Here is a 227162-nt window from a genome sequence, read left to right as displayed (position 1 = left end):
AGTCATCGTTTCCACCGCCCGAACGGCCGTCGGCAAGGCCTATCGCGGCGCGCTCAACAACACGGACGGCCCGACCCTGGCAGGGCACGTGATGGCCGAAGTGGTGAAACGCGCCGGCATCGCGCCCGGAGAAGTAGAAGACGTGGTCATGGGCTGCGCGATGCAGCAAGGCACCATGGTGATGAATGTGGCGCGCAAAGGCGCGATCCGCGCCGGCCTGCCGGTGACGGTCGCCGGCACCACGATCGACCGGCAATGCGCGTCCGGCCTGCAGGCCATCGCGGTTGCTGCGCGTTCGATCGTGCTCGACGGGGTCGAGGTCGCGATCGGCGGCGGCATCGAGTCGATCAGCCTCGTGCAGAACGAGCACATGAACAAGTTTCACGCCGTCGACGACGAGCTGATGGCGATGAAGCCCGAAATGTACATGTCGATGCTCGATACCGCCGAGGTCGTTGCCGAGCGCTACAAGATCGGCCGCGACAAGCAGGACGAATACAGCCTCGAGTGCCAACGCCGCGTCGGCGCCGCGTTACAGGCCGGCCGCTTCAACGACGAGATCGTGCCGTTCACGACCAGGATGGCGCTGTTCAACAAGGACACCAAGGAGGTCACCTACGAGAAAGTGACGCTCACAAAGGACGAAGGCCCGCGTCCCGAAACCACCGCCGAAGGCCTCGCCAAGATCAAGCCGGTGTTCGAGGGCAAGACAATCAGCGCGGGAAATGCCAGCCAGCTCTCGGACGGTGCCTCGGCCTGCGTGATCATGAGCGACAAGATTGCGGCCAGAAAGGGCCTCAAGCCGCTTGGCATTTTTCGTGGCTTCGTCGCTGCCGGCGTCGAGCCGGACGAGATGGGTGTCGGCCCGGTCGCCGCGATCCCGCGCCTGCTCAAGCGCCATAACCTCAAGATCGACGACATCGACCTCTGGGAGCTGAACGAGGCCTATGCGGTGCAGGTGATCTATTGCCGCGACAATCTCGGAATCGATCCGGACAAGCTCAACGTCAACGGCGGCTCGATCGCGATCGGTCATCCCTACGGCATGACCGGGTCGCGGCTCACCGGCCATCTCCTAATCGAAGGCCGGCGACGCAAGGCGAAGTACGGCGTGGTGACCATGTGCATCGGTGGCGGCATGGGCGCGGCGGGCTTGTTCGAAATCATCCACTGAGCGGGAACGCGGGAGATCATTCGTGAAGACAGCAATTACCGAACTGTTCGGCATCGAGCACCCGATCATCCAGGGCGGAATGCACTATGTCGGCTTCGCCGAAATGGCGGCGGCCGTCTCCAACGCGGGCGGGCTCGGCTTGATCACGGGCCTGACGCAGAGAACGCCGGAGCTGCTGGCCAAGGAGATCGCTCGCTGCCGCGACATGACGGACAAGCCGTTCGGCGTGAACCTGACATTCCTGCCGACCTTCAGCGCGCCGCCCTATCCGGAGTACATCGCGGCCATCAGAGAGGGCGGCGTCAGGATCGTCGAGACCGCCGGGCGCAGCCCCGAACAGTACATGCCGGCCCTGAAGGCGGGCGGCATCAAGGTGATCCACAAATGCACCTCCGTCCGGCATTCACTGAAGGCCGAGCAGATCGGTTGCGATGCCGTCAGCGTCGACGGCTTCGAGTGCGGCGGCCATCCCGGCGAGGATGACATGCCGAACATGATCCTGTTGCCGCGCGCCGCGGAGGAACTGAAGATCCCGTTCGTTGCCTCGGGCGGCATGGCGGATGCGCGCAGCCTGGTTGCCGCCCTGGCGATGGGCGCTGCGGGCATGAACATGGGCACGCGCTTCATCGCCACCAAGGAAGCGCCGGTGCACGAGAACGTCAAGAAGGCGCTGGTCGCGGCGACGGAACTCGACACCAGGCTCGTGATGCGCGCGCTCCGGAATACAGAGCGGGTCCTGAACAACAAGGGCGTCGAGCAACTGCTCGAGATCGAGCGCGAGAAGGGCAAGAGCCTCAAGATCGAGGACATCCATGACCAGGTGGCGGGCGTCTATCCCAAGGTGATGATCTATGGCGACATGGATGCGGGCGCCTGGAGCTGCGGCATGGTCGTCGGGCTCATTCACGACATTCCGACCGTGAAGGAACTGATCGACCGCATCATGGCGGATGCGGAAAGACTCATCCGGCAGCGCCTGACTGGTTTCCTCGACGGCGCCGGACAGCGGCCGGCTGCGGCTCGGGCTATGGCTTAGCCCGGGAGGACATACCGCTTCCGGACGTTCTGACGGAGGCTATCCGCACGCATGGTCATGCGTGCGTCGATCTTTGTTGAAGCTCAACGGGTCAGATCGACGGCCTTCGGCAGCTTCGGAGGCATTTATGGACCAGGCCGACTTCCACTACTACGAGCCTTCGAAAGGCCACGGGCTCCGGCATAATCCGTTCAATGCGATAATCGCGCCGCGTCCGATTGGGTGGATCTCATCGCGCAATGCAGCCGGTCGATTGAACTTGGCCCCCTACAGTTTTTTCAACGCGTTCCTCTACGATCCTCCGATCATCGGATTTTCCTCGATTTCGTGGAAAGACACCGTCAAGAACGTCAGCGAGACGCGCGAATTCGTCTGGAATCTGGTCACCATGGATCTCGGCGAGCGCATGAACGTGACAGCGACGCCGCTCGATCACGGTGTGAGCGAGTTCGAAGCAGCCGGTTTGACGCCGATACCCGGACGCCACGTTGCTGTGCCGCGGGTGGGCGAGAGCAGGGCCGCCATGGAATGCAAGGTCGTCGAGGTCTCTCAGCTGGCCAACGCACGCGGAGAAAAGGTCGAAGGATGGTTCGTGCTTGGTGAGGTCGTCGCGGTCTACATCGACAAAACGTTGATCGAGGACGGCGTGTACAACACGGCACTTGCGCGTCCCATTCTGCGCGCCGGCCGGGGTGGAGATTATCTCGAGGTCAGGACCGAGAACATGTTCGAGATGAAGCGCCCAGCGGGCAGCAGCAAGCCGGAATTCCACGGGACCTGATTGCGCTGGAAACAGGCTCAATTGTCGGGCCGGCCAAGCCTTGCCGCGTTTTGCCCGACAGGCCTAAGCCCGACTTCGCAAAGCCGATAGTGACTGAACGGAAACGCGTGCGGAGTCATACGCCCATCAAGACCCCCGGGCCCCGCGCGTACAGGCCAAGAGCCAGCAGGGAAAACGCGCTCATCACCACGCCCAGTGCAAACATTGCTTCATGTGACACTGTGGCAGCAAGCCATACGCCGATTGCCGCGATCATCATCTGCAAGAAACCCAGCAGCGCCGAGGCCGCGCCGGCTTTCTCGCCGAATGGAGACAACGCGCGCGCCGTGGCCAACGGACTGACAATGCCCATGCCGAGGAGATATACGCTCATCGCGCCTAGAAAGGGCAAGAAAGTCGGGTTGATCAGCGAGATGAGCAGGACCGCAAGGCTGCTGGCGGCCGTCGCGCACAAACCTGCCCGGATCGGACCATCGAGCCCGTAGCGTGGTGCCAATCTTGTGGCAAGCATACCCGCGGCGAATACGATGAAGACGGTGCCGGCAAAGAAGAGCCCGAGCTGGATCGGCGTGAAGTGCAGCGCTTCGATGAATAGGCGCGGCGCAGCGGAAAACATCGAGAACAAGCCGCCCATAGTGAGGCTCGAGGCGGCAGCGGGGGTAGCGAAGCGACGGTCTCCAATCAGACCGGCATAGGTCCTGCCGACGACAACTGGATTGAACGGCGTGCGGATCGAATTGTGGGTTTCGCCAAGAACGATGGCGTAGGCAACGGCGCCGACGGCGGCAAAGGCCGCGACCAGCGCGAATTCGGCGCGCCAGCCCAGGCTATGGTCGAGGGCGCCGCCAAGCAGCGGCGAGAACCCGGGAGCTGCGGACATCACGATCATGATGAGCGCCATCGCGCGTGCCAGTGCCGCGCCACTGAACATGTCGCGGGCGATGGCGCGAGACAGCACTGACGTCGCGCAAGCACCTGTTGCCTGCACGACGCGGCCGATGAGGAGATTGGGCAGGTCGGTTGCCAGACCACACCAAACGCTGCCGGCGAAGAACACGGCAAATCCGATCAGGACCGGCCACCGTCTTCCGTAGCGATCCGAAAGCGGTCCGACCAGGAGCTGGCCTAACCCGAACACTGCAAGAAACACGGTGATGGCGGACGTGACCTCTGCAGTCGTGACATTCAACGAGATCGCAATCTGCGGCAGAGACGGCAGCAAGATGTTGGTCGCAAGCGTTCCCATCGCGGCCAGCACGGAAAGGATCGCGATCGGCAGGACGCTGGAGCTAGGAATGTCCCGCGACGCGGTGTTCGTCATATCAGCCATGGATATTCCTCGTCGCGGGGATGGGTAGATCAAGTGGCGAGTGACGCGGTTCGCGCCGCTCGCCGAGTCCGTCTCGTCGGTCCAGCCGTCATATCAGCGGACGACGCGCTCGATCGCGATGGCGGTAGCTTCGCCGCCGCCAATGCAGAGCGACGCGACGCCGCGCTTGAGGTTTTGCGCTTCGAGCGCGTGCAGCAGCGTCACGATCAGCCGCGCGCCGGTGGCGCCAATGGGATGACCTAGCGCGCAGGCGCCGCCGTTGACGTTCAGCTTTTCTCTGGGGATGCCGAGATCCTTCTGTGCCGCCATCGCGACGACGGCAAATGCCTCATTGATCTCGAACAGATCCACGTCGCCAACGCTCCAGCCGACCTTGTCCAATAGCTTGCGAATAGCGGGGATCGGGGCCGTCGTGAACCATTGTGGCTCCTGACTGTGGGTGGCATGGCCCTTGATCTCGGCGAGCACCGGAAGGCCGTCGCGAGCGGCGAGCGAGCGTTTCGCCAAGATGAGCGCCGCAGCTCCGTCAGCATTGGCGGATGAGGCGGCGGGCGTGATGGTGCCGTTGGCGCGGAACGCGGCTTTCAGCCCGGGGATTTTGGCGGGATCGACTTTGAGCGGATGTTCGTCATTGGAGATGATCCGGGGTCCGGCCTTCTCGGTCAACGTGATTGGAGCAATCTCAGCCTTGAACGCGCCGCCTTCAACCGCCCTGCGGGCGCGGGTCAAGGTCTCGATCGCATAGTCGTCCTGGTCTTTGCGGGTGAATTGATAGGCCTCCGCCGTGGCCTCGCCAAAGTCCCCCATCGAGCGTCCAGTCTCGTAGGCGTCTTCCAACCCGTCCATCAGCATGTGGTCGATGATGCGGTCGTGGCCAGCGCGATAGCCGCCACGCGCCTTGGCCAGCAAATAGGGCGCGTTGCTCATGCTCTCCATGCCGCCAGACAGAACGATCTCGGCGGAGCCCGCATTGATAATATCGTGAGCCAGCATGGTGGCCTTCATGCCGGAGCCGCAGACCTTGTTGATGGTGGTGGCGCCGGTGGCATCCGGCAATTTGGCGCCGCGCGCGGCCTGGCGTGCCGGCGCCTGGCCCTGTCCGGCTGGCAACACGTTGCCCATGAACACTTCGTCGATCCGCTCGGGCGCCAATTTGGCTCGTTCGAGAGCAGATCCGATCACATGGGAGCCGAGCTTGTGGGCACTGAGTGGCGAGAGCTCGCCCATGAAGCGGCCAAGCGGCGTACGGGCCGCGGAGAGGATGACGACGGGATCGGAAGCGGCGGCCATGGCGAATTCTCCTGTTGATCACTTCGTTATATGACGATAGTCATATAACATGGGCGACATTGCAATGAAATATTGCCGTCGCTTCAAAAGCGCGGTCCAGAAGCGCTGGTGGATGGGATCGGTCGAACGGCCGGTCACCGAGCAGCTTGCACGGAGGGGAGATGCGTTACGTAGGAGACCATAGGCGCCAGACCCACAGCCGGATCGTTGAAAGTGCCTCCTACGGCTTGCGTCAAAACGGTGCCGAGGGGCTTAGTGTTGTCGAGTTGATGAAGCTCGCCGGTCTTACGCACGGCGGGTTCTATAACCATTTCGAGTCGCGTGCCGCGCTTGTTGGCGAGGCAATTGCGTTTGCGATGGATCAAACGGCCGAGCGGTGGAAAAAACTGGCGAACCGGAAGGCGAATGAGGATCGTTTCGGGACGTTGATCGCCGATTATCTCAGTTCCCGCCACCGCGACAATCCCAGACAAGGCTGCGCGCTTCCAGCCCTGGCCGCTGATGTCGCTCGATCGAGCCCGAGGGAGCAACGGGCGCTTGCTTCCAAGCTGGAGAAGATGATCGACATCCTGGTCGAATTGCTTCCCGCCGAGGGTCCTCAACAGGCACGCCAAATCGCGACGAGCACCATTGCGACCATGGTTGGATCAATCGTGCTATCGCGTGCTGTCGGCGCCGGGAAGCTTTCCGACGATATTCTCGACGCCGGACGGATGACTGTCTGCGGCCGGACTCACAAGCGGCAGCGTAGAACAGCAAAGGCGATGAGCTGCGACAAACCATAATCTGGGAGGTGCCCATGACGGCCGGCAAGTGGCTCAAGACAGCCTGCAACCTGTGTTACGTAAACTGCGGCATCGAGGTCTGGGTGAATGAGGGGCGCCTCGAGAAGGTACGAGGCGACCGTTCAAACCCGAAGTCGCAAGGCTATCTGTGCAACAAGGCGGCGCGCATTCCCTACTATGCGCATCACAGGGATCGGCTCACGACCCCGCTACGTCGTCGCGCCGATGGCGGCTTTGACGAAATCGAGTGGGACGTCGCGGTCGCAGAAATCGCGGAGCGGCTTCGAGACGTCGTCGACAGGTATGGCGGCAAGAGTATTGCCCTTTATGGCGGCGGCGGGCAGGGCAACCACGCCGGCGGTGCCTACGCCAGTGGCTTGTTGCGCGCGTTGGGCTCGCGCAGCGTCTTCAACGCGCTTTCGCAGGAGAAAACCGGCGATTTCTGGGTCAATGGCCACATGTTCGGCAGCCAAACCTGCCACACGTCAGAGGACGTCCATCATTGCGATCTCTTGCTTGTCATCGGGGCAAATCCCTGGATCGCGCACGGCTTCCCCAATGCGCGCAACCATCTCAATCAGATCCGCAAGGATCCAGCACGCAAGCTGATCGTCATCGACCCCCGTCGAACCGAAACCGCAGAGATGGCGGATCTGCATCTTGCGGTTCGCCCCGGTGCCGATGCGTTTCTCCTTGGCGCGCTGCTGGCCACGCTCGTGCGCTCCGACCGAATCGACCACGCGTTCATCGAAGCGCACACGATCGGCTTCGCGGAAGTGAGGCAAGCGCTATTGAACATCCCCGTTGAGGAATGGGCGGCCGCCGCCGATATCTCGATCGCGGAGCTGGAGAGCTGCGCCGCGATGATCGCAGCCGCGAAGGCCATGGTGGTTCGGGTTGAACTCGGCATCCAGCAAGGCGTCAACTCGACACTCAACTCCTATCTTGAAAAGCTCTTGATCATGCTTTCCGGCAATTTCGGCCGCGAAGGTACCAACCAATTGCATAGCTGGCTTCAACCGCTATGGGGAAACTCTCCGAACCAGACATTCGCGCCGACCGGCGACGCGATCATTGGGGGCTTGTTGCCGCCCAACATTTTCCCCGAAGCGGTACTCAAGGATCATCCAGAGCGGTTGCGATGCGCCTGGATCGACAGCTCCAATCCCGCCAACACCGCCGCAAATACCGTGGCGGTGGAACGCGCGTTGCAATCGCTAGAGCTATGCGTTGTGGTCGACGTTGCGATGACCGAAACCGCACGGCTCGCGCACTACGTTCTCCCGGCCTCCACACAATACGAAAAAACCGAATTTACTCTGTTCAACTTCGAATTTCCGACCAACTATTTTCATGTCCGCGCCGGTGTTCTGCCGCCACTTGCCGGCACCTTGCCGGAGCCCGAGATCTACACGCGGCTCGCCGTTGCCCTGGGGCTTCTGCCGGGTGACAATGTGCTCGCGCCGCTACGCGAAATAGCACGGCGCTCGCGACCTGAATTCACCGCGGCGTTTCGTGCTTTCATCGCGGAGAACCCTGCGGCAGTGCCTGCCCTGGTGCTCTACCATACGCTGGGGCAGACGCTTCCGGACGGTACCGCGGCTGCGGCGCCGATGTGGAGCGCGGCACAGGCCTGCGCGAAGCGATCGCCGCAAGCGGTGTGGCGGGCGATCGGCGCATCCGAACAGGTGGCGGACCATCAGCTCGGAGATCTCCTGTTCGACACCATCGTGGCCTCCCGGCAAGGCACGGCGGTTACACGGCACGAATATGACGAGGTCTGGTCACTGATCGGCCATTCGGATCGCAAGGTTCGGCTGATCGTCCCGCAGATGCTGGAATGGCTGGCGCGTCTCGATCCGCAAGCCGCTAGCGCGCCAAAGGAGTTCCCGTTCGTGCTGGCGGCTGGTGGCCGCCGCATGTTCAATGCCAACCAGATATTTCGCGATCCCGCGTGGCGTCGCGACGACCCGGACGGCGCCCTGTTGATCAATTCGCGCGATCTGAGCGAGTTGGGCGCGAAGGATGGTGACTGGATCGCGGTGGAGTCGGCGGCCGGGCGGCTCGTCGTCCGCTGCAAGGTCGATGACGCCATGCGGAACGGCCAATTGGCGCTGCCGCACGGCTACGGTCAGGCATACCCGACATCAGACGGAGAGCGCCTGATCAACGGACCGCGCATCAATCTACTCACCGAGAGCGGCAACCGCGATCCCATTGCGGGCACGCCCTACCACAAGAACGTCGCGGTTCGACTGGCCTTGGTGACCGAGCACGAAGCTGCCGCCTGTCAGTCGCAATCCGAGCGGATTCATAAGAGAGCGGCCGGACAATAGCTCGAAGGGAGCGTCGAATGACCGAGAAACCAATCGCAATCGTGACCGGAGTGGGGCCAGGCACGGGAGCTGCCATCGTCAAGCGCTTCTCTGCTGGCGGGTTTCGTATCATCGCGCTTGCCCGCTCAGCGGAGCTCATCAATCGACTTGCGCAAGAGCTTCCGGACGTACACGCGGTGGCCTGCGACGTCTCGGAGGAGGCTCAGGTGCGGACTGCAGTCGCTGACGTAAAGCGCCGCTTTGGCGCGGCTGACGTTCTCATCCACAACGCGGTCGGAGGGGGCTGGGGGAGTTTTCGCGAGATCGATCCGAAGATGCTGAAGGGCAACTTCGAAGTCAACGTGATGGGCCTGTTGTACCTGTCGCGAGAAGTGGCGCCTGACATGATCGATCGGGGCAAGGGCGCAATCCTGGTGACCGGCAACACCTCTTCGATCCGAGGCAAAGCCAATTTCGCCGGATTCGCGCCGACGAAGGCGGCGCAGCGCATTCTGGCCGAGTCGATCGCACGTGAAGTAGGACCTCTCGGCGTCCATGTCTCCTACGTTCTCATCGACGCCGTTATCGATACGCCCCGGATGCGCGCGCGGATGAGCGACAAACCGGATGAGTTCTTCATCAAGCCGGCGGCGATCGCCGACGAATTATTGCATCTCTACGGTCAGGATCGCTCGGCCTGGTCGTTTCTCACGGAACTGCGGCCATTCAACGAAAATTGGTGATGCGCGAACACGGGCACGGCGCGCTGGGTCACTTTGGAGAGTTCTCCGCGGGACTTGAAAGGTCAGAAACATGACTGATGGATCCATCTCGGTTGATACGGGGACGGACGAACTGCTGTGCGCGATCCGGGATCGCGTCGCGGTGATTACCTTGAACCGGCTCGAAGCCCGAAATTCGTTGTCCGATCATCTTACGCCGGCGTTGCGCCGGATGATCAAACAGAATGGAGATGATCCTGAGGTCGGGGCCCTCCTGATTACCGGTGCAGGCACTGCCTTCTGCTCGGGCGGCGATGTTAAGGGAATGGGCGGCAACGCTGCCGCGCCGGCGATGTCATTCAGCGACAAGGTTGCGCGATTGCGGGAACGTCAGCGAACCCTGACCGGCGTACTTGTTTCGGTGCGGAAGCCCACCATCGCGGCTTTGCCGGGACCGGCGGCTGGCGCCGGGCTTGCGATCGCACTCGCTTGCGACCTTCGTATTGCGGCCGAATCCACGATCATGACGACGGGCTATGCCAGGATTGCGCTCACCGGCGATTACGGCATTTCGTGGCTGTTGACCCGGCTTGCCGGGACGGCACGTGCTCGCGAACTGATGTTTCTGTCTGAACGGATCAGTGCACGGCGCTGCGAAGCATTGGGCCTCATCAATCGCGTGGTGCCTGATTCCGAACTGCAAAGCGAAGCATTCGAAATGGCGAGAGCATTGGCGAATGGCCCGGCGAGCGCCTATGCCTCCATGAAGGATAATCTCGACCTTGCGCTGTCGGCCGCCTTCCTGACGTCACTAGATCAAGAGGCCGAGAGGATGGTCCTCGCGGCGGGCACTGCGCAGCACGCCGAAGCTGTCCGGGCTTTTATTGAGAAGCGTCCGCCGACTTACAGGTGAAACTCTTTCAGGTCATGACTTCGAAGGCCTAGCACGCCGTACCCACAACCGCACAAGCTGGAGCTGCCAAGCAAATTGCTCATTCGACTGCGGCGATACGAATGGGACGCGTTCCGATCGGAGCGCCGGTCGCGCGGTCGATGGTGAGGGGATCGATCTCCGTTCCGTTCTCGGCATCAAAGAACCGGGTCACCTTGCCTCCGCTGCGATGCTTGCGTCCCCACGCACCAATCGCGAATAGGACCGGCAAGAAGTCGCGCCCGGCTTCCGTCAGCACATATTCGTGCCGTGGCGGACGGTCTGAATAACGGCGTTTCTCCAGCACTCCCTCGTCAACCAGCGCCGAAAGGCGCCCCGTCAGCATCGTCGGCGCGATACCGAGACTCCTGCGAAAATCGTCGAAGCGGGTCAGCCCCGCATGGGCGTCGCGCATGATCAGCATGCTCCATGCGTCTCCGACCAGCGCCAGGCTCCGGGCGATCAGGCAAGGCTGGGCCGAAGGTTTTTTCATGTAAGTCTCATTTTGGTAGTTACTTGATACTAAATTGATAGTAACAGATCATTCGTCGGTGTTCCACACCAAATTGGGAAGACCGGAGCCGAGGACGCGGAATTGCGCTGATGCCGGGTGCTTCCGCCAGCATTGGGCTGGCGTCGGGGCCAAGGCCAACACAGCGGCATATCAACACGTGCACCTCTTCGTGCGCACAGGAAGAACCGCGTCATCCGATATCCCTCTGATCCCAGGGATTCCGGTGTCAGCCGAACTATGGAGTAAGTGATGTCAACTTATGTCAGCCACCCAGGATCGGTCGTGCGCTATGTCGATGCGCCGAATCTCTCGATCAGTGCTGCAGGAACAACTTTTGCCTATCGCGATATCGGTCCACGCACTGGCGTGCCATTGATCCTTCTCAACCATTGGGGCGCGGTTCTCGACAATTTCGATCCACCGATCGTCGACGGGCTCGCCACCAGGCATCGCGTGATCGCGATCGACTACCGCGGCATCGGCGCTTCAGGCGGGAAAGCGCCTGTTAGCGTTGGCGAAATGGCAGAAGATACGATTGCTCTGATCGCCGCGCTGGGCTTTGAAAAAGTCGATCTGCTCGGCTTTTCCCTCGGCGGCTTCGTAGCCCAGGATATCGCGCTGAAGGCCCCTGGTCTCGTGCGAAAGCTGATTCTGACCGGCACGGGCCCGGCAGGCGGCAAAGGTATCGAGAAGGTCGGGCCGGTGTCCTGGCCGCTGATGATCAAGGGCTTGCTGACTTTGCGAGACCCGAAATTCTATCTGTTCTTCACCTCCACGGCCAATGGCCGCCGGGCCGCAAAGGCCTTTCTGGAAAGGCTGAAGGAGCGCAAGTCAAATCGGGACAAAGGAGCCACGCCAGCGGCCTTGTTGCGGCAGCTCAAGGCGATCAAAAGCTGGGGCCAGCAAGCGCCTCAGGATCTCGGCAGCCTCCGCATCCCGGTCCTGATCGCGAATGGCGATAACGACATCATGGTGCCGACCGCAAACAGCACCGACATGGCACGGCGTATCCCGGGCGCCCAACTGGTCATCTACGAAGATGCCGGGCACGGCGGGATTTTCCAGTACCACGCCGATTTCGTGCCGAAGGCGCTGTCGTTCCTCGACGCCTGACGCCGTGACCAAGTTTTCAAATTGGAGATGACATCATGAAGGCATTCGTGGTCGACAAATATAAGAAGAAAGGGGCTCTGCGCTCGGCAACCATGCCAGAACCGCAGTTGCGGGACGACGATGTCCTGGTTCGGGTTCACGCAACTGCTGTGAACGTCCTGGACTCCAAGCTCAGGGATGGAGAATTCAAGCTCATCCTGCCGTATCGTCCGCCCTTCATTCTGGGCCACGATGTTGCCGGGACGGTCGTCAGGGTTGGCCGCAATGTCAGGCGATTCAAGGCAGGCGACGAGGTCTATGCGCGGCCGGGCGATCATCGGATCGGAACATTCGCCGAATTCATTGCCATGAACGAAGCCGACGTGGCGCCGAAGCCTGAGAACATCAGCATGGAAGAGGCCGCTTCCATCCCGCTGGTGGGGCTGACCGCCTGGCAGGCGCTAGTCGAGGTGGGCAAGCTGAGGCCCGGCCAGAAGGTCTTCATCCAGGCCGGCTCCGGCGGGGTGGGGAGTTTCGCGATCCAACTCGCCAAGCATCTCGGTGCGGTCGTTGCGACGACGACGAGCGCGAAGAATGTCGATTTGGTCAAGAGCCTCGGCGCGGACTTGGTCATCGACTACAAGACCCAGGATTTCGAGAAGGTCTTGTCGGGCTACGATCTGGTCCTGCACAGCCAGGACGCCAAGACGCTTGAAAAATCTCTGCGCGTGCTCAAGCCGGACGGCCTGCTCATCTCGATCTCCGGGCCGCCCGACCCCGAATTCGCCAGGGAGCAGGGGATGAACCTCTTCCTGAAACTGGTGCTGCGTTTGCTGAGCCACGGTGTGCGGAAGAAAGCCAGAAAACTTGGTGTGCGCTTCTCATTCCTGTTCATGCGCGCGCAGGCACAGCAGCTACACGAAATCACGTCCCTGATCGAATCCGGCGTGATCCGTCCGGTCGTGGACAAGGTTTTCCCGTTCGAAGAAACCGGCGACGCGCTCGCCTATGTCGAGACCGGGCGCGCAAAGGGCAAGGTCGTGATTGCGGTGAAACAGTAGTTCCGTAACGGTGCCGCCTGCGTTGCGACGCCATACGCCGGCCGGCACCAAGTGCATCCGAGGAAACGACATGACTGAATCCAACCGCGATACACAGGCTTTCCCGCAGGACGTTGCACTCATTGTCGGCGGTGGCCCGGGCATCAGTTCGAGTTGCGCCAGGCTGTTCGCGGAAAACGGGATGCGTGTCGCCGTCGCAGCCAGGAATCCGGAAAAAGCCGTCCTTGAGACTCTCGAAAAGAGGCACGGCGTGCGTCGGTACGCCTGCGATGCAAGCGAACCGGCGGCCGTGGCGCAGCTGTTCGCGAATGTCGCTCGAGAGATCGGAGCGCCGAGGCTTGTCGTGCATAACATCGATGGCCGCGTTCCCGGCATTTTCCGCAAGGGCATTCTCGAAGCCGACCCGATGATGGCGCTCGAAACAATCCGAAACTCGGCATTCAGCGCGTTTCTGGTAGGTCAACAGGCAGCTCGGCTCATGCTCGGAAACGAACCCGACGTCAATGGTACGAGAGGAACGATAATCTTTACGAACGCCAGCGCGGCGCTCAAGGGCTTTCCATCGAGTGGTGCATTTGCGATGGCGTGCCATGCCAAGTCCGGACTCGCGCAAAGCATGGCGAGAGAATTGATGCCGCAGGGAATTCATGTGGCGAACGTGCCGATCGATGCCGCGATCGGTTGGACTCAGGAAGACGGGACCCGCGCGCACCGGCTGGCGGGAACGACCGTGGACGACAACATGGCCGACCCTGTCCATATCGCGGAAACCTATCTGCAGCTTCACCGCCAGCATCGGTCGACCTGGGCTTTTGAAGTCGTGCTGCGGCCGTGGGTCGAGAAATGGTAATTACGCTCAGCTGATCCCTCCGAACAAGTGCGCGGAGATCACCAATTCTAAATTGGAATTCGATTTCCGCACCAAGAATTCCGCCATTTGCCGGTACATTGACGTCTGCTTGTCCTTGACAGTTCTATTTTAGAACGGTTTACTCCGCGGGCCGATAAGAATGAAGGGTGCGGACCTCCCGGTTGAAGGGGGCCGCGCATGCTGCCGAAAACAAGGCGCGAGGGAGGATGGCATGAGGAGCGTGGACGAGCTCACCGCAGCCGAACTGCTGGACGGCCTGCCGTCCAGAGTGCACGAGGTTTATGCGCCGTTCGTGCGGGATATTCCGGATCATCCGGCCTTCGTGGAAGGCGGACGTTCGTGGAGCTACCGGCAGTTCTCGGATGCTGTCGACACTACTGCAAAGAATCTCGCCAGTTTGGGCATCGGGCCCGGTGATCGCGTGATCATTGCAAGCGAGAACAGCGTGGCCCTGGGTGCGATGCTCTTCGCCGCGAGCAAGCTCGATGCCTGGGGTATTCCGGTCAATCCCCGCCTTTCGCCCCGAGAGATCGACCTGATCGGGACGCACAGCGGCGCCAGACGCGTGCTGTTGAACTCGGCTCTGTCGAAGGAAGCGGCCGACCATGCCAGCCGTATCGGTGCGAAAATCGGCGCCGTCGGGCCATTTGGTGGAATCGGTGTCGGTCCTCTCAATGCGGATGCCGAAGCGAAGCCCGTCGAGAAGGATGGCGCCCGCCAGGTCGCGGGCCTTTTATACACCTCGGGCACGACCGGCGCGCCGAAGGGCGTCATGCTGAGCCACCGCAACCTCCTCTTCGCCGCAAGGACGTCGGGAATCCTTCGCCGAAGCAGTCCAGACGACCGCATTTACGGCGTGCTGCCGATGTCGCACATCGTCGGGTATGCGATCCTGCTGATTTCGACGCTGATGCACGGCGGCACGTTGCATGTCGTAGCCAAGGCCGATCCCGCCGCACTGGCTCATGCTATCGCCAAGGAGGGGATCACGAGCCTGTTCGGCGTGCCTGCCACATATCAGCGTCTGCTCGAATACAAGGCGGTCAAGGGCATCCAACGGCTCGAACGGGGCAGGCTGCGGATCATGGCGGTCGCCGGTGCTCCGCTCGACCTCGATCTCAAGAAGCGGATCGAGGACGAGTTTGGAATCCCGCTGCTGAACAATTACGGCATAACGGAATGCTCACCCGGACTCACGGGGGTCCGTTCGGAACAGCCTGTCTCGGACGAGTCCGTCGGCCCGTTTCTTCCCGGCATCGAGCACCGGATCGTGGACGGACAAGGAAAAAAGGTGGCGACCGGTGAAGTGGGCGAATTACACGTTCGCGGTCCGAACATCATGCTCGGCTACTATCGTGCGCCCGACCTGACGGCGGCGGCGATCGATGAGCAGGGATGGTTCAACACGGGGGATCTCGCGCGGGTGAACGGCAAGGGGCATCTCTACATTGCCGGCCGCACCAAGGAGCTCATCATCCGCTCCGGCTTCAACGTTTATCCCGCCGAAGTGGAGGCCGTCCTGAACGCGCACGACCAAGTCGTTCAGTCGGCCGTCGTCGGACGAAAGGTCGACGGCAACGAGGAGGTCGTCGCGTTCGTTCAGCTTCTCCCCAGTGCGAGCATCAGCGCGGAAGACCTCAAGGCGTACACGGCCGAGTTGCTGACGTCCTACAAGCGTCCGACCGAATTGATCGTGCTCGACGCTCTGCCCTCGGCTTCCACCGGCAAGATACTGAAACACAAGCTCCGGGAGATGGCGAACGAACAGGCCGCCCCGAAGGCGTCCCGTGCGGCAGCCGCTGGCTGACGGGCGTTAGGAGTGATTTGAACGGCAATATGCCGGTTCAGGAAAGAACGGTGAGCGACGGATTTGTCGCCGTAGGGAGATGACAATGTTGAGAAGCGCCATGATTGTAGCCGCGCTCGCGGCATCCATAGCCGGCGCGCATGCGCAGACGCCGGGCGTCACCGAATCCGAGGTGAAGATAGGGGCGACGTTCCCTTTTAGCGGCCCCGCTTCGCCGCTCAGCAATACCGGAAAGGGCATGATCGCCTACGTCAATTCGATCAACGAGCGTGGCGGCATCAACGGGCGGAAGATCAACCTCATCACCTACGACGATGGTTACAGCCCTCCCAAGACGGTGGAGCAGACCAGGAAACTCATCGAGAGCGACGAGGTGGCGTTCCTGTTTGGCCCGTTGGGTACGCCCGGCATCAGCGCCACCGTCAAGTACGTCAACGCGAAGAAAGTGCCGCACCTGTTTGTCGTGAGCGGGGTCAGCAAGTTCACGAACTTCACTGAATTCCCCATGACCACGACGGGATTGCCAAGCTACGACACCGAAGGACGAATCTACGCCAAATACATCACCCAGACCCGGCCCGACGTGAAGATCGCCATACTCTATCAGAACGACGATTTGGGTAAGGACTTCGTCAATGCATTCAAGGCCTACCTGAAGGACGATTTCGACAAGAAGGTCGTCGTGTCCTCCTATGAGGTGACCGAGCCAACCATTGATTCCCACGTCGTGTCGCTGAAGTCGTCTGGGGCAGAGGCCTTTTTGGTGGCCGGCACACCGAAATTCGCAGCGCAGGCCATCAAGAAAGTCGATGAGATCGGTTGGAAGCCTCTGTTCCTGATCAACTTCGTTTCGAGCTCGGTGTCGTCGACCATCGTCCCCGCGGGACCGGAAAAGGCCGTGGGCATCGTCGCCGCGACCATCACGAAGGATCCGAACGACAAGAAATGGGCAGACGATCCGGGCATTAAGTGGTACCGGGACTTTTTTGCCAAATACCTGCCGGGCGCGGATATCGGCGACAACAATTATCTGTTCGGTACCCAGCAGGGACAGATCCTGGAGCAGGTGCTCAAGCAGTGCGGCAACGATCTCTCGCGCGAGAACATCGTCAAGCAATCGCGGAGCATACGCGGGCTGTCACTTCCCACTTCCGTACCGGGTGTCGTGATCAACACGGGCCCGGAAGGCAGCATGGCGTACACGCAGCTACAGCTTCAGCGCTGGAACGGGACCACGTGGGAGCAATTCGGTGACGTACTCAGCGCCGACGGAAAGTGAATTGTACCTTCTGAACATGCGGATGATCTAAGCCCGCAAAACGGCCAACTGAACCATGGAGCACGGATGTCCAGCGACGTTCTTTTCCGGCCTTTCAAGCTGAAAGGGCTGAACTTGCCGAACCGGGTCGTGATGGCGCCGATGACGCGCTCGTTCTCTCCGGGCGGAATCCCAACCGAAGACGTCGCGCGGTATTACCGTCGGCGTGCCGAAGGAGCGGTCGGCCTCATTATCTCGGAGGGCACGGGCGTGGATCGTCCGGCATCCCTGAACGATCCGAATGTTCCCCGTTTTCACGGAGAGAAGGAACTGGCGGGGTGGCGGCGTGTGGTCGATGAGGTGCATGCCGCGGGTAGCCTGATGGCACCGCAGCTATGGCACGTCGGAGCCGTTCGTACCCGCGCCCAGGATTGGTCTCCTCCGGGCGCCTACGACAGCCCGTCTGGTTTGTCGCGACCGGAGAAGAAATTCGGCGAGCCGATGAGCGAAGAGGACATCGCAGACGCCATCCGCGCTTTCGCCGATGCGGCGCTTGCCGCGAAGCGCCTGGGGTTCGACGCCGTCGAATTGCATGGCGCGCACGGCTATCTAATCGATCAATTCTTCTGGGAAGGCACCAATCGCCGCGAGGATGCCTATGGAGGCAAGGACCTGCCGGGCCGGGCCCGGTTTGCCGCTGATATCGTTCACGCGGTGCGCAAGTCGGTCGGACCGGACTTTCCGATATTGCTCCGCATCAGCCAGTGGAAGCAACAGGACTACGAAGTGAAGCTGGCCGATACGCCTCGCGCGTTGGAAGCCTGGCTCAAACCTCTGGTCGACGCGGGGGTCGACATTCTGCACTGCTCACAACGGCGCTTCTGGGAGCCGGAGTTCGAGGGCTCCGATTTGAACTTCGCCGGATGGGCCAAAAAGGTGACGGGAGTGCCGACGATCTCGGTCGGGTCGGTCGGCCTGACCGGCGAGTTCATCGCCGCATATGGCGGGGAGAGCTCCCGTCCGGCGTCCCTCGACGAACTGATCCGCCGCCTCGATCGCGAGGAGTTCGATCTTGTCGCGGTGGGGCGGGCGCTGCTTCAGGATCCGCAATGGCTCCTGAAGATACGCGACGGCCGGACGGAGGAACTGATGGCCTTCGAACGGACTGCATTCGCTGCGCTGAGCTGAGCGATGAAGGGTTGCGAGGCCGGGTGCGTCGCCACTGAATAAAGGTTATCCAAATAATTGGTGGCCGGTATTTCGGCGATCTGACCAAGCTGGCTGCCAAAGAAGATCGGCGCATGCTGGTCGACGAGACGGGCATGCGCGTCATTGCGCAGTCGCCTGGAAGCAATTCGGAGACGAACAATGAGCGACACCAAGACCCAAGTCGGCCAGATCCGCACCGAGGTGCACGGGCATGTGTTCAAGATCATCATCGACAACGTCGCGAAGAAGAACTCCTTCAGTCCGCAGATGATGGCGCAGATGTCGGATGCGATGACGCTTCTCGATCGCACCGACGACTATTGGGTCGGGGTACTCTGCGCCGAGGGTCCGGATTTCACGGCCGGGTTGGATATGCCGAAGTTCTTCGGACCCAAGGCCGAGAATACCGAGCTAAAGCCCGGCAACATCGATGCGTTCGCCTTGAAGAGCCGGTGCCGCAAGCCGATTGTGACGGCAGTGCAGGGGATCTGCTTCACGATTGGGATCGAAATGATGCTCGCTGGCGACATCGTCGTGGCCGCCGACGACGCCCGGTTTTGTCAGATGGAATCCAAGCGCGGGATCGCGCCTCTTGGTGGTGCCCATTTCCGGTATTTGACGCGGGCGGGCTGGGGAGACGCGATGTATCACCTGTTCCTATGTGATGAGTTCGGCGCAGCCCGGGCTCACAAGATCGGATTCGTTCAGGAAGTCGTTGCACCCGGCCAGCAGATTGCGCGCGCGATGGAGATTGCGAATCTGATCGCCAAGAACGCGCCGATCGGCATTCAGGTGACGAAAGAGGCCGCGTTGAAATACATCGAGGCCGGCGAGAAGGCCGCGATCGATTACATTCCCAAGATCAAGGATCGCGTCTTCAGCAGCGAAGACATGAAAGAAGGCATCCAGTCATTCGTGGAACGTCGCTCGGCCGTGTTCCGCGGGAAATAGAAATCCGGCGGACCGCACAGTACGACTTCGCCCACGAGCCAGAGGATTTGACCATGGGAAGCATCAAGAAGGCATTCGATCTCACCGGCAGGAACGCCCTTGTGACGGGAGGCTCCCGTGGCCTTGGGTTGCAGATTGCCGAGGCGCTAGGTGAGCAAGGAGCACGGGTCGTGATCTCCTCTCGCAAGGCGCCAGATCTGGAAAAGGCTCAGGCGCATCTTGCCGGGCTCGGCGTCAAGGCGGAGTGGATCGCAGCGGATAATTCCAGGGACGAAGACGTCAAGCGCCTCGCCGACGAAACGATCAAGAAGCTCGGACGAGTGGACATTCTGGTGAACAACGCGGGCGCAACTTGGGGCGCGCCGACGGAAGATCACCCGATCGAAGCGTGGGACAAGGTGATGAATTTGAACATCCGCTCGCTGTTCCTGCTCAGCCAACAGATTGCGAAGGGCTCTATGATCCCCAACAAATATGGTCGCATCATCAACCTTGCATCGATCGCGGGCCTGTTCGGAAGCTCCGGGGACATGCAGACTGTCGCCTACAATACGAGCAAGGGCGCGGTGGTCAATTTCACGCGGGCGCTGGCAGGGAGTTGGGGGCGCTACGGAATTACGACCAATGCTCTGGCGCCCGGATTTTTTCCGTCGAGGATGACGAAGGGCACGATCGAAGCTGTCGGTGTCGAGAAGCTCGCCGCCGGTGCGCCGCTACGCCGCATCGGTGACGAGGACGATCTGAAAGGTGCCGCGGTTCTCTTCGCCAGCGACGCCGGAAAGCACATTACCGGACAGATCCTTGCCGTGGATGGCGGTCTGACTTCGGTGCTATCGTCTTCCTGAACGCTTCTGTGCAATCGCCTTACGTCCTGCGGTGATATCCTTCATGGGCGGTGGACGGTTAAGGGACCACCAATGTCAGCGTCTCGGCAACCAGAGCTGGCGTTTGGCTATTCTCGATCTCAAGTACCGCGTTGCCCTTGATCAACAAACGCCCGTTGTCCTTTGGTTCGACACTGGTCATGGAAAGCTGAAGGCGAACGCGGTTACCCGATCTTACTGGTGTCAGGAACCTGACCTTGTCCAGGCCATAGTTGAAGACGGCAGATGCGTCGACCGGAGCGAGCCCCATGTCCATGCCGAGGGGCGCGATCAACGACAGGCTCAGGAAACCGTGAGCTATGGTGCCGCCTGCGGCACTTTCCTTGCTGGCGCGCTCCGCGTCCACATGAATCCACTGCCTGTCTCCAGTACAGGCCGCGAACTGGTCAATCATGGGCTGGTCGATGGTGACCCAGTCGGATGTTCCGAGATTCTGGCCTACGAAATCCCTGATCGCCTCGAGCTTGATTTTTGCCATCGCCGTGTCCGTTGGTTCAACTGCTGCGCATATTTCCCCAAACTGCGAGGAAGGCCATGTCGATTTTGTTGAACGGGGAACGCAATATTGAATAGCGGCCAGGCTTTGATGGCTTTTTCGCTTGTGTTTCCGGGTCCTGCGACGTCGTTCGCACTCGGCGATTAGGAACCAAAAGCGCTTGCGCAAAGGACGAGAGCATGACCGAGGCAAGCTGGGATTTGTTTCGCTTGTTTTCCGTGGTGGCGAGAACTGGAAGCGTCAACCGTGCCGCACACGAACTCGGAATGAGCCAACCGACATTGAGCAGGCGTCTGAAGGAGCTGGAGCGCTACGTGGCCGCTCCCCTGTTCTTTCGCGCCTCGTCCGGGGTGAAGCTGACGCGGGAAGGCGAGGACCTGCAACGCTCGGCCGGCGATATGATGCTCGCATTCGAGTCGTTTCATCGCGATCTGCGTTCGCGCGTCGGGCAACGATCGTCAGTGGTCAGGATATCGGCGACCGAAGGCATGACCAAGCACTGGCTTCTCCCGCGGGTTGCGGAGCTGCGACGGCGCGATAGTCGAATCTACCTGGAAATCATCTCCACGGTGAACCAGCAGAGCTTGGCAACGAGCGATCTGGACTACGTCATCAGGATGGGAGATCCCGGCGAGAACGATCTCATTGGAAAGCGGGTCGCGGACGTACCGATGGGGATTTTTGCCTCCGAGCAGTACCTTGCCGGACGCCCCGCGCCTCGGTCATTGTCAGAGCTGAGGGATCACGACATCATCGGCCATACTGCCGATTTTGTCTCCTTCCGCAACGTTCGGCTCAATCAGAGACATTTGTTGGAGTATTTCTCGGAAGCGGCGGGCATCCGCAGCGTTGTTCGGGTCAACCCGGTTGCTAACCATTTCGCCGCCTCCGGTTGCGGTCTCGGGCTTGCGCTTCTTGCTGTACCATTCGCGCAAGCCGAGGGACTGGTTCAGGTCTTGCCGCAAGAGACAGTTACGATGAACGTATGGCTGCTGCGCCGGCGCGAGAGCGACCTGAGAAAATTGACTCGTGAAGTCAGGCGATTCCTGGAAGCAGAATTCGCCGCTTCCAGGGAATGGCTCGCAGGCAGCCCTCGAAATGCGAGAGTGACCAAGCGCAAGGCCTGAGGCCTTCTCACATGCTGCCTTCACCGCGTCTGGGAATATCGCGGTAAGATGCGCGAAGAGGTCGTGGTCATTCTGCGCTGAATAGCGGTAGTTCAGAATTTAGATACTTGCCGGCAGCGGTGTCGGTCATCCTCCGTCCCAAAAATCATCATGGGAGGGATGGATGTCAAAATCGGAAGGGGCCTTGCTGTCAACCCCGATCCAGACGATCGCCGAAATTCCGCGACGTTACGCGGCGATCGCTCCCGACGCCATCGCCGTGAGCTTCGAGGGGCGCGAGACAAGCTATCGGGTCCTGGATGAATTATCCAATCAAGTCGCCAATGGGCTCGTGGCGGGGGGTGTGCGACTGGGCAGCCGAATTGCGATACTCGACAAGAATTCGGATATCTTTTTTCAAGTGCTTCTCGGGGCAGCCAAGGCTCGCGCCGTCCTGGTTCCCATCAATGCAAGGCTGGCACCTCCCGAGGTCGTTTTCGCGGTCAACGATGCCAAAACCGAGATTCTCTTCGTCGGGGAATCGTTCGAGAAACTCATCACTGAAATCCAGGATCAGCTGGACACTGTTTACCAAATCATTGTGCTGGACTCTCGTTACCTGAAGTGGCGCGATGCCCACCCGCCGACTGAGACGAGACTGCCAGTCAAGCCCGATGACGTTTGCCTGCAACTCTACACAAGTGGCACGACCGGCTATCCGAAGGGCGTGCAGCTTTCTCACGCAAATTTCCCGCTACACGCGCTTGACGACTGGAAGGCGTGGTCGTCCGACGACGTCATGTTGCTCGCAATGCCGTTGTTCCACATCGCAGGGGTGGGTACCGGCGTGTTCGGTCTGGTCGCCGGCCTCAAGACGATCGTGCTTCGCGAGTTCGTTCCATCGGTGGCGCTTGAGACGATACAGCGCGATCGAGTTACGGTCACGTTCCTCGTTCCGGCAATGTTATTGGCGATGCTGGCCGAACGTAACGTCGAGACATGCGATCTCTCCTCGCTGAGGCAAATTCTTTACGGGGCGTCGCCGATCCCGCTCGAGCTCCTCAGGAAGTCGCTCCGGGTGTTCAGGCATACGGGGTTCTTCCAGGTCTACGGTCTAACCGAGACGGCTGGCGTCATCACCGTTTTGGGAGACGCGGACCACTCCGTTGGCGATGGCGAACTCTTGAGGTCGTGTGGCCGCCCTATCGAAGGCGTCGAGTTGCGGATCATCGACGCTTCGGGACAATCGCTGCCGGCTCGACAGGTGGGTGAGGTCGTGTGTCGATCATCACAAAATATGCGGGGGTATTGGAATCGGACGGACGACACCGCGAGGACCCTCAGGGACGGGTGGCTGCATACCGGCGATGCCGGATTCCTTGATGAAAACGGCTACTTGTACATTCATGATCGTTTGAAAGACATGATCGTTTCCGGCGGAGAGAACGTCTATCCCGCCGAGATCGAAAGTGCCTTGTATGGACATGCGGATATCGCCGACGTCGCCGTCATCGGCGTGCCTGACGACCGGTGGGGTGAAGCGGTCAAGGCCCTCATCGTGTTGAAGCCGGATCGTTTGGCGGACCCGACGGGCATACTGCATTTCGCGCGAGGAAGGCTGGCGGGGTTCAAGGTCCCGAAGTCGATCGAATTCGTGCGCGAGCTTCCCCGCAATCCATCCGGGAAAATCCTGAAGCGGCTGCTGCGAGAGCGCTACTGGGAAGGATACGAGCGGATGGTCAATTGAGTGCGGCTGGCCGAATTGAATGTATCGGACCGGGAGACGTTTTTGCTAGGCGACCGCTGCGTCCTGCAACTTGAGCGACTGAAGCGTCAGCACCTCGGTCAAGCGCAGATGTTCCGTCATCAGGTCGGTGGCGAGTTTCACATCCCGGCCAAGAATGGCTTGGGCCAGTGCCGAATGTTCGGCGCGCAGATCACGATCCGCGCGCGACATTCGCACATTGATACGACGATAGCGTTCGCCCTGGACGAAGAGTTGGTCGCGGATTCGCAGCAGCCAGGGGCTGTCGCAGGCAGCTACCAGGGCAGCATGGAATTTCGCGTGCGCGATCATCCAGTCGTCGCCAAGGTCGCGAATGTCATGGGGCGTATGCGAGAGCTCATGATCGGCTGCGACAATCGCAGCCTCCCATTTGAGGCCGCCGAGTTTCATCGCGCGGTGCATGCATTTCAGTTCGATGTCGATTCTGACGGCGGTCAGGTCGGAAACGTCGGCGGCATTGATGGGCGCCACCCGGAAACCCCGCTGGGGCTCCGCAATAACCAGTGCCTCGGCGGAGAGACGCGAAAGAGCCTCCCGTACAACGCTCGGGCTGACCCCAAGATATTGAGCCAGATCTTGAATTTTCAGCTTTCCGTCGGCCGGCAAGCGGCCGGCCAAGATGTCCGAGCGAAGTCGAACATAGGCTGAAACGGTAAGGCTGGTCGCGTCCTGGGGCATCCTGCCCATTTTCACAAGGATTCGGAGGAATACAAGATAGATCCAATAATATCTTTTTTATATTGACCGTATGAGTTTTTCAGGTACCGTTCCATTATCGAACCCAACGACTGACTCAAAAAAAATCCGGAGGAATTCAATGACCACATCAAACGAGTTGGTTACCGTCAGTCGGGAGGGCGATCTCGTTACCCTGACGATGACTTTCGCTCCCTACAATCTCGTGGCAAAGCCGCTGCTGACTGCGCTACTGGACGCAGTCGAAAAGGCTCATAAGGAAGGCGCGCGCGCCATTATCCTTCGCAGCGGGTTGCGACACTTCTCCGCCGGTGCTGAAATAGAACTATTCGACAATCGCGGCGAACGGCTGCCCGAAATTGATGTATGCGCCTGCCTGGATGCGCTCGAACAGGTTCCTGTGCCGATCATCGCGAGCATGCACGGATTGGCCCTCGGTGGCGGATTCGAGCTGGCGCTGGCCTGCGACATCATCGTTGCCGCGGACTCCTCGAAGGCCGGCATGGTCGAGGTGACGCTGGGCCTGCATCCGCTGATGGGCGCCATACAACGTGTGGCATCGCGCGCCGGCGTGGCGCGCGCCAAGGAGATGGCTCTGTTCGGACGTCGCTATGATGCGGCGACGCTGGAGCGCTGGAATATCGTTAATCGCGTCGTACCCGAAGCCCAGCTTGAAGAAACGACGCGGATCCTCGCGCTCGAGCTTGCGATGGGCCCGACAGTGGCGCACGGCGCCACCAAACGGCTGATCCGGGAATACACGGACGAGACCGTCGTGAAAGCCGACCGCGCAATGTCTGACGCGCAGCGTCCGATCTTCCAGAGCAACGATCTCGTCGTCGGCCTCAAGGCCTTCCGCGAGTCCGGGCCTGGTCACGCCATTTTCTCGGGCCGCTGAGGGACGTTGTCATGACAAATCGTACACCCCTTGCCGGAATCAAGGTCGTCGACTTCTCGCGCGTCCTTGCTGGTCCCCACTGCACCAGGGCCCTGTCGGACCTCGGCGCCGACGTGATCAAGATCGAGCCGCCGCGCGGAGACATCTCTCGATACGCACTGCCTGGCGACGAAACCGCGAGCATGTCCTACTACTATATCCAACAGAACGTCGGGAAACGGAACATCAGCATCGACCTTAACTTCCCCGAAGGAAGAGAAGTCGTGCGCAAGATGTGCGACAGCGCCGACATCATCGTTGAGAATTTTCGCGCCGGCACATTGAAATTCTTCGGCCTCGATTATGAATCCGTCGCCGCGCGCAACCCGAAAGTGATTTACGCCTCGATCAGCGGCTACGGCCAAGGCAGCGCGCTGTCACACCGCAGCGCCTACGCGCCGACCGTCCATGCCGAATCCGGCTTTGTCGGCGGGATGATCGACCATCTCGGCGAGGATCTCACGGTCAAGAGGCATGATGCCTATTCGCATGCTGACATTTATACGGGCCTCGAAGCGATCATCGGCATTCTGGCAGCACTGCATCACCGCGACCAAACAGGCGAGGGCCAATATGTCGATATTGCGATGGCCGCCACCATGCTTGCCGTCAATGAGCGGGTGCACGCCGATCTCTCCGACGTGGATCTCGGCGCCGAACCGGCGGCGCTCGGCCCAGCTGACTCGCCGTTCTTCAAGACAAGCTACGGTGACGTCATCACAATCGCGACCAGTGTCGTCAGCAGTCTGACGTTTCCGAATTACATCGCGGCGATGCGTCGCCCCGATCTCGCTTCAGATCCCAGATTCGCCACGCCGGCGGCGCGCCGGAAGAATCTCAACGCTCTTTACCAGATCATCCAGCAGTGGATTCTTTCCTTTGCCACGGCCGGCGAACTCGATGCACAGCTCGACGAAGTGAAGCTGGCGTTCGGGGTGGTCCGCTCGGTCAAGGACTTCGCCGGTTCGGACTGGGTCAAATGGTGGGGCGCGATAGAAGAGGTTACCGACCGCCGCGGCAAAGCTGTCAGAATCCCCGGCAAGCCCTGGCACTTCTCAAAGACGCCGCTGGCCGCTGCGCGCGAAGCTGCCTTTCGCGGCGAACACAACATCGAAGTGATGAAGGAATACGGCTATTCCGATCAGGAGATTGCTGCCCTTACCAATTCGGGCGTGCTGTTGACGAACATTCCGCCTCGACCCTCGCCGTCGATAGAAGCATCCGCGCCGCCCGATAGTGACGATGTCCTGAAGCAGGCGTCCTAGCTGGGTCGAAACCAACTGATCAAGGAATGCGGGAGGGAAATCATGCCGTTGTCGCTGTCTTCGGAACAAACGCGAAAAATCCTGTCTAATCCGTCTTTTCGGGAGCTGACCGCCGCACGGGCACGGTTGCGGTGGGGGCTCTCGATCGTCACGTTGCTAATGTTCTTCGGCTTCATCGGGCTGATCTCAGCGGCGTCGTCAGCGCTCGGGAAGAGCATGGCAGGCGGAGCCGTTCCGTTGGGCATGTCGATCGCGCTTGGCATGATCGCCATGGTCGTTGCCCTGACTGGTTACTATGTACGCCGTTCCAACACGTACTTCGACGGCCTGACACAGCTCGTTCGCCGGGAGTGTGGCCGATGATCATGCGCATTCTGCTGGCCGCCATTGCCGCGACGGTGTCCTTTTCGGCACATGCGCAGGCAACCGCTGTTGTAGCGGGCCGCGATCTGAACTGGGTTGCTATCGGCATGTTCCTGTTGATTGTCGCCGTCACGCTCCTCATCACCTATCGATCGGCTGGTCGGACCAAATCGAAGGCAGACTTCTATACCGCGGGACATGAGATCACACCCCTCCAGAACGGCCTGGCGATTGCGGGGGATTTTCTTTCGGCCGCAGCGTTCCTCGGTATCTCGGCGCTGATCTACGCGACCGGCTTTGATGGCCTCATCTATGCGTTAGGCTTCTTGACGGGTTGGCCGATCGTGCTGTTCATGATGTCGGAGCGATTGCGTAACCTCGGCAGTTACACGTTCGCCGACGCAGCGTCGTTTCGTCTTGATCGCACCTCAGTTCGTTTGGTCGCCGCCACGGGTAGTCTCGTGGTCGTGCTGTTTTACCTGATCGCGCAGATGATCGGCGCCGGCAAGGTTATTCAGCTTCTGTTCGGCGTGAACTATCTGTTCGCAGTCGTTGGCGTCGGACTTCTGATGATCGTCTATGTCGCTGTCGGCGGCATGCAGGCTACCACCTGGGTTCAGATCACCAAGGCGCTGCTGCTGCTGATCGGCGGCACCTTGATGGCGCTGGTGGTGCTGTGGCGCTTCGATTTCAGTCTTGGACGTCTATTTACCGAGGCGAGCCGGGTGCACCCCAAGGGGGCCGCAGTTCTCTCTCCCGGTGGGCTGTTCGCTGAGCCGGTTTCCGCGATCTCGCTTGGACTCGCGCTGGTGTTCGGTACCGCGGGATTGCCGCATATCCTGATGCGGTTCTTCACCGTCAGCGATTTCGCAGGCGCAAGGAAGTCGGTTTTCTACGCGACGACTTGCGTGGCTTATTTCTGCCTGGTCATCCCGCTGTTCGGCTTTGCCGCGATGGTGGTCCTTATGCCGGACGCGAGTTTCTTCAACGTCGGCGCGGGCGGTCAATTCAACAAGATTACCGATCTGATCGGCGGTCCCAATATGGCGGCGGTGCACCTAGCGGGCGCTCTCGGCGGACCAATCCTGCTTGGGTTTATCTCGGCCGTCGCGTTTGCCACCATTCTCGCCGTGGTAGCCGGATTGACGCTCGCCGGCGCCTCCGCGGTGAGCCACGATATTTATGGGCAGGTGATTGCGAAGGGTGACGCGCCGGAGGCACGTGAGGTCATGGTCGCGAAGATTGCCGCGGTGGCGATCGGCATCGTCGCGGTGGGTCTTGCCATCACTTTCGAGAACCAGAATGTCGCGTTCATGGCGGGGTTAGCGCTCTCGGTCGCGGCAAGCTGCAATTTTCCAGTGCTGGCGATGGCGATCTTTTGGCGCGGTACCACCACGCGCGGTGCGGTTGCCGGCGGCTTGGTCGGGCTGTTCAGCTCTCTCCTGTTCGTGGTGCTGAGCAAGACGGTCTGGGTCGCGGTGTTCCATTTCGCGGCGCCGTTGTTTCCATACGACAATCCGGCGCTCTTCTCGATGCCCCTGGCATTTCTGGTGATTTGGCTCGGTTCGCTGAGTGACCGAACGGCGCGTGCCACGGCGGAGCGGCGCGCGTTTGACGCTCAGTTTGTGCAATCGGAGATCGGCATCGGCCTCTCTGAAGGCAACAACGCGCTGGCGGGAGTTGCACGATGAGCGCCACGATCGACGAGACCCACGATCCGGCGCGCCGCAGTTTTGTGTCGTCCGCCAACGATCCCTCCGGCGACTTCCCCATCCAGAACCTGCCGCTCGGTGTCTTCAGCCGTGGCAAGGACGGAAAGCGATCCGCGGGGATTGGGATCGGCGACCAGATCCTCGATCTTCATGCGGCGCACAGGGCCGGTCTCCTCCCGGCAGAAATTCCCGAGTGGACCGTCGCCGACTCCTCGCTCAACTCGCTGTTTGCGCTGGGACCTCGCGCGTTGCGCACCTTACGAAAGGCAATCAGTGCCGCGCTTGACGCGGGTTCAAGCGGTGAGGCTGCGCGCCACCGGGCGTCGGACCTGCTGGTCCCAATGGGCGCCTGCACAATGTATCGTCCGACCGCGGTGCCGAACTACACGGATTTTTATGCCGGCATACATCACGCGAAGGCGGCGGGCGCACTTCTCACGCCTGAGAATCCGCTGCCCGCCAACTACAAATGGGTGCCGATTGCCTATCACGGACGGGCGTCTTCGGTTCAAGTCGGGCAGGGTGTTGTTCGCCGACCGATTGGACAGCGGCCGCCGTCGGTCGACGGAGGCACTCCGGGCTTCGGTCCGTGCGACCGGCTCGATTTCGAATTGGAGATGGGTTTCTATCTCAGCGGCGGCAACGAGCTCGGAAATCCGATCCCGGTTGCGCGCGCAAGCGAACAGATTGTCGGCTATTCACTTCTCAACGATTGGTCGGCGAGGGACGTCCAGCGCTGGGAGATGTACCCACTCGGACCATTCCTCAGCAAGAGTTTCGCAACGTCTGTCTCGCCGTGGGTTGTCACCGCGGACGCATTGGCGCCGTTCCGCATTCCGGCGATGGTTCGTCCTCACGGGGACCCCCAGCCGTTGAAATATCTGCTCGACGACGATGATCAGAAAAGTGGCGGGCTGGACATAAGCCTGAAGGTTTTTCTCACGACCGAAAAGATGCGGGCCGCAAGGGACGTTCCGGTCGAAATTCTCAGCTCGAACGCCAAATATTTATATTGGACACCGGCGCAGATGGTTGCGCACCACACGATCAATGGATGCAACCTTCTACCGGGGGACCTGATCGGCACCGGCACGATCTCCGGACCTACCGACGCTGAATTGAGCAGCATGCTCGAATTCACTTCTGCCGGAACCCGCCCCATTACGCTTCCCAACGGAGAGCGTCGCGGCTTTCTACACGACGGTGACGAGATCCGATTTGAGGGGCGCTGCACTCGTGAGGGTTTTGCATCCATCGGCTTCGGAGTGTGCGTCGGAACGATTGCGGCATCTCATCAGACCGAGCTTGAAAGCAGGGCGGCCTGATCCGCGCGTGTTAGGCGAAGAGTCGCCCCTCGAGCGATCCGCTCCGAGCGGGTTGGTACTGCCCGGAAGACGGCAGAACAATAGCTAGGAGAGGAACTGCCATGGAAAATTGCCACATGATCGCATACGCCATGATCACGATGCCGGACATCGACATGGAAGAGGTCCAATTTGGGCAACTTCTCGTCGTTCTCGTAGCCTTATCGGTCGCCGTGGTGGGCCGCTTGGCTGCGTTTGTCTTCTGAGCCCCTCATGATGCGGTCGATATCGCCACAGGGCTCACGCAAAACTCGGCGAGCGAGTGTAGGAGGATAAATTGCGGCCCGCGGGGCGCTACCGAAGCACAGCCTATGCTTGCCTGGTTTGTTCCGACCATCAGGAATGGATCGGCGAGACGATTATAGTCCCGTAAGGTCAACGAACTTCCCCGCCTAAGCAGGGTGGTTTCAATTCCAGACCCTGTATTCGAAGATCGTAAAAGAACAGCCGGATCTGCTCAACTGAGGTGCCGGCCAGCAATAATCTTGTTCGGAGGTATCGCATGAACGCCCAAACTTCCCTTGGAAAAATCAGCCAGAACGCTCGGGCCGCCGACGAGCGGCTGGTCCGTGAGGACCTCGGTGCGCTGTATCATGTGTTTTTTGATCTAGGCTGGTGCGAACACATCTACAATCACATCACGGCTCGCGTCCCGGGTCCCGAGAAGCACTTTCTGATCAATTCGTTCGGGCTGGCGTACAACGAAGTCACGGCTTCGAATCTCATCAAGATCGATCTTGATGGGAATAAAGTTGTGGACGTTCCGGGTCGTGTCAATGCGCCGGGGTTCACGATCCACTCTTCGGTTCATGCCGCGCGCGATGACGCCCATTTTATCGCCCACACGCACACGACGGCCGGTGTGGCCGTTGCTTGCACGGATGAGGGGCTCTCGCATCACAGCTTCTACGGCGCGATGCTTTACGATCAAATCGCGTATCACGATTTCGAGGGCATTTCGACGGATCTCGGCGAGCGCGAGCGCCTCGTCAGATCGCTCGGCAACAAGAACTACATGATCCTGAGACATCATGGGCTTCTGACCTGCGGGAGGACTGCCGCGGAGGCGCTGTTCCGCATGACGATCCTGCAACGGGCGTGCGAGGTGCAGCTCGCGGCGGCAACGTTCGGGAAGGGCTGGCGGCCTTTGCCGGAAGAGATTTTGCGCCGTACGACGCGTCAGATGCAGAGCGAGGTTGCGAAGGGCTTCGACGAAAAGACCGCCTTTGGACAAGATTCGTTCGAAGCCTATCGGCGCGCATTGGACGCAAAGGGTTCGCGTTACAGGGACTAAGAGCGGCACCGGCGCGGTTCGCTGAATGGACCGTGAGGAATGGTGGCCGGACCAAGCGTTCCACCTGATCAAGGCGGTGCAGATCCATGGCGGCAGCGGCTACATCTGGGAGTGTCTTGTTCAGCGATAGCGCATTGAAGGGCGCCCATTTCATTCAGCTCTGCGACACGAATCGTACGCCGCTGCTGTTCCTGCAGAACATTACCGGTTTCATGGTCGGCCGCGAGTACGAGCGGCGCGTTCGGCGTGCTGCCGCTCAGCAAGCGCAGTTGGGACCGAGCGCGGCGCGCCTTTGCTAGGTTTTGTGCTGCTTGCGGCACCAACGCCGCAGCCCGTTCCTACGGTCGTTCTGAGCTACAGTGAATACCCCTTGATGGGATTCGCTGCGCGCCAGCATAATTGTCTCCGCCTCGAAGCGGCGCGCCGCATCAATGAATGGCCGAAGCCCGATCCCGATCTTTCGCTCAACGTGTCCAGCTTTTCGTCCCCGAAGATTTCGAGTGAGCGCTCTTTGATCTCGTGCGACGAATGCCCATTGTCGGTCGGTTAAGCCCAGCGGTGCGACCGGTAAGTCATTGATTGTTCTCACCCCGTCGCTGTCTCTTAATTAGCTGCTCGATCGGTACACACAAAGTTCTACGACGCGTTGGTCGTGCGTCGGCGCGGCTTCCGGAGCAGATCTCCGGATGAGAATGGCTGAGGCATTGTACTGAGGGTGACCGCTTTCACGAGCAGCATGTAGTTAGAGAGACGCGTCCTTGTTTGGAAATTCCTGCTGAGCAATTGATATTACTAGGGGCGAATTGGCCCGTTTTCTCCAAATGCGGCTTGAAATCGTTGAACAATCAAACTGATTTTGATTCCGCCATTCTGAGTTCGCTCGAGCCAATGGTTGGAACTGAAATCGAGAACTTACGGCCAGCGGTTGGAAGACTGGCATTTGGAAAGGCGCCACCCGACCGAGGAGCCGGCCTCTAGTCGCAGAACGAACCCCCAGCGGGTGGTCCTCAGTGCCTATGTCGAAGCGGTCATGCCGACAAAGGGAAAACCCTTCTCGTGAATTTTACATCGACGCACGGGCGTGCGTGGACCGCGTAAGAACGGCGGCTTCTGGCGGGCTATCAAGGCATGAGGTCGGGAGTTAAGCTGCCCTCCGGTGAGAGAACAGCGCCTCCACAGTAGTGGGTTTAGCCATGTAGCGGTCTCCCGCTATCAATAATTGCCTGCCAAAGATCGGAGCCGTCGATTTTTGAGCCAACCCTTGCGGGCCGTCGACGCCGTCTGAGGTCGCCGCCGGAAATGTTAACGAAGCACATGCCCACCGAGATGATGCCGATGAAGGCTGTGCTGGTCGGCAGTGATTTGCCGCGGCTTTTGGCTGGGTCCAGAAGAATGTAGCCGTCCTAGCCGGACCTCCGCGGCGGGCGCGTGCTGTCGCGCAGCATCAGCATGGCGGGAAGCTTAATGTCCTTCTGCGGCTCCGCCCTGCCGTTCGTCATTAGCGCGATCAGTTCTGCTGCAGCGGTGGCCCCTAGACCGCGACGGGGCTGGACGATGGTCGTCAGGGTCGGCTCGCAATAGTCGGCATAGGCGATGCCGTCGAAGCCAACGACGGAGAGATCGTCCGGGATCTGGAGGCCGGCGGCGCGCGCGGTCTTGATCAGGCCGATTGCCATTTCGTCGTTGGCCGCAAACAGCGCTGTCGGGCGCGACGCGGGCTTGAGCGCCAGAAGTGTCCGGCCGGCCTCGACACCGGTGCGGAAAGTGAAATCGCCGGGCAGGATCAAGCTCGCATCGGTCGCAATTCCTGCGTCGTGCAAGGCCTGTCGATAGCCTTCGAGACGCTGCTGCTCGAGGATGTTGAAGTTCGGCCCCGACAAATAGGCGATGCTTGTGTGGCCGAGCTCAACCAAGTGTCGCACCGCTTCGCGCGCGGTGTCGACATTATTGATCGTGACCTGCGGGAAGCTTTCTCGCGGGATGTACTCGCAGGCGGCAACCAACGGCACGCCCGCGTCGCGCAAGTCGCGGTCGGGGCTGCGCATCACGTGGCCACACAAGAGCAGCACGCCGTCGGCCTGGCCGGCGCAGACCAAGTCGACGTAGCGCGCCTCCTTCTCCGGCGAGCCGGCGAGATTGGCAATAATAAGCCCGTAGCCGGCGGCCGACAGCGTATCGTCGATGCCCTGGAGAACCTCAGCGAAGAACGGGTTGGCGATGTCCGGCACTGCCACCAGCACGACCATGGTCTTCCGGACGCGCAGGTTCCTTGCGGAAATGTTCGGCGTGTAGCCGGTGTCGCGCACGGCGGCGAGTACGCGTGTGCGGGTCTCTTCAATCACGACCTCGGGGCGCGCCAGCGTCCGGCTGACGGTCGCAACCGAGACTCCTGCCAGTCGCGCGACATCGGCGATTTTGGCCGTCTTCTGACGTATCACTCTGGTTCGCTTGGACATATTGAGGCTCGCCATCTCGGCGTCGTACCGGGACTTGCAAAATCAAAAAGTTCTGCTAGAGTTAGGATGTAATCGATTACATTTGATGTGTAAAGCCACAACGAGCCCATAAGGGCCGCACGCTGAATACACACGCCTGCAAAGGCATATCGGGAGGGAATGATGAAGCGCACACTGTTCGCATCGGTGGCGATTGTCGCCGCGGCCTGCGTCTCGGTACCGGTCTCCGCAGAAGAGATGAAGGCCGAAGTCATCCACTGGTGGACCTCCGGCGGCGAGGCGGCCGCCGTTAGGGTGTTTGCCGACCAGTTCACCAAGGCCGGCGGCACCTGGATCGACAGCGCGGTCGCCGGCGCTGCGAATGCGCGAAACGCCGCGATCAGCCGCACCGTCGCCGGCAATCCGCCGACCGCCATGCAGCTCAACACCGGCAAGCAGTTCGACGAGTTGGTGGAAGGCGGCCTGCTCGCCGATGTCGATGCGGTCGCAACCGAAGGCAACTGGAAAGGCGTGATGCCCGCCGCGATCACTGCCGCCGCGACCCGCAACGGCAAGATGTATGCGGTGCCCATCAACATCCACGGTCAGAATTGGCTCTGGTACAACAAGGCTGTGCTTGCCTCCGTCGGCGCCGATGAGCCGAAGACCTGGAATGACGCGATTACTATTCTCGACAAGCTCAAGGCCGAGGGCAAGGTGATCCCGCTGGCCTTCTCGGGCCAGAAGAACTGGGAGCAAAACCTGTTCAATTCGGTCCTGATCGGCGTCGGCGGCGCACAGATGTGGACCGGCATCCTCGGCAAGCGCGACGCGTCGCTGGCCCGGAGCGCCGAGTTCAAGGCGGTCGCCGTCACTTATAAGAAGCTCAAGGACTATGTCGATGCCGGCGCGCCCGGCCGCAACTGGAATGACGCGACCAATCTCGTCATCCAGGGCAAGGCCGGAATGCAGATCATGGGCGACTGGGCCAAGGGCGAATTCATCGCGGCGGGCAAAATCGCCGACAAGGACTATGGCTGCACGGTGCTGTCTAACGGCAGCGGCGGTTATGTGATGGGCGGCGATGTGTTCGTATTCCCGAAGGCGAAGGACCCATCCGTCACCAAGGCGCAGATGACGTTGGCGAGACTGATGCTGACGCCCGAGACCCAGATCCAGTTCGCGCTGAAGAAGGGCTCGATCCCGGTGCGTAGCGATGTCGATACGTCCGCACTCGACGCATGTGCCCAGAAGGGCATGCGCTATGTCGCAGACAAGGCCCAACAAATGCCGTCCGGCGACATGCTGGCGCCGCCGGCGATGATCGGCGCGCTGCAGGATGCCATCTCGCAATATTGGAACACCAATATGAGCGCCGATGAATTCTCCGCCAAGGTCGCGGCTGTGCTGAAGTCCCAGGAGTGATGCATCACAAAAGGCGGCTGACGAGCTGTTGGCCGCCTTTCCCACCCGTCGACCTCTTTTCAATCCGGCGATGCGATGCGTCTTTCGCTGAACTCCCGAATTTCCGCGATCACCGCGCTCTTGCCGGCGCTGCTGGTGATGCTCGTCGTCTATATCGGTGCCACCGGCTGGACCGTCTGGATGTCGCTGACCAACTCGCGCATGCTGCCGAACAACAATTTCGTCGGGCTTCGGCAATATGAGATGTTGTTCGGTAACGACCGCTGGATCACCTCGGTCCACAACATCGTTATCTACGGTGTGCTGTTCGTGTCGCTCGCTCTCTCCATCGGCTTCCTGCTGGCGGTTGCGATCGATCAGCGGGTGCGTGCCGAGGACACGATCCGCTCGATCTATCTCTATCCCTATTCGATGTCCTTCGTCGTCACGGGCCTGGTCTGGCAATGGCTGCTCAACCCGACGCTCGGCATCCAGCATGTGCTGCGCAGCTGGGGCTTCGAAGGTGCGACGTTCGACTGGATTGTACGGCCGGAGACCGCAATCTATTGCCTGGTCATCGCGGGTGTCTGGCAGGCTTCAGGGCTGGTGATGGCCATCATGCTCGCCGGCCTTCGCGGCGTCGACGAGGAGATCTGGAAGGCGACGCGAGTCGACGGCCTGCCGAAATGGCGGGTCTATGTCTCGATCATCATTCCGATGATGGGTGCAAGCTTTGCGACCGCCGCGGTGCTGCTCTCGACCGGCGTGGTGCGCCTTTACGACCTCTCGGTCGCGATGACCAACGGCGGGCCCGGCATCGCCTCGGAGGTACCCGCCAAGTTCGTCATGGATCATTTGTTCGAACGCGCCAATATCGGGCTTGCGACGGCGGCGGCCACCACCATGCTGATCACGGTGATCGCGGTGGTCGCGCCCTATTTCTACTGGCGCACGCGCAAGGGAGAAATGCGATGACAGCGGCGGCTCAGCCCTTGCCCGCCGCTCGCCGGTCGAAGCGCATGACCCCGGCGCGCTGGGGCCTCTATGCCTTCATCTTCATTACCGCGCTCTATTTCCTGCTGCCGCTCTATGTGATGGTCGTCACCTCGCTGAAGCCGATGGCAGAGATACGGCAGGGCAATCTGCTGGCCTTGCCCGTAGCTCCCAGCATCGACGCGTGGGTCAAGGCCTGGACGTCGGCCTGTACCGGTCTGACCTGCCAGGGCATCAAGATCGGCTTTCTCAACTCGCTGCGCATCATGGTGCCGTCGGTGGTCATCTCCATCCTGGTCGGCTCGCTCACCGGCTATGCGCTGTCGCTGTGGCGTGTGCGCGGCGGCAACATCCTGTTCGGCACGATGATGGTGGTCGCCTTCATCCCCTATCAGGTGTTCATCTATCCCTTGGTGCGCGTGTTCTCCTTCACCGGGCTCGGGCAGTCGCTCTTAACCATCGTGATCATCCACACGATTTTCGGCCTTCCCACCATGACACTGCTGTTTCGCAACTATTTCGCGTCGCTGCCGGTCGAGTTGTTCAAGGCCGCCCGCGTCGACGGCGCCGGCTTCTACCAGATCTATGCGCGGATCATGATGCCGATGGCCACGCCCATGATCGTGGTCGCGGTGATCTTGCAGACCACCGGCATCTGGAACGATTTCATCCTGGGGCTCGTTTTCGCCGGCCGTGACAATCTGCCAATGACGGTGCAGCTCAATAACATCGTCAATTCGACGCAAGGCGAGCGCGCCTACAATGTTGACATGGCGGCAACGCTGTTGACCGCGCTGTTGCCGCTCGTCGTCTATTTCGGTTCTGGCCGCTGGTTCGTGCGCGGCATCGCCGCCGGCGCAGTGAAAGGCTGACGCAGCATGCAGAAATCGAATGTCGACATCAGGAGCCTGCAGATCGGCTTTGGCGGCCTGAAGGTGCTGGAGAACCTCAATCTCAATGTCGAGGCGTCCGAGTTTCTCGTGCTGCTTGGGCCGTCCGGCTGCGGCAAGTCGACATTGCTCAACGCGATCGCGGGGCTGATCGACGTCAGGGGTGGCGAGATCCATATCGGCGGCCGCGATGTCACCTGGGCAGAACCGAAGGATCGCGGCATCGCGATGGTGTTCCAGAGCTACGCGCTGTATCCGCGTATGAGCGTGCGCCGGAATATGTCGTTCGGGCTGTCGGTCGCGGGCACGCCGCGAGACGAGATCGAGCGCCGCGTCGGAGAGGCCGCGCGGATGCTGCAACTCAACAGCCTCCTCGACCGCCGTCCCAGCGAGCTCTCCGGCGGCCAGCGCCAGCGTGTCGCGATCGGACGGGCGCTGGTGCGCCATGCCGGCGTCTATTTGTTCGACGAGCCGCTCTCCAATCTGGACGCCCAGTTGCGCGCCGAGCTCAGAGTCGAGATCAAGCGGCTGCATGCACGGCTCGGCGCCACCATGATCTACGTGACACACGACCAGATCGAGGCGCTGACGCTCGCGGACCGGATCGCGGTGATGCAAGGTGGCGTGATCCAGCAACTCGACACGCCGAAGAAGATCTATCGCGAGCCGGTCAACCGGTTCGTCGCCTCCTTCGTTGGCTCGCCCGCCATGAATTTCATTCCCGGCCGGATCGCACGTGACGGCGAGACTGGATTCATCGCCGGCGCCAACCGGCTCGGACTGAACGGCTACGCCTTTCGTGGCCTGCCGACCGACGCGCCGGCCGTTCTCGGCATCCGTCCCGAGCATATCGAGCTGACTGCGTCCGACGATCCATCCGCGGTGTCGGCCCGCGTCGAGATGGTCGAGCCGATGGGCGCCGACACGCTGATTTGGTGCCGTCTTGCCGACAATACCGCCTTCTCCTTCCGCCACGACGCCGACGCGCAGGTGTGTGTGGGAGACACGCTCAACGTCCGGTTCCCCGCTGAAGCCCTGTCGCTGTTCGACGAGATAAGCGGACAGCGCCTCTAGATCCTCCAACTGCCGAAAGCGCGACATGACCAAGCCGATCGACCGATTTTCTATCCAGCTGTATTCTGCCCGCTCCATCACCCCGCTCGAGGCGCAGTTCGCCCTGCTGTCCAACCTGGGCTACACGATGGTGGAGCCCTGGGGCGGACTGTTCAACGATCCCGAGACGCTGAAGAGGCTCCTCGATGTCCACAAGATGACTGCGCCCAGCGCCCATGTCGGCCTCGACCGACTGCGTGAGGATGCGGTCGGCACGGCGAGGATGTGCAAGGGACTCGGCATCGGGACCATCTTTGCGCCGGCCCCACCATTGGGCGAGCGCGAGGGCGGAGAGCAGGAATGGCGCAACATTGGGCGTGAGCTTGCCGAGATCGGCAAGGCGGTGACCGGCGAGGGGCTCAAGTTCGGCTGGCACAATCATCATTGGGAATATGGCCGCACAGGAAGCGGCAAGACCTATCTCGAATGCCTTTTCGAGGAGGCCCCCGACCTCGTCTGGGAGGCCGATCTCGCATGGATCGTGCGCGGCGGCGGCGATCCGGTCGCCGAGATCAAGAAGCATGCGCGGCGCCTGGTCGCTTGCCACATCAAGGACCTAGCACCCTCGGGACAATGCGCCGACGAGGACGGATGGGCCGATCCCGGCCACGGTATCATGGACTGGCAGGCGCTGCGCGCGGCGATGACTGAGGCCGGGGTCTCCCTGTTTGTCGCCGAACACGACAAGCCGAGCGACGTCGCCCGCTTCGCGCGCCGGGCGCGCGAGACCGTGGCGGCTTGGACGTGACGGGGAGGGGATCATGAGCAAGCTCGGAGTCGGCATTGTCGGTTGCGGCAACATCTCGACGATCTACATGCACAACCTGCCGAAATTCCGCGATCTTGAGCTGGTTGCCTGTGCCGACCTGCGGGCCGAGGCCGCGCAAGCCCAGGCGGCGCAGTTCGGCATCGAGGCGTTGTCGATCGAGGCGCTGCTGGCGCGTCCCGATATCCAGATCATCGTCAATCTCACCACGCCGAACGCGCATTACGGCGTGAGTCATGCGGCAATTAACGCCGGCAAGCATGTGTTCGGCGAAAAGCCGATCACGGTGGAAGCCAACGACGCCGCGACCTTGGTCGCGGAAGCAGCGCGTCGCGGTCTGAAGCTCGGCTGCGCGCCGGATACTTTCCTTGGCGGCGGCGGACGGATGGCACGCGAGCTCGTCGATACGGGGCGGATCGGCAAAGTGCTCTACGGTACCTGCTTTTTGATGTCGCATGGCATGGAGCACTGGCACCCCGATCCAACCTTCTTCTTCAAGCCGGGCGGCGGACCGATCCTCGACATGGGGCCCTACTACCTTGCGGCCCTCATCAACCTGTTGGGTCCCGTTGCAATGGTTCAGGGGCGTGCGAGCGCCGGCTTCGCTACGCGGCTCGTCACCTCGAAGGGGCCGATGAACGGAAAGACCGTCGCGGTTGAAACTCCGACGACTATCATGTCGCTGCTGCATTTCGAGTCGGGCGCCGACATCGTCCTTGCGATGAGCTGGGACGTCTGGAAACACGGACATCCGCCGATCGAGCTTTACGGCACCGAGGGCTCGCTGCGCGTACCGGACCCCAATTTTTTCGGCGGCGCCATACAATACACCGAGAAGGGTGGCGACTGGATCTCGGTCCCCGCCGACGACCGGCCGTTTGGGAAACCCAACTGGCGGTCGCCAAACTGGGCCGATCACATACCGAACCAGGCCAACTATCGTTGCCTGGGCGTCGCCGAACTCGCAAGTGCGGTGCTGCGCGGCACGCCACACCGCTCCTCCGGAGCGCTGGCGAGTCACGCGTTGGAGGTGAAGCACGCGATCTTAAAGGCCGGCATCGAAGGCGGAGAGATTGCAGTACGCTCGCGCGTCGAGCGACCGGCGCCGCTGTCCGACCTCGAGGCGATGGCGTTGTGGGCCGGGGAGACGTTCTGAAGCCGGGACAGTCCCCAGATGCGATTGCCCGATCTGGACATCGGAGTGAAATGCCCGCTCTGTATCCTGGAACCAGCAAGGGGAGGCGAGTTTTGATGAGGTATCGAACTCAGCGGGCGCGCGCTGCTGGAGCGTCCAGGGGAGAAGGAAGCATTCGATGAAGATGATCAAGGGACCAGCGATATTCCTCGCTCAATTTGTTGCGGACGCGGCGCCGTTCAACTCCTTCGACTCAATCTGCGGATGGGCCGCCTCGCTCGGCTACAAGGGAGTCCAGATTCCGAGCTGGGATGGGCGGCTCTTGGACCTGAAGAAAGCCTCGGAGTCGCAGGACTATGCCGACGAGGTGAGGGGGATCGCGGCCCGGCACGGCCTTTCCATTACCGAACTCTCGACCCATCTCCAGGGACAGCTTGTCGCCGTTCATCCGGCATATGACACGGCGTTCGACGGCTTCGCTGCACCTGAGGTTCGCGGCAATCCGAAGGCGCGCACCGAATGGGCCGTGGACCAGGTCAAGCGCGCGATCTTGGCCTCCAGGCGTCTCGGGCTCACGGTGCATGCGACCTTCTCAGGCGCACTTGCCTGGCCTTACATCTATCCCTGGCCGCAGCGTCCGGCCGGCCTCGTCGAGACCGCCTTCGACGAACTCGCGAAGCGCTGGCGACCGATCCTTGACTATGCAGATGAGCACGGCGTTGATCTCGCCTACGAGATACACCCGGGTGAAGATCTGCACGACGGTGTCTCTTACGAGATGTTCCTCGAGCGGGTGAATAACCACAAGCGCGCGAACCTGCTCTACGATCCATCGCATTTCGTGCTGCAGCAGCTCGACTACCTCGACTACATCGACATCTACCACGCGCGCATCAAAGCCTTCCATGTCAAGGACGCCGAGTTCAATCCGACCGGCCGCCAGGGTGTCTACGGCGGGTTCCAAAGCTGGATCGATCGTGCCGGCCGCTTCCGCTCGCTGGGCGATGGCCAAGTCGATTTCGGCGCCATCTTCTCGAAGCTCACGCAGCACGACTACGGCAGCTGGGCGGTGCTGGAATGGGAGTGCGCGCTGAAGCATCCTGAACAGGGCGCGCGTGAGGGTGCCGAGTTCATCAAAAGCCATATCATTCGCGTCACCGAGAAAGCCTTCGACGATTTCGCTGGTGCCGGCACCGACGATACAGCGAACCGTAAGATGCTGGGCCTATCCTGAGCGGGAGGAGCAAATGACGATCAAAGCAAGCAACGAGACGGGCCGTCATGCTCGTATCCGGCTCGGCATGGTCGGCGGCGGACAGGGGGCCTTCATCGGCGCGGTCCACCGCATTGCCGCTCGCATCGACGACCGGTTCGAGCTGGTTGCCGGCGCGCTCGCGTCCGATCCTGTTCGAGCCAAGGCCTCGGCGAGGGAGCTCGGCATTGCGGACGATCGCGCCTATGGCTCCTACGGGGAGATGGCGAAAGCCGAAGCCGCGCGAGCGGACGGCATCGAGGCGGTCTCGATCGTAACTCCAAACCACATGCACAGCCCGGTCGCGAAGACCTTCCTTGAAGCCGGAATCCACGTGATCTGCGACAAGCCGCTGACGACGACGGTCGCGGAGGCCGAAGAGCTGGCGGCGCTCGTCAAGAAGAGTGGCAAGGTGTTTGTGGTGACACATAACTATACGGGCTATCCCATGATCCGGCAGGCCCGCGCCATGGTCGCGAATGGCGACCTCGGCGAGATCCGGCTGGTCCAGGCCGAATATCTCCAGGATTGGCTGACCGAGCGATTGGAGGCAAGCAGCCACAAGCAGGCGGCGTGGCGCACGGATCCGGCCCGGTCCGGCGCCGGAGGGTGCATCGGCGACATCGGCACCCACGCCTACAATCTCGCCTGCTTTGTCACCGGGCTCAAGCTCGACGAATTGCTCGCACAACTGTCGACCTTCGTCGAGGGGCGGCGCCTCGATGACGATGTCCAGATCCTCCTCAGGTGGAAAGGCGGCGCCAAGGGCATGCTCTGGGCGAGTCAGGTCGCCGTCGGCAATGAGAACGCCCTCACGTTACGCATCTACGGCAGCAAAGGCGGCCTCGAATGGTCGCAGGAGAATCCGAACCAGCTCTGGTTCACGCCCTACGGTCGGCCGAAGCAGCTCCTGACCCGGGGCGGCGCCGGCGTTTTGGGCGAGGCGAGTCGCGTTACGCGTGTCCCCTCTGGCCACCCCGAAGGTTACCTTGAAGGTTTCGCGACCATCTATGCCGAGGCAGCACGCGCCATCCACGCGGCAGAGGCCGGCCAGAAGCCAGATCCTGAGGTGATCTTCCCAACCGTTGAGGATGGTCTAGCAGGCGTGAAGTTCATCGATGCTGCCGTGAAGTCCGCGACACACAAAGGCGCCTGGGTTCGGATGACGTAGCTGCCGACGCGTGGGCCATGAGGCAGTCGGTCGATACCGGCGCTCGCTGCGATGAAATAGTCTACATTGGCGTCTCGGGCGGACGCTTCGACCTCATCGCCGCCCCGTTCCTCCGAAGTCCACCATTTGCGACCCTGCAACTCGCTAGGATCGTTCGTCCATTGCCGCCGAAATGCGTCTGGTAGGAGGGGGAGAGCACGGTCCGGTCGCGGCCAGGGATGACGGGCACTTGCGCGACTAGATCTATGTTGAGCGACCCGAACACCAGGATCATGGCGGGTAGGCCGTCAGCCTTGCTCGTCCATCACGCGCAGCTTTTCTACGCGGCGGCGGAAATCCTCGTCGGTGGAGAATTCGGCGGTGAGGTAGGACGAGACGAGGTCCACCGCGAGCCAGGCGCCGACGATCTGCGCGCCGATGCACATGACGTTGACGTCGTCGTGCTCGACGCTTTGATGTGCGGAATGAACGTCGTGACAGACCGCCGCGCGGATGCCCTTCATCTTGTTGGCGGCGATCGAGGCGCCGACGCCGGTGCCGCACACCATGATGCCGCGTGCCGCCTCGCCCGACGTGACCTTCTGCGCAACGGCGCGCGCGATGTTGGGGAAGTCCACCGGCTTGTCGTCATAGGAGCCGACGTCGACGACGTCGTGGCCGAGCTTACGGATGTGGTCGATGACGGTCTGCTTGAGCGGCCAGCCGGCGTGGTCGGATCCGATGACGAGACGCATGTAATATCCTTCTTGATTGTTCATTGACCGTGACAGCCGCGAAACGGCTGTCACGGCTTCTTCCTGGCTCAGCTACGCATGTCGGCCGGGAGATCGACCCCGTGGAACTGCAACCAGACCGTTATGAGCGGCCGAAGATTGGTCAGCTCCGTTGATCTCCTGCGGTTTTGTTCGGGTCCAAGTGCTTTCGTTGCGTTTCGTTTACGCCGGTTCTGGTGCGAAGCTGGTGCGTGCTCCGAAACTTACCTGAAGGCCTAAGTCGGCGATTGGCAGCGTTTGGTGGTGCAAACCTTCGGACGAACTCGCAAGTTGCAGAATGGTCCGAGAGCGGACCAAATCGGCCATGATTGCTTTCACGATTGGCCTTTTGCGATCATCGCGGCACGGGTCTGGAGTCCGATCTAATTCGTCCATCCAGGCATGGGCCGGACAACGGCGCGCGCTTAATGGGCGCTTAATGCTTTTGCGCAACAGATAGATCACCAGCGCGGAATTAGTCCTAGTTACGAGTGCGAGCCGAGCTCCCGAGGAGGGGAATCGGATGGGACTGCTTTTTGTCGGAGTGCTGGCAGGAGTCCTGATCGGCTTTGGCTGGTTCGCGCCTTCCCGGGGGTATTTCCTCGGGTGCGCGTCACGACCCTGTTTCGACAGGGGCGCTGTCGCCCAACCCGGGCAGCCAATGCCGACTGCGTTGGCGCCAGAGCCTGCGGTTGTCAGATCGAATTCCGCGACGCAGGCAAGGCCCGGCAAGACATCAACTCCGAAGAAACGCGGATCGACCGATCTTGCCAAAGCGGCGTCCCCGCGGACGAGGATCAGCGTCCCGGCACCCGAACGGACCGCGGAGATGTCGGATCCTGCTCTGGACAAGGCGAAGGTTGCGATCGCGACGCAGATGGGGGATCCGGAAACGGTCGAACTCAGCGACGTGAAGCGCGCAATGCGAAAGAACATGCTTGGACGCCGCGTGGATACGATTTGCGGGCGCGTGAAAGGAAGAAGCGCGTCAGGCGGCGAGACTGGAGAGAGGCCGTTTCTGTATCTCGTGAAGGAGGATGAAGCATACGTCGTCGACGGTAGGTCAGGGTCGGCGGCCTCAACGGCGTATCGAAATATCTGCAATTAGGGATGCGTCGACTGCGCCACCGTGCGGTACACGCCCAAATGATTTGAGCGGAAAGAATTTCCACCCAGGTGTCAAGTGATCCCGCAGTGGATGCGGCACTAACGGCGGCACTGCGCCGCTCTCGTGATGATGCATTCAGGATGAATGCAGCAGCACGGAGACGCAATACGGAATGGGAATATAGCGGAAATTCTTTTCATCTCGAGGGCATCATGCACGACATAATCAACACTTCAAAGCGGCTCAATGAATCGCTTCACTTGCCGGTTCTGGTGATCATCGAGCCGCTCGTGTTGCCTCGTACATGCATTCTGCACGTCCTCAGGAGGGAGTTGGACGAACTTGAGATCCTTGACATGGCAACGGTCCAAGGCCTGGACTGCACGTTAGTCCGCGATGTTCGTCTGGTGATGCTGAGTATCGCGGACAAGCCCATCGGCGATCCCTCGGTTGAGGACGATCTCGCCTTCGTTGCGGAGTGCTGTCCCAACGCCGCCACTGTTGTCCTCTCAAACCATGACGACGAACCGGCCGTGCAGGCCGCGATGCAGCGGGGCGTGCGTGGCTTTCTTTCCACCTCGCTACCGATCGAGATCGCCATAGCTGGCCTGCGCCTTGTTCTTGTCGGCGGCGCCTACAGGCCGTTGCCCGTGGCCGGGATCAACAGGATACCGGATTTCGAGCCACCGGATGAGCGCGGGCTTGTGCCCGCATATCTGACTAACGAGGGAGCCAGAATGGCTATCGACAGGAGGAGCGTGACCGATCTCACGCCTCGTGAGCAACAGGTTCTGGCGGAACTGGAGCTCGGCCTGCCCAACAAGCTGATCGCCGCCAAATTGGGCCTCTCGGAAAGCACAGTCAAAATGCACATTCAGCATATCATGAGGAAATGTGCTGCGCACAATCGCACGGAAGCCGTCCTCCGCTGGCGCGGCCGGTTGCCCGCGCAGAGTCGCGATCACGACCCCGGCGCGGCTCTAATGCCGGAGACCTAAAGCATGATCCGGACCCGGAGGGCCGCGTTAGCGCAAGGTGCGCAGCGGTTTTCCCTCGCGACAAACGCGGAACGCGTTTGCGTGGAGATCATGATCCAACAACAACCTAAAGCGCGATGACGATTCATCCCAATCTCATCGCGCTTTAGTCCTCTCTGAATGCACCACGGAAGCTGTCGAGCAGGGGCCTGAGCGCGTAGAGAGCCACGGTGCCGCGCCCGGTCGTGATGAACACTTGAACCGGCATGCCGGGGACGATCTGGATGTCGTTTGCCGCGATCTGCCCATCGTCGATCCGGATCTTGGTCGCGTAGTATGGCTGGTCGGTACGCTTGTCGAGGAGCCGGTCTGCGGATACGTGCACGACGGATCCCTTCAGGCGAGGCACGCGACGCTGATTGTACGGTACGAGGTGAACCTCGGCACTGAGGCCGGGATGAACCACATCGATGTCCTCGGGCCTCAGGCGCGCAGTTACGATGAGACGGTCTTGCCGGGGCACTAGGTCCATGAGCGGAGCACCTGCTCCGATGACACCGCCGGCTGTATGAACCCGCAGATCGGTTATCACGCCGTCCTCGGGCGCCTTGACCTCCGTTCGCGATAGCTGATCCCTGGCCGCAAGCAACCGCTCGCGGAGCTGGAATATCTGGTTCTGTGCTTCACGAAGCGACTGTGCGATCTCGTTCTGCCTCTCGCTCTCGAGCTTGAACAATGTGGCCTGCTGTTCGCTGATGACCTGCCCGGCGCGGGCAATCTGCGCGGCGATCTCGCCGCGGCGGCCCTCGACGTCGGCCAGCTCCCGCTGCAGGTTCAGAAGCCGCGGCCGCCGTTCGAGCCCCTTGTTGACGAGGGTCGCGACCATATCCAGTTCCTCCCGAACGATGTCGACCCGCTGCCCGGTGGCGGTTCCCTGAGCTTTGAGACCTTCGATCTCCTTCTCGACTTGATGCCTTCGTTCGCGAATGACCGCAAGCTGCGACTCGTGAACCTGCGTGCGTGCCTGAAAAATGAACTGCTGCGCCGACACCGCAGCGGCGGCCACTCCGTTCTGCCTGCTGTCCTGTTCCAATGCGTCCGGGATTGCGATCCTCTCGAATCTCTGCTGCTCGGCTTGAAGCCGTGCGGCACGAGCAGCTGCGTCCCAAAATTGACCTTGGAGGCTTTGCATCTCCGAGCCGGCCCGGGTGTCGTCCAGCGCGATCAGCGTTTGGCCGCTGCGCACGATATCGCCATCCGAAACCAGGATCTTCCTGACGATACCGCCTTCCAGATGCTGGATCGTCTTGCGGCTCGATTCCGATTCCAGAACGCCAGACGCGATCGCGGCGCTCTCGAGAGGCGCGAGGCTCGCCCATGTACCAAGCCCCAGCATGAAGCAGAGCACCAGCAGATTGCCCGCGACGGTGATGCCGCGAAGCCTTCCGCGCGGAGAGGTCGGCGTGGGCGTCGAGCACCATGGAAATTCCAGAGGCTCGAAATCGTCGATTGCGGTCACCACGACGCCAAATCGCCGGGCGGGCGGGGGGCTCGCCGGCGCTCGCATGAGCTGGTCCCAGATCATGGGAAGCCTCGAGACGGCGGGAATCTTCCAGATGGTGAGAGAGTTCCAGATCATGGCGCAATCTGCGAAGTAACCTGGGGTCGGCTCAGGTGCTGGTCAAAGATGTCCTCGCTGTCGCCGAACGCGGCAACCGCACCGTCCTCCATGATGGCAATCTTGTCCGTGGCGGCGAGAAGACCCATCCGGTGAGTGACGACGACAAGGATGACGCCTGCGAGCTTCATGCGCGCGATGGCATCCAGGAGCATTCGCTCGCCCCCGTAGTCGAGGCTGGCGTTGGGTTCGTCGAGAACGATGAGACGTGGACTGCCGAAAAAGGCGCGGGCAAGACCGAGGCGCTGCCGATACCCGCGCGAGAAGGTCGCTTCGCTCTGAACCACCGTGTCGTAACCCAGCGGTAGGCGCATGATCGCCCCATGGATACCGGCGAGCTTGGCCGCTTCGATGACCTTCCGCCGGTCGGCATCTTCAAGGCGTGCGATGATGTCGTTGATGGTGTCGCCGAGCAGGTTGATGTCCTGGGGGAGATATCCGAGGCGGTCGCCGTTTCGGCCCTCGCGAAGCAGCGAGACATCGGTATTGTCGAGGACGACACGGCCATGCGTTGGCATCGACAGCCCGGCGATCACCTGGCCGAGCAAGGACTTGCCTGACCCGGACGGACCGATGATGCCGAGGCATTCTCCGGGCATGAGGCTGAACGAGACGCCGTTCAGGAGAAGATGGTTGGTCCCCGCAAGCCTCACGTCAACATTGTCGACGACGAGGCCGCTTCGCGCCTGCAGCGGAGAAACCTCCGCGCTCTGCTGCCGGGCGACGGGGAATGCGGCGAGAAGTGCGCCGAGCCGTTGACAGGCGCTCACGGCCGTCACGAGTGATTTCCAGCCTGCGACCGCACTTTCGACCGGCGCGAGCGCCCGGCTGAACATCAGCGTGGCAGCAAAGATGATTGCCGGACTCTTCCCGTGATCGAGGACGAGCCACGCGGCGGCCCCCATGATCAGGACCTGCGACAGCGCGCGAACCGGCTTGGCGGCCAGTGAGACGATCTCGCCTCGCCGAAGTGCCACATCGTGCTCTCTGCGCGCGTGCTGCGCGTCACGGTGGATCATACGCGCAGCGTTGTCGAGCATTCCCATGGCGCGGATCATGTGGATGTTGCTCGCTGCAGTCTGGAGGCGGCCGCAGCTTCTGGACAGCGCGGCGCCGGATCTGAGCAGAACGTCTTCCGTGACCAGCTCTCCGGCAACCGTGAGCGCGAACAGGAAGGCGACGCAGCAGGCGCCCACCACGCCAAGCAGGGGATGAATCAGAAAGAGGACAAGGAGGAACAAGGGCGCCCAGAGCGCGTCGAACAGCATCGGACATGCGCCGGACTCGACGAACTGGCGCAGCACGGTGAGATCCCGATATGCGCCCGACGCCTGCGTCCAATCGCTGCGAAGCGCCGATTCGAGGCCGGCCGAGAGCACGCAAGGACGAAGGCGATCGTCGAGCCAGGCGCCAAGGCGTCCAAGGACGGCGCGCCGCAATGCGTCGAACACGCCGCCGACGACCACCGTGATCGCGACAATGAGCGTGAGCAGGAGCAACGTGTCGCCGCTCCGGCTCGACAACACCCGGTCGTAGATCTGAAGAAGATAGATGGAGGGCGCAAACAGAAGCAGGTTGTAGCTGCAGCTATACGCGAATACGAGACCGAGCGGTCCCGCGCAGGACCGGAGGGCCGCGTGCAGTGGCGTCCCGATCTGCGGCAGGATGGGGAGCCGAATGGGCGGCATCAGCATGATCGTCACCGCCTGAAATCGAGGTCCGGCGCACTTGACCGATGGCCAACGTCATCTGCCAACGGTATCGGCGGGGTATCGGTTCGAACGTCAGGACCGGTGGCGGCGGCCACCGGTCCTGCCAGTCGGACGAGCCGGTGGTCAGAACGCATCGAGATGGAAGCTCACCTCTCCGCCCACCGCGGCGTTGCCGTCTCCGCCATTGCCGCCGATGCCGGCAACGACCTCCTGGTGCTGGTCGACCGAGACCTTGTTGATCTGGGTCGCATCCGTATTGGCGTAGACCTTGGAGGTATCGTAACCGCTGTAGGATTTCTGGCTTCCGTTCGACTCGGCGTCTCCGCCATGGGCCTTCGAGAACACCGAGGCCTTCGCGTTGGCGCCGCCGGCATCCCAATCTGCCGTCTGCTTGACGTGATCGCCGGTGCTCACGTGCACGTCGGCACCTTCCGCCTTGTTGGTTGGATCGAAGTTGAGCGTCGGCTTGCTGATGATGGCTCCCTTGAAGGTGCCGTCGCCGCCATTTCCGACGCTTTGACCACCGGTGTTGATCGATTTGAATTCGATCGAGTCCGAGATGTGGATCGCTTTGGGCAACATTTGGGGCCTCCCTGTTTCTGTTGGCTTTCGTGCATCATCCATCCCGATCAGGCGGACGCGCGCGGCAAGTCTGATCCGCCCACGCGCGATGGCGATAGATGTCAAATCGGACATCATCCGGTTTGGCGGGCCTACGTACGAAAGTACGACATTCGTCGCGCAACACCGGAGCTCGAAACATCCTGGAGGGCCCGCAGCGCGAGCTTGCATGCGCGGAGTGTCGACGCAGCTCGTAATCGGGCTTGTGCGAGCGGCGCGATGTTTCGCTATCCCAACAGGTGAAGATCCGACAGAAGATGGGCGGAAAGATCGCCACCCAGCGCGAGATTGCCGTTGCCGCCGTCCCCGCCAACACCGGCGATCTGGATCGCGCTCTGGTCGATGTGCACGTTGTTGACCTGGTCGGCTACGGCCGTCGAATGGGGACCTGCAATTGCGATATTGATGGGTGCATAGATCGCGACGCTGACATCGATCAGGCTGCCGGCAAAATATCCGTTGCCGCCATTGCCTGCGCCGTTCGAACCGGTCGCGATCGTGTCTGAGCCGCCCCACAAGCCATGGGAAAGAAGGCTTGCATGGCCGCCCGCCGCGGCGTTGGCGTTGCCGCCGTGCCCGCCAATGCCGGCGATCTGAATGATGGATTGATCCACGTAGGCGTCATTGGTCTGGACCGAATGAACGTTGGAGCCATAGCCCGCGACTGCGATGTTGATCGGGTCGTACACCACGACGGAGGAATGGACGAGCCCGCCGTAGAACGCGCCGTCGCCGCCATTGCCGGCCTGGCTTCCGCCGGTTTGAACGTCGGGGACGCCCCCTCCGTTGCTTGATCCCCAGCTGGGATCGAGCGTCATGACGCTGCCGCCGGCGGCCACGTTGCCATTTCCGCCACTTCCGCCGACGCCCGCGATCTGAGTGGCCGACTGATCGATGTCCACCGTGTTCGATTGAGTTGCATGCGCAGAGCCGCCCGAGGCCGCCACCGCTATATTGATCGGATGATAGATCACCACGGGAGCGTCCACGATCGCACCCGAGAAATAGCCGCTGCCGCCGTTTCCGGCGCCGTTGTCGCCGCTCGCGATCACGCCGGCGGTCAAGGAAGTACTGATGCTGCCTCCCGATGCAATGTTGTCATTGCCGCCATGGCCGCCGACGCCGGCCATCTGAAAGGCGGATTGATCGACATTCAAATTGTTGGACTGGTTGGCCAGGGCGACCGAGCCGTATCCCAAGCTCACCGAGATGTTGATCGGTTCATAGATCAACAGGGACGCGTGAATGATACTTCCGTAAAAGTAGCCGTCTCCGCCGTTCCCGGCCGTGTTCGCTCCGCTCTCGACCTTAGCAATGCCCATCCCGGGATGTGATGCGCCGGAAGCGGGCGTGGTGGACGAAACATCCAGGCCCACCGCAGCGTGGTTGCCGACGTGGCCGCCCGTGTCGACCCCCGATATGGGATGTTTGGATTGAATCGGGTCGGAGTCATGATGCTGGGTATTCGCGTTCGCGGGGTGCGCTCCAGGACCTGCAAACGGGCCGGGGCCATGGACCAGGGCGCTACCGCCGACCGCGTCAGTCAGGAACGGGGCGTTCGGGGCCGGACCCGCTTCGTCGTCACCATCGTACCCATCGTGCCGATGAGAGGCGTGATGCAGCCGGATCCCATCCGACATCCGCGAAAAAACCATCGTGGCCTCCCTCATCGCAATCGCTCCATGCAATCGGACGGGTTCTGCACTCCAGACAGAATGTCATCCCGGGAAGGTCGAAAGCCCAGTCGTCAGTTCGGATATAGCGCTTCGTCTGGCAGCCATTACATCGGCTACATCCGTTCGGGTAGTCCTTCCGAGGCGAGACGCTGACGGTCCCACACACCAATTGATCGCTCGCATCCGAGCGGACTAGGCCATTAGGCCTATCCCGCCTGGTTGCTGGCCAGACGGCCCTCAAGGCCGGAACGCAGTTTTCGGGAGGACAGATTCTTGTTGCTGCTTAGGAACGAGTTCGTCCCTTCAATGCCGTCTGGTTCGAGTTGGCCAACTGCGCGGGCGCGTTGTCCGCGGCAGTTTCCGACACTTGATTCGACGAAGTAGGGCAGCAGCCTGACCACGACCGAAGCTCGATACGCTTCAGATCCATCAAAGAGAATTACTCGCGCTGGCGGATTTACGCGTCGATTGTGCCGGCCGCTCGACGGCTTTTCCTATGTTTGAAGCGCGAAAAATCGTCTCATAGATGCTGGAATTCTTCATCGATGAGTTGAGTTCGACGGTGTGCGACCGTGGCTTCAGCCCCTGTAGGCCGACAGCCGTTTCCAGGTCACAACCTCTGAGAAGCGCGCCCGCCGCATCAAGAGTTTTCGCTGTCTGCGATCAATTTTGGCGTGGATGCAAAGGCAGTACTCTGAATTGCTCGAAGTGGAATGATCGAAAATCGTGGGTTTGACTCCCACTCTCTCCGCCCACTGCTTTTCAATTGGTGGAATCATGGGGCAGGGGTGACGGACGAACCTTTCTCTGATTGGGCTCCAATCGGACAGTGATTGCTGGAGCTAGCTTAAACTTGCCCATGATGGATTGGAGCGAGAGTTCAAGTATTTCAATCGGCTAAACGGCGGCGTGTGCACGACGTGTGCACCGGGAGATCCAGAAAGATCTCACTACAAGCAACGTGAGCAGTTCTGTGTTGGGACGATGTGATCTCGAGTGGAGCCTACGAAGGAATTTTCGCATCCCAATACCTGGGCGTAGGACGTGCGCTGGCGATGATGATGACGACAACGCACTTGGCAAGTGCCGGCGGAAGGCGGGACCACGTTTCATAGGTGAACTCAGCACTCTCATTTCTTGTTCGAAATAGATAGTTGAGCCTGTATCGTGAACGCGCGAACGGTTCCTGCGAACAATCAATCCTCTGGGTGGTGACAGGCGACAGCACCGTCACCATCAGCGCGCCATTCCGGAAAAGCAGTGCGGCATAAATCCGATGCGCGGGGGCAACGAGGATGAAAATGACATCCTGCCGGCGGATTGGCGGCGGAGGGAATTTCGCCGACGATCCGCGGCAGCTGGCCTCGGATGGCCGGGTCCGGGATGGGCGAAGCATCACGTAGCATGCGCGTATAGGGATGGCGCGGTGCGCCGAACACGCTTGAGACCGAGCCGGTCTCCACAATGCGTCCGAGATACATCACCGCCACGCGCGAGCAGAACCACCGCACGACACCGAGATCGTGACTGACGAATACGAATGCCAGGCCGCGCCGCGTCTGCAGATCCTTCAGCAGTAGCAGCACCTGCGCCTGCACGGAGACATCGAGCGCGGAAACGGGCTCGTCGGCAACGATGAGCTCGGGCTCGACGGACAGCGCGCGGGCAATTCCGACACGCTGACGCTGTCCGCCGGAGAACTCATGCGGATGGCGGTCGTAGGCGGAGGGCGGCAGGCCAACCTCCTCCAGCAACGCGATTGCGCGTTCGCGTGCGGCACGGCCGCGCGCGAGGCCGTGCACGCCAAGCGGCTCCGTCAAAGCCTGCCCAATCGTGCGTCGCGGATTGAGTGACGAATAGGGATCCTGGAAAACGATCTGCATGCGTCGGCGCAGTTGCTGCAGCATGGATCCGCGGGCGCCGGTCACGTCGATCTCAGCGAAACGCACGTGGCCTGCATCTGGCGGAATCAGACCCAGCACAGCGCGTGCTGCGGTCGATTTGCCACAGCCGGACTCGCCGACCAGGCCGAACGCCTCGCCGCGCGCGACTACGAAGCCGACACCGTCGACGGCACGGACCGTCGTTGTGACCGGACGAGGAAAGCCCTTGGTCACGGTGAAATGCTTGGCGAGGTCGCGAACCTCGAGCAGAGTGTGGGATGCACTCATTGGGCGTTCGCTTTCGGATCGGTAACGTCGCAGAGGCCGTCGCCGACCAGGTTCAGTCCCAGGACCAGGACAAGAATCGCCAGGCCCGGCCATATGCACAGCCATGCCGAATCGAGAATGTTCTCGAATCCGTCCCGCATCATGCCGCCCCAGGTCGGCGTCGGCGGCTTGACGCCGAGCCCGATGAAGGAGAGCGAGGCCTCGGTGCGGACCGCGGTCGCCATCCAGAGTGTGCCCATGACCAGGAGGTCGGTCACGATGTTGGGTAGCACATGCACGAGCAGAATGCGCAAGTGCGAAAAGCCGAGCGCGCGGCCGGCCTCGATGAAGGCACGTTCCTTGATCACCAGAACCGGCGCTCTCGCGATGCGGGCGAAGGGAGCGATCGCGGTAAGCGAAATGGCAATGATAAGATTGGTGACACTCGAACCAAGCAGCGCCACCATGATCATGCCGAGAATTAGGCTCGGGAACGACAGGAGGACGTCCATCACCTGCATGGTGACGAGATCGAAGCGGCCGCCGATATAGCCGCTGACCATGCCGATCGCCCCACCAACGACGACGGCACTGGCGATGGAAAGAAAGGACACGAGCAGCGATATCCGCGCGCCCCAGAGCAGCCGTGACAGCACGTCGCGACCGAATTGGTCGGTGCCGAGGAGATACTCGGAACCGGGCCCCGCCAGGCGATCGATAATGTTTTGTTCGAGGGGATCGCGAGGGGCAAGCCACGGCGCCAGCAACGCTCCGGCCAGGACGATCGCGCAGAGGATGACGCCGGCGAGTGTCACGGGGTCGCTCAAGAGCCGGCCGGCCATCACACGCCATGACGATCGTGGTTCGGAAAGCGCCACGTCGGTCATTGCTTGACCCTCGGGTCGATGAAGCCATAGCTGATGTCGGTGATCAGGTTCACGACGACGATCAGGAAACAATAGATGACCATCATACCCTGCAACATGGTGTAGTCGCGCTTGGTCAGCGCGCTGACGATCACCTTGCCGAGGCCGGGCCGGTTGAAGACGATTTCGGTGAGCACCGAATTGCCGATCAGGATGCCGACATAGAGGCCGACGACGGTGACCACCGGGATCAAGGCATTGGACAGACCGTGGCGCCAGATGATGGCGCGCCGTGGCACGCCTTTGGCGCGCGCGGTGCGGATGTAGTCTTCGCCAAGAACCTGCAGCATCGAACTGCGCGTCACGCGGACGACATAGGCTGCCATCACGACGCCGAGGGTGACCGCGGGCAGGACGAGTTTGTGCAGGCCGTCGATCCAGTCGCCGGGGCGCGGATTGCCGATCACCGGAAAAAGGTGCAGTTGCAGCGCGAAGACGATCAGGAGGAAGATGCCCGAAACGAAGACTGGGAAAGACAGCCCGAGCAATGACAAAAGGCGCGTCAGCACGTCGACAGGGCCATTGCGATTGAGGGCAGCCCAGACGCCGGCAGGTATGCCGATCAGGCAGCCGATCGCCATGGCCGCCAGCGTCAAGACGATGGTGTGCGGCAAGGCTTCGGCAATTTCGGTCCAGACCGGACGATGCGTGACCATGCTGGTGCCGAGATCCCCAAGAATGGCATGGCCGAGGAAGTCGAAATATTGCGCGCCGATCCACCGATCGAGGCCGAGTTCTGCGCGCAGGGCGGCGAGGGTTTCCGGGGTCGCACGATCGCCCAGAATTGCAATGGCCGGATCGCCCGGGACCACACGCACCAGCAGGAAGACGAGCGTCAACACGGCGAGCAGCGTCGGTATTGAGGCGAGCAGCCTGCGGATGATGAAGGCAATCACCGGTCGATCCTGTGGTTGATCCCGCTTAGCTCACTTGAAGTGGGTGGCTTCGGTCAAGAGCGGACCGAGCGACAGCGATGCCTTCAACTCGTAGCCGTAGTCGAGGTCGGTGCGATGCGCCCAGATTTGCAAGGCCTCGGCCAACGGAACGGCGCAGGCCGTTGCAACGATCTTTTTCTGAGCCTCGACCCAGAGTGCGACTTGCTTCTCAGCGTCGGGCTCGGTCTTGGCGGCGTCGATGTCCTTGTCCGCCACGTCGCAGTGGCTGAAATTGGTGACCGCCGTCGGTTTTCCGACGATGCTCGCCGAGTGGAAGAACTGGGTCAGATAGATGTCAGCGACCGGAAATCGCGCCGCCGCGTAGTAGACAATCGGGCTCAGATCCTTGCGGATCTGTTGGTGGAAGGTGGCATGATCGACGACCTGTAGGTCGAGATTGATGCCTGCCTTGCGCAGCTGCGCCTGCACGACCTGCATGCTCCCCAGCATTTGCGGCAGCTGGGTGTGAATCACCTTGATGGTCACGCCGTCCGGATAGCCCGCCTCCTTCAGCAGGGCCTTGGCCTTGGCGATGTCGGTGTTGGCGAGACCGACATCCTTCGAGAAGCCGAGATAGCCTGCCGGAATCACGCTCTGGCCCGGCCGCGCGGTGTCGGCGCCCTGCCACTTCACCAGTTCCGGGCGGTTGACCGCGTAGGCGATCGCCTGCCGCACGCGGATATCGTCAAGCGGCTTCGCTGTGATGTTGAGATTGAGATTGGCGAGTTCGCCGGGCTCGAACACGTCGACGACCGTATTCGGCAATGCGCGGATGCGGTTGATCCAGGCCTGATCCTGCTTGCCGTAGACGAGGTCGATCTCACCGTTCTGGAAGGCAAGGTCACGCGAGGAGTCCGAGGGAATGTAGCGATAGCTCACATGCGCCAACTGCGGCTCGCCACGGAAATAGCCGTTGAACGCGGTGAGCTCGAGCGACTGGTTCGGGGTGTCGGATACGAACGCGAACGGGCCGGTGCCGACCGGATTGCGCGTGAAGTCCGCACCATATTTCTCGACCGCCTTGCGGCTGACGATGTAGCCGCCGGAATAGTTGGTGAGCAGCCCGAGCAGGCTCGGCACCTGCCGCGCTAAGATGATGTGGACCGTGTAGGGATCCGTCGCCTCGATGCTCTTGAAAGCGGCGAAGTCAGCGGAAAAAGCCGAGGTCTTGGCGTCGCTGGCTCTCTTGAGGCTGAATGCGACGTCATCGGCGGTCAGCTCGCCAAAGTCGCCGTGAAACTTGACGCCGTGACGCAAGTGGAACGTCCAGTCGAGTTTGTCGGCACTCGATTCCCACTTTTCCGCGAGATCGGGCTCGATCTGCGTCGGATCCATCGTCCCCGGCTTGAAGCGCACGAGGCCATTGTACATCCACGCCACCACGGTGCGGTCGATGGTGCTGACGGCGCGATGAGGATCGAGCTGGCCGACATCCTGGGCTGCCATGCCGACTGTGAGATCGGTCTTTGGTGCTGCCGTAGCAGGCACCGCCAAGAAAGTGGCGGCCGCAAGTGCCGCGCTAAGCGTGATGCGAAGCGTCATGTCTCTGTCCCTGCTGGTTGAATGATTGGTCCGCTGCAAAACGATCGATACGGAACGGCTCGAGCGGGACATCGGTGTGTCTATCGAGGACCAGCTCACTCATGATAGCCCCGACGGCTGGGCCGAGCTGGAAGCCGTGACCGGAAAATCCGAACGCATGAAACAGGTCCGGCGTCGTTCGGCTCAGTCCGATCACCGGAATTTGGTCCGGCATTTCGCCGTCGATGCCGGTCCAGCTCCGGATCACCTGCGCGCCAGCGAGCTGCGGCACGAGCTGCAGCGCCTTCGCCATAACTGCAGCGCTTGCTTCGGGCGACGGGCGTGACGAGGGAACATCCGGATCGGATTGCCCGCGGCCGCCGCCGAAAATCACGTTCCCGCGCCGGATCTGGCGCAGATAGACGTCGCCGCCGACGACGCCCAGATTCGGCGCAATAAAGTAGGGCAGAGGTTCGGTCACAAGCATGTTGGGACTGAGCGGCGATACCGGAACCTGCTCACCGAAGGCGCGTGCAACTGCGCCACCCCAATAGCCGGCCGTGTTGACGAGATATCGAGCGCGGAATTCATGCTCGCCCGAGGTCACGACGAACTGAGTGCCGTCGTGGGCCAGATGGCTGACCGGCGTGAACTGGCGGATATCGGCGCCCGCATCGCGCGCGGCGCGCGCGAGAGCGGGGCTCAACAGACGCGGGTTGGCGGCGCCGTCGTCGGGTGCGAACGAGCCGGCCACGACGTCGGGGCCGAGCCACGGATATTGCTGATGGATGACGTTGCCGCCGATCATGATCAGCGGAAGGCCGTTGGCCTTGGCAACGTCGAGATAGGCAATGAGATCGGCTTCCTCAGCCTGGTTGCGCGCGAGCTTCAGGTGTCCGGTCACCTCGAACTCGCAGTCGGTGCCGATGAGTTTCGGCAGCTTTGCCCAGATGTCGCGAGCGCGTCGGGCGAGCGGCAATTCCGCGGGATGCCGGCCCTGCTGGCGTACGCCGCCGTAGTTGACGCCGCTGGCTTGCCCGCCGATCTGGCCGCGTTCGAGCAAAATGCATCGCGCGCCGCGTTTTGCGAGATGCAGGGCCGTGGAGCAGCCGGCCCCGCCGCCGCCCACGATCAACACGTCGGTGGACGTGGCGCTCATGCGGCCTCCGCGGGAAGGATGGGGATCGGCTTGACGGGCGGTTGTCCGCGCAAACGGCCGACTTGTTCAGCCGGGCACGAGAGAGCGGCCGCTAGCACCTCGGCGGCGGCTGCGCCGCAGACGCGACCCTGGCACCGTCCCATGCCGACACGGGTCAGGGCTTTGGCACGATTTACCTCCGACGGCGAAAGCGTCGCCAAGGCCTCGTTCGCGGCCGCGCGCAACTCGCCCGCCGTGATCACCTCGCACCGGCAAAGGATCGTCTCGTCGGCCATGTCTGCGGCGAGCTTTGCCGGGAACGGAAATGCCCGCTCCAATGCGGCGCGGAAGCTGGCGCCGGCTGCCAGAGTTGCGTCGAGGCGTGCGACCGCACGCGCATCGGCCGCCAGGCCACGCGCCGCAAGCACGGCCCAGGCAGCGCGTGCGCCAGCCGCCTCGGCGAGATCGGCACCGCGAATCCCACCGCCGTCGCCGGCGAGGAACACGCCTCCGACGGATGTTCGCCCGCTAGGATCTTTGCGCGGCACCCAATTGTGCTGCACGGGGTCGAAGTCGAATGGCACGCCTGCGAGATCGGCGAGCTGTGCCTCCGGCTTGAGCCCGAAGCCGATTGCCACGGCATCAACTGCCGCCTCGTGGTTGGTGCCGCGTGCGTCACGCCAGCTCACCAATTCGACCCGGTCGCTGCCCTCGATCGCCAGCGGGGTGACGCCCTCGGCTATCCGGATGCCGCGCGCGCGAAGCCAGGCGATGTAATATAGCCCTTTGGCGAAGGTTGCGCCGCCTCGCATCAGCCCGAACGCCTGTGCCGCCTTCACGGCGAACGGCGTCGTGTCGAGCACGGCCGTAACCTGCGCGCCGGCGCGGGCATATTGGTAGGCAACGAGATAGAGCAGGGGACCCGTTCCGAGAAAGGCAACCTTGGCACCGATGGCGCAGCCCTGCGCCTTCAAGGCAATCTGCGATCCGCCCAGCGTGAAGACCCCCGGCAATGTCCAGCCCGGCAGCGGGACAGCCCGATCCATCGCGCCGGTGCAAAGGATTGTCTGCGCAAAGGGTACCGCGCTCGCCTTGCCGTCGCAGATCGTGTCGATCACCCCTTGTCGCAAATTCCATGCAAGCGTCCGTGGGCGGAAGTCGATTGAGGGGCGTAACTGGTCGAAGACATCGTGGATGGCCCGCGCCTTTGCGGCCTCGAAGCCGTAGAGAGTGCGCGGGTCGCGGCGGAATCCGGCAGGCTGCCGTTGATAGATGCGGCCACCGTTCTCCGGCGCTTCGTCGATCACGATGGGGCGCAGGCCTGCGCTGACAAGGACCTCGGCTGCACGCGTGCCGGCCGGACCGGCGCCGATGATGAGGATGCTCATGGCTGCACAATCCTGCGCGACACGCGCATGCCTCCGGTTAGCGGCGTGGTGCAGGCGCGCACGCGGCCGCCTCCTTCGACATTCACCCAGCAATCCTGACACGCTCCCATCAGGCAGAAGCCCGCGCGGAGACCATCACCGAATTCGCTTACACGCAGGTAGCCATCATGCGCGAGAATGGCCGTAAGTAAGCTATCGCCCTCGAGCGCTGCCACAGGTGTGCCGTCGAGCACGAATGACACGGCGGCCCGGTCCGTCTCCGCCAAGCGTTGCAATCTCATAGCATGTCCTCCAGCCGACAATTGACCAAAAGCTCGGCGATGGTCGCGGTGTTGGGCAGTCGCAGAACCGTCGCGATCAGTTCGGCGATGTCGCGCGGGTCGCTCATTTTCTCGCGCGGCCATTTGGTGACATGCGCGGTCATGTCGGTCGCAACAAAGCTGGGGCAGATCGCGGTCGCTCGAATGCCGTGATCCCAGCCGTACTGGCGCACGGCATGGGTGAGCGCGAGGAGCGCAAACTTGCTCATCGCATAACCGGCATTGGGATTGCGGACGCGCTTGCCCGACATCGAGGCGACGTTGATCACGCGGCCTTCGCCGCTCTTGGCGAGATGCGGAAGCGCGAGACGAATAAGCCGCATCGGCGCCTTGACGTTGATCAGCATCATGGTGTCGAGCGCCGTTTCGTCGGGGTCGGTAAGATTCGCCTCGGGATTGACCGCGGCAGCGTTGACGAGGCTGTCGAGCCGGCCGAAACGCTCGATCGTCGCCGCAACCCAAGCTTCCGCCGAAGGCAATGATTCCGCGTCGTAGCGATGCAGCACCAGCCGCTCGGACCCGATCAGTCCGCGGGAATCGCGCACGCCGGCCGAGACGTGATAGCCGTCCGCGATCAGGCGCTCCACCACAGCGCGGCCGATCCCGCGCGAGGCCCCGGAGACCATCACGACCCGGCCATCAGCTTCAAGCACGGGCAAGCTCCTTGGCGAAGGCGTTGGTTGCGATGTGACAGCGCGCGAGGTGCCGTGGGGCCGCGGCCAAAAGAACCTGCGGCGCCTCGCACCCTTCGCGGCACAACGGGCAGCGCGGCGCGAACCGGCACCCTTTCGGCATATCGTTGAGGGGTGGCACGCGGCCCGCAATGGCTGCGAGCGACTGCTCAGTGCGATCCAGGCGCGGAATCGTCGCGAAGAGCGCACGGGTATAGGGATGGGCGGGCCTAGAGAAAATCTCCTGTACAGGCGCTTCTTCGACAATCTGGCCCGCATACATCACCGCAACGCGATCGGCGATCTGGGCGACGACGCCGAGATTATGCGTGATGAACAGCATGGCCATGCCGTGGCGTTCCTTCAGGTCGGCCAAGAGCCCAAGCACCTGTGCCTGGATGGTCACGTCGAGGGCGGTTGTCGGTTCGTCCGCGAGTAGCAGTGTCGGTTCGCACGCGAGCGCCATCGCGATCATTACGCGCTGGCGCATGCCGCCAGAGAATTGATGTGGATAGTCGTGGAAGCGCTGCCTGGCGGATGGAATTTTCACCTCCTCGAGGACGGCGAGTGCCTTTGCGTCCGCATCCGTCCGAGACAGTCCGCGATGCACGCGCAGGGCCTCGGCAACCTGCGAGCCGATGCTCAGCACCGGGTTCAGGCTCGTCATCGGCTCCTGGAAGATCATCGTCATGCGGTCGCCGCGCAGCCGTTCGAACTTCGCCTCATCGACCGTTCGCAGATCGGTTTCGTCGAGGAGGATGCGGCCTGCCGAGACGCGACCCGACGGCTCCGGTACGAGACCCATAATGGAGAGCGCTGTGACCGACTTTCCGCAGCCGGACTCGCCAACGAGGGCCAACGTCTCGTCGCGATCGAGCGTGAAGGACACACCGTCGACGGCCGGATACCACTCCGCACCAATGCGGAATTCGACTCGGAGATCTTCGACACGCAAGACCTGTTCGCGCATGGGGCCGGACTGCCGGAGCGAGGACGTCACCCGCTATTCAGGTCTTTGCTCCGCGTCGTGTCAATGCCATATTCCAATATGCGCAAACGCGAGCTGCCGTTTTTCCGCTATATGTAATGATGGCGCCGTCTTTCAAGGAGTATTTTCATCTGATGGATGATGTTTCCGACGGAAGGCCTTCGGGAAGCCTGCCGCGCGCGGTAGCCTTGCTGCGTACGCTGGCCGCGAGCGGCGGCGAGGGGATGCGGCTGACGAATGCGGCCGCGACGGCCGGCGTGACCCCGGCTTCGGCGCACAGGTTGCTGCGCATGCTGATCGATGAAGGCATGGTGGAGCAGGATGCGCGCAGCAAGTACTACCGGCTGAGTATCGAGTTCTTTTCGCTTGCGGCCCGAGCGGGGAATCCGAGCAACCTGCGCGACATTTGCCGACCTGTGCTGTTGCGGTTGTCCGCGGCGTTAGGCGACACCGTGTTCCTGCTGGTACGCAGCGGATTCGATGCGGTCTGTCTCGACCGCTGCGAGGGGCCGGTGTCGATCCGCTCCTTCACCAACGACATCGGCGGCAAGGTAATCCTTGGCGTCGGCCAAGGCAGCATGGCAATCCTCGCCCACTTGCCGGAATCGGAACGTGAAGAGGTGATCCGCTTCAACCTGCCGCGGCTTCTTCATTTCGGCCTGTTCGACGAAGTGTTCTTCCGTAATGAAATCGAGCGGGTGCGGGAAAGCGGCTTTGCTGCGCGCGGCTCGGGGCTTCTACCGGACATGGCTGGGGTTGCCGTGCCCATTCTCGATCGCGAGCGGCGACCGCTCGCCGCAATCAGCATCGGCACCACGGTCGAGCGGCTCAATGCCGAGCGCTTGCCGACTGTGGTCCAGGTGCTCCGGCGCGAGGCAGAGGCGCTTGCGCCGAAGATTAACCCGTTTGACGCAGCCTTGCGCAGGCCGGGGCAACAGGTCGGCTCGTATTGAGATCGCCCGCGCGGCGCGGAGTCTGATCGGCCGCATGCGAGGTGATCAGTACGACATCGACGAGCTCAAGAGGTTCGAGCGCATCTGCCTGGATCTGGCAGGGAGAGCGGGGTGCCGACTGAGGCCGGCGGCTGCGCGAGCTCGCAGCGAACCATCGCAATGAAGCTGCCAACACACCGTAGCTAGGACTGTAGTCTGTGCGAGGCGAGGACGGAAAGCGCGAGCAATCTCAACAAGTGTTGACAGACACCCCTTCCGCCCCACTGCTTGTCCACGCAAACCGTAGGACGGATCTCGCACGGCACGCAAAGTCCAAGCCGCTTGCGGTCGAAGCGACGGCAGCTCCACGATTTGAACGTACGGTGGGGCAGGGGAGTGGACGAACTTTTTTTGATTGGCTCCAATCGGACATCGATTGCCGGAGCTAGCTCAAACTTGCCCGTGATGGATTGGAGCGAGATCTCAAGTTTTTCAACCGGTTAGAAAGGGGGCGTGTGCACGATGTGTGCACCGAGAGGTCAAAGAAAATGTCGTTATGTGCAGCGTGCGCGTGCCTCGTCGGGTTCACTTACGCTGAGGCATGCCCGCCGGAACGATCGTTTGAACGATCGACGAATCCAAGGCTTCGTAGTCATGCAGGCCGATCGTTGGGTAGAGCTCCGCTCGTGTCTGCATCCGCTCGACGATCTTGTGGTTCCGCCGTCGTGCGCAATCGCTGCGTAGAGCTCTGCCTGGGCCTTGTTTGCCATTCCTAGCGACGACACCGGGCAGATCACCATTGCATAGCCCATCGTTTCGAACTCTGCGGTCGTGAAGAATGGCGTCTTACCGAACTCCGTCATATTAGCGAGCAACGGCACGCCGAGCATGCGCGCGGCAAAGGCGCGGAACATGTCGGCCGTGTTGAGCGCCTCGGGAAAGATCGCATCGGCACCGGCCTCGATATACAGCTTTGCGCGGGCGACCGCGCCGTCGAGGCCCTCGCTTGCGGCGGCGTCGGTCCTGGCGATGATCACGAGAGCGCAAGGCGCTGCGGCCCGTGGGGGTAGGGTCGCTTGACGGCTACGGCGATCCCATCACGGGGTTGTCATTCGGCCTGCAATATTGCCCCCCGTCAAATTTGGAAGCCGATTGACAGATCAAAACCTGGCACCATACCCGGAAGTCACCACCGGTTGTCGGAACGCATGCGACCGCCGGACACGTCGTCCAGCGAGCTGTCGCTGAGCGCGTCCTTTTCAGACGTCGAGATTTGGGACGCCTTGTTCTGAGCGGCCTCCTTGGCGTTATCGAGAGATTCCGCCTGCGCTTTCGAATTCGTGTCTTGTCTATCGGTCATATTCAATCTCCCTTTCATCAATGCTGATCGGTTAGACTCGCGTTACAACCGTAAGGCGAGCCACCGCGGCAAGGTTACCGGAGCGACCCTATGTAAAAAATACGGCAGGTGGCGTATTTCGTATTAAAGTCATCTGGCAAATAGAATTGTGGGTCCAGATTCTTGTTTGGAATTTCGTGATATCTCAACACCATTGTCGGCGGGGCGATACATGTGTGGACTGGTGAGGACGATCATTGCAGACGATCACGCCATCATGCGGGAAGGCCTGAAGCAGCTTCTGTCGACCTTGGACGAAATTACCGTCAGTGGAGAAGCGGCGGACGCTGAAGCTGTCCACCGCCTGCTGAACGAAAGCTCCGCCGATCTTCTGATACTCGATCTCGGCATGCCGGGTGTGGGCGGATTTCAGTTCATAACTAACCTGAGAGCCGCATGGCCGAAGCTGCGGGTTCTGGTCCTTACCGCAAATATTGAGCCACGTTCCGTTCGGGCAGCCCTTTCCGCGGGCGCGAATGGCTATTTGACCAAGAGCGGCGATCCATCCGAACTCATCGCTGCGATCGATGCCATCAAAAAAGGCAACGCCTATGTCGCGGAGGAGGTTCGCTTTGCGGTGGACCAGCGTGACGGCCCGAACGAAATCCCGGAGCCCACGGCGGCGATCGTATCTCCGGTCGCGCTTACAAGGCGTGAGCGGCAAATCCTGGCGATGATCCCTCACGGCGCCACCAACCGCGACATCGCCAGCCGTCTCGGCATCAGTCCGCTCACCGCCCGTAAACATCGGGAGAATCTCATGCGGAAGCTTGATCTGCACAATGGCGCTGAGTTGACCGCCTACGCGGTTCGTCTCGGCCTTCCAGCGGGCTAGCGCGACGGCAACTCGCGAACGAGGCCGCCGCACCAGCCGGCGCGCGGAGAGGTTTCATGCAAGAAGACAAAATACGTGCGGCGCTGGTCGAGCTTTTGTATCGCAATTCCTATGGGGTGGTGGTTTCCAACATCCTGATCTCCCTGGCGGCCGCGTCCGTCCTGAGGAGCGCCGTACCTGCGAGCTGGTTGATCGGATGGCTCGGCGCGGTGTATCTGCTCACCGCCATGCGCGTCCTGGCGGCTCGCCAGTTCTTCAAGCGGGTTTGGGAGCCAGCCGCGGTGTTGCGATGGGCCTGGCTTGCGGCTGCGTTTTCCTGCGTGTCAGGCATGCTGTGGGGAATGCTCGGCTGGGTTGGCTTCCGTCCTGAAGAGCCGATTCTTTTTTCATTCACTGCCGTTGTCTTGACCGGTCTGATCTGCGGCACCGTTCCATCGCTCTCGGCCTTTCCGCCTGCTCTCGTCGGCTCGATCATCGCAACGATGCTGCCGTTCACGATACGCTCGATCACAAATGGCGGCGATGTCTCCGGCGCCTATCTCGCCCTGCTTGGCGGGCTCTTGACCATCAATCTCTATTACTGCCGTACGACGTACCGCATGCTGCATGAGAGTATCAGGTTGCGCCTGGAAAATGTCGAGCTGGTTAGCCACCTCCAGGAAGAACGCGACCGCGCACAAGCCGCGGACCGGGCGAAAACACGTTTCCTCGCGGCCGCCAGTCATGACCTGCGCCAGCCGATCCATGCCTTGAGTCTGCTGATTGCCACGCTCGCGGCGCTGGGTCAGCGCGGCGCTGTCCAGTCCGGCGATGCACGCGATCTGGCCGGCAAGGCAAAATCCATTGTCGGCAACCTTAGCGCCCTTCTGAATGGACTGCTCGACATCTCCCGGCTCGATGCCGGCGTCGTCACTGTTGAGAGGGAGACGGTGAATCTGTCTCAACTTTTCAACCAGCTCAGCAACGAATTCGCGCCGACGGCGAATGATCGTGGCCTTGACTGGCGTGTCGTCGAAAGCAGTCTGCAGGTGGACAGCGATCCCATGATGTTGAAACGGGTCCTGGGCAATCTGCTGTCGAACGCCTTTCGATACACGAGATCCGGTGGCGTTCTGCTTGGCTGCCGCAGGCGCGGCGCTTCGGTGGAAATCCAGGTCTGGGACACCGGCCCGGGCATCCCTGCAGATCAGCAGGCAATGGTCTTCGAGGAATTCGTGCAGTTGCAGAACCCGGCGAGAGACCGCACGCAAGGCCTTGGCCTCGGCCTCGCCATCGTTCGCCGCACCGCTCTACTGCTGGAACATCCGCTGAAGCTGGTCTCCGTCACCGGGAGCGGTTCGATGTTCTCCGTGACCGCTCCGATAGCCAGCGCGATGCCGGCTCCGTTGCCGGATGCGAAAGGCTCACTCACGGGCATCGCCGTCAGCATCATGGTCGTCGAAGACGAGAGGGATGTTCGCGAGACCATGGTGCAATTGCTCACGCTGCAGGGGCATCGGGTATATGCCGGTCAGTCCGCCGCCGAGGTGCAGCGAATCCATGCCGAGGCGATGGCGGTGGGCGATGCACCGGTCGATCTCATCATCGCCGACTATCGCCTCGAGGACAGCGCCACGGGCCTGGATGCGATCCAGGCTCTTTGCGCCCATCTCGGCCGCCCGGTCCCCGCCGTTATCGTGACCGGCGATACCTCGCCTTCGCGCATCCGGGAAGCGACCGCCGGCGGCTATCGCATCCTGCACAAGCCGATTTCCGGCGAGGAATTGCACGAGGCGATCGTTGCGGCCTGTGTTGGCGACAGGGATCGATCGCTAGCGGCTATTGAAGGAACGTAGCCGCTTCCTCTGATCCGGGCCCCATCCGGCCAAACGTGAGAATGTGCCGCCGCTGAGCTTCCACGGCGCGCCCCTTCGTGCCGACGACGAAATACGACATCTGCCGTATCGCGCCCGCATGAATCCAGCGGTATCTGATTGCGCGCGATTTATTCGATTGACGACAATGACCCAAGCCTTCCCGCAATAACCATTTCCGGTAGCAAGATGCGAAAAGTTCTCAGCAATTTCCTCGCCTCCGCTCACGAATCGCGGCGCATTCAGGCAAAGCAGCTCATCCGCCGATACCGGCATTTGACGGCGGATGACCGCGCTTCGCCGACGTTTCGAACGCCGATAAGACGCAATTTCGATATGGCGGGGACCAACGGCTCCCATGCCTGGCGACCATCGCGACCTCTCAAGGTGTGGACAATCGCCGTCCTGATTAGTTTCGGCATTTTGCACGTCGCCGGGGGATACGCGTTGCATGACGCCACCAGTATGCGGCCGATCGAGGCGGCAGCAATGATCAATGGCGACTAGATGCATTGGTCGTTTGTGAGCTGAGCGAGCTCGGACGACCTCGCGCTGTCACCACGATCACCGTTCCAGGCGATGCGATGCCATGTCAAACATAGTGCTTTATCTGGTGCTGAGCGGCGCGGTGTTTGCCGGCGCGTTCGTTTCCGGCCTTTCCGGGTTTGCGTTCTCGGCAGTCGCCGGCGCCATCCTGCTGCACGTCTTTCCGCCCATGGAAGCCGTGCCATTGATGATGGCCTGCAGCATCACCGTGCAGGCGGCCAATCTGTTTGCGCTACGTAAGAGCATGCAGTGGAAAGCGAGTCTCGTTTTCATCGCCGGCGGAGCGTTGGGAATTCCGATCGCGATCTATCTCCTACAGCATGTTGAAACCGGGACCTTCAGGCTGGGCTTTGGGTCTTTCGTATCTCTGTACGCGGCGTATGCTTTGTTTCGGTCTGCGCCTGCCTATCTGCGTCAGATGCAGAGCCAGAGCAGGAATGCGCTGGTGGGGTTTGGTGGGGGACTGGTCGGCGGGTTGACGGCAATGCCCGGCGCACTTCCCGCGATCTGGTGCGACATCCACGGTCTCCCCAAAAACCAGCAGCGCGGCCTGGTTCAACCCTACATAGGGATCATGCAGCTGTTCGCGCTCGCTCTCATGCTCGCGCACCACAATATCTCGTTAGAGGTCTTGATCGACTTTGGCATTTCTCTGCCCGCCCTAGCTGCTGGAACGGCCGGAGGTATCTTCCTGTTCGGACGGATCAACGAAATGGCCTTCAAACGAATTGTCCTGGGCTTGCTGCTGTTTTCGGGCCTTTGCCTCGTGATTTAGGAGGCGGTCCTCGTGGAAAAGTGTGTGGTTGCAGGGGCGCCGGCCAGGTCCAGGGTTCGATCCAATCGTGTCGTGAAAAGCAAGCGATTGAATCTTGACCCGTGCTGGTAAGCATTATCCGCTTGAAAAAGCGAAGGCGTTCCGGCCAAATCGAGCCATGTCGAGGACGGCTCGGTGTTTGCGGGGGGCTGCATGAAGCGGGGCACAGAGCGAATCTTTCGTGAAGCGGCCATCGAGCGGCTTTCGAATCCCGAGCAGCTCGACCATGTTGTCGGCGTCACGCGCCCTTTTGACTGGATGGCCGCTGCGACGCTGGCGCTGGGTCTTTGCGTACTATTGACCTGGAGCGTGCTGGGCCGCATTCCCACCCGCGTATCCGGCGACGGCATTTTGCTGAGCAGTGGTGGTCGTCTGGTCGACGCCGTGTCCGCGGTCAGCGGAAAGCTGGCCTCGCTCGACGTCGGCATCGGCGACGGGGTCCGCCGCGATCAGGTGATCGCCCGGGTCGTGCAGACCGAGATCGAGCAGCGCCTTCAACAGGCGAGGGACGTCCTCGGCGAGCGCGAGCGCGAGCATGTCGAGCTCACCGGGGCGATCGCGCGGGAGATCGATGCCAAGCTCGCAAACTACTCGGCTCAGGAAGCCGGCCTTGCCAATGTGATCGCTGCCGCCGAGCGGCGCACCGCCTATCTTACGGACGAGGTGGCCAAGCTCGAGCCCGCCGCGGCAAACGGAACCGTCACGCGTAGATATCTCGAGGACCGTCGGGTCGAGCTCAACAATGCGCGGGAGCGCATCACCGACGCGAAGAACGATATTCTCAAGCTCAATGCGCAGCGGCTGGATCTCCAGAGCCAGCGTGAGCGCGATCGGCTGCAGTCGGAATTCAAGATCAACAATGCAAGGCGCACGGTCGAGCAGCTTGCCGCCGACCTGGAGCGAGGATCGCGGATCGTCAGCCCCGCCGATGGCCGTGTCGTCGAGGTCAAAGTGTCCAGCGGGGCCGTGCTCGCGACGGGGACGCCACTCGTCGAGATCGAAATTGCGGGACAGGTTCTGGAGGCGACCGTCTACATGCCGCCGGACCGCGGCAAGAACATCAGGCCGGGCATGGAGGTTCGCGTCGAGCCGACCACGATCAAGCGGGAGGAATACGGCGCGATTGTCGGCAGGGTGATGGCGGTTTCGGATTTCCCCGTGACGCCGCAGGGCATGCTGGCAGACTTGCACAATGATGCGTTGGTGAAGCGCTTCTCGCAGGATGGCGCGCCCTATGCGGCGAAGGTGACCCTGGAGCGCGATCCTTTGACCGCCAGCGGGTATCGCTGGACCTCCGGCAAGGGGCCGCCGATCCTGCTCTCGAGCGGAACGTTGACCCGCGCCGAAGTCACGACCCGCGAGCAGCCGCCGATTGATCTCGTGATCCCGCTGATGAAGCGGCTGAGCGGAATCGGCGGCTAGGATCGCCAGCACATGTCCGCGTCATCGCATCGAGCCGACCGGCAGCCTGGGTTTCTCGATCGCTTCGGCAACCGGATCGGGCAGATGCGACGGCGCTGGGTCACTCCCACGGTGTTCCAGATGGAGGCGCTGGAGTGCGGCGCAGCCTCGCTCGCGATGGTCCTGGCGTATTACGGTCTCTGGGTGCCGCTGGAAAAGCTGCGTGAAGCGTGCGGCGTGTCGCGCGACGGCAGCAAGGCCAGCAACGTGCTGAAGGCCGCGCGACAGTTCGGACTGACGGCCAAGGGCTTCAGGAAGGAGCCGACGACGCTGCACGAGCTGCCGATGCCGTCCATCATCCACTGGAATTTCAATCACTTCGTGGTGCTGGAAAAACTGGACTCGCGTTACGCCTATGTCAACGATCCCTCGGTCGGGCGCCGCAAGGTCGGCCATGACGAATTCGACGCCTCCTTCACCGGCGTGGTGCTGGCGATGGAGCCGGGACCCGAGTTCAAGCCGGGCGGGCGCGAGCCGGATTTTCTTCCGCTGCTGCTGCGACGGCTGTCGAACTCGTTGTCGGCGGTACTGCTGCTGGTCGCACTCAGCACGGCGCTTGTCGTGCCCACCATCCTGGTTCCGGCCTTCACGAAAATCTTCGTCGACGATGTGCTGATAAAACATGCCGAGGGCTGGTTCACGCCCCTGTTGATCGGCATGGCCATCACCGCTGTCGCGCGGGCGCTGATGACGGCATTTCAACAATCGCTGCTCCTACGGATTCAGACCAAGCTCACCGTAACGATGGTCAGCCAGTTGTTGTGGCACGTTCTGACCCTCCCCATGGAGTTCTTCACCCAGCGCCACTCGGGCGACCTCGCCAACCGCATCGCTGCCAGCGAACAGATCGCCCAGTTGCTTTCCAACGGGGTGGCCGCCAATGCGCTGAACCTGATCTCGGTGATCTTCATCGCCGCCGCGATGGCGCTCTATGACGGCCTCCTGGCCGCGATCAGCATCGCCATGGCGCTCCTCAATGTTCTTGTGCTCAGGCTGGTCGCTCGCCAGCGCGAGGACCTTAACCGCAAGCTGACGATCGAGCGTGCCAAGCTGAATGGAAGCACCATCGAGATCGTCCGCACGATCGAAACGATCAAGGCGGGCGGTCTGGAAGACGACGCCTTCGCGCGCTGGGCGGGCTTTCAGGCCAAGGTCCTGAACGCCGAGCGCGATCTCGGTGCCTACTCCACCTTTCTCGACGCTTGCCCAACCTTCCTGACCGGGCTGACCACCGCGATGGTGCTGGGGGTGGGCGGCTTGCGCATCGTCGATGGCGCATTGACCATCGGCGGACTGGTGGCCTTGCAGGCGCTGCTCGCCAGCCTGGTCGAGCCGGTCAACGCGCTGGTACAGCAGACCACCGCCTTCCTCGCTATCAAGGCCAACCTGTTCCGGATCGAAGACGTCTTCAACTATCCGGCCCGTCCGCTGGTGCCGATCGAGCGCGCGGCCCCGGGCATGGCCGCGAAGCTGTCGGGCCGGATCGAGTTGAAGGGCATTTCGTTCGGCTATTCCGCGCTCGAGCCGCCGCTGATCGAGAATTTCTCACTGGTCGTCGAACCCGGTCGCCGGGTCGCCCTTGTCGGGGGATCGGGCAGCGGCAAGTCCACGGTCGGACGGCTGATCAGCGGTCTCTACCGGCCGTGGTCCGGCGACATCCGCATTGACGGCTGGTCGATCGCCGAGATTCCCCAGGAGATATTCACCAACGCGGTTGCCTATATCGACCAGGACATCCTGCTGTTTGAAGGCACCGCTCGCGATAACCTCACGCTCTGGGACGATACAGTGCCCGAAGCCAGCGTGTCCCGGGCGCTCAAGGACGCGCAGATCCAGGACGAGGTCGCTGTCCGCGCCGGCAACTACGATTGCGACGTAGCCGAAGACGGCAGGAATTTCAGCGGCGGCCAGCGACAGCGGCTCGAGATCGCGCGGGCGCTAGCGGGCAATCCCTCCGTGGTCGTCCTCGACGAGGCCACCTCGGCGCTGGACCCGCTCGTCGAAAAGGCAATCGACGACAATCTCCGCCGCAGGGGCTGCACCTGCATCATCGTCGCGCACCGGCTCAGCACCATCCGCGACTGTGACGAGATTCTGGTGATGAGCAACGGGCGGGTCGTGCAGCGCGGGACACATCAGGAGCTGCTCGCCGAAGGTGGCGAATATGTCCAGCTGGTGTCGGCCGAATGAGCAGCGCTTACCAGCCGCCGTCGCTCGAAACCCCGCCTCGGCACACGGCGGCTGCCCCGATCGCACTCGAGAGCCATCGGCCGTTGCCGATCGACGATATCGATCTCGTCCTGGACGTCGTGCGCGGCTATGTGGACCTGTTCGCGGTCAGGGAGAGCACGGACGGCGGGCCGAGCCGGCGACATCATATGTTTCGGGTCGAGCAGGGCGGCGTCGTGTTCGGCCTGCCTAGTATCAGCGACGGCAACGGCAATTCGATGACGGTCATTGCGGTCGGCGGTCTCGAGACCAAGGTCATGATCGGCGATCGCGGCCATTATGGCGATCGGGACCTGATCGACGCATGGACAGGGCTGGTGTCCGGCATCGTCGCGACCCCTGCGCAAGGCGCGATCGTGCAGCAGGCCGCGATCGGGTCGCGATACACGCTGGCATCCGGCGGCGTTCTCCGGCTGCCAGGCCGGCAGGTCGGCTGGATCGGGATCGAGCGCGGGACCGTCACCGTGATGGCGATGCCGGAGGTCTGCGGATCCGGGGAGTGTCCCTTGCCGGTCCCGCCGGGAACGTGGCTCGTCGCCGGCGAGGATGCGACGCTGAAGGTCGGAGAGAGTTCGGATTTCGCGCTCGCCGAGATCTGGGCTGCGCTCGACCGATTCCACGTACGCGTCATGGAGAGCTTGTATCGCGAGATCGAGCAGGAGGCTTTCGCGGAGGCCGACCGTCTGCTCCGGCGCTCTGGTCTCAACAAGTTGCGGACCCGCAGCATCGTCGGTCGTCTTGCTGGTATCATCGCTGCCGAGTCCGGACCGTCGCTGCCCGCCGCGGACGGTGCCAACGCTCTGATTGCCGCCTGCCGGGAAGCCGGGGCGGCCATGGGCATTGCGCTTCAGGCGCCCGCAAGCCTGCTGTCCGGCGACGACGATCTCGCGAACGCAATGATCATCGCTCAGGCGTCGCGCGTGCGCAGCAGGCGCCTGCTGCTGCGCGCGGACTGGTGGATCAACAGTGTCGGTCCGTTCGTCGCGTTTCGCGGCGAAGACCGCCGGCCCGTCGCGGTTCTGCCGGGGGCGGGCGGTCGACACACCATCGTCGATCCCGGCGCTGGCCTTGCCTGCGAACTGACGCGGGCAACGGCCTCGGAGCTGGCTCCAGAGGCCGTGATGTTCTATCGCGCACTGCCGGCGCCGGCTCTGCGGGTGCGCGATCTCCTCAAGTTCGGCGCCGCGATCGTTCGTGCCGATGTCCTGCGAATCATGCTGGCTGCGCTGTGCCTTGGCCTCCTCGCGCTGGCAACGCCCCTGGTCATCAAGCTGCTGATCGATTCCGTCCTGCCGCGCGCGGAAGCCGATCAGCTCCTGATCTGCGCCGCCGCGCTCGCCGTCGTCACGCTGGTCGCCGGCGGATTTCAGATCATGCAGGGCATCGCCATGCTCCGGCTCGAGAGCCGGCTGGACTGGGTGTTGCAGGCAGCCATCGTCGACCGCCTTCTGCGGATGCCGGCGTCGTTCTTTCGCAGCTCCTCCGTCGGCGACCTCGCGGACCGCGCGTTGGGCATCGAGGCCGTGCGCACCATCATCACGGGGCGTGCCGTTCGCGGCTTCCTTGCCCTGGTGTCGTGCCTCTTCAGTTTTTCCGTGATGCTGTACCTCGATATCAGGCTCGGCATGCTGGCCGTCGCGCTCGCCGTGCTGCGCGTTGCAATGGTGGTGACGATCAGCCTGGCCCGGCTGTCGTATGAGCGGCAGAGCCTTCATCAGCAGGGCCGGCTGGAGGGACTGGTCCTGCAATTCGTCACCGGGGTCGGCAAATTGCGGATTGCCAATGCAACCACGCATGCGTTGGCAATCTGGGTCGAACGTTTTGCCGAGCAGAAGCGGAATTGGGTCGCCTCGCAGCGCGCGGGAAATCTCCAGAAAAGTCTTGAGGCGGCATTCCCGGCGACAGCGACGCTGCTCGTCTTTGCGCTGGCCCAGAATGGACATGGCGCCAGCCTGCCGCTTGGTACCTTCCTCGCATTCTATGCCGCGTTCGGGCTGTCGCTCGCCGCGGTCGGCGAGTGGGCGCAGGCTGCCGGGGAATTGCTCGTCGCAATCCCGAGGATCGAGCGGCTGAGGCCAATCATCGCCACGGCGACTGAAATCGGCGACGACCGTAAGTCGGTCGGCGATATCAGCGGTACGATCGAGTTTGCCAGGGTGTCGTTCCGTTATGGCGGAAACGGGCCGCGGATCCTCGATGACGTGAGCCTGAGCGTCGGCAAGGGCGAATACCTCGCCATCGTCGGTCCGTCGGGAAGCGGAAAGTCCACGCTTGTCCGTCTGCTGCTCGGGTTCGAGAAGCCCGAGTCCGGTGTGGTCTTGGTCGACGGCAAGTCGCTCGAGACGATCGACATTGGACTGTTGCGCCGCCAGGTCGGCGTCGTGCTGCAGAATTCAAGGCTCGCCTCCGGCAGCATCTACGACAACATCTGCGGCGCGGCCCAGCTGTCGCTCGATCGCGCCTGGGAGATCGCCCGGCTGGCGGGCCTCGACCGCGACATCGAGTCCATGCCCATGGGCATGCAAACGCTGGTCGCGGAGGGCGTGAGCACGCTCTCGGGCGGGCAGCGTCAGCGCCTCTTGATCGCGCGAGCGCTGGCACACAAGCCGCGTCTGCTCTTGATGGATGAGGCCACGAGTGCGCTCGACAACCGGACCCAGGCGGTGGTCAGCGATTCAATCTCCCGGCTCAACCTGACCCGAATTGTCGTCGCGCACCGGCTCAGCACCGTCCAATCGGCGGACCGCATCGTCGTCCTGGACGCCGGGAAGATCGTGCAGACCGGCACCTACGCCGAGCTGATGACGCAGCGGGGACTCTTTACCGATTTCGCGGAACGTCAACTGATCTAGGGGTCACCGACATGCGCAAGGTCCTCTTCATATTCGGTGTGCTCAATGACGCCGATATCGACTGGATGGCCCGTGCCGGCGTCCGCCGCGGAATCGGACGCCAGGAGGTCCTGATCCAGGAGGGCGTGCCGATCGATGCGATCGTGCTGCTGTTGCAGGGACGGATGGGCGTGAGCGTGTCCGGCGCCGGCGAGATCGCCCAGCTCGAGGCCGGCGACTTCATCGGCGAGATGTCGCTGGTGGATTCGGCGCCGCCCTCGGCCACGGTGGCGGCGAAGGTCGACTCCGTCGCCCTGTTTCTCGACAAGCAGGTCCTGCTGCGGAAGCTCGCGGGAGACTACGCCTTTGCCAGCCGGTTTTATCGCGCCCTGGCGATCCTGTTGTCGGATCGCCTGCGCGCAACCGAACGCCGGATGGCCTACGGCGAACAGGACCATGGACTGGGCGATGAAGCGGCACGCCTGAAGGACGAGCTCGATCCTGGCGTCCTCGATCAGGTGTCGATCGCGGGCGAGCGGTTCGATCGACTGCTCAAGCTTGTCGAGCATGTCGCGATGAAGGGGACGAAACCGTAGAGTTGCGGCCTCGGCTACGCGCAGAAGCCAAAAAGTCGGCAGTAAACTATTAGAGAGGTCGTGAACCGATTTGAGGTTTGCAAGCCTCATTCAGCGAAGCTACCTTGTGGGGGTTGCATTTGGAGACGGGGGCTACCTTGCCTCGGCAGGGATTGAAGGCCGTCCCAAAATTCTTTAATGGCGGACAGCATTCATGAACTCTTCGGCCGCATCGATCCGAAACGATTTTCAGGCGCCAGACGAGACGTCCGAGCGGACGATGCGGCTGTTTGAATTGGCCGGCCTGCAGCCTCCGGCGGCTGATGACATCACCCCGTTCAGCGATATCAAGCGTTTCGAGGAACGCTGGCATGGGGACCACAAGTTCAGGGCCGCCTATGCCCAGGACCCGGACCGTGTTGGCGTGACATTCGGTTTGCGAGTGGATCCCGAGGTCGTGCGCCCGATATGGGACCCGGAGCATCCCGGCCGCGATGAATCTGCTTGTCTACCAGTTTGGGTCCGGTACCGAGACTTCCAAAGGCGAGGGTCGAAACATCTCCTGGATGCAATTGCTGCGGGCAAGCCGGCCGATCCGCGCTTTGCCCGCTGGCGTCAGCGCCAGATTTATCGAGCGAACCTGGAGATCGGCGTGTCACTTACGCCCAACCCACACATTCCGGCCAGCTTCGAACTGTCGCGGGGTTGCTCTGTCGGATGCTGGTTCTGCTCGTTGTCGCCGCCGAAGCTCGACGATGTATTCCAATACACGCCTGAGCATGCCCGGCTTTGGCGCGAAATTCTTGAGGTGATCCGCGTAGTGAGCGGCCCGGCGGCCCGGCGGACCATCTGCTATAGCGGTACGGAGCCTTTCGACAACCCACATTACGAACGCTTCGTCGCCGATTTCGTCTCTGCCTTTAGCGACGTGCCGTTCACGAGCACGGCCATTCCAACGCGAGATGTCGAACGCACCAGGCGTCTGCTCGCGACCTCACCGGCCTATCGGGTGCGCTTTTCAGTCCTGAGCGTTGGCGCACTTGCGAAGATCCACGCCGCCTTCTCGCCCGAGGAGACACTTCCCGTTCTCTTCGGGCTGCGCAACGAGGGAGCTACCGACGCGCGATACGTGAATTTTGCGGGCCGGGCTCGTGACAACGTGGCCAAATATCGCAAGTATCAACCCGGTCCGCCCGTGATCAGTACGCCATCCTGCGAGTCTGGCTTCAAGTTCAACTTGGCGGAACGCACCATTAGGCTGGTCAGCCCGTGCGCGCCCGATGATCGCTGGCCCATGGGGTACCGTGTTTACGATGAGACTCGCTTCGAGACGGGCCGCGATGTGGCGCGGACCGTGGAAGATATGATGTCTCGTCACATGACGAGGACGGCAAGGGACTTGCCCGTTCTGCGCTTTCCAGGCCATCTGAGGTACCAACCGATCAACACGGGATTTGCTCTGATCGGACGGCGCTTGCGGCAACGTTTCGAAGACACATTCGACATGCCGTCAATGGCACGGTTAGGAGAACTGATTGCTGCGGGGAAGCACAGCGCAAGCGCCATTGTGACCCTGTTCGATCGAGAGTGCGGCGTCACGCAAGAGGCCGTTACGGCCACTCTGGAAGAGCTATTCCATCTCGGCGTGCTGGACGAGGACCTGCAAGAACCAGATCGAGCTTTGTCAAATTGAACCGGAAGCCATGGAGAAAATCATGAAAATCGACCAATGGACCAAATTTCTAATGACCGTTGCCGGCGATGCATCCGCGGAAGCCATCATTCGCGGTGGCGACACCGGGGAGATCATCGGCCTCGCGAAAACGAAGGGATTCGAATTCACGGAGATGGATCTCGAGGACGTCCGCGGTGGCGATGTGTCCGGAGGTCTCACCGACGAGACTCTTGAGGAGATTACCGGTGCGGTGTTGGTAAATGGCGGGAGACTGATGGTGCGATAGAGGCCGAGGGGCTTGCCGCAGCAACGAGCAGTAGTCTCATAGCGATTTGGGCGATGAAGCGGCACGCCTGGAGGACGAGCTGATCCTGGTGTCCTCGATCAAGTGTCGATCGCGGGCGAGCGATTCGACCGATTGCTCAAATTTGTGGCACAGGCCGCGATCAAGGGCGGAAAATCCTGAGGTCGAAGACATTCCCTTTCGACCCCTACCGACGACGAAATACGACATCTGCCGTATTTCTCGCAGACCAACCCGGCGATACGTTTGAGACCATGGCTCAGTCCCTTGGATTGCCGAGCCTCACAACAGATGATCGACGAAACCAATTTCAATAGCCCTCGACATAGTCCGGAAAACAGCCAAGCGCAGGGTTCGAATGTCGAATGCCCTGGCCGTGCCCTGACTGGAGATTTGAGATGACCGACACGCATGATGCGAATTCAAAGGACAAGGCTATCGAGGATACCGCTCAGAGCGCGGTGTCCCAGATGTCTTCGACATCTGACAAGGATGCACTCGGCGACAGTTCGTTGGACGATGTGTCGGGTGGCGCTTGGTCGTTCAGTAACGCTGCGGCTGCTAGCTATAGTAGCAATGGCCAGACCGGCTGACCGAGAAAGCGCCCGAGCCAACGACGGCTTCGACGTCCGACGAAACAAAGGCCGAGGCAGCGAAACCATTTTCCCTGCCTCGTGAAATGATCAGAGAATGAGCTCAGCGTAAGATTGCAGCCTCGGATTGACCCGATCAGCATTAATGAAGGTGGAGATTGCATATGACCAACGGGCAGGACACCAATACGAAGGCGCAGGCCGAACCCGGCCAGAGTCCCAAGGACGTCGCGCAGAACACCAACGTCTCGTCAACGCCAGAGAAGGATGCGCTCGGCGACAGTTCGCTGGACGATGTGTCGGGCGGCAGTTGGCCCTACTTAACGAGCAGCTATTCATCCGGCGGGATGCAGGGCGGCTGACCGTTTTAGACGGCAACTAGCCCCACAATAGTTTGCGCGCGGCATCTACTCCCCGGGCCCGAGGCAATACTAACCTTGGCATTGATTACCCTGGAGATCGAAATGACCCACAAGCAGGATACGACTTCGAAACCTGAGGCCGAAGCTCCCAAGCACGCTGCTCAGGACAAGATCTCGACGAGGTCTGAGAAGGATGCGCTCGGCGATAGCTCGCTGGACGATGTGTCAGGCGGCGGTTGGCCGTACCTGTTGAACGGGTCGAGCGCGTCGTTCATGTGACGTTTGGGCCGACCGCAAGGCGCCCCCGGCGACCTCAACGCACGACCTCTCCTTGCTCCAAGCAGTGCCGGCGATGAACCTGCCGGGTCGCCGCGCTTTCCTGGACTGTTCGCTGGTCGTGGCGATTGGTTACGTCGATTTGCGCCGCGGCGGGCCGGCCCCGACTTCTCAAACCATTTCGATCAGCGGGAGGTAGCCTCGCTCGGCCGCCGGTGCCGGAGGGCTTCATCAGTCCAATGACGTGGGGGCTTGAAAGCAACGTGATCGAGCGATTTGGCGGTGCAGGCATCTCGAAGGAAATCGTCAAGGACACATACACGTTCAGTTTTCCAGGCAAGCCGTCGGACCTGGTCGCTTTGTTCATAAGATATTATGGACCTACCATGAATGCCGTCGAAGCCGCAGAAAAGAATGGTCGAGCCGCGGATCTTCAGAAAGAGCTGGAGGGTCTATTTGACAGCCAGAATAAAAGTTCTACCAAGGACACAACGTCCATTCCTGCGACCTTCTTGCGCGTGACCGTCGCGGTAAATTGACGCGTATTCGCAAGGTGCGATCTTGATCGGCGGTGATCACAAAAGCCCGTCTCGATTTCCAGGGGGCGCTATAAACATCGAGCCAACAGCCCGGGCGAAAATGCCGGCTGTTTCCGGGCTTTTCTGGAGCACTCAACGGACGCTCCGCCGTTGATTGGGCGGAGTTGCGAAGCGACGCGGAGGGGATGTCGATGGCCGATGGGCATCACGGTTGTTGCCGGGATTCGCCTACGTGCTTTCATACCATCCGCTGGCTAAACGCATGGTCTCACGGCCCCAAACTTTCCTCGATGGCGTCAAAGCACGCGAGGGGCGTCAAAGCTCCTGGAAAGGTTGACGATCGGCGGAGGCAGGGACATCTGTGCATGTGATGGATACCGCTGATGGGCTTCTATGGCGAGACAATCCTGCCGAAACTTTGCGATCTTGCGATGCGCAACAAGGACCTCGTACCGTACCGCGAGCGGGTAATTGGCGCCGCTGAGGGGCGCGTGGTCGAGATCGGCGTCGGTTCAGGCAGGAACTTGCCTTTCTATCGGTCGCCCGTAAAACAGGTATCGGCGCTCGAGCCCGCTTCGAACCTCATTGCCATGGCACGCCGTGCTCAACATCCGAACACGCCGGTGGATTTCATCACGGGATCAGCAGGCCATTCCGCTCGACAACCATTGCGTCGATACTGTCGTGACCACCTGGACGTTATGCAGCATTCCACAAGCCGCCACGGCGCTGGCCGAGATGCGCCGGGTGCTTCGGCCTGGAGGCAAGCTCTTGTTCGCCGAGCATGGCCTGGCGCCCGACAAGAATGTGCGTTGCTGCGGCCACAACCTTGGCTGCCATATCGTGCGCATCGGCGATCTTCTTGTCGTTTGGATGGCCGCATTTCTTGCCGAGGGGGCGCGTCCGCGAATGCGGACCGAGCTCTACAAGCTGCGCTTGCCGAGTCTGCGCCTCGTCCCATCCGGGTCACGATCCCAATCGCGCAAGAGCTGCCGCGCTCCTCGCCGGGGGGCACTCGCTGGAGGGGCTCGCCCTCGGCGACCGCTATCACTGCCCATCCAGACGGGTGCCCTTTTGAACCGGTCTCCTCGCTACACTCGTCCCGCGTGCCGCCTCCGGCGTCGCTATGCTCGCGCGGCCCGGGTGCCATTTCATGGGGGCGATGCTGTCGCACGCCAGTGGGGAGCGCGTGCCCTATTCATTCCTGTTCCGCCCGCGTCGATTCGTCCTCAGCGGCCTGTGCCGGCGGCGGCTCCGTAAGGCCTAAGCCTGGCTTAGCGGCGGCTTCTTCCGTCTGGTCCGCATTGCCATCACGATCGTCGTCCTGAGGCGCTTTGTCCGAAGTAGGCTCTTCGATCCTGCCGTTGGGACGCGGATCAGCATCCGGACCATCGGTGTCGGTCTCTTTGGCCAGCGCGCTCGGTGCAGCGGGCCGGTCCGGCACGGCCGGCTCGTCCTGGGCGTCCGGCCGGGGCGGCGACGATTCGACGAGGTCCGGGGCCGGCTTAGCGCTGGCATCGTCGATCTGGTCCGGATTGTGGTCGCGATCGTCGCGCTGCGGTGCTTTGCTGGGCTCTTCGATCCTGGCGTCGGGACGCGGCTCGGCATCCGGACCACCGGTATCGCTTTCCTTGGCCTGCACGGTCGGTGCTGCGGGCTGGTCCGTCGTCGATTGCTCAACCTTGGATGTGGCTGGGGCTGGCAGGGTTTCCGCGATGCGCCCGGCGGCCTCCGCCGGATCTTCTATGCCCTGGTGCGGCTGATTGGCAATGTCCACCGCGTTCGCGGGTAGGGCTTCGGTTGCCTCGGCGGAGCGCCCGGCATCGTCTGCGAGCACGGTGATGTTCTGCTCGACATAGACATCGACCTTCTGCGTCAGGCTATTGTCGATATTCACGACCGTCGTCGTCGGCAGATCGAAGCGTTGTTCGTAATAATCGTCCGCGAGGGCACCGTAGTAGCCGTCGTAATAACCGCTCCAGTAGCCCCGGTAGAAAGCGGCCACCTCGGTTTCGACTCGCAGCGCCTCGTAATATTCCGGGTAATAGACATGGGAAACGATGGTGTAGCCGGCGATCGTGCCGTTGATAATGGCCAGCGTCAGCATCGTGCTCTGGTAGGTGTCGATGGTGATCGGCTCGCGACGTAGACGCTCGACCTGCACGTAGACGTAGTCAACATCGCGGACGAAGGTCTTGTTGTGCTCCGCGTTGGAACGCAGCCGCTGCATGTCCGACTCCAAACTCGCGACACGCTCCCGCAACTCCGTCAGCTGCGCTGGCGTGACGGCGCTGGTCCGCGTTTTCGCTGGCTTCGCCAGCGCGTAATGGGCGGAAAACGCGGCCCAACCGGAGATGAGCGCGCGCACGCCCTCGGCGACGGTACGGTCGCCGACCGCTGCCATGCGATAGGTTCCCTGGAGCCGCCCGACGGCTTCGGACATCCGGCGAACCGCCAGCGAAACCTGCTGCGGCTGGCGGTCGGCCATCGCGGTCTTCAGCCGGCCGAGCTCCGTCGCCGTCTCCTTCGCGCTTTCGAGCATTAAAGCGTCTGCGCGCGTTTTCTTGGCCGCAGGGACCTGCTCGTAGGCGACAACGACGGTGGCCAGAGCGCGGTGCATGTCGGTTAGCAATGTTTGGGCATCGCCGGCTCGGGGCGATGCCGCCAGGGCCGACGTCGCGACGCCGATCGACTCCAAGACCGGCGAGGTGGAGGCGGCGAAAAGGCTAACAGCGAGAACTTTGGACAGCTTGGCGTAGGTGCGCAATGGCATCTCCCGTTTGATGCGATCGTTGTGTGCGTCAAGCCGCGCACGGTGGCGAGGAAAGGATTGGCGAAGGTCGCCGCACATGGCGGGTGAAGATCTGACAAACGGCTTCCGCAGGATTGTGCTCGGATTGAACAGAGAACATGTGCTAATTCGCCGCGACTGTTTGATGAGTGATAGCTTCCGTCAGAGCTGCAAGTTGGGTTCAAGGCCGGCTTTTGGAGGTTGGCCTCGGGAGAGTGAGGTTATTCGCGATCGTCCCACCCACTGTGAATTGATCCACTCTGAAATACATGGAAGCTATTTGACGCTGAGAGTGGCGACGCTGAGCAAGTTGAATGCCCTCAACATTACGCGAACGTTACGTATGCCGCTGCTCCCATCAGAGGTGTCAGCTCTCCCTCTCTCTCTCTCTCTCTCTCTCTCTGCATCGATCCAGCCGCGACGCCGGCTGAATGGTCGCCGGCTCGCGGTGCTCCTAGAAACTCGTTGTAAGGGCAGTCAGAACCCATTCAAAAGCTAAGTTCCGAGGGCGTCTCGCATCGGGACGACAAACAACCCGAGCGTTCCGTTCGATCATTCCGGAAAAAGGCAGGCGACTGATCGCGGCGTAATACGATGGCAATCTAGCAGTCCGAGAAGCCGTCGCATCCGTTACGCTTGGTGGGAGGTGTGATGACAAGGCTGATGCGGATTCCGCAGGCTGGAGTCAGCTCCATTGTCAATCTGATAGGGCGGCTATGCTCTCAAGTTCGGCCGGGTCCGCAAAGGCTGCAAGTCCCGTGGTTCGCTGGCCACAATGAAATACTTCCGTTGATATTCGTGGTGGCGCTGCAAGTTTGCGTCTGGTGGATCGTCGCGCTGTTATTCCATGCTCCATCGGATATCCACAACGACATGGCCGAAGCCTTCTCGTGGGGACGCGAGCTTCAGTGGGGTTACTACAAACACCCGCCGTTCTGGGCATGGATAGCTCGCTGCTGGTTTTCGATATTTCCAGCGACGGACTGGGCGTTTTACTTGTTGTCCGTGATCAATTCCGCCGTCGGCCTTGTCGGCGTCTGGGCAATTGCGGGTCGATATGTCACAGGTGCGCGTCGTCTTGCGGCGGTCGTGCTGCTTGAGCTGGTCCCGTTCTATCATCTCCTTGCATTCACCTATAACGCCAACTCTATCGAATTGTCGGTATGGCCGTGGACGATCTATGCGTTCATCGTGTCGTTTGAAACCCGCCGTCTCGTCCCGGCCGCGAGTTTTGGGGCTCTTGCCGCCGCGGCGATGCTTTCCAAGTACTTCGGAGGCGTGTTGTTGGTCAGTTGTCTGGTCGCTGCAATCACAAGCCCCCTCGCACGTGCCTACTTCCGGAGTGCTGCGCCCTACGTGACCATTCTCGTCTTTGGCGCATGCCTCGCTCCGCATTTGGCTTGGCTGTTGGAAGTATCGAGTGGGCCAATCGATTATCTGTCGACGAAAACAGACTATTCGTTCCTGTTCGTGGCCGGAAAGGCCGCAACAGTTGTGGCAGGCATCATTTTGCAGCACGGCTTTCTTGTCGTCGTGCTAGTCGCGCTTCGGCCCAAATTGGGCGAGCCAGCATGGGGCTTGGCATCGGCGAGTCCTCGGGCACTGATCGGTCGGCCAAAAATTCGGCTCCTTGTAGCGCTGGCTGTTGCGCCGGTCTTGGTTACGGTACTTGTGTCGCTGATGGGCAATGTTCGCCTCTCCACCAAATTTGCTCTGCCGTTGTTCTCCCTAATGCCGCTGGTCTGGATCATTTTTAGTCGGGCAAAATGCGGGCTTCGGTCGATGTGCGCTGTGGGCCTTTGCATTGGTCTGGTGATGGGCGGTGCCCTGCTGGTTGCTCTTCCGGCCGCTGACTTGAAGTTCAAGCACAATCATCGACACTTTGCCGAGCCGCGTGCCATCGTCGCGCGTCAGCTGACAGAGCTATGGCATGCGCAAATGGCGGCTCCGCTCCGGATCGTGGCAGGCACCGAGAGCTACGCATTGGCGACGACCTTCTACAGCGCTGACCATCCGAGCCACTTTATCGACTTCTCGACCACACGGGCGCCATGGATCGACGACGCTCGACTGAGCCAAGACGGGTTGGCAATCATCTGTGTTTCTGACGACAAAACGTGCCTCGGTGAGACAGGCCGGTTTCAGTCGCTGAAGACGACGCGCCTTACGCTGAGCAACGTGTCCAAGACCTTTCTCGGAAATCGCGGAAAGGCGTTCTCGTTTGTCGTGTTACTGGTCCATCCAGGCCAGACTGTTCATGCTCCCGCAATCGATTGTTGCTCGGCGAGGAGAGAGCGCAATGGATCGGGCGCGGGCAATTCTTCAGCGAAGGACATAACGGGAAGCTGAAGTTGTGGTACTTGCACCGGGTCTTGTGGTCGGAAGCACGATCTGGCGAAACCGGGTCGTGCAGACGGGCAGGACAGTCCGGCATGTGTTGAACCAGCGCGTTCCCTCATAGAATTGCTCTAAATATAACAAGGTCAGCTCCTGCAGGAGCCGCTCTCTAGTGTCGTGTCCTCCAAACGAAGACGATCGCGACCAGAACAATCAGAAAGGCGATCACCATCCAGTTCTGCAGGGTGATGTTGTGAAAGGAAATCGCCCTCACCAGCCACGTGCCCATCCGAAACTCACCGCTGAAGCAATTTGCAGGGGAAGGCGGGGTCGCTTGCTTACAGTTGCCTTACGGAGAGAGAAAGCTTCACGCTCCCGAGCGCAGTCTTGAGCGACGCCATCACAGCAGCTTTTGACCGGCGTGGGGGCTTTCCAACTTCATGCATGTCTTCATCGTGCAGGTCGATCAGATCGCCAAACGTGCGAACGTTCCGCGCCGCGCGTGGCTTGGACGATCCGTTTCGGTCGATATTGCGCTCCATCTCGAGCGCCCATTCTTCGCCGTCCTTGCGCCGTCGGAATGTCTCGGCCACATAGCGGGTCTTGCGGCGGACCTGGACGCGCCAGTTTCCGGATGCCATTTGTGTGAAGGTCGCCACGCGTGTGCACTCCGACTTTCGTGTGCACTATGTGTGCACTGAGAGGTCAAAACGCGTACAAACGTGTGCAATTTCGTCTAGTTTGGAGTGCACACGTTCATGTTTCATCCTGTTGAAGCATAAGGTAAATCATTGAAATCGCAATACTATCGCTTTTCTGTGGCGCCGATGATGGACTGGACCGACCGGCATTGCCGGGTGTTCCACCGTCATCTTACGCGGCGGGCGCTGCTCTATACGGAGATGCTGACCACTGGCGCCGTCATCCATGGCGACCGGGAGCGGCTGCTCGGGTTCGATGCGTCGGAGCACCCGGTGGCGCTTCAGCTTGGCGGCTCGGATCCGCGCGAGCTCGCGCAGGCGGCGCGGATCGGCGAGGCGTTCGGCTATGACGAGATCAATCTCAATGTTGGTTGCCCGTCCGATCGCGTGAAGGATGGCCGCTTTGGCGCCTGTCTTATGGCGGAGCCGGAGCTGGTGGCGAGGTGTGTCGACGCGATGAAGCGGGCGGTCGGTGTTCCCGTCACGGTGAAATGCCGCATCGGGATCGACGACCAGGACCCTGAAGTGGCGCTCGATACGCTTGCGCGCGCGGTGGTCGCGGCGGGGTGCGATGCGCTGATCGTGCATGCCCGGAAAGCCTGGCTCAACGGCCTGTCACCGAAGGAGAACCGCGACATCCCGCCGCTCGACTACGAGCGCGTCTATCGGCTCAAGCGTGCGATGCCTGATGTGCCCGTCATCATCAATGGCGGCATCCCAGGCATCGACGAGGCGGCAGCACATCTCGAACACGTCGATGGCGTGATGCTCGGCCGCGCCGCCTATCAGGATCCCTGGCGGCTGCTCTCCGTCGATTCCGATATCTTCGGCGAAGCGGCGCCGCATGCGACGATGCAGGACGCGCTCGAAGCGATGATGCCTTATATCGAGGCGCAGCTCGCGCGCGGCACGCGCCTGCACGCCATCACACGGCATTTCGTCGGCGCATTCCACGCCGTGCCCGGCGCGCGCGCCTTCCGCCGCCATCTTGCCGAGCAGGGGGTAAAGCCGGGCGCCGGTCTCGACGTGCTGCGCGATGCGATCGCGCGCGTCGGTGTGCGTGCGCCGGTTGAGGCGGCCGCCTAACTGCCGCCAGGTGAAGAGCCGGATCGCAACATCCGGCTCTTCGTCGATCGATCGGTCTCAGCGGATCAGGTCGAAGTGATAATTCACGCCGACGCGGAAGGAGTGGAATTTCGCGGCGTTCCACTCCGGCAGGTCGTCGTGCTTGAACTCGGTGTAGAGATATTCGGCCTTGGCCGACCATTTCGGCAGGAACGCCCATTCGACCCCGCCGCCTGCCGTCCAGCCCATCTTCATCTTGTTGATCGGCCCGTCCTTCAATTCGCCGGCGGCAAGACCGGCGGTTCCGAAGAACAGCAGGCGTGAATCCATCGTCGCGATACCAGCGCGGGCGCGGCCGGTCATGTACCAGGGCAGGCTGACCGCGGCGCTGTTGAGCGCGTCGTGGTTCTTGATGTCTCCACCTTCGAAGTCGTTCTCGATGCCGACCACGAACATCGGGGAGAGCTGATAGTTGTAGCCGATCTGCACGCCGCCGACGGCGCCCTTGACCTTGCCGCCACTCGCGCCGACGAGATTGTTGAAGGCATCGTCGCCGCTCTCAGCATAGCCGGCGTTGAAGCCCGCATAAAGGCCCGTCCACGAATACACCGGCTGCGGTGCCGTATAGGCGGAGGCGGGCGCTGCATAGCGCGGCGACAGGTCGGCAGCGCAGGCGCTGCCTGCGGCGAACGCTGCGGCAAAGGGCAGGGCGCGCATCGTGCGGCGTAAGGCGGCTCTTGCAGTCATAATTTACAGTCTCCCACTTGGCCGCGTCCCTTCGGGAGCAGCGCCTCTCCAACCCTGATCCGGGAATATGTTATAAACCGACTAGGCGGTTTGTAAACAACGCAAATGCCACACGGGGGCGATTTCGCGGCGCACCGACTGAAGTCGTGGTCTGGATGGGGCGCAGCCCGCGCAACCGAGCCTGTCGGCAGAGGCGGGCGGCGGCTCGCGGCGGTCTAGTCGACCGCCATCCGCGCGCGGCGGGGGCTGCTCTGGAGCTCCGGATAGCCGGTGAGCATCAGCTTGTCGGCGCGCACGCCCCAGCTCTCCAGGCGGTCGAGGAAGCTCATGCCGAGCAGATTGGTCTTCATCTGTCCGCGCTGCACGACGAGGGCCGGCACCGATTTCTCGACGAGGTGGCCGACGGCAAGGCGGTCGAGCGTCAGCCGGGCCGCCTTGGTGTGGCCGCCCGCAGTCTCCAGGTCGACGTCGTATTCGAGCATCTCGAGCGGCAGCCCGATGGCTTTCGCGGTTTCCCAGGTCAGCACCACGGAGGTCGCACCGGTGTCGATCACCATCGGTGCGGCGACGCCGTTGATCTTCGCGCGCAGCGCGAATTCACCGCCCTGGCCGCGGTGGATCTGCACGGCGGGGGCCGGCGCGGCGGTCTGGGCGCGGAAGATGTGCGAAACCTTGTGGCTCGCGCGCGCGATCTGATCGGGATCGCCATAGGCGACGACGGCACCTGCGGTGCCGGCGAGCATGACGAGAACGAGCAGGAAGCGGATCATCGCGCACCTCCATATGCGCGCGGGCCGGTCAGGCGCGTTTCTGCGATCCCGCGATCGGCGCAAGTCCGGCCTCCGCCATGCGCGCCGGCAGCAGCGCCATGACCGAGAGCCGTTCCGCGCTTTCCATGGCGTGCCAGCGCGCGATCTCCGGCAAGGTGCGGCCGCAGCCGAAGCACAGCTTGGTCTTGGGATCGATCATGCAGACGGCGACGCACGGCGTTTCTTTGCTCATTCGGGTATAGTGAGGGATCGTCGGGCATTTCTGCAAGCATATCGTTAAGAGCCCGTGCCTGCGCTCATGATTGGCTTGTGGCGCGGCCGGCGCTTCTCGTCAGGCACGAGGGAGCCCTCCGGCTGGAGCGGTGGAGAATCATCCGACAGCGGCGCCAGCGCGCTCATCACGCGCTCCGGCGGGAAGGTGACGATCACCTCGGTGCCAATGCGCAGCTTCGATTTCAGCGTGAACGTGCCGCCATGCAGGTCGATCAGGTTCTTGGCGATGGGCAGGCCAAGGCCCGCGCCCTGTTCGGCCGATTTGATCGAGTTGGAGCCCTGGCCGAAGGAAGCGAGCACGACCGGAATCTCGTCCTCGGGGATGCCGGAGCCGGTATCCTTCACCGAGAGATATTGTCCGCCCGAAGCGGTCCAGCCGGCCTTCAGCCAGATCTCGCCGCCTTGCGGCGTGAACTTGATCGAGTTGGAAAGCAGGTTGAGCACGACCTGGCGGATCGCGCGCTCGTCGGCCCAGAGCCGCGGCATGGCCTGCTCGAACACCTCGTGGATGGTGATGCCGCGGCTCGATGCGCGCAGCTTCATCAAATGGTGACAGTCGGCGACGATGCCGATCAGCGACACGGCTTCCTCGTTCAGCTCGTAGCGGCCCGCCTCGATCCGCGACAGATCGAGAATCTCGTTGATGAGGTTGAGCAGGTGCACGCCGGAATTGTGGATGTCGGCCGAGTACTCCTTGTAGACCGGCACCGCATGCGCGCCAAAAATCTCGCTCTTCATCACCTCGGAGAAGCCGAGGATGGCGTTCAGCGGCGTGCGCAGCTCGTGGCTCATCTGCGCGAGGAAGCGCGACTTGGCGACATTGGCGGATTCGGCGCGGTGGCGCGCTTCGTCCGAGATCGCCTTGGCCTGTTCGAGCTCGCCGATCAGCGCGTCCTTCTCGGCGCGCGCCTCGAGCGTGGCGAAGGTCGAGGAATGCAGCCGATGCGCCAGCAGCACGAAATAGCCTTCGGCGCCGAGCGCGAGCGCGGCCAGGATGTAATTGTCCAGCGAGCCGGTCACCGCAAAGCTCAGCGCCATGGCGACTGCGACCGGTGCGGTGGCGGCAAGTGCGGCGATCGGCAGATTGGCGGCGAGCATGCTCGATACTGCGATCACCAGCAGCATCAGGAACATCATCAGTGTTTCCGTGACCATGTCGAGCACGGGATGGATCAGGATCGCCATCCAGCACAGGCCATAGAGCAGGTCGAGCACGACGAAGCGCGTCCGCCAGGCGCGCGTCGCGGCGGGCGAGGCGGGCTCGGTCAGGAAGCGCCGGCAGCTGCGGATCATCGCGCCGTGGATGCAGAGCATGCCGGCGGTCCACGCCGCGGCAGGGATCGGCTGCATCCACAGTCCGAACAGCACGCCGGTCGCAACCACCAGCAGCATCACGACATAGGAGGCCGACAGCCGCGTCTGGGCATATTGGCGCAGCATCTCGGCGTCGAAGGCCGGCCGGGTTCCGCTGGTCGACGTTAACTTATCGCGCGCCTCGCGCACCCGCTGCGCCGCAGCCCTTCGGCTGCTCGCCGATGGAGCGCTTACCGGCTCGGCCGGAAGCTGCACAACCTCAGGCTTTTCAGCGGGGTTACTCATCAAGCAACACGATTCCTGCCCACGCCGGACGCGGGCCTTCTGCATTGTCTATCTCTGGCAAGAAATCCTTAAGAGCTGACTTAAGGAGCTAAAGAATTACGTTAACCGGACGTTAATCTGGATCCGGCCTGAACGGCTCAATGCAGCGCCGCGTGCTGCGCGATGTATACCACCGCACCGGCCAGATAGCCGGCGAGCGCGGGGCCGGCGATGCGGCGGGCGTACCAGAGGAACTCGATGCGCTCGAGCCCCATCGCGGCAACCCCCGCGGCCGAGCCGATGATCAGGATCGAGCCGCCGGTGCCGGCGCAATAGGCGATGAACTCCCAGATGAAGCTGTCCGGCGGATAATGCGCGAGGTCGTACATGCCCATGGTCGCGGCGACTAGCGGCACGTTGTCGATGATGGCGCTGAGCAGGCCGAGCGCGACGACGATGACGTCCTGTCGGCCGAGCGTGGCATCGAGCCATTTGGCCAGCATCGAGAGCAGGCCGGCGTGATCGAGGCAGGCGACCGCGAGCAGGATACCGACGAAGAACACGATCGAGCTCATGTCGATCCGTGCCAGCGCGTGCACCAGCGTGAGGGGCTGGCGCACATGCTCGTCCTTGTGGCGGTGCACGATCTCGCCGACCAGCCAGAGCACGCCGAGCCCGAACAGGATGCCCATGAACGGCGCCAGATGCGTAACCGCCTTGAACGCGGGCACCGCGATCAGGGTGCCGAGCCCGAGATAGAACATCAGGTTGCGCTCGAACCGGTCGACGACCAGCAGCCCGGTGTCCTTCGACGGCGGCGCGATGGTCTTGCCCTTGAGCGAGAAGCTGATGAAGACGAGCGGCACGAGCAGATTGAGGAGCGAGGGCAGGAACACCGCGCTCATGATCTTCAGCGGCGAGATCTGGCCGCCGATCCACAGCATGGTCGTGGTGACGTCGCCGATCACGGTCCACGCGCCGCCCGCATTGGCGGCGATGACGATGAGGGAGGCGAACAGCAGGCGGTCGTCGCGACGGGCGATCAGCTTCTGGATCAGCGAGATCATGACGATGGTGGTCGTCAGATTGTCCAGGATCGCGCTCAGGAAGAACGTCACGAAGCCGATCAGCCAGATCAGCGCCACCTGGCTCGTGGTGCGGATCAGCGAGGTGATGACCTCGAAACCGTCATGGGCGTCGATCACCTCGACGATGGTCATGGCGCCGATCAGGAAGAAGACGATCTGCGCGGTGGAGCCGACGGACTCGTCGAGCTGGCGGCCGACCAGGGCGTGGTCGCCGGTCGCAACCGAGTAGATGGTCCACAGCAGCCCCGCGCCGAGCAGCGCGGAGGCGCTTTTGTTGACGCGAAGCGGGTGCTCGAGCGCGATCGCCGCATAGGCGAGGACGAAGATGGCGGCGATCGCGATCAGCAAGGTCGTTTCAGATCGTCAGGTGTCAGCGGTTGAGGCGCGCGAGCAGGCTGGAGGTATCCCAGCGTTTGCCGCCCATCTTCTCGACTTCCGCGTAGAACTGGTCGACCAGCGCGGTCACCGGCAAATTGGCGCCGTTGCGGCGGGCTTCGGCCAGCGAGATCGATAGGTCCTTGCGCATCCATTCGACCGCGAAGCCGAAATCGTACTTGCCCTCGTTCATGGTCTTGTAGCGGTTCTCCATCTGCCACGACTGCGCCGCCCCCTTGGAGATGGTCTCGATCACTGCGGCGACGTCGAGGCCACTCTTCTTGGCGAAGTGAATACCCTCGGAGAGGCCCTGCACGAGGCCGGCGATGCAGATCTGGTTGACCATCTTGGTCAGCTGGCCGGAGCCGGCGGGCCCGAGCAGTTTGCACATCCGCGCATAGGCGCCTGTGATCACCGGCTCAGCGCCGGCATAGGCGTCCTCGGCGCCGCCGCACATGACCGTCAGCACGCCGTTCTCGGCGCCGGCCTGGCCGCCGGAGACCGGCGCGTCGACGAACTTGAAGCCGGCCTTGGTGGCGGCCGCGTCGAGCTCGCGCGCGACTTCGGCGGAGGCGGTGGTGTGGTCGACGAAGGTCGCGCCCTTCTTCATGCCGGCGAAGGCACCGTCGGGGCCGATCGTGACCGCGCGCAGGTCATTGTCGTTGCCGACGCAGCACATCACGAAATCCTGGCCCTCGGCGGCGGCCTTCGGGGTTGCCGCGGTCTTGCCGCCGAACTTGTCTGCCCATTCCTTCGCCTTGGCCGCGGTGCGGTTGTAGACGGTGACCTCGTGGCCCCCTTTTTTCACGAGGTGTCCGGCCATGGGGAAGCCCATGACGCCGAGACCGAGGAAAGCGACTTTAGCCATGTGTGGTACCTTGTCGGTAGTTTGGGTTTTACGGTTCTTGCCGGGCGAGGGACGCCAAATCGGCGCCCTGGAACTTCCGCCGCGAGGGCGGATCGGAGGCGCACCATAAACCGTTAGGCCGGGAGGGCAACGGCTTCGTTTGGCGGCCCCCTGTGCTAGGATGGCGGGACTTAAGGACTTTAAAAAAAGGGAGCGAAAGCATGGGCGGCGTGAGCGTTGGCGTCCTCGATCATTTCAACATCCGGACCCGGAATCTGGCCGAGACGGTCCGCTTCTACGAGGACGTGCTGGGCCTGGAAAACGGCGCCCGGCCGAATTTCGCCTTCCCGGGGGCCTGGATGTACAGCGAGGGCAGGGCGGTGGTGCACCTCGTCGATATTTCTCCGACCTCGGAGCCACAAAAGCCGGATTCCGGCGTTGTTCACCACGTCGCCTTCGTCAGCCGCGGTTTTGAGGGCATGAAGCAGCGACTGACGTCCAAAGGGATGAAATTCGACTCCCGCCAGGTGCCCGGCGGCGACCTCTGGCAGATCTTCGTGCACGACCCCAACGGGGTGATGATCGAGCTGAACTACGAGGCGGCCATGGAGCAGGGGGCGGCGCCCGCCGAGATGGCTGACGATATCGGCAGGCAGTAGCCTTTTGGGCGTTTCCGCTCTAATGGGGCACATCTTGGACTCATGGAGATGCGCTTTGAGCGTGACGCAGCAACAGGTTCTCGACAGCCTCGCCCGGATCAAATCGCCGCGCGGGGTCGCGCTCGCCAATGCCAATGTGCTGAGCGCGATCAGCGCCTCTGACGGCAAGGTGTTCTTCTCGATCAATGTCGACGCCGCGGAGGCGCGGGCCTGGGAGTCTGTCCGGGCCGAGGCCGAGGCCGCCGTGCGCGCCATTCCCGGCGTCACCACCGTGATGGTGGCGCTGACCGCCGAGCGCAAGCCGGGCTCTGCACCACCTCCGCCGCCCACGCCAAGCCGCGGCACGCCCGGCGTGCAGCCGGTCCATGCCCACAAGCCGCCGCAGGGCGGCCAATCGCCGATGGCGCGGCAATCCGAGATTCCGGGCGTCGCTGCGGTGATCGCGGTCGCCTCCGGCAAGGGCGGCGTCGGCAAGTCGACCACCGCGCTCAATCTGGCGCTGGGCCTGCGCGACCTCGGCCTCAAGGTCGGGCTTCTGGATGCGGACATCTACGGCCCATCGGTGCCGCGGCTGACGGGCCTGCACGACAAGCCGGAGCTCAACGCCGAGCGCAAGATGATTCCGCTCCGGCGCTTCGGCCTCGCGATCATGTCGATCGGCTTCCTGGTGGAGGAAGAGACCGCGATGATCTGGCGCGGTCCGATGGTGATGTCGGCGGTGACGCAGATGCTGCGCGACGTCGCATGGGGCGAGCTCGACGTGCTCGTCGTCGACATGCCGCCCGGCACCGGCGATGCCCAGCTGACGCTGGCGCAGAACGTGCCGCTGAAGGGCGCCGTGATCGTCTCGACCCCGCAGGACCTGTCGCTGATCGACGCGCGGCGGGGGCTTGCGATGTTCCGGAAGGTCAACGTGCCCGTGCTCGGCATCGTCGAGAACATGAGCTACTTCCAGTGCCCGCATTGCGGCACGAAATCCGACATCTTCGGCCATGGCGGGGCGCGTCACGAGGCCGAGAAGCTCGGAGTCCCGTTCCTGGGCGAGATCCCCCTGCACATGGCGATTCGCGCCACTTCGGACGCCGGCAATCCCGTCGTCGACAGCGAGCCGGACGGCCCCCATGCGGCGATCTACCGCGCCATTGCGGGCCAGGTCCGGGACCAGCTCAAGGGCGTCATCGCGGCGGCCTGAGCGAGACGCGGCCAATCCATTGGGGACATGCGACTTTCGTAGAGCCCCGTCATGCCAATGTCGCGTTCCGCAGGCGGGGCTTCCGTGTTAAACGCCCACGGCAGTAAGCCCCCTTCGGTTCGACGCGGGCCAAGCGCGTCGCCGGAATGAGCGGCGGCAAAGAGGAAGTTCGGGGAAACGCCCCAGCAAGGAGAGACCTGAAGATGAAGCGTCGTGATTTCCTGAAAGTGTCGGCAGCAGGCGCGGCGGCGACCGCCGCGGTGGCCTCGCCGGCGATCGCGCAATCCTCGCCCGAGATCAAGTGGCGCCTGACCTCGAGCTTCCCGAAGTCGCTCGATACGATCTATGGCGGTGCCGAGCAGGTGGCGAAGTACGTCGCCGAAATGACCGACAACAAATTCCAGATCCAGGTGTTCGCCGCCGGCGAAGTCGTGCCCGGCCTCCAGGCGCTCGATGCGACCTCGAACGGCACGGTCGAAATGTGCCACACCGTGTCGTACTACTATGTCGGCAAGGATCCGACCTTCGCGATCTTTGCCTCGGTGCCCTTCGGGCTCAACGCGCGCCAGCAGAATTCGTGGCTGTACCAGGGCGGCGGCAACGAGCTCGCCAACGACTTCTTCAAGAAGTCGAACGTGATCGGCTTCCCCTGCGGCAACACCGGCACCCAGATGGGCGGCTGGTTCCGCAAGGAGATCAAGACCGTTGCGGATCTCTCGGGCCTGAAGATGCGTATCGGCGGCATCGCCGGCCAGGTGCTCCAGAGGGTCGGCGTGGTGCCGCAGCAGCTCGCCGGCGGCGATATCTATCCGGCGCTGGAAAAGGGCACCATCGACGCCGCCGAATGGGTCGGCCCCTACGATGACGAGAAGCTCGGCTTCGCCAAGGTCGCCAAGTACTACTATTATCCCGGTTTCTGGGAAGGCGGTCCGACCGTCCACGCCTTCACCAACCTCGACAAGTGGAATTCGCTGCCGAAGAGCTACCAGGCGATCCTCACCAACGCGACGGCCAATGCCAACAGCTGGATGGCCGCACGCTACGATATGTTGAACCCGACCGCCCTGAAGCGTCTGGTGGCCGGCGGCACGCAGCTGCGTCCCTTCACCAACGAGGTGCTGGAAGCCTGCCTCAAGGCGACCAATGAGCTGTGGGGCGAGATCTCGGCCAAGAACGCCGACTTCAAGAAGTCGATCGACGCCATGCAGGCCTACCGCTCCGACGAATATCTGTGGTGGCAGGTCGCCGAGTACACCTACGACAGCTTCATGATCCGCTCGCGCACCCGCGGCTGATCTTTCGAGCAAGTCGCAAGACGACAGAGCCCGGCCTCCTTCGCGAGGCCGGGTTTTTTCTTTGCTGCGGGCGCATCCGAAGGTGCCGAAACAAAAAATGTCGAAAACAACCCCATGCACAGTAGAAATGGGGTGAGGGCACGTTGCCCGGCGGGTGCTGCTAACAATTTGACATGCCGGCGCATTTCAGCGGGAGGCGGCAATCGTCGCGCAGCCGGGGCCCAAACGGCGATTTGCCCGGCGGCGACCGGAGCGACATCGTCATTTGGCGCGCATCTGCTTCGACACCGTCATTGCGAGCCAACGGGTCCGCGCCAGGGGCGGCCCGATGACGGGCTCCGCGAAGCAATCCAGAGTCCCTCCGCGGAAAGATCCCGGATTGCTTCGCTTCCGCCTTCGCTTTTTGAGCTTCGGCGGACAAGCCGCTCGCAATGACGGGCGGATGGAGTTTGGGCTCAGCCTGGCAGCGAACCGGTTTTGACTCGTCGGGCAAAACAGTGGCAGAAAGCAATCATCGCATAATCCGAAATTGGCGCACGGCGCCGCGGCAAAACGTTGACTGGATGGAGAAGGTTAGCGACGAGACAATATCGCAGGGGATAGGCGCGCAGAGAGCCGCTATATCGGGCTTGCGTTCTGCCAGGGATAAGGAAGCTGCGCATGGCGATCGTCTTCATCACAGGCAGCACGGACGGTCTCGGCCGGGCGGCGGCGCAAGCGCTGCTCGATCAGGGACACCGCGTGGTGCTGCACGCGCGATCTGCCGATCGCGCCGCGGCGGTTGCGGACTTCGCCTCGGATGCTGTGGCGATCGTGGTCGGCGACCTCAGGAGCGCCGTCGAGACGAAGGGCATCGCCGACCAGGTCAACGCGATCGGAAGCATGGACGCGATCATCCACAATGCCGGCGTCTACACCGAGCGGAGCCGCGGCGCGACAGCGGAGGGGCACGCCGGCACGCTGGCGATCAACACGCTGGCGCCGTACATGCTGACGGCCCTGATCGCGCGGCCGAAGCGGCTGGTCTATCTCAGCAGTGGCCTGCACCGCGGCGGCGAGGGCTCATTGCGCGACCTCGACTGGACCAGGCGAAGCTGGGATGCGGCGAAGGCCTATGCCGAAAGCAAGCTGCACGCGGTCGCGCTGGCTTACGCACTGGGACGGCGCTGGCCGCACGTGCTGAGCAATGCGGTCGATCCCGGTTGGGTGCGCACCAAAATGGGCGGTGCGGGTGCCCCCGTGGATCTCGACACCGGACAGCGTACGCAGTCCTGGCTTGCCGTCAGCGAAGAGCCGGCCGCGCTGGTAAGCGGCCGCTACTGGCATCACCTCCGTCAGGAGCAGCCGGCCGGTGAGGCGAGCGACCCGACATTCCAGGACGCGCTCATCGCCGGACTGGGGGAGCTGACAGGCGTGAAGCTTCCAGCGGCGTAGCCTGCGGCCTGCACGATGCTCGCGAGCTCCGGCGCATGCTCAAAGCAGTCGGGCGGGATCAACAAAACGGGAGATGTGAAACCGCTCACAATCGTGCCGGAGAATTGGCTCTAGAAAAGCCCAGGAGCCGGCAAGCTTCCGCTCCGCGCCGATCGCCGCGAAGCGGTGTGCGAGCCGCGGCTGGGGCGCGCAAGCCGCGAGCGGCAGGTCTGAACTCCGGTTCCGCGTCGTTTTGACGATCATTCGATTTGATTCCAATCGGGCGTGCACCATGGATGGTGCGCGTCCCGGGCGGAAAAGCGGGGTGACCGGCGAGATGCAGGCACCCGTAGATGCGGAGAACAGCACGGACACGGCGGGGTGCGGCTTGCGCCGATCCCCGGGCGGGCCGCGCGTGCAGATGTGCGGCATTACAACCGCAACTCGCCCATTGCGCGCTTTTCTGTCCGGTATAGACTTTGAGTAGGCGTGAGATTTTTGCGCTGGCATGTGCGCGGCTGAGGGTTGCGTCGTGGCGAAAGTCGTTTTCAATCTGACCATTGAAGATAGTGGCGATAGTCATTGCCGTATCGTCGCGGAATATAATTCAACGTGCCGTGAGATCGAGGTTGAGAAGCTCAAGCCGAGTTTTCGTCAGAATCTGAGGCCGTTGCAGGAAGCAATTCTCCAGTGCGCTGCCGCGCGCAGCGCCGACGTGGCGATGCGCGCGCGAAACGAGAATGCGGCTGCGGCAGGCGGTGGTGATGAGGCAAAACCCGCTCTCCGTGACGCTGCCGGAAGTCTGACCTCGGGATCGGACGAACGGATCGTGCAGGAAGTCGGATCGCAACTCTTCGAGTTCATCTTTCAGCGCAAGATCCTCGAGCTCTATCAGGAATGTTCCCATGCGGCGCGAAAGGACGATCAGCCGTTCCTGATCCGTCTGCGGGTCACCGATCCCACGCTCGCCTACGTGCCTTGGGAGACGATGTACGACAAGAAGAACCGCTTCTACGTGACGACGTCCCAAAGCACGCCATTCATGCGCGCCGTCGACGACTATGTCGAGGAGCGCCGGGCGTGCGCAGCAAGGCCGATACGGATGCTGGGCATGGCTGCGCGGGTCAAGGTCCTGAACGGATTCCCGCTGGACGAGATCGAGGTCGATGCCGAGCAGGTCGCGATCAAGAAGGCGCTGAGCGAGTTGAACGACGGCAAGCGGATGAAGCTGTCCTGGATCCCCTCGGCAAAGGCGCGGGATCTCAACCGCCGCTTCCTGAGGGGAGATGAGGGCAAGCGGTGGGACTTGTTTCACTTCATCGGGCATGGCGGCCACGATCCCGAGCGGCAGATGGGCTTCATCGTGGTCCAGGAGGAGGGCGGGTCGAAGGGCATCAGGCTTTATGCCGACTCGCTGAAGGCGTTCCTGACCCAGCCCGGTCAAACGCCGAGTCTCGTCGTCCTGAACTCCTGCAGCGGCGCGCAGGGCGAACCGGGCTCCCTGTTTTCGAGCACCGCCGCCGAGCTCATTCAGGGAGGCGTGCCCGCCGTGATCGCCATGCAGTTCGAGATCAGCGACAATATGGGTCTCGCGTTCGCCGATACTTTCTACACCTACCTGGCGGAAAACGTATCGATCCAGTCCGCGCTGGCGCATACCCGGGCCGAATTGAAGGCGCGGCAGTTCGCCGAATGGATTTCGCCGGTTCTTTATATGCGCGGCCTCGACGGGGAAATTTTCGTGGACCGGGCCGGATCGGAGTGAGTTTTCATCCATGCATGGCCTTGACCACTCGATCGTAGCTCTCTGCCTCGGTGCGATCGCGATCTGCATCGTCAGCGCGATCGACTTTCACGCGCCCTTCCAAACCGCGGACATTCGCTATGCCGTGATGCGCGATCGCTATTATTTCGCGGTCGTTGGCTACGTCATGATTGCGGTGGTGTTCTATTTCTTCGTCGCGATCCTGATGTCCCACGGAGTCGAACTTCTCGTTGCGATACCGGCGACGATCGCCTTCATGGTGCTGGCGCCCCACCTGCCGCTGCTCGGTTGGGTGATCGATTTTCTGCGGCGCATGATGCAGACGCTGGCCCGCTACCCACAGGCCGTGGAGACCGTCATCGTCGCCATCGCGCGGTCGCCCATCAGCGTGACGGAGCGGGCAGCGCCCGAGCTGCAGCGCGAGCTCGCAGGGTATGGCGTTCCCGCCGGGCTGATCGAGAAGGCGCTCAATGACGACAACCAGGTGCTCGCCGTCGGCGCGGCAAGCATGATCAAGCAGGTCGCGTCCCTCCATACCAGTTTTGTCGAACTGCGCGAGAACAAGCGGTTCGCGAGATTTTTCCGCGCCAGGAAGGCCGCCTTCGACGAGATGGAAAAGCAATATCGACGAATGCTGCGACGGTCGGCCCGTGCACTCCTGCTGACGGAGGACATCACGGTGTCGGATGTGGACGCGGTGGAGCTGGTGCTCGAGATTTCCGATTTCATCGTGGAGGAATGCGAGGACCTGCGCGTCGCGTACCAGCGTCGATTGGCCGAGGCGACGTTGTCGGTGGTCGACAGGCGCGACTCCCGGACGGAGCTGATTTCCAGCTTCGGATATCAGACCGTTCTCCCCCAGCCGCTGCCATTTGCGCCCCTGGTGATCATCTTCGTGCTCGACTTCTTGGTCTCCGTCTTGCCGCTGTTCTTCATGAACCTGACGAAGAACTATGAAGTCGGCTCGCTGACCGGAGGGCTCTCCTCCGCCGCACATGCGGTGGCCCTCACGATCTCCATCTTCTTTGCGATCTATCCGAAGGCCTCGACAAATTTCGCGCGTCCCTCGCTGTACGCCTTGCCGTGGCGCTCTTACGTGGTCTTCGGCGCATTGTCCTATCTGGCCGGCAACGCCGTCCTCTGGATAACTTACAGCACGATCCCGATCGCGCCCGGCTGGCTGGCGAGCAGTCATCCGCTTGCGGCGAGCTCGCTGCTGTCCCTGGTCTTCCTGACCAATACGCTGGTCCTGAGCATTCTTCTCGACGTGCGGCTGAGGGCCGATGCGCTGGACTATCACGAGGCAAGGCTGAGGGACGGCGCGACCCATGCGGTGGTCATGGCGTGTGCCATGCTCTGCCTTCTCATCGGCTTCACATTGGTGAGCAGGCATTTCGGTCTGAACATGCCGTACATCTCCTGGCTGGTATACGGGGGCATCGTCGCTCTGTTCGGTCTGCTCGGCTTCGTCATGGGTTATCTCGTGCCGTCGACCGCGGAAGCCTACATCGAGGCCAACAAGCTGATCCGGAAGTCGTCGGCGCTTAACGGCAATCGGCTCGAATGGGCGGCGCCGGTGTCTCAGCCGAGCACGCAGGTCAGGACTTGATTTCACGCCGGGCTCGCAAGCCCGAGCGGCGCACGAGGACGCGACGAAGCAGACCGTCTGGACAGGGGGGAAGTCATGGCTGAACTCGAAGTAGCGAACGGGATCGTGGTTCGTAGTCCCGACGATGTCGAAATCAGGATCGTTCAGGACGGTCCTGTCCGGCGGGGATTTCGCCGTGGGACTGCTAGCCAGATCAGTGGTGCCGATCAGCTCAGGGGGGCGTTGTCGGCGTCCGACTTCACCATCGCCGCCGAAGTCGAGATGGTGCCGACGCGTCCGGGAACGCGCGCGTTGCGACGGGACGCGTCGACGCCGACGCAGATCGAGGTCGAAGTCGGTCCGTCCGAAAGGGCGATGGTCCTGATCGAGGGAGCAGGCGGTGTCTATGCCTGGACCTATCCGCAGCCGGCGGGCCAACCGGCAAGGCGGCGTGGAGGTGGACAGGTTCTGGTATTTCCTCTGACGGCCGGGACGAGGGGGGCGGCGCGCGGAACGCCCGCCGCAAGCGGCAAGCGCGGCCCTGTTCTCGACTGGGTGTCCGACAAGCTGATCGATCCGGTCCGTGCCTACGTGCTGAAGTTTGCCGCCCGAACGGCGATCGATGTGGCGACCGACTATATCGAGGGGGACAGGGAAGAGGGCATCGTGGTGATGGCCGGGCTCGATCCGGCCGCATGGACGCCGGCGCGCTCGGCGCGGCCTCGACTGCCGCAGGACCGCCCGCTGAAGATCCTGCTCATGGTGCATGGCACGTTCTCGTCGACGGCGAGCGGCTTCGCGCAGCTTGCCGGTTCCGACGGCGGGAAGACGTTCCTGTCGAAGGCCAGCGCGCATTACGACGCCGTCCTCGGCTTCGATCACAAGACGCTGACCGTAGCCCCCCGAGAGAATGCGGCCGCTCTTGTTGCCGCGCTGCAGGCGCTGGACATTCCCGAGAAGTCCTCGATCGACGCCGTCATCCACAGTCGCGGCGCACTGGTCTACCGCGTGGCCGAAAACCTGCTTGCGGACAAGCGGCCGGACATCCGGTTCGGCAAGGCCGTCTTTGTCGGCTGCACCAATGCCGGAACGCATCTGGCCGAGCCCGAGAACTGGGCGGCGATGATCGACCTCTACACCAACGGGATCATGGCCGGCGTCCGCGCGGTCTCATTCCTCGCAGGAGGGGCTGCGCTGAGCCCCGTCGTGTCGCAGGGGATCAAGACCGTCGGCCGTTTCGTCCAGACGTTTTCCGAAGTCGCCATCGACGAGGGCCGGGTGCCCGGACTTGCCGCGATGCGGCCAACAAGCGATCTCGTCAGGGAGCTGAACGGAGCGGCCGGTCCTCTCGACAGGCTCGCAGCCTATTATGCGATCACGTCGAATTTCGTCGCGCAGGTTGCACCCGACAAGGGCGTGACGAAGGAGTTCGCCGAGTTCATTGCCGATCGCGTGACAAATCGCCTGTTCCAGCTCGACAACGATCTGGTGGTGGATACGGCGTCGATGACGTCGTTCGGGACCCGTGGCCCGCGCCTTGCGAAGGACGCGACGTTTGCTTTCGGCGATACGGACGACGTCTTTCACACCACGTATTTTGCGACGGATATCGTGCCCTCGAAATTGACCGAGTGGCTGGATATTGGTGAACCTCGTCCTGATCGGGTCCCGGAGCAAATCGACCTGCAGGCGCCGCCGCGGCGCTCGAGGCGGGGAGTGGCGTCCATCGTCGAACGCCTGCAGGAATCCAGCTTGGCTGCGCGCGATCCGGAGGGGGGCGGATCCGGCTCCATGTCGGACACGCTCACATTGCGACGGACGCGATCGCGCTCCGCTCCTTCGGCCAGGCCGCCCGGGCCACAGGAGGCGCCTGCCGCAACTGACACGCCGCCCCCGGCATCGACGTCGCCCGGGTCACGAACCGCCGCCTGCTATTTCGCTGCTGAGATCGAGTCTCACCCGCCGCCGAAGAAGCCGGTCCCGCTGTTCGTCACGGTCTCCCGACAGAAGATCCAGGCCGCCGAGAGCCCGGCCTCGGCCGCGTTGGATGCGCCGGTCAACGTCGATACGGCTCGCAAGATCGTCGTCGAAATCATCGCGCGCAAGAATTGCCGGGTCATCGGAGACACCACCGTCGAGATCGACACGCCGCAGGACCGGAGGGCGGAGTCACTCCGGTTCGTCGTGGAGGGCGCCGCGGAAGGCGCGGCCGACATCCTTGTCGAAGCACGGCAGGGCCCGCGCATTCTCGCGTCATTTGCCTTGGCCCCCGTGTTCGTCGACGCCGACAGCAAGACCTTGCGCCGGGGCCAGGTCGGACAGGCCATGGCGGCACATCCGGATGAGCCGGCGGTGCTGCGGATCTACGAGATCGTGGAGAGCGGCAAGGTGACGCTGCGCTTCGACCTTGCCTGCGTCGACCCGAACATCGCGGTTTCGGAATCGCGCACGCTTCCGGGCGGCTTCTCCCGCGATGTCTATGTTGCGGAGATATTCAAGGGCATCGAGAGCTCATGGCTTGCAACGAACCGCTTGTACGACCAGTTCCTGTCGCGCCTGCAGGCGAACGGAATTGTCATGGCAAACGAGCTGCTGCCGGACAGGGTCCGCGAGGCGTTGTGGACCCACCGCGATGCGATCCGCGCGATCCAGGTCATCTCGGAGGAGCCGTTCATTCCCTGGGAGCTGCTCTACATCAACGACCGGAAGTCCGGACCTGACGGGAAGGGCTTCCTCGCGGAATGGGGGCTGGTGCGCTGGCTGCACAGCACGCCGTGGCCTGGTCCGCAGCTCGCCATGGGCAATGATCGCGTCAGCTACGTGATCCCGGCCTATGTCGATCCTGCTCTGCGGCTCGAAGGCGCCGATGCCGAGCGTCAGATGCTGGTCAAGCTCTTCGGCAGCCCGCGCGAGGTGCCGGCCGAGAGCATCGCCGTGACCAGCTTCCTGCAGAAGGATGCGAGGGAATGCGACGTGCTGCACTTTGCCTGCCATGGCGAGGCGGCACAGCGCGCGGTGATGACGGCCGACCTGTTGATGACGGGCACCGAGGTTGACGGCAATTTTGCGCAGGACTCGCTCTCGGCGGATCAGGTCAAGGCGTTTGCCCGCTTCGCGGAGAGCGGGCCGAATCCGATGGTTTTCATCAACGCCTGTCAGACCGGGCGCGCCGGGCGCGGCATCGGCGGAGGTGTCGCCGGTTTTGTCGACGCATTCCTGCGGCCGTACTCCGAACGCGGCGCGGGCGCGCTGGTCGGCGCGCTGTGGTCGGTCGACGACAAGCTGGCCTACAGCTTTGCCGAGGCGTTCTATCGTTCGCTCAAGCAGGGCGATGCGCTGGTTGATGCCGTCCGCGCCGCGCGCGAGGCCGCCAAGAACCGGAAGGAACTGACCTGGCTGGCCTATTCCGTGTATGGCAATCCGTTCGCGCGCGCCTCGGAAGCTCCCTAGCCGGAGCCGGGATCCATCCGTCGCCCTCTGCGTCCCGAGCTCGCGCCGGACCGGCTTACATGGACCTGACAGGGGCGGGAGGCCGGCCTGCCCGGCGCTTTTTCGCTGGCCGAAACCGGACGAATGGGGGAAGAGAGCACGGATGCGGCGCGAGCCGTGCTGTGACACCGGAACATCCGGCGGGAAATGCGATGCGCCTTCTGATCGTCGAGGACAATGCCGAGCTGTCGCGGCTGGTTGCCAGCGGGCTGTCGGCGGCCGGCTACGAGAGCGACATCGTGAGCAGCGCGGCCGAGGCGCGCGAGGCGGTCGGCAGCGTCAGCTATGCCGCGATGATCCTCGACCTCGGCCTTCCCGACGGCGACGGCCTGTCGGTGCTGCGCGAGCTGCGCCGGCAGATGGAGCCGCTGCCGGTCCTGGTGCTGACCGCGCGCGGCGGCTTGCAGGACCGCGTCAACGGCCTGCGCAGCGGCGCCGACGACTATCTCGCAAAGCCGTTCGCGATGGAGGAGCTGGTGGCGCGGCTGGAGGCGATCCTGCGCCGGCCGGGCCAGCTGCTCGGCCGCTCGCTGCGTTTGGCCAACCTCGTCTACGACACCGAGAGCCGCCAGATATTCATCGACGACCAGCCGCGGATCATCTCCGCCCGGGAGGCCTCGGTGCTCGAGATCCTGCTGCGCCGGCAGGGGCGGGTGGTGCCGAAGAAGAACGTCGAGGACCACATCTTCGGCCTCGAGGGCGAAGTCGCCTCCAACGCCGTCGAGGTCTACGTCTCGCGGCTGCGCAAGCAGCTCAGCGAACACGGCGCCAAGGTCGTGATCCACACCATCCGCGGCGTCGGCTATCTCATGGCCGAGGAGAAATAGCGTGTCCGCCGCCCGGTCATTCGCCAGGCCGACGTTCAAATCGCTGATCTCACGCATCGTGTTCCTGCACATCGTCGCGGTCGCGGTGGTTGCGATCTTCCTGCCGCTGGTGCTGTTCTGGCTGCTCAACTCCGAGGTCGACCAGCTGCATCGCGACGCCATGCGCGCCCAGGCCGAGGTGCTCGCCGAGCGCATCGTCCCGCAGGCGGACGGCACGTTGACGTTCAATCTGCCCGACAGTCTGAGGGGCCTCTATTCGGAAGCCTATGGCCGCTACCAGTACGACATTCGCGATGCCGACGGACGCGTGCTGTTCTCGTCGCGGCGAAAGACCGGTGATACCGCCCCGCCACGCTTGTCCGAGACGATTTCCGGTGCCGGCGTCAGCCGCGTGATCGAGGGCAGGACGGTGCGCATTCGCGTCGCCGAGGATCTTTCGCATCGCGACGTCATCATCGACGACATCATCTCGAACTTCTTCCGGCGGGTCGGGTGGATCACCATCCCGATCCTGCTGATCCTGCTCGCCACCGACATCATCATCTTCCGCCGCGCGGTCGCGCCGCTATGGAAGGCCTCGGAGGAGGCCAGCAATATCGGCCCGGCGCGCACCGACATCCGCCTGCCGACGGAGCAGATCCCGCGCGAGATCATGCCGCTCGTCACCGCCGTGAACCAGGCGCTCGATCGCCTCGAGGACGGCTTTCGCGTGCAGCGCCAGTTCACCGCGGACGCCGCGCATCAATTGCGAACGCCGCTCGCGATCCTGCGCACCCGGATCGAGACGCTCGGCGACGGCGCGGCGCGGCAGGCGCTGCATGCCGACATCGAAGGCATGAGCCGCATCGTCGCCCAGCTGCTGGAGATCGCCGAGCTCGACACGCTGGTGCTCGATCCCGGCGAGACCGCCGATCTGCGCGCCGTCTGCACCGAGGTGGTCGGCGCGATCGCGCCGTTCGCGCTCGCCCAGCACAAGGACATCGCACTCAAGGGCACCGATGCGCCGGTACTGGTCCACGGCAATTCCGAGATGCTCCAGCGCGCGATCTTCAATCTCGCCGAAAACGCCATCAAGTTCACCGCAAAGGATACGTCCGTCGACGTCGAGGTCGGCGACGACGGCGTGGTGCGCGTGCGCGATTGCGGCCCCGGCATCGCGGACGCCGAGCGCGAGCTGATCTTCCAGCGTTTCTGGCGCGCCGACCGCCAGCGCAGCGACGGCGCGGGCCTGGGCCTGTCGATCGTGCGCGGCGTGGCGGCCGATCATGACGCGACGGTTGCGGTGGAGAATCTTCCCGGCGGCGGCGCGGAGTTCACGCTGCGCTTCAGGCTGGCGGACATGACGCAAGCCGCCGTCTGAGCCTAAAGTCGTAGGATTGAAATGGCGGCAAGGCCCGCCATTTCCTCTCCCGCCCCCTGATCCGGATGGAAATCGGCGCCGCAATGTTCCATGCTGGCGTCCAAGCCTCGGCAAGAAGGCCCAGAATCACGATCCATCAGGGCAGGAAATCATGAAAAGAAGAGACTTCATCAAGATCACAGGACTTGGTGCGGCCGGCGCCGCCACGCTCGCGGCTCCCGCGATCGCGCAGTCGATGCCGGAAATCAAATGGCGCATGCCGACGAGCTGGCCTAAATCGCTCGACACGCTCTTTGGCGGCGCCGAGATGATGTGCAAGATGGTCGCCGAGGCGACCGACAATAAATTCCAGATCCAGATCTTCGCGGCCGGCGAGATCGTGCCGGGCCTCCAGGTGCTCGACGCCGTCCAGAACGCCACCTGCGAAATCGGCCACACCGCGTCCTACTATTATTTCGGCAAGGACCCGACCTTCACCTTCGGCTCGGCCGTGCCGTTCGGTCCCAACATGCGCATCAACCAGGCCTGGTACATGCAGGGTGGCGGGCGCGAAGTCCTCAACGAGTTCTACAAGAGCTACAACGTCGTCTCGCTGCTTGCGGGCAACACCGGCTGCCAGATGGGCGGCTGGTTCAGGAAAGAGGTCAACACGCCCGAGGATCTCAAGGGCATGAAATTCCGCATCGGCGGCTTTGCCGGTCGCGTGCTCCAGAAGCTCGGCGTGGTGCCGCAGCAGCTCGCCGGCGGCGACATCTATCCGGCGCTGGAGAAGGGCACCATCGACGCCGCCGAATGGGTCGGCCCCTATGACGACGAGAAGCTGGGCTTCTACAAGATCGCGCCGCACTACTACTATCCCGGCTGGTGGGAGGGCGGTCCGATGCTGCTCGCCTTCGTCAATCTCGACAAATGGAATGCGCTGCCGAAATATTACCAGAGCGTGCTGGAGCAGGCGGGCCATTACGCCAACAACTACATGATGGCACGCTACGACACAGCCAATCCGCTCGCATTGAAGAAGCTGCTCGCGGGCGGCGCCAAGCTGCACGCCTTCTCGCCGCCGATCATGGAGGCCTGCTACAAGGCCGCCAAGGAGCTGCACGCCGAAGTCGGTGCGACCAACGCCAACTTCAAGAAGGTCCACGACTCTCTCGCCAAGTTCACCGGCGATGGTTACGCCTGGTTCCAGGTCGCCGAGGTCGGCTACGACATCTTCATGGCGCGGCGGTCGCAGAGCTGATCGCGCCATCTGTCGCGCGCAGCGCCCCGAAGCGACGGCTTCGGGGCGCTGCTGTCGAAGCGCGCTGCCGTTCCTTGAAACGGCAGTTCCGTTGCTTGTCGTGATGGCGTCGCAGTTGGTCTGACGATGGTGATCGAATACGTGTCGTGAAATCGCGACGCGCGTGTTCGAAGCCCGAGGTCGGTCTAATCCCCGACGTCGTACTGCTTGCTGAGGTGATCGCCGATCTGGACCAGCATGGCGACACACTCGGGATAGCCGGGCCGATCGGAAATGGCCTGATCCGCACTGGCTCGAAACTCCCAGGAGTCGCCATCGCGAACGATGGAAATCGCCATTCCATCGGGGCAGTCGGCGTGAACCTTCAATTCCGCCCTCGCCATTGCGATCAGTTCGCCTTCAGTCTTGACCGGCCTGCTCATGAAGCTCGTCCTTCCGTCCCGGAACAGAAATTTTGCCCATATCCGGCAAATTAGCAAACAAGTCCTGGATAGTAACTGATCCATATCATCGGGATCAGGCGTTCACCGGCGGTGGGCTCGGGTTTGGCATCCGGCCGTTATTTCAGCTTGCCCGTGGACAGGTCCATGATCATGCGCGTGGCCAGATAAAGCCGCGGCACGATGCTGTTGATCTGCACATATTCGGCATCGTTGGAGTGCGCGCCGAAGCCCGACAGGCCCATGCCCTCCACCACGGCTCCGCTGGTCTTGAGCGCGGCAAACGCGGCGTCGGTGCCCCCGCCGGTCGCCTTCTCGTCGACCTTGAGGGACAGTCCGATCTCCCCATAGATCGTCTTGCCGTAGGCCGCGACGCGGCGTGAGGCGTCGTTGGCTTCCAGCGGCGGACGACGCACCTCGAATTTCAGCTCGACCCTGGAGTCGGGCAGCAGGCGATTCTTGATCTTCTCCTGCAGTGCTTTCTGCAACTCGTCGAAATCGGCGACCTTGAGCGCACGCGCATCGGCCTGGGCCGCGGCGTCGGCCGGGATGACGTTGCGGTTGGTGCCGGCCTTGGAGACCGTCCAGTTCAGCTTCAGGCCCTGCTCGGGTTTGGACAGGTCCTTCATCTGCAGCACCTGGTGCGAGAGCTCGTACAGCGCGTTGACGCCGCCCTCGGGCCGCGCGCCCGCATGCGAGGACTTGCCCTGCACCGTGAGATAGGCCGAGCCGATGCCGCTGGTGGCGAGGCGCAGCGTGCCGTCGGTGCCGCCGCCTTCGAACGAGAACACCGCGTCCTGGTCCGCGGCGAATTTGGTGATGGTGCTGCGCCAGCCGGGCGAGGAGATCTCCTCGTCCCCATTGGTGAGCACCGTGAGCGTGCCGTAATCCTTGAAGTTGAGTTTCTGGAGCATCGCCACGGTATGGAGAATGAGCGCGACGCCCTGCTTGTCGTCGGCAATGCCGAGGCCGTAGGCCTTGTCGCCGTCGACGCGGAACGGTTGGTCCTTCAGCATGCCCTTCAGGTACACCGTGTCCATGTGGGCGATCAGCATGATCTTCTTGCTGCCGGTGCCCTTGAACACGGCGTGCACGGCCGGGCCGATTGTCTCGGGCGTGTCGTCGAGGCGATAGATGTCGGTGGGGTGCAAAATCTCCACCGTGCCGCCGAGCTGCTTGAGCTGGCCGGCAACGCGCTCGGCGATCTGGTTCAGGCCGTCGATGTCCTTGCTGCCAGATTCGATGCCGACGAGATCGCGCAGCGTGTCGAGCAGCGGCTGCTGCTCCTTTTGCGCCAATGCCTGGACATCGGTCATCGGTTCCGCATGCGCAAACGTTGCGGCACATGCCAACCAGAGCGATGCGATCAAGGGAGTGAGGGGCGGAGCAGGGAGCGATCGGGACATACGCGGCGGTCCATCAGTTGGAGGATGGCCCGGTATGCCCGTGTTCGCGGCGCGTGTCACGTGCGCGGACGCGCGCGTCATGAACCGCCGAAGCGGAACACGACGGCGATGGTTATGGCCGCTACTTCTGCGGCGGTCCGAGATCCAGCGGTGGCAGCTCGATCTGCGGCACCTCGATCTTGACCTTGTCGAGATCGACGTTGAGGGGCTTGTCAAGCAGGCCCGTCACGGTGACCGGGAAGATGATCACGAGCATCACCATGATCAGCTGGAGGCCGATCCAGGGCATCGCGCCCCAGTAGATGTCGGAGCTCTTCACTTCCTTCGGCGCCACGCCGCGCAGGTAGAACAACGCAAAGCCGAAGGGCGGATGCAGGAACGAGGTCTGCATGTTCACGCAGAGCATCACGCCGAACCAGATCAGCGCCGCGTCCGGTCCCACCACGGGGGCGAGGATCTTCTGCGCGATCGGCGCGATCATCGGCAGGATGATGAAGGCGATCTCGAAGAAGTCGAGGAAGAAGGCCAGGAAGAAGATGAAGAGGTTGATGAAGATCAGGAAGCCCCAGACGCCGCCGGGCAGTGAGGTCAGGAGGTGCTCGAGCCAGACGCCGCCGGATACGCCGAGGAACACCACGGAAAAGCAGGTCGAGCCGATCAGGATGAAGGTGACCATGCAGGTGAGGCGCATGGTGGACTGGTAGCCCTGCGTGATCAGGTCGCGCAGGTCGGGGATGCGCGCGGCCCGGATGCAGATCCACGCCACCGCCAGATAGGTAAGGGCGAAGGCGAGCTTGAAGATCAGATTCTCGCTGTACAGCATCGCGATGATGGTGCCGATGCCGGCAGCGATCACACCGAGGATCAGGATCTTGCGGTCGGTCGAGGTGAAGTCCTTGTGGTGGATCGCGGCGAGCACGATGGCGCCGACGGCACCCATCGCGCCGGCTTCGGTCGGCGTGGCAAGGCCCATCATCATGGTGCCGAGCACGACGAAGATCAGCACGGCCGAGGGGATGATGCCCATCAGGCACTTCTTCCACAGCGGCCAGCCGGTCAACGTGCGCGCGTCCTTCGGCACCGGCGGCACGTGGCCCGGTTTGATCAGGCCGAGGATGAAAGTGTAGCCGGCGAACAGCATGATCTGGAACACCGAGGGGCCCCAGGCGCCGAGATACATGTCGCCGACCGACTTGCCGAGCTGGTCGGCGAGCACGATCAGCACCAGCGAGGGCGGCACCAGCTGCGTGATCGTGCCGGAGGCCGCGAGCACGCCGGTGATGTAGCGCATGTTGTAGCCGTAGCGGATCATCACCGGCATCGAGATCAGCGCCATGGCGATCACCTGCGCCGCCACCGTGCCGGTGATGGCGCCGAGGATGAAACCGACGATGATGACGGAATAGCCGAGACCACCGCGGATCGGGCCGAACAGCTGGCCCATCGAATCCAGCATGTCCTCAGCCAGCCCGCATCTCTCCAATATGGCGCCCATGAAGGTGAAGAACGGGATCGCGAGCAGGAGCTCGTTGGAGAGCACGCTGCCGAACACGCGGCCGGGAATCGCCTGGAGGAAGTTGAGATCGAAGAAGCCGAGATGGATGGCGAGGAAGCCGAAGGAAAGGCCGACGGCCGCCAGCGTGAACGCGACGGGGAAGCCGATCAGCATCGCCAGAACCAGGCCGCCGAACATCAACGGCGGCATCATCTCCAGCGTAATCATTGGGTCGGCCTCTCGTACTTGGCGTCGATCGTCACATAGCCCTGGAGAGCCGCGATACGCTTGATGACTTCGGAAACTCCCTGGAGCGCCAGCATCACGAAGCCGGCGGGGATCACGAACTTGATCGGCCAGCGGATCAGGCCGCCGGCATTGGCCGACGTCTCGCCGACGCTATAGGCCTGCATGAAGAACGGCCAGGACAGATAGGCGAGCAGGAGACAGGAGGGGATCAGGAAGAACAGCGTGCCGATCATGTCGAGCCAGAGCTGGCCCCGCTCGGACAGGGTCAGGTAGAAGATCTCGACCCGCACATGCTCATTGCGCTTGAAGGTGTAGGCCGAGCCGAACATCACGAGGATGGCGAACATGTACCATTGCAGCTCCAGCCAGCCGTTCGACGAGTCGTTGAAGGCGTAGCGGATCATGGCGTTGGCCGCGCTGACCAGGCACGCCAGGAGCACGAGCAGGTTACAGACGTACCCAATCTTTTCGTTGAGGGCGTCGATGGCGTTGCTGAGCGCCAGCAATGGACGCATCTTACTTTCTCTCCGTCGCGGCCTAACACTTCACGGGAGGCTTCAGCACACATCGCTCGGCTCGCGTGCAAGATGCACACGACCGCACGGATTGCATTCCGGAGCGATTGCGGCGTCAGTCCTCCCCTCGTGCCTTGCCGTCTTGACCGCGACCGCCAACGGGCGGGCCGGCTTATGTTGCCGGGCAAGCAAAGGCGGTCGCACCAAATCAGTGGCTTCACGTGCCGTCAATCGGAAAATGGACAAATTGACGCGCCGTCAAAAGCTTAGGTTGGCGGGGAGGGGCCGATCTTCAGCCGCCGGTGACGCTCATGTGCCTGGAGACGCTGGGGCGGTTGTGGCGGCGGTCGATGATGAAATCGTGGCCCTTGGGCTTCAGCCCGATGGCGCGGTCGATCGCATCCGCAAGCAGCATATCGTCGTCCGATGCACGCAGAGGTTTGCGCAGATCGGAGGCATCCTCGTGGCCGAGGCAGGTGTGCAGCGTGCCGGTGCAGGTAATGCGCACCCGGTTGCAGGATTCGCAGAAATTATGGGTCATCGGCGTGATGAAGCCGAGCTTGCCGCCGGTCTCGGCAATGCTGACATAGCGCGCCGGGCCGCCGGTGCTTTCGGCGAGGTCCGTCAGCGTGAATTGCTGGGAAAGGCGCGCGCGCACCAGCGACAGCGGCAGATACTGGTCGATCCGTCCCGCGCCGATCTCGCCCATCGGCATGACCTCGATCAGCGTCAGGCCCATGTTCTTGCCGTGCGCCCAGCGCATCAGCTCGGGAAGCTCCTCCTCGTTGAGGTTCTTCAGCGCCACCGCGTTGATCTTCACGGCGAGTCCTGCGGCGCGCGCGGCCTCGATGCCTTCCAGCACCTTGTCGATCTCGCCCCAGCGGGTGATCTCGCGAAACTTCCTGGGATCGAGCGTGTCGAGCGAGACGTTGATGCGGCGCACGCCGCAATCGGCAAGCTCCCGGGCATACTTTGCCAGCTGCGTGCCGTTGGTGGTCAGCGTCAGCTCGCCGAGGGCGCCGCTCGACAGGTGGCGCGACAGCGAGCGCACCAGCGTCATCACGTTGCGGCGGACCAGCGGCTCGCCGCCGGTGAGCCGCAGCTTCCTCACGCCCTTGGCGATGAAGGCCGAGCAGAGCCGGTCGAGCTCCTCCAGCGTCAACAGGTCCGCCTTGGGCAGGAACGTCATGTCTTCCGACATGCAGTAGAAGCAGCGCAGGTCGCAGCGGTCCGTGACCGAGACACGCAAATAGCTGATGGTCCGCCCGAACGGATCGGTCATGGCGCTCGACAGCGCTGCGCGGGGATTCGCGGAAGATCCGTTCATACCAAATGCCTTGTCACTGACGGCGACGGGCGCATCTTTGCTTCAACGGTGCCCTCGAAGCAATCTAAGCATCGCGGTGCCTGAGGACAATTGGGGGCGATAACGGAGGTCAGCGCTTGCCCGCGTTCGGATCGGGGAAGGGCGAGTCTCCGGCGGCCGGTGCGGCTGCTGCGGGCGCGGCTGCGGCCGGTTTCGGCTTCTTCGGCCGGTGCGGCTTCCTCACCGGCTTGGGCGGGGTGGCCGGCTGGAGTTCCGCAAACACCGGATTCGGATCGGTGGTGACCGAGGCGGGCGTGGTGAGATCGCCGGGGTTCTTGATGATGTTCACTGGGATGCTCGCCGGCTGGTACTTGGGCAGCGCGAAAGCAACCGTGAACGGGGCATCGGGGGCGGGAACGGAGACCGAGCAGGGGGTCTTGCAGCCCGGGCCGAGCGAGGTCTTGGCGTCAGCCCCCGGAGGGCTGGATTCGAGCTGGACCTGGACCGTCGGCGGCGCCGACTTGAACATGTCCCAGGACATCGAGGAGCAGCCACCAAGACAAGTTGCCCCCAGGAGACTCGCTCCCGCTAACGCAATCGCGCTGACACGACGCATGACCATCCACTTCTACTGCGACGAACCGCCACATCCCCGGGCCGACCTTAGGAGCGTCGTCTGGGGCAGGCAACCGGCGGGATGCGCATAGTTAATAGTTGGTTAACGCGGGGGATCTTCAGAATTGTTACAGAATTTCAGTGGCTTGCCGAGGCCCGCGCCGTCATCAGGCTATGGGCTGCGGCCGGCAGGTCGCGCATGTGATGGATCAGCCGGTCCGGCTTCAGCTCGGCGATCGGCACGTCCGTGTAGCCGAAGCTGACCCCGATCACGGGCACCCCGGCGCGCCGGGCCACGCCGACATCGGTTCCGGCATCGCCGACCATGATGCTGGCTTTGACCTCTCCGCCGGCGCGGGCGACCGTTTCCCGGAAAATGGCCGGATCCGGCTTCTGGACGCCAAAGGTGTCGGCGCCGCAGATCGCCGCGAAGCGGCGGCTGAGGTCGAGCTGGTCCAGCAGGCGCTTGGACAGCCATTCCAGCTTGTTGGTGCAGACGGCAAGGCGATGGCCTTGCGCCGCAAAATGGTCGAGCGCGGCCTCCAGCCCCTCGAAAGGCCGGGATTCGACCGCGATATGCTCGGCGTAATAGGCGATGAAATCCGCCGTCATCCGGTCCATGTCCGAAGGCGTCACGGTGCGACCCTCGGCCTCCAGGCCCCGCTCGATCAGCTTGCGGGCGCCGGCGCCGATCATGTTGCGGGCCGACTGCATCGGCACGGGCGGCAGGCCTTCGCGGTCGAGCACGTAATTCAGCGCGGTGATCAGGTCGGGCGCCGTATCCACAAGCGTGCCGTCGAGATCGAAGACGATGGTGTGAGGGGAGGTCATGGTCCAAGCGCTATCGGTCCGGCCGGGCGGGCGCAAGGGGCGACGCCATAAGATCAGCTTATAGGCCTGTTCCCGCGCGGAAAACGAGGCTACATAGGCCGCCGCAAGCGGCCACGATCGGCGGCGCATTCGTGACTTCAAAGGCGGGCGCAAACGTGAATATGGACCAGTTGAAACGGCAGGCGGCGGGGCGCGCTCTGGAAGAGGTGCGGGACGGCATGCAGCTCGGGCTCGGCACCGGCTCGACCGCAAAGCATTTCGTCGAGCTGCTCGGCGAGCGCGTCGCGGCCGGGCTCAAGGTCATCGGCGTGCCGACCTCCGAGGCGACGCGCCTCGATGCGGAGCGCTGCGGCGTGCCGCTGACCACGCTCGACGAGATCGACCATCTCGACATCACCATCGACGGCGCCGACGAGATCGATCCCGAGCTCAACCTGATCAAGGGTGGTGGCGGCGCGCTGCTGCGCGAGAAGATCGTGGCGGCCGCATCGGATCGCATGATCGTGATTGCCGACGACACCAAATGGGTGCCGACGCTCGGCCGCTTCCCGCTGCCGATCGAGGTCATCCCGTTCGGGCTCGGGGCGACGCGCCGGGCGATCGAGACGGCATTTGCCGCCTGCGGCGTTTCCGGGCAAATGGCGGTCCGCAAGGCCAAGGGCGGGGCGGAGGACAGCCACGTTTTCGTCACCGATGGCGGCCACTGGATCCTCGATGCCCAGCTCGGACGAATTGTCGATCCGCCCGGCCTCGCCAAGGCGTTGAGCGTGATCCCAGGCGTGGTCGAGCATGGGTTGTTCATCGGCTTGGCCAGCTCGGCTGTTCTGGCGGGCGGCGAGGGAATTCGCGTGATTGAACGGCGAAAGCCGAAAGGAGACTAGGAATGAAGAGCGTTTTGAAGTTGCTGCCCGCTGCGGGCCTTGCCTTGGGACTGGCTTTTGGCGCGGTCCCGGCCGCGGCACAGCAAGCCGCCGCGCCCAAGGCCTCGCCCGCGGCGATCGCGTCGGCCAGGGAAATCCTGAGCATGAAGAACGCCACCGCGATGTACGCGAACGCGGTGCCCGGCATGGTCGAGAAGGTCAAGGCGACGCTGATCGGACAGAACCTCAACTACCAGAAGGACCTCAACGAGCTGGCGCCGGTCGTGGCGCAGCAGCTGGCCGGCCGCGAGAAGGAGATCGGCGAAGGCATGGCGCAGGCCTATGCCGCCCAGTTCAGCGAGCAGGAGCTCAAGGACCTCGTCACCTTCTACAAGTCGCCGCTCGGCAAGAAGCTGATCGAAGCCGAGCCGCGCGCCATCGACCAGAGCATGAAGGTCATGAATTCCTGGGCACAGAGTTTCTCCGAAACCATTGCGAGCGCGTTTCGCGCCGAGATGAAGAAGCGCGGCAAGGAAATGTGACGAGGACGCGAGGCAGGAAGGTCGGAGTGGACAATGGCTGAATTCGACGTCGACCTTTTCGTCATCGGCGGCGGCTCGGGCGGCGTGCGCGCCGCCCGAATCGCGGCCGGCCACGGTGCCCGCGTCACGATCGCGGAAGAGTACCGCATGGGCGGCACCTGCGTGATCCGGGGCTGCGTGCCGAAGAAGCTGTTCGTGATCGGCTCGCATGTCCGTCACGAGATCGAGGACGCCGCCGGCTTCGGCTGGACCATCCCGTCCATGAGCTTCGACTGGGCGACGCTGATCGCCAACAAGGACAAGGAGATCGCGCGGCTGGAGGCGGCCTACACGACGAATGTCGAAAAGTCCGGCGCGCAGATCGTCAAGAGCCGTGCGGTGATCGAGGACGCCCACACCGTCCGCCTGCTCGAGAACGACAGGAAGGTCACGGCGAAGTACATTCTGGTCGCCACCGGCGGCGCACCCAACCACGGCGCTTCGATCCCCGGCATCGAGCACGTGATCTCCTCCAACGAGGCGTTTCACCTCAAGAAGTTGCCGAAGCGGATCGTGATCCAGGGCGGCGGCTATATCGCGCTGGAATTCGCGGGCATCTTTGCTGGCTATGGCTCCGACGTCACCGTGATCTACCGCGGCGACAACATCCTGCGCGGCTTCGACGAGGATGTCCGCGCTCACGTTCGCAGCGAGATGGAGAAGCAGGGCATCACCATTCTCACCGGCTGCACGGTGGCGAGGGTCGATCGCCACGGCGAGGAATTCACCACGCACCTGTCGAACGGCTCGAGCGTGGCGTCCGACCAGGTAATGTTTGCGATCGGCCGCCATCCGGCCGTCGCCAATCTCGGCCTGGAGAAGGCCGGCGTCGCCATCAATCCGAAGAACGGCGGCATCGCGGTCGACCATTTCTCCAAGAGCTCGGTCGACAGCATCTATGCGATCGGCGACGTCACCCATCGCCACAATCTGACGCCGGTCGCGATCCGCGAGGGGCATGCGTTCGCCGACACCGTGTTCGGCAAGCGCGAGGTGAAGGTGGATCATTCCTCTATCCCGACTGCGGTGTTCTCGCAGCCGGAGGTCGGCACCGTCGGTCTGACCGAGACCGAAGCGCGCGCGCAGTTCAGCCACGTCGACATCTACAAGACGACGTTCCGTCCCATCAAGGCGACGATGTCCGGCCGCGACACCCGCGTGCTGATGAAGCTCGTCGTCGACGGCTCATCCGACCGCGTGCTCGGCTGCCACATCGTCGGTGACGCCGCCGCCGAGATCACCCAGGCGGTCGCGATCGCGGTGAAGATGAAGGCGACCAAGGCCGATTTCGACGCGACGTTTGCGCTGCATCCGACCGCGGCCGAAGAACTCGTCACCATGCGCACCCCGACCGCGCGCCACGTGCGTCAGGCGGCGGAGTAGGGGCGCTACCGTCTCAATGCAACGTTCCGGCCGCGGCTTCCTCGACCGCAGCCATCAGGTCGGCCGTGTTCGATTGCTGGATCATGTGACCCGCGTCCGGGACGCGGTGCATCTTGCTGTGCTTGATCTCGTCATGCAGACGGCCCGACTGCTCGTCGATGTCGATGAGGCGATCGTCCTCGCCGGCCAGGATGGTAACCGGCATGGCCAGTTCGCCGTAGGTCTTCGCAGACAGCATTGCCGCAGGGACCATCAGCGCTGCCTCGGCGGCGCCAGCACGAAGCTGCGAGGGACGCACGGCCAACGATTTTGGAAAGCCGTCGAATTTTTGCGGGACGGATTTCGGTCCGAACAGCTGCCGCAGCATCGCCGGCCACATCAGACGGCTGAGGATCGGGGAAATCGTGTGACTGAGGATATCGCCGAATCCCGGTATCGCCGGCCCGGCCATCGCCATCATGGCATCGGTGCGTGCCGTCGGGAAATAATAGCCCGATGCCAGGATCAAGGCCTCGACCGTCGAGGGGTGTCTGCTTGCCAAGGCAATCGCAACCGACGCTCCCCAGGAATGTCCGAGCACGATCGCCTTTTCGACGCCGATATACGCGAGCGCGTCCTTGAATAGATCGGCTTGCGCCGCGGGCGTCCACACCACATTGCGGGGCCGCAGGCTGTGGCCGAAGCCGGGACGGTCGAACACGATGACGCGATAGTCCTTCGCAGCGAGGTCAATCAGACCGCTCGACTCGAAATCCTGGATCATGCTGCCATTGCCATGGAGCAGGACCAGGGGGCGTCCGGATCCGCGCTCGACATAGTGCAGGCGAACGCCGTCGATGTCGATGAACCGTCCTTGCGGCGGGTTATCGCGTTGCGCCTTGTCGGCAAGCCGCCGATTGACGACCGCGGCCGCAGCCATCAGGCCGACTGCCGCGACAACGGCGGAGGCGAACGGATATTCGGCAAGAGCATGAAGGGTCGTCGCTGTCAAAGACGGCGAACGCTTTTTCAGTATACGCATGTGACACTTTCGCTGACCGCAGCCAGCTGTTGGAGAGCAGAAAGGGACTCTTCCGATTAACGTGCTGGTCTCATCGCGATCTTGACGATGCTTGCCTGGGATCCGGAACCATGTCGACCCTCGCCTTTGCGCGTGCCGACAAAGTGCACGGATGGTCAAATTCCATTCTTGGAGACGGCATGCGCATTCACGGGCATGCCGTGCAGACGCAACAGGAGGGGTGGAGATATGTTCCTAACCCCAGTTGATGCAGCAAGCAGGCGCATCACGGCCGTTGGCCGGACGCCAGGAACGGTTTCTCGGGATCGTGCTCTGGCGAATGTCGGGTGACACACCATATTCAGGAGATCACTGGCACGGACACCGCAGGCGCCAGTGACAGAGAGACGCTGCCGCGCTCCCGCCACAAAAAGGAGGCGCGCAATGAACGTCTTGCTTTATCCTCTGCATCTTTGCCGCAAGTTCGAACATCACTGGAGCGCGAAGGTGCTTCAGGACGACGGCCAATTGCCGCCGCAGCAAGGGACGGACGGCTGTACCGCCTGCGGGCGGCTCGTCATGGCTCCCGTGCACTCGACCTATTTGCCCACCGGGAAACTCATCAATCAGTGGCGGTGCCCGGTGTGCCGGAACGCCTGGCAGTCTTCGGCAGATCCCGCGAGCAGCATGGATCTCCAAGCGGGCCGGTCCGAGCATCTTCGCGAGAACGCCGGACATTGCCTCACCCTGGAAGGCACTGCTTCCGACGACACGGCGCGCCAGCAGTTCAGGCGCATGGGCGATGCCTGGCTCGCTCTCGCGGACACGCAGGATTGGCTCGACGGCGTGACGCCGCCGGTCTCGCGACCTTCGCCGCGAGGCGCGCAAGCCTGATCCCCTCGCTCCCCCGAACGCACGGCAACGACGATTCATGACTCAGACGCGCAACTGCGCCGCTTGAAGCCGGTGCAGACGCGCTCCTGAAGAAAGCTCGCCGCAACCATCTCATCCCTTCGGGGCACGAGATTCCGGTATGGGCGAAGCGCGTCCTGCCAGCGCAGGCAAACGGTCAAGCCGATCCCTCGAAATGCGATGGACAAGGACAAGAGCGGACGCATCGTCGAGACTGCGCGCGAAGCGCGCCAAGGCGAGCTCGACTTGCAATTCGCATCATAGCGGTCACGGAGATGATATTCTTCAGCGCTTGATCTCGAAGCTGACGTCACCGGGCGAAGAGGTAGGAACCAAAGCGCTGATGGCGGTTTGGCTCACTCCTTAGACACTGGAGACAATCATGAGACGCCCATCACTCTTCGTTTGCATTTCTTTATTCACAGCGGCCGCGGCATTGGCGGCGACCCCGGCTTCGGCGCAGAATCCGCCGGCGCAGTCCGGACCGAACAACGGCGCGGTCAACAGTGCCGGCCAAAACAACTCCGACACTCCCGTCGCGGGACGCAACAGTTTCACCGAAGGGCAGGCCAAATCGAAGATCGAGGATGCCGGCTACGCCAACGTCACCGAATTGAAGAAGGACGACAAGGGCGTGTGGCGCGGACAGGCCAGCAAGGGTGGATCAGCCACTGCTGTCAGCGTCGATTTTCAAGGCAACGTCAATTCGGCCAAGTAACAAGTAAGAAGGACACAAGATGACCGTTACAATTTCTCGTCTTTACGACAATTATAACAACGCGCAGCAGGCGGTTCAGCGCCTCGAAGCTGCTGGCGTGCCGCACTCCGACATCAGCATCGTCGCCAACAATTCGGACAGCTGGTTTAACACCGACAAGAAGGTGGACCGCGACCGGGATGGTGTGGATGATCGTGCCGAAGGAGCCGGCACGGGTGCTGGCATCGGTGCGGGCGTCGGTGGTACCGCCGGCCTTCTTGCCGGCCTTGGCTTGCTGGCGATTCCCGGCCTCGGACCTGTCGTCGCAGCTGGCTGGCTGGCCGCGACCGCGGTTGGTGCTGCCGCCGGAGCAGCTACCGGCGGCATCGTCGGGGCGCTTACGGAGGCGGGCATTTCGCGTGAGGATGCGGATACCTACGCCGAGGGCGTCCGTCGCGGAGGTACGCTTGTGTCGGCGCGGGTGGCGGACGCGGATCGGTCCCGCCTCGATTCAATCCTGAACGAGTCTTCTGTCAACTTGCGTGACCGCAGTGCCAGCTGGCAAAAGGCCGGGTGGAAATCGTTCGATCCCGCCAGCAAGCCTTACGGCGCTGAACAGGTCCGCAAGGAGCGACAGCTCTACGGCGGATCATTGCGCTAAGTGAGATCTCGACGGCCCGCTCCGGCGGGCCGTTTTTTTGTGCGCTACGCGTATAAATACCCGACCGCCTTGCCTTCGGTGCGCAGGGGACGGATGTCCTTGTGGGTGATGATTTGACCGGCGAGGCCGTCGATCTCGTCGCGCTGCGTCGGGGTCCAGCTGCGAAGGTCGTTCATGCCTTTGAGCAGGCCGAGCCGGAGGACCTGGGTGTTCTCCCCGACGCCGATGAGGCTGACCGAGCTCTTGCCGGCGGTCACCACGTCGCCGGCAGAGAGTTCAAACGTCTCGCCGGCCTTGTTCTTGAATTCGGCCGTGCCGCGGATGACGCGATAGATCACGACCTCGCCCTTGGCAAACGAGGTGCCGTCCACCGCCGCCGACGTGCTCTTCGGCAGCAGCGACTGGCCGGGCGGGTCGGTTGCGATGATGTGGCCGGTGACGAGATGCCCGCTCGGAATCTCGATGCCGATATCGCGCACATGGACCGGCATGGCCGATTTGACCGAGCCATCGATGAGCGGCTTGAACAGCGCATCCAGCGCTAGCGGGTCCTGAAGCCAGAAGCCTGCATCGACAGGACGATCATGCAGAGGATGGCTCCAGGCCACACGTGGCGTCTCGGCCTCGTTGATCTGGCTCGGACCGACGATGGTCGGGTTCGGAAAGGTGGTCGGATCGGTGATGAAGGCTTCGAGGAATTTGCCCGAATAGCCCATCGAGATCGGATCGGGCACCACCGTCTGCGGCGTCTTCAAATTCTCTTCGGTCGAGAGGCCCGACCAGGTGTAGAAGAGCTGGCGGTGCACGATCGCACTTTGCAGCATCACCGCGCCCGGGCCGACACTGTAGAAGCGCCCGTCGTAGTCGAAGGTGAATGCGCCCGAGGTGACCAGCACGAGCTGAAAGCCGCCGGGCGGAAGATGAAGATGGAAATCGGTGGGGCCGGTGTCCGGGCGGTAGATCGGCAGATTGGTCGCGACTTCGTGCAGCAGGAAGGTTTCGTTGTTGGCGTGAAAGCCCTCGTTGGCGCGGTTGTAGAGGGCTTGCGGCCGGTAAGTCGCCTCAAACTTCGCATTCTTGTCGCGGTCGATCGCGACGAAGTCCTGATCGTTCAGGCGAAGGGGCGTGCCATTCGGACGGGTGAGGCCGGTGAATTTGAGATCGCCCGCAGCATGCACGTTCATGGCATTCTCCGATCTGATCCGCTCGTCCCGACTGCCCTGGTGGTGAGGGCGGGGACTTGGGGCCTCATGCGGCTCTGCGAATTTTGGGCCAGTTCGGTTGCGGAGCAGCAAGTCGCCTCCGCGGCTCGGGATGGCGAGCCCGGGTAGCAGAAAATCCAGTGGTTCCGCCGAAGGTTAGACCGCGCGTTGCGCGCGATTGCCCGACCCTCCTGCCGAACCTCGCGGTCGCGCGAAGGCGACCCAGATTGTCTAATTTGTCGGCAAGCCCTGACGGGCAGCGTGCAGGTCATGGCTGCTCCCGGGCGCAACCGCGGAACGCATTCGGCTCGGCGGGATTAGGCGTCCTAGGTTGCCTTTTAACCGAGACAGCAGCTCTCGTCCGGCTCTAACCCGGGAGTTTCCATGCAAGACGGCTACGCAAGGCCGCAGGAGGCCGCCCGCTACATTGCGGAGATCTGCACCGAGCTGCGCGAGATCGCGCATACGGCCGAACTTTCATTCCTGGCTCACCTGCTCAGCATGGTGATCCTGCAAGCCGGAAGGCATTGCAGCACCGAGGCACAGGAATTCCGCAAGACGTCCGAAGCCGCTCATTCGAACGACTGAAGCGCGCTCCGTTCGGGCTTGCCGGAGGGGCTGTCCGCCCACTTCGCCATTTCCATGGTTCGCGCATCGACACCTTCGCACCAGAAGCAGCTTGATTCTGTCGCGCCCTTCTCGGACAGGATGGGCACCAGGCCGCGGCCGCAGCCGGCGCAACAGGTGATGTCGGTCATGCATTTCTCCAAGACTCTATACAGGACTCTGTACAAGACACGGCAAATTCCAGATTGCCGTTATCGTTCCCAAGGCTTGCGCGGAGGCTATGTCGGTGCAGAAGCGGTGCGTCCGACCGGAGCGCCCGTTCCTGATATCGTCGATGTAGCAATCCATTGTGACACGGCCGCGATGTCGTTGCCGCTTTCACGGTAGGCGCGAAGCTGGAATTCCGCCGAGCTGCCGCGTTCCACGATGGTGCGGCAATGCTCGACCTCGGACGCGCAATTCAGCGCATCCGCGTCCTCGGCGATGCCGTCGATCAGGCGGGAGAGCAGCTCCGAGATGGTGACCGGCCCGTCCTTCGAGGCAAAGATGCAATCGGTGCCGTAGCGCTGGGCGCGCCATTTGTTCTCGACCGCGATCGCGCGCTCGACGACCGTGACCTCTTTCGACAGATGGGGCCGCCGATACAGACGCCGCGTCAGGCAGCGATAGAGCGAGGCAATGGCAACGGCGTCGTCGACGAAGGTGCAGGTGTCGGGCGCGCGAAGCTCGAGGGTCGGATGCTTCATGGAAGGGCGCATCGCCCACCAGATGTGACTCTCGTCGGGGATCACGCCGGAGCGCTGCAATGCGCCGACATACTCGTCGTAATCATACCTGCTCTCGAACAGTTCGGGCAGACCGGTGCGCGGCAGCTCGGAATAGGCCGCCAGGCGGTAGCCCTTCAGGCCCGTCTTGTGCGAGTTCCAGAACGGGGAGGATGCCGACAGCGCGATGAACAGCGGCAGATGCGGCAGCATCGCCCGCATCACCGCCATGCGCTTCTCGGGATCGGGCAGCTGGACGTGCACATGCATGCCGCACATCATGTTGCGGTGGCCGATGCTGCGCAGATCCTCGATCATCTCCTCGTAGCGCGGCTTCGGGCTCGGTTGTGACATGCGCCAGACGGCGGTCGGATGCGTGCCGCAGGCCATGATCACGAAGCCGTACTGGGCGGCAACGTTCGCGACTTCGCGGCGGAGAAAGCGGAGCTCTTCGCGCGCGTCGTTGACGTCGACGTGAACGTTGGTGGCGACCTCGAGCTGGGATTGCAGCATCTCCCGCATGGCCTGGCCGCCGGTCGACCAGTTCGCCGACTCGAACAGCTCGTTGGGAGTCTGGATCGCGACCTCCAGGCTGCGCCGATCGGCGAGGAAGTATTCCTCCTCGATGCCGAATGAATATTCGGCGGCCTTGCCGCGACCGCCGGCCGAGCGAATGACGAGGTGCTGCTTGTCGTCGGAAGAATCGAGACGCAGCAATTTCAAAACGTCCGAAGTAAATGTCATCGTGCCACCCGGCGAAGGCATTACCTGCGGACAATAATCCTCCTGGCGGGGGCGGGTTCCGCGTCGGACCCGCTGGAAATTGCAAGGTTGAACGGAACAATTTTCGCGCTTTCGGACGCGCGCGCGATCAGGGCGTGATTCGGCGGCACCTCGGTCCAGTCCGATTCCTTGTCGAACGGCTCGGACACGACAATGACCTGGCCGCCGGCCTCGCGGAAATAGAGCGTGTTGGCGGCATCATTGACCGCAACGCGAAACGCATAGAGATCCCTGCCGTTGGCGATCGCGCTGGTGAAGCGCAGCCGCTCGCGAAGCTGGCCTTCATTGACGAGACCGACGAGCGATTGCAGCACGGCTTGCGTTGCGCCAAGCGGGTCGTTGTCGAGGCCGGCGCCCATGATGGCGAGGAACACGGCTTCGGAGTCGGTCGTCCCCAATCGCGACGGATAAAAGGCATCCGGGATCAGCGCCTCGACCTTGCGCCTCAGCCGGTTCCAGCTGCCGACGAATCCGTTGTGCATGAACATCCACTGGCCGCAGGCGAAGGGATGACAGTTCTGCCGCGTCACGGCCGTGCCGGTGGCGGCGCGCACATGGGCGAAGAAGAGGTGCGAGCGCAGATGACGGCAGAGGTAGCGCAAGTTTTCATCCGACCAGGCGGGGCGCGTTTCACGGTAGAGACCGGGCTCGGGATGCTCGCCATACCAGCCGAGCCCGAACCCGTCGCCATTCGAGCCCGCGGTGGCCTGGAGCGAGCGGATGCTTTGCGCGATCAGCGAATGCTCGGGCTCGGTGACATAAGGTTCGAACGAGGTGGTCTCGCCCCGGTATGCGATCCAGCGGCACATGAGGTTTCCTTGGGGCTTCCTGTCAGGCGGAAAATGCATTGTGAGGTGCACCAACAAGCCCGACAGCAGGATGGTTCCGGGCACGGATGCCGGGAACAGAAGCTGCCCTCAGATCGGAAGCGGGATCAGACGTGCGGCCTCGCGATCGTGCGGGTTCTCGCTCGCCGCAAGCCCCTGCGCGACGCCGACACGGTCGGCCTCGGGGCGGTTCTGGCTCATCTTGCGCTTGCCCTCGAACCGCACGACGGGAATGCGCACGCCGACGATCCCGCGCAACTGCGCGGCGATGAAATCGGCGGGCGCATCACCGACGGCCCAGGGTTTGGCGCGCGCGCCTTCGTGTCTGTTCGTGAGCCGCGTGACCGCATCGAGCAGGCGCTCCGTCTCCCAAAAGAACTCGACCGGGCCATAGGCACGCACGGCAACGTAGTTCCAGGTCGGTACGACCTTTCCGGTTTCCTGCTTGGTCGCGTACCAGGACGGGGTCACATAGGCGTCGGGACCGCCGAAGATCGCCAGCGCGTCTCCGATCGGTGGCAGATTCCATTGCGGGTTGGCCTTCGCCACATGTCCGTACAGCACGCCATGCTCGCCTTCGCTCTCGTCGAGAAAGAGCGGCAAGGGGGTGGCGACCGGGCCCTCGGCGGTGGCCGTCACCAGGCTGGCGAGGCGGGCGCCGCGGATGGTCGCCCGGATGCTCTCGATGTCGTCGTCCCTGAAGGCGGGGGGAATGTACATGGCGTGTCTCCGTATCAGGTCCCGAGATAATCGGAATCTGGCCTACGAGAAACTGCCAGTTCCTAACGATTTCATCAGTCCAGTTCATCGACGGCTTGCGCAAGAAGCTTGCAGCCGCGCTCGATCTGCGCGGTCTCCAGCGCCGAATAGCCCATGACGAGGCCGAGCGGCTTCCGCGCTCGACTACGGCCGGTCGAGCGGCCGTCGAACAGCGCGGAAACGGGATAGATGCCCACGCCCTTTGCGCGGGTCGCCTGGACCAACGCATCCTCGCGCTTCTGCGAAAGGCCATCGAACCACGCCACCACGTGCAAGCCTGCGGCCGTGCCCTCGATCCGGACGCGATCTCCGAACCGGCGGCGCAGCGCACCGAGCAGCGCCTGCTGGCGCTCGGCGTTGCGCCGGCGCACGCGCCTGACATGGCTGTCGTAAGCGCCGCTTTCGAGCATCGCGGCGAGGGCGTCCTGTTCGGCCAATGACGTGTGCCGGTCCATGATCTGCTTGGCGGCGGCGAACAGGGATCGCAGCTCCGCGGGCACGACCAGATAACCGATCCGCAAGGTCGGAGAGAGCGTCTTGGAGACGGTCCCGAGATAGATCACGTTGTCGCTGCCCTCCAGCGCATGCAGCGGCGGGATCGGCCTGGTGTCGTAGCGGTATTCGCTGTCGTAGTCGTCCTCGATCACATAGGCGTCGGCTTTCCTGGCCCAGGCGAGCAATTGGTGCCGGCGTCCGATCGGCATGACGCCGCCCAGCGGATATTGATGCGACGGCGTCACGTAGACGAGGCGGGCCTCGATGCCGTCGAGCCGTTCCGTCTGAAGGCCCTCCGCGTCGACCGGGATTGGCACCGTTTCGGCGCCGGTTGCCGCGAATGTGTACCGGGCCATCAGGTAGCCGGGATCCTCCATCACGAAGCGGTCGCCGGCGTCGAGCAGCAGGCGCGCACAGATGTCGAGGCCTTGCTGCGAGCCGTTCACGACGATGATCTGATCCGTTTCGCAGCGGACGCTGCGCGATCGCCACAGATAGGCCTGAAGCGCGGTCCGCAGCCGCAGCGAACCGCAGGGGTCGTCATAGGCGAGCCGTTCTGGCTTGCGCGCCATAGCCGCCGTCACCGCCTTCTTCCATGCCAGCAGCGGGAAGTCCGACGGCGAGAGCTCGCCGTAGCGGAAGTTTGCAATGAGCCCGCGTGGCGGCTCGGTCCAGCGCGGCGGGTCATGCCGCAGCCGCTCGCCGAATGCCGACAGCCGCGCCTTGCGCGCCGACGACCGGGACGCAGTGCGCGTGCGTCCGCGCGCGACGACGGCACGGGCAACGCGCGGCCGTGCGCCATGGCGGGTCTCGATGAAACCTTCGGCCGCGAGCTGCTCGTAGGCGACCGTGACGGTCGAACGCGCCACGCCCAGCTCGCCGGCAAGCGCGCGCGAGGACGGCAACAGCCCGTCCGCCCCGTACACAAGCGACATGATCTGATCCCTCAGCGCCTCGTAGATCTGGCGCGCGCCCACGCGGCCGGCACTACGGCCGGGATTCGTCTTCATCTGGATCATCCACATTCCAGGCCGGCATTCGCCCGGACGGACGATGTCGGAATGTGGTTCTAATCCTGTTCACCGAGAGTTTCGACGTAAGCCTTGCCGTGGGGATAAAAATACTCCTTGCTGCAATGCTCCCAGAGCTCCTCGAGTCCCGGCGCCGTGTCAGTCCGCATCAAGCTCTCCCATGTCTGTCGCAAATGTGCTGATACCTTCACAGATCGATCACGACGTCGCTTTGCGGGCGTGAACAGCAGATCAGGACATTGCCGTCCGCGGGCGGGTCGAGCGGGTCGGGTGCGTAGCTGACCTCTCCGGCCACGAGCCCGCTCTCGCAGTTGTGGCAAACCCCGGTCCGGCACGACCAGCGCACCGGGACGTCGCATGCTTCGGCCAGCTCGAGCAGGCTGGCATAGGATGGTCCCCAGTGGACGTTGAGGCCGCTGCGCGCGAATGACACCATCGGGCCCGAGCCAGATGCTCCGACCGGCACATGTACGGGTGTCCGCGGCGAAGCCGCGATGCCTGGGGTGAGCGATGGCCTTGCGCCGAACAGCTCGGTGTGGATGTGATCCGGCGCGACGCCCAACGCGGCAAGGCCGGCCGTGAGATCGCTCATGAAAGCGGCCGGTCCGCAGAGATAGTAGTCGCCATCGCGCGGCACGTTGAGCCCCTGGAGCAGGCGCTGATCCAGATGTCCGGCGCTGTCGAAATCCGCTCCCGGGCGATCGGCCGGATCGGGCGCGCTGAAGCAGACGTGGCTGTGATGGCGAGCGAGCCCGGCCAACAACTCGCACGCCTCGGCGGCGAACGCATGTTCGCGGCCGTTGCGCGCGCCGTGCAGCCACCAGACGTCTCGCATCGTCCCTTCCGCCGCGAGCGCGTGGAGCATGGCGAGCACCGGCGTCACGCCGATGCCGGCACTGAGCAAGACGACGGGCCGCGCATCCTGCCGGAGCGTGAAGCTGCCGCGTGGCGCGCCGACCTCGACGACGTCGCCAATTCGCAGCCCGTCGGCAATATAGAGGCTGGCCGCACCGTGCGCTTCCCGCTTGATGCTGATGCGATAGCACGCGGCATCCGACAGCGAGTAGCTGCGCGTGATCGCTTGTGCCGCAGAAGGCCCGAGCCGCACGACGACAAATTGACCGGGCAGGGCGGCGGCCGCGCGATGCCCGTCCGTGGGTTCGAGGATCAGTGACGTCACGTTGCCGCTTTCGGCGATCTTGTGCGAGACGCGAAACGGACGGAAGCCACGCCAGGCCGGAGGTGGGCTCGCCGCCGGGCCGAGCCCAGCGTTTCCTGCGGCGATCCTGCTTGCGCGCTGCTGCTCAAGCAGCGCCGCGAAGGAACGATTCCAGCCACGGCTCAGCGCCGGAATCCGCAGCGCGCGCTCCAGGCGGTCGCGCGGGTGAGGGGGCAGGTAAAGCAGCGCGTTGATCTCGAACACGCTCATGCTTTCAGGACCGCTGGCGACCTGCGTGATCTCGTCACCGGCCTCCACGTCGCCTTCCTCGATCACGCGAAAATAGAAGCCGGGCCGGCCGTGCCTGACCAGCAGTGCGGGCATGTCCGGCTCGTCCATGCGAATGCCCAGCCGGTAGCAGGTGACGCGCGGCTGCGTCACCTCGAACAGGGCGGAGCCGATCCTGTAGCGGTCTCCGATGCACACGTTCGTGTCGGCGAGGCCTTCGACGGTGAAGTTCTCGCCGAATTGACCGTGGACGAGATTCGATCGCCCCAGATGTTCCTGCCAGTGCCGATAGGACTCGTCCTGGTAGACGAAGACGGCGCGCTGTTCGCCGCCATGGCCGGCCGTATCGCCCTGGCCATCGCCGTCGATGTTGAGCCGGCGCACCCTGCGCGGCCCTTCGACGGGGGCCTTCCAGATGCCGGTATGGACGGTCTTGCCTTGCCAGGCTACGTCGCGCGGCAGGCCGACATTGACGGAAAGCAGACGTGCCATCACGGTTTCCCCGACCCTGAGGTGCAACCCGATCCGACGGGTCGCCCGCAGGCTAATCTGCATCCAAATCGAATTGTTAGCTCGTTAGCTGTTGTTAGACGTTGCGAGGGAAGCCTTGCCGCCGGAGTCCTGCGTCATCAGATGAAGGCGGCGGGAGACGGTTTCATGCAGGATCGGAGATCGAGATGGACGATCGAGCCAGATTGGCGGCGCTCCAGCGCCATTGGGACGCTTCGGATGCGAATGATTTCGAGGCGGAGCATGACATCTATCGCGACGACGCCGTGCTCGACTATCCCCAATCGGGCGAGCGCATCCATGGCCGGAGGAACATTCAGGAGAGCCGCTTCGTGCAGCCTAACAAGAAGCGCTTCACGGTGCGGCGGATCATTGGCGGCGGCGATCTCTGGGTGAGCGAGTTCGTCCTGACATATGACGGCGTGCCGTCCTACGTCGTCAGCATCATGGAATTCCGCGACGGACTGGTGGCGCACGAAACGCAATATTTCGGCGACCGGTTCGATCCGTCACCGTCGCGCGCGCATCTTGTGGAGCGGGTGGGGTAAAAGGCGCGTTCCGTCATTGCGAGCGCAGCGAAGCAATCCAGAGTCTTTCCGCGGAGGGATTCTGGATTGCTCGCTACGCTCGCAATGACGATGTGGAAGCAGCTGCTGCCACCATAGTGTTCTCGTGCCCCGGACGCAGCGCAGCGCTTGTTGGCGGTGCGCTGCAGAGCCGCGGCCCAAGTTGCAGCAGAATGCTTGGCCTCCTGGGTCCCGGCTCTGCGCAGCAGCGTTGCACGCCGCAGCGCGTCCGGGACACGAGCCGATGCTGAGCAGCTTCCATAGATAGCACCATGGAACCGATGCGGCGGCTGGTCGCAGTCGCCTCGCCTTGATTCCGACAGGCCCATCTTTATCTGTGAGCAGAACAAGAATCCGGGCCCCTCTGGCGAGGCCGCCGACGAATGTCGGCCAACCTCGCGATGTCGGATGACCTGTCCCGCGCGAATGCGATGGATCGGCCGATCGTCGGGCCTTCTCTGTTCCCTCCGACCCAATCGTCCCCATCGCAGCTCCGCGCGGCCATTTCGCAACGTTGAGGAGCATCGATGTCTGACGCCAAGTACTCCAACCCGATCGAACTCGAGATTGCCGAACCGTCCAGCCTCAATGAGCAGGCTGCGGCTGCGCTGATCATCGCCGGCGCGCTTGTCGCGGTCGCGGACCGGCGTGTCTCGCCGGTCGAGCGCGACGAGGTGATCCGCTTCATCAGGGATCGCGGTTTGGCGCCGCATATCGGCGACGACCGATTGTTCGCGATGTTCGACGAGCTGGCGGAACGTTTGGAGGAGCCGGACTTTGCCAATGTGGTGATCGACACGCTGCGGCCGGTCTCGAACATGCCGCTCTCGTCCCATCTGATGGAGCTGTCGGAGCGCGTTGCGGCCGCGGACGAGGACGTGCATCCCCATGAGGTGCAGGCGATCAAGCTGCTGCGGCTGCTGACGCTGGTCTTGCCGCGCGCCAAGCAGGTCGGACCGGGTGCGGCAGGCACCCTCCCAAAGGAGTGAGCATGAGCGCGACATCGGACGAGCGTACGACCGGAACCGCGGGCACCACCGGCCAGATGGCCGGCGGTGATCCGCGCCTTGACAGGCTCGTGCATCGTTTGCCGCCCCGCATGGGCGACACCGTCACCTATCTGCTCAAGCCGTCCAGCCGCTGGGTGAGGATTCCCTCCGGGGCGCTGCTCGTCGTCGGCGGCGTGTTCTCCTTCCTGCCGGTGCTCGGCGTCTGGATGCTGCCGCTCGGTCTCGCATTGCTCGCCGAAGACGTGCCTGCGTTGCGCTCCGCCCGCTCGAAGGTGTTCGACTGGATCGAACGCCGCAAGCCGCAATGGTTCGAACCGTCCGCACCGAAAATTGATCAATCATGACTGAGTTCATCACCGCCGACGCGCTGTCGGCGCTGCTCCAGGTTGTCCTGATCGACCTCGTGCTCGCCGGCGACAACGCCGTCGTCATCGGCCTTGCCGCCGCCGGCCTGCCGGCCGGGCAGCGCCGGCGCGCCATCGTCGTCGGCATCGTCGCGGCCACGGTCTTGCGCATCGTCTTTGCCGGCATCGCGACCCAGCTCCTGCAGGTGATCGGCCTCCTGCTCGCCGGCGGCGTGCTGCTGCTCTGGGTGTGCTGGAAGATGTGGCGCGAATTGCGCGAGCAGACCGCGCATGGCAGCGAGCTTGCATTCAACCATGGCGGCGGCGGAAGCGCGGCATCGGCGTCGCGAAAGACCTTCGGCCAGGCCGCCTTGCAGATCGTCGCCGCCGACGTCTCGATGTCGCTCGACAACGTGCTCGCGGTCGCGGGAGCGGCGCGCGAGCATCCCTACATCCTCGCGTTCGGACTGTTGCTGTCGGTCGCGATGATGGGCGTCGCCGCCGATCTGCTCGGCCGGGTGTTGCAGAAGCAGCGCTGGATCGCCTATGTCGGTCTCGCCATCATCGTCTACGTCGCCTTCGAGATGATCTACCGCGGCTCGCTCGAGCTCGCGCCTGTCATCGCGAGTCTCTAAGACGACGCTTCCTGTGCGCAATCCGGAGTGATCAATGACGTCTGAACCCAAAGCAGCTTCGGCGGCGCCCGTGCCGCCGCCGGCGATCGGCCTGGTCGCCCAGCTGATCTTCGGCTCGCGCTGGCTGCAGGTGCCGCTCTATGTCGGCCTCATCATCGCACAGGGCGTCTACGTGCTGCTGTTCCTCAAGGAGCTCTGGCATCTGGTCGCGCACTCCTTTGACGCCAGCGAGCAGCAGATCATGCTGGTCGTGCTCGGACTGATCGACGTTGTCATGATCTCGAACCTGCTCGTGATGGTGATCGTCGGCGGCTACGAGACTTTCGTCTCGCGTCTGAACCTGAGCGGCCATCCGGACGAGCCGGAATGGCTCAGTCATGTCAACGCAAGCGTGCTCAAGATCAAGCTTGCGATGGCGATCATCGGCATCTCCTCGATCTCGCTGCTGCGGACCTTCATCGAGGCCGGAAATCTCGGCACCACGCGCAGCAATTTCACCGAGACCGGCGTGATGTGGCAGGTCTTGATCCACCTGACCTTCATCATCTCGGCGATCGGCATCGCCTGGGTCGATCGCCTCAGCGAGAGCGGTCACCGCAAGGAAGCGGGGCACGGCTGAGCGCGGCGCAGCGGGTTTGACCGAAGCTGGCTCAGAGGTGCGGGCTCTCGTCCTTGAAATCACGGGCCTGCGCCAGCGTCCCGGACGGCATCTCGCCGAACGTCGCCTTGTAGAGTTTCGAGAATTCGCCCATGTGCCAGAAGCCGTTCGCGAGCGCCGCGGCCTTCACGGTCGTTTCGTTACCTCCGGTCAGTAGCTGGGTGCGGGTCGACCACAGCCGCTTCAGCCTGAGATGGTGCTGCAGGCTGACGCCATGCACGGCCTGTGTCGCGCTCTGGAGCGTGCGGACGGAGACGCCGAGCGCATCTGCGAGGTCGCCGCTGTAGAGCGGGATGCCGCCGGACAGCGTGGCCGCCTCGTCCAGCCGTGCGACCAGCTTGCGATGCTTGTCGTACGACCCGCGCCGGAGATGTCGAGCGTCGATGGGGGCAAGGGCGGCATCGAGCCCTGCGAGAAGCCTTTCCTGGATCGGCCGGTCGATGGCTTCGAATTGCCTGGGATCGTTGCAGCGCGAGGCTAGGCTGAACATGTCGAGAATGGCCGCGCGCACGCGCGCCATCGTGTCGTCGTTGAGGCGCGTGAATTCGAGCCCGGTGTCGTAGTCCGCCCAGCCGCGATGGCGCATGTCGGAGTTGAAGCGCAGCATCAGATAGGTGTTGGGGTGATGCTCGACCGCCTCGGTCGCGACCTTGCCGCGCACGACACCGATCATCGAGTTGTCGATCTCGCGCCCGTTGGTGGTGGAATGACAGGCGAGCGGGATGACGAGGCCGACGCCGTGGTCGGTGCCGACATTGGCCTCGAGGCGCCGCGCGAAGGTCCGCTGCAGCACGAACAGACCATCCTGGAGCGGCAGGATGGCGCGGTGCAGCGAGACCTCGCGCGGCTCGAGCGGCGTGCTGATGCCGCCGCCCAGCACCTCGCTCGGACGAAAGGACTCGAAATCGCTGTAGCGCTCGATGCTCAGGACTCGCGACGGCTTGAGCCAACGTACCGGCATCTCGGGATCCCAGTGACTTCAGGCGTTCGGCGTGTGCCGGCGCGTCCTCGATCTCGCGGGCGCGACATCGGCCGGGAATGCTGCCGGAGCAACCTTGCTTCAGGCAAGTCCGCAAGACCACGGGTCGCGTGGTCGCATCCACGCTGCGCCGGCTTGGCGGCGGCGCCGCGACGTCACGACGTCTGCGGATAGGCCGCGTTCTCGCGCCGCTCGCGCTCGCCCAGTTCGCGCACCAGCTCCTGGAGAAAGGATTCGATGAAGGCGGGCAGGGTGCGCTCGGCGCGAACATAGATGCCGAGGTCGGACCAGACCGGGCTGCCGGCGTTGTCGAGCGGCAGGAAGACGAGCTGGCTGTCGCGCGACAGCCGGCCGATGCCGAGCTGGGTCTGGAAGGCGACGCCGACGCCGCGTGCGGCGAGCTCGCGCATCAGGTCGATCGAATTGGCCTGAATCGCCGGCTCCGGCGTCTCGGAGAGCTGTGCGATCAGCGGCTGGAGCAGATGATAGATCGACAGCTCCGGCAGCGCATTGATGACGGGGAAGGCGAGGCATTGCTCCAGCGTCACCGTCTTGCGGCGCGCCAGCGGATGCTCGCGCGACACCACCGCGCCGAGGCGAAACCGCTTCAAGGCGACCTGCCGCAAGTCCGGCGGATGGCGGAGCGCCATGGCGATGCCGATGTCGGCCTCGCCGCGGCTCAGGGCCTCCAGCACGTCCGACGATCCCTTCACCTCGGTGGTGAAGCTGACGCGGCGGGCGCGGCCGCGATGTAAGGCGATCAGGTCCGGCAGCACCGATTCCGTCAGCGACTCGATGCAGGCGATGCTGACGGTGCCGCGCCAGGTGCCCGACAGGGACGCGACGTCCGAGCGGAAGCGGTCGAGGTCCTGGAGCACGTTCATGACGTGCCGGGCCAGCATCTCGCCGACCGTGGTCAGCGTCAGCCCGCGCGCATTGCGCTCGAATAGCGGTGATCCAACCTCTTGCTCTAGCTTGAGAATCTGGCGGCTGACCGCCGAGGAGGCAACGTTCAGGACGCGTGCCGCGGCGCGGATCGAGCCGGTGCGGCGGACGGCGTGGAAGTACTGGATGGCAGGTGAGTGAAATCGCATGGGTCCCTCGGCACGGACTATAGCCGCTGCCGAAACGGCATCAACATGTACGAAATTCTCTGCTTTTCGAGAGCGCTGGTCCCCCCTAGGTTCGCCGCCGGCTCGGCCAGGCCCCAATGAGGGCCGCGGGGCCTGCGCAACGACGCGCCAGGGGATTTCGGGGTGAACGAGAACATCGCTTGCGAGCTGGAGCACGGGCCGGACACCCGTCTGGTCGATCGCCGCCGGGCAGCCGCCTATGTCGGCGTCACCGCCGGCCGTTTCGAGCAATTGGTGCGCGACAACGTCGTGCCGCCGCCGGTCATGGTGGACAACAAGCGGCGCTGGCCGATCGCATTGCTCGACGTCGCCAAGGACGCGGTCGTCGGCAGCATGCCCTGCCTTCCTGAGGTCGTGGCCGATGCCGCGACCGAGGCGCGCCCCTGCGAGCGGGATCCGGCGCCGGCCTCGCACGAACTGCCCGACCAGGCATGGTTCGAGCAGCGTGCGCGGTTCGCGCAGCGCGTCCGCCGCTCGCTGCTCTCGGGCAACGAGATCCGTCTCCTGCGCGAGTTCAAGCTGCTCAAGCAGAACCAGATCAGCATGTTCGGCTACTACGGCAGTTTCGAAGCGCTGATGGTGCGCGGCTACATCGTCGAGATCGACCGCAAGCCGCCGTCGAGTCGTCCGCTGGTGACCTATCGCCTGACCGATCGCGGTGAGCAGGTGGTGGCGGCGCTCAAGGACGAGCCGGCGATCTGAGCGGACGCGTCGCGCTGCCGGCACCGCGCCGACGTCCGAAGTCCATGCCGTTTGAAGCCCTTTGCGGCGGTTCGAGCTGTTCCAAAAGAAGCGGCTGGACCTGATCGCACATATCGCTGTATCTTACGGGATATAGCGGACTGCCGCGTTCCGGAGCTCTCGATGGAAATTAAAGTCAGATCGCTCACGACCTGCGAGGTGGCAGCCGATGGCGGTGCGATCTCGCTGGGATTCGAGGACGTGACGGGCAATCCCGCCGCCGTCAGCGTCTCACTCAAACAGGTCGGCGCCCTGATCATGACGCTGCCGGGATTGCTGGAGGCAGCACTGAAGGCCCGCTACGGCGACCAGAGCCTGCGCTATGCCTATCCGCTGGCATCCTGGGTGCTGGAACAATCGACCGACACGACCCAGCGCATCATCACGCTTCAGACCGAGGACGGTTTCAAGATCCGCTTCTCGATCCCGAAGGCCGAGCAGAGCCTGCTCGGCGAGGCCCTGACGCAGCCGATGCCCGACACGTCGATGCGGCCGAACTAGCCGCGCTCAGGACTTGCGCGAGCGGGCGATGTCGCTCCTGAGCGCTTCCAGCTCCTTGTGCACCGCGCGCGCGGCGTCGCGCTCGATCTTGCGGTAGCGGGCAACAAGTTTCTCACCGAACGGCGTCAGCATCGCGCCGCCGCCGTTCTTGCCGCCGGCCTGCGGCTCGACCGCGGCATGTCCGCAGATGCGATTGATTTCGTCGACGAGATCCCAGGCGCGCTTGTAGGACATGTCCATGGCGCGGCCGGCCGCCGAGATCGAGCCTTGCTCGCGGATCTGCTCCAAAAGCTCGATCTTGCCGGGGCCGATCCGATCCTCGCCGTCGAGATCGATGCGAAGACTCAGCTGGGGAAGCGATTTGGCGCCCGCGCGCGACATGTTCGGATCTCGAGGGACAATGAAGGCAGATTGCCACTCTTGCCTGCCGCGGACAAGGTGAGGGCGCCGCATCGTATCAGCGCACGGCGTGCATCTCCAGAAACGCCTTCACGCCGGTCACGGTGCCCGTTTCCGACGGCACGTAGCCGGGCAGGCTGGCGACAGCGGCACGAAAATCGGCGCTGCGCATGATATCGAGGATGCGCTGCATCGGCTCGGTATCGAGGAAGGCGCGTTTGCAGACGAAGAAATAATCCTCGGTCACGATGCGAATGAAATCGAGGCCGAAATGCCGGGCGGCCGCCTCGACGCCGAAGCTCGCATCCGCCATGCCGCTCGCGACATAGGCGGCGACCGCGGCGTGGGTGAACTCGATCTGCTGCGCGCCGTTGATGCGGCTTTCGTCGATGCGGTGTGCGGCCAGCAACTGGTCGAACAGAAGGCGCGTGCCGGAATCATGGTCTCGGTTGACGAAGCGGACCTTTGGCCTGGTCAGGTCCTCGATCGTTTCGATGCCAAGCGGATTGCTGCGCGCGACCATCAGCCCCATCTCGCGCGTCACGAAGCTGATGACACGGTCCTCGCGCGGATCGAGCCATTCGCGCGCGGCCTTGATGCCTTGCGCCCGCAACGCGCCGTGCGGCAGATGCAGGCCGGAGAGATCGCAGGCGCCCTGCGCCAGCGAGACCAGCGAATGCTGGTTGCTGACATAGCGTAGGTCGACGCCGATGCCGGGCTCGCGGTCGAGGAATTCGCGCAGCTTTGCCACCGCAAAGCCGTGGCTGGCGTGCACGCGGATCACCGATGGGCGCTGCTCGAGGAACGGCTTGATCTCGCTTGCCAGCTCCTGTGCCAGGTTTTCGAGCTGCGGCCCCAGCCGTGCCTGCATGCGCTCGCCGGCCCATACCAAGCGCTCGCCGAATGGCGTGAGCCTGGAGCCCTTGCCGCGCTGGGTCTCGACCAGCGGCGTGCCGAAGAACTCCGACCATTGCTCGATCAGATTCCAGACGTGCCGGTAGGAGAGGTGCGCGTCGGCGGCCGCACTTGTGATCTTTCCGGTCTTCCGGATTTCGTTGAGCACGCCGAGCATGACCACCGCCGTGCGCGGACTGCCCTCCTGGCGAAACCGCCAAACTGCCTCGATCTCGATCTGGAGCATGAAACAATCTTATGAAGTTGAGTTCATATATCGGGTGGCCATAGGCACACCATATCATATTTACGGCAGCGAATACCGTCCTAATCTGGGATACCAGAACGGGAGAAAATATGATGTCTGTTGCATATGACTTTGCGCATTCGCCGGCGACCGAGTTCATGGCCCGGCCGCAGCATCTGCTCATCGATGGCCGCCGCGTCCCCGCAAGCTCCGGCCGCACCTTCAAATCCCTCAATCCCGCCACCGGCCAGGTCATCGCCACCGTCGCCGAAGGCGGCGAGGCCGATGTCGAGCATGCGGTGGCGGCCGCGCGGCGGGCGTTCGAGGGCCCGTGGCGCACGATGCGCGCCTCCGAGCGCGGCCAGATCCTGCTGCGCTGGGCCGATCTGCTCAAGCAGCACGCGGAAGAAATCATCGAGCTCGAGTCGATCGATGCCGGCAAGCCGATCTCCGCGACGCTGCGCCAGGACTTCCCGGCCGCGGTCGATACGCTGATCTACTACGCCGGCTGGGCCGACAAGATCAGCGGCGACGTCGTGCCCGTGCGTGACGATGCCCTGACCTACACCGTGCGCGAGCCGGTCGGCGTGGTGGCGGCGATCGTGCCGTGGAATTTCCCGTTGATGATCGGGATGTGGAAGCTCGCGCCGGCGCTGGCCTGCGGCTGCACGATCGTGATGAAGCCGGCCGAGCTGACCTCGCTGTCGGCGCTGCGCATCGCCGAGCTCGCGCTCCAGGCCGGCCTGCCGGCGGGCGTCTTCAACGTCGTCACGGGCCCCGGCCGCGTCGTCGGCGACGCGCTGGTCAATCACCCCGATGTCGACAAGGTCACCTTCACCGGCTCGCCTGGCGTGGGTCGCGGAATCATGAAAGGCGCGGCCGGCAACTTCAAGCGCGTCTCGCTCGAACTCGGCGGCAAATCGGCCAATGTCATCTTCGACGATGCCGATCTCGAAGCGGCTTCGAAAGCCGCGGCCTCCGGCATCTTCTTCAACGCCGGCCAGGTGTGCTCGGCCGGCTCGCGCGTGCTGGTCCAGGAGAAGGCCTATGATGAGGTCGTGGAGCGCCTCGCTGCGCGCGCAAAATCGCTGAAGATGGGCGATACGCTCGATCGCAAGACGGCGCTCGGGCCTGTCATCTCCGAGAAGCAGATGAAGTCGATCCTCGACTATGTCGATATCGGCCGGCAGGAGGGGGCGAGCCTCGTCACCGGCGGGACGCGGGTCGGCGAGCGCGGCTACTTCATCAGCCCTGCGGTGTTCGCGAATGTCGAGCACGAGATGCGGATATCACAGGAGGAAATCTTCGGCCCCGTCGTCAGCGTCATCAAGTTCAGGGACGAGGCCGATGCCTTGCGGATCGCCAACGGCACCGCCTACAGCCTCGCCGCCGGCGTCTGGAGCCGCGACATTGGCAAGCTCCAGCGTTTTGCCAAGCGGGCGCGCGCCGGCACGGTCTGGATGAACACCTATGGGTATACCGACGTGCGCCTGCCCTGGGGCGGCGAACGCGACTCCGGCCTCGGCCGCGAGCACGGCACCGCCGTGCTCGACAATTTCACCGAGCCGAAGGCGGTGTGGATGAACCTGGCCGTCTGATACCTCCCGAGCGGCCAAGCCTGGAGCCCGCCTGATCGTCCGGTCAGGCGGGCTCTCTTTTCGAGATCGATAAAATTGTCTGCATTCCGCTCAGCGGCGGCAAACCCTGCGAACAGGAAGCACGGCGCCTTAAACCAGAGCTTTGGAACCAATGCGCATCCTGCCCGCAACAGGGCAGGGCATCAGCATGTCAATTCTCAAGGAGATCGTCGCCGCGGTCGCGGGAGTCTACGCACTCCTGTTCGTCTGCGACGCAGTGTTCGGGGTCGGCGAGACGCGCTTCGACGACGCCTATTACAGCGCCAGCTTCTATGCGCCGCGGCCAAAGGAATTCCGCTTCGCCGGCGATACGCCGCCGGCGGTGCGCGTCAGCGATGCCTTCGCGCAGTTCGCGCCGGGCGAAGCCAAGCCGAACAGGCGCTACTCGTCGCTGACGACGATCATTCGCTAACGCATCACTCGCCCTGGATCCATTCCGCCACGCCGCGCCATAGCGTGTCGCGGTGCTCGGGGCGGAAGAAGCCGAAATGGCCGATCGCCTTGGCGCCGACGTCGGACGGCTTCACCGTCAGCACCTCCGGCTTGATCGCCGTGAACCCGCCGGCGAGCAGCTCGACCGCGGGGCGCGTCGCCCAGGGATCGTCGGAGAAGCACAGCGCGCGTAGCTCGCCCTTGAATTTGGCGAAGTTCTCCAGCGCGGGCAGCTTTGAATCGAAGAGATAGCGCGGGCTCGAGACCCAGTCGGCCCATTGCAGGAACACGCCCTTGGGCAAATCCTCGCCAATGCCGGCCCAGCCCGGGGCGTAGCCGAGCGCGTGGGCGAGCGGCACGCCAATGAGGTTCATGAAGGCGAGGACGCGGTATTTCTCCGGTGAGGTCATCAGCCGCCAGGTCGCCGCCTGCGAGGCGACGAACGCGGCGCGCGAGATGTCGCTGTTGTTCGCGATCAGCCCGAGCGCCTGGCCGCCGAAGGAGTGGCCGATATAGGCGAGCGGCAGGGTGTTGTAGCGCTCGCGCATCCAGCTCACCGCAGCGGTGACGTCGAGCGCGGCCCAGTCCGACATCGAGGCCTTGAAGCCGACCAGCGATTTCGGCTGGTTGTAGCCGACCATCGCCGGCAGCCGGGAGTCGCCGATGCCGCGATAGTCGTAGGTCAGCACCGCGCAGCCGCGATGGGCGAGATAGGAGGCAAAGCCGCGGTAGATTTTTCGCGGGACGGCGGTGGCCGAATTGATCAGGACGGAATGGCGCTTGGTGGCGCGCGGCAGGAACAGGGTGCCGCTCAGCGCATACCCGTCGGTCGCCGGGAAGCTGATCTCGTCGATGAAAACGTCGTCGCGCGCCGCGTCCATGGGCAGCCGGTGTCCCGCCAGTTTCCTTGCCGGTTCCAAGCAAATGCGAATTTGGCTTTCCCCGCAAGGGTTTGCAGCACGAAATGGATTTACAACTGGCGGTCCTTTGCCAGCCTGTGTATAAGGCGGCCCTCGCAACCCACAGATCAGGTTGTGCTTTTTGCCTCACGGAGAGATTGCGATGTCCGAGCGGTGGACGCCCGAGTCCTGGCGCAGCAAGCCGGTGCTGCAGGTGCCCGATTATCCCGACGCCAAGGCCTTGGCCGACGTCGAGGCGCAGCTTGCGACCTTTCCGCCGCTGGTGTTCGCGGGCGAGGCGCGCAACCTGAAGAAGGCCTTGGGGCGCGTTGCGGCGGGCGAAGCCTTCCTGCTCCAGGGCGGCGACTGCGCCGAGAGCTTTGCCGAGCACGGCGCCAACAACATCCGCGACTTCTTCCGCGTGCTGCTCCAGATGGCGGTGGTACTGACCTATGCCGGCGCCGTGCCGGTGGTGAAGGTCGGCCGCATCGCCGGCCAGTTCGCCAAGCCGCGCTCCTCGCCGACCGAAAAGATCAACGGCGTCGAGCTGCCGAGCTATCGCGGCGACATCGTCAACGACATCGCCTTCACCAAGGAAGCGCGTGTGCCGGATCCGCAGCGCCAACTGATGGCCTATCGCCAGTCGGCCGCGACGCTGAACCTGCTGCGCGCGTTTGCGACCGGCGGCTTCGCCAATCTCGGCAGCGTGCATCAATGGATGCTCGGCTTCCTCAAGGACTCGCCGCAGTCCCGCCGCTACAAGGAGCTGGCCGACCGCATCTCGGACGCGCTTAACTTCATGCGCGCCTGCGGCCTCGATCTCGAGAGCCATCCAGAGCTGCGCGCCACCGATTTCTACACCAGCCACGAAGCGCTGCTGCTCGGCTACGAGCAGGCCATGACCCGCGTCGATTCCACCACCGGCGACTGGTACGCGACATCGGGCCACATGATTTGGATCGGCGACCGCACCCGCCAGCTCGATCACGGCCATATCGAATATTTCCGCGGCATCAAGAACCCGATCGGGCTGAAGTGCGGCCCGTCGCTGAAGCCCGACGAATTGCTGAAGCTGATCGACGTGCTCAACCCCGACAACGAGCCCGGCCGGCTGACGCTGATCGGCCGCTTCGGCTCCGACAAGGTCGGCGAGCACCTGCCGGGCATGATCCGCGCCGTGAAGCGCGAGGGCAGGGTGGTGGTCTGGTCGTGCGATCCCATGCACGGCAACACCATCACCTCGACGTCGGGCTACAAGACGCGGCCGTTCGACCGCGTCCTGTCCGAGGTGAAGTCGTTCTTTGCGATCCATGCCGCCGAAGGCACCCATGCCGGCGGCGTGCATCTGGAGATGACCGGCCAGGACGTCACCGAATGCCTCGGCGGCGCCCGCGCGATCACGGACGAGGATCTCAACGACCGCTATCACACGGTCTGCGATCCCCGCCTCAATGCCGAGCAATCCATCGACATGGCTTTCCTGGTCGCCGAGCTGCTCAAGCAGGAGCGCGCCGGCAAGGCCAAGCCGATGCCGGCCGCCGCGGGGCTCTAAGACCTTGCTGCGGATCTGGAAGGCCACGATCAACTCCCGTAACGGTCTGGCCTTTGCACTTCGATCGGAGCAGGCCGTCCGCGAGGAGATCTTTGCGCTCCTGCTGTCGCTGCCGCTGGCCTGGTTCATCGGCGCGACCGCGATGCGCGCGGTCGAGCTGGTCTGTGCTGTCGCGTTCGTGCTGGTGGTCGAGCTGCTCAACACCGCGGTGGAAAAGCTCGCCGACCGCCTGACGCTCGATCACGACAAGCAGATCGGGCAGGTCAAGGACATGGGCTCGGCGGCCGTCGGCGTCGCGCTGCTGATGGCCGGTGCGTTCTGGATCTTTGCCATCGTCGAGCGGTTGGGTTTCGTCTAGAGCGCTCATCGCGCTTTAAGTCGTTGTTTGAGCATGATCTTCTCGGAAAACCGCTCCACACTTTTCCGGATCATGCTCTAGCCATTGGATCGGACAGGGGCGACCATGACCGTACGTCTCAACGCATTCGCGGTCACGCTGGCCCAGCTCAACCCGACCATGGGCGACATCGAGGGCAATGCCGCCAAGGTGCGGGCGGCGCGCGCGCAAGCCGCCGCCGACGGCGCCGATCTCGTGCTGTTTCCGGAATTGTTCATCGCAGGCTATCCGCCGGAGGACCTGGTGCAGAAGCCGGCCTTCCAGGCCGCCTGCCGGGCCGCGATCGAAAGCCTTGCGCGTGAGACCGCCGATGGCGGACCGGCGATGCTTGTCGGCACGCCCTGGGTCGAGGACGGCAGGCTCTACAATGCCTGCGCGCTGCTCGAGGGCGGCCGCATCGCTGGCCTGCGCTTCAAGTGCAATCTGCCGAATTACGGCGTGTTCGACGAGAAGCGGCTGTTTGCGCGCGGGCCCGCCGCGGGGCCGATGACCGTGCGCGGTGTGCGCATCGGCGTGCCGATCTGCGAGGACATCTGGCTGGAGGAGTCCGAGGATTACGAGAACGTGGTCGAGACGCTGGCCGAGACCGGCGCCGAGATCATCCTGGTGCCGAACGGCTCGCCCTATGCCCGCGACAAGAACGACGTGCGCCTGTCGGTCGCGGTCGCGCGCGTCACCGAGAGCTGCCTGCCGCTGGTCTATCTCAACCAGGTCGGCGGCCAGGACGAGCTGGTGTTCGACGGCGCCTCGTTCGCACTCAACAGCGATCTCTCGCTCGCGGCCCAATTGCCGGCGTTCGAGGAAAGCATCACCACGTTGCGCTTCACTCGCAACGGCGACGATTGGCGCTGCACCGGGCCGATCGCCGCGCAGCCGGAAGGCGACCACGCCGACTATGCAGCCTGCGTGCTGGGCCTTCGCGACTACGTCGCCAAGAACGGCTTTCCCGGCGTGCTGCTCGGCATTTCCGGCGGCATCGATTCCGCGCTGTGTGCGGCAATCGCCGTCGACGCGCTCGGCGCCGACCAGGTGCATGGCGTGATGCTGCCCTATCGCTACACTGCGGCAAGCTCGATCGCGGACGCCGGCGAACTCGCCGGCCATCTCGGCATCCGCTACGAGGTGCTGCCGATCGCGGAAGCCGTGACCGGCTTCGAGACCATCTTGTCCGGCATCTTCAAGAACCTGCCGCCCGATATCACCGAGGAAAACCTTCAGGCCCGCACCCGCGGCACGTTGCTGATGGCGATCTCCAACAAGACCGGCCTGATGGTGGTGACAACAGGCAACAAGTCGGAAATGTCGGTCGGCTACGCCACGCTCTATGGCGACATGAACGGCGGCTTCAATCCGATCAAGGACATCTACAAGACGCAGGTGTTCCGGTTGGCTGCGCTGCGAAACAGCTGGAAGCCCGAAGGCGCGCTCGGGCCCGCCGGTGAGGTCATTCCGCCTGATATCATCACGCGTCCGCCGACGGCGGAGCTGCGCGAGAACCAGACCGACCAGGATTCATTGCCGCCTTACGACGTGCTCGACGCCATCCTCGAGCGCCTGGTCGAGCGCGAGGAGCCGCTGGACCGGATCATCGCCGCCGGCTTCGACCGCGAGACGGTCACCCGCATCGACCATCTGCTCAACGTCGCCGAATACAAGCGCCGCCAGGCCGCGCCCGGCGTGAAGGTGACGGCCAGGAATTTCGGCCGCGACCGCCGCTATCCCATCACCAACCGCTTTCGCGACAGGGGCGAGCCGCTGCCCGCCCCGGACGAGACGCTGGTCTCGCGCGGAAGCAAGGCGTCGATCGACGCGTTCGAAGGCTGAGCTCCAGTCTTGAGCGACAGCGGGCCCTAAGACGGGGTTGCGAAGAACAGCACCCGAAGCAAGTGCGTGTATTCGGATTCGAGCACCATGATCGACACAAATACCAATACCGCGATCGGCGGCAGCAGGATGGCATAGGCCAAGGCCAGTCGCTCCCAGGCCATGTGCATGAAGACGGCGACGATCAGTCCGGCCTTCAACAGCATGAACAGCAGGATCAGCGACCACCTCAGATAGCCATGCAGGCCAAAGTAGTCGACGAGGTAGGAGCACGTGCTGAGGACGAACAACCAGCCCCAGACCACGAGGTAGAGCTTGATCGGGTGCTGTTGACCCTTGGCGTGAACGGCTCCCGTTGCGACTGCGCCGGACGCAGGAGCGTCGAGCGTTCCTTCCATGTGTATTGCCGCGTTTGTCATGCGCCGACCTCACCAAAGATAGAAGAATGCAAAGATGAACACCCACACGAGGTCGACGAAGTGCCAGTACAGCCCGGTGATCTCGACGATCTCGTAATAGCCCTTGCGGCTTGTGAAAAAGCCACGTCTCTCGACGTCGAAGTCTCCCCGCCAGACCTTTCGCGCGATCGCGATCAGGAAGATCACGCCGATCGTCACGTGGGTGCCGTGGAAACCCGTGATCATGAAAAAGCTTGAGCCAAACTGCGCCGCGCCCCAGGGATTGCCCCAGGGGCGAACGCCCTCCATGATCAGCTTGGTCCATTCGAACGCCTGCATTCCGACGAATGTTGCGCCAAATGCCGCTGTGACCAGCATCAGGATTGCGGTTCTCACGCGATCCCTGCGGTAGCCGAAATTGACCGCCATCGCCATTGTTCCGCTGCTGCTGATCAGGACGAAGGTCATGATGGCGATCAGGATCAGGGGGATGTGCTTGCCCCCGATATTGAGGGCGAAGACTTCGCTGGGATTGGGCCACGGCACGGTCGTCGACATGCGCGCCGTCATGTAGGAGAGCAGGAAGCAACTGAAGATGAAGGTGTCGCTGAGGAGGAAGATCCACATCATGGCCTTGCCCCAGGACACGTTCTTGAAGGCGCGCTGATCGGACGCCCAGTCGGCGGCGATGCCACGCCAGCCTTCAAGCCGCGCAGTCGATTGGCCCGAATTTGTCAGCACGGTCTCAGCCATCTGGTCTCGCCTCCCTAGCTCAGCAATTGGCGGCAGATGTCGACGAAATCATCGGTCCAGCCCGTGAGAAGACCGAGCAGGACAAGCCAGACCAGCAGCAGGAAGTGCCAGTAGATGGCACACAGTTCCACGCTCAATCGCATCTCGGCGATCTCGGCGCCACGCCACATCTTGGCTGAGGTTCGGCCCAGGGCCACCAGACCGCCCGTCAGATGCAGCCCGTGCACCGCGGTCAACAGGTAGAAGAAGGAATTCGCCGGATTGGACGCCACGAAATATCCGGCAGCCCCGAGCCGCTGCCAGGCCAGGAGCTGTCCGGCGAGGAAGATCACGGCAGATGCTCCGCCAACGAGCAGGCCGATCATGACGCTCTCGGTATCGTGTCGCCCGGCAGCCACGTACGCCCACTGCAGCGCGACACTGCTCAGGACCAGGACGCCTGTGTTGACCCACAGCAGCCGCGGTATCGGCAGCGGCCGCCAGTCCACCACGCTCATGCGCATCGAATAGGCGCTGATGAACAAGACGAATAATGTGCTCGCGACGGCGAGAAACACGCCAAGTCCGACCTTCGCTGCCGGCCAGGTCATGCTATCGCCGCCGGGGAAGTCACCGACCGCGCCTTCCTCCAGCCAGGGCTTGGCCGTCAGCCGCTGCTGCGACAGCCACCATCCGGCGATCATCGCAAGCACAGCCAGGAACAGGATGATGGCGCTCACGAAGCAGCTCCCTGAACGAGCTGCGTCGCGCGTGGCGGCTGGTTCTGCGGAATGAAGTCCTCCGCGGCGCCAGGCACACTGTAGTCATAGGCCCAGCGGTACACGATCGGGAGCTCCTTGCCCCAGTTGCCGTGCCCTGGGGGCGTCTCCGGCGTCTGCCACTCCAGCGTCGTCGCCCGCCACGGATTGCCGCCTGAGGCCTCACCCTTGAACAGGCTCCAGGCCAGATTGAACAGGAACACCATCTGGCTGAAGCCGACGGTCAGGGCCACCACGGAGATGAAGGCGTTCAGTGAATGGGCCGAGGGCGGAATGAACGCCGCGTCGCCGAGTTCGAAATACCGGCGCGGAACCCCGAGCAGTCCAAGATAGTGCATGGGGAAGAAGATCAGGTAGGCGCCGAGGAAGGTGACCCAGAAGTGAAACTTGCCGAGGACGTCGTTCAGCATCCGTCCCGTGACCTTGGGGTACCAATGATAGATCGCGCCGAGCACGACCATGATCGGCGCCACGCCCATCACCATGTGGAAATGCGCGACCACGAACATGGTATCCGAAAGCGGCACGTCCACGACGACGTTGCCGAGGAAGAGGCCGGTGAGGCCGCCATTCACGAAGGTGATGATGAAGCCGAGGGCGAACAGCATCGGCACCCTGAGATGAATGTCGCCGCGCCACAGGGTCAGCACCCAGTTATAGACCTTGATCGCGGTGGGGATGGCGATGATGAGCGTCGTGGTGGCGAAGAAGTACCCGAATTGCGGGAACATGCCGCTCACATACATGTGGTGCGCCCACACGACGAAGCTGAGCGCACCAATCCCCACGATGGCCCAGACCATCATGCGGTAACCAAAGATGTTCTTGCGCGCATGCGTGCTGATCAGGTCGGAGACGATGCCGAAGGCGGGCAGGGCGACGATGTAGACCTCGGGGTGGCCGAAGAACCAGAACAGGTGCTGGAACAGCAGCGGGCTGCCGCCGCCATATTTCGACAGCTGTCCCATCTCGACGAGGGAGGGCATGAAGAAGCTGGTGCCCAGCAGACGGTCGAGCAGCAGCATGACCGAGGCAACGAAGAGCGCAGGGAATGCCAGCAACGCCATGACGGTCGCCGTGAAAATCCCCCACACCGTCAGGGGCAGGCGCATCAACGTCATGCCGCGGGTGCGCGCCTGGAGCACGGTGACCACGTAGTTCAGCCCGCCCATGGTGAAGCCGATGATGAACAGGATCAGGGACGACATCATGAGAATGATGCCCCAATCCTGCCCGGGCGTTCCGGAGAGGATGGCTTGCGGCGGGTACAGCGTCCAGCCGGCGCCGGTGGGGCCGCCGGGCACGAAGAATGTCGAGGCCAGCACCAGGACTGCGAGCAGGTAGACCCAGTAGCTCAGCATGTTCACATAAGGGAAGACCATGTCCCGGGCGCCGACCATCAGCGGGATCAGGTAGTTGCCGAAGCCGCCCAGGAACAACGCGGTGAGCAGGTAGATCACCATGATCATGCCGTGCATGGTGATGAACTGGAGGTACTGGTTGGCATCGATGAAAGAGAAGGTGCCGGGGAATCCCAGTTGCAGCCGCATCAGCCACGACAGCACCAGGGCCACCAGCCCGATGGCCGAGGCCGTCAGCGAATACTGAATGGCGATCACCTTGGCGTCCTGGGAGAAGACATACCGTGTCCACCAGCTCCTTGGATGATAGAGCTCGACCTCAGGTACTTCGGCAGGCGGGATGCCGGTGATCCCTTCATATGGAATATCGACCATAGAACCTCCTTGGTCGGATCCATCGGGTGCGAGGCGTTGGCCTCATGCACCCGATCCATCTTCGCAGCGGCAGCTTGCTACTTGCCACCGGATTGGTACGTCGCCTTCACGAGGGCTTTTGCCGGCGACAATTCGGCAAACGTCTTTTGTTGCTCCAGCCAAGCGTGATATTCACGCTCTTCGTCGATGATGACCTTGGCCCGCATCTGATAGTGAGCAGCGCCACAAAGCTCCGCACATAGAACATCGAACGTTCCGGTTCGGATCGGCGTTATCCAGAAATAGGTCACCATGCCCGGAACCATGTCCATCTTGGCCCGGAATTCGGGCACGTAGAAATCGTGCAGGACATCAACCGAGCGGAGGAGAACCTTGACCGGCTTTCCCATTTGAAGGTGCAGGTCGCCGTTCTCGATCACGACGTCGTCCTGCGCGTGCGGGTCGTCACGATTGAGTCCCATCGGATTGTCGGGAGCGATGTTGCGGACGTCGGACGTGCCCAACTGCCCATCCTTGCCCGGAAGGCGGAAGCTCCATTGCCATTGCTGGCCCATGACCTCGACCTCGGTGGCATCCGCAGGCACCGTCACGAACTGGTGCCAGACCACGAGGCCAGGCGCCAGCATGGCCGCGACGCCGACGCCGGTTCCGACGCTCAGCCACCATTCGAGCCTTTTGTTTTCCGGATTGTAGTCAGCCCGTCTTCCCTCTTTGTGGTGAAAGCGGAAGACGCAATAAGCCATGAAGGCGATGACCGCGACGAAAACGAAGCCCGTGATCCAGAACGTGATGTTGATGGTGTGGTCGATATAGGCCCAGTTCGTGGCGATCGGCGTCCACCACCACGGGCTGTAGAGGTGAAACAGCACCGAGCCGATCGCGACCAGAAGCAGTATCAGTGCGACAGCCATCCTGATCCATCCTTGCCATCGAAGGCTGCGGATACGAATCCAGGGCGGAGCTCGCGTCTGTCGCGGTGGCGGACTCTTCTAGGATGACATCTATGCCATCGCCGCGCCTATTGCCTCGCCCATTCAACCGGTCGCGATATTTCGATCGCGACCGCCAATTTTGCGGGCGTCTATGCTTTTAAAATGATCCCCCGCGAACCCGGCGTCAATAGCATGTCAACACGCTTAGCTGGCGCGGGCGATCCATGCTGCCGTGCACGCTGGCGAGCGTCAGTCGCATTCTCGATGTGATGCATCGCACAAAATATGCGAGGCACAATTCACCCAGTCGGGAGTGCTGGTCATTCCACGTCGCGCGCGCTAAGCTTGGGGCGCAGGTCGCGACGGGTTTCGTCCGGCTAAGCTCCTTCCTCGTTGAGCCTGGAACTGCCGTACTCCGCTCGATCGCGTCTCCCGCACACAAGGGCGGATACGCGTGGCCGGAAAGCGCGCCGTTCTCCGCCGCGGCTTTCAGCAGAGGAGGGTGTGTCCATGGCCACTCTTTATCCCGACAGGATCATAAAGCGGCACCTGTTCGGTGAGGCGGTCTCTTATCCCATTCGCAAGATCGGCTTGTCCGACTTGAGAGAGGTGCTGCGCCTGGGCTGGGAAGATTTCCAGGCGATGCCGAGTCACGCGATCGTCGTCTGCGTGATCTATCCGGTTCTCGGTCTCGTCCTGTTCAGGATGGTCCTCGGCCATTCGGTCCTGCCGCTGCTGTTTCCGCTGGCCGCAGGCTTTGCCCTGATCGGTCCCTTTGCCGCGATCGGCCTCTACGAACTCAGCCGTCGCCGTGAGCGCGGCGAGGAGGTCGATGCATGGGATGCGATCAAGGTGCTGCGCGCACCTTCCTTCGGCGCCATGCTCGAGCTCGGCGTGCTCCTGCTGGTCCTGTTCGGGGTCTGGATCGGCGTCGCGAACGCGATCTATGTCACTATCTTCGGTCACGCGGCGGCTGCAAGCATTCCCGACTTCGCAACCCGCGTGCTGACCACGCCGGAAGGATGGTCGCTCATCATCGTCGGTTGCGGTGTCGGCTTCCTGTTTGCGGTCGCGGCCCTATGCGTCAGCGTCGTATCGTTTCCGTTGATGCTCGATCGGCATGCGACGGCGATCGACGCGATCCGTACATCGCTGCAGGCGGTGGCCGCCAATCCGGTCGCGATGGCGGGGTGGGGGCTGATCGTCGCGGCGTTGCTCGTGATCGGCTCGCTGCCGTTCTTCGTCGGTCTCGCTGTCGTCCTCCCGGTGCTCGGTCATGCGACCTGGCACCTCTATCGGCGGGTGGTCGAGCCGAATCCGAATCCACCGGACGAGCCGTCGCCGCCCCCGAAGGGAAAGCGCTACGCAGCGGACTTTCCGGCCAATCTCTTCCCGTGGAGCCGCGAGGGAGAGCAGTAACAGCGAAACGGCTGTGCCCGGCGACCGCCTGCGCCGGGCATGACGGGTGAGCGCCTACTTCTGCTGCTGCGGCAGGAAGGTCGGGCCGACCGAGCGGATCGGCTTGTTCTCCGAGCTCGTCGGAGCCGTGCCGGTATCCGCCGGTGGCGTCGCGGCCGGTGCGGTGGCCGTCGTCGGCGCGGCAGGCGCACCCTTCTTGCCATTGGCGGCAGGCGTGCCCTTGTTGAGCCGCTGCTGCTGCATCTTCTTGGCGCTCTCCTCGGTGACGATGATGTCGCCCTGCTGTTCGGCCGCGGCCTTGTCGTCGGCGGACTTCAACGCATCGGCCCAGGTCTGGCCCGCCGCCTTGCAGGAGCAGGACGGGTTGAACTCGCTGCGGAATTTGAATGCAGTCGGCAGCGCCGTGTAGGGCTGGCCGCTGACGGAGACCGCGGAGTTCATGTCTTCGCCGGGATTGCGGTGGGTGTAGAGCACGGCTTCCGCGGCGGGGCACAGCGCCTTGCAGGTCTTCTCGTCGTCCGGGAAGCGCGCCGGCACGGTGGCAAACGAGACCGGGAAATAGGCGCCGTCGCAGGTGCGCACGCATACGGTGCGGTAGGTGCCGGATTGCGGGCCGAGATCGGAGGGCGGCACGGCCTGCGGATTGTTGGGGTTGTTGCCGCCGAACAGGTTGCTCAGGAAGTTGCCGCCGCCCTGCGACTGCGCGGCGTTGGCATATTGCGGGCCGCAATTGTTCTGGGCGAGGGCCACCAGCACCGAGCGGCGCTGGCTGTCGCGTTCCGGGCTGAAGCCGCCGGGACCGCCGCCACGCAGGCGTTCGAGATTGCCGGTGATCTGGTCCAGATTGGCGCGCATCTGCTGGATCTGGGTGTTGACCGGGCCGCACTGCGCCGACTGGCCGTTGAACAGCGAGAAGAAGCCGGAGGAATCGCAGCCCATGCGCTTGGCCTGCATGGTGACGCGGTCGAGCTCGGCCTGCTGCTTGGCCTGGGAATCCTGATAGCGGCGGATCTGGTCTTCGCGCGCGGGGTCACCGCCGCCGCCACGATCGAGCGCGGCGAGCTGGCCTTCCAGTCGCACGCACATCGGATTGGGGCCGAGCCCGTTCTGGCCGGGCTGAGGCGGCGGTCCGGGCGGTCCGGCCTGCGCGAAGGCGCTGTTGGCAAGCATCACGGTGCTCAGGAGCACGGTGCAGGCAAGGATCGAGCGGGCACGGGAGAGAGTCAAAAATTCAGGCATATCCGCCATTCTAGCGAGGTCACGGCCCAATGTGACATGAAGGGCCGAAGCGCGCCCTCCCATAGCCGCTTCCCGCGGCATCGTCACGTCGTTTCAGGGGCCAAAGATTGGGCCTAAGGTCCGCCAGCTCCGAGCGAATTCAGCGCTGGCAGGTGATTGCGACATATTCGTCGCAACGGCCATGGGAGCAGTTTGTGCCGGTTTTGGGGACAGAGCCGGTAATTTCGTCGGGATCGACCCGGCGATAGGCCGAAGCCTGGGCAAAATCCCGTGACTGGCAATAGGTGCGCGCGACCTGCGCGCCGCATTTGTCGCCCTTGGCCAGGCACTGGTCGATGCCGTAGCCGTCCGCCTGGTTGGCGATGATGAAGACGCGGGTTTCGGCGAATGCGCCCGATGACGCGACGATGGAGGCACAGGAAATGAGCGCGAGTATGGATCGCATGAAAATACCGGGGCTGGGGGAACCGCCAGCATCTCGAATAAACTCAAAAGGTTAATGATGATGAACCATCATGGCGGGGCGGCCGTGCTTTGCGGAGATAGAACGGCATTTTCGCGGCTCTCTTGACGCGGGGCCGCCTCATAGCCCATATGTTCCCGCATGAACGGTCTCCTCGCCATTTGCACGATTTGCGAGATTACGAGCTAGCGATTCGCTGGCTGGAGCCGTCTTTTCTCAAAAACATTGAGAGCACTGGACGCCCGGCCAACAGCCGACGGGTGTCCATATGGAATTGCGCCTCTACGATACGCTGACCAGGGAAAAGCGGCCGTTCGTGCCGCTCGATGCGAGCAACGTCCGCATGTATGTCTGCGGACCGACGGTCTATGACTTCGCCCATATCGGCAATGCCCGGCCGGTGATCGTGTTCGACGTGCTGTTTCGGCTGCTGCGCCATCTCTATGGCGAGGCGCACGTCAAATACGTCCGCAACATCACCGACGTCGACGACAAGATCAACGACCGCGCCGCGCGCGATTTTCCGGGCCTGCCGCTGAACGAGGCGATCCGCAAGGTTACCGAGCAGACGGGCAAGCAGTTTCACGCCGACGTCGATGCGCTCGGCGCGCTCCGGCCGAGCGTCGAGCCGCGCGCGACCGAGCATATCGGCGAGATGCGCGAGATCATCGAACGGCTCGTCGCCGGCGGCTTTGCCTATGTCGCCGAGGACCACGTGCTGTTCTCGCCGCAGGCGATGAACGCGGCCAATTCCACTCTGCCGCAATATGGCGCGCTGTCCAATCGCTCGCTGGACGAGATGATCGCGGGGGCGCGCGTCGATGTCGCGCCCTACAAGCGGGACAACACCGACTTCGTGCTGTGGAAGCCGTCCAAGCCCGGCGAGCCGTCGTGGCCGTCGCCGGCCGGCATCGCTGCGCAGGGACGCCCGGGCTGGCACATCGAGTGCTCGGCCATGGCCTGGAAGCACCTCGGCGAGCATTTTGACATCCATGGTGGCGGCATCGATCTCGTGTTTCCGCATCACGAGAACGAGGTCGCGCAGACCTGCTGCGCTTTCCACCGAGAGCGCATGGCGAACTACTGGATGCACAACGGCTTCCTGCAGGTCGAAAGCGAGAAGATGTCGAAGAGCCTCGGCAACTTCATCACCATCCATGAGCTGCTGGCGGATTGGCCAGGCGAGGTGCTGCGCCTGAACATGCTGAAGACGCATTATCGTTCGCCGATCGACTGGACCATGAAATCGCTGGAGGAGAGCGCCAAGACGCTCGACGACTGGTATCGCGTCGCGGCCGACGTCGATCCCGGCCGGCCCGCCGCGTCCGTGGTCGAACCGCTGCTCGACGACCTCAACACCTCCCTGGCGATCGCGGCGCTGCATGGCCTGCGCAACAGCGACGTGAGCGCATTGGCGGGATCGCTGCGGCTGCTCGGCTTCCTCTCCGAGAGCGCTGCGTTGTGGGAAGCTCGCAAGCAGCAGGCGAGCGGGGTCGATGCCGGGGAGGTCGAGCGCCTGATCGCGGAGCGGACCGCGGCCCGTGGACGGAAGGACTTCAAAGAGTCCGACCGCATCCGCGATCAGCTCGCCGCGATGGGCGTTGCGATCAAGGACTCCAAGGAAGGGACGACCTGGGAGTTTTCGCGATGATGCGGCCCGACACGCCTTTTCCGCGGCACTGGCTCTATTACATCGCGCTGAAGATCCTGCTGCTCGCCGCCGCGGTGGCATTTGCGCTCAAGCTCTATGGGATGTGGTGAAGACGATGGGACAGACTTTGCCAAAGCCGGGCTTGCGGCCCTTCCTGCCTGATGACGTGCCGGTGCTCGCCGCGATCTTCGCTGCGAGCATCGAGGAGTTGACCGGCGACGACTACAACGAGGCGCAGCAGCAGGCCTGGATGGAGGCTGCGGAAACCGAAGAGTTCGGCAAGCGGCTCGCCGCCGACCTGACGCTGATTGCGACGCTGGAGGGCTCGCCCGTCGGCTTCGCCTCGCTGCAAGGGGCCGACCACATCCGCATGCTCTATGTGCATCCGGCAGTCAGCGGGCAGGGCATTGCCACCATGCTGGTCGATGCGCTGGAGAAGCTTGCCGGCGGCCGCGGCGCGAAAAGCCTCTCGGTCGATGCCAGCGACACCGCGCAGGGCTTTTTCGCCAAGCGCGGCTATGTCGCCATGCAGCGCAACAGCATCACCGTCAACGACGAGTGGCTCGCCAACACCACCATGAAGAAGACGCTCGGAGCATCGCAATGAGCAAGGAGCGCCTCTATCTGTTCGACACTACGCTGCGCGACGGCGCGCAGACCAATGGCGTCGATTTCACGCTGACGGACAAGCAGATCATCGCGGCGATGCTGGACGAACTCGGCATCGACTATGTCGAGGGCGGCTATCCCGGCGCCAATCCAACCGATACCGAGTTCTTCGCCAGCAAGCCGAAGTTCAATCACGCGCGCTTCACCGCCTTCGGCATGACGCGCCGGGCCGGGCGCTCGGTCTCGAACGATCCGGGCGTCGCCGGGCTGCTGGAAGCCAAGGCCGACGCGATCTGCTTCGTGGCGAAGTCCTCGGCCTATCAGGTACGCGTCGCGCTGGAGACGACCAAAGAGGAAAACCTCGCTTCGATCCGCGACAGCGTCGCGGCGGCGAAAGCCGCCGGCCGCGAGGTGATGCTCGACTGCGAGCATTTCTTCGACGGCTACAAGGAGGACGCCAGCTTCGCGCTCGCCTGCGCGAAAGCCGCCTACGAGGCCGGCGCCCGCTGGGTGGTGCTGTGCGACACCAATGGCGGCACCATGCCGAACGAGGTCGAAGCCATCGTCACCGAGGTGACCAAGCACATCCCCGGCGATCACGTCGGCATCCACGCCCATAACGACACCGAGCAGGCGGTGGCGAATTCGCTCGCCGCGGTGCGCGCCGGGGCGCGGCAGATCCAGGGCACGCTGAACGGCCTTGGCGAGCGCTGCGGCAACGCCAATCTGTGCTCGCTGATCCCGACCTTGAAGCTGAAGCAGGAGTTTGCCGACGCTTTCGAGATCGGCGTCACCGCCGAGAAGCTCGCGACCCTCGTCAAGGTGTCGCGCACGCTCGACGACATGCTCAACCGCGTGCCGAACCGGCATGCGGCCTATGTCGGCGAGAGCGCCTTCGTCACCAAGACCGGCATTCACGCTTCCGCCGTGCTCAAGGATCCGCAGACCTACGAGCACGTCCTGCCGGAACTGGTCGGCAATCACCGCAAGGTGCTGGTCTCGGACCAGGCCGGCCGCTCCAACGTCATCGCCGAGCTCGACCGCGCCGGCATCGCCTATGAAAAGAGCGATCCGAAGCTGACGCGTCTCGTCGAGGAGCTGAAGGAGCGCGAGGCGGCCGGCTACGCCTACGAATCCGCCAACGCCTCGTTCGATCTGCTGGCGCGCCGCACGCTCGGCAAGGTGCCGCAGTATTTCGAGGTCGAGCAGTTCGACGTCAATGTCGAGCAGCGCTACAACGCGCTCGGCGAACGCGTCACGGTGGCGCTCGCGGTCGTCAAGGTCGACGTCGCCGGCGAGCATCTGATCTCGGCGGCCGAGGGCAACGGCCCCGTCAACGCACTCGACGTCGCCTTGCGAAAAGACCTCGGCAAGTACCAGAAATACATCGAGGGCCTGAAGCTGATCGACTATCGCGTGCGCATCCTCAATGGCGGCACCGGCGCGGTCACGCGCGTGCTGATCGAGAGCGAGGACGAGAACGGCGACAGCTGGACCACGGTCGGCGTGTCCCCGAACATCATCGACGCCTCGTTCCAGGCGCTGATGGATTCGGTGATCTACAAGCTCGTGAAATCGGGCGCGCCGGCGTAAGATCCGCTACGGCTGTCATACCCCGCGAAAGCGGGGTATCCAGTACGCCGCAGCTTCTCGGTAGTTCTCGGGCGTCTCGGAATACTGGATCGCCCGGTCAAGCCGGGCGATGACAGTTGGGGAGGGGAGCGCAACAATGATCGACCACATCTCCGTCGGCGTCAGCGATCTCGATCGCTCCGCAACATTCTACGAGGCGATGCTCGCCGCCCTCGGCCTCACGCGTCTCGTCACGCGGCCGCGGACGGTCGGCTTCGGCAAGGCCTATCCTGAATTCTGGATCAACTTGCGCGAGGGCATGCCGCGCGTAGCCCCGGAGAGCGGCGTGCACATCTGCCTGCGGGCGAAGACAACGGTCGAGGTCGATGCGTTTCACGCCGCAGCGCTGTCCGCCGGCGGCGCATCCGACGGCGCGCCGGGCATCCGCCCGCACGATCGCGTGCGCTATTACGCGGCCTTCGTCGTCGATCCCGATGGCAACCGGATCGAGGCGGTGACGTTTCCTGCGGAGTAGGGCGTCAGAGCTTGCGCGCCACTTCCGGAGCGAGCTCTTTTTCCGCCTCGGCGAGCTTTGCCACGGCCGCCTTCAGCTTCGGCAGGATGTCCTCGACCCGATCGGCCTTGAGGATGTCGACCGAGAGGCCGGCACGGATGAACTCGGTCTGGCGCATGTGCGACAGCAGCGAGAACAGCGGCTCCCAGAAATTGTCGATATTGGCGAGCAGCACCGGCTTGGCGTGACGGCCGAGCTGCTTCCAGGTCAGCTGCTCGACCAGCTCCTCCAGCGTGCCGACGCCACCCGGCAGCGCCACGAAGGCGTCGGAGCGTTCGAACATCAGTCGCTTGCGCTCGTGCATGTCGGGGGTGACGATCATCTCCTGCACGCGCGTCAGCGCATTCTCGCGCATCCGCAGGAATTCGGGGATGATGCCGGTGACGGTGCCGCCGTTATCGAGGACGGAGGTTGCGACCGAGCCCATCAGGCCGAGCGAGCCGCCGCCATAGACCAGGCGGATGTTGTTCTCGGCGAGCGCCTTGCCGAACGCCTTGGCGCCTTCGGTGAAGCGGGGATTGGTTCCGGGGCCGGAGCCGCAATAGACGCAAACGGTTTTGATCGTGCTCATTGGTGCCATGATGCATTGCAGCGAAGAGGCGTCAAGTCCAATCGGTGATTCGGACCTCCCGGAAATCTACCGGTAAATGGCGACAAACAATCAAAGATTCGCCATCTGGCGGGGTGCGCTCGCCCCCGGAAGCTTCTATATGACGAGCGAAAATCGTTAATCGCAGCGCGCCCGCATCCGGCGGGCTTTCAGGCTTCTTGATGGACCAACCTCATTCGCCGCCCGGCGCCGACGTGCCAGATCCCGCCGGCGGGCCGCTCGAGCGGGCCACCCTGATGGGCACGCTGGCGCATCTGTGGCCCTATATCTGGCCGGGCGACCGCTTCGACCTGAAGATGCGCGTGGTCTGGTCGATGGTGCTGCTGCTCGCCGCCAAGCTGATCACGCTGACGGTGCCGTTCAGCTTCAAATGGGCGACCGACGCGCTGACCGGCGCCAACACCGCGCCGGTGCTGCCCGACAACTGGCACCTCTGGGTGATCGCCTCGCCATTGCTGCTGACCGCCAGTTACGGCGCGACGCGCATCCTGATGGCGGTGCTGACGCAATGGCGCGACGGCCTCTTCGCGCGCGTTGCCATGCATGCGGTGCGCAAGCTCGCCACCATCACCTTCATTCACATGCACGAGCTGTCGCTGCGCTTCCACCTCGAGCGCAAGACCGGCGGCCTGACGCGCGTGCTCGAGCGCGGCCGCGAGGGCATCGAGGTCATCGTGCGCATGGTGATCCTCCAGCTGATCCCGACCATCGTCGAGGTTTCGCTGCTCCTGGCCGTGCTGCTCTGGCAGTTCGACTGGCGCTACGTGGTGGCGACCCTGATCACGGTCGCGGTCTACATGTACTACACCTACATCGCGACCGAGTGGCGGATCGGCATCCGCCGCAAGATGAACGATTCCGACACCGAGGCGAACACCAAGGCGATCGACTCGCTGCTCAACTACGAGACCGTGAAATATTTCGGCGCCGAGGCGCGCGAGGCGCAGCGCTACGACCGCTCGGTCGCGCGCTACGAGGAGTCGAGCGTCCAGGCCTATACGTCGCTCGCGGTGCTCAACACCGGCCAGGCCGTGATCTTCACGCTGGGGTTGACCGCGACCATGCTGATGTGCGCGATCGGCGTGCGCGACGGCACCAACACTGTCGGCGATTTCGTGCTGGTCAACGCCATGATGATCCAGCTCTACCAGCCCCTGAACTTCATGGGCATGGTCTATCGCGAGATCAAGCAGGCGATCATCGACATCGAGAAGATGTTTGGCGTGCTGGGACGCGAGGCCGAGATCAAGGACGCGCCCGACGCGCTGCCGCTGGTCGTCTCCGCAGGCAATCTGCGTTTCGAGGACGTGCGCTTCGCCTATGAGCCGGCGCGTCCGATCCTGAAGGGCATCAGCTTCGAGGTGCCGGCCGGCAAGACGGTCGCGATCGTCGGTCCGTCCGGCGCCGGCAAGTCGACCATCTCGCGGCTCCTGTTCCGCCTCTACGACATCTCCGGCGGCAGGATCCTGATCGACGGCCAGGATATCCGCGAGGTCACGCAGGCGAGCTTGCGCGCTTCCATCGGCATGGTGCCGCAGGACACCGTGCTGTTCAACGACACCATCCGCTACAACATCCGCTACGGCCGCTGGGACGCCAGCGATGCCGAGGTCGAGCAGGCGGCGCAGCTGGCGCAGATCGACACTTTCATCCGCATGGCGCCGAAGGGCTATGAGACCCAGGTCGGCGAGCGCGGCCTGAAACTGTCGGGCGGCGAGAAGCAGCGCGTCGCGATCGCGCGCACCGTCTTGAAGGCGCCGCCGATCCTGGTGCTGGACGAGGCGACCTCCGCGCTGGACACCCACACCGAGCACGAGATCCAGGGTGCCCTCGACCGCGTGGCGAAGAACCGCACCTCGCTGGTGATCGCGCACCGGCTTTCGACCATCGTCGGCGCCGACGAGATCATCGTGCTGGAGCAGGGCCGGATTGCCGAGCGTGGCACCCACGCAAAGCTGCTCGCGCAGGGCGGCCTCTATGCCAGCATGTGGAACAGGCAGCGCGAGGCAGAGGCCGCGCGCGAGAAGCTGGCCAAGATGGCCGATACCACCGAGGCGCCCAACCGGGAGCCGCCGCCGGTCGAGGACGTCCTGACGACGCCTGCGGCTGCGGAGTGACCTTGTCTCCGGTCCCAACTCTGGCCTAAACAACTCCACCGCGCGGGACGACCTGCGCCATCAACCCTGAGCGGCAGATAGCGATGTCCATTCTCGATTCGATCCAGCGTCAGATCCCGCCGATCCACAAGGAGGGCTATCCCTTCATCGGCGGCTTTGCGCTGGCAAGCCTGGTCCTGTTCTGGCTGTGGTCGCCGCTGGGGTGGATCGGCACCATCCTCACCGTGTGGTGCGCGCTGTTCTTCCGCGACCCCGTGCGGGTGACGCCGGTGCGCGAGGGGCTGGTGGTGTCGCCGGCCGACGGCCGCGTCTCGATGATCACCATGGCGCTGCCGCCGGCCGAGCTCGGGCTCGGCGACCGGCCGCTGCCGCGCATCTCGGTGTTCATGAGCGTGTTCAACTGCCACGTGAACCGCAGCCCGATCGCGGGCAGGGTGGACCGCATCGCCTACCGGCCCGGTCTCTTCATCAATGCCGAGCTCGACAAGGCGAGCGAGGACAACGAGCGCAACTCGCTGGTGATCACGACGCCCACGGCGCGGATCGGCGTGGTCCAGATCGCAGGCCTGATCGCCAAGCGCATCGTCTGCTTCGTCAGGGAGGGCCAGGCGATCGGCGCCGGCGAGCGGTTCGGCCTGATCCGCTTCGGCTCGCGCCTCGACGTCTACCTGCCTGTCGGCACCAAGGCGCTGGTGTCGGAAGGGCAGACCGCGATCGCCGGCGAGACGATTTTGGCCGATCTGGCCGGCGAGGACCCGAGCCGCGCCTACCGCGCCAATTAACCAATAAGTCGGTCCATGAGGGCCTTCCGCCGCAATGGCGGAGGGGGACGCGGCTTGCTATATCTCGCCTCAAGGTGAGGACGAGCCATGACGCCCTATGATTTCAAAGACCCTGACGTTCGCCGCCGGCGGTTCCGCCCGATTCCGGTGCGGATGCTGGTGCCCAACGTCATCACGCTGCTGGCGATCTGCGCGGGCCTGACGTCGATCCGGCTGTCGATCGAGGGGCGGATGTCGCTCGCCGTCTACGCCATCGTGTTCGCGGCCGCGCTGGACGGCATCGACGGCCGCATCGCGCGCATGATCAAGGGCCAGTCCAAGTTCGGAGCCGAGCTCGACAGCCTCGCCGACTTCGTCAATTTCGGCGTCGCGCCCGGACTGATGCTGTATTTCTGGCAGTTGCACGAGCTCGGCAATGCCGGCTGGATCGCCGCGATGGTGTTCGCGATCTCCGGCGGCCTGCGTCTTGCGCGCTTCAACGCCACCATGGACGATCCCAACAAGCCGGCCTTCGCCGCCAACTTCTTCACCGGCGTGCCGGCGCCCGCGGGCGCGATCACGGTTCTGCTGCCGATCTACGCCGCGTTCCTCGATCTCGGCCGCGCGCCCGCGGCGGTGACGGCGGCCTATACGCTGCTGATCGCCTTCCTGATGGTGTCGCGCCTGCCGGTGTTCTCCGGTAAGACCAAGCGCATGCGCGTGCCGCCGGAACTGGTGCTGCCGGCCTTCGTCGCGGTAATCGTCTTCATCGCTATCCTGATCGCCTATCCCTGGCACGTGCTGTCGACCGGCACGGTGCTGTATCTCCTCGCTTTGCCGCTCGGCTACAAATCCTATCGCGACCAGGCGCGCGCGATGGAGGCCGCCACGCCTGCGGGAGGCGAGGTCTCCTCGCCGCCTTCGGCGCCGACGCTGGCTAACCTGTCCGAGCCGCCGCACGACGACGACCGGCCCGGACGGCTGCACTGAGCGGCCACACGCGGATATCTGCCATGAGGGCCGCCTGAGTTGGGTTGAGGCCCGATCTCGGCTATATCGCCCTGTGCCGGCGGCATCGCGTCAATCAGCCGCCAATCTGGGAGAGAACGCCGTGACTGATACCGTAACCGGGCCGCTGCCCGCTTCCGTCCTCGAAGCGCTGGGCCGCTACGATACCCCGACGATCTGCAACGCCATGGAGATCGTGGCGCCCGAGCGCCGGCTGATCGGCTACACCACCAAGCAACTGGTTTGTCCGTTCCCCGACCTGCCGCCGATCGTCGGCTATGCCCGTACGGTTGCGATCCGCTCGGTGCTGAAATCCTCGCTGCCCGCCGAAGAGCAGTCCAAGCGCCGCATCGAATATTACGAATATGTCGGCACCGGCCACGGTCCGCGCATCTCGGTGATCCAGGACATCGACGGCCCCGATGTCGGCTACGGCGCGTTCTGGGGCGAGGTGCAGAGCAACGTGCACAAGGCGCTCGGCTGCCTCGGCGTCATCACCGACGGATCGATCCGCGACATCCCGCAATGGGCCCCTGGCTTCCAGGCGCTGGCCGGCTCGATCGGCCCGTCGCATGCCTGGGTGCATGCGGAGAGCTTTGGCGGCGAAGTGCGCGTCGCCGGCATGACCGTGAAATCCGGTGATCTTATCCACGCCGATCAGCACGGCGCCATCGTGATCCCGCTCGACGTCGCCGCAAAGCTGCCGGAAGCCGCTGAGCTCTGCGGCCGCCGCGAGACGCCGATCCTGGAGATCGCCCGCAGCCCCGACTTCTCGCTGGAGAAGCTGAAGGCCGCGCTGAAGCGCTCGGCGGAGATTCACTGACGGGCTGACCGAACGACCTACGGCCGCGATGCCGGCCGTGGGCCGCCCTGTTCCATCAGGAACAGGGCAGCCTGATCCGGCTCGCCAAACATTGCGGCGGCACATCCGATCAGGGTGAAGCCACCGGCAAGATCCCACAGGGTGATGTCGTCCACCTTATCAGGACCTTGAACCAGGCGCGCTACGATCACTGCGAAAGCGGCTTCGACAAAGAGCAGGACGCTGAACGCCGGCAGGACGAGTTCCGGCTCGAGCAGATGAAGCGCCAGAACCGCAGGAAGCGCGGTGAGAAGACCGAACAGCGTCAACATTGCAAAACGGCTCCTGCGATGGAGCATGCCGTACCGGCCATAGAATACTGTATGAGTCCTGGTCACGGATGTGGCCTAGGGCCGCAGTCGGAGGACGCGCGATGACGATGAATGGCAAGACGGTCCTGATCACGGGCTCGACCGACGGTGTCGGCCGCTACGTCGCGCGCCGGCTGGCGGCCGAGGGCGCGAAGGTCCTGATCCACGGCCGCGATGCGGCGCGCGCAAAGACGCTGATCGACGAGATCGTGAAAGCCGGCCACGCTGCGCCGATCTTCTACCAGGCGGACCTGTCGTCGATGTCGGGCACGCGCGCACTCGCGGAAGCCGTGAAGCGTGATCACCAGCGTCTCGACGTCTTCGTCAGCAACGCCGGCATCGGCTCGCAGAATGACGGGCCGCAGCGTCAGGTCAGCGCCGATAGTCATGAGCTGCGCTTTGCCGTCAATTATCTCTCCGGCTTCCTCCTCGCCCATCTCTTGCTGCCACTGCTGAAGGCCGCGGCGCCGTCGCGCATCGTCAACGTCGCCTCGCTCGGCCAGCATCCGATCGACTTCGACGACGTCATGATCACCAAGGGCTATAGCGGCTCGCGCGCCTATGCGCAGAGCAAGCTCGCGCAGATCATGTTCACGATCGATTTCGCCGAGGAAGTGAAGGGCGTGGGTGTCACCGTGAACTCGCTGCATCCGGCGACCTACATGAACACCACCATGGTGCGGGCCGGCGGCATTACGCCGATCTCGACGGTGGAGCAGGGCGGTGCGGCGATCCTGCGCCTCGTCGAGGGCGACGACGTCGCAGGCAAGAGCGGATTGTTCTTCAACGGCATGAACGAGGCGCGCGCCAATCCGCAAGCCTACGATGCCGACGCGCGCAAGCGTCTGCGCGCGCTCAGCCTGGAGCTGGTGGGCATCTCGTCCTAGCCCCGCGCAAACATGGTTAGCGAAGTGTTGAGATTCCTGCCGGCGGCCGGCAAGTCCGGCGCACGTGGCGCGCCTTCGCCACGCTGTCCCGACTTAACCTTTACGCGGCTTTAAGGGCGGCGCTCTAGGGTTTCCGATGCGGTTCGGGGTTGGGCCGCGCCAGCGGCCAGGACGGCCGTTGTTGCGTACGCGTTTGGAGTCTCTCATGGATATCATGACGGGCGTTGGGCTCACGGCGGGCATCATCGTCATCGCAGCGATGATCTTCATGGGCGGCGACCTTCACATGTTCATCTCCGAACATGCGATGATCATCATCTTCGGCGGCTCGATCTCCGCCACCATGATCCGCTTTCCGCTCAGCGCGCTCCTGCACGGCCTTCCGCTCGGCGCCAAGTTCGCCTTCACCATGAGCCGGCTGTCGGCGCACGACCTCGTCGACGAGCTCGCCCGCATCGCCGAGATCGCCCGCAAGCAGGGCCCGGTGGGTCTCGAAAAGGTCGAGACCGACGAGCCGTTCCTCGCCAAGGGCATCCGCTATGTCGCCGACGGTTACGACCTCGACTTCATCCGCGACAATCTCGAGCGCGACCGCGACAACTTCCTGATGCACCTCGACGAGGGCAGCAAGATCTATCGCGCCATCGGCGACTGCGCCCCGGCCTTCGGCATGATCGGCACCCTGATCGGCATGGTGCAGATGTTCGCGAACATGACCGACCCTTCCAAGCTCGGTCCGTTCATGGCGACCGCGCTGCTCGCAACGCTCTACGGTGCGCTCGTCGCGAACCTGTTCTGCCTGCCGATCGCCGACAAGCTGCACGGCAAGCTGCTGGATGAAGAGACCAACCGCACCCTGATCATCGACGGCATCCTGATGATCCGCGACTCCAAGAGCCCGACGCTGGTGCGCGAAATGCTGCTGGCCTATCTGCCGGAGAAGCACCGCCACGCCGAAGGTGAGCCGGTGCCGGCGTAACGCCGCCCGCCGGGACAGACAGACATGGCCAAGAAGAAGCGCGGCGATGCTCACGGGGGCGGTCACGGCTGGTTCGTGACCTTCGCCGATTTGATGGGCCTGATGATGAGCTTCTTCGTGATGCTCGTCGCATTCTCGACGCAGGACGCCAACAAGCTGAAGATCGTCGCCGGCTCGATGCGCGACGCCTTCGGCGTGCAGAGCGAGGCGCGCTACGCCGGCATCGTCGAATCCGACGGCCTGCCGACGCGCCCGCGGCTGAAGAACGTCGACCATATCCAGCCCGAGGATGCCTCCAACACGCCGACCCCGGACCAGGAGGACCGCGACCGCACGTCGGGGGCGAAGATCAAGGTCGACCGCAATTTCGCGCTCGCCGCGGCCTCGCTGCGGCAGGCCTTGCAGGACATGCCGGAACTGACCGAGATGTCCAAGCACATCATGTTCGAGGAGACCAAGCAGGGTCTCAATCTCGAAATCGTCGACCAGGACGGCCGCTCGATGTTCGCCGACGGCTCCAAGGTACCCTATGACCGCACCCGCCGCCTGGTCGAGAAGCTGGCGATTCCGCTCAAGGCCACGCCGCTCCGCGTCTCCATCGCCGGCCACACCGCCGCCGGTTTCGTGCCGACCCGCAGTGACTACGGTGCCTTCGATCTGTCGGCCGACCGCGCCAATGCCGTACGGCAGATCCTCGAGCGCGAGGGCCTGCCGGCCTCGCACATCTTCGCCGTCTCCGGCAAGGCGGACACCCAGCCGCTGTTTCCGGACGATCCCTCGCTGGCCGCCAACCGGCGCGTGACCATCACCCTGATGCGCGAAGATCCGCCGCTGCCGCCGAATTTGAAGCCGTAGGGCATGATCCGGACCCGAAGGGCCGCGCTGGCGCACTTGCGCTACCATCTTACCTGAGGCATGTCGTCGCGCTGGCGACGAGAGTGGCCGCGCCGTCACAGCATTCGGCTCAGCGCCTGCTAAGGTGGGGTGCCGATTGACAGGCGCGCCGGAAGCGTCAAAAGGCGCCGGATCAAATTCAGGGACGAAGCGTTTTCCACCTTCATGACGGCGAGCATCACACAGGCCGAGACCCAGGACGGGCCGGTCACCTCAGGCTTTTGGGCGCTTACGCTCGGGAGCATCGGTGTCGTTTTCGGCGATATCGGCACCTCGCCGCTCTACGCATTCCACGAGGCGGTGCGGGGCGCGGCCCATGGTGAGCCGGTCACGCGGGGCATGGTGCTCGGCGTGCTCTCGCTGATCCTGTGGGCGCTGCTGATCGTCGTCACCGCCAAATACGTCCTGCTGCTCTTGCGCGCCGACAATAACGGGGAGGGCGGCACGCTCTCGCTGATGGCGCTCGGCCAGCGTGCGCTCGGGCGGCGAAGCTGGTTCCTGCTCGCGCTCGGCGTGGTCGGCGCCTCCATGTTCATTGGCGATTCCATGATCACGCCGGCGATCTCGGTGTTGTCGGCGGTCGAGGGTCTCAAGCTCGCGACGCCCGCCCTGGAGCACTACGTCGTGCCGCTCACCGTCCTCATCCTGGTGCTGCTGTTCGCGGTCCAGAGCAAGGGGACCGCGCTGGTGGCCTCGGCCTTCGGGCCGGTGATGGTGGTCTGGTTCACGTGCATTGCGGTGATGGGCGCCGTCCACATCGCCGACGATCCGTCGGTGCTCGCCGCGATCAATCCCTATTACGCGCTGCAATTCCTGCTGTCGCACGGCACGATTGGCCTGGTGACGCTGGGCGCGGTGTTCCTGGCGGTGACCGGCGGCGAAGCGCTCTACGCCGATCTCGGCCATTTCGGCCGCAAGCCGATCCAGGCGGCCTGGATGTTCTTCGTGCTGCCCTCGCTCTTGATCAACTATTTCGGCCAGGGCGCGCTGGTGCTGTCCGATCCGAGCGCGATCGAGCATTCCTTCTACCGCATGGTGCCCGAACATCTGGTGCTGCCGCTGGTCGGGCTTGCGACCGCCGCGACCGTGATCGCGAGCCAGGCGGTGATCACCGGCGCCTATTCGCTGGTCTATCAGGCGGTGCAGCTCGGCCTGCTGCCGCGCTTCGAGGTGCGCTACACCTCCGAAACCCATGCCGGTCAGATCTATCTGCCGCGCGTGAACCGGCTGCTGCTGATCGGCGTGATGCTGCTGGTGCTGCTGTTCCACACCCCCAGCAATCTGGCTTCGGCCTACGGCATCGCGGTTTCCACCACCATGGTCGCCGACGGCATCATGGGCTTCGTGGTGATCTGGAAATTGTGGAACTGGCGCGCGGCGACGGCTGCGGCGGTGATCATGCCCTTCGTCGTCGTGGACATGAGCTTCTTCAGCGCCAATCTGCTCAAGCTGCTCGAAGGCGCCTGGGTGCCGCTGCTGTTCGGCGCGGCCATGGCAGGGACGATCTGGACCTGGCGCAAGGGGACCGGCATCCTGCTCCAGAAGACGCGCCGGATCGAGGTGCCGCTGGACGATCTGATCCGGAGCCTGGAGAAGCGGCCGCCGCACATCGTCAAAGGCACCGCGGTGTTCCTGACCAGCGATCCTTCCTTCGTGCCAACCGCGCTGCTGCACAACCTCAAGCACAACAAGGTGCTGCACGAGCACAACGTGGTCCTGACCATCGAGACCGCACATACGCCGCGGGTCGATCTGTCCGAGCGCTTCCGCATGGAGAAGATCAGCGACAAGTTCTCGAAGGTCCGCCTGCGCTTCGGCTTCATGGAGCAACCGAACGTGCCCAAGGCGCTCGCGATTGCGCGGAAGCAGGGCTGGCAGTTCGACATCATGTCGACGTCGTTCTTCGTGTCGCGACGGTCGCTGAAGGCCTCGGCGCAGTCGGGCATGCCGCTCTGGCAGGACCATCTGTTCATCGCGCTGAGCCGGTCCGCCAACGACGCCACCGACTATTTCCAGATTCCCACGGGGCGGGTGGTTGAAGTCGGCACGCAAGTCACCATTTGAACGCAATCGGCGGACCCATGCGAAATTTGCATGGCGAGGGCCCATAAACGGGCTAGGCTATGCCGGCAGCGCAGGACTATAAGCCCGCGCTCTTCCGCCGTTGTGCAGTGAAGCATTTTTAGAGGCCACCGGGCTCTCCCATGACAAGCGACGTAGCAGTTCCCGCCCCGGAAACGGCGGCGGCCAATGGCCATGGCGAGGCCCACACCACAGCCGGTTTCGGTGCGCTGACGCTCGGCAGCATCGGCGTGGTCTATGGCGACATCGGTACCAGCCCGCTCTACGCGTTCCGCGAGGCCGTGACGGCGGCCTCCTCGGGCACCGAGGGGCTCGCCACGCCGGCGGCCGTGCTCGGCGTGCTCTCCCTGATCCTGTGGGCGCTCATCGTCGTGGTGACGCTCAAATACGTCGTGATCCTGCTCCGGGCCGACAACAACGGCGAGGGCGGCACGCTTGCGCTGATGGCGCTGGCCCAGCGCGCGGTCGGCACCGGCGGGGCAACCATCGTCCTGCTCGGCATCATCTCCGGGGCCCTGTTCTACGGCGACGCCGTCATCACCCCCGCGCTTTCGGTGCTGTCGGCGATCGAAGGCATGAAAGACGTCACGCTGCATTTCGAACCTTACATCGTGCCGCTGACCGTGATCATCCTGGTCGGCCTGTTCGCCGTGCAGTCGCGCGGCACTGCCCGCGTCGCCGCCTTTTTCGGCCCGATCATGTGCGTCTGGTTCGCCGTCATTTCGGTGGCGGCGATCCATCCGATCATCCAGCAGCCGCAGGTGCTGTTCGCGCTGAATCCGCTCTACGCCGTGTCCTTCATGCTTCACCACGGCATCATCGGCTTCGTGACGCTGGGCGCGGTGTTCCTGGCAGTCACGGGTGCGGAGGCGCTCTATGCCGATCTCGGCCATTTCGGCAAGCGGCCGATCCAGACGGCCTGGCTGTTCATCGTGCTGCCGTCGTTGGCGCTGAACTATCTGGGGCAGGGGGCGCTCGTGCTCGGCGATCCCGGAGCGATCGAGAGCCCGTTCTTCCAATTGTTTCCGCAAGGCTGGATCCGCGGCGCCATGGTCGTGCTCGCCACCGCCGCCACCGTCATCGCAAGTCAGGCCGTCATCACCGGCGCCTATTCGCTGACGCGCCAGGCGATCCAGCTGGGGCTGCTGCCGCGTTTTGAAATTCGCCATACGTCTGAAGCCCATTCCGGCCAGATCTTCATCCCGCGCATCAACCAGCTCCTGCTGGTCGCGGTGGTGCTCCTGGTGCTGCTGTTCCGCTCCTCCAGCGCGCTGGCGTCCGCCTACGGCATCTCCGTCACCGGCACCATGGTGGTCACCGCGATGATGGGCTTTGTCGTGATCTGGAAGGTCTGGCGCTGGTCGCCGCTCGCGGCGGCCGCGCTGATCGCGCCCTTCCTGTTCCTCGATCTGACCTTCCTGGCCGCCAACCTGCTCAAGGTGTTCGAGGGCGGCTGGGTTCCGCTCGCGCTCGGCGCGCTCATGATCATCCTGATGTACACGTGGCGGCGCGGCAGCCGGCTGCTGTTCGAGAAGTCGCGCAAGCTGGAGTTCCCGCTCGCCGACCTCGTTGCGATGCTGGAGAAGCGGCCGCCGCAGCGCGTGCCCGGAACCGCCGTGTTCCTGACCTCGGACCCGCTCAGTGCCCCGACCGCGCTGATGCATAGTCTGAAACACTACAAGGTGCTGCACGAGAAGAACGTCATTCTCACCATCGAGACCGCGCAGACCCCGCGGATCGACCCGGCCGAGCGCGTCAGGCTGGAGCAGATCTCACCGACCTTCTCCAAGGTGACGCTGAAGTTCGGCTTCATGGAATCGCCCAACGTGCCGAAGGCGCTGGCGATCGCCCGCAAGCTCGGCTGGCAGTTCGACATCATGTCGACCTCGTTCTTCCTGTCCCGCAGGGCGCTTAAGCCTGCCGCCCATTCCGGCATGCCGCGCTGGCAGGACCGGCTGTTCATCTCGCTCAGCCGCTCCGCCAACGACGCCACCGACTATTTCCAGATCCCTAGCGGCCGCGTGGTCGAGGTCGGAACGCAGGTGACGATCTAGCGCCGCCGCTGTCATCGCCCGGCTTGACCGGGCGATCCAGTATTCCGAGACAGTTGTGGTTGAATCGATAGGCCGCGGCGTACTGGATTCCCCGCTTTCGCGGGGAATGACACCGCGCGCGTGGTCGGATGCGAAGGAGGAGTTTCAGGCATCCTGAAAGCCGCGCTTCAAGTCGCTGCGATTTAGCTTTAACTTGCGCCACGCGGCTCAAGCCATTGTAGCGCTTGATTTTCGCTGCCCGAGAGGCGAGGTTGCCGCCCGCCGGGATCGCCCCGGCATGCGCCTGCGACGTTGGAGGATGATGTGGCAAATCAAGTACAGGATCTGGCCCCGGACGAGGTCTCCAAGGGTGTCGCGGAGGGCCGCTATTTGCTCGTCGACGTCCGCGAGCCGAACGAGGTCGAGGCCGAGGCCTATCCTTACGGCGTCGTGGTGCCGCTCTCGACCTTCGATCCCAAGGCGATCCCCGATCCCCAAGGCAAGGAGGTCGTGTTCGCCTGCCGCTCGGGCAAGCGCTCGGTGACGGCCTCGCTCGCGGCGCAGGCGGCGGGCCTGCCTTACGACAAGCATCTCGCCGGCGGCATGCTCGGCTGGAAGGCGGCGGGTCTTCCCAGCAAGGTCGGTGGCTGACCGCGCGATGACGACCAAGAGCTCGTCCCTGAACAAGGTCTTCGCCGACCTTCCCGTCACCATCTTCGAGGCGATGTCGCAGGCTGCGCGCGACAATGCCGCCATCAATCTCGGTCAGGGCTTTCCTGACGATCCCGGCCCCGAGGACATCCGCCGCGCCGCGGCCGACGCCTCGCTGAACGGCTACAACCAGTACCCGTCGATGATGGGCCTGCCAGAGCTGCGCCAGGCGATCGCGACCCATTACGGCCACTGGCACGGCCTCAAGCTCGATCCGATGAGCGAGGTGATGGTCACCTCTGGCGGCACCGAGGCGCTGACCTCGGCCATCCTCGCGGTGGTGCAGCCCGGCGACGAGGTGGTCTGCTTCCAGCCGGTCTATGATTCCTACCTGCCGATCATCCGCCAGGCCGGTGGCATTCCGCGCCTCGTCCGGCTCGAACCGCCGCACTGGCGATTGAACGAGGACATGCTGAAAAGCGTCTTCAATTCAAAGACCAAGGCGGTGCTCTTCAACAACCCCTTAAATCCCTCCGCAGTGGTCTATCCCCGCGAGGACCTCGAGCTGCTCGCGCGCTACTGCCAGGAGTTCGACGTCATCGCGATCTGCGACGAGGTCTGGGAGCACGTCACCTTCGACGAGCACAAGCACATCCCGCTGATCACCATCCCCGGCATGCGCGATCGCACCATCAAGGTCGGCTCGGCCGGCAAGATCTTCTCGCTGACCGGCTGGAAGGTCGGCTTCGTCTGCGCCGCGCCGCCGCTGCTGCGGGTGGCCGCCAAGGTGCACCAGTTCCTGACCTTCACCACCGCGCCGAACCTGCAGGCCGCCGTCGCCTACGGTCTCGGCAAGTCCGACGACTACTTCCTGTCGATGCGGAAAGACCTGACGCGGAGCAGGGACCGCCTGACCAGGGGGCTGGAGAGCCTCGGCTTCCCCGTGCTGAAGTCGCAAGGGACCTATTTCCTCACCGTGGACCTGTCGCCGCTCGGGCTCAACGAGAGCGACACCGAGTTCTGCTGGCGGATCGTTAGGGATTACAAGGTCGCGGCGATCCCGGTCTCGGCGTTCTACGAGCAGGACCCGGTGACCTCGGTGGTCCGCTTCTGCTTTGCCAAGAAGGACCAGACGCTCGACACCGCGCTGGAGCGGCTGTCGGACGCGGTGCGTGGACGCACGAGGTAGATTGAGATGACGAACGTCAGCCGCTCCAGGCTTTGCCTTGGTTTTGCAATCGCTGCAGCGCTGACGTTGCTTTCGGCCCCAGCCGGGGCCGAAGAGCGCGTCGTCAACTTCTACAACTGGTCCAACGACATGGCGCCGGATGTCTTGGAAGCCTTCACCAAGGAAACCGGCATCAAGGTCGTCTACGACACCTTCGACGCCAACGAGACGCTGGAGACACGCCTGATGGCCGGCAAGTCCGGCTACGACGTGGTGGTGCCCACGGCCTATTTCCTGCAGCGCCAGATCAAGGCGAATATCTTCCAGAAGCTCGACAAGTCGAAGCTGCCGAACCTTGGCCATGCCTGGCCCGTGGTGACGCAGCGCCTCGGCATCTACGATCCCGGCAACGTCTACGCCGCCAACTACATGTGGGGCACGACCGGCATCGGCTACAATGTCGCCAAGGTGAAGCAGATCCTCGGCCCCGACGCCAAGATCGACAGCTGGGACATCGTCTTCAAGCCGGAGAACCTCGCCAAGTTTAGGGATTGCGGCGTGCACATGCTCGACTCCGCCGACGACATCTTCCCGGCGGCGCTGAGCTATCTCGGGCTCGATCCGAACTCGACCAAGCAGGCGGACCTGGAGAAGGCCGCCGACGTCGTCGCGAAAGTCCGCCCGTCGGTGCGAAAATTTCACTCGTCCGAATATCTGAGCGCGCTCGCCACCGGCGAGATCTGCTTCGTGGTCGGCTGGTCCGGCGACATCATGCAGGCCCGTGCCCGCGCGTCCGAGGCCAAGAGCGGCGTCGAGATCGGCTACACCATTCCGAAGGAGGGCGCGCAGATGTTCTTCGACAATCTGGCGATCCCCGCGGATGCCAAGAACGTCAAGGAAGCCTACGAGCTGATCAACTATCTCTACCGCCCCGACGTCGCCGCCAAGAACTCGGACTTCCTGTCGTATGCCAATGGCAACCTCGCCAGCCAGAAGCTGGTCGACCCGAAAATCCTTGGTGACAAGAACATCTATCCGGACGAGGCCACGCTCGCAAAACTGTTCGTCATCACCGCGCGCGAGCCGGCGACCCAGCGCATCATCAACCGGCTCTGGACCAAGGTGAAGACGGGGCGGTAGAGGGGCTGAGACGGAGCAGACGCTCCCCTTGCTCGGTCGTCATGCCCCGGATTGTCCCGGGCATCCACGTCTTTCCTGCCGCGTGGTGATGCGTGGATGGCCGGGTCAAGCCCGGCCATGACAGAGAGAGTTCTGTCCGCTACCGCCACCTGCGGTGCAGCCACAGCCACTGCTCCGGATGCTCGCGCACCCAGCCTTCCACCACATTCGTGATCGCCTGCGTCGTGCCCTGGATGTCGATCTTGCCGTCGGCATCGCGGACGGGCGGGACTTCCTCCGTCAGCTCCGCGGCGAAGCGGCCGCCGGGCTTGCGGATGACGCGGACGCCGTGGATCGGGCATTCGACCTGGCGGAGCAGGCGCGCCAGCATCGGATTGGCGCGGGTCTTGCGGCCGAAGAAGGTGACCTCGACGCCGCCGGTCAAATACTGGTCGATCAGCATGGCTACGTGCTTGCCGTCCTTCAGCGCCTGCGCAAGGCGCAGCGGGGCGTCGCGGCCCGCCGGGATCAGCGTGCCCATGTTGACCTGGCGCATCTCCTGGATGATGCGGTCGGCGGAGGCGATGTTCGGCCGGCGATAGAGAATCGCGGCATCCAGCCCATGCGCGACGGCGGCGAGCGCCGGCAATTCCCAGTTCGCGAGGTGTGCGGCGAAGATCAGCGCCGGCTTGCCGTCGTCGCGGATCTGGTCGAACAGCTCGATGCTGCGCTTCGGCAATTCGATCCGGCTCACTTCCGGATGGTCGCGGTCGTAATCCCAGACGTGGTCCATATGGGCGAATTCGGCGCCGACGCGGCCGAGATTGTCCCAGACGCCCATCAGGATCTGTTCGATCTCCTCCGCCGATTTTTCGGGAAAAGCGGCCACCAGATTGGCGCGGCCGATGCGGTGCTCGCGCAGGCGCGGGCCGATCAGCTTCACAACGCGTGAGAAGAAGTCCGAGGTCTTGACCGGATCGAAATAGCGCGTGGTGCGCAGCATGCCGACGGTAGCGGCGCCGATCAGGGTGCCGCCGACCGATTTGGCAGCCTCCCGCGCGCGGGCCTTGATGCTCGCAGTCAGCAGCGCCATGCGTCCGGTCAGGCCGGTTCGCGGGTCAGGATCAGCGAGGCGTTCTGGCCGCCGAAGCCGAACGAGTTCGACATCACCGCGGTGACGCGGGCGTCGCGCGCCTTGTTGCCGACGACGTCGAACAGGATCGTGGGATCCGGGGTCTCGTAATTGATCGTCGGCGGGATGCGCTGATGCTCGAGGGTGAGCAGCGAGAAGATCGCTTCCACGGCGCCTGCGGCCGAGATGGTGTGGCCGACCATCGACTTGTTGGACGTGACCGGGATCTTCTGCGCGAGCTCGCCGAACACGGCCGATGTCGTGTTGAACTCCATCTTGTCGTTTTCGGGCGTCGCGGTGCCGTGCGCGTTGATGTGGTCGATCTGGTCCGGGGTCATGCCGGCATCGGCCAGCGTCTTGTTCATGCAGCCGATGATCGGCTTGCCGTCGGGCGAGGAGCGGGTGCGATGGAAGGAATCGGTGAGCTCGCCGCAGCCGGCGATCACGCCGAGGATCTTCGCACCGCGCGCGGTCGCCGCTTCATAGCTTTCCAGCACCAGCGCGCCGGCGCCTTCGGCCATGACGAAGCCGTCGCGGTTCTTGGAGAAGGGGCGGGAGGCCGCCTGCGGCGGATCGTTCTGGGTCGACAGCGCCGAGAGCAGGGAGAAGCGCACCAGCGCTTCCGGGTTCACCGTGCCGTCGGTTGCGACGCACAGCGCGGCATCGGTCTCGCCGCGGCGGATCGCTTCGACGCCGAGCTGGATCGAGGTCGCGCCCGAGGCGCAGGCCGTCGACAGCGAGATCGGCGAGCCCTTGGTGCCGAAAGTCTCGGCGAGATAGGCTGCGACCGAGCCGAACATGAAGCGGTGATGATAGGCGCTGTACTTGCCGCCGCCGGAGATGCGCAAGAGATCGTCATAGGTGAAGTCCGGCGAGCCGACGGCGCGGCCGAGCTCGCGGCGCTGCGGCCATTCGACCTCAACCGGTGCGACCGCGAGGAAGAGCGGGCCCGGGAAATCGGCCTTCGCGCCGATGCCGGCCTGCTCGAGCGCTTCCTGGGTCACGATCTCGGCCATCCGCTCGGACAGGCCGGTGGAGGAGAACGGATCGACGCTGACGAAATCGACCGTGCCGGCCATCGTCGTCTTCAGGCCGTCGACCGGAAAGCGCGTGATGGTGCGGATGCCGGATTCGCCGGCGACGAGCTTCGCCCAATTGTCGGCCTTGCCGGCGCCGAGCGAGGTCATGATGCCCATGCCGGTGACGACGACGACGGGACGCCCGAATTTGTCGCGTGGTGCAGTCATGTCGATCCCCCGCTAGAGCTAGCTCACGGCCTCGACCAGCGCCATGCCTTCGCCGCGCCAGTGTCCGGCCCCCACGACCACAATCTGGGTGGGCGCTCCCTGCATTTCAATCTCGGTCCCCGTGGAATCGTTCGGCGGGAACAGTGCGCCGCGCGAGATCGAGAGCGCGGCGAGCGCGATTCCGAGCGGGAATTGCGTCTCCATGGTGTGTCCGAACATCGTGCCGGTCGAGCGCACCGGGAAGTCGGCGTGGCCCTTCAGGAAGCCGCGCTCCTCGGATGTCGCGGGCTCTGCGCCGGTCGCACCCGTGATGATCGCGCCCTTGCCCTCGCGCTTCGGCAGCTTGGCCCAAAGCTTCTCCAGCGTCGCGGCCATGTCGCCGGGCTGCTTGCGCCGGGCGAGATCGGCCACCACGCTCGACAGTTTTGCGAACGGCTTGGCGCCGCGGGCTTCCGCGTGCGCGCGCGACTCCAGCACCAGGAAGGCACCGGCCGACCCCAGCGCGAAGCCGGCGTGGTCCTTGCGCGCCCAGACGGGCGCGAATTTGTCCTTCAGGTTGAAGTCGCCGAATTCGTAGAGGACCATGAGGTCCTTGCGCTCGCCATTGTGCGAGCCGCCGATCAGAGCGATGTCGCTCTCGCCCGAGCCGATGCGCGCAAGTGCGATGCGCGCCGCATCGGCGCCCGCGACCTCTTCGCCCATGAAGGTGCGCGAGGTGCCGCCAAGCCCATGCACGATGGCGATATTGCCGGCGAGGAGATTGGAGAGCTGGGCCAGAAACAGCGTCGGCCTGAGATCGCTCATCAGGCGTTCGTTGAGGAAGCCGGGCGCGTTCGCCCCCTTGGCCTCGGCCGTGAGCACGCCGGTGTCGACGTTGAGATCGCGCTCGCCGCCGCCGGCGGCCACGACCATGTCGATCTTCGACAGGATGTCCTTGTTGCCCTTGATCCCCGCGGAGTCGAGCGCGAGGCCCGCGGCATAGGTGCCGATGCGCTGCCAGGCTTCCATCTGGCGCTGGTCGCCCTTCTTCGGGATCTGGGTGTCGAAGGTAACAGGCATCAGGGGATGCATGATGTAGGGCGCAAAGCCCTTCTCATCGACATTGATGCGCTTCTCCTGGAGCGCGGCCCAGTTGGCGTCGAGGCCCTCGCCGAGCGAGGTGGCAAGGCCAATGCCGGTGATCCAGACTTCCGTCTGGCCGGGCTTCGAAGCGGTGTCGGTCATGGCGATACGGCCTGTTGCGGAAAGCCGACGCGCTCGGCGACTTTCGCCATGTATCCGCGCATGTCCGCATTGGGGAAGGGGATCAGCGTGAAGGTGAGCGCCGAATTCGCGCGCAGCTTGCCGCCGACCCTGATCTTGGCTTCGGTCATGGCGTAGCCCGAGCCCTCATGGGTGAGGCTCGCCTCGATGCTCATGAGATCGCCGGGGAATACCGAGCCGCGCACCTTGGCCTCCTTGACGGCGGCCAGGATCGGCATGCGCTCGAACTTGAACACGCCGAGCTGAAGCCAGCCCGAGGCCTGCGCCATCGATTCGATCAGGAGCACGCCGGGCATCAAGGGATAGCCCGGGAAGTGCCCCTCGAAGATGGTGCTTTCCTTCGGGACCTGGGCCTCGACGACGATCCTCTTCTCGTCGACCCTGAGGTCGACGATGCGATCGATCATGTGGAAGTATTCGAGTTGCATGGCCGCCCGATTAGGCGCTCGCGCCCTTGGCTGCAACCAGCTCGTCGATGCGCGCGCACAGGTTCTTCAGCACGAAATATTGTTCGGTGGTCGCTTTGCCGTCGTTGACCTCCTGGGTCCACTTTTCCAGCGGCAGCTTGATTCCGAACTGCTTGTCGATCGCAAAGGCGATATCGAGGAAATCGAGGCTGTCGATGCCGAGGTCATCGATGGCGTGGCTATCCGGCGTGATCGTGTCGCGCGGGATGTCGCAGGTTTCAGCGATGATCGTAGCGACCTGATCGAATGTAGAGGACATCACTAAGCCTTTGATATATTGCGGATATTTGTCAGATGTTCCAGAGTGGCATGGCGGGTGGGCATCGCGCCCCTGATGACGCCCTCAACCCCCCTCTGGCCGGGTCGAGAGCCCGTATATCGGAGCGCCGCCCTGAGTTCAATGGAGCCGGACAGGCCATGGGGACAGCAAGGCACGGAGCTGGGGATGCCTGCCGGAGCCTCTTTTCGCGAGGGACGATCGCGTCGGACTGGGAAGCCTGGGGCGCTCTGCCTCCACAGCGTCATGGCCGGGCATTGTCCCGGCCATCCACGCCTTGCCTTGCGGCACAAAGAGCGTGGATCCCTGGGACAAGCCCGGGCATGACGACCTCTGGGTAGGCGGGCGTGCCTAGATGAGCGGCGTCGTGATCTTGGCGCAGTCGCGGCGGCCCATCAGCACGCAATCCTGGGTCCGGCGCAGGTCGGCGATGCTCACGGCGAGCCAGATCCCGATCGCGGTCAGCGCGATGGTGAAGGCGAGTGCGGCGATGTTGGCGAGCATGCGGTGGCGGAAATCGTCCGGCTCGGTGCGGGGCTGCTCGTAGCGCGACAGGTCCAGCGGCTTGGGCGCGCCGCGCAGCGGCTGCACGGTGCCGTTGCCCCGGTGGACCGTCGGGGAGGGTGAGGTGCGCGGCCTGAACTGGAGCACCCGGTGCTCCTCATCAGAGCTTATGGGCCGCTGGGATTTCATGGGGCGAGGATCACTCCGAAGCAGCGATTTTTTGATAGCACAGGTGGTGAACGCGTTGCAGAAAATCTTCTCAACGCGTACGTGCATTGCGCTTTTGCACTACCTCTTCGTGAGGGCCCGCGACGGATCGCGGAAGCGGTCGTCATGCCGGCGTGAGGACGCGGGGGGTGCGTTGCAACACCAGCCATGGCGCCTGCCGCGCCTGGTCCCGCGAACATCGGCTTGTGATCTTCCTGTCCGGGCCGAACGCATTTTGTCGCCGCCGCGCCCATGGCATAATCCATGGGAACCTGGACGACCGGTTGCATCAATGTGAGAGGGCCCTTCGACCATGACCACGAACGCGCGCGAGCCGAGAGTGCATCCGGTGCCGATCCTGTCGCTTCGGCCGACGCAGATGACGGTCGGCATGCGCGAGGTCAAGGAGAAGCGCAAGCGCTGGCGCGAGCACGACCGCAGGAAGCAGGCCGATCTGCTCGGCAAGCACATGATCCCCGTCGTGTACGGGCCGGACGAGCGCTACTACGTGATCGACCATCATCATCTCGGCCGCGCATTGCACGACGAGGGCGTCAAGGAGGTGCTGGTGACCGTCGTCGGCGACCTCAGGATGGTCGAGCGCGAGGCCTTCTGGGGCGTGATGGACAACAAGCGCTGGGTCTACCCTTACGATTCCAAGGGGGAGAGGCGGCAGTTCCGGGACCTGCCGAAATCGGTTGCCGATCTCAAGGACGATCCTTTCCGCAGCCTTGCCGGCGAGCTCCGCCGCCTGGGCGGCTTCGCCAAGGACACCACGCCGTTCTCCGAATTCCTGTGGGCGGACTTTCTGCGCCGTAAACTGTCGCGCAAGGCGGTGGATGCCGATTTCGACAAGGCGCTCGAGAAGGCCATGTCCGCGGCCAAGAGCAAGGATGCGATCTATCTGCCCGGCTGGTGCGGGCCGGCGTCGGACGATTAGGCGCGGGCGCTCACATCAATCGCGTTGGAAGATCTTGGCGCCGGGGTAGACGCGCCGGGCGTACGTGACGACCAGCGCGCGGTCCTGGGTTTCCAGGAAGGGCGTTCGGATCTGACACGATCCGACAATGAGATGCCACAGACCATTGAGCTTCCGGATGACGACGTTCATTTGAGTATTCCTCGAAGACTCTGCATTCCAGCGCAGTCTTGCGATTCACGATCGCGATCGCAGGCGTAAAATTCCCAACGCCGCTCCCGTTCCGCTGCAAGACACTGCACCCTTGTTAGTTGGTTACGGCATGCGGCCCTGTGAGCCGGATCTCATCACAGCTGCTTGAGCGAAATCATTTTCCGCGCCCATGAAACCATCCTGAAACAGAACCGTCCCAACTGTTGGGGGTAGTCGAGCTCACACAGGAGGCCGAGATGCGCCGTCTGGTTTTCGGAATTGCCTTGCTCGCCGTTGCCTCAGCAGGCATCTCGGCGTCCTTCGCCGCAGTTCACCACGCCAAGACGTTGACATTTTCCGAGCGCTTTGCCCCGGCGCTCGAGTTGATGGCGAAGCGATAGCGGCGTAGCGCGTCGCAGCCGCGGGCCGATCACTTTGGGTGTTGCGGTCCCGGCGAGGACAGCAGGCGCTCCATCTCCGCGGCCGCCTCGCCATCGCGTGCCTTCTGCAACAGCGTGTGGCGCTCGGCGCCGGCCGGGAGCTTTCTGGCGGCGGCGCGGGCTTCTTGCGTGAACTTGTCCAGGCGCTCCTGGAGCGACAGAGCCGGTCGCGTGCGGTTGCGTTTCTTGGTCATGGTTTGGCCTTTCCGACACACCGAGCCAACCATGTGGACGCGAGCGGCGTCCTTAACTTTTGTTGGAACCCGCGGCGCGGATCCCGGGTTTCATTCCAGCCGGCGCCCAGCGCGCCATGATTCGAATTCATGCGAACGGAGCGACTTCGCGTGCCCAGCGATACGATCCGTGCTGCGCTTGTCAGGCGTTTGCGCATCTCTTCCGGCATCTCGGAGGAGGATGTCAGGGAAATCGAAGCGCTTCCGATCGCAGTGAGACAGTATCCGGCGGAAACGCCCGTGGTGAGAGATGGCGAGCGGGCCACCGAATGCTGCCTGATTGTCGAGGGATTTTGCGCACGCTCCAAGACGATCGCGAGCGGGAAGCGACAGATTCTCTCACTGCACATTCCCGGCGAGATCCCGGACCTGATGAGCCTGTTCCTGCACGTGATGGACCATGAGCTCTCGACGTTGACGGCGTGCACGCTGGGCTTCATCAGCCACGATACGCTGCGAAGATTGCACCAACGCAGGCCGGTCGTCGCCGAGATGTTTTGGCGGGATACGCTGATCGACGCCGCGATGTTTCGCGAATGGATCGTCAATGTCGGCCAGCGTCCGGCGCCTGCGCGCCTCGCCCATGTCATGATCGAGCTGCGCGAGCGCCTCAGGGTCATCGGTCGCGTGGACGACGAAAATTTCGAGATGCCGCTGACCCAGGAGCAGATCGGCGAAGCCCTGGGGATCACGGCGGTCCACGCCAACCGGGTGATCAAGCAGTTGCGCCAGGATGGCATCGTCGAATTTCAGCGTGGCCGCGTCACCGTACTCGACGAGGCTCGATTTTTGGAACTCGCGGATTTCGACGGTCGTTATCTCCACCAGTCGCCGACGCTTTGAGCCGCCCGATGCCGCAATTCCATTTCGAGGGGACGCCGTTCCTGAAAGTGTCGATTATGCTGGATGTCGAGGAAGCCTAGGCGGCAGACCGGGTCGAACGTGCGGCCCAACGGCGCAGGTGAATTTGACGTATCGCAAACCGACGTCGCTGCCGGCCGCTAAGGTCCGCCGGCATGACAGCCGAACCAGCATTGCGCTCCCGCCTCGCCAGGTGGGCTCCGGATCATGCCGACCTGGAGACACGACGATGAGCCTGATCCTTCGCATTCTGTTTGTCATCGCCGGAGCCATCACGGCGCTGTTCGTTGCGCGTGATGCGCTGAACTTCACCATCATCCAGACCTTCGTCGCCATACTGCTCGTGACGGCCGTCCTGCTCGCCGGAAGTCTCTGGAGCCTGCGGCGGAAGACGTGAGCGGCACGGAAGCCACGAGACCGGCCGGGCTGAGCGAGGCCGAGGCCCGGGCGCGGCTGGAAGAAGACGGCGCCAACGAATTGCCTCGGCCCGAACGACGCAGTCCCCTGCGCATCATCATGGAAGTGCTGCGCGAGCCGATGCTCGTGCTGCTGCTCTGTGGTGGGCTGGTCTACCTCGTGCTCGGCGATCTCAGGGAAGCGCTGATCCTTCTGGTCTTCGGTGCGATGTCGATCGTGATCACGGTGGTGCAGGAGACCCGGACCGAGCGCGTGCTGGAAGCCTTGCGCGACCTGAGCAGCCCGCGCGCGCTCGTGGTGCGGGACGGTGCGCGTCGACGCATCGCGGGCCGCGAGGTCGTGCGCGGCGATCTTCTCGTTCTTGGCGAAGGGGACCGGATTCCGGCCGACGCCGCGCTGGTGGACGCCCGCGATCTGCAAATCGACGAGTCGCTGCTGACCGGCGAGTCGGTGCCCGTCCGCAAGCAGGTCGCCGACAAGGCCGCGTCAGCCGATCACCGGCCGGGCGGCGAGGATCAGCCCTTCGTGTATTCCGGTTCTCTCGTCGTGCGCGGCGAGGGGCTGGCGCTGGTGGAGGCCACCGGCCCGCGCAGCGAGATCGGGAAGATCGGGCTGTCGCTGCGCGGCTTGCAGGCCGAGCCGCCCCGGCTTCAGCAACAGACCGCAAGACTGGTGCGGCTCTGCTTCCTCGGCGGTGCCGTGGTCAGCCTGGCGGCCATCGTGCTCTACGGAGTCTTGCGTGGGGATTGGCTGCAAGCGCTGCTTGCGGGCATCGCCATCGGCATGGCGATGCTGCCGGAAGAATTTGGCGTCGTGCTCACCGTCTTCATGGCGATGGGAGCCTGGCGGATTTCACAAGCCCGCGTCCTGACGCGGCGAGCCGCCGCCATCGAGGTCCTCGGTTCTGCGACCGTTCTGTGCACCGACAAGACCGGGACACTGACGCAGAACCAGATGTCCGTCGCCGAGCTGCGGCTGCTCGACGGGGCACGCATGCGTCCGGAGACGGCCGGGCGGGATGATGCGAGGCCCGAATTTGCCGAGCTGGCGCGTTGCGGTGCTCTGGCGAGCTCTCCGGAGCCGTTCGACCCGATGGAGAAGGCTCTGCATCTGTTCGCGCATGCCGTCTTGCGGGGAGACGATGCGCCGGATGGCGAGCGGACGCTGGCGCGTGGCTACGGTCTGCGCCCCGAACTGCTGGCCATGACGCAGGTCTGGCGGATAGCCGGCCGGGCGGACCTCCTCGCATGCGCCAAGGGGGCGCCCGAAGCGATTGCGAGGCTGTGCAGAATGAATGCTGCCGATCAAGAATCGGTGCGCGATGCCGCCAGCGCGATGGCGAAGGACGGGCTTCGCGTGCTGGGGGTGGCCGTTACCGTGTGCGATGACGCGTCACTCCCGCCGTCGCAGGAGGCTTTCGCGTTTCGATTTGCCGGTCTGGTCGGGCTTGCCGATCCACTGCGGCCCCATGTCCCGGAGGCGGTTGGCGAATGCCGCGCGGCGGGGATCCGCGTCGTCATGATCACGGGCGATTATCCGGCAACAGCCGTTGCCATCGCGAACCAGGCCGGGCTCGATGTTCGTGACGTCATGACCGGCGATCAGGTCAGGCTGGCGGACGACTCGGAGCTCGCGGGACGCGTCGGGCATGTGAACGTGTTCGCCCGGGTCTTGCCGGAACAGAAGCTGCGCATCGTCCAGGCGATGAAGCTCAACGGCGAGATCGTGGCGATGACCGGCGACGGCGTCAACGACGCGCCCTCGCTCAAGGCCGCCCACATCGGCATCGCGATGGGAGGGCGCGGGACCGACGTCGCGCGAGAGGCGTCGGCGATCGTGTTGCTCGATGACGATTTCGGTTCGATCGTGTCGGCCATTCGTCTGGGCCGCCGCATCTACGACAATCTGCGCAAGGCAATGGCCTTCATCTTCGCCGTTCATGTCCCGATCGCCGGACTTGCGCTGTTGCCTCTGGTCTTCGGGTTGCCGCTGATCCTCAGTCCGGTGCACATCGCGTTTCTGGAGCTGATCATCGACCCCGTCTGCGCGCTGGTGTTCGAGGCGGAGCGGGGCGAGCGCGATGCGATGACGCGTCCGCCGCGACGGCCTGATTCCGAGCTTTTTTCATGGGCATTGGTTGGCTGGAGCGTGCTTCAGGGCGCCCTCGCATTTGCCCTGACCGCCATCATCTTCGTCGGGGCGCTTCGCTCCGGTCTCGTCGCCGACGAGGCGAGGGCGCTTGCCTTCGTGACGCTCGTCGTCTGCATCGTCGCTCTGGTCCTGGTCAACCGGTCCTTCAGCGCGTCGTTCGCGTCCGCATTCTTCCGGCCAAATCCTGCATTGATCTGGATCTTCGCAGGCGTCGCTCTCGTTCTCGCCACCGCGCTGCTCTGGCCGCCGGCCTCCAGCCTGTTCCGCTTCGGTCCGCTGCATGCGGACGATCTGATGATCACGCTCGGCGCGGGGCTGCTGGTGCTGACCGTGCTCGAATTGCTGAAACCGATTTGGGCGCGGCGACTTCGGTTCTAGCGACCGCTCAGGTCTCCCGATGCATCACCGACTCGCGCGGCTCCGTCTTCCCTTACGCAGCGCCAAGGCGGTACGGATAGATTGGACGTCTGCTTCACGCAGCCGCGTCGCGATCGATCTTCCGTAATCGCACGAAGGCGGCCCAGGCCCGCGGATATTCCTTGTCCGTGGGATCGATCGTCAGCAGCGCGCGGCATGCCTCCTTGATCTCTTCCGGCGAAGGACGCCTCGTTGGCCCCTCGGCTGATTTCGACTGCTCCCAGCGAGCCTCGATATCCTTCGCAAAAGCCAGGGCCTCGGCGGTCGTCCGCTTCTGCGTCGATTTCGCCAGGGAATGGCCCGGGGGGAACGTCGGCCATGCGGCCGGCGGCTGGTCGACACGCCACGTGAGTTCATCCTTCCGTGTCGCCTCCACGCGCGAACCTGGATGCTGCTCTGCTGGCGTCCAGCCTGCCCCGGCCGAACCTGACGAGACCGCCGATCCCGGCGCGATTGCCGAACCTGGTGCGTGTGCTGCCGTCTGTCCGGCCAACTGGCCAAGCTGCTGTTCCATTGTTCCGCCGCTGGACTTGGGGATGACCTTTTCGACGGTCTTGATCATCGACAGGGCGCCGGGCGAGATCAGCGTCCTCTGGTCGGCAATTTTGTCGTCGGCCGCGATTGGGCAGGGCTTGTATGTCGAGCGCTGCGACGTGATCCGACCGTCGTCGTCGATACGGGCATAATCGATCGCGACGGTGTAAACGAAGGCGGTCTCAACATACTGCCTCTCCTTGTCCATCGCCTTCACGGAGCCGCACACGTATCTTGCGTCGTCCGCGTCGACCGTTCGCAAGCCGCTAAAATGAGCTGAATTCGGCTCGATGAGGACGCGTGCGACGGCGGCTCGCGCCATGCCGTGCTCCGATTGAAGCATGCTCCATATTTCGCCGGGGTTGATGGCGTCGGGCTGATAGTTCCATGCGTATCCAGCGGCGAAGAACGTTACGCCGATGCAAGTCGCGACGGCGAATGCTCGCACGTTCATAAGACGGATCCCCTAAGCAGGCACGACTCATCCGCGTCTCCGTTGACGGAGACTGCGCGAGTTGTGTCGAAGTATTTCTGCTAGTTGAAGGTGAGTGTCTTAATAAAACGTATCTGATTGTGAAAACGTTTTTGTTCCCGTCAAACGGGAACCCGCACGTTACATTTTCCGGTGCGGCGTCGCGTTCGCGACACGGAGCGGTCGGTCACTTCTTCGGCAGCCGGCCCATCAGATAGAATTCGTCGTTCGGCCGCATGCCGGTGAAGTTCGCCAGCCGGTTCGACAGCGCGAAGAAGGCCGAGATCGCGGCGATGTCCCAGATGTCGTCGTCGCTGAAGCCGTGCGGCGCGAGCGCGGCGAAATCCTCCTCCGAGATCCGCTGCGCGTCGGCCGAGACCTTCATGGCGAAATCGAGCATCGCCTTCTGCCGCGGCGTGATGTCGGCCTTGCGATAGTTCACCGCGACCTGGTCGGCAATTAGCGGGTTCTTGGCGCGGATGCGCAGGATCGCGCCATGCGCGATCACGCAATACTGGCACTGGTTGGCCGCCGAGGTCGCCACCACGATCATCTCGCGTTCGGCCTTGGTGAGGCCGCCGTCCTTCTCCATCAGCGCGTCGTGATAGGCGAAGAACGCGCGGAACTCGTCGGGCCGGTAGGCCAGCGTCAGGAAGACGTTCGGCACGAATCCGCTCTTTTCCTGGACAGTGAGGAGGCGCGTGCGGATGTCGTCGGGCAGCGTGTCGAGGGCGGGAGCGGGGAAGCGTTGCGCGGCTGTTTTTGTCATGAGCATGGATTCCGGCCTGGGGCCGGCAACCATAGTCGATGCGGGCGGCCGCCTCAACGTGCCACACGCTCAGTGTCATCGCCCGATTTAATCGGGCGATCCAGTATTCCAGAGACGGTTGTGGTTCAATCGAGAAGCCGCGGCGTACTGGATGCCCCGGTCAAGCCAGGGCATGACAGCGGAATTTGCGGAAGCGGTGTCAGTTCCTTACCGCAGCGGCTTCTTCAGCAGCGAGAAGCGGTCGGGATCGAGGCCCATCGAGGGTTGCAGCATCGGCGCTTCGGCGCTCGCGAGCGTCTTGCTGGGCGGGGCCGAGAACACCGGGTCGTTCGGCGTGTCGCGCTGCGAGGTGGCGCCGCGCCAGCGTTCGAGCACCGCGCCGACGAAATGCATGTCGTGACCGGAGGTGACCGACGGCACGCTGCTGATGGTGGCCTCGCCGCGCGGCAATTGGTGCGGCGGCACCTCCTTGAAGCGCAGGCGGGTCGGCAGTGCCACGCCTTCGCCAAAGGCCAGCACTTCTCGGGTGCCGAGCGATGGCACGAAGGACAGCAAGTTCGCCGCGGCATCCGACACCGCAGCGCGCAGCAGCGCCTGGTCGCGTTCGTTGGCAAGACGCATCGTGAACAGCGTGTTGCACTGGGAGATGATGGTGGCGTCGAGCTCGGCCGGGCGCTGGGTGATCAGCCCGAGATAGACGCCGTATTTGCGGCCTTCCTTGGCGATGCGCGATACCGCCTTGCGGGTCGGTCCGAAGCCGATGTTGCGATCGGCGGCGGCGTAGCGGTGGGCTTCCTCGCAGACGAACAGCATCGGCGAGACGCCGTCGCTCCACAGGCCGAAGTCGAAGGCCATGCGGCAGAGCACGGAGACGACGGAATCGATGACTTCGGCCGGGAAGCCGGCGAGTTGCATCACCGTCATCGGCTTGCCGTTGGCGGGCAGGCGGAACAGATGGCTGATCACCTCGGCCATGGTGTCGCCGCCGACATTGGCGTTGTCGAACATGAAGGCATAGCGGGGGTCGTTGCGGACCGCCTCGATGCGCGAGATCAGCTTGTGATAGATGATGCGCGAGGAGCGGTTTTCCAGCTTGCCCATGCGCTCGTCGATCAGCGATATCAGATCGACCAGGCGATACGGCACCGGCGTATCGACGGTGAAGCCGATCTGCTTGGGATCGATGCGCTTGAGGCCGAGGCGATCGGCGTTCTGGTACTGCGTGTAGATGCCCTTGGCGATCGGGATCACCTCGGCAAGGACGTCGAGCTCTTCGGGCACGCCGGCGCGGCCGCCGAACAGCACGTCGACGATTTCCTCGAAATTGAACAGCCAGAACGGCAGCTTCAGGTTCCGCGGGTTGAGCACCAGCGCGCGGTCGCCGAAGCAGCGGCCGTACTCGTTGTGCACGTCGAGCAGGAAGATGCGCAGGTTCGGCCGTGCCTTCAGGATCTCGTTGAGCAGCAGCGACACGCCGGTCGACTTGCCTACGCCGGTCGATCCCAGCACGGCAAAATGCTTGGACAGCATTTCCTCGATATCGACATAGGCGACGACCGAGCGGTCCTGCTGGAGGAAGCCGACATTGATCTGGTCCGACCCGGTCGGCGCGTAGATCGTGCGCAACTCCTGGCTGGTGATCAGGTCGACCGAATCTCCGATGGTCGGATAGTTGGTGACGCCGCGCTGGAATTTGGCCTTGTCGGCGGCGTTGAGGATCTCGCCAAGCAGGTCGACCGAGGCGATGGCGATGTAATTGTCGGCGCTCGACAGATTCTCGCAGGAGACCTCGGTGATCATCGCGACGATGACCGAGCTGGCGCAGCGAATGCTGACGAAACGGCCGACGGTCGCCCGAACCTCCGAGATCGGCATCTGGCTTGCCGCCAGAAGCCCGACCCGGGCGAGCGATCCGCGTACCGAAATCACGCGTCCAAAGGATGTCACGATGAATGAACCTGGCAAGAGCGAGGGATTTGCACCGGACTATGCGCGGCCGCGGCTGCACAAACGGTTAAACGGCAGCCGCGGCGGCTTCGTTAAATCCGCGGCAATTCGGCCGACAGGCTGGTTCCTGATGCATACTCGTGGGCGGAAACGGCCGAAAAATGCTCCTTTGTGGGGCCGGCAGGCGCTCAATCGAATTAAGGAAGATTTTACCATTCGGGCAGTCCGTCGCTGTTCGGGGGTGGTTCTCCTCACGCGCGGGGCGCCATTCGGTCTGCGATGCAAGGGTTGATTTGTTGACGGGACCTAATCATTTGTACATTAGTACAAATGAACCCGCGGCCTCGGTGCCGCCCCCGGCGCATGAGCCAATTGCGGCCCTGCGCCCGAATGCACGATCCGGTTCCTGCGGATCACAGTCACGCCCTGGAGGAAAGCATGCAGCCCGAACCGATCCTCGATCTGGCCCATCTCGGCCATATGGAGCTGCTGACGCCCAAGCCCGACGAGAGCCTGAAATTCTTCGTCGACGTCATGGGCATGACGGTCAGCGGCCGTAAGGGCGAGTCGGTCTATTTGCGCGGCTGGGACGATTACGAGCGGTATTCGCTCAAGCTGACGGCGTCGAAGACCTCGGGCATGGAGCACATGGCGCTGCGCGCGCGCAGCCAGCAGGCGCTGGAGCGCCGGGTCGCCGCGCTCAAAGGCTCCGGCTTCGACATCGGCTGGATCGACGGCGACATGGGGCAGGGGCCGACCTTCCGCTGCCGCGACCCTGATGGCCATATCGTCGAGCTCTATTACGAGACCGAATGGTATCAGGCGCCGCCGGAGCTGAAGCCCGCGCTCAAGAACCAGGCGCAGCGCTTTCCCGCCCGCGGCGTCAATGTCCGCCGCCTCGATCACCTCAACTGCCTCGCCGTCGACATCAAGGCGAACCGCGAGTTCTTCGAGAACTATCTCGGCTGCCGGCTCACCGAGCAGATCGTGCTCAATGACGGACGCGAGGCCGCGATGTGGCTGACGATGTCGAACAAGAGCTACGACTTCGCCTATTCGCTCGATCATTCCGGCACGCCGGGCCGCTTCCACCACGTCACCTACGCGCTCGACAGCCGCGAGGAGATCCTGCGCGCCGCCGACATCTTCCTGGAGAACGGCATCCACATCGAGACCGGTCCGCATAAGCACGCGATCCAGCAGACCTTCTTCCTCTATGTCTACGAGCCCGGCGGCAACCGCGTCGAGGTCGCCAATGCCGGCGCGCGCCTCATCCTCGCACCGGACTGGAAGCCGATCGTGTGGACGGAAGAGGAGCGCAAGAAAGGGCAGGCGTGGGGCCTGAAGACGATCGAGTCCTTCCACACCCACGGCACGCCACCGGTGGAGGCGAAGAAGCACGCGTAGAGCATGAGCGGCCGACAGCAGCGCTTTCTCCGTTTCCTCCCTATCGCACACTACATTGGGCGTGCCGAACGAGCTCGGCCTGCATGGTTCGAGACGCCCGCTTTGGCGGGCTCCTCACCATGAGGGTCTGATATCTCGCCGCAAAACGCGACCTCATCCTGAGGGCCCGCCGTAGGCGGGCGTCTCGAAGGATGGCCGCAGGCGAGCTTGCTGCCATGCCTGTCTTCGTATCGCCTTAGTGCGGAGGCGATCGCACGCGTGCGATCGTTTCGCGCACGCCGCTCCAGGCCGGCTTGTCAGGCGCGAATTGCTTGCGCAGGAAGGTGACGAGCTCTTCGACCTGCGCGTCGCTCATGCTGTTCCTGAACGCGGGCATGTAGCCGAGATCGCTCGATGCGGGCTCGGTGATGCCGTGCAGGATCACCTGCACGAGATTGTCCGATGTCGCGCTGTGCAGATTGCTGTTGAGCGCGAGCGAGGGCCGGCTGCCGAACAGCGGCAGGCCGCCGATCTCGTGGCAGACGGCGCAGGCGCCCTGATAGAGCCGCGCGCCGGTCGAGGCGGCGGTGGTGACTTGCGTTGCGCTCTCGAGCCTGGCGGCAAGCGCATCCGGCGCCTCGGTGGCGGCGTCGTTGAACGTGTTGAGATAGACGGCCATCGCGCGAATGTCCTGGTCGGGCAGGGCCGTGAGATCCCTGACAACAGGCGCCATCGGACCGGCGGCGACGCCGTGATAGCGCGAATGGCCGGTGCGCAAATAGGCGTAGAGATCGTCTTCCCTCCAGGGGATCGGTGCATGCGATAGTGACGTGAGCGGCGGCGCCTCCCAGCCCTCGGCAAAGCCGCCGGCGAGATAGGCCTGACGCTGCTCGGCGCCGAGCGCGTTACGCGGCGAATGACAGCCGCTGCAATGGCCGAGACTCTCGACCAGATAGGCGCCGCGATTCCACTGTGCGGATTGGGCGGGATCGGGCTTGAAGTCCTTCGCCTGATGAAACAGTGCATTCCATCCCGCGAGCAGCGGGCGAATGTTGAACGGGAAGGCGAGCGTGTTCGCGGGCGTCGTCGCGCGCACCGCAGGCTGCGCCATCAGATAGGCGTAGAGCGCCTGGAGGTCGGCCTCGCTGGTCCTCGAAAAATGCGTGTAGGGGAAGGCGGGATAGAGCTGCCGCCCGTCGCGATGCAACCCGTCGCGCATCGCGCGCTCGAAGGCGGGATAGGACCACGCGCCGATACCGGTCTCGACGTCAGGCGTGATGTTGGTCGCGTAGATCGTGCCGAACGGCGTCGGAAGCGCGCGGCCGCCGGCGTTGAGCGCGCCGCCAATCGTGGTGTGGCACTCCGCGCAATTTCCGAGCGCGGCAAGCTGCTGGCCGCGGGCGATGGTCGCCGCGGAATAGACCGATGCATCGGGCCGCGCGATCGGTGCGATGGCGCGCCCGGGCAAGAGGGCGGCGCCGATGCCGATCGCGGCGGTGCAGACGGCGGCAATGGTCGCAAAGATGCCGGCGCGCTTGGCGAATGGATTCTGCCAGATGCGGGATGGTTTGGGCGCGGCGGGCGCGGGCAGAGGCTGCGGCACGGGCGATGTTTCACCGTGCAATCCCTTCAGGATACGCTCCGGCGTGAACGGTGGCTCGCGGAAGCGCACGCCGGTGGCATCGAAGATCGCATTGGCGATCGCCGCCGCGCTCGGCACCGAAGTGGATTCGCCGACGCCGAGCGGCGGCTGGTCCGGCCGCGGCAACATCAAGACGTCGATCTTGGGCACGTCGGGGAAGGGGATGATCGGATAGGCGCCCCATTCGCGCGCCGCCACCGCGCCGCGCTCGAACGAGACCTTCTCCATCAGCGCGCGGCTGGTGGACTGGATGACGTTGCCGTGAATCTGGTGGCGCACGCCATCCGGATTGATCATCAGGCCGGAGTCCTGCCCGGCGACGACGCGCGTCACGCTGACGTCGCCGGTGGTCTTGTTCACGGCGACGTCGGCGACCCAGGCCGACCACGCCGCACCATAGCCGGGAAACTTGCTGTGGACATAGAGCGCATAGGCAAAGCCGCGCCCGTGCACGACCTCGCCGTCTTTTTCTTCGCGGACCGGTCGCGGCGTCCAGCCCGCGCGCTCGGCGACCGCATTGACGAGGTCGACGGCGCGCTGGTCTTTCAGGTAGCGCAGCCGGTACTCGATCGGGTCGACGCCGGCTTCCGTTGCGGCCTCGTCGATGTAGGATTCATGCGCAAACGTGTTCGGCAGCGCCGAGACGCCGCGAAGCCAGGACGCGCGCACGATCGGTGCCATGTCATGGGCGACGACGCGCATGTGGTCGTAGTCGTAAGGCGGGATCGCGGTGCGATCGCCCATCTGGAGCACATCGGCCACCGGCGAAACTCGTCCGGTCAACAGCAGCGCCAATGTCGGCGCAGCGTTGGAAGGGTAGCGTGTGGCAAGGTCGTAAGCCGCGACGCCGCCGTCGGCGTTGAGGCCGCCATTGACGTCGACGAGCTGCGCGGTGCCCTTGGGCTCCCAGGCGTGCTCCTGCTCGCGCGTCAGCTGCACGCGCACGGGGCGGCCGACCGCGCGCGACAGCAGCAGTGCATCCGCGGTCACGTCGTCGGCGCAGTTTCGGCCGTAGCAGCCGGCGGCCTCCAGCCGGATGACTTCGATCTCGCTCTCGGGACGCTCGATCAGCAGCGCCAGATCGCCGCGCAGCAGATGCGGATTCTGCGTGCCCGACCAGACGCGGGTGTTGCCGTTCTGGTAGTCGGCGACCGCGCAGGACGGGCCGATCGACGCATGCATCTGGTACGGCCACACATAGGTGCGCTGCATCGGCTTGGCGGCGCCTGATATCGCCGCATCGACGTCGCCCTTGTCGATCAACGTCCGCGGCGTCGACGGATTGGCGCGCAGCGCGGTCTCGACATCGGTGAGGTCGGTGAGATCAGGCGTCGGTTTCCAGCTCACCTTGAGCTGTTCCGCAGCGCGAATCGCATTCTCCTCGCGCTCAGCGACTACACCGACGAAATCGCCGATGCGCACGACGGCCATGATGCCGGGAACGTCGCGCACCGAGGATTCGTCGACTGCGATCAGGCTGGTGCCGACGAACGGGCCGGCGTCGACGCCGGCATAGGGCGGACGCACGACACGGCCGTGCAGCATGCCGGGCAGGCGGATGTCGTGCACGAAGGTCAGTTCGCCCGTTGCCTTCGCCGGCAGATCGACCCGCGGCATCGACTGGCCGACGATGGCGTAGTCGCCGACAGGTTTGACGGCGACGTCGTCAGCAAGCTCGAGCCGGATCGTCTCGCCGCCGATCAGCTCGCCATAGCTGACGCTGCGGTTGTCATGCCCGCGCACGAGGCCGTCTTCGATTGTGAGATCGGCCGCCGGCAACTCCAGCCGCTCGGCCGCGCGCGCGATCAGGAACTGGCGGGCCTGCGCCGCGGCCTTGCGCAAGGGCACGGCGGTGATCTGGATGGTTTCACTGGCGATCGTGGCGCCCTGGTTCGGCACCACGGCGGTATCGCCAAGCACCACGACGACGCGCGCAAAGGACACGTCGAGCTCTTCGGCGACGATCTGGCCGAGCGCGGTGCGGATGCCGGTGCCGAGGTCGACATGGCCATTGTAAGCGGTGACCGAGCCGTCTGCGGTGATGCGGACGAAGGTCTCGGATGTACATTCGTCCACCGTGTGGACGACGACGAGCGCGCCCGATTGCCGCTCAGCTCCGTTCGAGGCAGGGGAGGCCATCAGTCGGCGGCCTCAGTGAGTTGACCCGATGCGCGCATCACGGCGCGCAGGATTTCGACATGCGTGCCGCAGCGGCAAAGATTGTAGCGCAGCGCCGCCAGCGCTTCCTGCTCGGTCGGCCGCGGGTTGATCGCGAGCAGCGCCTTGGTGGTCATGATCATGCCGTTGAGGCAGTAGCCGCATTGCGCGGCCTGCTCGTCGATGAAGGCTTGTTGCACCGGATCGGGCTTGTCGCTTGTGCCGAGCCCTTCGAGCGTCACGATGTCGCGTCCCGCGCAGCCGCCGATCGGGATGACGCAAGAGCGCGCAGCGGCGCCGTCGATCAGGACAGTACAGGTGCCGCATTCGCCGAGGCCGCAGCCATATTTCGGACCGTTGAGCGCGAAGTCGTTGCGCAGCACATAGAGCAACGGCGTCTGGCGCTCTGCAGTGACCTCGTGGATCCTGCCGTTCACGGTGAGGCGGATCGGTGTCTGCGTCATCCCTGTTCCCAAGCCCCGCGACGATCGGGTCGCAAAAATTGTACGTTGCGACGATACCGTTTGTACACAAACGTGCAAGCGGCCATGCCGCAGTGCAGCGCGACTGCCCGCTTTGTGGACAAAGGCGGGAGGCAAATGAGGTTTTATTCGGCAGGCGCATCTTTTCGCGCGCGCCGCCGCTTGACAGCTATCGGGACCGCGCGCAACATCGTTCGTATACGAATGATAACCGCAGTGTCCGCTGGCTTGCACATGGTGACTGAAACGACGAGCGCCGCCACCGACAAGATCCGCTGCGATGCCTGTCCGGTGATGTGCTACATCAAGCCGGGCGCGGCAGGCGCCTGCGACCGCTATGCCAACCACGACGGCAAGCTCGTTCGCGTCGATCCGCATGTGATCCTGGAGCGCACCGTCTCGCACGGCGGCAAGCTCGTGCCGTTCAGCCGCACGGAAGACTGGGACGGCAAGATCGTCCACGAACCCTCGACCTTCGTCACTGCGATCGGCGCGGGCACGACCTATCCCGACTACAAGCCGGCACCGTTCATCGTCTCTGCGGAAGTCGACGGCGTCGACATGGTGACCGTCGTCACCGAGGGCATCTTCTCCTATTGCGGCATCAAGGTGAAGATCGACACCGACCGCTATCTCGGCCCGGAGACCGCGACCGTCCGCGCCCAGGGCGAGGCGGTCGGCCACGTCACCACAAGCGAATACGGCTCGCAGATGCTGTCGCTCGGCGGAGTGCATCACCTGACCGGCGGCTCCAAGAAGGAAGGCCGCGTCACCTGCGACACGCTGATGGACCTCGCCAATTGCAAGGCGGTCGAGTTCACCATCGACGGCGGCGCCACGGTGGTGGTGCAGGCCGGCCAGCCGCCGATCGTCAACGGCGTGAAGGAAGAGCGCATGCGCGTCGGCTGCGGCTCGGCGACGATCGGCATGTTCGCCAAGCAATGGCACGGCAAGGTCGACGAGGTCGTCGTGGTCGACGACCACATTACCGGCGTGCTCTCGGAGCACCAGGCCGGCAAGCTGCTCGACATCGCCGACACCGGCATCAAGATGAAGGGCCGGCGCTCGACGCCCGGCCGCTATTTCCAGGTCGCCGATCCCGGCACCGGCTGGGGCGGCACCAACATTTCCGATCCGCTCGCGATTCTCGGGCCGTTCGATGCCAAGGAGGCCAAGCCTGGCCTGTCCATGCTGATGGTTTCCACGACGGGCGAACACTCTTCCTATTACGTGCTCGACGAGGCCCTGAAGCCGGTCGAGACCGAGATGCCTGATGATTTGAAGTTCTCGGTCGAGCGCATCCAGGAGAATTGCGAGCCGGCGCTGTGCACCGTGCTGTTCATGGCTGGTGCGGGCGGTTCGCTGCGCGCGGGCGTCACCGACAATCCAGTGCGGTTGACGCGCTCGGTGAAGGACGCGCTGACCCGCGTCACCAGCGGCGGCGCACCGGTGTATGTCTGGCCCGGCGGCGGCATCACCTACATGGTTGACGTGACGCAGATGCCTTCAGGCGCGTTCGGCTACGTGCCGACGCCGGCGCTGGTCGCGCCGATCGAGTTCACGATGAAGCTGTCCGACTATGCCGCACTCGGCGGACATATGGATTATGTGAAGCCGCTCTCCGAGGTGCAGGGCGGCGACGATGTCCGGCAGTTGCCCTGGCAGAACCCAATTCCGGGGCCCCGGGCATGACGCGGCTCCCGCAAATCGCATGGCTGTCTGATGGTCGGCGGCTGCATTTGCAGGATGGTCCGATTGATCTGATCGTCCAGGCGAGGGGGGACGCGAGCCAGGTGCGAGCGGCCTATGACGCCGCGGCGCGCCGTTTCACCGGGCTGCTCGATGAGCTCTGCCTGGAGCTGACGGAGTTGCGCAAGGCAGCGGAACCCGGAGCGTGCGCACTGAAGGGCGTCGTTGCCCGCCGCATGTATGCCGCCGTTGCGCCCTATGCCCCCGATTGCTTCGTCACGCCGATGGCCGCGGTGGCCGGCAGCGTGGCCGAGGAGATTCTGGGCGCAATGCTGAGCGCGGCATCGCTCGACCAGGCCTATGTCAATAATGGCGGCGACATCGCGCTGCATCTTGCGCGAGGCGAGCATTTTTCGGTCGGCCTGATGGACCGGCCCGGTCGCGACGGCGTGATGCGGAGGATGAAGGTCGTTGCTGATGATCCCGTGCGGGGGATCGCGACCAGCGGGCGCCATGGCCGCAGCTTTTCGCTTGGGATCGCAGATGCCGTGACCGTGCTGGCGGCAACGGCCTCGCAAGCCGATGCGGCGGCAACGATCATCGCCAACGCCGTCGATCTGCCCGGGCATCCTGCCATCGTCCGGCAGCCTGCGAACGAGCTTCAGCCTGACAGCGATCTCGGCGCGCGCCTCGTCACCCGCGACGTCAGTGAATTGTCGCCGACCGAGATTGCGGCCGCGCTGGAATCTGGCGCGGAATGTGCACGACATTTGTTCGATCGCGGATTGATCGAGGGCGCCGTGATGCAGCTCAGTGGTGATATGCTTGTCATCGGACCGAAAGATATTGAACGGCAGCGATCGCGCCCGCCTGTGCTGGAGAACGCGGTTCATGCCTGAACAGGGACGAGCCCAAGGGAAACAATCATGAGCGCGATCATCCGCAAGATCGTCACCGTCGTCGAAGAGACGCAAATGGAGATGGGCCGCCAGGTCTCGCCGCCGACCCGGCGCGCCGCGGCCATTGCCGTGATCGAAAATCCCTTCGCCGGAAAATATGTCGAGGATCTTTCGCCGTTGATCGCGATCGGCGAGGAGCTCGGCGAGCTCCTGTCGAAGCGCGCGGTCGCGGCGCTCGGTATCGACGGGGCGAAGGCGCAGAGCTACGGCAAGGCGGCGGCCGTCGGCGAGAATGGCGAGCTCGAGCATGCGGCGGCGATCCTTCACCCGAAGATGGGCGCGCCGGTGCGCAAGGTGCTGAGCAAGGGCGCAGCGCTGATCCCGTCGTCGAAGAAGCGCAGCGGCCCCGGCACGACGCTCGATATTCCCCTGGGGCACAAGGATGCGGCCTTCGTGCGCAGCCATTTCGACGGCATGGAAGTGCAGATCAACGACGCGCCGCGCGCCAACGAGATCATGGTCGCGGTCGCCGTCACCGACAGCGGCCGTCCGCTGCCACGCGTCGGCGGGCTGACGGTTGCGGAAGTCAAGGGCGAGGACGGTCTGAGATAGAGTTTGAACCGGGGAGGCGGGCACAGCTTCGCCGACAAGATCACGCTGAAGACGTAGAGAGTTCAAAACTGGAGGTTGGGATGCGAGCAAGAACCATTTTCGTCGGCGCGGCCTTCGCGCTTCTGGCGGGCGGCATGGCTCATTCGGCCATGGCACAGGACATCAAGATCGGCGAGATCAACAGCTACTCGCTGCTGCCGGCCTTCACCGAGCCCTATCGCAAGGGCTGGCAGCTCGCGGTGGAAGAGATCAACGCGGCCGGCGGCATCAACGGCAAGAAGCTCGTCGTCGTCTCCAAGGACGATGGCGGCAAGCCGGCGGACGCGCAGACCGCGGCCAACGAGCTCGTGTCGAGCGAGGGCGTGGCGATGCTGACGGGGACGTTCCTGTCGAACATCGGTCTGGCCGTCAGCGACTTCGCCAACCAGAAAAAGGTCTTCTTCCTCGCGGCCGAGCCGCTGACGGACGCGGTGACCTGGTCGAAGGGCAACAAGTACACCTTCCGCCTGCGCCCCTCCAACTACATGCAGGCCGCGATGCTGGTGGAAGCAGCCAGCAAGCTGCCGGCCAAGCGCTGGGCCACGATCGCGCCGAACTATGAGTACGGCCAGTCGGCAGTTGCCGTGTTCAAGAAGCTGATGTCGGAGAAGCGCCCCGACATCCAGTGGGTGGACGAGCAATGGCCGCCGCAGGGCAAGATCGATGCGGGCCCGGTGGTGCAGGCGGTTGCCGCGGCCAATCCCGAGGCGATCCTCAACGTCACCTTCGGCGCCGACCTCGTGAAGCTCGTGCGTGAAGGCAACACCCGCGGCCTGTTCAAGGGGCGCGAGGTCGTCTCCTTCCTGACCGGCGAGCCGGAATATCTCGATCCGCTCAAGGACGAGACGCCGGAGGGCTGGATCGTCACCGGCTATCCCTGGTACTCGATCAAGACGCCCGAGCATGATGCGTTCCTGAAGGCCTATCAGGCCAAGTACAACGACTATCCGCGTCTCGGCTCGATCGTCGGCTACCAGACCATCAAGTCGGCCGCTGCGATCCTGGCGAAGGCCGGCTCCACCGATCCGGAGAAGCTGATTGCCGCGGCGGAGGGCCTGTCGATGCCGTCGCCGTTCGGCGAGATCACCTTCCGCAAGATCGACCACCAGTCGACGCTCGGCGCTTACGTCGGCAAGACCGCGCTGAAGGACGGCAAGGGCGTGATGGTGGACTCGTCCTACAAGAAGGGCGCGGACTATCTGCCCAGCGATGCCGAAGTCGAGAAGCTGCGGCCGAAGGATTGATCTCCGCTGCCGTAGGGTGGGTTAGCCCTGCGGACTGCGCGTAGCGCAGACCGCTTGGCGTAACCCACCACTTTCGGTGCAACACGAGAAGAGGTGGTGGGTTACGCTTCGCTAACCCACCCTACGACTTCACCCAACCCGGACCGCCTATGGCCTTTTATGTCGTACAGCTTCTGACCGGTCTCGCCAGCGCAGCGTCGCTGTTCCTGGTGGCCTCGGGCCTGTCGATCATCTTCGGCGTGACGCGGATCGTGAATTTCGCGCATGGCGCCTTCTACATGATCGGCGCCTACATCGCCTTCACGCTCAGCGAGCGGTTTTCGGGCGCATTCGGCTTCTGGGGCAGTATTGTCGCGGCCGCGCTGGCCGTGGCGCTGATCGGTGTCATTGTCGAGATGGTGCTGCTCCGCCGCATCTATCATGCGCCCGAACTGTTCCAGTTGCTCGCGACCTTCGGCCTGACCTTGATGGTCGAGGACCTCGTCGTGCTGATCTGGGGACCCGACGATCTCGTCGGCCGCCGCGCGCCGGGCTTCAAGGGCGCGATCGATTTCTTCGGCCAGAACATCCCGAGCTATGACCTGTTCCTGATCGTGCTCGGCCCGGTCGTGCTCGGCATTCTCTGGCTGTTGTTCCAGCGCACGCGCTGGGGCGTGCTGGTGCGCGCGGCAACGCAGGACCGCGACATGGTCGCGGCGCTCGGCGTCAATCAGAAATGGTTGTTCACGTCGGTGTTCGCAGTCGGCGTCTTCCTCGCCGCACTCGGCGGCGCGCTCCAGATCCCGCGCGATGCCGTGCATCACGCGATGGATTTGCGCATCATCGTCGAGGTCTTCGTCGTGGTGGTGATCGGCGGCCTCGGCAGCATCGTCGGCGCCTTCGTCGCGGCGGTGCTGGTCTCCGAGCTCAACGCCTTCGGCATCCTGATCTTCCCGAAGATCTCCATCATCCTCGTCTTCCTGGTGATGGCGGTGGTGCTGATCGTCCGCCCCTGGGGCCTGTTCGGCAAGCCGGAGGCGCCGGCGCGCAGGACGCCGGGTCTCACCGTCAACCCGTGGCGTCCGCTGACGTCGAACGAGCGGCTGGCGGCGCTGGCAACGCTCGTCATCGCGGCGACGCTGCCGCTGTTCGCCGGCAACTACGCGCTGACCGTCGGCTCGGAGATCGCGATCTTCGTGATCTTCGCCGTCAGCCTGCATTTCCTGATGTCGGTCGGTGGGCTCGCATCCTTCGGTCACGCCGCCTATTTCGGCCTCGGCGCCTATGGCGTCGCCTTCCTGGCCAAGATGGCGGGGCTGCCGATGATCGTGTGCCTGCTGCTCGGGCCGCTGCTCGGCTGCATGGGCGCGGCGGTGTTCGGCTTCTTCGCCGTGCAACTCTCCGGCGTCTATTTCGCGATGCTGACGCTCGCCTTCGCCCAGATCGTCTGGTCGATCGCCTTCCAGTGGGTGAGCGTGACCGGCGGCGACAATGGCATTCTGGGCGTATGGCCGGAAAAATGGGCGGCGAGCCCGTCGCATTTCTATTGGCTGGCGCTCGGCGTCGCGGCGCTCGTCACGATCGCGCTGCGGGCCATGGTGTTCTCGCCGTTCGGCTATGCGCTCCGCGCCACGCGCGACTCGCTCCTGCGCAGTGAAGCGATCGGCATCAACGCCAAGCGCATCCAGTGGACGGCCTTCGTGATCGCGGGCACGACCGCCGGCATCGGCGGTGCGCTGTTCGCCTATCTCAAGGGCAGCGTCTTCCCGGACAATCTCGGCATCTCGCTCTCGGTCGACGCGCTGGTTATGGTGCTGCTCGGCGGCGTCGAGACGGTGTCGGGCGCGGTGATCGGTGCCATCGTCTACAAGGCCCTTAACATCTGGCTGGTCAGCCAGACCGATCTGTCGAAGCTCGTGCTCGGCGGCTTCATCGTGCTGATCGTCGTCGTCTTCCCCAAGGGCATCGTCGGCATGCTGGAGATGCTGGCGCAGCGCCGCAGGAAGACATCGCCGCCGGGATCTCCCCTGCTTGCCAAGCCGATTGAGTCCGCCGAATGAGCGTTGCACCCCCACTTCTCGCGGTCGAAGGCTTGACCAAATCCTATGGCGGCATCCATGCCGTGCGCGGCGTCTCGTTCTCGCTGCGCGCCGGCGAAATCCTGGCACTGATCGGCCCGAACGGCGCCGGCAAGAGCACCTGCTTCGACATGCTCAACGGCCAGAACAAACCGGATTCCGGCCACGTCCGCCTGCTTGGTGAAGAAACCACCGGCAAGAAGCCGCGCGAAATCTGGCGGCTCGGGGTGGGGCGCACATTCCAGATCACCGCGACGTTCGCGACCATGACGGTGCGCGAGAATGTGCAGGTCGCGCTGATCTCGCACGGGAAGCAGCTATTCAACCTCTGGGGCTCGGCGCCGAAGTTCGATCGCGGCGAAGCCGGCCGCTTGCTCGAGCTCGTCGGCATGGGCGGCTATGCGGACCGGCCCTGCGGCGAGCTGGCCTATGGCGACCTCAAGCGGCTCGAGCTCGCGGTCGCGCTCGCCAACGAGCCAAAGCTGCTGCTGATGGACGAGCCGACCGCCGGCATGGCGCCGCGCGAGCGCGTCGATCTGATGCGGTTGACGGCTCAAATCGCCCGGGAAAAATCAATCGGCGTTCTCTTCACCGAGCATGACATGGACGTGGTATTCGAGCATGCCGACCGCATCATCGTGCTCAATCGTGGCACGCTGATCGCGGAAGGCTCGCCGGCGGAAGTGCGCAGCAATCCGCAGGTGCAGGCAGTCTATCTCGGCGAGGGCCTGCTTTACGATGCCGAGCATCGCGAGGGAGCCTCGACATGAAGCTCACGGTGCAGGACCTCAACAGCCATTACGGCCCGGCGCATATCCTGTTCGACATCGGCTTCGAGGTCGGCCAGGGAGAGGTGGTTGCGCTGCTCGGGCGCAACGGCGCCGGCAAGTCGACGACGTTCCGCTCGATCGTCGGCCTCGTGGCGCAGCGCTCGGGCCGCATCATGTTCGAGGGCAAGGACGTATCGGTGCGGCCGACGCACGAGATCGTGCGCGAGGGGCTCGGCTATGTGCCGGAGGAGCGGCGAATCTTCACCGATCTGACGGTGGAGGAAAATCTCGAAGTCGGTCGGCAACCGAAGCGTCCGAACGCGCCATATTGGACGCGCGACAAGCTGTTCACGCTGTTTCCAAACCTCGGCGAGATGAAGAACCGACCGGGCGGCCGCATGAGCGGCGGCGAGCAGCAGATGCTCACCATCGCGCGCACGCTGATGGGCAATCCGTCGCTGGTGCTGCTCGACGAGCCGTCGGAAGGCTTGTCGCCGAAGATCGTGGAGCAGATGGTCGATGCCATCCGGACCATGAAGAAGGAGGGCGTCAGCATCGTCGTCTCCGAGCAAAATCTGCATTTCGCGCGGTTGATCTCCGATCGTGCCTATATCATCGAGCGCGGTCGCATCTGCTTCGGGGGCACCATGGCCGAGCTCGACGCGCGTCCGGACATCCGCGACGCGCATCTGTCGTTGTGACAGCAAAGGGAAGGGCGGGGGAGCGGATGGCGAGAAGCGTAGCGGCGAAGAAGAGCATCAAACCGGCAAAACCGCCTTACGTGCTCGACGAGCAGGTCGGCTTCATCCTGCGCCAGGTCTGGCAGCGCCACAGCTCGATCTTCTCCCGCGACATCGGCACCAATCTGACGCCGACGCAATGGGCGGCGCTGTCAAAGCTCGCCGAGACCGGTCCGTGCTCGCAGAACCAGCTGGGACGGCTGACCGCGATGGACGTCGCGACCATCAAGGGCGTGATCGACCGCCTGACGGCGCGCGGGCTCACCGAGACCAGCCAGGATCCCGAGGACGGACGGCGTCTGCTCGTGAGCCTGACGCGCGCCGGTCAGCAGCTTGCCGAGAAACTGGCGCCGAACGCGCTCGCCATCACCCGCGAGACGCTCGCGCCGCTCGACGCCAAGGAGCGCGAGATGCTGATGGCGCTGTTGAACAAGCTGCGGTGAGCTCGCGACTAATCTCGATGAAAGCTCCATCGAGGTTTCCCGGCATGAGAGTGGTGCACTGCGTTGCGGTGGTTTTGAGTCTTGGCGCGGCGCTGGCGAGCGAGTGTGCTCCCGCCAGGGCGGCGCAAGCCTATGAAGGGTTCTGGGCGTCGACCAAGAAGGATTGCCGCAATGACGACAGCCCCAACCGCATGAGCATCGAGGGCGGCAATCGCCTCTATTGGTATGAGACGCGATGCCGCGCCAGTGCGATCACCGCTGACGGGAAGCTCGGCTGGAAGATGCGGCTCGCCTGCGAAGGCGAGGGAGACAAGTTTCGCTCCAATCCCCGGATTTCGATTGCCGCTGACGGCAAGCTGGTGATCGACAACGGCCCGGTGGGACAAGCCAAGCGCCAGGTCTATGTGCGTTGTGAGCTGCCCAAGCCGCGCTGATCGGGCGGCTTACGTCTTTCCCGGCCATTTGGCCCGGTAGCGGATTTCGCTGCCGTCGGCCTGCGATTGCCACGGGCCGAACTCGGCCGTGTGCGGTGCCTTGGCGGATATTCCGATCGGATAGAGCCGGCTCGGCTGGCCCTCGATGTTGACCGCGAGCTGCCGGTGCGAGGTTCGAAAGGCGAGTTCGACCTCGCCGGCGATGACCGGCTTGTCGCCGTCGCGGCGGAAGCGGCCGACGCTTGGCTCTCCCGGCATGGTGTTGAGATCGGTTTGCAGCTCGATGGCGATGCCTTGCGCCGATGCCGGCACCGTCGTTCCGGCTGGGAGGCGCACCTCGAACAGAAGCAGGGGATTGGCGGCGTTGGGATTGAGCCAGGGCGTGGCTGTCGTCACGGCGTAGGCGTAGTAGCCGACACCGGTGGCGGCGCAGAGAAACACGACGACGGCGAGCGATTTCAGACTGTTGCGCGCGAGGCTGCCCGCGCTTCCGTCCATGCGTGTCGCCAGCCGGGTGGCCAGCACGAGGCCGGCGAACGCGCCGAACAGTGCCAGCAGGCCCGACGTGATCAGGTCCGCCCGGTTGCCGAAGCCGCCGAGCTCGAGCAGCAGAAGCGTGGCGATGAATCCCGCCACCGCACCGACGACGCCGGCGGCAATCCGCAACCAACCTCTCATGTCCGCCTCGACGCTCCAGCAAATGAAATGCCGCCGCCAGGGCTGCCTGCGTTAGACGCGACAGGCCGGAGATGTGTTCAATGCTTTCGAGGGGCGCGCCGAGCGGCGGACCACTCCGGCTGGGTCACTTCGCCACCACTTCCGGCACCTTGCCCGCCGGCGGGGTGTTGCGGCTGCGCTGGGTCCGGACGATGCCGTCGATGATGGTCATGCCGATGCCGGGCAGGTCGCCGAGCTGGACGCTCTCCAGGATGTTCTTGCCCGGCGAGTGCTGCGCCTTGTCCATGATGACGAAATCCGCAGCGCGGCCGACCTCGATCAGGCCGCAATCGAGCTGCCGCATCCGCGCCGTGTTGCCGGTGGCGAGGCAGAACGCGATCTCGGCAGGCAGCTCACCGATCGAGGACAGCATCGAGACCATGCGCAAGATGCCGAGCGGCTGCACGCCGGAGCCGGCCGGCCCGTCGGTGCCCAGGATGACGCGATGCAGGTCGCCCATTTCGCGCGCGATGCGCAGCGTGTAGAGCGCCGAGCGCTCATTGCCGTTATGAACGATCTCGAGCCCGCGCTTGCAGCCCTCGCAGATGCAGCGGATCTGGTCGTCGGGAAGGGCAGTGTGGCCGCCATTGATGTGGCCGACCACGTCGGTGTCGGCCTCCAGCACCACATCCTTGTCGATCAGGCCGGAGCCGGGGATCGAGGGGCCGCCGGTGTGGATCGTGCTCTGGATGCCGTATTTGCGCGCCCAGCCGACCATTTTTCGCGCCGTCGGTCCGTCCTTGACGCCACCGAGGCCGACTTCGCCGAGCAGCTTGACGCCGGCGGCGGCCAATTCCTTGAAGTCCTCTTCGACCATCTCGCATTCGATGACCGGCGCGCCGGCATGAACTTTCACGCCGCCCGGACGCAACGTCCAGAACGCGCGCTGGGCGAAGATCGCCATCGCCTTCAGCCCCACCACGTCGCGGGGGCGGCCGGGCATGTGCACTTCGCCTGCCGAGATCATGGTGGTGATGCCGCCATGGAGGGAGCTGTCGATCCAGTTGATCTGGTTCTGGCGCGGCGTCCAGTCGCCGGCGACGGGGTGGACATGGCTGTCGATCAGGCCGGGGGTCACCGTGGTGCCGTTGGCATCGACGATGGTGGTCGCGCCTTCCGTGTCGAGATCCTTGTAGCGGCCGATCGCGGTGATCCTGCCGTTCTCGGCGACGATGGTGTCGCCGTCCAGGATCGGCTTTTCCAGCGCGCCCGACAGGATCAGGCCGATATTGCGGATCACGAGCTTCGAGGGTCCGGTGGCCTGGGGTGCGTCATGCGCCATGGAAGGGGGTCCTTGTCCTTAACTGCAACGCTGTCGATCTTGGGCAGCCTTGACCAAGGGATCAAGCCGGATTATTCATTAGTACACGAATGATCGTGTACAAACGACGCATAGCTGACCGCCTCGGAACCGCAACGTAGCGACACGGAAGGGTGAGATGAGCAATTTCAACCAGGAAAGCGTTTTGAGCGTCCACCACTGGACCGACACGCTGTTCTCCTTCAAGACTACCCGCAGCCCGACCTTCCGCTTCCGCAACGGTGAATTCACCATGATCGGGCTCAAGGTCGGCGAGAAGCCGCTGCTGCGGGCCTATAGCGTCGCCAGCGCCAATTACGAGGACACGCTGGAGTTCTTCTCGATCAAGGTGCCGGACGGCCCGCTGACCTCGCGGCTCCAGCACCTGAAGGAAGGCGACGAGATCATCGTCAGCCGCAAGGCGACCGGCACGCTGGTGATCGACAACCTGGCAGAGGGCCGCAACCTCTACCTGATCGGCACCGGCACGGGGCTGGCGCCGTTCCTGAGCGTGATCAAGGACCCCGAGACCTATGAGCGGTTCGAGAAGGTCGTGCTGCTGCACGGTTGCCGCCACGTCAAGGAACTCGCTTATGGCGAGATGATCACCGAGCATCTGCCGAAGGATGAGCTGCTCGGCGAGTACATCCAGAGCCAGCTCATCTACTACCCGACGGTGACCCGCGATCCCTTCCGCAACCGCGGCCGCATCACCGACCTCATCACCTCAGGCAAGCTCTTCAGCGATATCGGCCTGCCGGCGCTGGAAGCGGCGCACGACCGCGTCATGATCTGCGGCAGCCCGGCGCTGGTCGCGGACACCCGCACGCTCCTGGGCGAGCGCGGCTTCATCGAGGGCAATCACGGCGAGCCGGCCCAGTTCGTGGTCGAAAAGGCCTTCGCCGAGCGCTAGAGCGTTTTCGAGCGAAGTGGCTTTCGGTTCGCGTCAAGAAAACGCGTCAAAACTAGAATCTAGAACCCCGTTCCGGGCTCTAGACGCGGAATTCTTGCGCAAGAAGACCGCATTTTCGCCCTCGCACGGGCGTTGCGGCGCCGATTCGGCGCGCGATACACTGTGGGAACGAATCAGCGGAGTTCCCACATGGTTGCGGACAGCGACAGCAACATCGCCTGGCACCGGGTTCAGTTGAAGAAGAACCGCGCCGAGTTGAAGGCGCTCGAGACCGCGCGCTTCACGATGGGCGAGATCGCCTCATCGAAGCGGAACGGCCAGACTCAGAAGGCGGTCGCGGAACTCAAGCGCAAGATCGCGCAGTCGGAACGCGCGATCGCCGACCACGACAAGCGCACGCGCCGTCCGCTCACCACCGACCTGCAAAGCCTCAGCAGCGGCAGCTGGAGCCATTGGGACGCCTATACCAACCAGCAGCAGCGCAAGACCGGGCCGCGCTCACCGGGCCGCGGATAGGCTCTCTTCAGCGCACCGGTTCCGGCCCTTGTGCCTCGGCTCGCGCGTACCATCTGGTTGAGGCGCCACCAACCACTCCGGTGATCCCATGACACCGCGCCTCGATTTCACCAGCGAGGCCTTCTTCCGCGATCCGCCCACGGCGATCGCGGCGCTGCGCGCGTCGGGCCCCGTGGTTGCGACGCGATTTCCTCTGGTCGGCGATGTCTGGATCACCACGACCCACGACGCCACCGCTGAGGTCCTGAAGGACGGCGCCACCTTCACGCTACGCAAGGGGGACGGCAAACTCGCCGGCTTACGCTGGTGGATGCCGAAGCTCGTCACGACCGTCGCCAACAACATGCTGACCATGGACGAGCCTGATCACACGCGGCTGCGCAGTATCGTGGACGAGGCTTTTCGCCGCCGCGCGATCGTCGCGATGGAGCCGCGCATTCGCGCCATCGCCGACGGTTTGGCGGACGACCTGTTTGCCGATGGCAGCCCCGCCGACCTCGTCCAGCAATACGCCCGCATCCTGCCGGTGTCGGTGATCTGCGAATTGCTGGGCCTGCCAGCGGCCGATCGCCCGAGATTCATCGCCTGGGCAAATAGGTTGTCCTCGCTGACGAATGTCGTCAGCTTCTTCCGCCTGCTGTTCGCGCTCCGCAAGATGCGCGCCTACCTCGAACAGCAGTTGCAGATCGCGCGCGTGCAGGGCGGCGAGGGGCTGATTGCCGAACTGGTCCAGGTGGAGCGCGAGGGCGGCCAGATCACGCCGGACGAAATGGTGTCGATGGTGTTCCTGCTGCTCGCGGCAGGCACGGAGACCACGACGCATCTGATCAGCGGCTCGGTCTACGAGCTGCTCAGGAATCCCGGCTTGCGCGACTGGCTGGAGGAGGACTGGAGCCGCATCTCGCTCGCCGTCGAGGAATTCCTGCGCTTCGTCTCGCCGGTGCAGTTTTCCAAGCCGCGCTATCTGCGGCGGGATGTCGAGCTTGCGGGCGTACGGCTGAAGAAAGGCGACCGCGTCATGGTCATGCTCGCTGCGGCGAACATGGATCCGGCGGTGCACGACCAGCCGGAGCGGCTCGACCTCACGCGCAAGCCGAACCGCCACATGTCGTTCGGAACGGGAATTCATTTCTGTCTCGGCCACCAGCTTGCGCGGATCGAGGCGAGTTGCGCATTGCAGGCGCTGCTTGCGCGATGGCCGAAACTCGAGCTCGCCGTCGACCCCGCGCAAATCCACTGGCGCAAGCGTCCGGGTATGCGTGCGATCGCGAGATTGCCTGTCGTTGCCGGCGGGAACCGCCGGCCGAGCCGCGGTGCCGCCGCCGAGCCGTTGCCGGCGGATTGACATCGCGCGCGCCGTGCCGGGAACAATGGCGCGGATCATCTTGCGTGACGTGCGAAACAATCTCCATCGCGCAGGCGTTGCCCCAATGCACGTAGCAGCAAGGGAGCAGTCCATGCCCAACGGCGGCAAGACGCATATCGGATCAGGCGCGCACGGCAAGGGCGCGGGGACTGGCGCACTCACGGACATCCCAAAGGACAAGGTCGGCGATAACATGATCCTGTCGAACCGCGACAAGGCGCAACATTCCGACATTCGCGGCATGGACGGAAAGTTCATCCAGACCGAGCAGTATCAGGATCATTCGGCCAACCGGCTGCTCGACGACGAGGAGGCTGACGACTAGGCGGCAGCCCTGAGCGACAGCTTCAGGAGCCGGCCGACTTCTTCGAGGCGACGAGATCGCGCTCCCAGCCGAATACGGAACGGCCGTCGAGATCGGGAGAGGCCGCACGCTCGCCGGCGATGTAAGCCTCGACCGACGGTCCACGCGCGGTCCGCTCCAGCCGCCGCGCCTGGTCGTCGAGACGTTTGAGCGCCTGCATCTCTTCCTCGCGCCCGAGTCTTGCGTTCTGGATCGCGTCCTTCAGCACGCGGATGGTCTCGTCATAGACCTTGATCGGGACGGGGTAGGGATGCCGGTCCTTGCCGCCATGAGCGAGCGAGAAGCGCGCGGGATCGTTGAAGCGATAGGGTGCGCCGTGCACGACCTCGGCCACCATTGCGAGCGAACGCACCGTGCGGGCGCCGACGCCCGGCGTCAGCAACAGCTCCGGGAAGTCGACCGGGCCACGCTCGGCCGCTGCGGCCAGCGTGCCGTGCAGGCGCCGCGCGAACACGTCCTTCGGCCTGACATCGTGATGCGCGGGCATGATCAGATGCGGCAGCATCGCCTGCGCGGGCGCGGTCCCGGTGAGCCGTTCGAATTCGGCGACGATGCGATCGGGGCCGTGATCGCCGAGGAGTTCGAGCTGCGCGCTGCGCGAGACATCGGCGCGATGGTCGGTGAGGTTGACGATCTCGCCTTGCTGCGGCCCGTCGATCGCACTATGCGGCGCGTCGACGAAACTCTTCAGTGCCTCGGAATGCCAGTGATAGCGGCGGGCCTGCCGCTTGTCGCCGTTCATGCCCTGCTGCACCACCGTCCACTTGCCGTCGGCCGTGACGAAGAAGCCGTGGAGATAGAGGTCGAAGCCGTCCTGCACGGCCGCGCTGTCGACCTTCGCCACCAGCCGGCTGGCGCGGGTGAGCTTCACGCCGTCGAAGCCGACGCGCTCGCCAAGCTGCAACAGCTCGTCCGGCGTCTTGCGCGAATGCTGGCCGCGGCCGCCGCAGACATAGATCCCGAGCTCGTCCTGGAGCGGGCCGAGCCCGCGCTTCAGCGCGCCGATCACGGAGGTGGTGATCCCCGAGGAGTGCCAGTCCATCCCCATCACGGCACCGAACGACTGGAACCAGAACGGATGCGACAGCCGCTGGAGAAACGCATCACGGCCGTAATGATGCACGATCGCCTGTGTGACGATCGCACCAAGTGAAGCCATGCGGCTCGCAAGCCACGGCGGAACCCGTCCGGTGTGGAGAGGAAGATCGGCGCTGCCGGTACGTCGAGTCATGTGTGCCTCAAATTAGCGCAGTTTGACAGCGGTTGCACCATTGGATTGCTGCATTGCACTGGGCGGGCGGAGCGAAGCGCGCTGGAGCGCGTTGGCCAGAAGCGAATGCAATTCCGGGGACGTGAATGGATCGGCAGGCCCTCATGGCCGACATCGACAGGATGTTCGGATGGATACCGTCATGGTTTATCGGTCTCAGTCTCGTCGCGGGCGCGATCCTGCTTGCCTTGTCGGTCTACCGGCTCGCGGTATGGCTGCTCAATCGCGCCTTTGGAACCCGACTTCCTCTCCTGAGCGTGTTCATCGAGCGCACGTCTGGACCGGCCCAGCTGGCGCTGTGTCTTGCTGCCGTCGCGCTGGTCCTGCCGCTCGCGCCACTGGATGACGCGTTTCGTACGCCGCTGACGCGCCTGTTCGTCGTGGCCTTCATTGCCCTGATCGGCTGGATCTCGATCCGGGTCGTCGACATGAGCGCGGCGCGGTACTTGCAGAATTTTCGCGACGTCACGGAGAATTTCGTCGCGCGCAAGCATGTCACACAAGTGCGCGTGTTCACGCGCGTCGCCGACACCATCATAGTCGTCATTACGGTATCCACCGCGCTGATGACGTTCGACTCGGTGAGACAGTACGGCGTCAGCCTGTTCGCCTCCGCCGGTGCCGCCGGTCTCATCGTCGGTCTCGCCGCGCGGCCGCTGCTCAGCAATCTGATCGCCGGCGTGCAGATCGCGATCACCCAGCCGATCCGGATCGAGGATGCCGTGATCATCGAGAACGAATGGGGCTGGGTCGAGGACATCGCCTCGACCTATGTCGTGATCCGGTTGTGGGACTGGCGCCGCATGGTGGTGCCGCTGTCCTATTTCATCGAAAAGCCGTTCCAGAACTGGACCCGCGACACTGCATCCCTGATCGGCGTCATCGCGCTCCATGTCGATTATCGCGCCGACGTCCCGCGCATCCGGCACTGGCTGGAGGAGGCGGTGAAGGAGTCCAAGCTCTGGGATGGGGCGGTGGTCAATCTCCAGGTGATCGACGCGGATTCGCGCACCATCGAGCTTCGCGCGCTGGTCAGCGCCAGGAACGCGCCGCAATCCTGGGACCTGCGCTGCGAGATGAGGGAGAAGCTCATCGCCTTCATTCGCGACGAGATGCCCGAAGCGTTGCCGCGCGAGCGCGCGATCCTGATCCCTTCGGGACGGGGTGACGACGCAGAATTCCCGGGCCGTCCCGCCGCGCCGGAGAAAATGAGGGCGAGCGCGCGGATTTGATCGGCTCAAAGCCTACTCGCGTCTCGCCTTGGTCGCGCCGCGCAAGCCGGCCTGCTGCTGGATCGTGTCCAGCGCGCCGGACGACTGCTCTTCCGTCACGAAGCGGTTGAGCAGGGGCAGCGCGTCCTCGCGTCCCCTGGGGATCGCGATGGCCATGTGCTCCAGGCCCCAATTGCCGTCGAGGATGCGCCCGCCCGGCATCTGGTCGGACATCTCGAACAGCGTCGGCTTGTTGGTGGCGTAAAGGTCGATCTCGCCGCGGTCGAACATCCCGATGGCGACCTTGACGCTTTCGGCGGGGACGATGGTTGCGTTCTTGAATTTCGCCGGCAGCGTTCGCTCGGAGGTCGAGCCCTTGGTGACGCCGATCTTCACGCCCGGCTTGTCGATATCCTCGATCTTGCCGACCGGCGAATTCGCCGGGACGAGATAGCCGAGCTCGATCGCCAGCACGGGCTGGCTGAAGCTGACCTCGCTGGCGCGGGCCGGTGTGGCGTTGGTCACGGTGAAGTCGACCTGGCTGTCGTGGATCGCGGCGACGATGTCGGCAACGCGCTGAAACCTGACATAGTCGACGCCGACGCCGAGCCGCTTCGCCAGTTCGCCGCCGAGATCGTAGGCGAGGCCGTGCGGCTTGCCGGCCGCATCTGTGACCATCGAGGTCGGGCTGCCCGGATAGATGCCCACGCGCAGGGTGCCGCCCGGCGCCAGGAGCTTTGCTTCGCCATCCGCCTTCGCGAACGACCCGGAGAGGCCGGCGGTGGCAAACGCGAGTAGGGCTGCGAGAGCAAGTTGTCGCCGGCATGAGATCGTCATGAGAGGATCCCGTCTTACTGCGCGCGGATGTTGGCAGCTTTCAGCACCGGCTCCCATTTGGTCGCCTCGGCGTGCATGTAGGCGTCGAAATCCTTGGCGGAGGAGCCGACCGGAGCTGCGCCGATCTTGCCGAGCGTCGACAGCACGCTGGGGTCTTGCAGCGCGGCCTTGAGGTCGGTCTCGAGCTTGGACACGATCTCCGGCGGCATTTTGGCCGGCCCAAGAACGCCCCACCAGACCGAGACGTCGTAGCCTGATACGCCGGCCTCGGCGATGGTCGGAACATCCGGCAGCGCCTTGGAGCGTTCGGCGGAGGTCACCGCGAGCGCGCGCACCGGTCCGCCTTCGAGCTGGCCGATGGCTTCCGCGAGCGGGTTGATGCTGAGCGGGATCTCACCGGCGATGACAGCGGTCAGTGCCGGCGCGCCGCCCTTGTAGGGGATCGCGACGATCCTGGTGCCGGACATGTGTTTGAGCAGTTCGCCGGCGAGATGTGCGGACGTGCCGTTGCCGGACATGCCGTAGGAGAGCTTGTCCGGCTCCTTCTTTGCTGCGGCGAGGAGATCGCCGAGCGTCTTGTAGGGGCTGTCCTTCGCCACCACGATTGCGAGCGGCGAGGAGGCGACTTCGGTGATCGCGGTGAAATCCTTGAACGTGTCGTAGGGCACGCTCGGATAGATGAACTGGTTGAGCGGATGGCCGCTCGCGACCAGGATCAGCGTGTAGCCGTCCGGCGCGGCCTGCGTCAGCGCCTGCGAGGCGACGATGCCGCCGGCGCCCGGACGGTTGTCGATCACCGGCTGCTGGCCCCAGGTCTTGGCCAGCGCCTGGCCGAGCGTACGCGCGAGCACGTCGACGGCGCCGCCCGCCGCGTAGGGCACCAGGATATGGACCGGCTTGCTCGGGTAATTGTCGGCCGCCCGTGCGGTGCCGCCCAGCAGCAGACCGGCACCCAGCATCAAACCGCCGATTGTCTTGTTCAAACCCAGCATTCCCAGCACTCCTAGAGGGCGTTTGCGCGCGTATGGCGGTCTCGAAGCCGTCCGGACGCGGCCCATGGTTTTTGTTGACGAGACCTGATCTTTTGTACGATAGTACAAATCACATGGTACGCAAGCCCACCAGCAAGGAAACGGCCCGCAAGCCGAACATGCGCGAGGCGATCCTCGCCGCGGCCGAGGAGCTGTTCGCCACCAACGGCTTCAATGCCGTGTCGGTGCGCGACATCGCACAGGCCGCCGGGGCCAATCCCGGCAGCGTGACCTATCATTTCAAGACCAAGGACGGCCTGCTGCTGGAGATCTACCGGCGCCATTGCGGGCCGATGAATTTGCGCCGTTCCGAGCTGCTCGCCGCCGCCAAGCGCGTGCGCGATCTCCAGGATCGGCTTGAGGCGGTGGTGCGCGCCTATGTGGTGCCGGCTTTCACCTCGGGCAGCGATCTCGCCGGGGGCGGGGCGCGCTTCACGCGGCTGCGCGCCGTGATGTCCGCCGAAGGCAACGAGGTCGCGCGAAAGATCATCGCGCAGACCTTTGACGACACCAGCCACGCCTTCATCGATGCGGTCCACGAGAGCCTGCCGCACATTCCGCGCACCGATATCGTCTGGCGCAGTCACTTCCTGCTCGGTGCACTCTACTATTCTCTGGTGACGCCGGACCGTGTCTCGCGCCTATCGCGCGGCGAGGCCGACGGCAGCGATGCCGCCAGCGCCATCGAGCAACTGGTGCAGGCCACCGTCGCCGCGTTCCAGGCCCCGGCGCTCGATCAGGCCGCGCCGGTACGGCGGCGGCCGGTCGTCAGCAGCAAGACCTGAAAGAAGCGAGCTCGCTCGGCGGTTCAAGTGATGACGATGATGTACACGCCGACCATTCCGCCGCCCGATCCGAACACGCGCACGCCGAAGTTCAAGCTGCCAAAGCTGTCCTGCGACGCGCATTGCCACATCTTCGGGCCCGGCGCGAAATACCCCTATGCGCCTGACCGTTCCTACACCCCGCCGGATGCGCCGCTGGAGGATTTCCGTGCGCTGCATGCCAAGCTCGGCGTCGAGCGCGCGGTCATCGTCAATGCCAGCGTGCACGGCACCGACAATACGGTCGCGCTCGATGCGATCGCGCAGAGCAATGGTGCCTACCGCGCGGTCGCCAATATCGACGACACCATCACCGAACGCGGGCTCCGCGTGCTGCATGAGGGCGGCTTCCGCGGCTGCCGCTTTAATTTCGTCCGCCATCTCGGCGGTGTCCCCGACAAGCGCGTGTTCAACCGCATCATCGCGATGGTCGCGCCGCTCGGCTGGCACATCGACCTGCATTTCGATGCGATCGACCTGCCTGAATACGCGGACATGCTGACAAGGCTGCCGCTGAGCTACACCATCGACCATATGGGCCGGGTGAAGGCGGCGGACGGGCTCGATCAACTTCCGTTCAAGATCTTGATCGAGCTGATGCAGCGCGACGAGAAGTGCTGGGTGAAGATCTGCGGGTCCGAGCGTGTGTCCTCGGCAGGGCCGCCCTTCACCGACGCCGTGCCGTTTGCGCGAAAGATCGTCGAGACCGCGCCCGACCGCGTCATCTGGGGCACGGACTGGCCGCATCCCAACGTCAAGGTGATGCCGAATGACGGCGACCTCGTCGACCTGATCCCGCTGTTTGCGCCGGAGCCGGAATTCCAGCAGAAGATCCTCGTCGACAACCCGGCGCGCCTGTTCGAGTTCGATCAATGACGGCGCTGGCGATCGACAAGCCGCGCAGCCGCGCCTGGTGGAAGGAGCTCTGGATCCAGGTGCTCATCGCCATGGCGGCCGGCATTGCGCTTGGGATCGTCAACCCCGAAGCGGGCGCAAAGATGCAGCCGCTTGGGGATGCCTTCATCAAGGCGATCCGGATGCTGATCGCGCCGATCATCTTCTGCACCGTCGTGCACGGCATCGCCCATATGGCCGACATGGCACGGGTCGGGCGCGTCGCGGTCAAGGCGATCGTCTATTTCGAGATCATGACGACGGTCGCGCTGATCATCGGTCTCATCGCGGTCAATCTGCTCAAGCCCGGCATCGGCATGAACATCGATCCCGCCAGCATCAATGCCAGCGCGATCGAGCCTTATGTCAAGCAGACCGGCGCCATCGGCTTCGTTCCGTTTCTCCTGAACATCGTGCCGGCGACGTTCATCGGCGCCTTTGCCGAGGGCAACATCCTCCAGGTGCTGTTTATCTCCGTGCTGTGCGGCTTTGCGCTGGTCCAGCTCGGCGTGCGCGCCGCGCCGCTGGTGCATCTGATCGACATCGCCGCCAAGATGGTATTCGCCGTCGTCGGCTTCGTGATGTGGGCGGCGCCGATCGGGGCGTTCGGCGCCATCGCCTTCACGGTCGGCAAGTTCGGCGTCGGCTCGCTGGCCTCGCTCGGCAAGCTGCTGGGCGGCTTTTATCTCACTTGCGTGATCTTCATCATCGTGGCGCTCGGTCCCGTGGCGCGGCTGTGCGGCTTCTCGCTGGTCAAGCTGATCCGCTACATCTGGGAGGAGCTGCTGATCTGCATCGCCACGACCTCGTCCGAGACGGTGCTGCCGCGGATGCTGACCAAGCTGGAGAAGGCGGGCTGCGAGAAGAGTGTGGTCGGCCTCGTGATCCCGACCGGCTATTCCTTCAATCTCGACGGCACGTGCCTTTACCTCGCCGCGGTCTCGGTGTTCCTGGCGCAGGCGACCAACACGCCGTTCGGCCTTGCCGAGCAAATCGAGCTGCTGCTGATCCTGCTCGTGACCTCCAAGGGCGCGGCGGGGATCGCCGGTGCTGCCTTCGTCGTGCTGGCAGCGACGCTGTCGGCGACCGGCACCATTCCGGTGACGAGCGTTGCCCTGGTACTCGGCATCCATCGCCTGATGTCGCAGGGGCTGACGCCGACCAATCTGATCGGGAACGCGGTTGCGACCATCGCGATTGCCAAATGGGAGGGCGCGCTCGACGACGAGCGCCTGAGGCGCGTGCTCGACGGCGAGGAACAAGCGGCCATCACGGCCTGATGAATCGGCTGCCTGAGTAAAGCAGCGAGCCTATGATGCCTACGAACGAAAGAGGGGAGTTTGTCCCATGAAAACAGGTCTCGTGATCACCGCCCATCCCGGCGACTTCGTCTGGCGAGCCGGCGGCGCTATCGCGCTGCATGCGAAGAAGGGCTATCGCATGAAGATCGTCTGCATGTCCTTCGGCGAGCGCGGCGAGAGCCAGTTCGCCTGGAAGGAGAAGGGTGCGACGCTGGAATCGGTTAAAGCCGGCCGCAAGGACGAGGCGGAGCGGGCGGCCAAGCTGCTCGGCGCCGAGATCGAGTTCTTCGACTGCGGCGACTATCCGCTGAAGCTCACCGAAGCGCATTTCGATCGCATGGTCGACATCTACCGCGAGCTCAATCCGAGCTTCGTGCTGACGCATGCGCTGGAAGACCCCTATAATTTCGACCATCCGAACGCGGCGCATTTCGCGCAGGAGACCCGCGTGGTCGCGCAGGCGATGGGCCACAAGCCCGGCGCTCAATACAAATATTCGGCGCCGCCGGTGTTCCTGTTCGAGCCGCACCAGCCGGAGCAATGCAATTACAAGCCCGACCTGCTCCTCAAGATCGACGAGGTCTGGAAGGAGAAGTACGAGGCCTTCCAGATCCTCGCCGCACAAAAGCATCTCTGGGGCTATTACGAGCGCGTCGCGCTGAACCGCGGCATCCAGGGCAGCCGCAACACCGGCGTGCCCATGACGTATGGCGAGGCCTATCAGCGTCTGTTTCCGACGGTTGCGGAGGAGCTGGCATGAAGCCGGTCGTCGTTCGCAACATTGAGCGCGCCGATCCCGCTGGAATGGCGGAGTACGGCGTCTCGACCGTGCACGAGGCCTATGGCCGCATCGGCCTGATGAAGCCTTATCTGCGGCCGGTCTGGCCGGGTGCGGCGATCGCCGGTCCCGCCGTCACCGTGCTTTCGCAGCCCGGCGACAACTGGATGATCCATGTCGCGGTCGAGCAGTGCAGGACAGGTGACATTCTCGTCGTCGGCTGCACCACCGACAATACCGACGGCATGTTCGGCGAGCTGCTCGCCACCTCACTGCAGGCGCGCGGCGTGCAGGGCCTGATCATCGATGCCGGCTGCCGCGACGTCAAAGCGCTGCACGATATGAAGTTTCCTGTGTGGTCGCGCGCGGTCTCGGCCAAGGGTACGGTCAAGGCCACGCTCGGCTCGGTCAACGTCCCCGTGGTCTGCGCCGGTGTCAACGTCGATCCCGGCGACATCATCGTCGCCGATGACGACGGCGTCGTGGTGGTGCCGAAGCGCTATGCCGCCGAAGTCGCCGAGAAGGCGAAGAAGCGCAACGCGGACGAGGGCGGCAAGCGCAAGCGGCTGGCTTCGGGTGAGCTCGGCCTCGACATGTACAGCATGCGCGAAGCGCTGGCGAAAGCCGGGCTCGTCTATGTCGATAATCCCGAGGACGTCTGAGCGGGACAACAGAAGCGGAGCGGGCGGATGGATCGTCTCAAGCTGAAAGCCGTGCTCGGCAGTCATCCTCATGTCCAGGCGGTGAAGAGCGGCGAGCTCGGCTCCGACCTTTTCGACCTCGATTTCGTCGAGTACACGCCGACCAACACGGCGTTCAAGCCGATGGTGCGCGAGCAGGCGTTCGACGTCTGCGAGATGGCGATCGTCACCTATCTGATGGCGAAGGCCCACGGCAAGCCGCTGGTGCTGCTGCCGGCGACCATGCTCGGCCGCTTCCAGCATTCCTTTGCGCTCTATAATCCGGAACGGGGAACGCTTGGGCCTGGCGATCTCGAAGGCAAGCGCGTCGGCATCCGCTCCTTCACGACGACGACGGGCGCATGGATCAGGGGCATCCTCGCCAACGATTACGGCGTCAATCTCGACAACATCCTCTGGGTCACGTTCGAGGACCCGCATGTCGCCGAATATGTCGACGCCACCGAGCGCGCGCCGAAGGACAAGAAGATATTGCAGATGCTGATTGACGGCGAGCTCGATGCCGTCCTCGGCGAGACCTCTGATAATCCCAGGCTCAAGCCGCTATTCCCCGATCCCGCCGCGGAGGCCGCCACATGGTACGCCCGACGCGGTGTCGTGCCGGTCAATCATCTCGTGGTCGTGACCGAGACGCTCGCGAAGTCGCGCCCCGAAATGGTCGCAGGCGTCTATGATCTGCTCAAGCGGAACAAGGAGCAGGTGGGACCTGCGGCGACGCCTGACCTCGTCCCGTTCGGGATCGAAGCCAACCGAAAACCGTTGGAGCTGATCGTCGACTACGCATTCCAGCAGGCGTTGATCCCGCGCCGCTATGCGGTCGAGGAGCTCTTCGACGAGACGACACGAGGGTTGAACTGATGTCAGATCCGAGACGATGGCAGGTCGGGCTGGTCGGCTACGGCGAGGTCGGCAAAATCCTGGCCGAGGATTTGCGGCAGCAGGACATCAAGGTTGCCGCCTATGACATCAAGCTCGGTGGCGAGCAGGATGCTGCGCTGAAGCAGCATGCAGCGAAATTCGGCGTTGGTCTTGCGGCTTCTCACGCCGAGCTGACCGCGAAATCCGATTTCATCATCTCTGCGGTCACGGCAAGCCAGGCCGTTCGGGTCGCAAAGGCCTGCGCCGCCGCGATCAATCAGGGCACCTGGTTCCTCGATTTCAATTCGGCGTCTCCCGGTGCCAAGCAGCGTGCTGCCGCGCTGATCGACGGCGCTGCGGGGCGCTATGTCGAGGGTGCCGTGATGACCTCGGTGCCGCCGAATCGCATCAAGGTGCCGCTGCTGCTCGGAGGGCCCGGCGCGAAGGAGCTGGAGCCGCTGCTGAACGCGATCGGCTTTGCCGCGAAGGTCGCCAGCGACAAGCTCGGTGTGTCCTCCGCGGTGAAGATGTGCTGCAGCATCATGATCAAGGGCCTCGAGGCCATGGTCATCGAGAGTTTCACCACCGCGCGCGCCTATGGCGTGGAGGATGCCGTGCTGGCCTCGCTTGCGGAAACCTTTCCCGCGATCAATTGGGAGAAGCAGGGTGCCTATTTCTTCCAGCGCGTGATCGAGCACGGCCGCCGCCGTGCGGAGGAGGTGCGCGAGGTCGCCGAGACGGTGCGCGAGGCGGGGCTGACGCCGTGGTCGGCGCAGGGCACGGCCGAGCGGCAGGCCTGGGTCGCCGATCTCGCCGATGAAGGGTTGTTCGGCATCAGGGGCACCGGGGAGTTTGCCCGCAGCGCCGACTGGCGCATCGAGGCCGACCGGATCCTGGCGAAGATCAATCGTACGAAGTAAGGCGGCGCCGGCTCAGGACACTGCCGCGCGACAGGCCGTGAGTTCGTCGCGGGCGCGTTCAATCAATGCCATCAGGCTTTCGGCCTTGCGGACCAGCCGGTCGCTCGCAGGTTCAGTCCGGAATTCTGCGCGGATCGCCCGAATGCACTTGTCGGCGGTGTCGAGCGTCATCAGCGCACGTGTCAGGTCATCCTCAGTCTGGACATCAGCGAGAGCGAGGTCCGACAGGACGTGCCCGATGCCGTCGAGCCGCTTCACGGCGATCTCGCTGGGTGTTCTCGCTCGAACGGAATGGCTGCTGAATGCGCTGAACATGTCCATGCTTCCCCGTAGAATGCAGACTTCAGTGCAGGCCCTACTATGACCGGCACCGCGGGACTTGCAATGCGCGCACCTATCGGGAATCGGAGAGAATCTACTATCCGGGATTCTACCGTATTCGGAATTTGGGAAAGCTTGGCGGTAACATCGAACGGAAAGCGGCCGGTCGTCAGCCAGATTTCCCTACCATCCTGCCGTTCGCGGCGACGAGCCTGCCGTCCTTGTAGACGGAGCGCCCTTGCGGCACCGCGACGACGGCCTCGGGAACGTGTTCCGCATTCAGCGCCACGAAATCGGCCTTCGCGCCGATTCGCAGCCCGTAGCTTTCGAGCCGGAGTGCCTTTGCGCCTGATGCGGTGACGACGTCGAATGCGGCGCGCAGTTGCTCGTCGATGTTGAAGCCGGAGCGGTAGCCGAGCGTCGTGGCCCGGCGCAGCATGTCGCCGTCGCCATAGGGCCACCAGGAATCGCGAATGTTGTCGTTGCCGCTGAAGACGGTTACGCCGGCGTTGCGCAAGGCGAGGATCGGCGGAAACGGCCGCGCGCCCGGCGCGTTGGTCATGATCGCGACGCCGGAGCGGGCGAGGACATCGGCGATCTTCTTGAGGTAATCTGGCGAGATGTCTCCGAGCCCGTAGGCGTGACTGACGGCGACGCGTCCCTCCATGCCGAGCGCGCGCGTGCGCGCCGCGATCTGCTCGATCTCGAAGGCGCCGAGTGTGCCCATGTCGTGCAGATGGATGTCGACATCGACGCCGTGCCTATTGGCGACGCCGAACACGACGTCGAGATGCCCTTCGACGTCGCGATCGAAGCTTGCGGGATCGAGCCCGCCGACGAGGTCGGCGCCAAGGTGGATGGCCTCGTCGAGCAGCTGCGGCGTGCCCGGGCTCGACAGGATTCCGCTCTGGGGAAAGGCGACGAGCTGGATGTCGATCAGGCCCTTGTACTCCTCGCGCACGCGCAGGATCGTCTCGAGCGATTTCAGGCCGACCGAGCCGTCCACCATGACATGGCTGCGCATCTGCGTCGTGCCGTGCCCGATACAGAGATCGAGCTGGTTGCGCGCCCGCACGTCCATCGGCGCGGCCTCGGCCATATTCTCGGTCTGGAAGGCGACGCGTTCATGCACGTTGAACCCGTCGGTGCATGGCTTGTGCGGACGCCAGGCGTTGCCATAGAAACTTGTGTCGAGATGGATGTGACCCTCGACAAAGCCGGGAACGACGAGGGCATCCTTGAGATCGATCGTCTCGGCACCGGCGGGTGGCTGGTCAACCGACGTGATCGCGGCGATACGGCCATCCTTGACCGCGATGTGATGTCGGGCGCCGCCGTCGAAGCGTGCGTTGAGGAAGAGTGTGTCGAAGGCCATCCGGTTCCTCCGTTGGACGATTTGGCGCCGCTCAGCTCCGTGGTGGAAACAGCGTGGGCCGTTGCCGCGCAAAAGTTTGCCGGCCAGCCTTGAAGCCCATCATGACATCGGGGAGCTCGGCGATGGCGAAGCGGCTGTCTTGCGTGTCGAGCACGATGAGATCGGCGGGATTGCCGACCTTGATGCCGTAATCGCCGAGGTTCATCAGCCGTGCCGGCAGTTCGGTCACGAGATCGAGGCAAATGTCGAAATCGCTCACGGAGGCGTGGGCGACGTTGGCATAGAAATTCGCCATCCGCAGCAGCGAGGCGTCGCCGAACGGCGTGAAGGGATTGAGCACGTTGTTGGTCGCGACCGAGCACAGCACGCCGTCGCCCGCGAGCTTGTGGGCGAGCGTCAACCCGCGCGGCGCGTTGTGGGTGGCCTCGCGACCCATCAAATAGAGATCGGTCGCGGGCAGCACGGTGACGGCAACGCCGGCTTTTGCCAATTGCGCGGTGGCAGCTTTCAGCTGCTCCGGCGGCAGCGCCGAGAGTTTCGTGGCATGGCCGATCGCGACGCGCCCCTGATAGTTGCGCCGCTCGGTCTGCCGGCAGACTTCGTCGAGGTGCCACCAGGACGGATCGAGATCGAAATCGAGATGGAGATCGACGTCGACGTCGAACTCCTGCGCGAGATCGAAGATGCGCGCGAGATGGGCGTTCGGGTCCGTGTCCATATAGGGACAGCCGCCGATGACCTCGCCGCCGTCGCGCAGCGCCTGGATCAGCAGCTCCTCGGCGCCGGGATCGTTGGTCAGGCCCTCCTGCGGGAAGACACAGAGTTCGAGGTCGATGGCCCAGGCATAGTCGCGCTTGAGCGCCTTGACCGCCTCGAAGCCGCGTAAGCCGATGCGCGGATCGATCTCGACATGGGTACGCATGCGCGTCGTGCCGTGCACGATTGCCCGCTCCAGCACGCGAGCGCCGCGCGCGTAGACGTCCTCGACCGTAAAATCCTTCTTCATCCCGGCGACGGCGCGGATGGCCTCCGAGACGCTGCCATGATTGTGCCCGCAGCGGCCCAGCAGGCAGGCCTTGTCGAGATGGATGTGGGTGTCGACGAAGCCGGGCAGGGCCAGGCGTCCGCCGACATCGACCTCGACGGCTTCGCAGGTCAGCCTTGGCTCGATCGCGGCGATGCGGCCGCCCTTCACGCCGATATCGACGGGTGCAGCGGATGATCGCAACAGCGCGTTGCGGAAGATCAGGTCGAAGGCGGTCTGGATGGTCATGGCATCGGATTCGGGTGTGTTAGCCTAGCGGAAGCTGCCGGACCGGGCAGCTCCAGATTGTGTGCAGTTCTGCCGTCAAATTGTCTAAAAAATATGCATGCAGTTTGAGGCATGAATTGTAGTATGCCGGCGCTTCCGGAGAACCCGCCAAGAGAACCTGACATGTCCACCCCCGCAAAAGCCGAACGCCCGATGACCGACGCCGAGATTGTCGAGGCCTACCTGACGGCCTCGATGATACCCGATCCCGACGCTGCTGCGGCCTACATGAAGCCGGGCACGGTGATCACCTTCACAGGCGGACGCGAGTTCGACCATCCGCGCGGTCCGACCGGCTTCAACGCAAAACGCTATCGCTGGGTCAGGAAGAAGATGGACCGGTTCGACGTCTGCCCCGGCGCGGACGAGACTGTCGTCTACAGCGTCGGCACGCTCTACGGCGAGTGGTTGGACGGCACGCCGTTCGAGGGCAATCGCTACGTCGACCGTTTCGTCGTGAGGGGCGGGCAGATCGTGAAGATGGACGTCTGGAACGACAGTGCCGAGCGCATTCTGGTCCAGCGCGGGATCGAGGCTTAACCCCTTCGGGCGACCTTCGGTAGCTTGACGACGCGATCGCTCGTCACCTCGTCGGCATAGGGCGCGAGAATATCGAGCAGGTCGCGGCCGCGCTGCGGGGCAGGGGCGACCAGTGCGCGAGTGGCCACGGAATCGAGGTGATGGTGCATCAATTCCATCACCTTGGCCTCGTCGCCTCTGGCGAGCGCAGCAATGATGGCGCGGTGCTCGTTGATGGCGCATTCGGTCGAATGCGGCCGGCTGTAGAGCGACAACGTCAGGCAGCAGCGATAGGCGACCTCGCTGACATAGCGCACCAGGATCGGGCTGTTCGTCATGTGCGCGAGCAGGATGTGGAATTCGGTGGCGAGCCGGATCGAAACCGCATCCGTACCACCGCGCGCGCGGTCTTCGGCGTCGACATGGGCGTTCAGTTCGGCGATCTGGCTCTTGCTCAGCTTGCCCGCGAGCTGGCGGACCACGAGCCGTTCGAGCTCGATGCGGATGTCAAAGGCATCGCGCGCCTCCTGCCAGCTCGGCGTCGCGACCACCGCGATCCGGTTGCGGCGGAGCTCGACCAGGCCTTCCGCGGCGAGTTGCCCCAGCGCGTGGCGCGCAATGGTGCGGCTGACGCCGAAACGCTCGCCGAGCGCATCCTCGGGCAGCTTTGCGCCGGGCTCCAGCGCCTGCTCGATGATCGCGCGCCGGAGCGCGCGGCAGATCACGCTGACCTTGTCCGACGATTCTGAAGTCTTGCTGCTTGCGCGCCCCGCCATCGGCGAATCCTTGGAGTGGGATCGTCATCGCTCCTTTAGCACAGGGCGACGACAATCCATCGCTCCAATTGCATGCAGTTTGGGGCCCAAGCTGCCTAAATCGAATCCGGCCATTCGGCCCGGCGTTTCGCCAGCCCGTTGATTTCACAGAGGTTGGCCGCTGGCATTCAGCTTGCATGCACTTTTCTCGTGATGCGCATGCAACCCAATGATCAGTTTGACGGCCAGCCCGTCGCCGCGACCGCCATCGAGCTCTCGGACGCCTCCGTGACCTTCGGGCGCGGCGATCGGGCGGTGCCGGCCCTGTCGAAGACGACGCTGAGGATTGCCGACGGCGAGTTTGTCGCACTGGTCGGCCCGTCCGGATGCGGCAAATCGACCATCCTGCGCCTCGTCAGCGGGCTGGTGCAGCCGACCAGCGGCGTCGTCGTCGTCGGCGGCCGCGAGGTGGCGGCGCGCGCGATGCGGGTGGGCATGGCGTTCCAGAACCCGACCATGCTGCCGTGGATGACGATCGAGCGGAACATCATGCTGCCGCTGAAGATCGTCGAGCCGTTCCGCTCGAACTTCCGCAGGCTGCGCAAGACCGAGTTCCGCGACAGGGCCAATGCACTGCTGGAGCAGGTTGGGCTCAGGGGGTTTGGCAGCCGCTATCCCTGGCAGCTCTCCGGCGGCATGCTCCAGCGCGCCAATCTCTGCCGCGCGCTGATCCACGAGCCGCGCATGCTGCTGCTCGACGAGCCCTTCGGCGCGCTCGACCAGTTCACCCGTGAGGAACTGTGGGCGATCCTGCAAAATCTCTGGATGACGCATAAGCCGACCGTGCTGCTGGTGACGCATGACCTGCGCGAGGCCGGCTTCCTCGCGAGCCGCATCTGCGTGATGAGCGCGCGCCCCGGCCGCATCCTCGACGACAGCCGCGTCGAATTCACCCGGCCGCGCACCGTTGCCATGACCTTCGAGCCGGATTTCGTCGCGCTGAACCAGAAGCTGCGCGCCTTCATCGAGGATGCGCGCAGCGCGGCTGAGCAGGGGACAGGCTGATGTTCGGGATCGATATCAGGCAGAAGGCGTGGTCGGCGGGGCTGATCGTGCTGTTCTTCGTCGCCTGGGAGCTGTTCTGTCTGGTGACGGGCATGTCGGATTTGGTGCTGCCGCGGCCGTCGCAGGTGTTCGTGACCTTGTTCCAGCGCTTTCCGGTGCTGTGGCCGCATATCGTGCAGACGCTTGCGACGACGATGTTCGGCTTCGTGCTCGGTGTTGCGCTCGGCGTCGCCCTCGGCGCAATCATCGGCGTTTCCAAAACGGCTTATGACACCTGCTATCCGCTGCTGATCGGTTTCTCCTCGATCCCCAAGGTCGCGGTGGTGCCGATCTTCGTGCTGTGGTTCGGCTCGGGCACCGTGCCGGCGGTGCTGACCGCGCTGTCGATCTGCTTCTTCCCGATCGTGGTCAACATCGCCACCGGCCTTGCGACAACCGAACCCGAACTCGAGGACGTGCTGAAGGCGCTCGGCGCCAGCAAGTTCGACATCCTCTGGAACGTCGGTCTGCCCAGAACCATGCCGTTCTTCTTTGCCTCGCTGAAGGTCGCGATCTCCTACGCGTTCGTTGGCGCCGTGCTTTCGGAGACGGTCGCCTCCAACCGCGGCATCGGCAACGTCATGATGACCGCGTCCTCGAATTTCAACGTGCCGCTGGTGTTCGCCGGCCTGTTCGTGCTCGCCGGGCTCGGCGTCGCGCTCTACGCCGTGTTCTCGCTGATCGAAGGCCGTGTCACCGGCTGGGCCACGCGCAAGAACGACGTGATCGCCACCTGATTTTTCACACCGTCACGCAATGAAGCTTGAGGAGGTCTCGATGTTGAGAAAAGTAACTGTTGCGCTGCTGGGATTGGCCCTGTCCGCGGGCATCACCACGGCCGAAGACACCACGATCAAGTTCACGCTGGGCTGGAAGACGCAAGGCAGCGACGCCGCGTTCTTCTACGCCAAGGACAACGGCTTCTTCAAGGAGGAGGGCCTCAACGTCGTGATCGACCAGGGCGAGGGCTCCGGCGCCACCGTCACGCGCGTCATGTCCGGTGCCTATGATGCCGGCTTCGGCGACGTCAACGCGATCATCCAGAACGCCTCGACCAAGCCGCAGGACGCGCCCGTCATGGTCTACATGATGTGGAACCAGCCGCCTTTCGCGATCGTCGCCAAGAAGACCAGCGGCATCAACACCATCAAGGATTTCGAGGGCCATACGCTCGGCGGCGCGCAGGGCACGCCGACGACGCGCCTGCTGCCGGTGTTCACCCGCAAGAACGGGCTCGACGGCGAGAAGATCAAGATCTCCAACATGGCGCCGAACCTCCAGGAGCCGATGCTAATCAAGGGCGACATCGACGCCGCGCTGGTCTTCAACATCACCAGCTACTTCAACCTCGTGCTCAACCGCCAGGACCCGGACAAGGACTTCAAGTGGTTCTCGTTCGGTGAGTACGGCCTCGATCTCTATTCTAACGGCGTGATGGTCTCGAAGAAGCTGCTCGCCTCCAACCCGAAGGCGGTCGCCGGCCTCGTTCGCGCCATCAACAAGGGGGCGATCGCGGTGGCCAAGGACCAGAACGCCGGGATGAAGGCCGCGCTGAACTACGACAATCTGATCGACGTTGCCGTCGAGAAGCGCCGGCTGCAATATTCCTTCGAGAAGCTGATCGTCTCGCCGGAGATGAAGGAGATCGGCATCGGCGACATCAAGGACGACCGCATGACGCGGGCTATCGGCATCGTGGTCGAGGGCTACCAGCTCGCCCGCGCACCGACGCCGGCGGAGGTCTTCTCGCGCGAATTCCTGCCGCCGCGCGCGGAGCGGGAGCTGGTGTATACTGCCAACTAAACTTGGAGCGACGGTCATGGCCACGGAGATTTCGGCAGCCACCCTGTTCCGTGGCCCTGACCGCGGCGTCAGCGACAACGTCGTGCTGCGGCACGACGGCGGTGTCATTACCGGTATCTCTGAAGGGGCGGAGGCCGGTCCTCGCTCCTTCGTCGTTCCGGCCTTCGTCAACGCCCACGATCATGCCCGCGCCACCGCCTCGTCCTTCGGCGCGGTCGGCATGCCCCTGGAAAGCTGGATCCTGCGGACCGTGCTCGGCACGCCCGTCGATCCCTATCTGACCGCGGCGTCCGCGCTGGCCCGGTCCGCCAAGGCCGGCTGCGCTGCCATGATGGTGCACTACACCCGCCCGAGCGGGACGATGCCGTTGCTCGATGAAGCCAAGGCTGTTGCGAGGGCTGCATCCGATGTCGGCATCCGCATCGCTTTTGCGATGGCCGTGCGCGACCAGAATCCGATCGTTTATGGCGATGCTGAACCGGTGCTTTCCGGCCTTTCGCGCGACGACCGCAAGACCATCGAGGAGCTGTTCGTCCGCGCGCCGATGGCGCCGAAGGCCTATGTCGAGCTGACCGATGCCATTGCCGCCGCCATCGCCGGCCCGATGGTCGATGTGCAGCTCGGGCCTGCGGGCGTGCAATGGTGCTCGAAGCCGCTGCTGGAGGCGGTGGCCGAGAATTCGGCGCTGACCGGCCGCCGCATTCACATGCATCTGCTGGAGACCGTGTATCAGCGTGCCTGGGCCGACCAGAACTTTCCGGACATGGTGCGCTGGCTCCGCGACATCGGCTTCCTCTCGGAGCGGCTGACGCTGGCGCACTGCATCCACGCTCGTCCCGATGAGCTGGAGATGATCGCGGCCTCCGGCGCGCGCATCGTCACCAATTTCAGTTCGAACATGCATCTGCGCTCGGGGCTCGCCCCGATCGCCGCGGCGCACGCATGCGGCTGCGCCATCGCGGTGGGCGTCGACGGGCTGGCGCTGGACGAGGACGACGACATCCTGCGCGAGATGCGGCTGGTGCAGATGGCCCATGGCGGCCTCGGCTTCAAGGCGACATGGACGCCGGCCGAGATGTTCGCGCTCACCATCCGCAACGGGCGCCGCGCGACCGGCGCGCCGGGGAGCGGCGAGCTCGTTGCGGGCAACCCCGCCGACTACGTCGTGATCGATCTCGATCGGCTCGATCGCGACCGGATCATGCCCGTCGATCCCATGGCGCTGCTATTCGCGCGCGGCAACGCATGGTTGGTCAAAGAGGTCGTCGTTGCCGGCAAGTCGATCGTCAGGGATGGGGTCTGCGCCGGCGTTGATCTGCCGGCCATCGAACAGGAGTTGCGGGCGATGTACCGCGCCAATGTTGGCAGGCTCGCCGGCTTCCAGCGGACCTGGCCGCCCCTGTCGGAGCGACTGGGCGGCTGGTTCGAACAGCAGCTGACCTGTCAGTAGCGCGCCTGAGGCTCCCTTCGGCCCGGTTGTATATAAAAGCGCGATAGCTGGTAGACGCTGCCTCTTCTGGCGGCTGGCGGATGTCTGGGCTATTAGCTCCGCGATAGCGTCTCGACACGAGTCGATGACCCCCTTTTAGGAGCCCCCGATGCGTCTTCCCACCGTTCTCCTGGCCGTCACATGTCTTGCGGGCGCAGCTTCAGCCGAAGACCAGTCGGGCACGCTCCAGAAGGTCAAGGAGACCAAGAAGATCACACTCGGCTATCAGGAGGCCTCGGTCCCGTTCAGCTATCTGGACGGAAACCAGAAGCCGGTCGGCTTTGCCATGGACATCTGCCTCAAGATCGTGGACGCCGTGAAGAAGCAGCTCAACATGCCCGACATCGCCGTCGACACTCTCGCGGTGACGTCGTCGAACCGCATCCCGCTGATGGTCAACGGCACGCTCGACCTGCATTGCTCGGCGACCACCAACAATGCCGACCGCCAGAAGCAGGTCGCCTTCACCAATACACACTTCCTCAGCGCGACGCGGTTTGCCGCCAAGAAGGCCGCAAAGATCAACACCATCGACGATCTCAAGGGCAAGGCCGTCACGGCGGTGGCGGGGTCGGTCAACCTGACGCAGCTCGCCAAGGTCAACACCGAACGCAACCTCGGCATCAATGTGATGCCGGCCAAGGACCAGGCAGAGGCCTTCCTGCTGCTGGAGACAGACCGCGCCCAGGCCTACGCGCTCGACGACGTCCAGCTCGCGGTCGCGATCGCACGATCCAAGGAGCCGGCGCTGTTCATGATCAGCGAAGAAACGTTCTCGAAGCCGGAGCCCTACGGGATCATGCTGCGGCGGGAGGACGCGCCGTTCAAGGCGCTCGCCGATCGCGCCACGGCAGAGCTCTACGCGAGCCCGGAGATCGAGGTCCTCTACAAGAGGTGGCTGGAATCCCCGACGCCGCCGAACGGCCTCAACTACAACGTCCCGATGTCGGCGGCCCTGCGCAACGCCTTCAAGAAGCCGAGCTCGAGCTTCGATCCTGATGTCTACGTGGTGAACTGAGGCGAGGGCGCTACCGCGTCCGCGGCGTATCCAGCAACTGGCCGCCAGGAACGCGCCGATTGCTGCGATTGCCGCCAGCGCGAGCGCCCAGGTGCGAACAGCCGATGACCGATCAGCGCGCCGCTCAAGAGCGGGGCGCTGACATTTGCGCCCGACATCAGGGACTGATAGAGGCCCATGATCATGCCCTGGCGGTTGAGCGGTCGAGCGCGACAGCTCCGCGGTCACGGGGCCGGCAATGAGCTGGCCGGCAACGAGCTGGCAGACGGCATAGACCGAGATCGGCGCGCCGAGCAGGAAGGGCGTGGCGCCGAGCCGCTGCGAATAGAACGGCAGCAGCGGCAGGATGATTCCCATTCCCGTGGCGTCCACGGCGACGACGACGAAGGTCGGGACGAGCGTCAGCGCGCTCTCGACCGCTATCGCCTCCCTTGCCTCAGTCGTGGAACCCGGTCCCATGCCGCGTTGTCGCATTTGCGTGATCGATCGCACCACGCCGGATTATATAGTTGTAGCCTAATAGTTAGTGTCCTATCTAATTTGCATGGCCCCCGCGCAGGCACATATCCATTCCGAAATCGGTCGGGTCATCGCGCGTCTCGCTCGCACGTGGCGCCGCGAGTCGGATCAGGCGCTGTCCGATCACGGCCTGTCCTATGCGACCGCGATTCCGCTTTTGCTGCTGTCGCGCCAGGGCGAGAATGTCCGTCAGGGCGTGCTCGCCGACGAGCTTGGCGTCGAGGGGCCGTCGCTGGTCCGGCTGATCGACCTGCTCCAGGCCGAAGGCCTCGTGGAGCGCCGCGAGGATCCGACCGACCGGCGTGCCAAAACGCTACATCTGACGAAGGCGGGCGAGGCCAAGGTCGAGGAGACCAACCGGGTGCTGCGGCGGGTGCGGACAAGCCTGCTCAAGGATATCGGCGCGGATGAACTTGCGATAACCTTCGAGACGCTCCAGCGCATCGAGCAGCGGGCCAGTCGCCTGCATGAAGCCAAGACGTTTTCCGAGGCGAAATAGTCATGCGCGCAGACGAGCCGTTCCTGGTCCGCCATGCGGACCTCGTTTTCGCTTTGAAGACGTTCGCTGCGTCGATGCTGGCGCTCGTCATCGCACTCGCCATGGACCTGCCGCGGCCCTATTGGGCGATGGCGACCGTCTACATCACCTCGCAGCCGCTGGCGGGCGCGACCAGCTCGAAGGCGTTCTTCCGCGTGATGGGCACGCTGGTCGGCGCGACCATGACGGTGGCGCTGGTGCCGAACCTGATCGATGCGCCGGAACTGCTCTGCCTCGCCATCGCGCTCTGGGTCGGGCTCTGCCTCTATCTCTCGCTGCTCGACGGCACGCCGCGCAGCTACGTCTTCATGCTGGCCGGCTACACGGTCGCCCTGATCGGCTTTCCCTCCGTGTCCGAGCCCGGCGCCATCTTCGACACCGCAGTTGCGCGGGTGGAGGAAATCTCGCTCGGCATCATCTGCGCCAGCCTGGTCTCGACCATCGTGTTTCCCCGCAGCGTCGCACCGGCCGTGGCCCACCGCGTCGACAGCTGGCTGTCGGATGCGCGCCGCCTCAGCGAGGTGGTGCTGCTGCGGGAGGGCTCAGGCGAAACCCGTCGCGGCAAGCGCCTGAAGCTTGCGACCGACATTGTCGAGATCGACACGCTCTCCACCCATCTTGCCTATGACCGGTTGACCGACCGCAATGCCGTGACCGGCCTCAGTGAAATCCGGCTGCGCATGCTGACTCTGCTGCCGGTGATCGCCTCGCTCGAGGATCGGCTGGCCGCGCTGGGGGAGGAGGCCTTGCGGCGGCAACCCGAGCTGAAGCGGCTTCTTGAGGATCTCGCGCAATGGATCGCGAGCGATGTCAGCGAGCGACGGCCGGCCGAGCGGATCCGGGCCGCGATCTCGGAGCAGCAGGCGGTGCTCGACGGCGGCGCCGACTGGGAGCGGATCATCACCACAAGTCTGCTGTCGCGGCTGCGCGAGCTGGTCGACCTCTCGCGCGATTGCCGTGTGTTGACCGAGGCGATTGCCGAGAGCCGCAACGTCTCGACGCTCGAACTGACTTTCCATTCCGAGGCCGGTGCCGCGCCCGTGCGTCACCGCGACCGCGGCCTTGCATTGTGGTCGGCCGCCGGCGCGGTCGTGGCCATCCTGATCTGCTGTGCGTTCTGGATCGGGACCGGCTGGCCGGACGGTGCGTCGGCACCGATGATGGCGGCAGTCGCCTGTTCGTTCTTCGCCGCGCAAGACGAGCCCGCGCGCTTCATTCGCAGCTTTGGCCGGTGGTCGCTGGTCGCCATCGTCGTCGTCGCGGTCTATCTGTTCGCGGTGGTCCCCGCGATCTCCCATCTCGAGGTCTTGGTGGTCGCACTGGCGCCGACCTTTTTGCTCTACGGCTTCTTGATCGGCCGTCCGGCCACGGCGGGAACCGGGATGGCGCTCGCGGCCAACACTGCAACCCTGCTTGCAATCCAGTCGACCTACAGCGCGGACTTTGCATCCTACGCCAATTCCGCCGTGGCCTTCTTCATCGGCGTCGTCATCGCCGAGATCGTGACGCGGATTGCGCGCGGCGTCGGCGCGGAATGGGTCGCCAATCGCCTGGTGCTGTCGAACTGGAAGGCACTCGCGGTCGCCGCCGAACGGCGCGGCCAGCGCGATCGCGCCGAGTTCGCGGGCCTCATGCTGCATCGGCTCGGGCTTCTGGTGCAGCGCATCGCTTATCTCTCGGAGAGCGATCGCCGCGACACCGACAGCCTCGCCCAGCTTCGGATCGGGATCAACATCATCGATCTGCGCCGCGCCCGCTATGGGCTTGCGGCATCCACCATTGCCGTCATCGACGACATGCTCGATCGGCTCGCCGTAGCCTGCCGCAGTTACGCGGGCGACGGAATGCCGGCCGAGTTGCTGACGAGCGTCGACCGGGCATTGGCCCAGGCGGTGAAGGATCCCAATGACAGCGCGCGCGAAGACGCCCTGATAGGTCTCGTCGGTATCAGGCGTGGCTTGTTTCCGGACGCGCCGGCTTACCGGCCACGCGCGGGTGAGAGTGTTGCGGCATGAGATATGTGATCGACATCTACGGCGTGCTCGTGCCGTCGCTGCTCCTGTGGATCATCGTCGCTTACGTCCTCAGCGCGATCCTGCGCCGGCTCATGCAGCGCTTCGACCTCTACCGACTGGTCTGGCATCGCGCGCTGTTCGATTTCTCGATCTTCGTCTGCCTTCTCGGCGGCGTCGTCTACCTCTCGGAGTATCTTTCATGAAGGGGAATTTCGCCTGGCTCGCTCGCCTCGCAGTGACGGTCATCGCCGTCGTCGCCGCGCTCGCCGTCGGCCGCGAGCTTTGGGCCTACTACATGGAGCAGCCCTGGACCCGCGACGGCCGCGTCCGTGCCGACGTGGTCCAGGTCGCGCCCGATGTCTCCGGCTTCGTCACCGAGGTGCTGGTCAAGGACAACCAGAAAGTC

215 protein-coding genes and 3 pseudogenes (2 of these 218 running past the window's edge) are annotated in these 227162 nt (G+C 63.7%); 137 read left to right on the top strand and 81 right to left on the bottom strand.

The features are described 5' to 3' along the window. The 3 genes from E4K65_RS10345 to E4K65_RS10335 form a co-directional block, all read left to right on the top strand. Positions 1-1174: the 3' portion of an acetyl-CoA C-acyltransferase gene (locus E4K65_RS10345; protein WP_135174053.1), read on the top strand. The gene continues 14 nt to the left of window position 1, outside the view; the window shows 1174 of its 1188 coding nt (coding positions 15-1188); the start codon falls outside the window, past its left edge; it ends in the stop codon at positions 1172-1174. A 22-nt stretch (positions 1175-1196) separates the two neighbouring features. Then, on the top strand, positions 1197-2210 hold the full coding sequence (locus tag E4K65_RS10340) for an NAD(P)H-dependent flavin oxidoreductase (RefSeq protein WP_135174052.1): 1014 nt from the start codon (positions 1197-1199) through the stop codon (positions 2208-2210). A gap of 127 nt (positions 2211-2337) precedes the next feature. Further along, on the top strand, positions 2338-2991 hold the full coding sequence (locus E4K65_RS10335; RefSeq protein WP_018322613.1) for a flavin reductase family protein: 654 nt from the start codon (positions 2338-2340) through the stop codon (positions 2989-2991). 115 nt (positions 2992-3106) lie between these two features. Here the strand turns inward: E4K65_RS10335 and E4K65_RS10330 are convergent, their stop codons facing one another. Beyond that, on the bottom strand, positions 3107-4321 hold the full coding sequence (locus tag E4K65_RS10330) for a multidrug effflux MFS transporter (RefSeq protein ID WP_235885562.1): 1215 nt from the start codon (positions 4319-4321) through the stop codon (positions 3107-3109). 93 nt (positions 4322-4414) lie between these two features. After that, positions 4415-5611 carry an acetyl-CoA C-acyltransferase gene (locus tag E4K65_RS10325; protein ID WP_135174051.1) on the bottom strand — a complete coding sequence of 399 codons (1197 nt, stop codon included), beginning with the start codon at positions 5609-5611 and terminating at the stop codon, positions 4415-4417. Between the two features lie 161 nt (positions 5612-5772). On the opposite strand from E4K65_RS10325, the gene E4K65_RS10320 reads away from it, so the two are divergent. From E4K65_RS10320 to E4K65_RS10305, 4 genes are all read left to right on the top strand, one after another. Then, positions 5773-6396, top strand: coding sequence for a TetR/AcrR family transcriptional regulator (locus E4K65_RS10320; protein WP_135174050.1), 624 nt, complete (start codon positions 5773-5775; stop codon positions 6394-6396). Between the two features lie 14 nt (positions 6397-6410). Further along, a complete protein-coding gene (locus E4K65_RS10315; protein WP_135174049.1) occupies positions 6411-8732 on the top strand; it encodes a molybdopterin-dependent oxidoreductase in 2322 nt (773 codons plus the stop codon). Between the two features lie 17 nt (positions 8733-8749). After that, positions 8750-9454 carry an SDR family NAD(P)-dependent oxidoreductase gene (locus tag E4K65_RS10310; protein ID WP_135174048.1) on the top strand — a complete coding sequence of 235 codons (705 nt, stop codon included), beginning with the start codon at positions 8750-8752 and terminating at the stop codon, positions 9452-9454. Positions 9455-9524: 70 nt separating this feature from the next. Then, the gene (locus E4K65_RS10305) at positions 9525-10346 is read left to right on the top strand and encodes an enoyl-CoA hydratase-related protein (RefSeq protein ID WP_135174047.1); all 822 of its coding nucleotides are present in this window, start codon (positions 9525-9527) and stop codon (positions 10344-10346) included. 79 nt (positions 10347-10425) lie between these two features. On the opposite strand, the gene E4K65_RS10300 is transcribed toward E4K65_RS10305, so the two are convergent. Continuing rightward, positions 10426-10857, bottom strand: a complete 432-nt coding sequence (locus tag E4K65_RS10300; RefSeq protein ID WP_135174046.1) for a winged helix-turn-helix transcriptional regulator — start codon at positions 10855-10857, stop codon at positions 10426-10428. A 270-nt stretch (positions 10858-11127) separates the two neighbouring features. Here E4K65_RS10300 and E4K65_RS10295 point away from each other — a divergent pair, with 270 nt between their 5' ends. The 8 genes from E4K65_RS10295 to E4K65_RS10260 all read left to right on the top strand — a co-directional run bounded on the left by E4K65_RS10295 (position 11128) and on the right by E4K65_RS10260 (position 19972). Continuing rightward, positions 11128-11991 (top strand): alpha/beta fold hydrolase, encoded by an 864-nt coding sequence (locus E4K65_RS10295; RefSeq protein ID WP_135174045.1) that lies wholly within the window; start codon positions 11128-11130, stop codon positions 11989-11991. A gap of 35 nt (positions 11992-12026) precedes the next feature. Next, positions 12027-13031 carry an NADP-dependent oxidoreductase gene (locus tag E4K65_RS10290; protein WP_135174044.1) on the top strand — a complete coding sequence of 335 codons (1005 nt, stop codon included), beginning with the start codon at positions 12027-12029 and terminating at the stop codon, positions 13029-13031. A 70-nt stretch (positions 13032-13101) separates the two neighbouring features. Then, positions 13102-13881, top strand: coding sequence for an SDR family oxidoreductase (locus tag E4K65_RS10285; protein WP_135174043.1), 780 nt, complete (start codon positions 13102-13104; stop codon positions 13879-13881). 232 nt (positions 13882-14113) lie between these two features. Beyond that, positions 14114-15709 (top strand): class I adenylate-forming enzyme family protein, encoded by a 1596-nt coding sequence (locus E4K65_RS10280; RefSeq protein ID WP_135174124.1) that lies wholly within the window; start codon positions 14114-14116, stop codon positions 15707-15709. Positions 15710-15794: 85 nt separating this feature from the next. Continuing rightward, on the top strand, positions 15795-16988 hold the full coding sequence (locus tag E4K65_RS10275) for an ABC transporter substrate-binding protein (RefSeq protein ID WP_167770700.1): 1194 nt from the start codon (positions 15795-15797) through the stop codon (positions 16986-16988). Positions 16989-17054: 66 nt separating this feature from the next. After that, on the top strand, positions 17055-18155 hold the full coding sequence (locus E4K65_RS10270) for an NADH:flavin oxidoreductase (protein ID WP_135174042.1): 1101 nt from the start codon (positions 17055-17057) through the stop codon (positions 18153-18155). Positions 18156-18335: 180 nt separating this feature from the next. Next, positions 18336-19127 (top strand): crotonase/enoyl-CoA hydratase family protein, encoded by a 792-nt coding sequence (locus tag E4K65_RS10265; RefSeq protein ID WP_135174041.1) that lies wholly within the window; start codon positions 18336-18338, stop codon positions 19125-19127. Positions 19128-19180: 53 nt separating this feature from the next. Continuing rightward, complete coding sequence (locus E4K65_RS10260) at positions 19181-19972, top strand: SDR family oxidoreductase (RefSeq protein WP_135174040.1); 792 nt, start codon at positions 19181-19183, stop codon at positions 19970-19972. Positions 19973-20030: 58 nt separating this feature from the next. Here E4K65_RS10260 and E4K65_RS10255 read toward each other — a convergent pair whose 3' ends face one another. Further along, the gene (locus E4K65_RS10255) at positions 20031-20489 is read right to left on the bottom strand and encodes a MaoC family dehydratase (RefSeq protein ID WP_135174039.1); all 459 of its coding nucleotides are present in this window, start codon (positions 20487-20489) and stop codon (positions 20031-20033) included. Between the two features lie 197 nt (positions 20490-20686). Here E4K65_RS10255 and E4K65_RS10250 point away from each other — a divergent pair, with 197 nt between their 5' ends. Both E4K65_RS10250 and E4K65_RS10245 read left to right on the top strand, forming a co-directional pair. After that, a complete protein-coding gene (locus tag E4K65_RS10250; RefSeq protein WP_135174038.1) occupies positions 20687-21634 on the top strand; it encodes a LysR family transcriptional regulator in 948 nt (315 codons plus the stop codon). A 163-nt stretch (positions 21635-21797) separates the two neighbouring features. Further along, positions 21798-23360, top strand: a complete 1563-nt coding sequence (locus E4K65_RS10245) for a fatty acid--CoA ligase (RefSeq protein ID WP_135174037.1) — start codon at positions 21798-21800, stop codon at positions 23358-23360. A gap of 45 nt (positions 23361-23405) precedes the next feature. On the opposite strand, the gene E4K65_RS10240 is transcribed toward E4K65_RS10245, so the two are convergent. Continuing rightward, positions 23406-24077, bottom strand: coding sequence for a GntR family transcriptional regulator (locus E4K65_RS10240; RefSeq protein ID WP_167770699.1), 672 nt, complete (start codon positions 24075-24077; stop codon positions 23406-23408). Between the two features lie 70 nt (positions 24078-24147). Between E4K65_RS10240 and E4K65_RS10235 the strand changes: the two genes are divergently transcribed. From E4K65_RS10235 to E4K65_RS48585, 8 genes and pseudogenes are all read left to right on the top strand, one after another. Continuing rightward, entirely contained in the window at positions 24148-24993 is an 846-nt protein-coding gene (locus E4K65_RS10235; protein ID WP_235885560.1) for an enoyl-CoA hydratase/isomerase family protein, read from the top strand. Positions 24994-25004: 11 nt separating this feature from the next. Continuing rightward, positions 25005-26297: a CaiB/BaiF CoA transferase family protein gene (locus E4K65_RS10230; protein ID WP_135174035.1), complete on the top strand. Its 1293-nt coding sequence runs from the start codon at positions 25005-25007 to the stop codon at positions 26295-26297. Positions 26298-26339: 42 nt separating this feature from the next. Then, on the top strand, positions 26340-26660 hold the full coding sequence (locus tag E4K65_RS10225; protein WP_135174034.1) for a DUF485 domain-containing protein: 321 nt from the start codon (positions 26340-26342) through the stop codon (positions 26658-26660). Continuing rightward, positions 26657-28351 (top strand): cation/acetate symporter ActP, encoded by a 1695-nt coding sequence (actP, locus tag E4K65_RS10220; RefSeq protein WP_167770698.1) that lies wholly within the window; start codon positions 26657-26659, stop codon positions 28349-28351. Before E4K65_RS10225 ends, actP begins: the two co-directional genes overlap by 4 nt. Next, a complete protein-coding gene (gene fahA / locus E4K65_RS10215; protein WP_135174033.1) occupies positions 28348-29697 on the top strand; it encodes a fumarylacetoacetase in 1350 nt (449 codons plus the stop codon). The genes actP and fahA overlap by 4 nt, the downstream gene beginning before the upstream one ends. Before the next feature lie 116 nt (positions 29698-29813). Beyond that, a complete protein-coding gene (locus E4K65_RS49475) occupies positions 29814-29942 on the top strand; it encodes a hypothetical protein (protein ID WP_018322638.1) in 129 nt (42 codons plus the stop codon). A gap of 296 nt (positions 29943-30238) precedes the next feature. Next, positions 30239-31030, top strand: coding sequence for a class II aldolase/adducin family protein (locus E4K65_RS10210; protein WP_135174032.1), 792 nt, complete (start codon positions 30239-30241; stop codon positions 31028-31030). Between the two features lie 104 nt (positions 31031-31134). After that, positions 31135-31263 (top strand): annotated as a pseudogene (locus E4K65_RS48585) (carboxyl transferase domain-containing protein); the annotation flags it as partial. A gap of 1170 nt (positions 31264-32433) precedes the next feature. Here E4K65_RS48585 and E4K65_RS10200 read toward each other — a convergent pair. Beyond that, positions 32434-33468 (bottom strand): LacI family DNA-binding transcriptional regulator, encoded by a 1035-nt coding sequence (locus E4K65_RS10200; RefSeq protein ID WP_167770697.1) that lies wholly within the window; start codon positions 33466-33468, stop codon positions 32434-32436. A 180-nt stretch (positions 33469-33648) separates the two neighbouring features. Between E4K65_RS10200 and E4K65_RS10195 the strand changes: the two genes are divergently transcribed. From E4K65_RS10195 to E4K65_RS10160, 8 genes are all read left to right on the top strand, one after another. Then, on the top strand, positions 33649-34890 hold the full coding sequence (locus tag E4K65_RS10195) for an ABC transporter substrate-binding protein (RefSeq protein ID WP_209312048.1): 1242 nt from the start codon (positions 33649-33651) through the stop codon (positions 34888-34890). Positions 34891-34965: 75 nt separating this feature from the next. Beyond that, a complete protein-coding gene (locus tag E4K65_RS10190; RefSeq protein ID WP_092183556.1) occupies positions 34966-35844 on the top strand; it encodes a carbohydrate ABC transporter permease in 879 nt (292 codons plus the stop codon). After that, on the top strand, positions 35841-36734 hold the full coding sequence (locus tag E4K65_RS10185) for a carbohydrate ABC transporter permease (protein ID WP_135174030.1): 894 nt from the start codon (positions 35841-35843) through the stop codon (positions 36732-36734). Before E4K65_RS10190 ends, E4K65_RS10185 begins: the two co-directional genes overlap by 4 nt. 6 nt (positions 36735-36740) lie before the next feature. Next, positions 36741-37826 (top strand): ABC transporter ATP-binding protein, encoded by a 1086-nt coding sequence (locus E4K65_RS10180; RefSeq protein ID WP_135174029.1) that lies wholly within the window; start codon positions 36741-36743, stop codon positions 37824-37826. A gap of 25 nt (positions 37827-37851) precedes the next feature. Next, positions 37852-38613 (top strand): sugar phosphate isomerase/epimerase family protein, encoded by a 762-nt coding sequence (locus E4K65_RS10175; protein WP_135174028.1) that lies wholly within the window; start codon positions 37852-37854, stop codon positions 38611-38613. Between the two features lie 13 nt (positions 38614-38626). Continuing rightward, complete coding sequence (locus tag E4K65_RS10170; RefSeq protein ID WP_135174027.1) at positions 38627-39787, top strand: Gfo/Idh/MocA family protein; 1161 nt, start codon at positions 38627-38629, stop codon at positions 39785-39787. A 157-nt stretch (positions 39788-39944) separates the two neighbouring features. Continuing rightward, positions 39945-41000, top strand: a complete 1056-nt coding sequence (locus E4K65_RS10165; RefSeq protein ID WP_135174026.1) for a sugar phosphate isomerase/epimerase family protein — start codon at positions 39945-39947, stop codon at positions 40998-41000. A gap of 13 nt (positions 41001-41013) precedes the next feature. Continuing rightward, complete coding sequence (locus tag E4K65_RS10160; RefSeq protein WP_135174025.1) at positions 41014-42189, top strand: Gfo/Idh/MocA family protein; 1176 nt, start codon at positions 41014-41016, stop codon at positions 42187-42189. Positions 42190-42476: 287 nt separating this feature from the next. Here E4K65_RS10160 and rpiB read toward each other — a convergent pair whose 3' ends face one another. Further along, positions 42477-42923 (bottom strand): ribose 5-phosphate isomerase B, encoded by a 447-nt coding sequence (rpiB, locus tag E4K65_RS10150; protein ID WP_135174024.1) that lies wholly within the window; start codon positions 42921-42923, stop codon positions 42477-42479. A gap of 541 nt (positions 42924-43464) precedes the next feature. Between rpiB and E4K65_RS48580 the strand changes: the two genes are divergently transcribed. Further along, positions 43465-44049, top strand: coding sequence for a hypothetical protein (locus tag E4K65_RS48580; RefSeq protein WP_235885558.1), 585 nt, complete (start codon positions 43465-43467; stop codon positions 44047-44049). A 212-nt stretch (positions 44050-44261) separates the two neighbouring features. Then, entirely contained in the window at positions 44262-45047 is a 786-nt protein-coding gene (locus E4K65_RS10135) for a response regulator transcription factor (protein WP_135174023.1), read from the top strand. A gap of 145 nt (positions 45048-45192) precedes the next feature. Here the strand turns inward: E4K65_RS10135 and E4K65_RS10130 are convergent, their stop codons facing one another. The 13 genes from E4K65_RS10130 to E4K65_RS10070 form a co-directional block, all read right to left on the bottom strand. After that, on the bottom strand, positions 45193-46611 hold the full coding sequence (locus E4K65_RS10130) for an HlyD family type I secretion periplasmic adaptor subunit (protein ID WP_235885556.1): 1419 nt from the start codon (positions 46609-46611) through the stop codon (positions 45193-45195). Positions 46612-46661: 50 nt separating this feature from the next. After that, entirely contained in the window at positions 46662-48398 is a 1737-nt protein-coding gene (locus E4K65_RS10125) for a type I secretion system permease/ATPase (RefSeq protein WP_135174120.1), read from the bottom strand. Positions 48399-48539: 141 nt separating this feature from the next. Further along, positions 48540-48998 carry a hypothetical protein gene (locus tag E4K65_RS10120; RefSeq protein ID WP_025575093.1) on the bottom strand — a complete coding sequence of 153 codons (459 nt, stop codon included), beginning with the start codon at positions 48996-48998 and terminating at the stop codon, positions 48540-48542. 266 nt (positions 48999-49264) lie between these two features. Then, positions 49265-50692, bottom strand: a complete 1428-nt coding sequence (locus tag E4K65_RS10115; RefSeq protein WP_235885554.1) for a hypothetical protein — start codon at positions 50690-50692, stop codon at positions 49265-49267. A gap of 1217 nt (positions 50693-51909) precedes the next feature. Then, complete coding sequence (locus E4K65_RS10110) at positions 51910-52884, bottom strand: ABC transporter ATP-binding protein (RefSeq protein ID WP_135174021.1); 975 nt, start codon at positions 52882-52884, stop codon at positions 51910-51912. Then, positions 52881-53750: an ABC transporter permease gene (locus tag E4K65_RS10105; RefSeq protein WP_135174020.1), complete on the bottom strand. Its 870-nt coding sequence runs from the start codon at positions 53748-53750 to the stop codon at positions 52881-52883. Before E4K65_RS10105 ends, E4K65_RS10110 begins: the two co-directional genes overlap by 4 nt. Then, entirely contained in the window at positions 53747-54685 is a 939-nt protein-coding gene (locus E4K65_RS10100) for an ABC transporter permease (protein ID WP_135174019.1), read from the bottom strand. Before E4K65_RS10100 ends, E4K65_RS10105 begins: the two co-directional genes overlap by 4 nt. Before the next feature lie 30 nt (positions 54686-54715). Further along, positions 54716-56266, bottom strand: coding sequence for an ABC transporter substrate-binding protein (locus E4K65_RS10095; protein ID WP_135174018.1), 1551 nt, complete (start codon positions 56264-56266; stop codon positions 54716-54718). Then, on the bottom strand, positions 56244-57404 hold the full coding sequence (locus E4K65_RS10090; protein WP_135174017.1) for an NAD(P)/FAD-dependent oxidoreductase: 1161 nt from the start codon (positions 57402-57404) through the stop codon (positions 56244-56246). Before E4K65_RS10090 ends, E4K65_RS10095 begins: the two co-directional genes overlap by 23 nt. Continuing rightward, positions 57401-58771, bottom strand: coding sequence for an FAD/NAD(P)-dependent oxidoreductase (locus E4K65_RS10085; protein WP_135174016.1), 1371 nt, complete (start codon positions 58769-58771; stop codon positions 57401-57403). Before E4K65_RS10085 ends, E4K65_RS10090 begins: the two co-directional genes overlap by 4 nt. Then, positions 58768-59052 (bottom strand): (2Fe-2S)-binding protein, encoded by a 285-nt coding sequence (locus E4K65_RS10080; protein ID WP_135174015.1) that lies wholly within the window; start codon positions 59050-59052, stop codon positions 58768-58770. Before E4K65_RS10080 ends, E4K65_RS10085 begins: the two co-directional genes overlap by 4 nt. Beyond that, complete coding sequence (locus E4K65_RS10075) at positions 59049-59744, bottom strand: SDR family NAD(P)-dependent oxidoreductase (protein WP_135174014.1); 696 nt, start codon at positions 59742-59744, stop codon at positions 59049-59051. The genes E4K65_RS10080 and E4K65_RS10075 overlap by 4 nt, the downstream gene beginning before the upstream one ends. Beyond that, the gene (locus E4K65_RS10070; RefSeq protein ID WP_135174013.1) at positions 59737-60732 is read right to left on the bottom strand and encodes an ABC transporter ATP-binding protein; all 996 of its coding nucleotides are present in this window, start codon (positions 60730-60732) and stop codon (positions 59737-59739) included. Before E4K65_RS10070 ends, E4K65_RS10075 begins: the two co-directional genes overlap by 8 nt. Positions 60733-60884: 152 nt before the next feature. Between E4K65_RS10070 and E4K65_RS10065 the strand changes: the two genes are divergently transcribed. Continuing rightward, positions 60885-61703 carry an IclR family transcriptional regulator gene (locus tag E4K65_RS10065; protein WP_135174012.1) on the top strand — a complete coding sequence of 273 codons (819 nt, stop codon included), beginning with the start codon at positions 60885-60887 and terminating at the stop codon, positions 61701-61703. A gap of 564 nt (positions 61704-62267) precedes the next feature. On the opposite strand, the pseudogene E4K65_RS10060 reads toward E4K65_RS10065, so the two are convergent. Both E4K65_RS10060 and E4K65_RS10055 read right to left on the bottom strand, forming a co-directional pair. Then, positions 62268-62734: pseudogene (locus tag E4K65_RS10060) on the bottom strand (isocitrate lyase/phosphoenolpyruvate mutase family protein); the annotation flags it as partial. Between the two features lie 134 nt (positions 62735-62868). Beyond that, the gene (locus E4K65_RS10055; protein ID WP_167770695.1) at positions 62869-63042 is read right to left on the bottom strand and encodes a hypothetical protein; all 174 of its coding nucleotides are present in this window, start codon (positions 63040-63042) and stop codon (positions 62869-62871) included. 223 nt (positions 63043-63265) lie between these two features. Here E4K65_RS10055 and E4K65_RS10050 point away from each other — a divergent pair, with 223 nt between their 5' ends. The 15 genes and pseudogenes from E4K65_RS10050 to E4K65_RS48575 all read left to right on the top strand — a co-directional run. Further along, on the top strand, positions 63266-63916 hold the full coding sequence (locus E4K65_RS10050) for a response regulator (protein ID WP_235885552.1): 651 nt from the start codon (positions 63266-63268) through the stop codon (positions 63914-63916). 56 nt (positions 63917-63972) lie between these two features. Then, entirely contained in the window at positions 63973-65751 is a 1779-nt protein-coding gene (locus E4K65_RS10045) for a hybrid sensor histidine kinase/response regulator (protein WP_167770694.1), read from the top strand. 138 nt (positions 65752-65889) lie between these two features. Continuing rightward, positions 65890-66276 (top strand): hypothetical protein, encoded by a 387-nt coding sequence (locus E4K65_RS10040; RefSeq protein WP_135174010.1) that lies wholly within the window; start codon positions 65890-65892, stop codon positions 66274-66276. A gap of 82 nt (positions 66277-66358) precedes the next feature. Further along, complete coding sequence (locus E4K65_RS10035; RefSeq protein ID WP_135174009.1) at positions 66359-67090, top strand: sulfite exporter TauE/SafE family protein; 732 nt, start codon at positions 66359-66361, stop codon at positions 67088-67090. Positions 67091-67282: 192 nt separating this feature from the next. Then, the gene (locus tag E4K65_RS10030; RefSeq protein WP_135174008.1) at positions 67283-68551 is read left to right on the top strand and encodes an NHLP bacteriocin system secretion protein; all 1269 of its coding nucleotides are present in this window, start codon (positions 67283-67285) and stop codon (positions 68549-68551) included. A gap of 12 nt (positions 68552-68563) precedes the next feature. Next, complete coding sequence (locus tag E4K65_RS10025; RefSeq protein ID WP_135174007.1) at positions 68564-70780, top strand: NHLP family bacteriocin export ABC transporter peptidase/permease/ATPase subunit; 2217 nt, start codon at positions 68564-68566, stop codon at positions 70778-70780. Then, on the top strand, positions 70777-73671 hold the full coding sequence (locus E4K65_RS10020; protein WP_135174006.1) for an NHLP bacteriocin export ABC transporter permease/ATPase subunit: 2895 nt from the start codon (positions 70777-70779) through the stop codon (positions 73669-73671). The genes E4K65_RS10025 and E4K65_RS10020 overlap by 4 nt, the downstream gene beginning before the upstream one ends. 11 nt (positions 73672-73682) lie before the next feature. Continuing rightward, positions 73683-74246: a cyclic nucleotide-binding domain-containing protein gene (locus tag E4K65_RS10015; RefSeq protein ID WP_135174005.1), complete on the top strand. Its 564-nt coding sequence runs from the start codon at positions 73683-73685 to the stop codon at positions 74244-74246. A gap of 193 nt (positions 74247-74439) precedes the next feature. After that, positions 74440-75918: a radical SAM family RiPP maturation amino acid epimerase gene (locus E4K65_RS10010; protein ID WP_135174004.1), complete on the top strand. Its 1479-nt coding sequence runs from the start codon at positions 74440-74442 to the stop codon at positions 75916-75918. 22 nt (positions 75919-75940) lie between these two features. After that, on the top strand, positions 75941-76186 hold the full coding sequence (locus tag E4K65_RS10005; protein ID WP_135174003.1) for a hypothetical protein: 246 nt from the start codon (positions 75941-75943) through the stop codon (positions 76184-76186). Positions 76187-76602: 416 nt separating this feature from the next. Then, positions 76603-76797, top strand: a complete 195-nt coding sequence (locus E4K65_RS10000) for a hypothetical protein (RefSeq protein ID WP_135174002.1) — start codon at positions 76603-76605, stop codon at positions 76795-76797. Positions 76798-76961: 164 nt separating this feature from the next. Then, entirely contained in the window at positions 76962-77159 is a 198-nt protein-coding gene (locus E4K65_RS09995; protein ID WP_135174001.1) for a hypothetical protein, read from the top strand. Between the two features lie 102 nt (positions 77160-77261). Continuing rightward, positions 77262-77438, top strand: coding sequence for a hypothetical protein (locus E4K65_RS47105; RefSeq protein ID WP_167770693.1), 177 nt, complete (start codon positions 77262-77264; stop codon positions 77436-77438). 236 nt (positions 77439-77674) lie between these two features. After that, positions 77675-77974, top strand: coding sequence for a hypothetical protein (locus E4K65_RS09990; protein WP_167770692.1), 300 nt, complete (start codon positions 77675-77677; stop codon positions 77972-77974). A gap of 383 nt (positions 77975-78357) precedes the next feature. Then, positions 78358-78823 (top strand): annotated as a pseudogene (locus E4K65_RS48575) (class I SAM-dependent methyltransferase); the annotation flags it as partial. A gap of 349 nt (positions 78824-79172) precedes the next feature. Here the strand turns inward: E4K65_RS48575 and E4K65_RS09980 are convergent. Continuing rightward, entirely contained in the window at positions 79173-80741 is a 1569-nt protein-coding gene (locus E4K65_RS09980; protein WP_135173999.1) for a hypothetical protein, read from the bottom strand. A gap of 675 nt (positions 80742-81416) precedes the next feature. Between E4K65_RS09980 and E4K65_RS09975 the strand changes: the two genes are divergently transcribed. After that, positions 81417-83114 carry a glycosyltransferase family 39 protein gene (locus tag E4K65_RS09975; RefSeq protein ID WP_135173998.1) on the top strand — a complete coding sequence of 566 codons (1698 nt, stop codon included), beginning with the start codon at positions 81417-81419 and terminating at the stop codon, positions 83112-83114. A 326-nt stretch (positions 83115-83440) separates the two neighbouring features. Here E4K65_RS09975 and E4K65_RS09970 read toward each other — a convergent pair whose 3' ends face one another. Beyond that, entirely contained in the window at positions 83441-83761 is a 321-nt protein-coding gene (locus E4K65_RS09970) for a hypothetical protein (protein WP_235885550.1), read from the bottom strand. 132 nt (positions 83762-83893) lie between these two features. Here E4K65_RS09970 and dusA point away from each other — a divergent pair, with 132 nt between their 5' ends. Then, positions 83894-84889, top strand: coding sequence for a tRNA dihydrouridine(20/20a) synthase DusA (gene dusA, locus E4K65_RS09965; protein ID WP_135173997.1), 996 nt, complete (start codon positions 83894-83896; stop codon positions 84887-84889). A 57-nt stretch (positions 84890-84946) separates the two neighbouring features. Here the strand turns inward: dusA and E4K65_RS09960 are convergent, their stop codons facing one another. From E4K65_RS09960 to E4K65_RS09935, 6 genes are all read right to left on the bottom strand, one after another. Next, positions 84947-85615, bottom strand: coding sequence for an outer membrane protein (locus tag E4K65_RS09960; protein WP_167770691.1), 669 nt, complete (start codon positions 85613-85615; stop codon positions 84947-84949). A gap of 215 nt (positions 85616-85830) precedes the next feature. After that, complete coding sequence (locus tag E4K65_RS09955; protein WP_025576432.1) at positions 85831-86385, bottom strand: TIGR02281 family clan AA aspartic protease; 555 nt, start codon at positions 86383-86385, stop codon at positions 85831-85833. Between the two features lie 28 nt (positions 86386-86413). Beyond that, a complete protein-coding gene (locus E4K65_RS09950; protein ID WP_027544558.1) occupies positions 86414-86617 on the bottom strand; it encodes a DUF1289 domain-containing protein in 204 nt (67 codons plus the stop codon). Positions 86618-86661: 44 nt separating this feature from the next. Then, positions 86662-88257, bottom strand: a complete 1596-nt coding sequence (locus E4K65_RS09945; protein WP_167770690.1) for a sensor histidine kinase — start codon at positions 88255-88257, stop codon at positions 86662-86664. 137 nt (positions 88258-88394) lie between these two features. Next, complete coding sequence (nhaD, locus tag E4K65_RS09940; protein WP_135173994.1) at positions 88395-89672, bottom strand: sodium:proton antiporter NhaD; 1278 nt, start codon at positions 89670-89672, stop codon at positions 88395-88397. Between the two features lie 22 nt (positions 89673-89694). Further along, positions 89695-90567, bottom strand: coding sequence for an NAD(P)-dependent oxidoreductase (locus tag E4K65_RS09935; protein ID WP_135173993.1), 873 nt, complete (start codon positions 90565-90567; stop codon positions 89695-89697). Between the two features lie 200 nt (positions 90568-90767). Between E4K65_RS09935 and E4K65_RS09930 the strand changes: the two genes are divergently transcribed. The 10 genes from E4K65_RS09930 (at position 90768) to E4K65_RS09885 (ending at position 105374) form a co-directional block, all read left to right on the top strand. Next, complete coding sequence (locus E4K65_RS09930; protein ID WP_025576425.1) at positions 90768-91205, top strand: VOC family protein; 438 nt, start codon at positions 90768-90770, stop codon at positions 91203-91205. A 55-nt stretch (positions 91206-91260) separates the two neighbouring features. Then, entirely contained in the window at positions 91261-92397 is a 1137-nt protein-coding gene (locus E4K65_RS09925) for an Mrp/NBP35 family ATP-binding protein (protein ID WP_027544553.1), read from the top strand. 203 nt (positions 92398-92600) lie between these two features. Further along, positions 92601-93692 (top strand): TRAP transporter substrate-binding protein, encoded by a 1092-nt coding sequence (locus E4K65_RS09920; protein ID WP_135173992.1) that lies wholly within the window; start codon positions 92601-92603, stop codon positions 93690-93692. A gap of 660 nt (positions 93693-94352) precedes the next feature. Next, a complete protein-coding gene (locus E4K65_RS09915) occupies positions 94353-95126 on the top strand; it encodes an SDR family NAD(P)-dependent oxidoreductase (protein WP_135173991.1) in 774 nt (257 codons plus the stop codon). A 511-nt stretch (positions 95127-95637) separates the two neighbouring features. After that, positions 95638-96870: a CHAT domain-containing protein gene (locus E4K65_RS09910; protein ID WP_167770689.1), complete on the top strand. Its 1233-nt coding sequence runs from the start codon at positions 95638-95640 to the stop codon at positions 96868-96870. A 10-nt stretch (positions 96871-96880) separates the two neighbouring features. Continuing rightward, positions 96881-98479, top strand: a complete 1599-nt coding sequence (locus E4K65_RS09905; protein ID WP_135173990.1) for a hypothetical protein — start codon at positions 96881-96883, stop codon at positions 98477-98479. A 75-nt stretch (positions 98480-98554) separates the two neighbouring features. Then, positions 98555-101908, top strand: a complete 3354-nt coding sequence (locus E4K65_RS09900; RefSeq protein ID WP_135173989.1) for a DUF7379 domain-containing protein — start codon at positions 98555-98557, stop codon at positions 101906-101908. 191 nt (positions 101909-102099) lie between these two features. Continuing rightward, positions 102100-102774 carry a response regulator transcription factor gene (locus E4K65_RS09895; RefSeq protein ID WP_027544547.1) on the top strand — a complete coding sequence of 225 codons (675 nt, stop codon included), beginning with the start codon at positions 102100-102102 and terminating at the stop codon, positions 102772-102774. Between the two features lies 1 nt (position 102775). After that, the gene (locus E4K65_RS09890) at positions 102776-104134 is read left to right on the top strand and encodes a sensor histidine kinase (protein ID WP_135173988.1); all 1359 of its coding nucleotides are present in this window, start codon (positions 102776-102778) and stop codon (positions 104132-104134) included. A 151-nt stretch (positions 104135-104285) separates the two neighbouring features. Continuing rightward, on the top strand, positions 104286-105374 hold the full coding sequence (locus E4K65_RS09885; RefSeq protein WP_135173987.1) for a TRAP transporter substrate-binding protein: 1089 nt from the start codon (positions 104286-104288) through the stop codon (positions 105372-105374). Between the two features lie 185 nt (positions 105375-105559). Here the strand turns inward: E4K65_RS09885 and E4K65_RS09880 are convergent, their stop codons facing one another. The 7 genes from E4K65_RS09880 to E4K65_RS09850 form a co-directional block, all read right to left on the bottom strand. Next, the gene (locus tag E4K65_RS09880) at positions 105560-105796 is read right to left on the bottom strand and encodes a hypothetical protein (RefSeq protein WP_135173986.1); all 237 of its coding nucleotides are present in this window, start codon (positions 105794-105796) and stop codon (positions 105560-105562) included. A gap of 137 nt (positions 105797-105933) precedes the next feature. Then, complete coding sequence (locus tag E4K65_RS09875; RefSeq protein WP_167770688.1) at positions 105934-107220, bottom strand: M20/M25/M40 family metallo-hydrolase; 1287 nt, start codon at positions 107218-107220, stop codon at positions 105934-105936. Between the two features lie 121 nt (positions 107221-107341). Continuing rightward, positions 107342-108943 (bottom strand): TRAP transporter large permease, encoded by a 1602-nt coding sequence (locus E4K65_RS09870; RefSeq protein ID WP_135173984.1) that lies wholly within the window; start codon positions 108941-108943, stop codon positions 107342-107344. Then, entirely contained in the window at positions 108940-109479 is a 540-nt protein-coding gene (locus E4K65_RS09865; protein ID WP_011086532.1) for a TRAP transporter small permease subunit, read from the bottom strand. The genes E4K65_RS09870 and E4K65_RS09865 overlap by 4 nt, the downstream gene beginning before the upstream one ends. Before the next feature lie 292 nt (positions 109480-109771). Next, positions 109772-110806, bottom strand: coding sequence for a GTP 3',8-cyclase MoaA (moaA, locus tag E4K65_RS09860; RefSeq protein WP_135173983.1), 1035 nt, complete (start codon positions 110804-110806; stop codon positions 109772-109774). A 109-nt stretch (positions 110807-110915) separates the two neighbouring features. Beyond that, positions 110916-111401, bottom strand: a complete 486-nt coding sequence (locus E4K65_RS09855) for a hypothetical protein (protein ID WP_135173982.1) — start codon at positions 111399-111401, stop codon at positions 110916-110918. A gap of 137 nt (positions 111402-111538) precedes the next feature. Further along, positions 111539-112231, bottom strand: a complete 693-nt coding sequence (locus E4K65_RS09850; RefSeq protein WP_135173981.1) for an HAD family hydrolase — start codon at positions 112229-112231, stop codon at positions 111539-111541. A gap of 155 nt (positions 112232-112386) precedes the next feature. Here E4K65_RS09850 and rpiA point away from each other — a divergent pair, with 155 nt between their 5' ends. Genes rpiA through gor form a run of 3 tightly spaced genes read left to right on the top strand, consistent with a single transcriptional unit; the run spans position 112387 to position 115055 of the window. After that, entirely contained in the window at positions 112387-113112 is a 726-nt protein-coding gene (gene rpiA, locus E4K65_RS09845; RefSeq protein WP_135173980.1) for a ribose-5-phosphate isomerase RpiA, read from the top strand. 2 nt (positions 113113-113114) lie between these two features. Next, the gene (locus E4K65_RS09840; RefSeq protein ID WP_135173979.1) at positions 113115-113633 is read left to right on the top strand and encodes a DUF2059 domain-containing protein; all 519 of its coding nucleotides are present in this window, start codon (positions 113115-113117) and stop codon (positions 113631-113633) included. Between the two features lie 33 nt (positions 113634-113666). After that, positions 113667-115055, top strand: coding sequence for a glutathione-disulfide reductase (gene gor, locus E4K65_RS09835; protein ID WP_135173978.1), 1389 nt, complete (start codon positions 113667-113669; stop codon positions 115053-115055). Between the two features lie 13 nt (positions 115056-115068). Here the strand turns inward: gor and E4K65_RS09830 are convergent, their stop codons facing one another. Beyond that, a complete protein-coding gene (locus E4K65_RS09830) occupies positions 115069-116076 on the bottom strand; it encodes an alpha/beta fold hydrolase (RefSeq protein ID WP_135173977.1) in 1008 nt (335 codons plus the stop codon). Between the two features lie 423 nt (positions 116077-116499). Here E4K65_RS09830 and E4K65_RS49750 point away from each other — a divergent pair, with 423 nt between their 5' ends. The 3 genes from E4K65_RS49750 to E4K65_RS09815 all read left to right on the top strand — a co-directional run bounded on the left by E4K65_RS49750 (position 116500) and on the right by E4K65_RS09815 (position 118325). Further along, a complete protein-coding gene (locus E4K65_RS49750) occupies positions 116500-116949 on the top strand; it encodes a hypothetical protein (protein ID WP_347340950.1) in 450 nt (149 codons plus the stop codon). Between the two features lie 400 nt (positions 116950-117349). Beyond that, the gene (locus tag E4K65_RS09820; protein WP_135173976.1) at positions 117350-117685 is read left to right on the top strand and encodes a hypothetical protein; all 336 of its coding nucleotides are present in this window, start codon (positions 117350-117352) and stop codon (positions 117683-117685) included. Positions 117686-117704: 19 nt separating this feature from the next. Then, positions 117705-118325 carry a general stress protein gene (locus E4K65_RS09815; protein WP_135173975.1) on the top strand — a complete coding sequence of 207 codons (621 nt, stop codon included), beginning with the start codon at positions 117705-117707 and terminating at the stop codon, positions 118323-118325. A 44-nt stretch (positions 118326-118369) separates the two neighbouring features. Here E4K65_RS09815 and E4K65_RS09810 read toward each other — a convergent pair whose 3' ends face one another. Further along, positions 118370-119509 (bottom strand): hypothetical protein, encoded by a 1140-nt coding sequence (locus E4K65_RS09810; RefSeq protein WP_135173974.1) that lies wholly within the window; start codon positions 119507-119509, stop codon positions 118370-118372. 402 nt (positions 119510-119911) lie between these two features. On the opposite strand from E4K65_RS09810, the gene E4K65_RS09805 reads away from it, so the two are divergent. Further along, positions 119912-120115, top strand: a complete 204-nt coding sequence (locus E4K65_RS09805; protein WP_135173973.1) for a hypothetical protein — start codon at positions 119912-119914, stop codon at positions 120113-120115. On the opposite strand, the gene E4K65_RS09800 is transcribed toward E4K65_RS09805, so the two are convergent. From E4K65_RS09800 to E4K65_RS09770, 6 genes are all read right to left on the bottom strand, one after another. Beyond that, complete coding sequence (locus E4K65_RS09800) at positions 120100-120285, bottom strand: hypothetical protein (protein WP_135173972.1); 186 nt, start codon at positions 120283-120285, stop codon at positions 120100-120102. The two genes, E4K65_RS09805 and E4K65_RS09800, sit on opposite strands and share 16 nt — an antisense overlap. 87 nt (positions 120286-120372) lie before the next feature. Beyond that, positions 120373-121602, bottom strand: a complete 1230-nt coding sequence (locus E4K65_RS09795; protein ID WP_135173971.1) for a carboxylate-amine ligase — start codon at positions 121600-121602, stop codon at positions 120373-120375. A 20-nt stretch (positions 121603-121622) separates the two neighbouring features. Beyond that, complete coding sequence (locus E4K65_RS09790) at positions 121623-122450, bottom strand: class II glutamine amidotransferase (protein ID WP_135173970.1); 828 nt, start codon at positions 122448-122450, stop codon at positions 121623-121625. Between the two features lie 108 nt (positions 122451-122558). Then, complete coding sequence (locus E4K65_RS09785) at positions 122559-123188, bottom strand: FMN-binding negative transcriptional regulator (protein ID WP_135173969.1); 630 nt, start codon at positions 123186-123188, stop codon at positions 122559-122561. Between the two features lie 74 nt (positions 123189-123262). Then, entirely contained in the window at positions 123263-124741 is a 1479-nt protein-coding gene (gene pdxR / locus E4K65_RS09780) for a MocR-like pyridoxine biosynthesis transcription factor PdxR (RefSeq protein WP_135173968.1), read from the bottom strand. Between the two features lie 199 nt (positions 124742-124940). Continuing rightward, positions 124941-126692: an MOSC and FAD-binding oxidoreductase domain-containing protein gene (locus E4K65_RS09770; RefSeq protein WP_167770686.1), complete on the bottom strand. Its 1752-nt coding sequence runs from the start codon at positions 126690-126692 to the stop codon at positions 124941-124943. Positions 126693-126877: 185 nt separating this feature from the next. Between E4K65_RS09770 and E4K65_RS09765 the strand changes: the two genes are divergently transcribed. The 5 genes from E4K65_RS09765 (at position 126878) to E4K65_RS09745 (ending at position 129884) form a co-directional block, all read left to right on the top strand. Further along, complete coding sequence (locus E4K65_RS09765; protein WP_135173966.1) at positions 126878-127258, top strand: nuclear transport factor 2 family protein; 381 nt, start codon at positions 126878-126880, stop codon at positions 127256-127258. A 545-nt stretch (positions 127259-127803) separates the two neighbouring features. After that, positions 127804-128265, top strand: a complete 462-nt coding sequence (locus tag E4K65_RS09760; protein ID WP_135173965.1) for a tellurite resistance TerB family protein — start codon at positions 127804-127806, stop codon at positions 128263-128265. 2 nt (positions 128266-128267) lie between these two features. After that, positions 128268-128630, top strand: coding sequence for a hypothetical protein (locus tag E4K65_RS09755; RefSeq protein WP_167770685.1), 363 nt, complete (start codon positions 128268-128270; stop codon positions 128628-128630). After that, the gene (locus tag E4K65_RS09750) at positions 128627-129265 is read left to right on the top strand and encodes a TerC family protein (protein WP_135173963.1); all 639 of its coding nucleotides are present in this window, start codon (positions 128627-128629) and stop codon (positions 129263-129265) included. Before E4K65_RS09755 ends, E4K65_RS09750 begins: the two co-directional genes overlap by 4 nt. 34 nt (positions 129266-129299) lie before the next feature. Then, the gene (locus E4K65_RS09745) at positions 129300-129884 is read left to right on the top strand and encodes a TIGR00645 family protein (protein ID WP_135173962.1); all 585 of its coding nucleotides are present in this window, start codon (positions 129300-129302) and stop codon (positions 129882-129884) included. Between the two features lie 31 nt (positions 129885-129915). On the opposite strand, the gene E4K65_RS09740 is transcribed toward E4K65_RS09745, so the two are convergent. Next, entirely contained in the window at positions 129916-130884 is a 969-nt protein-coding gene (locus E4K65_RS09740) for an AraC family transcriptional regulator (protein WP_167770684.1), read from the bottom strand. Between the two features lie 173 nt (positions 130885-131057). After that, a complete protein-coding gene (locus E4K65_RS09735; RefSeq protein WP_135173961.1) occupies positions 131058-131996 on the bottom strand; it encodes a LysR family transcriptional regulator in 939 nt (312 codons plus the stop codon). A 162-nt stretch (positions 131997-132158) separates the two neighbouring features. Here E4K65_RS09735 and E4K65_RS09730 point away from each other — a divergent pair, with 162 nt between their 5' ends. Beyond that, the gene (locus tag E4K65_RS09730; protein ID WP_135173960.1) at positions 132159-132737 is read left to right on the top strand and encodes a hypothetical protein; all 579 of its coding nucleotides are present in this window, start codon (positions 132159-132161) and stop codon (positions 132735-132737) included. Between the two features lie 162 nt (positions 132738-132899). Next, entirely contained in the window at positions 132900-133277 is a 378-nt protein-coding gene (locus tag E4K65_RS09725; protein ID WP_135173959.1) for a hypothetical protein, read from the top strand. A 6-nt stretch (positions 133278-133283) separates the two neighbouring features. On the opposite strand, the gene E4K65_RS09720 is transcribed toward E4K65_RS09725, so the two are convergent. Then, a complete protein-coding gene (locus E4K65_RS09720) occupies positions 133284-133658 on the bottom strand; it encodes a winged helix-turn-helix domain-containing protein (protein WP_135173958.1) in 375 nt (124 codons plus the stop codon). Positions 133659-133734: 76 nt separating this feature from the next. Further along, a complete protein-coding gene (locus E4K65_RS09715) occupies positions 133735-134817 on the bottom strand; it encodes a substrate-binding domain-containing protein (RefSeq protein ID WP_135173957.1) in 1083 nt (360 codons plus the stop codon). Between the two features lie 113 nt (positions 134818-134930). Here E4K65_RS09715 and E4K65_RS09710 point away from each other — a divergent pair, with 113 nt between their 5' ends. Both E4K65_RS09710 and E4K65_RS09705 read left to right on the top strand, forming a co-directional pair. After that, the gene (locus E4K65_RS09710; protein WP_167770708.1) at positions 134931-136415 is read left to right on the top strand and encodes an aldehyde dehydrogenase family protein; all 1485 of its coding nucleotides are present in this window, start codon (positions 134931-134933) and stop codon (positions 136413-136415) included. Positions 136416-136602: 187 nt separating this feature from the next. Then, positions 136603-136866, top strand: coding sequence for a hypothetical protein (locus E4K65_RS09705; protein ID WP_135173955.1), 264 nt, complete (start codon positions 136603-136605; stop codon positions 136864-136866). Between the two features lie 4 nt (positions 136867-136870). On the opposite strand, the gene E4K65_RS09700 is transcribed toward E4K65_RS09705, so the two are convergent. Then, positions 136871-137767 carry an alpha/beta hydrolase family protein gene (locus E4K65_RS09700; protein WP_135173954.1) on the bottom strand — a complete coding sequence of 299 codons (897 nt, stop codon included), beginning with the start codon at positions 137765-137767 and terminating at the stop codon, positions 136871-136873. A gap of 181 nt (positions 137768-137948) precedes the next feature. On the opposite strand from E4K65_RS09700, the gene E4K65_RS09695 reads away from it, so the two are divergent. The 3 genes from E4K65_RS09695 to E4K65_RS09685 all read left to right on the top strand — a co-directional run bounded on the left by E4K65_RS09695 (position 137949) and on the right by E4K65_RS09685 (position 141558). Then, positions 137949-139337, top strand: a complete 1389-nt coding sequence (locus E4K65_RS09695) for a class II 3-deoxy-7-phosphoheptulonate synthase (protein ID WP_135173953.1) — start codon at positions 137949-137951, stop codon at positions 139335-139337. Between the two features lie 4 nt (positions 139338-139341). Further along, on the top strand, positions 139342-139695 hold the full coding sequence (locus tag E4K65_RS09690; protein ID WP_027544511.1) for a diacylglycerol kinase: 354 nt from the start codon (positions 139342-139344) through the stop codon (positions 139693-139695). A 105-nt stretch (positions 139696-139800) separates the two neighbouring features. Next, a complete protein-coding gene (locus tag E4K65_RS09685) occupies positions 139801-141558 on the top strand; it encodes an NAD+ synthase (RefSeq protein WP_135173952.1) in 1758 nt (585 codons plus the stop codon). A 26-nt stretch (positions 141559-141584) separates the two neighbouring features. Here E4K65_RS09685 and E4K65_RS09680 read toward each other — a convergent pair whose 3' ends face one another. The 5 genes from E4K65_RS09680 to E4K65_RS09660 form a co-directional block, all read right to left on the bottom strand. Then, positions 141585-141977 (bottom strand): cytochrome C oxidase subunit IV family protein, encoded by a 393-nt coding sequence (locus E4K65_RS09680; protein WP_167770683.1) that lies wholly within the window; start codon positions 141975-141977, stop codon positions 141585-141587. A 9-nt stretch (positions 141978-141986) separates the two neighbouring features. After that, a complete protein-coding gene (locus E4K65_RS09675; RefSeq protein ID WP_135173951.1) occupies positions 141987-142709 on the bottom strand; it encodes a heme-copper oxidase subunit III family protein in 723 nt (240 codons plus the stop codon). Between the two features lie 14 nt (positions 142710-142723). Then, the gene (locus tag E4K65_RS09670) at positions 142724-143428 is read right to left on the bottom strand and encodes a cytochrome c oxidase subunit 3 (protein ID WP_135173950.1); all 705 of its coding nucleotides are present in this window, start codon (positions 143426-143428) and stop codon (positions 142724-142726) included. After that, positions 143425-145203, bottom strand: coding sequence for a cbb3-type cytochrome c oxidase subunit I (locus E4K65_RS09665; protein WP_027544506.1), 1779 nt, complete (start codon positions 145201-145203; stop codon positions 143425-143427). The genes E4K65_RS09670 and E4K65_RS09665 overlap by 4 nt, the downstream gene beginning before the upstream one ends. Positions 145204-145280: 77 nt before the next feature. Continuing rightward, positions 145281-146114 carry a cytochrome c oxidase subunit II gene (locus tag E4K65_RS09660; protein ID WP_135173949.1) on the bottom strand — a complete coding sequence of 278 codons (834 nt, stop codon included), beginning with the start codon at positions 146112-146114 and terminating at the stop codon, positions 145281-145283. Between the two features lie 531 nt (positions 146115-146645). Between E4K65_RS09660 and E4K65_RS09655 the strand changes: the two genes are divergently transcribed. Beyond that, positions 146646-147554: a DUF2189 domain-containing protein gene (locus E4K65_RS09655; protein WP_167770682.1), complete on the top strand. Its 909-nt coding sequence runs from the start codon at positions 146646-146648 to the stop codon at positions 147552-147554. Between the two features lie 54 nt (positions 147555-147608). Here the strand turns inward: E4K65_RS09655 and E4K65_RS09650 are convergent, their stop codons facing one another. After that, entirely contained in the window at positions 147609-148802 is a 1194-nt protein-coding gene (locus tag E4K65_RS09650) for a DUF2865 domain-containing protein (protein ID WP_135173947.1), read from the bottom strand. A 130-nt stretch (positions 148803-148932) separates the two neighbouring features. After that, positions 148933-149238, bottom strand: coding sequence for a hypothetical protein (locus tag E4K65_RS09645; RefSeq protein ID WP_135173946.1), 306 nt, complete (start codon positions 149236-149238; stop codon positions 148933-148935). A gap of 286 nt (positions 149239-149524) precedes the next feature. Between E4K65_RS09645 and cysS the strand changes: the two genes are divergently transcribed. The 4 genes from cysS to E4K65_RS09625 all read left to right on the top strand — a co-directional run bounded on the left by cysS (position 149525) and on the right by E4K65_RS09625 (position 153623). Next, positions 149525-150907 carry a cysteine--tRNA ligase gene (gene cysS, locus E4K65_RS09640; RefSeq protein WP_135173945.1) on the top strand — a complete coding sequence of 461 codons (1383 nt, stop codon included), beginning with the start codon at positions 149525-149527 and terminating at the stop codon, positions 150905-150907. Between the two features lie 115 nt (positions 150908-151022). Beyond that, the gene (locus E4K65_RS09635) at positions 151023-151514 is read left to right on the top strand and encodes a GNAT family N-acetyltransferase (protein WP_027544500.1); all 492 of its coding nucleotides are present in this window, start codon (positions 151023-151025) and stop codon (positions 151512-151514) included. Further along, positions 151511-153109 carry a citramalate synthase gene (gene cimA / locus E4K65_RS09630; protein WP_135173944.1) on the top strand — a complete coding sequence of 533 codons (1599 nt, stop codon included), beginning with the start codon at positions 151511-151513 and terminating at the stop codon, positions 153107-153109. Before E4K65_RS09635 ends, cimA begins: the two co-directional genes overlap by 4 nt. Before the next feature lie 136 nt (positions 153110-153245). After that, complete coding sequence (locus E4K65_RS09625) at positions 153246-153623, top strand: VOC family protein (RefSeq protein WP_135173943.1); 378 nt, start codon at positions 153246-153248, stop codon at positions 153621-153623. A 4-nt stretch (positions 153624-153627) separates the two neighbouring features. Here E4K65_RS09625 and E4K65_RS09620 read toward each other — a convergent pair whose 3' ends face one another. Continuing rightward, positions 153628-154233, bottom strand: a complete 606-nt coding sequence (locus E4K65_RS09620; RefSeq protein ID WP_167770681.1) for an LOG family protein — start codon at positions 154231-154233, stop codon at positions 153628-153630. A 200-nt stretch (positions 154234-154433) separates the two neighbouring features. Here E4K65_RS09620 and E4K65_RS09615 point away from each other — a divergent pair, with 200 nt between their 5' ends. From E4K65_RS09615 to E4K65_RS09600, 4 genes are all read left to right on the top strand, one after another. Beyond that, positions 154434-156389, top strand: a complete 1956-nt coding sequence (locus E4K65_RS09615; protein ID WP_135173941.1) for an ABCB family ABC transporter ATP-binding protein/permease — start codon at positions 154434-154436, stop codon at positions 156387-156389. Positions 156390-156466: 77 nt separating this feature from the next. Further along, a complete protein-coding gene (locus E4K65_RS09610) occupies positions 156467-157171 on the top strand; it encodes a phosphatidylserine decarboxylase (protein ID WP_256374855.1) in 705 nt (234 codons plus the stop codon). A gap of 87 nt (positions 157172-157258) precedes the next feature. Then, positions 157259-158140: a CDP-alcohol phosphatidyltransferase family protein gene (locus E4K65_RS09605; RefSeq protein WP_135173940.1), complete on the top strand. Its 882-nt coding sequence runs from the start codon at positions 157259-157261 to the stop codon at positions 158138-158140. 121 nt (positions 158141-158261) lie between these two features. After that, positions 158262-158981 (top strand): RraA family protein, encoded by a 720-nt coding sequence (locus E4K65_RS09600; RefSeq protein WP_167770680.1) that lies wholly within the window; start codon positions 158262-158264, stop codon positions 158979-158981. A gap of 17 nt (positions 158982-158998) precedes the next feature. On the opposite strand, the gene E4K65_RS09595 is transcribed toward E4K65_RS09600, so the two are convergent. Continuing rightward, on the bottom strand, positions 158999-159292 hold the full coding sequence (locus E4K65_RS09595; RefSeq protein WP_135173938.1) for a hypothetical protein: 294 nt from the start codon (positions 159290-159292) through the stop codon (positions 158999-159001). A 101-nt stretch (positions 159293-159393) separates the two neighbouring features. Between E4K65_RS09595 and E4K65_RS09590 the strand changes: the two genes are divergently transcribed. From E4K65_RS09590 to E4K65_RS09550, 8 genes are all read left to right on the top strand, one after another. Then, positions 159394-160218, top strand: coding sequence for an SDR family NAD(P)-dependent oxidoreductase (locus tag E4K65_RS09590; protein ID WP_167770679.1), 825 nt, complete (start codon positions 159394-159396; stop codon positions 160216-160218). Positions 160219-160423: 205 nt separating this feature from the next. Next, positions 160424-161197, top strand: coding sequence for a motility protein A (locus E4K65_RS09585; RefSeq protein ID WP_011086581.1), 774 nt, complete (start codon positions 160424-160426; stop codon positions 161195-161197). Between the two features lie 24 nt (positions 161198-161221). Continuing rightward, the gene (locus tag E4K65_RS09580) at positions 161222-162052 is read left to right on the top strand and encodes an OmpA/MotB family protein (protein ID WP_011086582.1); all 831 of its coding nucleotides are present in this window, start codon (positions 161222-161224) and stop codon (positions 162050-162052) included. A 204-nt stretch (positions 162053-162256) separates the two neighbouring features. Next, on the top strand, positions 162257-164155 hold the full coding sequence (locus E4K65_RS09575) for a potassium transporter Kup (protein ID WP_167770678.1): 1899 nt from the start codon (positions 162257-162259) through the stop codon (positions 164153-164155). A gap of 140 nt (positions 164156-164295) precedes the next feature. Then, complete coding sequence (locus E4K65_RS09570) at positions 164296-166227, top strand: potassium transporter Kup (RefSeq protein WP_135173935.1); 1932 nt, start codon at positions 164296-164298, stop codon at positions 166225-166227. Between the two features lie 303 nt (positions 166228-166530). Next, positions 166531-166857 carry a rhodanese-like domain-containing protein gene (locus E4K65_RS09560; protein WP_135173933.1) on the top strand — a complete coding sequence of 109 codons (327 nt, stop codon included), beginning with the start codon at positions 166531-166533 and terminating at the stop codon, positions 166855-166857. Between the two features lie 7 nt (positions 166858-166864). After that, entirely contained in the window at positions 166865-168046 is a 1182-nt protein-coding gene (locus tag E4K65_RS09555; protein ID WP_135173932.1) for an aminotransferase, read from the top strand. Positions 168047-168052: 6 nt separating this feature from the next. Continuing rightward, positions 168053-169165 (top strand): polyamine ABC transporter substrate-binding protein, encoded by a 1113-nt coding sequence (locus E4K65_RS09550; RefSeq protein ID WP_135173931.1) that lies wholly within the window; start codon positions 168053-168055, stop codon positions 169163-169165. Positions 169166-169304: 139 nt separating this feature from the next. Here E4K65_RS09550 and E4K65_RS09545 read toward each other — a convergent pair whose 3' ends face one another. The 6 genes from E4K65_RS09545 to E4K65_RS09515 all read right to left on the bottom strand — a co-directional run bounded on the left by E4K65_RS09545 (position 169305) and on the right by E4K65_RS09515 (position 174223). Beyond that, positions 169305-170237 carry a lipid A biosynthesis lauroyl acyltransferase gene (locus tag E4K65_RS09545; RefSeq protein WP_135173930.1) on the bottom strand — a complete coding sequence of 311 codons (933 nt, stop codon included), beginning with the start codon at positions 170235-170237 and terminating at the stop codon, positions 169305-169307. An 8-nt stretch (positions 170238-170245) separates the two neighbouring features. Beyond that, positions 170246-171523: a beta-ketoacyl-ACP synthase gene (locus E4K65_RS09540; protein WP_135173929.1), complete on the bottom strand. Its 1278-nt coding sequence runs from the start codon at positions 171521-171523 to the stop codon at positions 170246-170248. A gap of 18 nt (positions 171524-171541) precedes the next feature. Next, complete coding sequence (locus tag E4K65_RS09535) at positions 171542-172747, bottom strand: beta-ketoacyl-ACP synthase (RefSeq protein ID WP_135173928.1); 1206 nt, start codon at positions 172745-172747, stop codon at positions 171542-171544. Then, positions 172744-173214, bottom strand: coding sequence for a 3-hydroxyacyl-ACP dehydratase FabZ family protein (locus tag E4K65_RS09530; protein WP_135173927.1), 471 nt, complete (start codon positions 173212-173214; stop codon positions 172744-172746). The genes E4K65_RS09535 and E4K65_RS09530 overlap by 4 nt, the downstream gene beginning before the upstream one ends. A gap of 10 nt (positions 173215-173224) precedes the next feature. After that, positions 173225-173512 carry an acyl carrier protein gene (locus E4K65_RS09525; protein ID WP_007592476.1) on the bottom strand — a complete coding sequence of 96 codons (288 nt, stop codon included), beginning with the start codon at positions 173510-173512 and terminating at the stop codon, positions 173225-173227. 369 nt (positions 173513-173881) lie between these two features. Further along, positions 173882-174223, bottom strand: coding sequence for a hypothetical protein (locus E4K65_RS09515; protein WP_027543251.1), 342 nt, complete (start codon positions 174221-174223; stop codon positions 173882-173884). Between the two features lie 331 nt (positions 174224-174554). On the opposite strand from E4K65_RS09515, the gene E4K65_RS09510 reads away from it, so the two are divergent. After that, positions 174555-175181: a ParB-like protein gene (locus E4K65_RS09510; protein WP_027543250.1), complete on the top strand. Its 627-nt coding sequence runs from the start codon at positions 174555-174557 to the stop codon at positions 175179-175181. A 15-nt stretch (positions 175182-175196) separates the two neighbouring features. On the opposite strand, the gene E4K65_RS47100 is transcribed toward E4K65_RS09510, so the two are convergent. Next, entirely contained in the window at positions 175197-175352 is a 156-nt protein-coding gene (locus E4K65_RS47100) for a hypothetical protein (protein ID WP_167770677.1), read from the bottom strand. Positions 175353-175609: 257 nt separating this feature from the next. Between E4K65_RS47100 and E4K65_RS47095 the strand changes: the two genes are divergently transcribed. Then, positions 175610-175753: a hypothetical protein gene (locus E4K65_RS47095; protein ID WP_167770676.1), complete on the top strand. Its 144-nt coding sequence runs from the start codon at positions 175610-175612 to the stop codon at positions 175751-175753. Positions 175754-175782: 29 nt separating this feature from the next. Here E4K65_RS47095 and E4K65_RS09505 read toward each other — a convergent pair whose 3' ends face one another. Continuing rightward, positions 175783-175986, bottom strand: a complete 204-nt coding sequence (locus tag E4K65_RS09505) for a hypothetical protein (protein WP_135173925.1) — start codon at positions 175984-175986, stop codon at positions 175783-175785. Between the two features lie 150 nt (positions 175987-176136). On the opposite strand from E4K65_RS09505, the gene E4K65_RS09500 reads away from it, so the two are divergent. The 3 genes from E4K65_RS09500 (at position 176137) to E4K65_RS09495 (ending at position 179832) form a co-directional block, all read left to right on the top strand. Then, positions 176137-176868: a Crp/Fnr family transcriptional regulator gene (locus tag E4K65_RS09500; RefSeq protein ID WP_135173924.1), complete on the top strand. Its 732-nt coding sequence runs from the start codon at positions 176137-176139 to the stop codon at positions 176866-176868. 247 nt (positions 176869-177115) lie between these two features. Next, positions 177116-177283: a hypothetical protein gene (locus E4K65_RS47090; protein ID WP_167520681.1), complete on the top strand. Its 168-nt coding sequence runs from the start codon at positions 177116-177118 to the stop codon at positions 177281-177283. Then, positions 177280-179832, top strand: coding sequence for an HAD-IC family P-type ATPase (locus E4K65_RS09495; protein ID WP_135173923.1), 2553 nt, complete (start codon positions 177280-177282; stop codon positions 179830-179832). The genes E4K65_RS47090 and E4K65_RS09495 overlap by 4 nt, the downstream gene beginning before the upstream one ends. 94 nt (positions 179833-179926) lie before the next feature. Here E4K65_RS09495 and E4K65_RS09490 read toward each other — a convergent pair whose 3' ends face one another. From E4K65_RS09490 to E4K65_RS09480, 3 genes are all read right to left on the bottom strand, one after another. Continuing rightward, a complete protein-coding gene (locus tag E4K65_RS09490; RefSeq protein ID WP_135173922.1) occupies positions 179927-180859 on the bottom strand; it encodes a hypothetical protein in 933 nt (310 codons plus the stop codon). 205 nt (positions 180860-181064) lie between these two features. Then, on the bottom strand, positions 181065-181646 hold the full coding sequence (locus E4K65_RS09485; protein WP_135173921.1) for a peroxidase-related enzyme: 582 nt from the start codon (positions 181644-181646) through the stop codon (positions 181065-181067). A 207-nt stretch (positions 181647-181853) separates the two neighbouring features. Continuing rightward, on the bottom strand, positions 181854-183446 hold the full coding sequence (locus E4K65_RS09480) for an ATP-binding protein (protein WP_235885548.1): 1593 nt from the start codon (positions 183444-183446) through the stop codon (positions 181854-181856). Here E4K65_RS09480 and E4K65_RS48570 point away from each other — a divergent pair. Together E4K65_RS48570 and E4K65_RS09475 are read left to right on the top strand one after the other, a co-directional pair. Continuing rightward, complete coding sequence (locus tag E4K65_RS48570) at positions 183439-183885, top strand: hypothetical protein (RefSeq protein ID WP_235885546.1); 447 nt, start codon at positions 183439-183441, stop codon at positions 183883-183885. The two genes, E4K65_RS09480 and E4K65_RS48570, sit on opposite strands and share 8 nt — an antisense overlap. Before the next feature lie 146 nt (positions 183886-184031). Further along, complete coding sequence (locus E4K65_RS09475; RefSeq protein WP_027543243.1) at positions 184032-185000, top strand: catechol 2,3-dioxygenase; 969 nt, start codon at positions 184032-184034, stop codon at positions 184998-185000. 235 nt (positions 185001-185235) lie between these two features. Here E4K65_RS09475 and E4K65_RS09470 read toward each other — a convergent pair whose 3' ends face one another. Both E4K65_RS09470 and E4K65_RS09465 read right to left on the bottom strand, forming a co-directional pair. Continuing rightward, a complete protein-coding gene (locus E4K65_RS09470) occupies positions 185236-188760 on the bottom strand; it encodes a molybdopterin cofactor-binding domain-containing protein (RefSeq protein ID WP_135173919.1) in 3525 nt (1174 codons plus the stop codon). Next, a complete protein-coding gene (locus E4K65_RS09465; protein WP_135173918.1) occupies positions 188760-189242 on the bottom strand; it encodes a (2Fe-2S)-binding protein in 483 nt (160 codons plus the stop codon). The genes E4K65_RS09470 and E4K65_RS09465 overlap by 1 nt, the downstream gene beginning before the upstream one ends. A gap of 252 nt (positions 189243-189494) precedes the next feature. Here E4K65_RS09465 and E4K65_RS09460 point away from each other — a divergent pair, with 252 nt between their 5' ends. From E4K65_RS09460 to E4K65_RS09420, 9 genes are all read left to right on the top strand, one after another. Next, the gene (locus E4K65_RS09460; RefSeq protein WP_209312051.1) at positions 189495-190952 is read left to right on the top strand and encodes a 6-hydroxynicotinate reductase; all 1458 of its coding nucleotides are present in this window, start codon (positions 189495-189497) and stop codon (positions 190950-190952) included. After that, positions 190949-191848 carry a UPF0280 family protein gene (locus E4K65_RS09455; RefSeq protein ID WP_135173916.1) on the top strand — a complete coding sequence of 300 codons (900 nt, stop codon included), beginning with the start codon at positions 190949-190951 and terminating at the stop codon, positions 191846-191848. The genes E4K65_RS09460 and E4K65_RS09455 overlap by 4 nt, the downstream gene beginning before the upstream one ends. A 27-nt stretch (positions 191849-191875) precedes the next feature. Continuing rightward, complete coding sequence (locus tag E4K65_RS09450; RefSeq protein ID WP_027557295.1) at positions 191876-192460, top strand: amino acid synthesis family protein; 585 nt, start codon at positions 191876-191878, stop codon at positions 192458-192460. 80 nt (positions 192461-192540) lie between these two features. Beyond that, complete coding sequence (locus tag E4K65_RS09445; RefSeq protein ID WP_135173915.1) at positions 192541-193743, top strand: ABC transporter substrate-binding protein; 1203 nt, start codon at positions 192541-192543, stop codon at positions 193741-193743. Positions 193744-193892: 149 nt separating this feature from the next. Further along, the gene (locus tag E4K65_RS09440; protein ID WP_135173914.1) at positions 193893-195782 is read left to right on the top strand and encodes an ABC transporter permease; all 1890 of its coding nucleotides are present in this window, start codon (positions 193893-193895) and stop codon (positions 195780-195782) included. Then, positions 195779-196570 carry an ABC transporter ATP-binding protein gene (locus E4K65_RS09435; protein ID WP_135173913.1) on the top strand — a complete coding sequence of 264 codons (792 nt, stop codon included), beginning with the start codon at positions 195779-195781 and terminating at the stop codon, positions 196568-196570. The genes E4K65_RS09440 and E4K65_RS09435 overlap by 4 nt, the downstream gene beginning before the upstream one ends. Continuing rightward, positions 196567-197271 carry an ABC transporter ATP-binding protein gene (locus E4K65_RS09430; protein WP_135173912.1) on the top strand — a complete coding sequence of 235 codons (705 nt, stop codon included), beginning with the start codon at positions 196567-196569 and terminating at the stop codon, positions 197269-197271. The genes E4K65_RS09435 and E4K65_RS09430 overlap by 4 nt, the downstream gene beginning before the upstream one ends. 26 nt (positions 197272-197297) lie before the next feature. Next, a complete protein-coding gene (locus tag E4K65_RS09425) occupies positions 197298-197753 on the top strand; it encodes a MarR family winged helix-turn-helix transcriptional regulator (protein ID WP_135173911.1) in 456 nt (151 codons plus the stop codon). 44 nt (positions 197754-197797) lie between these two features. Beyond that, the gene (locus E4K65_RS09420; protein WP_135174115.1) at positions 197798-198187 is read left to right on the top strand and encodes a hypothetical protein; all 390 of its coding nucleotides are present in this window, start codon (positions 197798-197800) and stop codon (positions 198185-198187) included. Between the two features lie 9 nt (positions 198188-198196). On the opposite strand, the gene E4K65_RS09415 is transcribed toward E4K65_RS09420, so the two are convergent. Continuing rightward, the gene (locus E4K65_RS09415; RefSeq protein ID WP_135173910.1) at positions 198197-198865 is read right to left on the bottom strand and encodes a hypothetical protein; all 669 of its coding nucleotides are present in this window, start codon (positions 198863-198865) and stop codon (positions 198197-198199) included. 124 nt (positions 198866-198989) lie between these two features. Next, positions 198990-200186, bottom strand: a complete 1197-nt coding sequence (locus tag E4K65_RS09410) for an amidohydrolase family protein (protein ID WP_027543230.1) — start codon at positions 200184-200186, stop codon at positions 198990-198992. A 157-nt stretch (positions 200187-200343) separates the two neighbouring features. Between E4K65_RS09410 and E4K65_RS09405 the strand changes: the two genes are divergently transcribed. The 4 genes from E4K65_RS09405 to E4K65_RS09385 all read left to right on the top strand — a co-directional run bounded on the left by E4K65_RS09405 (position 200344) and on the right by E4K65_RS09385 (position 203324). Continuing rightward, positions 200344-201117 (top strand): ferredoxin--NADP reductase, encoded by a 774-nt coding sequence (locus E4K65_RS09405; protein WP_135173909.1) that lies wholly within the window; start codon positions 200344-200346, stop codon positions 201115-201117. 189 nt (positions 201118-201306) lie between these two features. Continuing rightward, positions 201307-201633, top strand: coding sequence for a hypothetical protein (locus E4K65_RS09395; protein WP_135173908.1), 327 nt, complete (start codon positions 201307-201309; stop codon positions 201631-201633). 88 nt (positions 201634-201721) lie between these two features. Continuing rightward, entirely contained in the window at positions 201722-202978 is a 1257-nt protein-coding gene (locus E4K65_RS09390; RefSeq protein ID WP_135173907.1) for a cytochrome P450 family protein, read from the top strand. 112 nt (positions 202979-203090) lie between these two features. Continuing rightward, a complete protein-coding gene (locus E4K65_RS09385) occupies positions 203091-203324 on the top strand; it encodes a hypothetical protein (RefSeq protein ID WP_167770673.1) in 234 nt (77 codons plus the stop codon). A gap of 22 nt (positions 203325-203346) precedes the next feature. Here the strand turns inward: E4K65_RS09385 and E4K65_RS09380 are convergent, their stop codons facing one another. Beyond that, on the bottom strand, positions 203347-204594 hold the full coding sequence (locus tag E4K65_RS09380) for a DUF763 domain-containing protein (protein ID WP_135173906.1): 1248 nt from the start codon (positions 204592-204594) through the stop codon (positions 203347-203349). Between the two features lie 125 nt (positions 204595-204719). Here E4K65_RS09380 and E4K65_RS09375 point away from each other — a divergent pair, with 125 nt between their 5' ends. Next, the gene (locus tag E4K65_RS09375) at positions 204720-205865 is read left to right on the top strand and encodes a mechanosensitive ion channel family protein (RefSeq protein ID WP_135173905.1); all 1146 of its coding nucleotides are present in this window, start codon (positions 204720-204722) and stop codon (positions 205863-205865) included. A gap of 12 nt (positions 205866-205877) precedes the next feature. On the opposite strand, the gene E4K65_RS09370 is transcribed toward E4K65_RS09375, so the two are convergent. Both E4K65_RS09370 and E4K65_RS09365 read right to left on the bottom strand, forming a co-directional pair. Next, positions 205878-206681: an ABC transporter substrate-binding protein gene (locus tag E4K65_RS09370; RefSeq protein WP_167770672.1), complete on the bottom strand. Its 804-nt coding sequence runs from the start codon at positions 206679-206681 to the stop codon at positions 205878-205880. Between the two features lie 14 nt (positions 206682-206695). Further along, positions 206696-207673: a tripartite tricarboxylate transporter substrate binding protein gene (locus E4K65_RS09365; protein WP_135173903.1), complete on the bottom strand. Its 978-nt coding sequence runs from the start codon at positions 207671-207673 to the stop codon at positions 206696-206698. A gap of 113 nt (positions 207674-207786) precedes the next feature. Here E4K65_RS09365 and E4K65_RS09360 point away from each other — a divergent pair, with 113 nt between their 5' ends. From E4K65_RS09360 to E4K65_RS09330, 7 genes are all read left to right on the top strand, one after another. Next, positions 207787-208497 (top strand): TetR/AcrR family transcriptional regulator, encoded by a 711-nt coding sequence (locus E4K65_RS09360; protein WP_027543223.1) that lies wholly within the window; start codon positions 207787-207789, stop codon positions 208495-208497. Between the two features lie 30 nt (positions 208498-208527). Beyond that, positions 208528-209412 carry an amidohydrolase family protein gene (locus E4K65_RS09355; RefSeq protein ID WP_135174113.1) on the top strand — a complete coding sequence of 295 codons (885 nt, stop codon included), beginning with the start codon at positions 208528-208530 and terminating at the stop codon, positions 209410-209412. Next, entirely contained in the window at positions 209409-210710 is a 1302-nt protein-coding gene (gene dctA, locus E4K65_RS09350; RefSeq protein WP_135173902.1) for a C4-dicarboxylate transporter DctA, read from the top strand. Before E4K65_RS09355 ends, dctA begins: the two co-directional genes overlap by 4 nt. Before the next feature lie 67 nt (positions 210711-210777). After that, the gene (locus E4K65_RS09345) at positions 210778-211491 is read left to right on the top strand and encodes a PIG-L deacetylase family protein (RefSeq protein ID WP_027517331.1); all 714 of its coding nucleotides are present in this window, start codon (positions 210778-210780) and stop codon (positions 211489-211491) included. Next, entirely contained in the window at positions 211488-212171 is a 684-nt protein-coding gene (locus E4K65_RS09340) for a 4-carboxy-4-hydroxy-2-oxoadipate aldolase/oxaloacetate decarboxylase (RefSeq protein ID WP_135173901.1), read from the top strand. Before E4K65_RS09345 ends, E4K65_RS09340 begins: the two co-directional genes overlap by 4 nt. Positions 212172-212198: 27 nt before the next feature. Continuing rightward, positions 212199-213068 (top strand): substrate-binding domain-containing protein, encoded by an 870-nt coding sequence (locus E4K65_RS09335; protein WP_135173900.1) that lies wholly within the window; start codon positions 212199-212201, stop codon positions 213066-213068. Continuing rightward, positions 213065-213988 carry an NAD(P)-dependent oxidoreductase gene (locus E4K65_RS09330; protein ID WP_167770707.1) on the top strand — a complete coding sequence of 308 codons (924 nt, stop codon included), beginning with the start codon at positions 213065-213067 and terminating at the stop codon, positions 213986-213988. The genes E4K65_RS09335 and E4K65_RS09330 overlap by 4 nt, the downstream gene beginning before the upstream one ends. 12 nt (positions 213989-214000) lie before the next feature. Here the strand turns inward: E4K65_RS09330 and E4K65_RS09325 are convergent, their stop codons facing one another. From E4K65_RS09325 to E4K65_RS09315, 3 genes are all read right to left on the bottom strand, one after another. Then, complete coding sequence (locus E4K65_RS09325) at positions 214001-214303, bottom strand: hypothetical protein (protein WP_167770671.1); 303 nt, start codon at positions 214301-214303, stop codon at positions 214001-214003. Between the two features lie 175 nt (positions 214304-214478). Then, positions 214479-215684, bottom strand: coding sequence for an amidohydrolase family protein (locus E4K65_RS09320; RefSeq protein ID WP_135173897.1), 1206 nt, complete (start codon positions 215682-215684; stop codon positions 214479-214481). A 31-nt stretch (positions 215685-215715) separates the two neighbouring features. Next, the gene (locus E4K65_RS09315; RefSeq protein ID WP_135173896.1) at positions 215716-216957 is read right to left on the bottom strand and encodes an amidohydrolase family protein; all 1242 of its coding nucleotides are present in this window, start codon (positions 216955-216957) and stop codon (positions 215716-215718) included. 162 nt (positions 216958-217119) lie between these two features. On the opposite strand from E4K65_RS09315, the gene E4K65_RS09310 reads away from it, so the two are divergent. Further along, positions 217120-217536, top strand: coding sequence for a nuclear transport factor 2 family protein (locus E4K65_RS09310; RefSeq protein WP_135173895.1), 417 nt, complete (start codon positions 217120-217122; stop codon positions 217534-217536). On the opposite strand, the gene E4K65_RS09305 is transcribed toward E4K65_RS09310, so the two are convergent. Further along, the gene (locus E4K65_RS09305) at positions 217533-218291 is read right to left on the bottom strand and encodes a GntR family transcriptional regulator (RefSeq protein WP_135173894.1); all 759 of its coding nucleotides are present in this window, start codon (positions 218289-218291) and stop codon (positions 217533-217535) included. The genes E4K65_RS09310 and E4K65_RS09305 overlap by 4 nt on opposite strands. Before the next feature lie 192 nt (positions 218292-218483). On the opposite strand from E4K65_RS09305, the gene E4K65_RS09300 reads away from it, so the two are divergent. The 9 genes from E4K65_RS09300 to E4K65_RS09255 all read left to right on the top strand — a co-directional run. Continuing rightward, entirely contained in the window at positions 218484-219335 is an 852-nt protein-coding gene (locus E4K65_RS09300) for an ABC transporter ATP-binding protein (RefSeq protein ID WP_135173893.1), read from the top strand. Beyond that, positions 219335-220111 carry an ABC transporter permease gene (locus E4K65_RS09295; RefSeq protein WP_135173892.1) on the top strand — a complete coding sequence of 259 codons (777 nt, stop codon included), beginning with the start codon at positions 219335-219337 and terminating at the stop codon, positions 220109-220111. Before E4K65_RS09300 ends, E4K65_RS09295 begins: the two co-directional genes overlap by 1 nt. Positions 220112-220151: 40 nt before the next feature. Then, entirely contained in the window at positions 220152-221177 is a 1026-nt protein-coding gene (locus tag E4K65_RS09290) for an ABC transporter substrate-binding protein (protein WP_135173891.1), read from the top strand. A 16-nt stretch (positions 221178-221193) separates the two neighbouring features. Beyond that, positions 221194-222627 carry an amidohydrolase family protein gene (locus E4K65_RS09285; protein ID WP_135173890.1) on the top strand — a complete coding sequence of 478 codons (1434 nt, stop codon included), beginning with the start codon at positions 221194-221196 and terminating at the stop codon, positions 222625-222627. 148 nt (positions 222628-222775) lie between these two features. Then, the gene (locus E4K65_RS09280) at positions 222776-223684 is read left to right on the top strand and encodes an amino acid ABC transporter substrate-binding protein (RefSeq protein ID WP_135173889.1); all 909 of its coding nucleotides are present in this window, start codon (positions 222776-222778) and stop codon (positions 223682-223684) included. A gap of 544 nt (positions 223685-224228) precedes the next feature. After that, positions 224229-224702: a MarR family winged helix-turn-helix transcriptional regulator gene (locus tag E4K65_RS09270; protein ID WP_167770706.1), complete on the top strand. Its 474-nt coding sequence runs from the start codon at positions 224229-224231 to the stop codon at positions 224700-224702. 2 nt (positions 224703-224704) lie between these two features. Beyond that, positions 224705-226756 (top strand): FUSC family protein, encoded by a 2052-nt coding sequence (locus E4K65_RS09265; RefSeq protein WP_135173887.1) that lies wholly within the window; start codon positions 224705-224707, stop codon positions 226754-226756. Continuing rightward, on the top strand, positions 226753-226959 hold the full coding sequence (locus E4K65_RS09260; RefSeq protein WP_028170911.1) for a DUF1656 domain-containing protein: 207 nt from the start codon (positions 226753-226755) through the stop codon (positions 226957-226959). The genes E4K65_RS09265 and E4K65_RS09260 overlap by 4 nt, the downstream gene beginning before the upstream one ends. Beyond that, on the top strand, positions 226956-227162 hold the 5' end (the start) of the coding sequence (locus tag E4K65_RS09255) for an efflux RND transporter periplasmic adaptor subunit (protein WP_135173886.1). 660 nt of this gene lie beyond the right edge of the window; only the first 207 of its 867 coding nucleotides appear in the window; the start codon lies at positions 226956-226958; the stop codon falls past the right edge of the window. Before E4K65_RS09260 ends, E4K65_RS09255 begins: the two co-directional genes overlap by 4 nt.

The sequence above is a fragment of the Bradyrhizobium niftali genome (assembly GCF_004571025.1).
GTDB lineage: Bacteria > Pseudomonadota > Alphaproteobacteria > Rhizobiales > Xanthobacteraceae > Bradyrhizobium > Bradyrhizobium niftali.
Note: the sequence above shows the minus strand (reverse complement) of the source record. Positions and strands in the feature narration are given on the sequence as shown.

Excerpts from the sequence above, each read along its gene's own strand:
- E4K65_RS09590 (WP_167770679.1), top strand. The coding sequence starts at position 159,394 with ATGACGATGAATGGCAAGACGGTCCTGATCACGGGCTCGACCGACGGT.
- E4K65_RS10005 (WP_135174003.1), top strand. The coding sequence starts at position 75,941 with ATGAAAATCGACCAATGGACCAAATTTCTAATGACCGTTGCCGGCGAT.
- E4K65_RS10330 (WP_235885562.1), bottom strand. The coding sequence starts at position 4,321 with ATGGCTGATATGACGAACACCGCGTCGCGGGACATTCCTAGCTCCAGC.
- E4K65_RS47090 (WP_167520681.1), top strand. The coding sequence starts at position 177,116 with ATGAGCCTGATCCTTCGCATTCTGTTTGTCATCGCCGGAGCCATCACG.
- E4K65_RS09485 (WP_135173921.1), bottom strand. The coding sequence starts at position 181,646 with ATGACAAAAACAGCCGCGCAACGCTTCCCCGCTCCCGCCCTCGACACG.
- E4K65_RS09585 (WP_011086581.1), top strand. The coding sequence starts at position 160,424 with ATGGATATCATGACGGGCGTTGGGCTCACGGCGGGCATCATCGTCATC.
- E4K65_RS10125 (WP_135174120.1), bottom strand. The coding sequence starts at position 48,398 with ATGCTGATGCCGCCCATTCGGCTCCCCATCCTGCCGCAGATCGGGACG.
- E4K65_RS10135 (WP_135174023.1), top strand. The coding sequence starts at position 44,262 with ATGCACGACATAATCAACACTTCAAAGCGGCTCAATGAATCGCTTCAC.
- E4K65_RS09320 (WP_135173897.1), bottom strand. The coding sequence starts at position 215,684 with ATGGCCTTCGACACACTCTTCCTCAACGCACGCTTCGACGGCGGCGCC.
- E4K65_RS09280 (WP_135173889.1), top strand. The coding sequence starts at position 222,776 with ATGCGTCTTCCCACCGTTCTCCTGGCCGTCACATGTCTTGCGGGCGCA.
- E4K65_RS48580 (WP_235885558.1), top strand. The coding sequence starts at position 43,465 with ATGGGACTGCTTTTTGTCGGAGTGCTGGCAGGAGTCCTGATCGGCTTT.
- E4K65_RS10240 (WP_167770699.1), bottom strand. The coding sequence starts at position 24,077 with ATGCCCCAGGACGCGACCAGCCTTACCGTTTCAGCCTATGTTCGACTT.
- E4K65_RS09750 (WP_135173963.1), top strand. The coding sequence starts at position 128,627 with ATGACTGAGTTCATCACCGCCGACGCGCTGTCGGCGCTGCTCCAGGTT.
- E4K65_RS10290 (WP_135174044.1), top strand. The coding sequence starts at position 12,027 with ATGAAGGCATTCGTGGTCGACAAATATAAGAAGAAAGGGGCTCTGCGC.
- E4K65_RS10170 (WP_135174027.1), top strand. The coding sequence starts at position 38,627 with ATGAGCAAGCTCGGAGTCGGCATTGTCGGTTGCGGCAACATCTCGACG.
- E4K65_RS10045 (WP_167770694.1), top strand. The coding sequence starts at position 63,973 with ATGCAAGAAGACAAAATACGTGCGGCGCTGGTCGAGCTTTTGTATCGC.
- E4K65_RS09440 (WP_135173914.1), top strand. The coding sequence starts at position 193,893 with ATGGCCTTTTATGTCGTACAGCTTCTGACCGGTCTCGCCAGCGCAGCG.
- E4K65_RS10190 (WP_092183556.1), top strand. The coding sequence starts at position 34,966 with ATGCGTCTTTCGCTGAACTCCCGAATTTCCGCGATCACCGCGCTCTTG.
- E4K65_RS09990 (WP_167770692.1), top strand. The coding sequence starts at position 77,675 with ATGACGTGGGGGCTTGAAAGCAACGTGATCGAGCGATTTGGCGGTGCA.
- E4K65_RS09430 (WP_135173912.1), top strand. The coding sequence starts at position 196,567 with ATGAAGCTCACGGTGCAGGACCTCAACAGCCATTACGGCCCGGCGCAT.
- E4K65_RS09305 (WP_135173894.1), bottom strand. The coding sequence starts at position 218,291 with ATGGCGGGGCGCGCAAGCAGCAAGACTTCAGAATCGTCGGACAAGGTC.
- E4K65_RS09995 (WP_135174001.1), top strand. The coding sequence starts at position 76,962 with ATGACCAACGGGCAGGACACCAATACGAAGGCGCAGGCCGAACCCGGC.
- E4K65_RS10115 (WP_235885554.1), bottom strand. The coding sequence starts at position 50,692 with ATGGTTTTTTCGCGGATGTCGGATGGGATCCGGCTGCATCACGCCTCT.
- E4K65_RS10260 (WP_135174040.1), top strand. The coding sequence starts at position 19,181 with ATGGGAAGCATCAAGAAGGCATTCGATCTCACCGGCAGGAACGCCCTT.
- E4K65_RS09735 (WP_135173961.1), bottom strand. The coding sequence starts at position 131,996 with ATGCGATTTCACTCACCTGCCATCCAGTACTTCCACGCCGTCCGCCGC.
- E4K65_RS47100 (WP_167770677.1), bottom strand. The coding sequence starts at position 175,352 with ATGAACGTCGTCATCCGGAAGCTCAATGGTCTGTGGCATCTCATTGTC.
- E4K65_RS09525 (WP_007592476.1), bottom strand. The coding sequence starts at position 173,512 with ATGTCCTCTACATTCGATCAGGTCGCTACGATCATCGCTGAAACCTGC.
- E4K65_RS09675 (WP_135173951.1), bottom strand. The coding sequence starts at position 142,709 with ATGGCTGAGACCGTGCTGACAAATTCGGGCCAATCGACTGCGCGGCTT.
- E4K65_RS09535 (WP_135173928.1), bottom strand. The coding sequence starts at position 172,747 with ATGACCGACACCGCTTCGAAGCCCGGCCAGACGGAAGTCTGGATCACC.
- pdxR (WP_135173968.1), bottom strand. The coding sequence starts at position 124,741 with ATGATCCAGATGAAGACGAATCCCGGCCGTAGTGCCGGCCGCGTGGGC.
- gor (WP_135173978.1), top strand. The coding sequence starts at position 113,667 with ATGGCTGAATTCGACGTCGACCTTTTCGTCATCGGCGGCGGCTCGGGC.
- E4K65_RS10225 (WP_135174034.1), top strand. The coding sequence starts at position 26,340 with ATGCCGTTGTCGCTGTCTTCGGAACAAACGCGAAAAATCCTGTCTAAT.
- E4K65_RS09820 (WP_135173976.1), top strand. The coding sequence starts at position 117,350 with ATGAGACGCCCATCACTCTTCGTTTGCATTTCTTTATTCACAGCGGCC.
- E4K65_RS10245 (WP_135174037.1), top strand. The coding sequence starts at position 21,798 with ATGTCAAAATCGGAAGGGGCCTTGCTGTCAACCCCGATCCAGACGATC.
- E4K65_RS09555 (WP_135173932.1), top strand. The coding sequence starts at position 166,865 with ATGACGACCAAGAGCTCGTCCCTGAACAAGGTCTTCGCCGACCTTCCC.
- E4K65_RS09340 (WP_135173901.1), top strand. The coding sequence starts at position 211,488 with ATGAAGCCGGTCGTCGTTCGCAACATTGAGCGCGCCGATCCCGCTGGA.
- E4K65_RS10180 (WP_135174029.1), top strand. The coding sequence starts at position 36,741 with ATGCAGAAATCGAATGTCGACATCAGGAGCCTGCAGATCGGCTTTGGC.
- E4K65_RS09445 (WP_135173915.1), top strand. The coding sequence starts at position 192,541 with ATGCGAGCAAGAACCATTTTCGTCGGCGCGGCCTTCGCGCTTCTGGCG.
- E4K65_RS09465 (WP_135173918.1), bottom strand. The coding sequence starts at position 189,242 with ATGACGCAGACACCGATCCGCCTCACCGTGAACGGCAGGATCCACGAG.
- E4K65_RS09830 (WP_135173977.1), bottom strand. The coding sequence starts at position 116,076 with ATGCGTATACTGAAAAAGCGTTCGCCGTCTTTGACAGCGACGACCCTT.
- E4K65_RS09785 (WP_135173969.1), bottom strand. The coding sequence starts at position 123,188 with ATGTACATTCCCCCCGCCTTCAGGGACGACGACATCGAGAGCATCCGG.
- E4K65_RS09930 (WP_025576425.1), top strand. The coding sequence starts at position 90,768 with ATGGGCGGCGTGAGCGTTGGCGTCCTCGATCATTTCAACATCCGGACC.
- E4K65_RS10080 (WP_135174015.1), bottom strand. The coding sequence starts at position 59,052 with ATGAGATTGCAACGCTTGGCGGAGACGGACCGGGCCGCCGTGTCATTC.
- E4K65_RS10250 (WP_135174038.1), top strand. The coding sequence starts at position 20,687 with ATGACCGAGGCAAGCTGGGATTTGTTTCGCTTGTTTTCCGTGGTGGCG.
- dctA (WP_135173902.1), top strand. The coding sequence starts at position 209,409 with ATGACGGCGCTGGCGATCGACAAGCCGCGCAGCCGCGCCTGGTGGAAG.
- E4K65_RS09415 (WP_135173910.1), bottom strand. The coding sequence starts at position 198,865 with ATGAGAGGTTGGTTGCGGATTGCCGCCGGCGTCGTCGGTGCGGTGGCG.
- E4K65_RS09395 (WP_135173908.1), top strand. The coding sequence starts at position 201,307 with ATGGTTGCGGACAGCGACAGCAACATCGCCTGGCACCGGGTTCAGTTG.
- E4K65_RS09450 (WP_027557295.1), top strand. The coding sequence starts at position 191,876 with ATGAGCGCGATCATCCGCAAGATCGTCACCGTCGTCGAAGAGACGCAA.
- rpiB (WP_135174024.1), bottom strand. The coding sequence starts at position 42,923 with ATGCGTCTCGTCATCGGATCCGACCACGCCGGCTGGCCGCTCAAGCAG.
- E4K65_RS09260 (WP_028170911.1), top strand. The coding sequence starts at position 226,753 with ATGAGATATGTGATCGACATCTACGGCGTGCTCGTGCCGTCGCTGCTC.
- E4K65_RS09880 (WP_135173986.1), bottom strand. The coding sequence starts at position 105,796 with ATGAGCAGGCCGGTCAAGACTGAAGGCGAACTGATCGCAATGGCGAGG.
- E4K65_RS10025 (WP_135174007.1), top strand. The coding sequence starts at position 68,564 with ATGTCCGCGTCATCGCATCGAGCCGACCGGCAGCCTGGGTTTCTCGAT.
- E4K65_RS09975 (WP_135173998.1), top strand. The coding sequence starts at position 81,417 with ATGACAAGGCTGATGCGGATTCCGCAGGCTGGAGTCAGCTCCATTGTC.
- E4K65_RS09665 (WP_027544506.1), bottom strand. The coding sequence starts at position 145,203 with ATGGTCGATATTCCATATGAAGGGATCACCGGCATCCCGCCTGCCGAA.
- E4K65_RS09895 (WP_027544547.1), top strand. The coding sequence starts at position 102,100 with ATGCGCCTTCTGATCGTCGAGGACAATGCCGAGCTGTCGCGGCTGGTT.
- E4K65_RS09355 (WP_135174113.1), top strand. The coding sequence starts at position 208,528 with ATGACGATGATGTACACGCCGACCATTCCGCCGCCCGATCCGAACACG.
- E4K65_RS09715 (WP_135173957.1), bottom strand. The coding sequence starts at position 134,817 with ATGCTCCAGATCGAGATCGAGGCAGTTTGGCGGTTTCGCCAGGAGGGC.
- E4K65_RS10305 (WP_135174047.1), top strand. The coding sequence starts at position 9,525 with ATGACTGATGGATCCATCTCGGTTGATACGGGGACGGACGAACTGCTG.
- E4K65_RS09545 (WP_135173930.1), bottom strand. The coding sequence starts at position 170,237 with ATGGCGCTGCTGACTGCGAGCATCAAGGCCCGCGCGCGGGAGGCTGCC.
- E4K65_RS10285 (WP_135174043.1), top strand. The coding sequence starts at position 13,102 with ATGACTGAATCCAACCGCGATACACAGGCTTTCCCGCAGGACGTTGCA.
- E4K65_RS09370 (WP_167770672.1), bottom strand. The coding sequence starts at position 206,681 with ATGACGATCTCATGCCGGCGACAACTTGCTCTCGCAGCCCTACTCGCG.
- E4K65_RS09695 (WP_135173953.1), top strand. The coding sequence starts at position 137,949 with ATGTCCGAGCGGTGGACGCCCGAGTCCTGGCGCAGCAAGCCGGTGCTG.
- E4K65_RS09390 (WP_135173907.1), top strand. The coding sequence starts at position 201,722 with ATGACACCGCGCCTCGATTTCACCAGCGAGGCCTTCTTCCGCGATCCG.
- E4K65_RS09840 (WP_135173979.1), top strand. The coding sequence starts at position 113,115 with ATGAAGAGCGTTTTGAAGTTGCTGCCCGCTGCGGGCCTTGCCTTGGGA.
- E4K65_RS09915 (WP_135173991.1), top strand. The coding sequence starts at position 94,353 with ATGGCGATCGTCTTCATCACAGGCAGCACGGACGGTCTCGGCCGGGCG.
- E4K65_RS09710 (WP_167770708.1), top strand. The coding sequence starts at position 134,931 with ATGTCTGTTGCATATGACTTTGCGCATTCGCCGGCGACCGAGTTCATG.
- E4K65_RS09595 (WP_135173938.1), bottom strand. The coding sequence starts at position 159,292 with ATGTTGACGCTGTTCGGTCTTCTCACCGCGCTTCCTGCGGTTCTGGCG.
- E4K65_RS09795 (WP_135173971.1), bottom strand. The coding sequence starts at position 121,602 with ATGACATTTACTTCGGACGTTTTGAAATTGCTGCGTCTCGATTCTTCC.
- E4K65_RS09810 (WP_135173974.1), bottom strand. The coding sequence starts at position 119,509 with ATGAACGTGCATGCTGCGGGCGATCTCAAATTCACCGGCCTCACCCGT.
- E4K65_RS09530 (WP_135173927.1), bottom strand. The coding sequence starts at position 173,214 with ATGCAACTCGAATACTTCCACATGATCGATCGCATCGTCGACCTCAGG.
- E4K65_RS10300 (WP_135174046.1), bottom strand. The coding sequence starts at position 10,857 with ATGAAAAAACCTTCGGCCCAGCCTTGCCTGATCGCCCGGAGCCTGGCG.
- E4K65_RS10295 (WP_135174045.1), top strand. The coding sequence starts at position 11,128 with ATGTCAACTTATGTCAGCCACCCAGGATCGGTCGTGCGCTATGTCGAT.
- E4K65_RS10105 (WP_135174020.1), bottom strand. The coding sequence starts at position 53,750 with ATGACCGACGTGGCGCTTTCCGAACCACGATCGTCATGGCGTGTGATG.
- E4K65_RS10255 (WP_135174039.1), bottom strand. The coding sequence starts at position 20,489 with ATGGCAAAAATCAAGCTCGAGGCGATCAGGGATTTCGTAGGCCAGAAT.
- E4K65_RS10070 (WP_135174013.1), bottom strand. The coding sequence starts at position 60,732 with ATGCGCGAACAGGTCTTGCGTGTCGAAGATCTCCGAGTCGAATTCCGC.
- E4K65_RS09510 (WP_027543250.1), top strand. The coding sequence starts at position 174,555 with ATGACCACGAACGCGCGCGAGCCGAGAGTGCATCCGGTGCCGATCCTG.
- E4K65_RS09360 (WP_027543223.1), top strand. The coding sequence starts at position 207,787 with ATGGTACGCAAGCCCACCAGCAAGGAAACGGCCCGCAAGCCGAACATG.
- E4K65_RS09850 (WP_135173981.1), bottom strand. The coding sequence starts at position 112,231 with ATGACCTCCCCTCACACCATCGTCTTCGATCTCGACGGCACGCTTGTG.
- E4K65_RS09580 (WP_011086582.1), top strand. The coding sequence starts at position 161,222 with ATGGCCAAGAAGAAGCGCGGCGATGCTCACGGGGGCGGTCACGGCTGG.
- E4K65_RS10010 (WP_135174004.1), top strand. The coding sequence starts at position 74,440 with ATGAACTCTTCGGCCGCATCGATCCGAAACGATTTTCAGGCGCCAGAC.
- E4K65_RS10210 (WP_135174032.1), top strand. The coding sequence starts at position 30,239 with ATGAACGCCCAAACTTCCCTTGGAAAAATCAGCCAGAACGCTCGGGCC.
- E4K65_RS09470 (WP_135173919.1), bottom strand. The coding sequence starts at position 188,760 with ATGGCCTCCCCTGCCTCGAACGGAGCTGAGCGGCAATCGGGCGCGCTC.
- E4K65_RS09615 (WP_135173941.1), top strand. The coding sequence starts at position 154,434 with ATGGACCAACCTCATTCGCCGCCCGGCGCCGACGTGCCAGATCCCGCC.
- E4K65_RS10230 (WP_135174035.1), top strand. The coding sequence starts at position 25,005 with ATGACAAATCGTACACCCCTTGCCGGAATCAAGGTCGTCGACTTCTCG.
- fahA (WP_135174033.1), top strand. The coding sequence starts at position 28,348 with ATGAGCGCCACGATCGACGAGACCCACGATCCGGCGCGCCGCAGTTTT.
- E4K65_RS47095 (WP_167770676.1), top strand. The coding sequence starts at position 175,610 with ATGCGCCGTCTGGTTTTCGGAATTGCCTTGCTCGCCGTTGCCTCAGCA.
- E4K65_RS09570 (WP_135173935.1), top strand. The coding sequence starts at position 164,296 with ATGACAAGCGACGTAGCAGTTCCCGCCCCGGAAACGGCGGCGGCCAAT.
- E4K65_RS09960 (WP_167770691.1), bottom strand. The coding sequence starts at position 85,615 with ATGACTGCAAGAGCCGCCTTACGCCGCACGATGCGCGCCCTGCCCTTT.
- E4K65_RS09885 (WP_135173987.1), top strand. The coding sequence starts at position 104,286 with ATGAAAAGAAGAGACTTCATCAAGATCACAGGACTTGGTGCGGCCGGC.
- E4K65_RS10185 (WP_135174030.1), top strand. The coding sequence starts at position 35,841 with ATGACAGCGGCGGCTCAGCCCTTGCCCGCCGCTCGCCGGTCGAAGCGC.
- E4K65_RS09435 (WP_135173913.1), top strand. The coding sequence starts at position 195,779 with ATGAGCGTTGCACCCCCACTTCTCGCGGTCGAAGGCTTGACCAAATCC.
- E4K65_RS10030 (WP_135174008.1), top strand. The coding sequence starts at position 67,283 with ATGAAGCGGGGCACAGAGCGAATCTTTCGTGAAGCGGCCATCGAGCGG.
- E4K65_RS09650 (WP_135173947.1), bottom strand. The coding sequence starts at position 148,802 with ATGGCGGATATGCCTGAATTTTTGACTCTCTCCCGTGCCCGCTCGATC.
- E4K65_RS09515 (WP_027543251.1), bottom strand. The coding sequence starts at position 174,223 with ATGAAATCCCAGCGGCCCATAAGCTCTGATGAGGAGCACCGGGTGCTC.
- E4K65_RS09680 (WP_167770683.1), bottom strand. The coding sequence starts at position 141,977 with ATGACAAACGCGGCAATACACATGGAAGGAACGCTCGACGCTCCTGCG.
- E4K65_RS09705 (WP_135173955.1), top strand. The coding sequence starts at position 136,603 with ATGTCAATTCTCAAGGAGATCGTCGCCGCGGTCGCGGGAGTCTACGCA.
- E4K65_RS10120 (WP_025575093.1), bottom strand. The coding sequence starts at position 48,998 with ATGTTGCCCAAAGCGATCCACATCTCGGACTCGATCGAATTCAAATCG.
- E4K65_RS10325 (WP_135174051.1), bottom strand. The coding sequence starts at position 5,611 with ATGGCCGCCGCTTCCGATCCCGTCGTCATCCTCTCCGCGGCCCGTACG.
- E4K65_RS09410 (WP_027543230.1), bottom strand. The coding sequence starts at position 200,186 with ATGGCGCATGACGCACCCCAGGCCACCGGACCCTCGAAGCTCGTGATC.
- E4K65_RS09770 (WP_167770686.1), bottom strand. The coding sequence starts at position 126,692 with ATGGCACGTCTGCTTTCCGTCAATGTCGGCCTGCCGCGCGACGTAGCC.
- E4K65_RS09900 (WP_135173989.1), top strand. The coding sequence starts at position 98,555 with ATGGCTGAACTCGAAGTAGCGAACGGGATCGTGGTTCGTAGTCCCGAC.
- E4K65_RS10000 (WP_135174002.1), top strand. The coding sequence starts at position 76,603 with ATGACCGACACGCATGATGCGAATTCAAAGGACAAGGCTATCGAGGAT.
- E4K65_RS10160 (WP_135174025.1), top strand. The coding sequence starts at position 41,014 with ATGACGATCAAAGCAAGCAACGAGACGGGCCGTCATGCTCGTATCCGG.
- actP (WP_167770698.1), top strand. The coding sequence starts at position 26,657 with ATGATCATGCGCATTCTGCTGGCCGCCATTGCCGCGACGGTGTCCTTT.
- E4K65_RS49750 (WP_347340950.1), top strand. The coding sequence starts at position 116,500 with ATGAACGTCTTGCTTTATCCTCTGCATCTTTGCCGCAAGTTCGAACAT.
- E4K65_RS10310 (WP_135174048.1), top strand. The coding sequence starts at position 8,750 with ATGACCGAGAAACCAATCGCAATCGTGACCGGAGTGGGGCCAGGCACG.
- E4K65_RS09725 (WP_135173959.1), top strand. The coding sequence starts at position 132,900 with ATGGAAATTAAAGTCAGATCGCTCACGACCTGCGAGGTGGCAGCCGAT.
- E4K65_RS09660 (WP_135173949.1), bottom strand. The coding sequence starts at position 146,114 with ATGGCTGTCGCACTGATACTGCTTCTGGTCGCGATCGGCTCGGTGCTG.
- E4K65_RS09550 (WP_135173931.1), top strand. The coding sequence starts at position 168,053 with ATGACGAACGTCAGCCGCTCCAGGCTTTGCCTTGGTTTTGCAATCGCT.
- E4K65_RS10055 (WP_167770695.1), bottom strand. The coding sequence starts at position 63,042 with ATGACCGATAGACAAGACACGAATTCGAAAGCGCAGGCGGAATCTCTC.
- E4K65_RS09935 (WP_135173993.1), bottom strand. The coding sequence starts at position 90,567 with ATGGCTAAAGTCGCTTTCCTCGGTCTCGGCGTCATGGGCTTCCCCATG.
- E4K65_RS09420 (WP_135174115.1), top strand. The coding sequence starts at position 197,798 with ATGAGAGTGGTGCACTGCGTTGCGGTGGTTTTGAGTCTTGGCGCGGCG.
- E4K65_RS09765 (WP_135173966.1), top strand. The coding sequence starts at position 126,878 with ATGGACGATCGAGCCAGATTGGCGGCGCTCCAGCGCCATTGGGACGCT.
- E4K65_RS09375 (WP_135173905.1), top strand. The coding sequence starts at position 204,720 with ATGGATCGGCAGGCCCTCATGGCCGACATCGACAGGATGTTCGGATGG.
- E4K65_RS09870 (WP_135173984.1), bottom strand. The coding sequence starts at position 108,943 with ATGATTACGCTGGAGATGATGCCGCCGTTGATGTTCGGCGGCCTGGTT.
- E4K65_RS10095 (WP_135174018.1), bottom strand. The coding sequence starts at position 56,266 with ATGACGCTTCGCATCACGCTTAGCGCGGCACTTGCGGCCGCCACTTTC.
- E4K65_RS09945 (WP_167770690.1), bottom strand. The coding sequence starts at position 88,257 with ATGAGTAACCCCGCTGAAAAGCCTGAGGTTGTGCAGCTTCCGGCCGAG.
- E4K65_RS09490 (WP_135173922.1), bottom strand. The coding sequence starts at position 180,859 with ATGAACGTGCGAGCATTCGCCGTCGCGACTTGCATCGGCGTAACGTTC.
- E4K65_RS09790 (WP_135173970.1), bottom strand. The coding sequence starts at position 122,450 with ATGTGCCGCTGGATCGCATACCGGGGCGAGACCACCTCGTTCGAACCT.
- E4K65_RS10020 (WP_135174006.1), top strand. The coding sequence starts at position 70,777 with ATGAGCAGCGCTTACCAGCCGCCGTCGCTCGAAACCCCGCCTCGGCAC.
- E4K65_RS09875 (WP_167770688.1), bottom strand. The coding sequence starts at position 107,220 with ATGTCCCGATCGCTCCCTGCTCCGCCCCTCACTCCCTTGATCGCATCG.
- E4K65_RS09475 (WP_027543243.1), top strand. The coding sequence starts at position 184,032 with ATGCAGCCCGAACCGATCCTCGATCTGGCCCATCTCGGCCATATGGAG.
- E4K65_RS09620 (WP_167770681.1), bottom strand. The coding sequence starts at position 154,233 with ATGAGCACGATCAAAACCGTTTGCGTCTATTGCGGCTCCGGCCCCGGA.
- E4K65_RS10320 (WP_135174050.1), top strand. The coding sequence starts at position 5,773 with ATGCGTTACGTAGGAGACCATAGGCGCCAGACCCACAGCCGGATCGTT.
- E4K65_RS09635 (WP_027544500.1), top strand. The coding sequence starts at position 151,023 with ATGGGACAGACTTTGCCAAAGCCGGGCTTGCGGCCCTTCCTGCCTGAT.
- E4K65_RS10110 (WP_135174021.1), bottom strand. The coding sequence starts at position 52,884 with ATGAGTGCATCCCACACTCTGCTCGAGGTTCGCGACCTCGCCAAGCAT.
- E4K65_RS09345 (WP_027517331.1), top strand. The coding sequence starts at position 210,778 with ATGAAAACAGGTCTCGTGATCACCGCCCATCCCGGCGACTTCGTCTGG.
- E4K65_RS09385 (WP_167770673.1), top strand. The coding sequence starts at position 203,091 with ATGCCCAACGGCGGCAAGACGCATATCGGATCAGGCGCGCACGGCAAG.
- E4K65_RS09905 (WP_135173990.1), top strand. The coding sequence starts at position 96,881 with ATGCATGGCCTTGACCACTCGATCGTAGCTCTCTGCCTCGGTGCGATC.
- E4K65_RS09855 (WP_135173982.1), bottom strand. The coding sequence starts at position 111,401 with ATGCGTCGTGTCAGCGCGATTGCGTTAGCGGGAGCGAGTCTCCTGGGG.
- E4K65_RS09920 (WP_135173992.1), top strand. The coding sequence starts at position 92,601 with ATGAAGCGTCGTGATTTCCTGAAAGTGTCGGCAGCAGGCGCGGCGGCG.
- E4K65_RS09300 (WP_135173893.1), top strand. The coding sequence starts at position 218,484 with ATGCGCATGCAACCCAATGATCAGTTTGACGGCCAGCCCGTCGCCGCG.
- E4K65_RS09460 (WP_209312051.1), top strand. The coding sequence starts at position 189,495 with ATGGTGACTGAAACGACGAGCGCCGCCACCGACAAGATCCGCTGCGAT.
- E4K65_RS10275 (WP_167770700.1), top strand. The coding sequence starts at position 15,795 with ATGTTGAGAAGCGCCATGATTGTAGCCGCGCTCGCGGCATCCATAGCC.
- E4K65_RS10130 (WP_235885556.1), bottom strand. The coding sequence starts at position 46,611 with ATGATCTGGGACCAGCTCATGCGAGCGCCGGCGAGCCCCCCGCCCGCC.
- E4K65_RS10265 (WP_135174041.1), top strand. The coding sequence starts at position 18,336 with ATGAGCGACACCAAGACCCAAGTCGGCCAGATCCGCACCGAGGTGCAC.
- E4K65_RS09685 (WP_135173952.1), top strand. The coding sequence starts at position 139,801 with ATGACCGTACGTCTCAACGCATTCGCGGTCACGCTGGCCCAGCTCAAC.
- E4K65_RS09645 (WP_135173946.1), bottom strand. The coding sequence starts at position 149,238 with ATGCGATCCATACTCGCGCTCATTTCCTGTGCCTCCATCGTCGCGTCA.
- E4K65_RS09865 (WP_011086532.1), bottom strand. The coding sequence starts at position 109,479 with ATGCGTCCATTGCTGGCGCTCAGCAACGCCATCGACGCCCTCAACGAA.
- E4K65_RS09815 (WP_135173975.1), top strand. The coding sequence starts at position 117,705 with ATGACCGTTACAATTTCTCGTCTTTACGACAATTATAACAACGCGCAG.
- E4K65_RS09800 (WP_135173972.1), bottom strand. The coding sequence starts at position 120,285 with ATGACCGACATCACCTGTTGCGCCGGCTGCGGCCGCGGCCTGGTGCCC.
- E4K65_RS10195 (WP_209312048.1), top strand. The coding sequence starts at position 33,649 with ATGAAGCGCACACTGTTCGCATCGGTGGCGATTGTCGCCGCGGCCTGC.
- E4K65_RS10315 (WP_135174049.1), top strand. The coding sequence starts at position 6,411 with ATGACGGCCGGCAAGTGGCTCAAGACAGCCTGCAACCTGTGTTACGTA.
- E4K65_RS49475 (WP_018322638.1), top strand. The coding sequence starts at position 29,814 with ATGATCGCATACGCCATGATCACGATGCCGGACATCGACATGGAAGAG.
- E4K65_RS10175 (WP_135174028.1), top strand. The coding sequence starts at position 37,852 with ATGACCAAGCCGATCGACCGATTTTCTATCCAGCTGTATTCTGCCCGC.
- E4K65_RS09270 (WP_167770706.1), top strand. The coding sequence starts at position 224,229 with ATGGCCCCCGCGCAGGCACATATCCATTCCGAAATCGGTCGGGTCATC.
- E4K65_RS09365 (WP_135173903.1), bottom strand. The coding sequence starts at position 207,673 with ATGCTGGGTTTGAACAAGACAATCGGCGGTTTGATGCTGGGTGCCGGT.
- E4K65_RS09760 (WP_135173965.1), top strand. The coding sequence starts at position 127,804 with ATGTCTGACGCCAAGTACTCCAACCCGATCGAACTCGAGATTGCCGAA.
- E4K65_RS09955 (WP_025576432.1), bottom strand. The coding sequence starts at position 86,385 with ATGATCCGCTTCCTGCTCGTTCTCGTCATGCTCGCCGGCACCGCAGGT.
- moaA (WP_135173983.1), bottom strand. The coding sequence starts at position 110,806 with ATGAACGGATCTTCCGCGAATCCCCGCGCAGCGCTGTCGAGCGCCATG.
- E4K65_RS10065 (WP_135174012.1), top strand. The coding sequence starts at position 60,885 with ATGGATGATGTTTCCGACGGAAGGCCTTCGGGAAGCCTGCCGCGCGCG.
- E4K65_RS10235 (WP_235885560.1), top strand. The coding sequence starts at position 24,148 with ATGAGTTTTTCAGGTACCGTTCCATTATCGAACCCAACGACTGACTCA.
- E4K65_RS09755 (WP_167770685.1), top strand. The coding sequence starts at position 128,268 with ATGAGCGCGACATCGGACGAGCGTACGACCGGAACCGCGGGCACCACC.
- E4K65_RS10280 (WP_135174124.1), top strand. The coding sequence starts at position 14,114 with ATGAGGAGCGTGGACGAGCTCACCGCAGCCGAACTGCTGGACGGCCTG.
- E4K65_RS09805 (WP_135173973.1), top strand. The coding sequence starts at position 119,912 with ATGCAAGACGGCTACGCAAGGCCGCAGGAGGCCGCCCGCTACATTGCG.
- E4K65_RS10335 (WP_018322613.1), top strand. The coding sequence starts at position 2,338 with ATGGACCAGGCCGACTTCCACTACTACGAGCCTTCGAAAGGCCACGGG.
- E4K65_RS09310 (WP_135173895.1), top strand. The coding sequence starts at position 217,120 with ATGTCCACCCCCGCAAAAGCCGAACGCCCGATGACCGACGCCGAGATT.
- E4K65_RS09740 (WP_167770684.1), bottom strand. The coding sequence starts at position 130,884 with ATGCCGGTACGTTGGCTCAAGCCGTCGCGAGTCCTGAGCATCGAGCGC.
- E4K65_RS10270 (WP_135174042.1), top strand. The coding sequence starts at position 17,055 with ATGTCCAGCGACGTTCTTTTCCGGCCTTTCAAGCTGAAAGGGCTGAAC.
- cimA (WP_135173944.1), top strand. The coding sequence starts at position 151,511 with ATGAGCAAGGAGCGCCTCTATCTGTTCGACACTACGCTGCGCGACGGC.
- E4K65_RS09425 (WP_135173911.1), top strand. The coding sequence starts at position 197,298 with ATGGCGAGAAGCGTAGCGGCGAAGAAGAGCATCAAACCGGCAAAACCG.
- E4K65_RS09605 (WP_135173940.1), top strand. The coding sequence starts at position 157,259 with ATGACGCCCTATGATTTCAAAGACCCTGACGTTCGCCGCCGGCGGTTC.
- E4K65_RS09325 (WP_167770671.1), bottom strand. The coding sequence starts at position 214,303 with ATGTTCAGCGCATTCAGCAGCCATTCCGTTCGAGCGAGAACACCCAGC.
- E4K65_RS09540 (WP_135173929.1), bottom strand. The coding sequence starts at position 171,523 with ATGACTGCACCACGCGACAAATTCGGGCGTCCCGTCGTCGTCGTCACC.
- E4K65_RS10165 (WP_135174026.1), top strand. The coding sequence starts at position 39,945 with ATGAAGATGATCAAGGGACCAGCGATATTCCTCGCTCAATTTGTTGCG.
- E4K65_RS09575 (WP_167770678.1), top strand. The coding sequence starts at position 162,257 with ATGACGGCGAGCATCACACAGGCCGAGACCCAGGACGGGCCGGTCACC.
- E4K65_RS10015 (WP_135174005.1), top strand. The coding sequence starts at position 73,683 with ATGCGCAAGGTCCTCTTCATATTCGGTGTGCTCAATGACGCCGATATC.
- E4K65_RS09655 (WP_167770682.1), top strand. The coding sequence starts at position 146,646 with ATGGCCACTCTTTATCCCGACAGGATCATAAAGCGGCACCTGTTCGGT.
- cysS (WP_135173945.1), top strand. The coding sequence starts at position 149,525 with ATGGAATTGCGCCTCTACGATACGCTGACCAGGGAAAAGCGGCCGTTC.
- E4K65_RS10090 (WP_135174017.1), bottom strand. The coding sequence starts at position 57,404 with ATGAGCGCCACGTCCACCGACGTGTTGATCGTGGGCGGCGGCGGGGCC.
- E4K65_RS09455 (WP_135173916.1), top strand. The coding sequence starts at position 190,949 with ATGACGCGGCTCCCGCAAATCGCATGGCTGTCTGATGGTCGGCGGCTG.
- E4K65_RS09745 (WP_135173962.1), top strand. The coding sequence starts at position 129,300 with ATGACGTCTGAACCCAAAGCAGCTTCGGCGGCGCCCGTGCCGCCGCCG.
- E4K65_RS10035 (WP_135174009.1), top strand. The coding sequence starts at position 66,359 with ATGTCAAACATAGTGCTTTATCTGGTGCTGAGCGGCGCGGTGTTTGCC.
- E4K65_RS09405 (WP_135173909.1), top strand. The coding sequence starts at position 200,344 with ATGAGCAATTTCAACCAGGAAAGCGTTTTGAGCGTCCACCACTGGACC.
- E4K65_RS10085 (WP_135174016.1), bottom strand. The coding sequence starts at position 58,771 with ATGAGCATCCTCATCATCGGCGCCGGTCCGGCCGGCACGCGTGCAGCC.
- E4K65_RS09720 (WP_135173958.1), bottom strand. The coding sequence starts at position 133,658 with ATGTCGCGCGCGGGCGCCAAATCGCTTCCCCAGCTGAGTCTTCGCATC.
- E4K65_RS09625 (WP_135173943.1), top strand. The coding sequence starts at position 153,246 with ATGATCGACCACATCTCCGTCGGCGTCAGCGATCTCGATCGCTCCGCA.
- E4K65_RS09700 (WP_135173954.1), bottom strand. The coding sequence starts at position 137,767 with ATGGACGCGGCGCGCGACGACGTTTTCATCGACGAGATCAGCTTCCCG.
- E4K65_RS09290 (WP_135173891.1), top strand. The coding sequence starts at position 220,152 with ATGTTGAGAAAAGTAACTGTTGCGCTGCTGGGATTGGCCCTGTCCGCG.
- E4K65_RS09285 (WP_135173890.1), top strand. The coding sequence starts at position 221,194 with ATGGCCACGGAGATTTCGGCAGCCACCCTGTTCCGTGGCCCTGACCGC.
- E4K65_RS09950 (WP_027544558.1), bottom strand. The coding sequence starts at position 86,617 with ATGAGCAAAGAAACGCCGTGCGTCGCCGTCTGCATGATCGATCCCAAG.
- E4K65_RS09295 (WP_135173892.1), top strand. The coding sequence starts at position 219,335 with ATGTTCGGGATCGATATCAGGCAGAAGGCGTGGTCGGCGGGGCTGATC.
- E4K65_RS09265 (WP_135173887.1), top strand. The coding sequence starts at position 224,705 with ATGCGCGCAGACGAGCCGTTCCTGGTCCGCCATGCGGACCTCGTTTTC.
- E4K65_RS09480 (WP_235885548.1), bottom strand. The coding sequence starts at position 183,446 with ATGATCACCGAGGTCTCCTGCGAGAATCTGTCGAGCGCCGACAATTAC.
- E4K65_RS09380 (WP_135173906.1), bottom strand. The coding sequence starts at position 204,594 with ATGACTCGACGTACCGGCAGCGCCGATCTTCCTCTCCACACCGGACGG.
- E4K65_RS09315 (WP_135173896.1), bottom strand. The coding sequence starts at position 216,957 with ATGACCATCCAGACCGCCTTCGACCTGATCTTCCGCAACGCGCTGTTG.
- E4K65_RS09505 (WP_135173925.1), bottom strand. The coding sequence starts at position 175,986 with ATGACCAAGAAACGCAACCGCACGCGACCGGCTCTGTCGCTCCAGGAG.
- E4K65_RS09335 (WP_135173900.1), top strand. The coding sequence starts at position 212,199 with ATGGATCGTCTCAAGCTGAAAGCCGTGCTCGGCAGTCATCCTCATGTC.
- E4K65_RS47105 (WP_167770693.1), top strand. The coding sequence starts at position 77,262 with ATGACCCACAAGCAGGATACGACTTCGAAACCTGAGGCCGAAGCTCCC.